This is a genomic window from Xanthomonas euvesicatoria (assembly GCF_013112235.1).
GTDB classification, from domain to species: Bacteria; Pseudomonadota; Gammaproteobacteria; order Xanthomonadales; family Xanthomonadaceae; genus Xanthomonas; species Xanthomonas euvesicatoria.
Window position 1 is genome coordinate 1,030,922 of the sequence record NZ_JABFFS010000001.1, and the last position, 230,686, is coordinate 1,261,607.

The 230,686-nt window shown below is 65.8% G+C and carries 184 protein-coding genes, 3 other RNA genes and 6 pseudogenes (2 of these 193 cut by a window edge); 86 read left to right on the plus strand and 107 right to left on the minus strand.

Going from position 1 to position 230,686, the window contains the following annotated elements; all coding sequences use genetic code 11:
- The 4 genes from HLH45_RS04315 to HLH45_RS04330 all read right to left on the minus strand — a co-directional run.
- Positions 1–1,226, minus strand: the 5' portion of a protein-coding gene (locus HLH45_RS04315) for a TCR/Tet family MFS transporter (RefSeq protein WP_008573228.1). The gene continues 40 nt to the left of window position 1, outside the view; the window shows 1,226 of its 1,266 coding nt (coding positions 1–1,226); the start codon lies at positions 1,224–1,226; its stop codon lies off the left edge, out of view.
- A 282-nt stretch (positions 1,227–1,508) separates the two neighbouring features.
- Positions 1,509–3,671, minus strand: coding sequence for a lytic murein transglycosylase (locus HLH45_RS04320; RefSeq protein ID WP_008574667.1), 2,163 nt, complete (start codon positions 3,669–3,671; stop codon positions 1,509–1,511).
- 175 nt (positions 3,672–3,846) lie between these two features.
- Complete coding sequence (locus HLH45_RS04325; protein WP_008571431.1) at positions 3,847–4,053, minus strand: hypothetical protein; 207 nt, start codon at positions 4,051–4,053, stop codon at positions 3,847–3,849.
- 184 nt (positions 4,054–4,237) lie between these two features.
- Positions 4,238–4,624: a YchJ family protein gene (locus HLH45_RS04330; protein ID WP_008571430.1), complete on the minus strand. Its 387-nt coding sequence runs from the start codon at positions 4,622–4,624 to the stop codon at positions 4,238–4,240.
- A 70-nt stretch (positions 4,625–4,694) separates the two neighbouring features.
- Between HLH45_RS04330 and HLH45_RS04335 the strand changes: the two genes are divergently transcribed.
- Positions 4,695–5,534, plus strand: coding sequence for a sulfite exporter TauE/SafE family protein (locus HLH45_RS04335; protein WP_033478878.1), 840 nt, complete (start codon positions 4,695–4,697; stop codon positions 5,532–5,534).
- A 48-nt stretch (positions 5,535–5,582) separates the two neighbouring features.
- Here HLH45_RS04335 and HLH45_RS04340 read toward each other — a convergent pair whose 3' ends face one another.
- The 4 genes from HLH45_RS04340 to folE all read right to left on the minus strand — a co-directional run bounded on the left by HLH45_RS04340 (position 5,583) and on the right by folE (position 12,697).
- Positions 5,583–9,644: an SbcC/MukB-like Walker B domain-containing protein gene (locus HLH45_RS04340; protein WP_033478877.1), complete on the minus strand. Its 4,062-nt coding sequence runs from the start codon at positions 9,642–9,644 to the stop codon at positions 5,583–5,585.
- A gap of 273 nt (positions 9,645–9,917) precedes the next feature.
- Positions 9,918–10,619, minus strand: coding sequence for a DUF4194 domain-containing protein (locus HLH45_RS04345; RefSeq protein WP_008574660.1), 702 nt, complete (start codon positions 10,617–10,619; stop codon positions 9,918–9,920).
- Entirely contained in the window at positions 10,606–12,075 is a 1,470-nt protein-coding gene (locus HLH45_RS04350) for a DUF3375 domain-containing protein (RefSeq protein ID WP_008574658.1), read from the minus strand. Before HLH45_RS04350 ends, HLH45_RS04345 begins: the two co-directional genes overlap by 14 nt.
- A 19-nt stretch (positions 12,076–12,094) precedes the next feature.
- Positions 12,095–12,697 (minus strand): GTP cyclohydrolase I FolE, encoded by a 603-nt coding sequence (gene folE, locus HLH45_RS04355; RefSeq protein WP_008574657.1) that lies wholly within the window; start codon positions 12,695–12,697, stop codon positions 12,095–12,097.
- A 130-nt stretch (positions 12,698–12,827) separates the two neighbouring features.
- Between folE and HLH45_RS04360 the strand changes: the two genes are divergently transcribed.
- From HLH45_RS04360 to HLH45_RS04380, 5 genes are all read left to right on the plus strand, one after another.
- Entirely contained in the window at positions 12,828–13,280 is a 453-nt protein-coding gene (locus HLH45_RS04360) for a MarR family winged helix-turn-helix transcriptional regulator (protein WP_008574655.1), read from the plus strand.
- Between the two features lie 88 nt (positions 13,281–13,368).
- On the plus strand, positions 13,369–13,587 hold the full coding sequence (locus HLH45_RS04365; protein WP_008574653.1) for a DUF1656 domain-containing protein: 219 nt from the start codon (positions 13,369–13,371) through the stop codon (positions 13,585–13,587).
- On the plus strand, positions 13,584–14,507 hold the full coding sequence (locus HLH45_RS04370) for an efflux RND transporter periplasmic adaptor subunit (protein ID WP_008574651.1): 924 nt from the start codon (positions 13,584–13,586) through the stop codon (positions 14,505–14,507). Before HLH45_RS04365 ends, HLH45_RS04370 begins: the two co-directional genes overlap by 4 nt.
- Positions 14,504–15,964, plus strand: a complete 1,461-nt coding sequence (locus HLH45_RS04375; RefSeq protein WP_046932699.1) for an efflux transporter outer membrane subunit — start codon at positions 14,504–14,506, stop codon at positions 15,962–15,964. The genes HLH45_RS04370 and HLH45_RS04375 overlap by 4 nt, the downstream gene beginning before the upstream one ends.
- Positions 15,961–18,258, plus strand: a complete 2,298-nt coding sequence (locus tag HLH45_RS04380) for an FUSC family protein (RefSeq protein ID WP_008577191.1) — start codon at positions 15,961–15,963, stop codon at positions 18,256–18,258. The genes HLH45_RS04375 and HLH45_RS04380 overlap by 4 nt, the downstream gene beginning before the upstream one ends.
- Positions 18,259–18,481: 223 nt before the next feature.
- On the opposite strand, the gene HLH45_RS04385 is transcribed toward HLH45_RS04380, so the two are convergent.
- From HLH45_RS04385 to HLH45_RS04395, 3 genes are all read right to left on the minus strand, one after another.
- Positions 18,482–19,843: an MFS transporter gene (locus HLH45_RS04385; RefSeq protein WP_033479277.1), complete on the minus strand. Its 1,362-nt coding sequence runs from the start codon at positions 19,841–19,843 to the stop codon at positions 18,482–18,484.
- 113 nt (positions 19,844–19,956) lie between these two features.
- Positions 19,957–20,505, minus strand: coding sequence for a YdeI/OmpD-associated family protein (locus HLH45_RS04390; RefSeq protein WP_029820594.1), 549 nt, complete (start codon positions 20,503–20,505; stop codon positions 19,957–19,959).
- A 107-nt stretch (positions 20,506–20,612) separates the two neighbouring features.
- Positions 20,613–21,515 (minus strand): LysR family transcriptional regulator, encoded by a 903-nt coding sequence (locus HLH45_RS04395; protein ID WP_008577185.1) that lies wholly within the window; start codon positions 21,513–21,515, stop codon positions 20,613–20,615.
- Positions 21,516–21,615: 100 nt separating this feature from the next.
- Between HLH45_RS04395 and HLH45_RS04400 the strand changes: the two genes are divergently transcribed.
- The 3 genes from HLH45_RS04400 to HLH45_RS04410 all read left to right on the plus strand — a co-directional run bounded on the left by HLH45_RS04400 (position 21,616) and on the right by HLH45_RS04410 (position 24,545).
- Positions 21,616–22,449, plus strand: a complete 834-nt coding sequence (locus HLH45_RS04400; protein ID WP_008577184.1) for an SDR family oxidoreductase — start codon at positions 21,616–21,618, stop codon at positions 22,447–22,449.
- Positions 22,450–22,607: 158 nt separating this feature from the next.
- Positions 22,608–23,156 (plus strand): RNA 2'-phosphotransferase, encoded by a 549-nt coding sequence (locus tag HLH45_RS04405; RefSeq protein ID WP_008577182.1) that lies wholly within the window; start codon positions 22,608–22,610, stop codon positions 23,154–23,156.
- A 123-nt stretch (positions 23,157–23,279) separates the two neighbouring features.
- Entirely contained in the window at positions 23,280–24,545 is a 1,266-nt protein-coding gene (locus tag HLH45_RS04410) for a phospholipase D-like domain-containing protein (protein ID WP_008577180.1), read from the plus strand.
- A 25-nt stretch (positions 24,546–24,570) separates the two neighbouring features.
- On the opposite strand, the gene HLH45_RS04415 is transcribed toward HLH45_RS04410, so the two are convergent.
- The gene (locus HLH45_RS04415) at positions 24,571–25,098 is read right to left on the minus strand and encodes a CcdC protein domain-containing protein (protein ID WP_008577178.1); all 528 of its coding nucleotides are present in this window, start codon (positions 25,096–25,098) and stop codon (positions 24,571–24,573) included.
- Positions 25,099–25,369: 271 nt separating this feature from the next.
- On the opposite strand from HLH45_RS04415, the gene HLH45_RS04420 reads away from it, so the two are divergent.
- Entirely contained in the window at positions 25,370–25,576 is a 207-nt protein-coding gene (locus HLH45_RS04420) for a hypothetical protein (protein WP_008577177.1), read from the plus strand.
- Positions 25,563–26,669: a type II toxin-antitoxin system RelE/ParE family toxin gene (locus HLH45_RS04425; RefSeq protein WP_029820587.1), complete on the plus strand. Its 1,107-nt coding sequence runs from the start codon at positions 25,563–25,565 to the stop codon at positions 26,667–26,669. Before HLH45_RS04420 ends, HLH45_RS04425 begins: the two co-directional genes overlap by 14 nt.
- Before the next feature lie 204 nt (positions 26,670–26,873).
- Here the strand turns inward: HLH45_RS04425 and HLH45_RS04430 are convergent, their stop codons facing one another.
- Positions 26,874–27,362, minus strand: coding sequence for a hypothetical protein (locus HLH45_RS04430; protein WP_029820586.1), 489 nt, complete (start codon positions 27,360–27,362; stop codon positions 26,874–26,876).
- 701 nt (positions 27,363–28,063) lie between these two features.
- Here HLH45_RS04430 and HLH45_RS04435 point away from each other — a divergent pair.
- The 3 genes from HLH45_RS04435 to HLH45_RS04445 all read left to right on the plus strand — a co-directional run bounded on the left by HLH45_RS04435 (position 28,064) and on the right by HLH45_RS04445 (position 31,763).
- Complete coding sequence (locus HLH45_RS04435; RefSeq protein ID WP_223866239.1) at positions 28,064–28,501, plus strand: DUF6393 family protein; 438 nt, start codon at positions 28,064–28,066, stop codon at positions 28,499–28,501.
- Positions 28,502–28,517: 16 nt separating this feature from the next.
- A complete protein-coding gene (locus tag HLH45_RS04440) occupies positions 28,518–29,450 on the plus strand; it encodes an XVIPCD domain-containing protein (RefSeq protein WP_074053295.1) in 933 nt (310 codons plus the stop codon).
- 693 nt (positions 29,451–30,143) lie between these two features.
- Positions 30,144–31,763 carry an alpha/beta hydrolase gene (locus tag HLH45_RS04445; protein ID WP_008574611.1) on the plus strand — a complete coding sequence of 540 codons (1,620 nt, stop codon included), beginning with the start codon at positions 30,144–30,146 and terminating at the stop codon, positions 31,761–31,763.
- 110 nt (positions 31,764–31,873) lie between these two features.
- Here HLH45_RS04445 and HLH45_RS04450 read toward each other — a convergent pair whose 3' ends face one another.
- Positions 31,874–32,272 carry an antitoxin Xre/MbcA/ParS toxin-binding domain-containing protein gene (locus HLH45_RS04450; RefSeq protein ID WP_008574610.1) on the minus strand — a complete coding sequence of 133 codons (399 nt, stop codon included), beginning with the start codon at positions 32,270–32,272 and terminating at the stop codon, positions 31,874–31,876.
- 319 nt (positions 32,273–32,591) lie between these two features.
- Here HLH45_RS04450 and HLH45_RS04455 point away from each other — a divergent pair, with 319 nt between their 5' ends.
- A complete protein-coding gene (locus HLH45_RS04455) occupies positions 32,592–33,023 on the plus strand; it encodes a hypothetical protein (protein WP_029820583.1) in 432 nt (143 codons plus the stop codon).
- A gap of 18 nt (positions 33,024–33,041) precedes the next feature.
- Here HLH45_RS04455 and HLH45_RS04460 read toward each other — a convergent pair whose 3' ends face one another.
- Both HLH45_RS04460 and HLH45_RS04465 read right to left on the minus strand, forming a co-directional pair.
- Positions 33,042–33,734, minus strand: coding sequence for a DUF2306 domain-containing protein (locus HLH45_RS04460; RefSeq protein ID WP_046932691.1), 693 nt, complete (start codon positions 33,732–33,734; stop codon positions 33,042–33,044).
- A 30-nt stretch (positions 33,735–33,764) separates the two neighbouring features.
- Positions 33,765–34,667, minus strand: a complete 903-nt coding sequence (locus tag HLH45_RS04465) for a pseudouridine synthase (RefSeq protein ID WP_008574606.1) — start codon at positions 34,665–34,667, stop codon at positions 33,765–33,767.
- Between the two features lie 361 nt (positions 34,668–35,028).
- On the opposite strand from HLH45_RS04465, the gene HLH45_RS04470 reads away from it, so the two are divergent.
- The 3 genes and pseudogenes from HLH45_RS04470 to HLH45_RS04480 all read left to right on the plus strand — a co-directional run bounded on the left by HLH45_RS04470 (position 35,029) and on the right by HLH45_RS04480 (position 39,097).
- A complete protein-coding gene (locus HLH45_RS04470) occupies positions 35,029–36,579 on the plus strand; it encodes a choice-of-anchor Q domain-containing protein (protein WP_134813380.1) in 1,551 nt (516 codons plus the stop codon).
- A 352-nt stretch (positions 36,580–36,931) separates the two neighbouring features.
- Complete coding sequence (locus HLH45_RS04475) at positions 36,932–37,783, plus strand: chymotrypsin family serine protease (protein WP_008574601.1); 852 nt, start codon at positions 36,932–36,934, stop codon at positions 37,781–37,783.
- Positions 37,784–38,246: 463 nt separating this feature from the next.
- Positions 38,247–39,097, plus strand: a pseudogene (locus HLH45_RS04480) (restriction endonuclease).
- A gap of 69 nt (positions 39,098–39,166) precedes the next feature.
- Here the strand turns inward: HLH45_RS04480 and HLH45_RS04485 are convergent.
- The 3 genes from HLH45_RS04485 to HLH45_RS04495 all read right to left on the minus strand — a co-directional run bounded on the left by HLH45_RS04485 (position 39,167) and on the right by HLH45_RS04495 (position 40,636).
- On the minus strand, positions 39,167–39,505 hold the full coding sequence (locus HLH45_RS04485) for a hypothetical protein (protein ID WP_008574596.1): 339 nt from the start codon (positions 39,503–39,505) through the stop codon (positions 39,167–39,169).
- A gap of 274 nt (positions 39,506–39,779) precedes the next feature.
- On the minus strand, positions 39,780–39,995 hold the full coding sequence (locus tag HLH45_RS04490; protein WP_033478871.1) for an integrase core domain-containing protein: 216 nt from the start codon (positions 39,993–39,995) through the stop codon (positions 39,780–39,782).
- A complete protein-coding gene (locus HLH45_RS04495) occupies positions 39,992–40,636 on the minus strand; it encodes an IS3 family transposase (RefSeq protein WP_077708913.1) in 645 nt (214 codons plus the stop codon). The genes HLH45_RS04490 and HLH45_RS04495 overlap by 4 nt, the downstream gene beginning before the upstream one ends.
- A gap of 348 nt (positions 40,637–40,984) precedes the next feature.
- On the opposite strand from HLH45_RS04495, the gene xopAV reads away from it, so the two are divergent.
- Positions 40,985–41,683 carry a type III secretion system effector XopAV gene (gene xopAV, locus HLH45_RS21725; protein ID WP_223866240.1) on the plus strand — a complete coding sequence of 233 codons (699 nt, stop codon included), beginning with the start codon at positions 40,985–40,987 and terminating at the stop codon, positions 41,681–41,683.
- A 171-nt stretch (positions 41,684–41,854) separates the two neighbouring features.
- Here the strand turns inward: xopAV and HLH45_RS04505 are convergent, their stop codons facing one another.
- The 3 genes from HLH45_RS04505 to HLH45_RS04515 all read right to left on the minus strand — a co-directional run bounded on the left by HLH45_RS04505 (position 41,855) and on the right by HLH45_RS04515 (position 43,653).
- A complete protein-coding gene (locus HLH45_RS04505; RefSeq protein WP_008571764.1) occupies positions 41,855–42,331 on the minus strand; it encodes a nuclear transport factor 2 family protein in 477 nt (158 codons plus the stop codon).
- A gap of 63 nt (positions 42,332–42,394) precedes the next feature.
- Complete coding sequence (locus HLH45_RS04510) at positions 42,395–42,964, minus strand: TetR/AcrR family transcriptional regulator (RefSeq protein WP_008571765.1); 570 nt, start codon at positions 42,962–42,964, stop codon at positions 42,395–42,397.
- 116 nt (positions 42,965–43,080) lie between these two features.
- Entirely contained in the window at positions 43,081–43,653 is a 573-nt protein-coding gene (locus HLH45_RS04515; protein WP_008571766.1) for a TetR/AcrR family transcriptional regulator, read from the minus strand.
- A gap of 83 nt (positions 43,654–43,736) precedes the next feature.
- On the opposite strand from HLH45_RS04515, the gene HLH45_RS04520 reads away from it, so the two are divergent.
- Positions 43,737–44,480 (plus strand): glucose 1-dehydrogenase, encoded by a 744-nt coding sequence (locus HLH45_RS04520; protein ID WP_008571767.1) that lies wholly within the window; start codon positions 43,737–43,739, stop codon positions 44,478–44,480.
- A 364-nt stretch (positions 44,481–44,844) separates the two neighbouring features.
- Here the strand turns inward: HLH45_RS04520 and HLH45_RS04525 are convergent, their stop codons facing one another.
- The gene (locus HLH45_RS04525) at positions 44,845–45,363 is read right to left on the minus strand and encodes a hypothetical protein (protein WP_033478552.1); all 519 of its coding nucleotides are present in this window, start codon (positions 45,361–45,363) and stop codon (positions 44,845–44,847) included.
- A gap of 565 nt (positions 45,364–45,928) precedes the next feature.
- Here HLH45_RS04525 and HLH45_RS04535 point away from each other — a divergent pair.
- From HLH45_RS04535 to HLH45_RS04550, 4 genes are all read left to right on the plus strand, one after another.
- A complete protein-coding gene (locus HLH45_RS04535) occupies positions 45,929–46,261 on the plus strand; it encodes a hypothetical protein (protein ID WP_003482333.1) in 333 nt (110 codons plus the stop codon).
- Between the two features lie 61 nt (positions 46,262–46,322).
- A non-coding RNA gene (locus HLH45_RS04540) (sX9 sRNA) lies at positions 46,323–46,399 on the plus strand.
- 197 nt (positions 46,400–46,596) lie between these two features.
- Positions 46,597–48,522, plus strand: coding sequence for a M61 family metallopeptidase (locus HLH45_RS04545; protein ID WP_033478553.1), 1,926 nt, complete (start codon positions 46,597–46,599; stop codon positions 48,520–48,522).
- 67 nt (positions 48,523–48,589) lie between these two features.
- Complete coding sequence (locus HLH45_RS04550; protein ID WP_003482327.1) at positions 48,590–48,769, plus strand: hypothetical protein; 180 nt, start codon at positions 48,590–48,592, stop codon at positions 48,767–48,769.
- Positions 48,770–48,871: 102 nt separating this feature from the next.
- On the opposite strand, the pseudogene xopQ reads toward HLH45_RS04550, so the two are convergent.
- From xopQ to HLH45_RS04585, 8 genes and pseudogenes are all read right to left on the minus strand, one after another.
- Positions 48,872–50,267: pseudogene (gene xopQ, locus HLH45_RS04555) on the minus strand (type III secretion system effector XopQ).
- Between the two features lie 348 nt (positions 50,268–50,615).
- Positions 50,616–50,906 carry a HigA family addiction module antitoxin gene (locus HLH45_RS04560; protein WP_008571772.1) on the minus strand — a complete coding sequence of 97 codons (291 nt, stop codon included), beginning with the start codon at positions 50,904–50,906 and terminating at the stop codon, positions 50,616–50,618.
- Positions 50,907–50,923: 17 nt separating this feature from the next.
- Positions 50,924–51,206: pseudogene (locus tag HLH45_RS04565) on the minus strand (type II toxin-antitoxin system RelE/ParE family toxin).
- A gap of 54 nt (positions 51,207–51,260) precedes the next feature.
- Complete coding sequence (locus HLH45_RS22060; protein WP_372567750.1) at positions 51,261–51,755, minus strand: ATP-binding domain-containing protein; 495 nt, start codon at positions 51,753–51,755, stop codon at positions 51,261–51,263.
- Between the two features lie 23 nt (positions 51,756–51,778).
- Positions 51,779–53,636 (minus strand): annotated as a pseudogene (locus HLH45_RS04570) (AAA family ATPase); the annotation flags it as partial.
- 202 nt (positions 53,637–53,838) lie between these two features.
- Positions 53,839–57,891: an exodeoxyribonuclease V subunit beta gene (gene recB, locus HLH45_RS04575; protein ID WP_046932682.1), complete on the minus strand. Its 4,053-nt coding sequence runs from the start codon at positions 57,889–57,891 to the stop codon at positions 53,839–53,841.
- Positions 57,888–61,301 (minus strand): exodeoxyribonuclease V subunit gamma, encoded by a 3,414-nt coding sequence (recC, locus tag HLH45_RS04580; RefSeq protein ID WP_008575260.1) that lies wholly within the window; start codon positions 61,299–61,301, stop codon positions 57,888–57,890. The genes recB and recC overlap by 4 nt, the downstream gene beginning before the upstream one ends.
- 354 nt (positions 61,302–61,655) lie before the next feature.
- Entirely contained in the window at positions 61,656–66,464 is a 4,809-nt protein-coding gene (locus HLH45_RS04585) for a putative Ig domain-containing protein (RefSeq protein WP_046932683.1), read from the minus strand.
- A gap of 266 nt (positions 66,465–66,730) precedes the next feature.
- Between HLH45_RS04585 and HLH45_RS04590 the strand changes: the two genes are divergently transcribed.
- From HLH45_RS04590 to HLH45_RS04605, 4 genes are all read left to right on the plus strand, one after another.
- Positions 66,731–67,276 (plus strand): phage tail protein, encoded by a 546-nt coding sequence (locus tag HLH45_RS04590; protein WP_011349183.1) that lies wholly within the window; start codon positions 66,731–66,733, stop codon positions 67,274–67,276.
- A gap of 66 nt (positions 67,277–67,342) precedes the next feature.
- Positions 67,343–67,870, plus strand: a complete 528-nt coding sequence (locus HLH45_RS04595) for a phage tail protein (RefSeq protein WP_008575266.1) — start codon at positions 67,343–67,345, stop codon at positions 67,868–67,870.
- A 60-nt stretch (positions 67,871–67,930) separates the two neighbouring features.
- A complete protein-coding gene (locus HLH45_RS04600) occupies positions 67,931–68,467 on the plus strand; it encodes a phage tail protein (RefSeq protein WP_008575267.1) in 537 nt (178 codons plus the stop codon).
- 4 nt (positions 68,468–68,471) lie between these two features.
- A complete protein-coding gene (locus tag HLH45_RS04605; protein WP_008575269.1) occupies positions 68,472–69,029 on the plus strand; it encodes a GNAT family N-acetyltransferase in 558 nt (185 codons plus the stop codon).
- 18 nt (positions 69,030–69,047) lie between these two features.
- On the opposite strand, the gene HLH45_RS04610 is transcribed toward HLH45_RS04605, so the two are convergent.
- Entirely contained in the window at positions 69,048–69,335 is a 288-nt protein-coding gene (locus tag HLH45_RS04610) for a DUF6916 family protein (RefSeq protein ID WP_008575271.1), read from the minus strand.
- A 382-nt stretch (positions 69,336–69,717) separates the two neighbouring features.
- Here HLH45_RS04610 and HLH45_RS04615 point away from each other — a divergent pair, with 382 nt between their 5' ends.
- From HLH45_RS04615 to HLH45_RS04640, 6 genes are read left to right on the plus strand one after another with little or no spacing between them, the layout of a single operon-like run.
- On the plus strand, positions 69,718–70,512 hold the full coding sequence (locus HLH45_RS04615; RefSeq protein WP_008575273.1) for an ABC transporter ATP-binding protein: 795 nt from the start codon (positions 69,718–69,720) through the stop codon (positions 70,510–70,512).
- The gene (locus HLH45_RS04620) at positions 70,512–71,261 is read left to right on the plus strand and encodes an MlaE family lipid ABC transporter permease subunit (protein WP_008575275.1); all 750 of its coding nucleotides are present in this window, start codon (positions 70,512–70,514) and stop codon (positions 71,259–71,261) included. Before HLH45_RS04615 ends, HLH45_RS04620 begins: the two co-directional genes overlap by 1 nt.
- A gap of 11 nt (positions 71,262–71,272) precedes the next feature.
- Complete coding sequence (gene mlaD / locus HLH45_RS04625; protein ID WP_008575276.1) at positions 71,273–71,818, plus strand: outer membrane lipid asymmetry maintenance protein MlaD; 546 nt, start codon at positions 71,273–71,275, stop codon at positions 71,816–71,818.
- Positions 71,815–72,477: an MlaC/ttg2D family ABC transporter substrate-binding protein gene (locus tag HLH45_RS04630; RefSeq protein ID WP_008575277.1), complete on the plus strand. Its 663-nt coding sequence runs from the start codon at positions 71,815–71,817 to the stop codon at positions 72,475–72,477. The genes mlaD and HLH45_RS04630 overlap by 4 nt, the downstream gene beginning before the upstream one ends.
- The gene (locus HLH45_RS04635; RefSeq protein WP_008575279.1) at positions 72,467–72,757 is read left to right on the plus strand and encodes an STAS domain-containing protein; all 291 of its coding nucleotides are present in this window, start codon (positions 72,467–72,469) and stop codon (positions 72,755–72,757) included. Before HLH45_RS04630 ends, HLH45_RS04635 begins: the two co-directional genes overlap by 11 nt.
- Before the next feature lie 10 nt (positions 72,758–72,767).
- Positions 72,768–73,823: an MlaA family lipoprotein gene (locus tag HLH45_RS04640; RefSeq protein WP_046932685.1), complete on the plus strand. Its 1,056-nt coding sequence runs from the start codon at positions 72,768–72,770 to the stop codon at positions 73,821–73,823.
- Between the two features lie 139 nt (positions 73,824–73,962).
- Here the strand turns inward: HLH45_RS04640 and HLH45_RS04645 are convergent, their stop codons facing one another.
- The 5 genes from HLH45_RS04645 to HLH45_RS04665 form a co-directional block, all read right to left on the minus strand.
- Positions 73,963–74,442, minus strand: a complete 480-nt coding sequence (locus tag HLH45_RS04645) for a nuclear transport factor 2 family protein (protein WP_008573078.1) — start codon at positions 74,440–74,442, stop codon at positions 73,963–73,965.
- Positions 74,443–74,500: 58 nt separating this feature from the next.
- Positions 74,501–75,052 (minus strand): glutathione peroxidase, encoded by a 552-nt coding sequence (locus HLH45_RS04650; protein WP_033478691.1) that lies wholly within the window; start codon positions 75,050–75,052, stop codon positions 74,501–74,503.
- A 153-nt stretch (positions 75,053–75,205) separates the two neighbouring features.
- Positions 75,206–75,607, minus strand: a complete 402-nt coding sequence (locus tag HLH45_RS04655) for a hypothetical protein (RefSeq protein ID WP_109290613.1) — start codon at positions 75,605–75,607, stop codon at positions 75,206–75,208.
- 191 nt (positions 75,608–75,798) lie between these two features.
- Positions 75,799–77,331, minus strand: a complete 1,533-nt coding sequence (gene rmuC / locus HLH45_RS04660) for a DNA recombination protein RmuC (RefSeq protein ID WP_014091563.1) — start codon at positions 77,329–77,331, stop codon at positions 75,799–75,801.
- 184 nt (positions 77,332–77,515) lie between these two features.
- On the minus strand, positions 77,516–78,523 hold the full coding sequence (locus HLH45_RS04665; RefSeq protein WP_008573087.1) for a zinc-binding alcohol dehydrogenase family protein: 1,008 nt from the start codon (positions 78,521–78,523) through the stop codon (positions 77,516–77,518).
- A 95-nt stretch (positions 78,524–78,618) separates the two neighbouring features.
- On the opposite strand from HLH45_RS04665, the gene HLH45_RS04670 reads away from it, so the two are divergent.
- The 5 genes from HLH45_RS04670 to HLH45_RS04690 all read left to right on the plus strand — a co-directional run bounded on the left by HLH45_RS04670 (position 78,619) and on the right by HLH45_RS04690 (position 83,031).
- Positions 78,619–79,551: a LysR family transcriptional regulator gene (locus HLH45_RS04670; protein ID WP_008573089.1), complete on the plus strand. Its 933-nt coding sequence runs from the start codon at positions 78,619–78,621 to the stop codon at positions 79,549–79,551.
- Positions 79,552–79,887: 336 nt separating this feature from the next.
- Entirely contained in the window at positions 79,888–80,118 is a 231-nt protein-coding gene (locus tag HLH45_RS04675; protein ID WP_008573091.1) for a hypothetical protein, read from the plus strand.
- A gap of 161 nt (positions 80,119–80,279) precedes the next feature.
- Positions 80,280–80,900 carry a glutathione S-transferase family protein gene (locus HLH45_RS04680; RefSeq protein ID WP_008573093.1) on the plus strand — a complete coding sequence of 207 codons (621 nt, stop codon included), beginning with the start codon at positions 80,280–80,282 and terminating at the stop codon, positions 80,898–80,900.
- A 119-nt stretch (positions 80,901–81,019) separates the two neighbouring features.
- A complete protein-coding gene (locus HLH45_RS04685) occupies positions 81,020–81,400 on the plus strand; it encodes a hypothetical protein (protein ID WP_008573095.1) in 381 nt (126 codons plus the stop codon).
- Positions 81,401–81,615: 215 nt separating this feature from the next.
- Positions 81,616–83,031 (plus strand): amino acid permease, encoded by a 1,416-nt coding sequence (locus HLH45_RS04690; protein WP_008573097.1) that lies wholly within the window; start codon positions 81,616–81,618, stop codon positions 83,029–83,031.
- Between the two features lie 249 nt (positions 83,032–83,280).
- Here the strand turns inward: HLH45_RS04690 and HLH45_RS04695 are convergent, their stop codons facing one another.
- The 10 genes from HLH45_RS04695 to HLH45_RS04740 all read right to left on the minus strand — a co-directional run bounded on the left by HLH45_RS04695 (position 83,281) and on the right by HLH45_RS04740 (position 99,485).
- On the minus strand, positions 83,281–85,755 hold the full coding sequence (locus tag HLH45_RS04695; protein WP_033478695.1) for a GH92 family glycosyl hydrolase: 2,475 nt from the start codon (positions 85,753–85,755) through the stop codon (positions 83,281–83,283).
- A 230-nt stretch (positions 85,756–85,985) separates the two neighbouring features.
- Positions 85,986–88,919, minus strand: coding sequence for a TonB-dependent receptor domain-containing protein (locus tag HLH45_RS04700; protein WP_008573101.1), 2,934 nt, complete (start codon positions 88,917–88,919; stop codon positions 85,986–85,988).
- A 665-nt stretch (positions 88,920–89,584) separates the two neighbouring features.
- On the minus strand, positions 89,585–89,974 hold the full coding sequence (locus tag HLH45_RS04705; RefSeq protein ID WP_008573104.1) for a DUF2628 domain-containing protein: 390 nt from the start codon (positions 89,972–89,974) through the stop codon (positions 89,585–89,587).
- 108 nt (positions 89,975–90,082) lie between these two features.
- Positions 90,083–91,831, minus strand: a complete 1,749-nt coding sequence (locus HLH45_RS04710) for a sensor domain-containing diguanylate cyclase (protein WP_033478697.1) — start codon at positions 91,829–91,831, stop codon at positions 90,083–90,085.
- Between the two features lie 112 nt (positions 91,832–91,943).
- On the minus strand, positions 91,944–93,134 hold the full coding sequence (locus tag HLH45_RS04715; RefSeq protein ID WP_008573108.1) for a sugar diacid recognition domain-containing protein: 1,191 nt from the start codon (positions 93,132–93,134) through the stop codon (positions 91,944–91,946).
- Between the two features lie 234 nt (positions 93,135–93,368).
- The gene (locus HLH45_RS04720; RefSeq protein WP_008573111.1) at positions 93,369–94,538 is read right to left on the minus strand and encodes a glycerate kinase; all 1,170 of its coding nucleotides are present in this window, start codon (positions 94,536–94,538) and stop codon (positions 93,369–93,371) included.
- Positions 94,539–94,563: 25 nt separating this feature from the next.
- The gene (locus tag HLH45_RS04725; RefSeq protein ID WP_008573112.1) at positions 94,564–95,874 is read right to left on the minus strand and encodes an MFS transporter; all 1,311 of its coding nucleotides are present in this window, start codon (positions 95,872–95,874) and stop codon (positions 94,564–94,566) included.
- A 467-nt stretch (positions 95,875–96,341) separates the two neighbouring features.
- A complete protein-coding gene (locus tag HLH45_RS04730; protein ID WP_008573114.1) occupies positions 96,342–97,595 on the minus strand; it encodes a dipeptidase in 1,254 nt (417 codons plus the stop codon).
- Positions 97,596–97,875: 280 nt separating this feature from the next.
- The gene (locus tag HLH45_RS04735; protein ID WP_003482258.1) at positions 97,876–98,196 is read right to left on the minus strand and encodes a hypothetical protein; all 321 of its coding nucleotides are present in this window, start codon (positions 98,194–98,196) and stop codon (positions 97,876–97,878) included.
- 122 nt (positions 98,197–98,318) lie between these two features.
- Positions 98,319–99,485, minus strand: a complete 1,167-nt coding sequence (locus tag HLH45_RS04740) for a class I SAM-dependent rRNA methyltransferase (RefSeq protein ID WP_008573115.1) — start codon at positions 99,483–99,485, stop codon at positions 98,319–98,321.
- Positions 99,486–99,749: 264 nt separating this feature from the next.
- Between HLH45_RS04740 and HLH45_RS04745 the strand changes: the two genes are divergently transcribed.
- Entirely contained in the window at positions 99,750–100,706 is a 957-nt protein-coding gene (locus HLH45_RS04745) for a TerC family protein (RefSeq protein WP_008573117.1), read from the plus strand.
- Positions 100,707–101,356: 650 nt separating this feature from the next.
- On the plus strand, positions 101,357–102,145 hold the full coding sequence (locus HLH45_RS04750) for a rhomboid family intramembrane serine protease (RefSeq protein ID WP_033478680.1): 789 nt from the start codon (positions 101,357–101,359) through the stop codon (positions 102,143–102,145).
- A 151-nt stretch (positions 102,146–102,296) separates the two neighbouring features.
- Here the strand turns inward: HLH45_RS04750 and HLH45_RS04755 are convergent, their stop codons facing one another.
- Together HLH45_RS04755 and HLH45_RS04760 are read right to left on the minus strand one after the other, a co-directional pair.
- Positions 102,297–103,394 carry a glycerophosphodiester phosphodiesterase gene (locus HLH45_RS04755; RefSeq protein WP_008573008.1) on the minus strand — a complete coding sequence of 366 codons (1,098 nt, stop codon included), beginning with the start codon at positions 103,392–103,394 and terminating at the stop codon, positions 102,297–102,299.
- Positions 103,395–103,633: 239 nt separating this feature from the next.
- Positions 103,634–105,934 (minus strand): TonB-dependent receptor, encoded by a 2,301-nt coding sequence (locus HLH45_RS04760; RefSeq protein WP_008573007.1) that lies wholly within the window; start codon positions 105,932–105,934, stop codon positions 103,634–103,636.
- A gap of 192 nt (positions 105,935–106,126) precedes the next feature.
- Between HLH45_RS04760 and HLH45_RS04765 the strand changes: the two genes are divergently transcribed.
- Positions 106,127–106,984 carry an acid phosphatase gene (locus HLH45_RS04765; protein WP_008573006.1) on the plus strand — a complete coding sequence of 286 codons (858 nt, stop codon included), beginning with the start codon at positions 106,127–106,129 and terminating at the stop codon, positions 106,982–106,984.
- A gap of 163 nt (positions 106,985–107,147) precedes the next feature.
- On the opposite strand, the gene mnmE is transcribed toward HLH45_RS04765, so the two are convergent.
- The 5 genes from mnmE to rpmH form a co-directional block, all read right to left on the minus strand.
- Positions 107,148–108,488 (minus strand): tRNA uridine-5-carboxymethylaminomethyl(34) synthesis GTPase MnmE, encoded by a 1,341-nt coding sequence (gene mnmE / locus HLH45_RS04770; protein ID WP_008573005.1) that lies wholly within the window; start codon positions 108,486–108,488, stop codon positions 107,148–107,150.
- 156 nt (positions 108,489–108,644) lie between these two features.
- A complete protein-coding gene (locus HLH45_RS04775) occupies positions 108,645–111,347 on the minus strand; it encodes a polysaccharide deacetylase family protein (protein ID WP_033478679.1) in 2,703 nt (900 codons plus the stop codon).
- A gap of 85 nt (positions 111,348–111,432) precedes the next feature.
- Positions 111,433–113,157 (minus strand): membrane protein insertase YidC, encoded by a 1,725-nt coding sequence (yidC, locus tag HLH45_RS04780; protein WP_008573001.1) that lies wholly within the window; start codon positions 113,155–113,157, stop codon positions 111,433–111,435.
- 25 nt (positions 113,158–113,182) lie between these two features.
- Positions 113,183–113,620: a ribonuclease P protein component gene (rnpA, locus tag HLH45_RS04785; RefSeq protein WP_007968218.1), complete on the minus strand. Its 438-nt coding sequence runs from the start codon at positions 113,618–113,620 to the stop codon at positions 113,183–113,185.
- Between the two features lie 38 nt (positions 113,621–113,658).
- Positions 113,659–113,799, minus strand: coding sequence for a 50S ribosomal protein L34 (gene rpmH, locus HLH45_RS04790; protein WP_002805908.1), 141 nt, complete (start codon positions 113,797–113,799; stop codon positions 113,659–113,661).
- 242 nt (positions 113,800–114,041) lie between these two features.
- Between rpmH and dnaA the strand changes: the two genes are divergently transcribed.
- The 12 genes from dnaA to HLH45_RS04850 all read left to right on the plus strand — a co-directional run bounded on the left by dnaA (position 114,042) and on the right by HLH45_RS04850 (position 128,021).
- Positions 114,042–115,370, plus strand: a complete 1,329-nt coding sequence (gene dnaA / locus HLH45_RS04795) for a chromosomal replication initiator protein DnaA (protein WP_008572980.1) — start codon at positions 114,042–114,044, stop codon at positions 115,368–115,370.
- A gap of 276 nt (positions 115,371–115,646) precedes the next feature.
- Positions 115,647–116,747 carry a DNA polymerase III subunit beta gene (gene dnaN / locus HLH45_RS04800; RefSeq protein WP_005912436.1) on the plus strand — a complete coding sequence of 367 codons (1,101 nt, stop codon included), beginning with the start codon at positions 115,647–115,649 and terminating at the stop codon, positions 116,745–116,747.
- Positions 116,748–117,799: 1,052 nt separating this feature from the next.
- On the plus strand, positions 117,800–118,906 hold the full coding sequence (recF, locus tag HLH45_RS04805) for a DNA replication/repair protein RecF (protein ID WP_033478678.1): 1,107 nt from the start codon (positions 117,800–117,802) through the stop codon (positions 118,904–118,906).
- Positions 118,907–119,020: 114 nt separating this feature from the next.
- Positions 119,021–121,465, plus strand: coding sequence for a DNA topoisomerase (ATP-hydrolyzing) subunit B (gene gyrB / locus HLH45_RS04810; RefSeq protein ID WP_008572975.1), 2,445 nt, complete (start codon positions 119,021–119,023; stop codon positions 121,463–121,465).
- 68 nt (positions 121,466–121,533) lie between these two features.
- Positions 121,534–122,370, plus strand: a complete 837-nt coding sequence (locus HLH45_RS04815; RefSeq protein ID WP_031420453.1) for a CPBP family intramembrane glutamic endopeptidase — start codon at positions 121,534–121,536, stop codon at positions 122,368–122,370.
- Positions 122,371–122,553: 183 nt separating this feature from the next.
- A complete protein-coding gene (locus HLH45_RS04820) occupies positions 122,554–123,360 on the plus strand; it encodes a M48 family metallopeptidase (RefSeq protein ID WP_031420454.1) in 807 nt (268 codons plus the stop codon).
- 277 nt (positions 123,361–123,637) lie between these two features.
- Positions 123,638–124,831 (plus strand): tetratricopeptide repeat protein, encoded by a 1,194-nt coding sequence (locus HLH45_RS04825; RefSeq protein WP_008572970.1) that lies wholly within the window; start codon positions 123,638–123,640, stop codon positions 124,829–124,831.
- 153 nt (positions 124,832–124,984) lie between these two features.
- Positions 124,985–125,656, plus strand: a complete 672-nt coding sequence (locus HLH45_RS04830; RefSeq protein WP_005912443.1) for an energy transducer TonB — start codon at positions 124,985–124,987, stop codon at positions 125,654–125,656.
- 85 nt (positions 125,657–125,741) lie between these two features.
- Entirely contained in the window at positions 125,742–126,503 is a 762-nt protein-coding gene (gene exbB / locus HLH45_RS04835) for a TonB-system energizer ExbB (RefSeq protein WP_005912445.1), read from the plus strand.
- Between the two features lie 46 nt (positions 126,504–126,549).
- On the plus strand, positions 126,550–126,972 hold the full coding sequence (locus HLH45_RS04840; protein ID WP_005912447.1) for an ExbD/TolR family protein: 423 nt from the start codon (positions 126,550–126,552) through the stop codon (positions 126,970–126,972).
- Positions 126,973–126,975: 3 nt separating this feature from the next.
- A complete protein-coding gene (locus tag HLH45_RS04845; RefSeq protein WP_005912449.1) occupies positions 126,976–127,389 on the plus strand; it encodes an ExbD/TolR family protein in 414 nt (137 codons plus the stop codon).
- Positions 127,390–127,640: 251 nt separating this feature from the next.
- Positions 127,641–128,021: an ExbD/TolR family protein gene (locus HLH45_RS04850; protein WP_008572965.1), complete on the plus strand. Its 381-nt coding sequence runs from the start codon at positions 127,641–127,643 to the stop codon at positions 128,019–128,021.
- 278 nt (positions 128,022–128,299) lie between these two features.
- Here the strand turns inward: HLH45_RS04850 and HLH45_RS04855 are convergent, their stop codons facing one another.
- From HLH45_RS04855 to cls, 3 genes are all read right to left on the minus strand, one after another.
- Positions 128,300–129,067, minus strand: a complete 768-nt coding sequence (locus HLH45_RS04855; RefSeq protein WP_008572961.1) for a pyridoxine 5'-phosphate synthase — start codon at positions 129,065–129,067, stop codon at positions 128,300–128,302.
- Between the two features lie 7 nt (positions 129,068–129,074).
- Positions 129,075–129,344, minus strand: a complete 270-nt coding sequence (locus tag HLH45_RS04860; RefSeq protein WP_008572960.1) for a hypothetical protein — start codon at positions 129,342–129,344, stop codon at positions 129,075–129,077.
- A gap of 75 nt (positions 129,345–129,419) precedes the next feature.
- Positions 129,420–130,880 (minus strand): cardiolipin synthase, encoded by a 1,461-nt coding sequence (gene cls / locus HLH45_RS04865; RefSeq protein WP_008572957.1) that lies wholly within the window; start codon positions 130,878–130,880, stop codon positions 129,420–129,422.
- Between the two features lie 405 nt (positions 130,881–131,285).
- Here cls and HLH45_RS04870 point away from each other — a divergent pair, with 405 nt between their 5' ends.
- Both HLH45_RS04870 and HLH45_RS04875 read left to right on the plus strand, forming a co-directional pair.
- Positions 131,286–132,011 (plus strand): helix-turn-helix transcriptional regulator, encoded by a 726-nt coding sequence (locus tag HLH45_RS04870; protein ID WP_008572955.1) that lies wholly within the window; start codon positions 131,286–131,288, stop codon positions 132,009–132,011.
- Between the two features lie 49 nt (positions 132,012–132,060).
- Positions 132,061–132,426, plus strand: coding sequence for a DUF1330 domain-containing protein (locus tag HLH45_RS04875; protein WP_008572954.1), 366 nt, complete (start codon positions 132,061–132,063; stop codon positions 132,424–132,426).
- A 117-nt stretch (positions 132,427–132,543) separates the two neighbouring features.
- On the opposite strand, the gene HLH45_RS04880 is transcribed toward HLH45_RS04875, so the two are convergent.
- From HLH45_RS04880 to HLH45_RS04890, 3 genes are all read right to left on the minus strand, one after another.
- Positions 132,544–133,671, minus strand: a complete 1,128-nt coding sequence (locus HLH45_RS04880; RefSeq protein WP_008572952.1) for a PA0069 family radical SAM protein — start codon at positions 133,669–133,671, stop codon at positions 132,544–132,546.
- 200 nt (positions 133,672–133,871) lie between these two features.
- The gene (locus HLH45_RS04885; protein WP_029818096.1) at positions 133,872–134,573 is read right to left on the minus strand and encodes a 2OG-Fe(II) oxygenase; all 702 of its coding nucleotides are present in this window, start codon (positions 134,571–134,573) and stop codon (positions 133,872–133,874) included.
- Positions 134,574–134,846: 273 nt separating this feature from the next.
- Positions 134,847–136,187 (minus strand): outer membrane protein transport protein, encoded by a 1,341-nt coding sequence (locus HLH45_RS04890; protein ID WP_011345782.1) that lies wholly within the window; start codon positions 136,185–136,187, stop codon positions 134,847–134,849.
- 218 nt (positions 136,188–136,405) lie between these two features.
- Here HLH45_RS04890 and HLH45_RS04895 point away from each other — a divergent pair, with 218 nt between their 5' ends.
- The 3 genes and pseudogenes from HLH45_RS04895 (at position 136,406) to HLH45_RS04905 (ending at position 138,517) form a co-directional block, all read left to right on the plus strand.
- Entirely contained in the window at positions 136,406–137,098 is a 693-nt protein-coding gene (locus tag HLH45_RS04895) for a rhomboid family intramembrane serine protease (RefSeq protein WP_003482177.1), read from the plus strand.
- A gap of 108 nt (positions 137,099–137,206) precedes the next feature.
- Positions 137,207–137,527 carry a DUF1820 family protein gene (locus HLH45_RS04900; RefSeq protein WP_008572943.1) on the plus strand — a complete coding sequence of 107 codons (321 nt, stop codon included), beginning with the start codon at positions 137,207–137,209 and terminating at the stop codon, positions 137,525–137,527.
- A pseudogene (locus HLH45_RS04905) lies at positions 137,527–138,517 on the plus strand (D-2-hydroxyacid dehydrogenase family protein). Before HLH45_RS04900 ends, HLH45_RS04905 begins: the two are co-directional and overlap by 1 nt.
- Before the next feature lie 166 nt (positions 138,518–138,683).
- On the opposite strand, the gene HLH45_RS04910 reads toward HLH45_RS04905, so the two are convergent.
- Together HLH45_RS04910 and HLH45_RS04915 are read right to left on the minus strand one after the other, a co-directional pair.
- A complete protein-coding gene (locus HLH45_RS04910; RefSeq protein ID WP_008572939.1) occupies positions 138,684–140,213 on the minus strand; it encodes a S41 family peptidase in 1,530 nt (509 codons plus the stop codon).
- A 104-nt stretch (positions 140,214–140,317) separates the two neighbouring features.
- Positions 140,318–141,616 (minus strand): murein hydrolase activator EnvC family protein, encoded by a 1,299-nt coding sequence (locus HLH45_RS04915; protein WP_170808603.1) that lies wholly within the window; start codon positions 141,614–141,616, stop codon positions 140,318–140,320.
- A 97-nt stretch (positions 141,617–141,713) separates the two neighbouring features.
- On the opposite strand from HLH45_RS04915, the gene HLH45_RS04920 reads away from it, so the two are divergent.
- Together HLH45_RS04920 and HLH45_RS04925 are read left to right on the plus strand one after the other, a co-directional pair.
- The gene (locus tag HLH45_RS04920) at positions 141,714–142,370 is read left to right on the plus strand and encodes a DUF4097 family beta strand repeat-containing protein (protein ID WP_008572935.1); all 657 of its coding nucleotides are present in this window, start codon (positions 141,714–141,716) and stop codon (positions 142,368–142,370) included.
- Between the two features lie 161 nt (positions 142,371–142,531).
- On the plus strand, positions 142,532–144,328 hold the full coding sequence (locus tag HLH45_RS04925) for a M28 family metallopeptidase (RefSeq protein ID WP_008572933.1): 1,797 nt from the start codon (positions 142,532–142,534) through the stop codon (positions 144,326–144,328).
- Between the two features lie 313 nt (positions 144,329–144,641).
- Here the strand turns inward: HLH45_RS04925 and HLH45_RS04930 are convergent, their stop codons facing one another.
- From HLH45_RS04930 to HLH45_RS04945, 5 genes and pseudogenes are all read right to left on the minus strand, one after another.
- Positions 144,642–145,085: a PepSY domain-containing protein gene (locus tag HLH45_RS04930; RefSeq protein WP_011345787.1), complete on the minus strand. Its 444-nt coding sequence runs from the start codon at positions 145,083–145,085 to the stop codon at positions 144,642–144,644.
- Between the two features lie 292 nt (positions 145,086–145,377).
- Positions 145,378–146,511, minus strand: coding sequence for a glycoside hydrolase family 5 protein (locus HLH45_RS04935; RefSeq protein WP_008572930.1), 1,134 nt, complete (start codon positions 146,509–146,511; stop codon positions 145,378–145,380).
- A gap of 629 nt (positions 146,512–147,140) precedes the next feature.
- Complete coding sequence (locus tag HLH45_RS04940; RefSeq protein WP_014088879.1) at positions 147,141–148,193, minus strand: glycoside hydrolase family 5 protein; 1,053 nt, start codon at positions 148,191–148,193, stop codon at positions 147,141–147,143.
- Between the two features lie 132 nt (positions 148,194–148,325).
- Positions 148,326–148,727 (minus strand): annotated as a pseudogene (locus tag HLH45_RS22065) (hypothetical protein); the annotation flags it as partial.
- A 233-nt stretch (positions 148,728–148,960) separates the two neighbouring features.
- Entirely contained in the window at positions 148,961–150,034 is a 1,074-nt protein-coding gene (locus HLH45_RS04945) for a glycoside hydrolase family 5 protein (RefSeq protein ID WP_033478677.1), read from the minus strand.
- A gap of 310 nt (positions 150,035–150,344) precedes the next feature.
- Here HLH45_RS04945 and HLH45_RS04950 point away from each other — a divergent pair, with 310 nt between their 5' ends.
- The gene (locus HLH45_RS04950) at positions 150,345–151,403 is read left to right on the plus strand and encodes an NAD(P)-dependent alcohol dehydrogenase (protein ID WP_008572924.1); all 1,059 of its coding nucleotides are present in this window, start codon (positions 150,345–150,347) and stop codon (positions 151,401–151,403) included.
- Between the two features lie 84 nt (positions 151,404–151,487).
- Here the strand turns inward: HLH45_RS04950 and HLH45_RS04955 are convergent, their stop codons facing one another.
- The 4 genes from HLH45_RS04955 to HLH45_RS04970 all read right to left on the minus strand — a co-directional run bounded on the left by HLH45_RS04955 (position 151,488) and on the right by HLH45_RS04970 (position 159,082).
- Entirely contained in the window at positions 151,488–151,889 is a 402-nt protein-coding gene (locus tag HLH45_RS04955; protein WP_126952716.1) for a hypothetical protein, read from the minus strand.
- Positions 151,890–152,351: 462 nt separating this feature from the next.
- Entirely contained in the window at positions 152,352–153,833 is a 1,482-nt protein-coding gene (locus HLH45_RS04960) for a glutamate synthase small subunit GltD family protein (protein ID WP_008572920.1), read from the minus strand.
- 193 nt (positions 153,834–154,026) lie between these two features.
- Positions 154,027–158,499: a glutamate synthase large subunit gene (gene gltB, locus HLH45_RS04965; RefSeq protein ID WP_008572918.1), complete on the minus strand. Its 4,473-nt coding sequence runs from the start codon at positions 158,497–158,499 to the stop codon at positions 154,027–154,029.
- A 202-nt stretch (positions 158,500–158,701) separates the two neighbouring features.
- Complete coding sequence (locus tag HLH45_RS04970) at positions 158,702–159,082, minus strand: I78 family peptidase inhibitor (protein WP_011345797.1); 381 nt, start codon at positions 159,080–159,082, stop codon at positions 158,702–158,704.
- A gap of 56 nt (positions 159,083–159,138) precedes the next feature.
- Here HLH45_RS04970 and HLH45_RS04975 point away from each other — a divergent pair, with 56 nt between their 5' ends.
- On the plus strand, positions 159,139–160,416 hold the full coding sequence (locus HLH45_RS04975; RefSeq protein ID WP_014088883.1) for a DNA topoisomerase IB: 1,278 nt from the start codon (positions 159,139–159,141) through the stop codon (positions 160,414–160,416).
- Between the two features lie 215 nt (positions 160,417–160,631).
- On the opposite strand, the gene HLH45_RS04980 is transcribed toward HLH45_RS04975, so the two are convergent.
- The gene (locus tag HLH45_RS04980) at positions 160,632–160,976 is read right to left on the minus strand and encodes a hypothetical protein (RefSeq protein ID WP_008572913.1); all 345 of its coding nucleotides are present in this window, start codon (positions 160,974–160,976) and stop codon (positions 160,632–160,634) included.
- A 248-nt stretch (positions 160,977–161,224) separates the two neighbouring features.
- Between HLH45_RS04980 and HLH45_RS04985 the strand changes: the two genes are divergently transcribed.
- Entirely contained in the window at positions 161,225–163,624 is a 2,400-nt protein-coding gene (locus tag HLH45_RS04985) for a penicillin acylase family protein (RefSeq protein ID WP_008572910.1), read from the plus strand.
- Positions 163,625–163,702: 78 nt separating this feature from the next.
- On the opposite strand, the gene HLH45_RS04990 is transcribed toward HLH45_RS04985, so the two are convergent.
- Positions 163,703–164,572, minus strand: a complete 870-nt coding sequence (locus HLH45_RS04990; RefSeq protein WP_008572908.1) for an NmrA family NAD(P)-binding protein — start codon at positions 164,570–164,572, stop codon at positions 163,703–163,705.
- 164 nt (positions 164,573–164,736) lie between these two features.
- Between HLH45_RS04990 and HLH45_RS04995 the strand changes: the two genes are divergently transcribed.
- The 3 genes from HLH45_RS04995 to HLH45_RS05005 all read left to right on the plus strand — a co-directional run bounded on the left by HLH45_RS04995 (position 164,737) and on the right by HLH45_RS05005 (position 167,945).
- Complete coding sequence (locus HLH45_RS04995; protein WP_014088886.1) at positions 164,737–165,612, plus strand: LysR family transcriptional regulator; 876 nt, start codon at positions 164,737–164,739, stop codon at positions 165,610–165,612.
- A gap of 191 nt (positions 165,613–165,803) precedes the next feature.
- Complete coding sequence (locus HLH45_RS05000; RefSeq protein ID WP_008572904.1) at positions 165,804–166,202, plus strand: BlaI/MecI/CopY family transcriptional regulator; 399 nt, start codon at positions 165,804–165,806, stop codon at positions 166,200–166,202.
- A 3-nt stretch (positions 166,203–166,205) separates the two neighbouring features.
- Positions 166,206–167,945 (plus strand): M56 family metallopeptidase, encoded by a 1,740-nt coding sequence (locus tag HLH45_RS05005; RefSeq protein WP_031420478.1) that lies wholly within the window; start codon positions 166,206–166,208, stop codon positions 167,943–167,945.
- A gap of 320 nt (positions 167,946–168,265) precedes the next feature.
- Here HLH45_RS05005 and HLH45_RS05010 read toward each other — a convergent pair.
- A non-coding RNA gene (locus HLH45_RS05010) (sX9 sRNA) lies at positions 168,266–168,342 on the minus strand.
- A 740-nt stretch (positions 168,343–169,082) separates the two neighbouring features.
- Between HLH45_RS05010 and HLH45_RS05015 the strand changes: the two genes are divergently transcribed.
- Positions 169,083–169,649: a hypothetical protein gene (locus tag HLH45_RS05015; protein WP_033478808.1), complete on the plus strand. Its 567-nt coding sequence runs from the start codon at positions 169,083–169,085 to the stop codon at positions 169,647–169,649.
- Positions 169,650–169,685: 36 nt separating this feature from the next.
- A complete protein-coding gene (locus HLH45_RS05020; protein ID WP_008574068.1) occupies positions 169,686–170,867 on the plus strand; it encodes a saccharopine dehydrogenase family protein in 1,182 nt (393 codons plus the stop codon).
- Between the two features lie 138 nt (positions 170,868–171,005).
- Here the strand turns inward: HLH45_RS05020 and HLH45_RS05025 are convergent, their stop codons facing one another.
- Both HLH45_RS05025 and HLH45_RS05030 read right to left on the minus strand, forming a co-directional pair.
- Positions 171,006–171,791 carry a DUF1868 domain-containing protein gene (locus HLH45_RS05025; protein WP_008574064.1) on the minus strand — a complete coding sequence of 262 codons (786 nt, stop codon included), beginning with the start codon at positions 171,789–171,791 and terminating at the stop codon, positions 171,006–171,008.
- A 10-nt stretch (positions 171,792–171,801) separates the two neighbouring features.
- A complete protein-coding gene (locus HLH45_RS05030; RefSeq protein ID WP_171309834.1) occupies positions 171,802–174,459 on the minus strand; it encodes a TonB-dependent receptor in 2,658 nt (885 codons plus the stop codon).
- Positions 174,460–174,561: 102 nt separating this feature from the next.
- On the opposite strand from HLH45_RS05030, the gene HLH45_RS05035 reads away from it, so the two are divergent.
- Positions 174,562–175,719 carry an ROK family protein gene (locus tag HLH45_RS05035; RefSeq protein ID WP_033478806.1) on the plus strand — a complete coding sequence of 386 codons (1,158 nt, stop codon included), beginning with the start codon at positions 174,562–174,564 and terminating at the stop codon, positions 175,717–175,719.
- A gap of 142 nt (positions 175,720–175,861) precedes the next feature.
- The gene (gene avrBs2, locus HLH45_RS05040; protein ID WP_033478805.1) at positions 175,862–178,051 is read left to right on the plus strand and encodes a type III secretion system effector avirulence protein AvrBs2; all 2,190 of its coding nucleotides are present in this window, start codon (positions 175,862–175,864) and stop codon (positions 178,049–178,051) included.
- 489 nt (positions 178,052–178,540) lie between these two features.
- Here the strand turns inward: avrBs2 and HLH45_RS05045 are convergent, their stop codons facing one another.
- Together HLH45_RS05045 and HLH45_RS05050 are read right to left on the minus strand one after the other, a co-directional pair.
- On the minus strand, positions 178,541–179,998 hold the full coding sequence (locus tag HLH45_RS05045) for a ribonuclease H-like domain-containing protein (protein WP_008574059.1): 1,458 nt from the start codon (positions 179,996–179,998) through the stop codon (positions 178,541–178,543).
- Positions 179,995–182,490, minus strand: a complete 2,496-nt coding sequence (locus HLH45_RS05050; RefSeq protein ID WP_008574058.1) for a DEAD/DEAH box helicase — start codon at positions 182,488–182,490, stop codon at positions 179,995–179,997. Before HLH45_RS05050 ends, HLH45_RS05045 begins: the two co-directional genes overlap by 4 nt.
- Before the next feature lie 177 nt (positions 182,491–182,667).
- Here HLH45_RS05050 and trhA point away from each other — a divergent pair, with 177 nt between their 5' ends.
- From trhA to HLH45_RS05070, 4 genes are all read left to right on the plus strand, one after another.
- Complete coding sequence (trhA, locus tag HLH45_RS05055; protein ID WP_008574057.1) at positions 182,668–183,330, plus strand: PAQR family membrane homeostasis protein TrhA; 663 nt, start codon at positions 182,668–182,670, stop codon at positions 183,328–183,330.
- A gap of 65 nt (positions 183,331–183,395) precedes the next feature.
- Positions 183,396–183,653: a type II toxin-antitoxin system prevent-host-death family antitoxin gene (locus HLH45_RS05060; protein ID WP_008574056.1), complete on the plus strand. Its 258-nt coding sequence runs from the start codon at positions 183,396–183,398 to the stop codon at positions 183,651–183,653.
- Positions 183,641–183,943, plus strand: coding sequence for a type II toxin-antitoxin system RelE/ParE family toxin (locus HLH45_RS05065; protein WP_008574054.1), 303 nt, complete (start codon positions 183,641–183,643; stop codon positions 183,941–183,943). The genes HLH45_RS05060 and HLH45_RS05065 overlap by 13 nt, the downstream gene beginning before the upstream one ends.
- A gap of 63 nt (positions 183,944–184,006) precedes the next feature.
- A non-coding RNA gene (locus HLH45_RS05070) (sX9 sRNA) lies at positions 184,007–184,082 on the plus strand.
- A gap of 42 nt (positions 184,083–184,124) precedes the next feature.
- Here the strand turns inward: HLH45_RS05070 and HLH45_RS05075 are convergent.
- Together HLH45_RS05075 and HLH45_RS05080 are read right to left on the minus strand one after the other, a co-directional pair.
- On the minus strand, positions 184,125–185,024 hold the full coding sequence (locus tag HLH45_RS05075; protein WP_008574052.1) for an SDR family NAD(P)-dependent oxidoreductase: 900 nt from the start codon (positions 185,022–185,024) through the stop codon (positions 184,125–184,127).
- Positions 185,025–185,083: 59 nt separating this feature from the next.
- The gene (locus tag HLH45_RS05080; RefSeq protein ID WP_008574050.1) at positions 185,084–185,821 is read right to left on the minus strand and encodes an SDR family oxidoreductase; all 738 of its coding nucleotides are present in this window, start codon (positions 185,819–185,821) and stop codon (positions 185,084–185,086) included.
- Positions 185,822–185,946: 125 nt separating this feature from the next.
- Between HLH45_RS05080 and HLH45_RS05085 the strand changes: the two genes are divergently transcribed.
- Together HLH45_RS05085 and HLH45_RS05090 are read left to right on the plus strand one after the other, a co-directional pair.
- Entirely contained in the window at positions 185,947–186,858 is a 912-nt protein-coding gene (locus HLH45_RS05085; protein ID WP_033478804.1) for a LysR family transcriptional regulator, read from the plus strand.
- A 199-nt stretch (positions 186,859–187,057) separates the two neighbouring features.
- Positions 187,058–187,768, plus strand: a complete 711-nt coding sequence (locus HLH45_RS05090) for an SEL1-like repeat protein (RefSeq protein ID WP_008574047.1) — start codon at positions 187,058–187,060, stop codon at positions 187,766–187,768.
- A 237-nt stretch (positions 187,769–188,005) separates the two neighbouring features.
- On the opposite strand, the gene HLH45_RS05095 is transcribed toward HLH45_RS05090, so the two are convergent.
- The 8 genes from HLH45_RS05095 to HLH45_RS05125 form a co-directional block, all read right to left on the minus strand.
- The gene (locus HLH45_RS05095) at positions 188,006–188,614 is read right to left on the minus strand and encodes an NAD(P)H-dependent oxidoreductase (RefSeq protein WP_008574046.1); all 609 of its coding nucleotides are present in this window, start codon (positions 188,612–188,614) and stop codon (positions 188,006–188,008) included.
- Between the two features lie 675 nt (positions 188,615–189,289).
- Positions 189,290–189,739, minus strand: coding sequence for a hypothetical protein (locus HLH45_RS21735; protein WP_008574041.1), 450 nt, complete (start codon positions 189,737–189,739; stop codon positions 189,290–189,292).
- 124 nt (positions 189,740–189,863) lie between these two features.
- Positions 189,864–190,085, minus strand: coding sequence for an XAC0095 family protein (locus tag HLH45_RS05100; RefSeq protein ID WP_005921785.1), 222 nt, complete (start codon positions 190,083–190,085; stop codon positions 189,864–189,866).
- A 399-nt stretch (positions 190,086–190,484) separates the two neighbouring features.
- Positions 190,485–192,317 (minus strand): XVIPCD domain-containing protein, encoded by a 1,833-nt coding sequence (locus HLH45_RS05105; RefSeq protein WP_033478803.1) that lies wholly within the window; start codon positions 192,315–192,317, stop codon positions 190,485–190,487.
- Positions 192,318–192,394: 77 nt separating this feature from the next.
- Positions 192,395–193,033 (minus strand): hypothetical protein, encoded by a 639-nt coding sequence (locus tag HLH45_RS05110; RefSeq protein WP_031420504.1) that lies wholly within the window; start codon positions 193,031–193,033, stop codon positions 192,395–192,397.
- 117 nt (positions 193,034–193,150) lie between these two features.
- Positions 193,151–193,798: a hypothetical protein gene (locus HLH45_RS05115; RefSeq protein ID WP_074053288.1), complete on the minus strand. Its 648-nt coding sequence runs from the start codon at positions 193,796–193,798 to the stop codon at positions 193,151–193,153.
- A 951-nt stretch (positions 193,799–194,749) separates the two neighbouring features.
- Positions 194,750–194,938, minus strand: coding sequence for a CsbD family protein (locus tag HLH45_RS05120; RefSeq protein ID WP_008575250.1), 189 nt, complete (start codon positions 194,936–194,938; stop codon positions 194,750–194,752).
- A gap of 240 nt (positions 194,939–195,178) precedes the next feature.
- Positions 195,179–196,354, minus strand: coding sequence for an HDOD domain-containing protein (locus tag HLH45_RS05125; protein ID WP_008575251.1), 1,176 nt, complete (start codon positions 196,352–196,354; stop codon positions 195,179–195,181).
- A gap of 214 nt (positions 196,355–196,568) precedes the next feature.
- Here HLH45_RS05125 and HLH45_RS05130 point away from each other — a divergent pair, with 214 nt between their 5' ends.
- Entirely contained in the window at positions 196,569–197,099 is a 531-nt protein-coding gene (locus HLH45_RS05130; protein ID WP_033478951.1) for an SRPBCC family protein, read from the plus strand.
- A gap of 300 nt (positions 197,100–197,399) precedes the next feature.
- Here the strand turns inward: HLH45_RS05130 and HLH45_RS05135 are convergent, their stop codons facing one another.
- The 3 genes from HLH45_RS05135 to HLH45_RS05145 all read right to left on the minus strand — a co-directional run bounded on the left by HLH45_RS05135 (position 197,400) and on the right by HLH45_RS05145 (position 199,544).
- Complete coding sequence (locus HLH45_RS05135; protein ID WP_005917446.1) at positions 197,400–197,711, minus strand: protealysin inhibitor emfourin; 312 nt, start codon at positions 197,709–197,711, stop codon at positions 197,400–197,402.
- Entirely contained in the window at positions 197,708–198,778 is a 1,071-nt protein-coding gene (locus tag HLH45_RS05140; RefSeq protein WP_008573870.1) for a M4 family metallopeptidase, read from the minus strand. Before HLH45_RS05140 ends, HLH45_RS05135 begins: the two co-directional genes overlap by 4 nt.
- A 109-nt stretch (positions 198,779–198,887) precedes the next feature.
- Positions 198,888–199,544 carry an SDR family oxidoreductase gene (locus HLH45_RS05145; protein WP_031420512.1) on the minus strand — a complete coding sequence of 219 codons (657 nt, stop codon included), beginning with the start codon at positions 199,542–199,544 and terminating at the stop codon, positions 198,888–198,890.
- 258 nt (positions 199,545–199,802) lie between these two features.
- On the opposite strand from HLH45_RS05145, the gene HLH45_RS05150 reads away from it, so the two are divergent.
- From HLH45_RS05150 to proP, 5 genes are all read left to right on the plus strand, one after another.
- Positions 199,803–200,246 (plus strand): NUDIX domain-containing protein, encoded by a 444-nt coding sequence (locus tag HLH45_RS05150; protein WP_008573866.1) that lies wholly within the window; start codon positions 199,803–199,805, stop codon positions 200,244–200,246.
- 283 nt (positions 200,247–200,529) lie between these two features.
- The gene (locus HLH45_RS05155) at positions 200,530–204,252 is read left to right on the plus strand and encodes a M48 family metallopeptidase (RefSeq protein WP_046932065.1); all 3,723 of its coding nucleotides are present in this window, start codon (positions 200,530–200,532) and stop codon (positions 204,250–204,252) included.
- Between the two features lie 381 nt (positions 204,253–204,633).
- The gene (locus tag HLH45_RS05160; protein ID WP_008577854.1) at positions 204,634–205,032 is read left to right on the plus strand and encodes a host attachment family protein; all 399 of its coding nucleotides are present in this window, start codon (positions 204,634–204,636) and stop codon (positions 205,030–205,032) included.
- Positions 205,033–205,052: 20 nt separating this feature from the next.
- A complete protein-coding gene (locus HLH45_RS05165) occupies positions 205,053–205,382 on the plus strand; it encodes a thioredoxin family protein (protein ID WP_008577855.1) in 330 nt (109 codons plus the stop codon).
- Positions 205,383–205,914: 532 nt separating this feature from the next.
- Complete coding sequence (proP, locus tag HLH45_RS05170) at positions 205,915–207,405, plus strand: glycine betaine/L-proline transporter ProP (protein ID WP_008577857.1); 1,491 nt, start codon at positions 205,915–205,917, stop codon at positions 207,403–207,405.
- A gap of 342 nt (positions 207,406–207,747) precedes the next feature.
- Here proP and HLH45_RS05175 read toward each other — a convergent pair whose 3' ends face one another.
- Complete coding sequence (locus tag HLH45_RS05175; RefSeq protein ID WP_008577858.1) at positions 207,748–208,221, minus strand: SRPBCC family protein; 474 nt, start codon at positions 208,219–208,221, stop codon at positions 207,748–207,750.
- A 170-nt stretch (positions 208,222–208,391) separates the two neighbouring features.
- Between HLH45_RS05175 and HLH45_RS05180 the strand changes: the two genes are divergently transcribed.
- A complete protein-coding gene (locus HLH45_RS05180) occupies positions 208,392–209,186 on the plus strand; it encodes an EcsC family protein (protein ID WP_017157982.1) in 795 nt (264 codons plus the stop codon).
- A gap of 195 nt (positions 209,187–209,381) precedes the next feature.
- The gene (locus HLH45_RS05185) at positions 209,382–210,038 is read left to right on the plus strand and encodes a DUF938 domain-containing protein (RefSeq protein ID WP_008577860.1); all 657 of its coding nucleotides are present in this window, start codon (positions 209,382–209,384) and stop codon (positions 210,036–210,038) included.
- Between the two features lie 259 nt (positions 210,039–210,297).
- Here HLH45_RS05185 and HLH45_RS05190 read toward each other — a convergent pair whose 3' ends face one another.
- The 15 genes from HLH45_RS05190 to HLH45_RS05260 all read right to left on the minus strand — a co-directional run bounded on the left by HLH45_RS05190 (position 210,298) and on the right by HLH45_RS05260 (position 228,865).
- Positions 210,298–212,079 carry a carboxypeptidase-like regulatory domain-containing protein gene (locus tag HLH45_RS05190; RefSeq protein WP_046932030.1) on the minus strand — a complete coding sequence of 594 codons (1,782 nt, stop codon included), beginning with the start codon at positions 212,077–212,079 and terminating at the stop codon, positions 210,298–210,300.
- A gap of 157 nt (positions 212,080–212,236) precedes the next feature.
- A complete protein-coding gene (locus tag HLH45_RS05195; RefSeq protein WP_046932028.1) occupies positions 212,237–214,516 on the minus strand; it encodes a hypothetical protein in 2,280 nt (759 codons plus the stop codon).
- The gene (locus HLH45_RS05200; RefSeq protein WP_046932064.1) at positions 214,513–215,712 is read right to left on the minus strand and encodes an N-terminal double-transmembrane domain-containing protein; all 1,200 of its coding nucleotides are present in this window, start codon (positions 215,710–215,712) and stop codon (positions 214,513–214,515) included. Before HLH45_RS05200 ends, HLH45_RS05195 begins: the two co-directional genes overlap by 4 nt.
- A 43-nt stretch (positions 215,713–215,755) precedes the next feature.
- Positions 215,756–216,655, minus strand: coding sequence for a DUF58 domain-containing protein (locus HLH45_RS05205; RefSeq protein ID WP_011345838.1), 900 nt, complete (start codon positions 216,653–216,655; stop codon positions 215,756–215,758).
- Between the two features lie 13 nt (positions 216,656–216,668).
- The gene (locus HLH45_RS05210; RefSeq protein ID WP_008573993.1) at positions 216,669–217,661 is read right to left on the minus strand and encodes an AAA family ATPase; all 993 of its coding nucleotides are present in this window, start codon (positions 217,659–217,661) and stop codon (positions 216,669–216,671) included.
- Positions 217,662–217,773: 112 nt separating this feature from the next.
- Complete coding sequence (locus tag HLH45_RS05215) at positions 217,774–218,592, minus strand: DUF4159 domain-containing protein (RefSeq protein ID WP_029818157.1); 819 nt, start codon at positions 218,590–218,592, stop codon at positions 217,774–217,776.
- Positions 218,589–219,923, minus strand: coding sequence for a TldD/PmbA family protein (locus tag HLH45_RS05220; RefSeq protein WP_008573991.1), 1,335 nt, complete (start codon positions 219,921–219,923; stop codon positions 218,589–218,591). Before HLH45_RS05220 ends, HLH45_RS05215 begins: the two co-directional genes overlap by 4 nt.
- A 14-nt stretch (positions 219,924–219,937) precedes the next feature.
- Complete coding sequence (locus tag HLH45_RS05225) at positions 219,938–221,572, minus strand: TldD/PmbA family protein (protein WP_031420524.1); 1,635 nt, start codon at positions 221,570–221,572, stop codon at positions 219,938–219,940.
- Between the two features lie 718 nt (positions 221,573–222,290).
- On the minus strand, positions 222,291–223,919 hold the full coding sequence (locus tag HLH45_RS05230) for a TldD/PmbA family protein (protein ID WP_008573988.1): 1,629 nt from the start codon (positions 223,917–223,919) through the stop codon (positions 222,291–222,293).
- 383 nt (positions 223,920–224,302) lie between these two features.
- Entirely contained in the window at positions 224,303–224,692 is a 390-nt protein-coding gene (locus tag HLH45_RS05235) for a hypothetical protein (protein WP_011345843.1), read from the minus strand.
- A gap of 70 nt (positions 224,693–224,762) precedes the next feature.
- On the minus strand, positions 224,763–224,981 hold the full coding sequence (locus tag HLH45_RS05240; RefSeq protein WP_008573984.1) for a DUF2164 domain-containing protein: 219 nt from the start codon (positions 224,979–224,981) through the stop codon (positions 224,763–224,765).
- Positions 224,982–225,250: 269 nt separating this feature from the next.
- Positions 225,251–225,514 carry a hypothetical protein gene (locus HLH45_RS05245; RefSeq protein WP_228996780.1) on the minus strand — a complete coding sequence of 88 codons (264 nt, stop codon included), beginning with the start codon at positions 225,512–225,514 and terminating at the stop codon, positions 225,251–225,253.
- 80 nt (positions 225,515–225,594) lie between these two features.
- A complete protein-coding gene (locus tag HLH45_RS05250) occupies positions 225,595–226,062 on the minus strand; it encodes a hypothetical protein (protein ID WP_029818163.1) in 468 nt (155 codons plus the stop codon).
- A gap of 322 nt (positions 226,063–226,384) precedes the next feature.
- A complete protein-coding gene (locus HLH45_RS05255) occupies positions 226,385–227,395 on the minus strand; it encodes a class 1 fructose-bisphosphatase (protein WP_008573980.1) in 1,011 nt (336 codons plus the stop codon).
- A 267-nt stretch (positions 227,396–227,662) separates the two neighbouring features.
- A complete protein-coding gene (locus HLH45_RS05260) occupies positions 227,663–228,865 on the minus strand; it encodes an amino acid aminotransferase (protein WP_008573979.1) in 1,203 nt (400 codons plus the stop codon).
- Positions 228,866–229,021: 156 nt separating this feature from the next.
- Between HLH45_RS05260 and HLH45_RS05265 the strand changes: the two genes are divergently transcribed.
- Positions 229,022–230,686, plus strand: partial view of a TonB-dependent receptor family protein gene (locus HLH45_RS05265; protein WP_008573967.1) — the 5' portion only. It continues 474 nt past the right edge of the window; 1,665 of the gene's 2,139 nt are visible here — the first part of the coding sequence; it begins with the start codon at positions 229,022–229,024; its stop codon lies beyond the right edge, outside the window.

A 230,686-nucleotide genomic window follows, 5' to 3' on the forward strand; every position in this document is an offset into this window, starting at 1 on the left:
GCCCGTTTCCAGGCCATGCCCCAGCCTGCGGCCAGCAGCACAGCGGCCAGCAACCACGGCGCGCCCGGCAGATGCAGCGGTGCACCGCTGCCGATGAACCAGGCGAAGACATTGGCGAACAACAATGGACCGGCGATACCGGCCAGGCTGACCAGGCCGGTGAGCGCGCCCTGCACGCGACCTTGCGCGTCGGCGCCGACCTCACGGGTGATCAGGGCCTGCGCGGACGGTGCGGCGATGGCCCACAACGCACTGATGGGTACACCGATCAGGAAGGCAGTGCCGCTGTCGGCCAGCCCATAGATGATGAAGCCGATCACCCCGCAGCCCAGCCCCAGCAGCAACGCGCGGCGTTCGCCGAGCCGGCGCACCAGGCGGCCGACCAGCAACGCATTGACGATGATGCTGCAGACACCGACCCCGGCCAGCACCCAGCTCACTTCGCGCGGGCCCCAATGGTATTGGTAGCCGGCGAACAGCACGAAAATGCTGGGATACACGTAATGCGCCAGGTTGGCCAGGAACACCACCGACGCTAGGCCGAACACCTGCGGGTAGCGGCGCAGCAGCTTGAGCGCGCCCAGCGGATTGGCGTGCGACCAGTCCAGCCGCGCGGTACGGCGTTCGGCGGGCAGCGATTCGGGCAGCACGAACCAGCCATACAGCACGTTCAACAGGGCCAGCCCGGCGGCAAACCAGAACGGCCAGCGCAACCCGATGCTGCCCAGCCAACCCCCGATCAACGGGCCGGCGACAAAGCCGATGCCGAAGGCGGCACCGAGCATGCCGAATGCGCCGGCGCGTTTGTCCGGTGGGGTGACATCGGCGATGTAGGCATTGGCGGTGGAGAAGCTGGCCGAGCACACGCCGGAGATGACCCGCGCCAGCAGCAGCATCGGCAGGCTGTGGGCAATGGCCATCAGGATGAAGTCCAGGCCCAGGCCCAGGCACGAGAGCAGGATCACCGGGCGGCGACCGAACCGATCGGAGAGCGCGCCCTGCAACGGCGAGCAGACGAACTGGATGGCAGCGAACAGGAAACCGAACCAGCCAATCCAGCCGGCGGCCACCACGTAGTCGCCGCCGGTGAAGTGGCGCACCAGATCCGGAAGTACCGGAATGATCACCCCGAAGGACAGCACGTCGATCAGGACGGTGATGAAGATGAAGATCAGCGCGGCGCGGCGGCGCCCGGGGACGGGACCGGAATCGGGAGAGAGGGACATCGCGCGGCGCAGTTGGGCGAAGCGGCGAGTGTAGCGGTGGATTGAATGGTGGGGTTGGGGTGGGCTGTCGTCTGATGCGCCCAAGGTCCCCCTCTACTGAAAGCCCCTCTCCTGCGGGAGAGGGGTTGGGGTGAGGGTACGGGGCGAAGCGACATGTGCGCTCAGCCTCCACCAGGCTTCGCGCGTACCCTCATCCGCCCTTCGGGCACCTTCTTCCGATGGGAGAAGGAAGCCTCGATGCTGCTTTATTTTTGGCGTAGACAGCAGCGCGGGCCTGGGCGGCTACTCGACGCTGATGGTCTGGGTCAGGGTGTGGCTGGCGCCGGGAGCGAGTTCGATCACGTCCGGGCCGGCATTGGCCGCTTCCAGGCAGACGTAGTCGCGCCAGCCCTCGCCCACGTCGGCCATCTGCCTGCCGGCCTCTTGGCCCGGGTTCCAGGCCACCAGCGAGCGGTTGCCTTCGGTAGCGATGACGACGCGGCGGCCGAGCACCGGGTCGGTGAGCGTGTAGCGGCCGCCGGCATTGGTGTAGATGCGGTCGCTGCGGCCGGGGTCGCGTGGGTCGCGCAGGCTCCAGTCGCCTTGCTGGCGATGGGCAGTGGCGTAGTTCTCGTACTTATCGAGATAGTCCAGGCCATCCAGGCCCTGCACGCTGACCTTGAGCGCGTCGCCGACACGGAAATAGTTGTGCAGCGCCTGGGTGAAACGCACCGGGGCGGCGCTGGTGTTTTCGGTGATCAGGCGTTGCTCCAGCGTGCGGCCGATGCGCAGGGTCATGCGCAGGCGCAGCGCCAGGTCGTCGAAACGCGGCGGGGTGAGCGTGAGCACCACGGTGCCGTCGTCTTCACGGCGGCTTTCGGTGAGTTGCCAGGCCACCGTGCGCACGAAGCCGTGGGCGGGGACGTCGCCGGTCTGGTCCTGGCGGCCGAAATACGGCCAGCACACCGGCGCGCCGCCGCGGATCGGGGTAGGCGGCTGCTTGGCACTGGGCGAGAGCCACATCACGTCCTGTCCGCCCTTGGGCACGAACGAGAGCAATTGACCGCCGAACAGGCTGATGGCGGCGGTGGAGAACGGGGTGTCGATCAGCAGCGACGGAAACCCGTGGAAATCGCCTGTGGTCAGGCCGGTGGTGTCGGACATGGGGGATGCCTTGTGGACGCTGGGGGATTGGGCGAAGGCCGGGTATGCGGCCGGCAGCTTGAACGCGGTGGCGCGCATGGCGGCGGCGCCGGTAACTGGCGGGGCGGCGCGCAGCGCGGTGAGGATGCGTTGGCCGGGGCGGCCGTCGGCCGGTTGCAGGCCCAGGCGGGTCTGCTCGACCTGGATGGCGCGGCGGGTGGCGCTGCCGACCATGCCGTCGGCCTCGCCGATCTGGTAGCCACGGGCGAGCAGCAACTGCTGCAGTTCGCGCCGTTCGGGCCGGCCCAGGCCCGGATCGTCCGTGGGCCAGGCCGCGATCAGGCCGGGGCCGCCACGCAGGCGATCGGCGAGCAGGGCGATGGACAGCGCGTAACTTTCGGCGGCGTTGTAGGCGTAGATCGCGTCGTAGTTGCCAAACACCAGGAACGCCGGGCCGCTGGCACCGGCCGGCAACAGCAAGGCGGCCGGCGTTTCTGCCGGCAGTCCGGCCGGTGCCAGCGGTGTGCCGTCGGTGCCGAGCAGGCCGGCGCGTTGCCAGGCCTGCAGCGGTTGGCGGCGGGTGCGCCCGGCCTTGCTGGCGTCGAAGCCCCGCGGCAGGGTGACTTCCATGCCCCACGGACGGGCGCGTTCCCAGCCGGCCTTGACCAGGTAGTTGGCGGTGGAGGCCAGTGCATCGGGAATGCTGGTCACCAGATCGCGGCGGCCGTCGCCGTCGCCATCCACGGCGATGCGGGCGTAGGTCGAAGGCATGAACTGGGTTTGCCCGAACGCACCGGCCCAGGAGCCGGTGAGTCCTTCCGCCGACAGATCGCCTTGCTGCAGCAGGCTGAGCAAGGCGAGGAATTCGCCGCGAAAGAACGGCTGGCGGCGGCCCGCGCACGACAGCGTGGCCAGCGACACCAGCAGCGGGCGCTTGCCGGTGACGCGGCCGTAATCGCTCTCCACGCCCCACACCGCCACGATGGTGGCCGGGTCCACGCCGGTCTGTTCGGACAGGCGGGCAAGCAGTTCGCGGTGGGTAACCAGCATGGCCTGGCCGTCGCTGACACGCTGGCTGTCGACCAGGCTGGCCAGGTAATCCCAGATGGGCGTGGTGAATTCGGGCTGCGCATCCAGCAGCGGCAGCACGCTGGGATCGGGCGCCAGCCCGGCGGTGAAGCGCTGAAAGCTGGCAGCGTCCACGCCCTTGGCAGCGGCCTGGGGCTGCAGGCCAGCCAGGCAGCGGTCGAAGGCCGGATCGGCAGAGGCTGCCAGCGGCAGCAGTCCCAACACGAACGGCAATGCACGCCGGGCCAGCGTCATGGCGCGATGGCCGGCGGGTGGACAGACGTCATGCGGCGAAGTGCTCCTGCGCGGCAAGTCTAGCCGCCGAGCATAGCCAACCTGGGGGTCACAAGCGTGCAGAAGGCGATACGTGAGGCGTCCCTGGGTGGGGCCGGCGGCTCGGTGCGAGCGAGAGGCCGCCGGCCCGACGGGCTCAGCTGCCGTCGCCGGTGATCCCGGTCAGCATCGACAGGGCCGGCGCGGATGGGGCGTTGTCGGTCGCTCGGCGGGTGCGGGCATGGCGCGGCGCATCGTGGCGCGGGCCGAAGCGAATCAGTGCGGTCGCCACGCACGCCGGCAGCACGATCGCGAACACGACCGCCGCCAGAAGCACCCACTGCCAGAGATTGAAGGTTGCCATGATCCAAGTCCCCCCGCGGCGGAGTTCGCCTGCGCGGCAAGCTTCGGCGATCGGCTGCGAACGCGGCGTCGACAAATGGCGGGCGTAAAGACCGTTCGTCGGGCTGAACAGGCCTGGCGGGCGGTGCATCGAGGGCGCAGTTGGCTGGCGACGTCGGGTTGGAGTGGGACGGTCGGCGTGGGACTCAGCGCGCGTCGAGGTAGTACCAGTGACCTGCCTCGCGCACGAAACGGCTGTGTTCGGTCATGCGGACTGCGCTGCCGCCACCGATGCGATAGCGCGCCAGGAAGACCACCTCGGCCGTCTCGGGGCCGGTCTCGAGGGTGCGCTGCACGCTCAGGCCAAGCCAGGTGGTGCGCCCGCCTTCGTCCAGCGACAGCGCGGCCGGGCGCGTGGACGGATGCCAGCTGGCCAGCAGGTACGCAGCATCGCGGCGCACGTAGGCGCTGTAGCGGGCGCGCATCAACGTCTCGGCGTCGGGCGCGGCGGCACCGGCGTGATACGGGCCGCAACAACGTGCGTAATCGGCCGGGCGGCCGCAGGGACAGGGGTCGGTGGGTGCGGTCGGCATGCGGGGATTGTGCGGGATGGGATTGGGGATTGGGGATTGCATTGCGAAGCGGGACGCGGGAGCGGCGGCTATGCTGTCGCCCCCCCCCGTTGCGCGGAGCGTGGTCTTGCTGGAACTGATTCCCACCGAATTGCCGTGGCTGCTGTGCATTGCGTTCGTGGCCGGGTTGGTGGATGCGGCGGTCGGCGGCGGCGGATTGATCCAGCTGCCGGGCCTGTTTGCCACGCTGCCGCAGCAGGCGCCGTCGCTGATTCTGGGCACCAACAAGTTCAGTGCGATGTTCGGCACCGCTGCGTCGGCGTGGCGATACGCGCGCACGGTGCGCTTTCCGTGGCGGCCGGTGCTGTATGCCACCGCGGCAGCGTTTACGTTCTCGTTCCTGGGCGCGACCGCCGTCAGCCTGATGCCCAGGCAGGCGGTGCGGCCGCTGATTTTGCTGCTGCTGATTGCGATGCTGATCTACACGCTGATCAAGAAGGACTTCGGCGCGCTGCATCGGCCACGTCAGATCGGCCGGCGCGAACTGGCCACCGCGTTGGCGATGGGCGCGGCGATCGGCTTCTACGACGGGTTCTTCGGCCCGGGGACGGGCAGCTTCCTGATCTTCCTGTTCATTCGCTTTTTCGGGCTGGATTTCCTGCGCGCCTCGGCGGCGGCGAAGGTGGTCAACCTGGCCACCAACCTTGCGGCGTTGTCGTTCTTCTTGCCCAGCGGACAGGTGATGCTGGCGATCGGTATTCCGATGGCGGCGGCGAACGTGGCCGGCGCGGTGGCCGGCACACGGATGGCGTTACGTAGCGGCACGCCATTGATCCGCAAATTGTTCCTGGTGCTGGTGATCGTGCTGATCGGCAAGATGGGCTGGGATCTGCTGCACTCATCACTGGCACCCGCTGCCAACGCAGCGTAGTCGAAACGGCGACGTCACCCTGCAGATGGCGTCACCTGTGCACTGTCTTCAGCGCTTGCCGCGCGCCTTCGGGGCGCCTGCCCTGGCGACGCGCGTCGTGGCCGGTGACGGTTCAGCCACCGCGCGCGCCGAGGTTGTCTTGCCGGCGCCACGCGCTGGCTGACCAGTCGATGCGGCTGTTGCACGTGGCTTGGCTGCGGCAGTGTTTTTCACTGGCGCAGATGCGGCGGCGACCTTGCTGGACGTGGCGTTGGATGCGTTTGCGGCCACAATCGGCTTGCCCTGCGCTTTTGAAGACCGCGTGGTCTTGCCCACGTTGGACCTGGATGCAGCTCCTGACGACACCGCCGGCGCTTGCTGCGCGCCTGAGGTACGTTTGTCCGCTACCGGCTTGCCAGCCACAGCTGGAGTGCGCGAAGGCGATTTCTTCGGCTGCTTTGCGTGAGGCTGTGCCGCAGCGCGTGTGGGCGATGTGGTCTTGGCGTTCTTGTTTTGCTTGTTTTTGTTCTGCTTGTTCGCCGTCGCCGTCGCCGTCGCCGCTGCCGGCTTGCGCTTACTACTATGCGTGTTCTGCGCTGCGGGTGAGGTATCGCCGGGCACGGGCAAGGCTATGTGTAGCGGGAGGCCATCAGCTGTAATGCCGTCTGCGTTTGCAGCGCCCTGCACTCCTACAGGCTCACTCGCAGCCTCGATCGCTGACGCGGCGTCAGTGGCATCGGCCACCGCTGCCTCATCGCCACGCGAGCGCTCCGGCAGCTTCAATCGCTGTGCCTGCTCGTCGTATTCGATCAGCAACACGCCGGAGTTATGGCGGCCGCTGATTTCGACAAAACATGCGCCGCCGATGAAGGGCTCCAAGGTCATCACCGACTTCAACGGCGTGGCCACCACCATCTGGAAGCCGAAGTTCTCGAAGATGTTCATCGCCAGCGCGGTGAATTCGTTGTCGGCCTTGTCGAAGGCTTCGTCCAGCACCACCGCGCAGTAGCGCGGCAGTTCGCCGTCTTCGCCGCCAAGCTGGTAGCGCAGCGCGGCCGCCAGGCAGGTGGTTGCCAGTTTCTGGCGCTGACCGCCGGACTTGCCCGCGCCGCTGCGGTAGATCTCCACCTGCGCGCGCGTCTGCGCGTCCAGTTCCACACCGATGAACTCCACATGCAGGCGCACATCCAGCACCTGTTCGCGCCAGCGGCGTGCCTCCGGTTCCTGCGCGCCCAGGCGCGCCACCAGCGCACGCAAGGTGGAAAACTGCGCTTCGGCCAGGGCGCGGTCTTCGGTCTGTTGATGCGACAGCACCGCGCGCAACTGCTGCTGGAATTCCTGCACCTCGGCCAGGCGACGGTCGCCGACCTCGATGGTCAGCACGGTGTCGCGATTGAACGGCACCTGCTCCAGGCTGGCGTTGACCTCGTCCATGCGCTGCTTGATGCCCTTGTGGGCTTCGGCGGTGTAACGCTGCAAGGCCAGCAGGTTGTTCTTGCTCTGGGTCTGCAACAGGTCGAAGAAACGATGCTCGTGACGCGGCAGGCCATCGCTTTCCAGCCGGTCCAGACGCGCGAGGAAATCGTCGGCGCTGGCAAGGCTCACGGTGAAATCGCCGCTGTCTTCGGGCCACTGCTGGCAATACTTGCGGAAGCATTCCAGCAACTGCGCGCTGAGCCGGCTGTCGCGGCCCTGGCTGTCGGCCAACTGCTCGGCCAGGCCACGTTCGACCACGCGCAAATGCGCTTCCAGATTGTCCAGCGACAGCGGCGTCAATGCGGCAAGCCGTTCCCGCAAGCCCTGCAACTGGGTGGGCGTGAGCGTGGCGGAACCGGCGCGGCCCGCGCAGGCCGCGTGCTGCTGTTCGAGCCGCACGCGTTCGCGCGCCAGTTGCGCGCGCTCCAGCCGCACATCTTCATAGGTGCGCTTGGCCTGGTCGCGCAGGGTCCGTGCAGTGTCGATGGCCTGCCCGAGCGCGCGCAGGCCGCTGTTGCCTTCGCGCAGCTGCACCAACTGTTCGTCGATATCGCTCAGGCGCTGCAGCTTGGGGCCGACATCGATCTCGTCCCAGTCGCGCTCCACCAAGGTGTGCGCAGCGAGTTGGCGTTCCTGGTCCTGCTCACGCTGCTTGCGCAGCGCTGCCACATCGGCATCGCAGCTGGCGATGCGCTGGGCCAGCGCCTGCGCTTCGCGCTCGAACACCTTGAGCTTGTCGCGGTTGTCGTGACCGAGCAGCCAACGCTTGCGATCGTTGACCGCGTGGCGGTCGTCCTTCTCATAGCGATCGCCAGGATGCTTGACCTGGCCCTCGCGGGTGATCGCGCGGTCGGCGTTGCGCAATGCTCCGGCGTTGTCCACGCACGCGTAGTCGAAGCGACGGGTCAGCTCGTTGCGCAGCCATTCGGTAAAGGCGTGCTCGCGCAGCTGCAGCTTGCCGGGCAGCGCGCCGGGATCGACCCGCCGCGAATGCAGCTCGTCGTTGCGGCGCACACGGAAGTACACCAGACGCGTACCGATATGGGTGCGGTTGACCCATTCGCTGACCTGCGCGTAATGCCGCTCGTCCACCAGCAGCGATTGCGCAAAGCCGTGCAGCACACGCTCGATCGCACCGCGCCAGGCCGTCTGGTCCTCGCGCACCTGCACCAGCTCGCCAACGAACGGCAGCGCGGCCTCGGCAATGCCGGTGTCTTCGCACAAGCGCGCGCGCAGGGCCTGCATCGGTGCGGGCATGCTCGATGGCGCGCGCTTCAGCGCCTCCAGTTCGGCACGGATTTCGGCAAACCGGCGCTCGTCGTCGCGCCGCGCGCCCATGCGTTCGGCGATGGCCTCATCCAGCGCGCTGGCGTCATGCTTGCCGTTATCCAGCACGGTCTGCGCATGCGCGATCTGTGCGGCAAAGCCACTGGCGCCGGCCGCCAGGGCGGTGCCGAGCTGGCGGCAGGCCTGTTCGATCTGTGCACGGCGGCGCAGGCGTTCGTCGCGCTCGCGCTCGACGCGTGCGCGTTCGCGTTCCAGTTCCTCGATCTGCTCGCCACCGGCGGCGCGCTGTTCGCGCTCCAGGCCGACCAGTTTTTGTTCGTGGTTATCCAGCGATTCGCGGCGCTGGCCTTCTTCGCCGGCCAGTCCACGGTCCTGGTTGTCGAGCTCCTGCAGCCGCTCCTCCAGCAAGGCCAGCCGCTGCTGCTCGCGGTAGCTGTCCACGCCCAGCTGCAGCTCGCGCAACTCGCCGACGCTGTGGCGCAGCGCCATCAGCGCCGCGTGGTGCTCGCGCGCAGGGGTCAGGGTTTCCACCTGGCGCCGGGCGGTGACCACCGCATGGTGCGCGCCATCGAGTTCGGCAAAATCTTCCACCAGCCGGTCGGCCGCTTCGAAGGTACGCGGCTCGTCCAGCATGAAGCCGCGCAGAAACGCATTGAGATCGCCCAGGTTCTTGGCCGACTGGGTCTTGTGCAACAGCCGCAGCGCCATCTCGTTGCCGATGCCCAGCGCGTGCCGGAAACGTTCGGCGTAGCCGGCGAAGCCGTCGAAATGCGCAACGTCCTCACCCAATCGCGCCTTGAGCTTGCGCAGGTCAAGATCGAAGCCATCCAGCTCGGTCGCCACGTCGAAACGGCGTGGCGCGACCATGTAGTGACGCCGCACATCGGCCGCCGCGTTACCGCTGCCGGCGATCCAGAACAAGCGGATCAGGCTCACCGCCTCGCCGTGCGCATTTGCGTATTCCAGCACCAGCGCGGTCCAGGTGGCGCCCTTGCGCAGGTATTGGGTAGCGATTTCGCCGGACGCGCTGTCCTGCTGATCGGCCCACGCACCGCGCACATACGACACCAGACTCCGATCGCGCCCACTGCGCTCGGCTTCGCGCGCGGCGGCGTTGAAGTCGACGATGCTCGGCGGCGTCAGCAGTGCCGACATCGCATCCAGCAAGGTGGACTTGCCCGAGCCCGAACGCCCGACAAACAGGAAGCCCTTCTCCGCGATCGGCACTTCGGTCAGCCCGTTGAAGGTGCCCCAGTTGTGCACCTGCAAGCGCCGCATGCGGAACTGCTGCGCACGTTGCTCGGCGAGCGTCTCGGCAAACAAGGAGGCACCTGGTTGCGCTGGCGACAGATTGGACTGGGAATTCATAGCTCACTCATCAAAACGGGACGACGTGGAACGCGAAAAACCGGATGACGCATGGTGCCGCGCTGCTGTGTGGTGTGTTGCTGCGGCGCTGTTGCTGTTGATGCTGCGATTCCTATAACTGCCGTCGCAGTAGATGCAACACATACGACATGCTCCCAAGCACCACGCCACAACGTGCCCTCATCCGCCCTGCGGGCAGCTTCTTCCCGATGAAGGAGGACAATGTCCCGACGCGAGAACGGAAGCCGGCGCGCCGGCGCGTGAGAAGGAAAATTACTCAGCAGCTACATCCCCTTCCCGCAAACCGCGATACGCGACCACCAAGGCCTGCACATCCTCCGCCGAGAACAACAGCTTCAGCACCGGCGAGACTTCATAGCGCTCCTCGCTGCCGCGCAAGCGCGACAGCAACTGGTTGTCGCGCATCTTGCCGATGGCCGTCATCACCCGCCGCGCGAAGCCCGCCCGATCGGTGGACACGTTCTTCTCGTAGACCGACAACGCCTCCACCAACTGCGCTTCGTCCACCACCGCACGCTCGCCGCGCGTATCGGCCTCGGCCAGTTGCTGGCGCAGGAACAGCAGCAACACCGACTCGATGAACGTCAGCGGCGCGCTGCGCAGCAAGGTGGGCGATTCGAGCTCGGCGGTGTCGGCCTGGCGGGTGAAGGCCACCCCGCCCTCGCGGTCGAGCACCAGCTCCAGAAACAGCTCGCACAGCACCTGGCGGATCGCCACCTCGTTGCGCAACAACGCCGGCCACAGCGCGCCGTGCCGTTGCGCATCGATGCTGGGCCCTGCCAGCAACTGGCACAGCGCACGCCGCGCGTCGAACGGCAGCGTGCCGGTGTCGCCTAAAAACAGCTCGCCGCGCGGCTCGGCACTGGAGGCTTGCGTCATCGGCATGCGGTCGTCGATGGCCGACACCGCGGTGCTCTCGTCGGCGTCCGGGCCGGCGTCCTCAGACCAGTTCATTGCGTTTCTCCCGGGTAAACCACACCAAGGGAATGCGCGCGCGCCGCACGGCGCCGTCGCTGCCTTCCCATTGCACCGTTTCCATCTGTCCTTCGATCACCATGCCGTGGCGCGTGCCCAGCGACAGGTATCCGATCACGCTGCCCAGGCCCTGCACGGCCGGGCGTTGTTGCAAGGCGTCGCCGATGGTCAGCCGCGGGCGTTGGCCGAGCAGCTCATGCAGGTCGTTGCGCAGGCTGCGCACATCGATCTCCGATTGCGCGACCAGATCGCCCACGCTGTCCAGCGAGATCTCGGCCGCGTCGGCGGCCTGCACGCGTCCATCGACCTGGGTGAGCCGTGGATCGTGCAGCCGCCATTGCGACAGCGAGCGCAGGCGGCTGCTGCTGAGTGCCTGCGTATAGCCGGTGGCGGTGGTGGCGTGCAGGCTGTCGCGCAATTGCAAGGCTTCGCCCTGCGCCTGCTTGAGCAATTGATTGAGCCGGCGCTGTTCCAGATACCCACGGCTTTGCACGAACCCGCGCAGGCTGCGCGCGAAATGCTGCATCACCGTGTGCACCTCGCCGCCGCGTTCCAGCAGCGTGCCGGTCAGCCCGCGCAAGAAGGCGCGTTCGCGGCGATCGAGCTTGCGGGCAAACCCACGGGCAAGCAGCGCATCCAGCGCCTGGTCGAGCTGGCTGCTTTGCTGGGTGTCGTTGAGCAGACTCCAGAACGCCTCGAAGGTGCGCCCGGCTTCGCTGTCTGCAATCACATCCACGCCGTTGAACAATTGTTCGAGCACGTCGCCGCGCGCGCCTTCGTCGTCGATGATGCGCTCGCGGAATTGGCGGTTGAGCTGCTCGAAGTCGTCGCGCACGCGGTGGAAATCCTCGGCCAGCTCGTCAGAGAGATGGATCAGGTCGCGCGCGCGTTCCAGCGCGCGTTTGCCGTCCAGCGCCGCCACGCGGCCGGAGGCCACGCGTTCGATTTCGGCATCGATGCGCGCACGTTCATCGCGCAGCGCGGCCAGCCGGAGCTCTGGATCGGCCTCGGTCTGTCCGGCCAGCTGCACCAGTTGCTGGATCACCAGCGACAGGCGGCTTTCGGTGGCGCTGCTGCTGCTTTCGCGCAGGCCGGCGATGAAGCGGATGGCCTGGGTCGCGGCACGCGAGAGTTCGTATTCTTCTTCGGCTGCGCCTTCAGGCAGGCGGCGTTCCAGCCAGCCCTGTGCCAACCAATGCGCCAGATATGCCTGTGCGGTGCGCGGCAGTTCGCGCGAGAGCTCGTCGGCGCGCAAGGCGTCGAGCTGGCGCTGCAAACGTTCGTGCAACACGGCCGAAGGCAGGCGGCGTTCGCCATCCATCAGCACCGTCTGCAGCAGGCCGACCAGTTCGGGTGCGTGGTCGGCGGCGAGCAGTTTCCATACCGGCTGCTCGCGCAGTTGCCGATAACCGGCGATACGTGCCTGGTGCTTCATGGGCGCTGCCGCGACTGCCTCAACGCTTGCCGCCCACTTCGATGAACTGCAGGAATTCGGCGCGGGTGCGCGCATCTTCGCGGAAGGTGCCCAGCATCTTGGAGGTCACCATGCTGACGCCGCGCTTGTGGATGCCGCGGGTGGTCATGCACTCGTGCGCGCCTTCCACCACCACGCCCACGCCAAGCGGCTGCAGCACGTCCTGGATGCATTGGGCGATCTGCGCGGTCATCTTTTCCTGCACCTGGAAGCGGCGCGCGTAGCTTTCCACCACGCGGGCCAGCTTGCTGATGCCGACGACCTTGCCACGCGGCAGATAGCCCACGTGCACCTTGCCGATGATCGGCGCCATGTGGTGCTCGCAATGGCTTTCGTAGGAAATGTCGCGCAGCACGATCAACTCGTCGTAGCCGGCCACTTCCTCGAAGGTGCGTTCCAGGTATTCGCGCGGTTCTTCGCGATAGCCGCTGAACCAGTCGCCGTAGGCTTCAGCCACCCGGCGCGGGGTGTCCAGCAGGCCCTCGCGCGTGGGATCTTCTCCCGCCCAGCGCAACAGGGTGCGCACGGCCTCTTCGGCCTGGGTCTGGGTGACGGAGGAATCGGGCTGGTTGGACTGGCTCATGCGCAGGTGCACCCAAAGGGGGCGTGCATGGTACCCGAGGACGGCCCGGCCGCCCCAGTGGCGGTTGCGCCAGCTTGCACATATTCAGTGACTATTGATTCATTTATGAATTGATAGCATCCTATCTATTATGAAACCTGCTCTTTCTCCACGCGCCCAGCTCAGTTCCGGCCTGCTGGTGGCTGCCCGTCAGTGGCAACGCTTGGCCGATCAGGCGTTTGCCGAGTTCGACCTGTCCAGCGCCTGCACCGGACCGTTGCTGATGATCGGGCGCTCCGGCGGCGGCATCCGCCAGGTGGCGCTGGCCCAGCAACTGGGCATGGAAGGCCCCTCGTTGGTGCGTTTGCTGGACAAGTTGGCCGCGCAGGGCCTGCTGCGCCGCGAGGCCGACAGCAGCGACCGCCGCGCCAACCAGCTGTGGCTCACCGATGCAGGCCAGGCATTGGTCGGCCAGATCGAGATCCGCCTGGATGCACTGCGTGCGCAGGTGTTGGGCGCACTCAGCGACGCCGACGTGCAGGTGGTGCTGACCTTGTGGGAGCAGATCGCGCAGGCGCATGCGCGTCTGAGCCAGGCCGACTGAGTCGGCTGTCGGCGTCGCGCGCGACGCCCGTTGTGCCCTTTCCGATGCCCCGGCGCGCTGCGCCGGGCGCTGTGGTTCTTTTTCCAGGATGTGCCCGATGTACGGCGAATTCAGTCTCTACGGTGTGTTCGTACCCACCTTGCTGGCGTTGATGACGCTGGCCTACCTGCTCAACAGCAGCATCGCCGCGCTGCTGACCCGCGCTGGCGCCTACCGCTACATCTGGCACCCGGCGCTGTTCAACCTGGCGTTGTACATCGCACTGCTGGGCGGCCTGTTCTTCCTTACCCGTTGGATGCAATCGTGAAAAAGCTGATCAAGACCGCGGGGCCGGCACTGCTGACCCTGGCGATGGTGGTGCTGGCCGCGTGGGTGTTGCAGCACCTGTGGCGTTATTACATGCAGGCGCCGTGGACGCGCGATGCGCACGTGGGCGCCGATGTGATGCAGGTGGCGCCGGACGTCTCCGGGTTGGTGGAATCGGTCGCCGTGGCCGACAACCAACCGGTGACGCGCGGGCAATTGCTGTTCGTGGTGGACCGCGCGCGCTATGCGATCGCGCTGGAACAGGCGCGCGCCGCGCTGGCCGAACGCCAGGCTACGCTGACCCAGTTGCGCCGCGAGATCGCGCGCGACCGCAGCCTGCAGGATCTGGTCGCCGCCGAAGATGCCGAAGTGCGCCGCTCCAACGTACAGAAGGCGCAGGCCGCAGTGGCCACCGCGCAATCGGCGGTGGATCTGGCCCAGCTCAACCTGGACCGCACCCAGGTGCGCAGCCCGGCCGACGGTCGCGTCAGCGACCGCACCGTGCGGGTCGGCGACTACGTCAACGCCGGGCGTCCGGTGGTGGCGGTGCTGGACACCGGCTCGTTCCGCGTCGATGGCTACTTCGAAGAAACCCGCCTGCAGGGCGTGCACCCCGGCCAGCGCGTGGACGTGCAGCTGATGGGCGAGCCGGTCACGCTGCAGGGGCATGTGCAGAGCATCGCCGCCGGGATCGAAGACCGCTACCGCAGCGGCAGCGCCGGCGCACTGCCTAATGTCACGCCGGCGTTCGACTGGGTCCGGCTGGCGCAACGCATCCCGGTGCGCATCGTGCTGGATCGCGTGCCTGCGCATGTGCAGTTGATCGCAGGGCGTACTGCCACGGTGAGCATTCTGCCCGACACAGCGCACCCAACCCCGGCGACCGCGCCTGCCCATGTGCAGGCCAAGGCGGCGCCATGAACCGCGCGATGTTGCGTCCGCTGGGAGTGGCCGCACTGCTGAGCATGCTCAGTGCCTGCAGCACGGTCGGCCCGAACTACGCGGTGCCGGCCGAGTCGGCCTACCAGCGCCCGGCCGCCAATGCCGCGTTCCTGGACACCGGCAACGCGCAGGTGCAGCCCGGCGCCGCGCTGCCGGCGCGCTGGTGGGCGCTGTATCAGGACCCGATGCTGGATGGCCTGATCGAGCAGGCCCTGCGCGACAACGTCGAATTGAAGGTGGCCGGTGCCAACCTGCGCCGCGCTGCCGCGGTGTACGAACAGGCCATGGATGCCGGCGGGTTCGATTACGACGTGGAAGCCGGCGTCAGCCGCGCGCAGGTCTCGGCCGAAGCATTTTTGCAGGAAGAAAAGCTGCCGGTATTCAACCTGGCCGATGGCAAGTTCGGCGTGTCGTACCAGTTCGATCTGTTCGGCAAGCTGCAACGCGGCGCCGAAGCCGCGCACGCCGACACCCAGGTGGCGCAGGCGGCGATCGATCTGGCGCGCGTCAGCGTGGCCGCGCAGGTGGCCGGCAGCTATGTGGAGATTTGCCACGCCAACCATGAGCTGCAGGTGGCCGCGCATTCGCTGCAGTTGCAGCAACACAGCCGCCAGATCACCCAGCGCCTGATCGCGGCCGGTCGCGGCACGCCGCCCGATCTGGCGCGCGCCACCGCACAGGTGGCGATGCTGGAAGCGGCGCTGCCGCCGTTGCGCGCACGCCGCCAGGCCGCCGGTTACCAATTGGCCGCGCTGCTCGGCAAGACGCCCGGCGAGTTGCCGCCCGGCGTGGACAGCTGCGCGCACGCGCCTGCAGTGCAGCAGCCGATCCCGATCGGCGATGGCCGCGCGCTGCTGGCGCGCCGCCCAGACGTGCGCCAGGCCGAGCGCCGGCTCGCCGCCGCCACCGCGCGCATCGGCGTGGCCACTGCCGCGTTGTATCCGGACATCCGCCTGGGCGGTTCGATCGGCGCCACCGGCCTGCTGGCGGATTTCGGCGAGCCGGCCACACACGCATGGTCGTTGGGCCCGCTGATTTCCTGGACGCTGCCCTCCAGCGGTGCGCGTGCGCGGGTGCGCGCCACCGAAGCCGGCGCCGATGCGGCGCTGGCGCAGTTCGACAACACCGTGCTGCAGGCCTTGCGCGAGGTGCAGACCAGCTTGTCGCGCTATGCGCAGGACCTGGACCGCCTGCATCTGCTGGAACAGGCGCAGCAACAGGCCGAGCTGGCGTCGGCGCAAAACCGGCGCCTGTATCAGGGCGGACGCACGCCGTACCTGTCCAGCCTGGACGCCGAGCGCACCCTGGCCAGCGCCGAGATGACCCTGGCCAACGCACAGGCGCAGGTGTCGCAGGACCAGATCCAGCTGTTTCTGGCGCTGGGCGGCGGTTGGGATGCCGACGCCGGGCGCAATACCACCACGGCTGCACGATGAGCCCGTTGTTGCGCGATCGCCAGGCCTGGCTGTTTTCGGCCAAGACCTTTGCCGCCTCGATCGCGGCGCTGTATGTCGCACTGGCCGGCAATCTGTCGCGACCGTACTGGGCCATGGCCACGGTCTACATCGTCTCGCAACCGCTGCTCGGCCCCACCCGTGCCAAGGGCGTGTACCGCGTGCTCGGCACCTTGCTGGCCGGTGTGGCCACCTTGGTGATGCTGCCGAATCTGGTGGAAACGCCGTTGCTGCTGAGCGCGGCGATGGCGCTGTGGCTCTCGGCCTGCCTGTTCCTGGCGCTGCTCAATCGCGGCCCGCGCGGCTATGCATTCCTGCTGGCCGGCTACACCACCGCCTTCATCGGCTTTCCTGCGGTCACCTCGCCGGAAGGCATCTTCGACACCGTGGTGGCCCGCAGCGAAGAGATCATCCTGGGCACGGTGATGGCGGTGCTGTTCGCGTCGCTGTTGTTCCCGGCCTCGGTCAAGCCGATGCTCACCGCGCGGATCGGCAACTGGATGCAGGACGCCGCGCAGTGGTGCCGCCAGGTGCTGCAGCGCGGCCCGTCGCAGGCGCCGCGCAATCGGCTGGCGGCCGATCTGGTGCAGTTCGAGGCCCTGATCGCCTTCGTGCGCCATGACGACCCACGCCATGCCGGCGCCGCGCCTGCGCTGGAACAGTTGCGCGCACGCATGCTGATGCTGTTGCCGGTGCTGTCGTCGATTGCCGACCGCCTGGAGGCCTTGCAGCGCGACGACGCCGCGCACGGGCCGGAGTTGGCGACATTGCTGGAGGCTGTTGCTGCGTGGGTGGATCATGTCGCCGACACCGGCAGTGCCGATGCCGATGCCGCCCGCCAGGCTGATGCACTGCATGCGCGCATCGAGGCACTGCGCCCGGTGGTGGATCAGGACATCGATCACCTGCTGCTGGACAGTGTGCTGCTGCGCCTGAAGGAGCTGCTCGACCTGTGGCAGGACTGCCGCGCGTTGCAGCAGGCGCTGGTGCAGGGCACCGCGCCCGTTGCGCTGCGTGCGCTGCCGGCGCCGGCACCTGCTGCATCCTTACAAACCGACCCTGCAGCGCGTGATGCCGCGGCGCGTTCCGCAGGGCCCGGGGCGTTGCTGCAGCGCCTGGGCTTCTCGCGCCATCGCGCGGCGCAGCCGGCCGTGCCCACGCAGGACGACGCGGCGCTGCGCTCGTCAACGCGTGCGGCAGCGTGGCAGCCATCGGGCCATCCCTCTGCAGAGATTGCTGACACTCCGGTTGCGGCACACGCCACGCGCCACATCGATTTGGGCATGGCCGCATTTTCCGCGCTGAGCGCCGGCTTCGCGCTGATGGCGTACTGCGTGTTGTGGATCGGCATCGGCTGGGAAGGCGGCGGCAACGGCGCGATGATGGCCGCAGTGACTGCTGCGTTTTTCGCCGCGCAGGACGACCCCGCGCCGAGCATGCTGTCGTTCCTGACCTGGGCGGTGGTGGCCAGCGTGGTTGCCGGCATCTATCAGTTCGGCATCTTCCCGGCCATCCACGATTTCCCGATGCTGGTGGTGGTGCTGGCGGCGGTCTTCCTGCCATTGGGCGCACTGCTGCATCGCCCCGGGAGCATGCTGATCGCCTTGCCGCTGGTGGTGAACCTCACCGCGCTGCTGAGCCTGCAGAACACCTACAGCGCCAACCTGCAGAGCTTCGTCAACGCGGCGGTGGCGATGGTGCTGGGGATCGGGTTTGCGGTGGTGCTGACGCGTCTGTTTCGTTCGGTCGGTGCCGAATGGAGCGCGCGCCGACTGGTGCGCCAGGGCTGGCGCACGCTGGCCGATGCCGCCGACGGACATGGCGCGCAGGATCGCCAGCACTTTGCCGCACGCATGCTGGATCTGCTTGGTCTGCTTGCGCCACGGCTGGCGTTGACGCCGGAAGGTAGCGACCTGGCCTCGGTGGATATGCTCAACGAAGTGCGCGTAGGCTTGAACATCCTGCAGCTGCGCCGCGCACGGCATGGCTTGCCGGCGTCCAGTCGCGATGCGGTGGACGCGATGTTGCGCGACGTGGCTGCGCACTACCGGCGGCAGGTTGCACGGAAGCGTCCGTTGCCTGGGCCTGACTCTTTGCGTGATCGTCTGGATATGTCGCTGACGCGCGTGGGCAAGGTGCCGGCAGGCGCGCATCGTGATGAAGCGTTGTTGGGATTGATTGGTTTGCGTTACAGCGTGTTTGCGCAAAAGGCGCCGCGTACCCATGGGAACGCCGATACCCGGCCGCCGTCAGCCCCTCTCCCCTCGGGGCGATAAGGCACTGCTTGCGCGCCACTGGCGCGCGTGCCTTGGAGCGCCCGCGCTGCTGGCGCGGGCTGGGGCGCGGAGCGGGGGTTGGGGTGAGGGTACGGGGCGAAGCCGCCCAGCAATGAATGACACGAGGCTTCGCACGTACCTCATCCGCCCTTCGGGCACCTTCACCCCATGAGGGGGGACAATGTCCCGCAGGGAGAAGGGAAGGGCTCTGCCCGCGCGCGCATCACCGCTTGCGCTGATGCATCGCCGCTTCGTCGTCCAGCCAGTTGCTGCCCTTGTTGGTCAGGAAGAACATGTAGACCACCAACGACACCGCAATCACCGCCGTCGCATAGATCACGAACTCGTTCACGTGGTTGGTCTTCAGCGAGGCCTGATACAGCAACGGCGCGGTTCCGCCGAAGGCCGAATTGGCCAGCGCGTAGCCAAGACCGACACCCAGCGCGCGCACGTGGGTGGGGAACAATTCCGCCTTCACCACGGCATTGATCGAGGTGTAGCCGGTCAGGATCACAAAGCCCACGGTGAGGATTGCGAACGCGGTCAACCAGTCGGTCTGCTTGGGCAGTTCCATCACCAGGAACCAGGTGTAGAGCACGCCGCCGATGCCGAAGAACACCAGCAAGGTCTTGCGCCCGACGATGTCCGACAACCAGCCGCCCACCGGCTGCATCAGCATCAGCACGGTCAGCGCCACCAGATTGATGATGGTGCCGGCCATCACGTCGCCACCGGCGAACGCGGTCTGGATCATCTTCGGCCCGGTGACCGAATAGGTGTAGAACGCGATCGTGCCGCCGGCGGTGATCAAAAAGCACAACAGCAGCGGACGCCACTGATTGACGAACAATTCGCGCATCGAGCCGGAGGCCTTGGCCTTGCCGGTACGCGAATCGGCGATGGATTCGGAGCTCAGCGACTCATCCATCGTGCGGCGCAGCCAGAACACCACCAACGCGCCGATGCCGCCCAGCCCGAACGCCACGCGCCAGCCCCATTCGGAGACCTGCGACGCATCGAAGAAATGCAACATGATCAGCAAGGTGGTCTGTGCCAGTACGTGCCCGCCCACCAGCGTCACGTAATGGAACGACGACAAAAACCCGCGCCGGCCGGGAATCGCCGCTTCGGACATGTACGTGGCGCTGGTGCCGTATTCGCCGCCGGTCGCAAAGCCCTGCAGCAGGCGCGCCACCAGCAAGATGATCGGCGCAGCGATGCCGATCGTGGCCACCGTGGGCGTGATCGCAATCACGAACGAGCACAGCGCCATCACCGATACCGAAATGGTCAACGCCAGGCGGCGGCCATAACGGTCGGCGAAGCGGCCGAAGTACCACGCGCCGATCGGGCGCATCAGGAACGTCATCGCAAAGATCGCCCACACGAACATGGTGGCGTTCTTGTCTTCCTTGGAAAAGAACTGCGACTCGAAGTAGGTGGCGAACACCGAATAGACGTAGACGTCGTACCACTCGACGAGGTTGCCGGCCGAGCCCTTGAGCGTGTTGGACACCGAGCGGCGAAGGCTGCCGGCAGCTGTGCCAGAACCGGCAGCGATCGGAGACGATGGGGGTGCGCTCATGCGGTCAGAACCTCTTCGGTGGGACAGCCCCGGAGTATAGGTGCGCGCTTGTGTGACGCATGTAAGCATTTTGGCTTATAGATGGCGGCAACTCGCACACCGGACCGCCTGCTTCAGCCCGCTTTTGGCGTGGGTGCCGCCAGCGCGTGGCTGTACTTGCCGGAGCGATCGAAACAGCACGCACGCCGCTTGCCCGAGGCCAGCATGGCGCATGCGGTGGCGATGCGCTTGCCCCGCGTTTGGGCCTTCTTGCCGGACACCACCCAGAAGATCCAATCGCGCCGCGCCACGGCGGTGATGTCGTCCCAGGTCGCACGCGCGGCCGGATGCGCGGCCAGCGCTGCATGCAGATCGTCCGGCACCAGCGGCTCGGGCTCTTCGGCCACGGGCGTCAGCGCGAGCGCCACCGTCTGTCCAGCGCACACACCGGCTGCCTGCTGCAGGGCGCGTTCGATCGTCAGCCAATGCCCGCCCCGCCCGTCCGGCTGCAGCGTCGCCTGCAGTGGGTGCCCGGCCACCGTCCCGGTGACGCTCACCATGCTGCGCGTGGGCAACGCGTTGCTCGCCGCTGCAGGCAGCAGCAGAAACAGCCAGCTGGCATCGGCCGGCGTTGCCGGTTGCAGCAAGGTGGCAGTGAACCGGATGGCGGCGGCCGGACGCATGGCGCGAACCATAGCACCGCACACCGCCGGGTTCTGCTGTTACTGCCGCGCATTGGCGCACGCGTGATCGTGCAGGCAGCGCCATGGTCGGAGCCGTGAGGTGCGCTTCAGCCGTGCTGCGGCAGCAGCTCCTTGAGCGTCTCGATAAAGGCGCGCAGACCCGGCGGAAGATGCCGATGCCCCGGGTAGTAAAGCACCAGCCCCGGAATGGTGGGACACCATGCGTCCAGCACAGGCACCAACGTGCCGCGTTGCAGCGCGGCGCTGACCGCGTACTCGGGCACGTAGGCGATGCCAAGGCCGGCTTCGGCCGCCTCGCGCATCGGCGCGATCTGGTCCAGGGTGAGCCGCCCGGGCACATCGATCACCACCTCCTCGCCACGGCGCTCGAACTCCCAGTGGTACAGCCGGCCGCTGGGCATGCGATGGCGGATGCAGGCATGCCGGTGCAAGGCATCGGGCGTTGATGGAATCCCGGCGCGCGCAAGATAGGCGGGCGCCGCGACGGCGAGGAAACGCGTAGGCCCACCGAACGGTACCGCCACCATGTCCTGCGGCACCGACTCGCTGAAGCGAATGCCGGCATCGCATCCTGCAGCCACGATATCCACCAGCCGGCCTTCGCTCACCAGATCCACCGATAGCGCCGGGTGGCGCGCCAGCACTTGCGGCACAACCTGCTGCAGCAAGACCTGCACCACCACTTCCGGTGCGTTGATGCGTACCGTGCCGCTGGGCCCGCCACGGAAATCGTCCAGTGCCAGCAACGCGTGGTCCACCTCCTGCAGCGCCGGCACCAGCCTTGCGTACAGGCGCTCGCCGGCTTCGGTCAACGACACGCTACGGGTGGTCCGGTGCAACAGGCGCACGCCGAGATTGCGCTCCAGTGCGCTGATCACATGGCTGAGCGAGGACGGCGCCAAGCCCACCTCCGCGGCGGCACGCCGAAAGCTGCGGTGCGTGACCACCGCAGTGAAGGCGACCAGATCGTTGAAGCTGGGCTTGGACATTGGTGGCAAAACCGCATCAAGTCATTCGAATTTTATGGCATAGACCCAACAATTCCCGTTTCCTAGAGTGACGCCTTCTCCAGCGAACAAGGCCACTCCCATGTCCAAGACCTGGCTCATCACAGGCGCATCGTCCGGCTTCGGCCGCCTCCTGGCAGAGACCGTGCTGGCGCGCGGCGACCGGATCGTCGCCACCGTCCGCAAACCACAAGCGCTGGCCGATCTGCAGGCCCGGTATGGCGATGCAGCGACGGTGCTGCAGCTGGACGTGCGCGAGACTGCAGCCGTGCACGCAGCGGTGGCGCAGGCATTCGCAGCGCTGGGTCGCATCGATGTGGTGGTCAGCAATGCCGGATACGGCACGCTGGGCGCGGCCGAGGCCGCCACCGAGGCGCAGGTCCGCGCGATCATCGACACCAACCTCATCGGCTCCATCGCAGTGATCCAGGCAGTGTTGCCGCGGCTGCGCCAGCAGGGCGGCGGACACGTGGTGCAGGTGTCATCGGAAGGTGGGCAGATCGCCTATCCCGGCTTCAGCCTGTACCACGCCAGCAAGTGGGGCATCGAAGGCTTCGTCGAGGCCGTGCAGCAGGAAGTTGCCGGCTTCGGCATCCACTTCACCCTGGCCGAACCCGGCCCGGCCCGTACCAATTTCGGCGCCGCGTTGGTGCGCACCCACATTCCTGCCGACTACGCCGACACGCCGGTCGGGGCGCTCAGCCGCGCACTGGACGATGGCAGCTGGGTCATCGCCGGCGACCCGCAACGCATGGTCGAGGCGATGATCGCCAGCACCGAACACGCCCCGCCACCGCGGCGTCTGGTGATGGGTGCCAGCGCCTACCATTCCATCCGGCAGGCCCTGGGCGCTCGCTTGGCCGAACTCGAGGCGCAACGCGGCATTGCCCTGTCGACCGACAGCCCGCCACCGTGATGCGGCAGACGCAGACGCAGACACGGAAGTGGATGTCGATGTGCCTGCGCGACGCCGCACGCAGACACGCTCTGCATGCCGCGCATCGTGCAGTGCGTGGGGTCTGCGCAGCGCGCGGCGGTAGACTCGCATCCACGCACCACATCCCAGCACTGCACATGCGCTCGCTGCACACCGAGACCAGCAAGTTCCTCAGCTATGTCCTTCGCCATGCACCGCAGTCCATCGGGCTGACACTGGATCGCGAAGGATGGGCAGACATCGATGCCCTGATCGCTGCCGCCACTGCCGCTGGAAGGGCGCTGGATGCAGACCTGATCCGTGCAGTGGTCTCCAGCAACGACAAGCAGCGCTTTGCGCTGTCTGCCGATGGTCGGCAAATCCGCGCAGTCCAAGGCCACTCCACAGCGACCGTCGCTCTGGTGCATATGCCGCGCACACCGCCATCGATGCTGTACCACGGCACCGCGACCCGCTTTCTCGAGGCGATCCTTGCCCAAGGCCTGCAGCCCGGGCAACGCCATCATGTGCATCTGTCCGCTGATCCCAAGACCGCCACCACGGTCGGCGCACGGCACGGCGCACCCAGTGTGCTACGCGTGCACAGCCTGCAGATGCACGAGGACGGCCATGTTTTTTACCAGGCCGACAACGGCGTCTGGCTGACGCGGCATGTACCGCCGAACTACCTGCATCTGGTGCAGTGAGGCAGGCAGCACATCGCGTGCATGCCACCTCCTGCTGCTGCCCCTTCACAAACCCCATGCCACCGGCCTTGCCAAAATGCCGGCCGCTTGCGCCCGCAGTGGCGGGACATCGGAGTGGGATGCATGACATGGATCATCGTGGCCGCCGTGGCGGTCACCTTGCTGGTGGGGCTGCTGCTGCTCAACTTCGCCACGCCGGAGAAAAAGCTCGAGCACATCCCCAAACACCTGTACGACGTTGCCGATCCGCAATTCAAGCGCGAGATGTCGGTGTTGCTGGGGCCGGCCATCCTGCCGGGCAACAGGATCGACGTGCTCAATAACGGCCGCGAGATCTTTCCGGCCATGCTGGAGGCCATCCGCAGCGCGCAGCACACCATCACGTTCGAAACCTATATTTATTGGTCGGGCGAGATCGGCCGCGAGTTCAGCGACGCCTTGTCCGAGCGCGCGCGTGCCGGGGTGGATGTGCGGGTCACCATCGACTGGGGTGGCAGCCTGAAGATGGACCATGCACTGGTGGACACCATGACCGAGGCCGGCGTGGAGGTGCATCGCTACCGCCCGCTGGCCTGGTACAACCTGCACCGCATCAACAACCGCACCCACCGCAAGTTGCTGGTGATCGATGGCCGCATCGGCTTCACCGGTGGGGTCGGCGTGGCCGACCAATGGATGGGCGACGCGCAGGACCCGGACCATTGGCGCGACACCCACTACCGCATCGAGGGCCCGGTGGTGGCGCAGGTGCAGACCGCCTTCAACGACAACTGGATCAAGACCACCGGCCGTGTGGTCAACGGCGCGCAGTATTACCCGGCGTTGGAGGCTGCCGGCGACAGCGATGCGCAGTTGTTCGTGGCCTCGCCGGCCGGCGGCAGCGAAAGCATGCACCTGATGTACCTGATCGCCATCGCCGCCGCACGCAGCAGCATCGACCTGGCTGCGGCGTATTTCGTACCCGATGCCTTGATCACCCGCTCGCTGCTCGAAGCACGTACGCGCGGCGTGCGCATCCGGGTGCTGCTGCCCGGCAAGCATATCGATGCCGTCTCGGTGCGGCTGGCCTCCAAGGCCAGCTGGGAGCCGCTGCTGCAGGCCGGCATCGAGATCCACGAATACCAGCCCACCATGCTGCATACCAAGCTGCTGATCATCGACGGCCTGTTGGTGTCGGTGGGCTCCACCAATTTCGACATCCGCTCGTTCCGCCTCAACGACGAGGCCAGCCTGAATGTCTACGACCGCACGCTGGCCGCACGCATGACCGAGGTATTCGAACGCGATCTGCAACGTGCCGAGCAGTATTCGCTGGAGCGCTGGCGCGCGCGGCCGTTGCGGCAGAGGCTTGGCGAGAAACTGGTGTTCCCGTTCCGCTCGCAGGTGTGAGCGCGCAGGGCCAATCGCGGCGGGGTCAGCGTACCGCCCCCGCAGCGCCTGCCTGCAGGCGCAGCTGGCGCAGCCGCCACCACAACCCGCCCACGTGCACCAGCGAATACAGCACCAGTGCCGCGGCAATCCCCAGGGTCAGCGGGCTGGCCTGCGAACCGGCCGCCGCCGCACCGGCAGTGAACGCGCCATCGGCCCAGCGCCAGGCCAGGCGCCCCAGCAACACCAGCATCAAGCCGCCGCCGATCCAGGGATTGGGCGTGTACCAGCCTTGGCCATCCACCCATTCGGCATGCGTGTAGCGCAGCGACAGCGCACCCAGGCCGATGCCGACCAGCGCGCCTGCGGCAATACCGAGCCGCACCTGCGGCAAGCCGTACACCGCGAACGCCAGTGCTGCCACCGCGATCAGCAGCACCGCGCTGCGCACCGCCGTGGCCACCGGCTTCCATTGCTGGCGCCCGAAGCTGCGCCGGATGCGCCGGTAGTAGAGGTAGCCGATGGCGGCCATCGAGAGATACGGCGTCAGGGGTGCGATGGCAGCGGCAGGCATGGCGAGTCCTTTGCGAATGAGTGAAGCGACCCGCGCAGAATGAAACCAGCCATGGGCACGAACAAGGTGCCAAGTGTCACTTTCTGCAGGCGGCAGCACTGCCGGTCGCTGCCGGCATCGGGCATGCGGTTAGGCCGTGCGCCACCCAGCCCGCTGCCGCGCAGGCGCTTGCCGCCTGCCCGGTGAACGCCGCGCGCGGACGCCGGCGCCTGCCACACGCGAACAGGAGCGGCGCGGGTAGACTTGCGCAGTGCTCCCCCACCGCCGTGCCATGTCCGCCATCAAGCAAGACGCCCACATGCTGATCGACACGCTGCCCGAGACGGCTGGATGGAGTGACGTGGTCCGCGTCGTGGCCGACGCCAGCTTCCAGGCCGCGGTGCAGGACGGCATTGCCGCTGCAGATCAGGGCGCGTTGACGACTCCGGCACAGGTGAGCGCACTGTTCGCCAGATGGGGCGTTGATGTTACGGCGTGACTGGACCGTCCCGGCCGCCACGCAGCTTGCACACGCCCAGGATCACTACCACGCGCTCAACCCGACCGCCGCTGCCGCGATGGCGCGGCAGGTGCTGGAAGCCACCCGCACCCTGGCCGAGCAACCCGGCCGTGGCCGCGCTGGCCGCGTGCCCGGCACCCGCGAATGGGTGGTCAAGCAGACCCCGTACGTGCTGGTCTACCGCGTGCGCGAGGGCGCCCTGCAGGTGCTGCACGTCCATCTGGATGCCAGCGACTGGCTGCCCCGCACCGAGCCGCTGATCGAACGCATCGAACCGTGGATTGCCGCGCTGATCAGCGCGCTGCTGCACGTGCTGATGTTGCTGATCCTGCTGTCGGCCTCCACCCCCGCCATGACCCCGCCGCAGGGCTCGGCCAGCGGTGGACGCATCAAGGTGGATTTTGTCGGCGACACCTCCCAGCCCGATCAGCCGGTGCCCTCGCCCACCCCGGTACCACCGACATCCACGCCCGTGCAGCCGCCACCGGCGGCCTCGCCGGTGCAGTCCACGCTGGTGCAGCAGGCCAAAAATCCGGTGCCGCCGCAGGGCGATACCGCGCAAGGCAGCCTGGCCGAACGCCGCCAGCCGCGTCGCCAGCAACGCCCCACCCCGCCGCAACCGCCCGCACCGCCGGCGGCATCCGCACAGCGCCGCCCGGACACCTGGACCGGCAGGCCGCCGGGCATGCTGGACGAACCGGCCGACGGCGCCGAAGACGGCATGGCCAACACCCCCACCATCAGCCAGGGCCGCCGCAACGACCGCAACAACGCCCAGCCCAGCCTGGATATCGGCGGCTTCCAGGTCTATTACGACGTGCGCAGCGAAACCCAGCTGCGCGCCTGGAAAGAACAAGGCATGCAGGAAATCGCCATCATCCTGCCCGGCACCCAGCAACGCATGATCTGCCCGCTGGATGTCGCGCTCAAGCGCGGCTCCAGCAAATGCCGCCTGCTGCCGCCGGATTCGCCCGAACTGAAGTCCATCGGCGACGCCCGCGAAGTCATCAACATGATGGAGGTTTACCGCCAGGGCGAACCGGTCTGGCGTGGGCCGGGGCCGTATCGCTGAGGGCTGGTTGCCTGCCACACATCGCGGCAGGCAACCACGCCGCTTGCTCGGATACGGCGTCCCGGACAACGCCACCGCTCGCCCATCGCCAGCGTCCTGTGCTGGGCACATCCTGCTCCGGGGACGCGGCCGCTTAGCGATTGGTCGAACGCGCTGAAGCCCTGGTCGGCTGGCCCGTCCGGCGGCGACTGGGACGCTGCAACATCAACGCCCCTGGTCCTTTCCAAGCTGGCTGCTCAAGGCTCCCTGGAAGGGCGCCGGATCGCTGGTGACCAGGCAGTTGTAGCGCTTGTCGCTGTTGAGCACGAGCACGGACGACTTGGGGTCCTTGAAATTCAGCCCGACCGAGAACAGCACATAGGTGTTGGGCAGTGCGCTCGGCCGGAATGCACCAAACGCATAGTCGCCGGACAACCCCAACGGCGACAGCGGCACCGTGAGCATCAACGGCTGCGTGGCAACAGGCGATGGCAGCGACGCCGAAGCGGTCATCATCTTCGACTGCACATCGATGGAATAGGTGGTGGTGACCGCCACTCCCAGGTATTTGGACGTCGGCTCGGCAACCTGCTTGCGACACGCCGCAACATCTTCGGGCTTCTGATCCTGCTGACCGTTCTGCAGCGTGGCGAAGACATGGCGCAACGTAACCGTTTCCTTCCCGGGCACCGCTGCGGCAACAGCTGCGCTCATACACAGCACCATCGCCACAAGCGAGAGGCTGCATGCCGCAAGCGCACAGCGACGGTTTTTTTTTCTGGATCATTTTGATCACTCCTGAGTGTGAGTTTATGGTGCAAGGACGATCAGCGGCCACGGTTTGTAGTGCGATGTACTGCGCTTTGAAAGAGCACGCAGTGCCATTTGCGAACATCTCAAACAGCAGATAATCGCTTGCGCTTTTGACGATTAGATACGGCGTTGAAGGTAATTCCAGATCTCCATCGATGTTTAATCGATTACTTTCTGGTGCAGCGATTTTGAGTTTCTGCAACATGCCAACCCGACAAATCGTCTCAGCGATTTCGTTACGTGATGCAGTTTTGATTTTCAGAGGAGAACAAACCGGGTTCGGTCGATCGAGCTAGAAAACAACTGAGACAGAACGGATCCGTCACTTAGTGAGCGACTCGGTACGTCAGGGCCGCTACTGAAGTCTGAGCGTCTATTGATGACTCATGGATTGCTCTTACTCACCGATCCATGCTGGGCTTGGCCCAGAAGCGTCAGCGCAAAGCCCCATTGACAATCCGCTCAACGACTATCGGCTCTTGAGAGCTTGTAGTAAGCTGGCAGCCTTCCGCCCGAACGCTACTCGGTTTTCGAGCTTGGCCGAGAAGGACAGTATCTCGCGGATATTCGAATCACGTGATTAGTCGCATCAGGAGATCGCCATGCCACGCATCATGTCGAAGTGCTTGGCCGCAACACTTGCACTTGTCGGGGTTGCGGTACTTCCACTTTCGTCCTGCGCCAATGCGGACAATGCGCGCACTACTTCGACACAGGAAGACCCCTCGATGACAGGAGCCAGCCCAATGTTTGACGAGATTTATGCTTCCCAAAAACCCGTTCGATTCGAGCAGATCGATGTGAGCAATATCGTTACGAAATACATACCGTTGGGCACTACAAAGGCGTCGGTGCTAGAGACCTTCGGTAAATCTCCAACCTCGAAGGTCGTTGAAGACACCGAAAGCAAGATTGTCGTCAGGGACAACAAGGGACAAGCGATGTTGGATCCCGATGCACGTTCCGTAGTGATGACTTTTTCTTTGGATGCCGACGGCAAGGTGACACACGTCGCAGCCGTTCATATCAAGAATCAGTAAGCCACAGGAGCATGTCATGGATGAGAAGATCGAAGTCGGGTACCGGAATATCGGGGCTGCTCTCGGCAAGGAATACCACCACAAGTTCCTTCTCTACACGGACAAGGAGGGCAACCAGCGCACTATTAGCGGCTGGACTGGCGATGAGCGACCTGGATTGCCGTACGGACGGATGCACGTTGAGACTAACCTCCCCTATGACCGAAACAACCCTGATCATCGGGACAATCCGAATGCAATTGGCCAAAAGCAGTATCGGGAAGAGATTGCAAATGGCGCGGACTTGTCCGGAACGTGGGGCCGCATGGTCGCTAATGCCAGGAGTAAGGATGACAAATATCCCTACGATCCCCTGCTGCAAAACTCAAACACACTCGCTGATAGCGTTCTGCGGGACGTGGGTCTTCAGGAACCGAAAAACGACGGAGTCTTAGGACATTGGGCGCCTGCATCGGGGCGACAGCTGGACGAGTCGGTCCAGCCCGCGGTACCAGGTCTAGGTAATTCAGGACGTGCCTTTAGTGCAGGTGGAGCACCTCTCGATCCGCAACAAGAAGCCCGGCTGCGTGATGATCCATTGTTCAAACAGGCTCTTGCTGGACTCGACAAGCTGGGTCCAGATGTTGGTGTTTACACCAATCAGCAAGACAAGGAGCGGATTGCCGGCGCCCTGGCTGTCCAGGCAAAACTTAATCGTCCGCCTCTGCCCGAGATCCAAGAAGTCGTTCCAAGCCAAACCAATGGCAATGTCTTCGCAACTTATAAGAATCCAGGAAATGACATGGACCTCCTGCGCACCCATGTCGACAAAGGTGAGGCCGTCAAGCAGCCGTTGGCAGAGAACCTGCAGAAGCTGGAAACCGCAAACCAGCAAGCTGTACAGCCCCCCGCACAGGAAGCATCACGCTCGATAGATCAACCAAGTCATGGCGCACTCGGATTGCGATAAGCACGGCGAACTGGTTAGTTGCGTATGATTACAAGCGCAAGAAACATAATCAAAATCAACTTGTATTGTGGACGTGCTCCGGGCCCGTCAACATAGCGCTCGACGAGTCTGGACCGTCATATCGGCATTGCCAGCAATTAGCCCACGCGATCAAGCGTTGGGCTGTCGGACAAGTGCACCGGAAGCTGACTGCCGGCATCGACGACGTTGTCTGCACCGAGTGGCACAGGGAAGAAGTAGGAATTATCAGTTCGCCACTCTACCAGTAGACAAGCGTCCATAGGTCGCTTTCTACCGGGTCGCAGCGATGCATGAACTTCTAACTACAAATATCGTCATATAACTTATCTGACGCCTGTCTGCTGCTTGCCTATCGATGTCTTGAGCTCCACTCGCAAATTCGACGTGACCTGGATATCCGGTTGCCTCAGCAGTTCAGACAGTCGATCTAACTGCATGGTATCTGTGCTGTATCAGCTGCGCTGAGCTAGTCCGCCCTCACCACAAACGCCTTGAACACATGCAACTCTAGCCACTCTTGCGCCGCAAGCGACCCCAACCTGAGCGCGTAAAATACCTGGATTGGATGCGCTGACCTCATCTCGCCCACAGCGCGCGCAGCTCCCCAGAAACTGGCTACAGTCCGCACAGGGCCACCAAGCCCACCCCACCCATCCGCTTTCAAGGATCTGCATGTCCCTGCATCGTCTTGCCCCACGCCTGGGCCTGGCCGTTGGCCTGTTGTGCGCTTGTGTCTTACACGCCGCCGAGCCGGCGCCGGCGCATCGTCTGCTGCGCGTCACCCTGGGCGGGGCGACCGACCAGGCCACGTCCGGGCGCCTGCTGGTGTTCGCCACCCTGGCCAAGGATGCCCAGGCGCAGGCCAAGCAAAGCGGGAAAGACGGCAAGGTGGAGGAGGTGGATATGAATCCCTTCCGCCCCACCGCAGTGGCGGTCGCCGCGCAGGAGGTCACCGCGCTGGCACCCGGCGGCAGCGTCCAGATCGATCTGGACAACATCGCCTTCCCGCGCGGGTTTTCTGCGCTGCCGGCCGGCGATTATCTGTTCCAGGCCGTGCTCGATCCGGGTGGCAGCTATGGCTACAGCGGCCGCGATGGCGGCGATCTGCTGAGCGAGGTCACCGCCGTGACATTGGCCAACGGCAAGCCGCTGCCGGCGCTGACCTTGAGCAAGCAGGTGCCGGTCTCGGACAATCCGTGGCAGGTCTCGCCACGCGCGCCGCAGGCGGTGCGCGATGCGGTGCCCGAAGCCAGGCTGCATAGCGCCGATGCCTCGATGGTGAGTCCGTCGCTCAGCGCGTTCTGGGGCCGGCCGGTGTCGCTGCGCGCCCGTGTGCTGACGCCGCCCGGCTACAACGCCAAGGCCGCCACGCGCTATCCCACCGTGTACGTCACGCATGGCTTCGGTGGTAACTACAACCGCTTCGCCGGCAGCATTGCATCCACCTGGCGCCTGATGGCGGCCAAGCAGATACCGCCGATGATCTGGGTCTTCCTGGATCAGTCCACGCCCACCGGTACCCACGAGTTCGCCGATTCGGTCAATAACGGCCCGTGGGGCACCGCGCTGACCGAAGAGCTGATTCCGGCGCTCGAGCGTCAGTACAAGATGGACGGCAAGGCCAGCGGCCGCTTCTTGAACGGGCATTCGTCCGGCGGCTGGGCCACGCTGTGGTTGCAGACGCGCTACCCCAAACTGTTCGGCGGCACCTGGTCCACCTCGCCGGATTCCAGCGATTTCCGTGACTTCACCGGCCCGGATTTGTACGCGCCCAATGCCAACGTCTACCGCCGCGCCGACGGCAGCCAGTTTCCGCTGATCCGCGACCACGGCAAGGTGCTGGCCGATCTGGAAACCTTCGCCAAGCTCGAACGGGTGCTCGGCCCGTACGGCGGCCAGCTCACCTCGTTCGAGTGGGTCTTTTCGCCGCGCGGCGCCGACGGCCGCCCGCTGCCGATGTTCGACCGCGACACCGGCAAGGTGGACCCGGCCGTGGTGGCCTATTGGCGTACCCACTACGACATTTCCGCACGCGTGGCCGCGCAATGGCCCACGCTCAAGCCGGACCTGGACGGCAAGATCCATGTGATCGTCGGCACCGCCGATACGTTCTACCTGGATGGCGCGGCGCATAAATTCCAGGCGGTGCTCGATGGCCTGGGCGCCAGGAGCGATTTCCGCTATCTGGAAGGCCGCACCCACTTCGATCTCTACACCGAGGGCGACGACAACGACGCGCTGATGAAGAAGATCGCCGCAGAGATGTACGCAGTGGCGCGACCGAAACGGTGAGTGGCTGAGATCATCGCGTTGCACACGGCTACCCGCGCGTGCAACGCCCGCCGCAACCGCACCGCGCATGCCGGACCGCATGCACGGCGGTGTCGATCAGGCATCAGGCATCAGGCAGAGCGCGGCAATTCCCATTCCACCTGCTGGCGCAGCACCAGCAGCAGCACCTGGATGCGCCCGCCACGCACCATCGCCGCAGGCGTCTGGCCGTCGAGGGCATTCATGGGTTGACGAAACCAGCGGATCAATGCCTCGTTATTGCCACCGTTCAAGGCCCACGCGTGGCAAACGATTTCGCCCAGGTTTTCGATGCCGGCGGTGCCAAGCAACTTGAGGTGTTCGGGGGTGAACGCAAACATCGACAGCACCAGCTCGGCGTCGGCCGCCTTGCCGTGGTCCACCTGCATCTGCTCGCTGTGCGCGGTGCTGTAGAGCGCGCCCTGCGCGCGAAAATCTTCGGCGCGCCGCATGCCGGTAAGCACTGCTGCGATGAGGTCGGCGCGTTCCATGGGTTGTCCAGCTGAGTACGTGCGCGCACGCTAACCGGGCCGCTGCTGCCGCTCAATCGGGAGACTCCTGACAGCCGCCAGGCGCGTCAGCGGCCGTTGCGTGATGCAGCGCGGCGCGGCGGCCCGGCATGGAACACGCGTGCTGGCCGGCGCATCGCCTGCACGGCGTCGCCCGCGCCTGCCCGCCTTCGCAGCACTTAACGCAGCGGTTGCTAGCATCCGGGCGCGTCACTGGCAGCAGCCCGCGCGTGGATGGGCTGCAGTGTTGGAGTCTCACCTCATGAGGAGTTGTCAGATGCCCTGGAAATCCGCCCTTGCCATGCTTGCCCTGTCCACCGCCGCGCTGCCGGCGCTGGCCCAGTCCGACCGCCAGGTGGTCGAAGACATGCTCACCCGCTCGGCCAATGTCTGCCCCGGCCACAGCACCGAACGCACCACGCCCACCGTCAAGGCCGTGCCGGTCGGCGCGCTGCGCGTGATGCTGGAACGCGGCCTGGTCATGTGCCCCGACCGTCGCCTGGACGCCGCAGCACCGGCCGTGTTCTACGGCCGCCTGGGCGTGTTCGCCTGGAACCCGGACGTGAAAGCCGGATCCACCGTCATCGCCAAACAGATCGACAGCATGACCCGCAAGGACGAATACCCCACCGACACCCTGGTGTGGGACGCCAAGGGCACCGCGCTCAAACAGCAGACCGTGCCGATGTTCGAACCCAGGCCGGGTGCGGCGGTGTTGTACAAGGTGCGTTGAGGCGTGCCGAAGCGGGTTTCAGCCACGCGTCGATGACGACCGCGGCACCTGGCGCGGCACAGCGATGCGCCTGCGCCAGGGCCTGGTCAGTGCCCGGCGGGTTGCCGCCACGTGGATCAGCACCGGCACCGCCCAGCTCGCCCAGAGCAGCGCGGCGATCGTGCCGGGCGAAGGCACCACCGCGGCCCCAACTGCTGCATAGAGCGCGATGCGAAACACCACCGGCGCCAGCGTCACCAGATATGCCCGCACCATCCAGCGCCGGTGCCGGTCGAGCTGCCCGCGGCCGATGGCCAGCAGGCCGACACATGCCACCGCCGCCCATGCCACTTCCGTCGCTGCGAAGGCAACGCGGATCGTCGTCGGCGCGGGCGAGGTAGCAATCAGCCCAGTGGCGCCAAGCATGGCCACCAGCATGCCGGCGACGTACGCCCGCCCAGTCCAGCGATGCACCCACGCCTGTCTGCGCCAGCGTTGCGTGGCGAACTGCAACGTGCCAAGCGCAATGCCCACCGCACCACCGCCGAGGTGGCACCACAACCAACCGCGGCGAGTCAGAAACATGCCATAGGCCGGCGAATCCATTGCGGCATACTTCAGATACACGGGCCGCACGAACTCACCGGCGAACACGGCCAGCGCAAGCCAGAGCAGCGCCCACAACAAGCTGGTCGATCGCCGGTAACGGGAGACCGCAACACCATCGCGCATCGGATCGACGTGCATGTCCCGCTCCTTCGGTCAGCCCGCGGCAGAGTGCATCGGCCCCACCGTTGCGGTGAAGTGCCTCGGCTCACCGGTCAGCGGGTCATCGAACGCCAATGTATGCGCGAACAGCTGCAGCGGGCGTTCCGGGTCATCGGGCCGCTGGGCTTCCAGCTCGGGATAAAACCGGTCGTGCAGGATCGGCGCGCCCAGCGCGGCCATGTGCACACGCAGTTGATGCTTGCGCCCGGTCACCGGCTCCAGCCGATACGTCCAGGTGTCTGCGTTGCGTGCGACCACCTCGATCACCGTCTCGCTGTTCGCTTCGCCCACGCCCTCGTGCATGCGGAAGAACGGCTCGCCCGGCACCAACAGGCTGCGGTGCACATGCGGAAACCTCAGCTGTGGCAGCGGTGGTGCCACCGCCAGGTAGTGCTTACGGATGCGCCGTTGCCGAAACAAGGCCTGATAGATCCCGCGCGTGGCAGGGTTGGCCGAGAACAGCACCAGCCCCGCGGTTTCGCGATCGATGCGGTGCAATGGCACCAGCGCCGGATTGTCCAGCCGCCGCACCAGTCGCGTCAGCAGCGTCTCGCGCACGTATGCACCGGCGGGTGCCACCGGCAAGAAGTGCGGCTTGCAGGCCACCACCAACTGCGCGTCGGCATGCACCACGGTCTCGACATAAGGAATCACCGGCTCATCGGCGACCTCGCGGAAATAGCGGATGTCCGCACCCACGCGATACGGTGCTGACAACGCTAGGGCCTGGTCGTTGGCATCGCGCACCAGGCCGCGTGCGAAGCGGTCGCGCCAACGCTCGGCCGCGATCGCCGGAAAACACGCGCACAGCGCCTCGAAGACCGAGACCCACGGGCCGGCAGGCAGCTGGAAGCGGCTGGCCGGCGTGCCATCGTAGGTACGGGGTGCATCGGGCATCGCCGGGATCGCAACAGGATCGAGAGTGCAGCATGGTAACGCGCGACGCGGCAACGCATTGCATGCAGCGTGGCAGTTGCAGCAGTGCAGCATCGGTCAATCGCTGCAGTGGCCGTAGTCGGCATGCGCGAAGCGATGTGCGCCCGCGCGATGGCGCCGCATCGACGCGTGGTGTGATGGAACTTAGGTTGGAAGCGCGATGCGTGTGATCGCGCCGCATGCCACGCCTCGATCGTGACGCTGCGGCTTGCAATACACATGTCATCAAATCCGTTGACGTTGCGTACGTGCAACCGGCTCTCCTTCGATCCCTTTCTCAAGCAGGAACATCACCATGCGTTCAACACTTCACGCCACCGTCGTGACGGCGGGGCTTCTTGCGCTGGTCACCACCAGTGCGGCCATCGCCGCCGTGCCATCGGTGGCGCAATGCACCACGCCGCAGCCGTGGGCGCACTCCAATGCCGGCGTGGTGGTCGGCAACGGCACGGCCGCCAGTTGTACCGCCAGCGCTCTCGCCACTGCGGTGGCGCAAGGTGGCTATGTCACCTTCAACTGCGGCACCCGTGCAGCCAGCATCGCCGTCAACCAGACCATCAACATCAGCGCCAGCACGCCAACGGTGATCGATGGTCAGGGCAAGATCACCCTGGATGGCCGCCAGGCCGCACGCATCTTCCAGGTGCAGAACGGCAATGCGCTGTCGGTGCGCAATCTCAAACTTCAGAACGGCAGCTCCGTGCAGCCGGCATCCAATACACAGTACGCGCCCGGCACCTGGGGCGGTGGCGCGATCAAGGTCAGCTACCGCGGCAAGCTGGAAGTGATCAACAGCCAGTTCCTGGGCAACCGCAGCAGCATCGGTGGCGGTGCCATCTTTGCCGGCAGCGATACCGACGTGACCATCGTCAAGAGCGCGTTCTCCAGGAACACCTCATGGTTGGGCGGCGCGCTCTACACCCAGCTCAGCCGTCTGACCATCGTCAATTCCGAATTTGTCGGTAACCAGGCCATCAATGCGCCGGCCGGCTTCCCCGATGGCGACCAGTTCGGTAACAGCGGCGCGATCGACACCGACGGGGCCTCGCTTGCCGGCTACCTCAACGCCGCTGCCGGTGGCGCAACGCTCTCGGTGTGCGGCACGGTGGTGCGCAACAACACCGCGGCCAACAGCGGCGGCGGCGCCACGTTGTGGGCGTATGCACCGGACACCATCGACGTGCGCTACTCCACCTTCGCCAACAACATCGCCTATGGCGGCCCGGCCGGCGGTGCGCGCATCAGCCTGGGCTTCGGCGACACCACGCACTCCGGCACCACCATCACCACGCCGGGCATCATCAACATCGAAGAAACCAGCTTCATTTCCAACCGCGCCGAAAAGAGCAATGCCGGTGCCTTGTACATGGACTGCTACGGCCCGTCCTGCAATGTCAGCAACAGCACCTTCTACGGCAACTACGCTAAAGGTGTGGGCGCGGCGATCCAGCATGTAGGCTGGCAGCCGTCCAATGGCGACCAGGGCAAGACCACGGTGCGCTTCAACAACGTCACTTTCGCCGAGAACACCCCCGGGTCCACGTTGTTCGGCAGCGGCTTCGACATCCGCAATAGCGTCTTCTACTCCAAGACCGAGCGCACTTTCTGCAGCGACCAGAGCAGCACCGGCAACAACCTGATCGAGTACTCCGCTGCGGGCGGCTTGTTCCATAGCTGCCTCACCACCGGCCTGGCACGCGCCACCGACCCGCTGCTGGGCGCACCCGCCGCCAATGGCGGACCCACGCTCACCCAATTGCCGGCGGCCAATAGCCCGGTGCGCAACCTCGGCAGCAACTGCCGCACGATCGACCAGCGTGGTGTTGCGCGTGATACCGCGGTGTGCGATGTGGGCGCGGTGGAAATCAAGTAAATCGAACTGCGTGTCCTGCTCCCCTGGCGAGGACGCGCATTGTGTGGCCGAGTGGCTTAAGCCTGCTCGGTCATGCGATCAAGGATCCCCAGGACCAGCCTCTTTGTGCTGCCGACTGCGTCATCGAATCTGGCCTTGTTGTGATGCGCACAGCTTGCTCAACCGCTGAAGCCGATCAAGCCGCATGTTGAAATCTTGCGCAGTTCCGGATTTGGTCAATGCGCAGCTGCACGCAAAAGCGCGGCAGCGATCTACTTCGTTTGCTGCGGCGGCGCTTCGTCCCTAAAAAAAACGTTAATTGCCGAGGAATTACGATGTCTTGAGTTGTTTCACCATAACCTCGTAGGAAAAGATGATTAATATTTACTTCGCGCGTCCAGATACGTCTCAAAAGAAAATGGGACGTGCACGTCGCGGCTCTTTGATCGCCGTTGGTGTCCTGGCGCTCCTTGCGTCTGCCTCGGCGCTTGCCATCGATCAGGCCAGACTCCGGCAGCCAGTGGTTGGCGGTACGGTGCTGACGATGAGCCTGGGTAACCGCTGCACTGCCGGCCTTGTGCTTAAGCAGACAGGCGTCCTTGCTAACTTGACGCCCTATCGGAGAGCGGTCCGGTTCGTTCTGACTGCAGGTCACTGTGGTGACTACAACAGCACAGTGTCCGTAGATGGGGCAGATCTTGGCTATGTCTCATGGAAATCGAGCGTTTCAGATCTCGAATTGATTCGCGTGGAACCGGTGCTGCATAACTACCGGCACTGCGAAGCGCCATCAACGGGAATTCACTGCACAATCGTTTCGACCTACGAGCCGCGTGCGGTAGGCAAGGTCCTGCTCTCGCGGGCAATTCTTTATCGGTCGCGCGCTGGCGGGCTCGATACGATTGCGGTCAATGGCCACACGCCCGCTCCTCCGACTGACCGCTTCTGCACAAGCGGCATGAGCACCGACGTGTTGTGCGACTGGACCGATGCGCGCATTCCTGCAAATTTCCCAGACCCAGGACTCCAAGGACTGCATGCCGCCACCCCTGACTTCGGCGGCCTGACAGGTCCAGGCGATTCCGGCGGACCGGTGGTGAGCTCATCGGGAGTGATGCATGGGATCATTAAAGGTCAATACGATAATCTGAACATGATGTTTTATACATCTACAGCTCAGTTCTTCCGTGAGCAGCCTGATTATACGATTGCACCACCAAACTGATTTCGGCAGTGAGATGATTTGACGAAGTATTCGCCTATCACTCCGGGCCGGCAGCCCCTCCCCCTTCAAGGGAAGGGGTTGAATGGAACGAGTTGCCGCAACTGAGTGTTGCCCGCTTGATCTCAAGGCAGAGAACCTTCAAACCTGCCTCCACCGACGATCCAAAGACTCCGCTCGTAACGATGGCCAAGTTGGCGACCACTAGCCCGCATTGCATCTGGTCATGTTGATCGTCGTATCCGAAAACAATCCGCGCGCAACCCGTTCAAGAGTCGGCTTGCGGCTGCCGATGCAACTGCCGACGTAGTTTTAGCGGACTCAAGCATTGAGATCCGTGTAAGCCTTCCGCGCTGAAGTGCACGATCCTAATCACTTGATGGGGTGCAGATCGCAATAGCATCGTTCGCTTGCTGACAACACGCGTTTCAGCAGTTATGTTCGAACCTGGAACGGGGGTTCTTGCATGGGACGCAGAAAGAAGCAGAGTGGGTTTGAAGCGTTGGCCGCGTTGCCGTGGCCGCTCGGCCTTGTAGCGGGAATCGTTGGGTATCTTGGGGTGCGCTACGGCATCGGCTGGTGGTTCTCCCACCATGGCGGGATGCTGTCGCAAGGGTTTGCCCAACAGTCGAGTGGGGCGTTCGCGCCATTGGCGTGGATGCTGCTCGGCATCTGCTGGCTCGCCGCGCTGTGCTCCTATCTGGGCTCACGCAGCCGGCAACGCTTTCTGGACACACGTACCACCCTGGAGAGCCTGGCCGCTGGCGGCTGGCGCCAATTCGAACGATTGGTAGGCGAAGCATTTCGCCGCCAAGGCTATAGCGTCGAAGAAACCGGCCTGGGCGGTGCAGACGGCGGCATCGACCTGATTCTGCGCAAGGACGGCCGCCGCACACTCGTGCAATGCAAACAGTGGAAACGCCAGCAGGTTGGCGTCAGCGTGGCGCGAAATGTACGGCCTGCTGGCACATCACCAGGCCCACGCGGTCAAGATCGCCTGCATCGGCACTTACACGAAAGACGCCGAGCGCTTTGCCGAAGGCAAACCGATCGAATTAATTGGCGGCGAACAGTTGCTGAACATGATCCAAGCGGTGCAGCAACAAGCCACAGCGCAGCCGACGGCGATAGCAGCCGACGGCGATATCCGCGCGCATCGAGCCTGTCTTTGGTTCACCTGATTCTTCTACTTCTGCAAATCTCGTCAATCCAGGCTGCCCACGCTGCGGCAGCACGCTTGTGCAGAGGACAAACCGGCGCACCGGCCAGAACTTCCTAGGTTGTATCCAGTTTCCCAAGTGCAGAGGAACTTCGTAAGCGAACCTGACCCCCGTTTTTTACAAACTAACCTCGTAGCGCTTTATTTTTTACATCTAGTATTTATATTTATCCAACAGGGAGTGCCGGCCGCATGCAGAAGTCATTTGCCGTCACATCCGCTGGATGCACGACCCAATTGACGAACTTCAACAAAGCATCTTCCACAGCCTCTTCCACGGACACCCCGGCACCGCATAGCCAGAGCGTCCTGCCATCTTCCTCGATCAAGCCGAGGCTGCCTTCGACTTCTTTGTAGCCGGGCCAAACTTCAGGCGCAGCCCACAATTGGAAGACACGAAACTCAGCAGGGAAAACATCGCTCAACGTGACCTCAATCCCGTCACCACAACGGACGACACTGACCAGGTAGGGATGCGAGATTTGGATTTGGTCTACAAACGACACGTTAATACTCGGTTGGTCAGCGAATCGCCCGGCGTATGTTTCATCCTGTCATTTCTGCAGACGCAGCCGCGTTATTAGCAACGATCCAGCTGGTGCTTCTGCCGCAAACATCGACGCTGCCAGCAACCCTTCACTTTGCACGAGAATGCTTGGTTTTCATGCGCGGCTCAAGCATACAAAAAAAGCGCCGCAGGGGCGCGCTTGCTGACTGAAAAGCAATTCCCGCTAGGAACGGGGTCAGGTTGGACCATCCCCGATTTCTCGGACCGTTTAATTAAGGAACATCCGTCCTTTCAAACTCGACCGGCGAGCGATAGCCCAAAGCACTGTGCAGGCGCTGGCGGTTGTAGAACACCTCGATGTATGTGAATAGCTTTGCGCGTGCCTCGTCGAGGCTTACAAACTGCTCGTGGTGCGTCAGCTCCTGCTTGAGCGAACTGAAGAAGCTTTCCATCACTGCGTTGTCGTACGGCATGCCTTTGCGGCTCATGCTTGCCACCAAGCCCGCCGCCTGCAACTGCCGCTGATACGCGCCGCTGGTGTCTGCGAGCCCTGATCGCTGTGATGGATGGTGCCCTTTGATGGTCGACGGCGTTGTAGTGCCATCTCCAACGCCGCACTGGCCAGGGCTTGGTCGGCACGAGCGCCCATCGCCCAGCCCGCAAGGTGACGGCTGTGCATGTCCAGTATCGCTGCCAGGTACAGCCAACCGCCGCGGGTGGGCACGAAGGTGATATCGGCAACCCAGACCCGATCACGTCCAGGGCTGACGAAGGGCCATTCCAAGCGGTTCGGCGCCACGATGGTGCGTTGGTAGGTGCTACGCGTGCGCAGATAGCGCTGACGGCGCTTGCTGCGAATGCCGTGCGCTCGACGCAGTCGCTCTACCCGATGCTGGCCACAGGTTTCACCTTGCTGGCGCAGGGCTTGCCACATGCGCAGGGCACCATAGGCTTGATACGTCTGCAGGTGCATGTCTTTGATCCGCTCCAATAGCCGCGCGTTCTCTTGCACACGCGTTCCAGGACGACGTCCGCGCCACGCGTAATAGCCGCTCGGAGATACCCCCAGTGCGTGACAGAGCCGACGCACCCGATATTCGCCTTGCTCACGGATCCAGGCGTACTTCATGGCGGAAACGGGGTCAGGTTGACTTTTTGAAGGCGGAAACGGGGTCAGGTTGACTTTTTGAATGCATTTGGCCCAATTTTCCTTTCAACCTTCTCCTTGCGTGCAAATGACGCAGGCCGGGGACAGACAAAAAGCACCGTGCGGCACCACTGGCTGGAGCTTCCTCCCCTTCGTTTGGGACCCCTATACACCAGATCAGACCACAGCAAACTGGGTCAGGTTGAATTCTAAATGGACCTGATTCTGTTCTTGCGACTTCGTCGAAAGCGCGTGCGTTTCGGCGCGCGATGAGGCGCGGCGATGTTTCGATGAGAAAATTGGCATCGACCATCCATGGTGAGGTGTCTCATGCATCCCGCAGTGTTACCGTCTTTGTCGCCGATGGCGAGAAGAGAAGAGATCGATCTGGAACGCGGTCATGCCGAGATCGAACTCGGCGCCACAGAGCCGCGACATGCCGATGCACGGATAGATGCACAGTTGCAAGGCCTACCACAACAACCGGTGCGCAGAGCGTCGACCAGAACGACGGGGCAACGGATTGCAGGCCACGTTTCGACCGTCGCCGGCATCGGCGCCGCCCTCACTGGTATCGCTTCGATTCCTCCACCCATGGTCGCATTCATGGGCTATATCAGCGAGAAAGATCAACTTGCAAAGTACAGCGGAATTGCCGCCTTGGCCGGTGTTGCCACCACCTGCGCGCTCAGTGCCGTCCAGCGCCTGGCACACGCTTATGCGTATGGAAACAACATCAGTTCCAGGGCCCGCGCAATGGGAATGACAGACGGCTGCATGAACCGCGCGGTCGACATTGTCACGATGCCCGAGGAGCACGATCGCGCCGCGCATCCGATGAACGAGCATGAGACCCAGCTGCTCGCCGACGATCTGCTGCGGTTGGCGACGTGGGAGCCTTCCAGATTGGAGCCGGGCCTGTGGGAGGCGGCCAGCGGCGTTGGCGATGACGCGGACGCGCTGGTCGATCGCCTGCTTGCCTTTAGAAGGTCGGTGACGGCGGCCGCCACAGCGTCGTCCTCCGAATAAGGTACAACTTACGGAAACGGGGCGGAAACGGAGTCAGGTTTACTTTCTGAGTGAACTTGACCCTGTTTCCTTGCCGCCTCCCCCCTGCATGCCAATGACGCAGCCGGGCCAGACAAAAGCCCCCGTGCAGAAGCACCGCCGAGGGCTTGCATCTCAGTCGCGTAGAACCCCTTACATACCCAGATCAGACAGCCCCGGATGATCGTCCGGGCGACGGCCCAGCGGCCAGTGGAACTTGCGGTCGCTTTCCTTGATCGGCATGTCGTTGATGCACGAGAAGCGGCGCTCCATCAGGCCATCGGCGCCGAATTCCCAGTTCTCGTTGCCGTAGGAGCGGAACCAGTTGCCTGAATCGTCGCGCCATTCGTAGGCGTAGCGCACGGCAATACGGTTTTCGGTAAAGGCCCACAGTTCCTTGATCAGGCGGTACTCAAGCTCCTTGTTCCATTTGCGCGCAAGAAACTGCCGCGCTTCTTCCCGACCGTTGATGAACTCGGCACGGTTTCGCCACTGGGTGTCGAGCGAATAGGCAAGCGACACTTTGTCGGCATCGCGGGAATTCCAACCGTCTTCGGCGAGTCGTACCTTTTCAATCGCCGATTCGCGGGTGAAGGGAGGAAGCGGCGGGCGAGCGTGAGCATTGGACATGGCAAAGCCTCCAATCAAAGTGGATACATCGGTGTTTTGAGATTGCGACGGAGCGTCAGGCCGCTAGCCGGTGGCCTGCTTTAGCAACAACTGCGCGATATCCCTTGCGGTGTCTGCGGCGTCTTCGTCACCCATCACGCGCGAGACGGTGATTGCGCCTTCCATGAGAAGCAGCAGCTGGCGCGCCAGTGCGGCCGGCTGCGTAATACCCAGTTGCCCGGTCAGTTCCAGCGTGTAGTCGAGCAACTTCTGTTTGTGATGCTTGGCGATCTTGCGAATTGGATCGTCGGAGTCCCCGACCTCGCCTGCGGTGTTGATGAAGGCACAGCCGCGGTAACCGGCAGACTGGAACCATTCCTTGAGCACCGTGAACATGCGCAAGATGCGCGCCTCGGGGCTGTCGGCCTTGTCGCATTCGCGCCTGAACCATTCGAGCCAACGGACGTCGCGCGCGCTCAGTGCCGCGGCGGCCACCTCGTCCTTGTTGTCGAAGTGGCGGTAGATGCTTTTCCGCGCCACGCCTGAGGTCTTCACCAGCAGGTCCATGCCGGTGGCATGGATGCCGTGCTGATAGATCAGCGCCTCAGCCGTTGCCAGGATCTTCTGTTGGGTGTCGTTGGTTGGCTTGTCCACGGCGCCAAGGTAGAACGATCGTTCTCCCTTGTCAACGCTCGCGCGTGCGTGGGTTCCGAGCCCTCATCACCCGACACGAACGATCGGGCAATCCGGACGTCATCGTGTCAGCCGCCTCATGCAGCCGACGCCGCCCTTGGCGCTGCAATGCCGTCGACGAACAGCCCGATCAGATGCGCGATGCGCGTCTTCGGCGCGCCATGCTGTTCGGTGGCCAGCGAGGTGGCGATGGCGACGACGACGAGATCGTCGAAGCAGACATCGCAGCGGACGACGCCGCTGTTCTGCGCGCTACGCAAACGTTGCTGCCCTTCCTTGCTGACGGCCTCGCACCCTGGCGTGCCGCTCTGCAGCACGGCGCCGAGCGACGCAGCCAGGCCACGATAGACACTGGTGTGCAGTGCCAGATCCTCCAGATACGCGCGCAGCGCGGTCAGCGCGTCGAGCGAACTGGCGCGCGCGTGACTAGCGTTCGCCAGCGACAGGAAGCGCCCGCTATAGGCCGCGGCAAACAATGACTCGCGTGTGGGGAAGCGCCGATACAGCGTGCCGATGCCCACACCGGCGCGCTTGGCGACGTCTTCCATCGACGCCTCGGCGCCGCGCTCCAGGAATACCTCCTCGGCCGCGGCAAGCAGGCGCTCGCGGTTTCGCTGGGCATCGGCGCGCAAGGGAGTGTCGGCGGTCAACGGGCTCTTCCGGCGTGACTTGTGGAAGTGGAGGCTACCTCCATATACTAAGTGGAGCAATCCTCCACTTACTGGGAAACACCATGGGCAAGCGATTCGAAGGCAAGGTGGTCGTGGTCACCGGCGGTACGGACGGCATCGGGCTGGTGACAGCGCAGGCGTTTTCGGCCGAAGGCGCGCAGGTCTACGTCACGGGGCGGCGGCAGGACCGGTTGGACGCTGCGGTGGCGGAGATCGGCGGCGGCGCGGTGGGCGTGCAGGGCGATGTCGGCGTGCCCGAGGACATGGACCGGCTCTATGCGCGCATCCAGCAGGAGCACGGCCGGCTGGATGTCGTCTTTGCCAACGCGGGGGTTTCCGAGTCGGCCGCGCTTGGCGAGATCGACGTTGCGCACCTGGAACGCCTGCTGGCGACCAACATCAAGGGCACGGTCTTCACCGTGCAGAAGGCGCTGCCGCTGATGGCCAGCGGCGGCGCCGTGATCCTGGCCGGCTCTGTGGCTGGCAGCAAGGGCATTGGCGCGCTCTCGGTCTACAGCGCCACGAAGGCGGCCATCCGCTCGTTCGCGCGCACCTGGACGAGCGACCTGAAAAGCCGCGGCATCCGCGTGAATGTGGTGTCGCCCGGCATGGTCCACACACCGGCCATGCAGACCTACCTGGAAGCCAATGCAGGGGCCGAGGACGCGTTCAAGCAGATGATTCCGTTCGGGCGTCTGGGCGACGCCGAGGAGATCGCCGAGGCGGTACTGTTCCTGGCCTCGGACGCGTCCAGCTTCATCGCGGGGCACGAGTTGTTTATCGATGGCGGAGTCATGGCGATTTAGGCCGCTGCCAGAGCGCTGCGATCAGCCAGGGTGACCGCGCGCTCGATCGCCCGCAGGTGGCGGTTGTCGCCATGTTTGCTGGAAACGCGGCCGGGGTTACTTTTTCGGTGGCCTTGTCCAATGGTTGCCGCCGATCAGGGGGTACTCCGGCATCCCGTCGCCACGCCATGTCGCCTTGCGCACTGGCCGTGCGTCGCGACACCGAGAGCCGATCGATCTGCTCCAGCGTGGCGCCGAACCTGCAGCGCGCTATTGGGTGAAGCCTGAGCGCAGTTTTTCCGGTTTGCTGCCTGTGTCATGTCGAGCACTCCATCCGCCCAGCGAACGGTCGTCATAAGCGCCTGGAATGCATGCCAACGATCGATCACGACGCCGAACGCGCTACCGTGCAGTGCTGAGCCACGCACACGATTGCGGTGATTGTGCCGCCTGCGCCCGCAGACCCCGCGTCGCTCACAGTGCCGCCAAGGCGTTGCATGAGCGCCACCATCGGGGCCAGGTTGTCGCCCCCGTTGTTGGTCCAGGTACCCGAAAGTTCGCTGGCTTGCTTCGGAATCGATTGGCCCGCTGCGGCTCTTTCGCTACCGGGTTCGGATTTTCCGTTGGCCTGATTCACATCGACGATCACGCCGACATATGAGCCGTCCTTGAAGACAACTCTGAAAAGCAAGTTTGCCCGATGCGGGTTGGCCAGCGACGCCGTGGTCCCGGAGCCTGTGACCTGTTGTATCAGCAAGCTGCTGCCCGTGGCAGATTCAACCATGGCCCTGAGATTTGCATCGATCACGTAATCGTATGCGCTTTTCTCGCGTGCATGAGAATTCAATCCCAGCATCTCGATCGGGATATTGTAAATAGGTCGAATGGTGCCCCCATCGATCACATGAAACGTGTGCGCGTTGGCGAGCTCTTGAGTCGCTCCAGCGGATGGCGTCTGCTGCTGCACGATTGGCGTCGGTGGAGCTTTCACCGCTGCGGGCACTGTGTCGCCGTCTGATCCAACGTACCACTGTTGAACCAGGTTATCTTTTACGTTGTAGACGATGTGGGTGCCAGGTCCCCTGCGCACCGCTTCAGCACGAAAATCGCTGTCTACTCGGCAAGTGTCGCACCGGATTGCAACGGCCTGGGCCCAGGCCGAGACAACGGCACATCCTGTCGCCAGCACAGCGCTCCATATGTGCTTCACGATATCTCCGTAATTTTTTGCGAAGGCAGTTCAACAGCGTATTTGAGGGGGTCTTTTGTCGCAACAGGTTCGCATGTGACGCGTTTTCGCACTTGGCGGAAGGTGCGGGAGCAGAGGCAGAATTGACGTAAGACAAGAGTCGGGTCGACTTCTTCCAACCTCATCAGTGCTCGCATTCGAGGCCTGGGCGAATACGCCTTGACCTCCCATACATCCCCCACCCGCCATCCTCGCTGCAGCCTCAACTGGAGAACGCACGATGATGAAGTGGATGGGCACCGCGCTGGCCGCGGCATTGTTGATGAGCGGTTGCGCCAAGGTGGAAGGCGAGAAGTTCGTTGGGCATTGGGTCAACCTGCAGTCGCAGGACGAGACGATGGACATCGAGCGCAATGGCGAGACCTTCATGGTGCGCAGCACCACACCGAAGTTCTTCAGCCGCCAGCCCAAGACCGAAAGCTACCCGGCGGTGTACAAGGACGGCGCATTGCAGGTCACCAACGATGGCGAGACGGTGAACTTCGCCATCGACGAGAGCAACGGCCATCTTAATACCGGTGGTGAGCAGTACGAGCGCGTACCGGCCAAATAAGAGCAGCTGACAGAACGACTGCGCAACCGCCAGGCGGCCGCGGCCGGCGCTCGGAATCGGCATGTACCACGCATACACTGCGGTTCTGAGCGCGCCGTCCGCGCCCGCCTGACGGCTGCTGCCTACGTTTTGTTAGCCGCTCTAAGGCCACGGCTGTCACCGGCGCCCGCGTGCAGCCCTTGACGATCGCACGCGGGCGTTCGGCATCTGGGCACGTGTGTGCGTCCGTCGATGCGGATGCATGCGCCGAAGCGAGCTGGAGCAGCGCGCTGTTTTCGAGATGGCTACATGCTGTTGCAGGCGTATAGGATCACGGCCTTGTTCGAGGCCGTGCAATGCGCATCCATTCAAGACACATTCCCCCTTTTCGCTTTGCGCGTGCGTCGGTCTTGGCGGTGGTGCTCGCACTGTTGGCAGGCCAAGGGTTCGCGCAATCCAGTCACGGCCCGACGTACGTTGCCCCGACGCCGACGGTTGCGCCGCCGGTAGACCACGCCTTTGCCGGGGTGATGCGCGTGGACGTGGATGCCACCGACGTAGCGCGCCGCATCTTCGCTGTGCGCCAGCAGATACCGGTAGACGCGAGCGGCGCAATAACGCTGCTGTATCCACGTTGGGAGGCCGCCAGCCACGGGCCGAGCCTGACGGTGACCGATCTTGCCGGCCTGGAGGTCAATGCAGCGGGCCGCCGCCTGGCATGGCGACGCGATGCCTATGAGCCGCATGCCTTCCACGTGCAGGTGCCGGCCGGCGTGCAGCAGCTCGATGTGCGGTTCCAGATGGTGGCCGGCGGCGAGTTGCTGACACGCGACATCGTGTCTGTGCCCTGGCAGCGGTTGGTGCTGTATCCGGCCGGTTGGTATGCGCGGAACATTGCTGTGGCCGCCATGTTGACGCTGCCCGACGGGCTGCGACCGTTCAGTGCCTTGGACGTGGAGCGCGTGCGCGGCACGCACTACGCCTTCAAGACGACATCGCTGGAAACGCTGCTGGATGCGCCGGTGCTCGCCGGCCGATACGCCGCGCAGCTGCCGCTGAGCGGGGCGGTGTCGCTGGATATCGTGGCGCAGCGGCCCGCCGACCTGCAGGTGCCGCCCGCACGTGTGGCCGAACTACGTTCGCTGCTTGCGCAGCTGGGCGTGGTGTTCGGTCCGCCACCGTTTGCACGCTACGCCATCCTGGCGCGGCTGAGCGACGAGGGGTCGGCCGGCGGCACCGAGCATCGTGCGTCCAGCGAGAACGGTTTGGCCTCGTCGCATTTCCAGGACTGGCCGGGCCAGATCCTCTCGCGCGACCTGATTGCGCACGAAATCGTGCATGCCTGGAACGGCTTTTACCGGACGCCTGCCGATTTATGGGCACCGACGCCGAACGTGCCGGTCTCCGGAAGCCTGTTGTGGATGTACGAGGGACAGACCGAGTTCTGGGGCCGCGTGCTGGCGACACGGGCCGGCCAGTTCACGCCCGATGAGGTGCGCGACCGCCTGGCGCTGGAAGCAGCGGAGATCGCAACGCGGCCCGGGCGGGCATGGCGCTCCTTATCCGACGACGTGCACTACCCGGCTTTCATGTTGCGCCAGCCGGTGGCGTGGCGCGACTGGCAGCGCCGACGCGATTACTACTCCGAAGGCGTGATGCTGTGGCTGGCCGTGGATGCCGAACTGCGCACGCGCAGCGGCGGCAAGCGCAGCATCGACGATTTCGCGCAGCGCTTCTTCGCCGGCGCCACGCCGGACGCGCCCACGCGGACCTATACGTTCGAGGACATCTGCGCCACGTTGCATGCGGTGGCGCCAGCGAACTGGGCAGGTTTCCTGCGCGGGTGGATCGATGCCCACGACGAACTGGACACCACGCGCGGACTGGCCCAACACGGTTGGGCGCTGGTCTACACCGACACGCCGACGGCCGCGTTGCGTGCCAGCGAAGCGGAAACTGGCGTTGCCGATCTCACCTACTCGATCGGATTGACGGTACGCGCCGACGGCATGGTGCGCACGGTGGCCTGGAACGGCCCCGCGTTCGCGGCCGGGCTGCGGCCGGGCACGCGCGTGTTGACCGTCAATGGATCGCCGTTCGAGCAGGACGCGTTGCGCGATGCGGTGCGCGACTGCATTCGCCGCCCCATCGTGTTGGGCATCGCACAGGACGAGCAGCGTGCAGACGTGCAGATCCAGTACACCGGACCACTGCGCTATCCACGGCTGGAGCGGCTGGCCGGGCGGCCCGACACCCTGGCCAAGCTGCTTGCGCCACGCTGAGGCGATGGGCGCCGGCTGCCGCCACCGGTTGTCGCGTCTTCCCCTGCGCCAGACCCTCTGCCCTTCCATGGCGCACAAGCCTTACAGTGCGCTGGCACGCCGGGTCCGGCGCTGCCCGACCGTTCAATCCAGCAACCACGAGGGTGTCATGAGCAAGGGGATGGACCAGAAGAAGAACCAGAAGAAAGAGCCGACCAAGACGCTGAAAGAAAAGCGCGCGGCCAAGCAGGAAAAGAGGGGCAAGTAAGCCGCCCGGCCTGTTGGCAGGCGGACGAACTGGAGGGGAAGCCCAACCTCGCGCTTCGCGGATGACGCCCGACGGCGCCACTCCGCGAAAGCTGCGGAGCGCTCAGCGCCCGCGTTGCCCCTCGTCCTGCTGGGCGAGCGCGGCCTTGGCCAGCGCCGACAGCAACAGCCTGGCTTTTTCCGGACGCACAACCTCGGCGTGGCCCACGTGCTCCACCGGGCTGGCTCCCTCGCGGTGCATGGGGGTTGGCTGAAACAGCAGGCGCGCGGCGCCGGGCAGCGCTGCCAGCAGGGTCAGCGGATCGTAGAGATTGAGCTTGGTCACCTGCGGCCAGATGGCGTCGAAGCTCAGGGCGCCTTGCTGATCCGCTGCCGCTGGATCCTGCGGTTGTGCTGTGACGAACGTACGGAAGAACCACGCCGTATCCAGGCCGGGGATCAGGTTGGCCTGGATGCCTTCCCACAGGCCTTTCAAGGCGTTTTTTCTGCACATCGCGCAGATACTCGCCCACGGGGTGGCCATTGCGCGCGATGCCTTCGTAGAACGCCGGCGGTACGGCGGCCCTGTAGGCAGCTTCCTTGCTCAGGATGCGCAGCGGAATGCCGAGTTGCTGCGCGCGGCGGTAGAGCGCACGGGCGGCGTGGATGTCGGTGGCGTTGTTGTAGGCGCGCGTGTCCGGTTGCACGAGACCATCGGCGTCCCTGGCCGGGTCGATGCCCCCCATGATGGTGATGGACGCGACCTTTTCCCGCACCAGATCGCCCGCCTCCGCAAGCAAGGCGCTGGCGTCGGTCATTCCGGCGATGACCACCATGCCGAGCTTGTGGGGCGAGGTCGCCAGGCGCTCGCGCATCGCGCGGACGCCATCGGTGTGCACCGCGTCCGGCGCCGCACGCAGCGCGGCTCCCTCGGCGAGGAACTTGGAATGCTCCCGGGCCTGCGTGGACGTCATGGGATAGTCCTGACCGCGCGCGACGCGAACCTCCGGCAATGCCAGGCGATCGAAGACACCTTTGGCCAGCTGCGCGCGTTGCGATCGCATGTCGGCATCGCCCAGGGTGACGACGACGTCGGTCAGACGCAAAAAGCCTTCGGCCTGCAGCTGCTTGGCGATGGTGTAGGTCACGACATCGTCGGGGTCCTTGTTCGGGTCGGTGAACAGCAGCGTGTCGAGCGGCAACGGCGGCCGGTGCAGACGCAACTCCCGCAGCACGGCCGCCTCGGTGGGCGTCAGCACGGACGTGTCGGCCACACCGAGCTCGGCCAGCATGCTGCGTTGGGCGGGCGTCAATCGCGCGGGCAAGCTCTGCGTGCGGCGGTGCCGTGGTCCGTCCGGGCGGGGAGGACGGCCAACGATGGTCTGCAAGGCGCCCGGCGGCGGCGCGGCCGCGTCTGCGGCGGAATGTGCGGGCACGGCGACGGGTGCAGGATCGCGTAGGTCAGCCGTCATGTCTGCGCCGGGCAAGCCGACGGTGGAACGGATTGCGGTGGGCTGCATGGGAGGACCTCTGGCAGTGAACGGCGGTGCTGGCAGCCCCGTCGGCAACACGACAGAATCGGTGCTCTCGCTCATGCATGCGCAAGGCTGCACGAAACTGTCGCGTGTTCGCGCTCACGCGTGCGACCGTGGGCCGCGGCAATGGCGTGCGGCGCGATCCAGCGGACGGCCAGGCTCGCAACGTTACCCACCTCCAGCGCAGCGCCAGGGCGGCGTGGTGAATTCCTGTGTGCGGCGACGAAGCGTCACCGGCCGGCACGCCGCCGCATCAGCCCAACCCGACGCCGGTGTTGGCGAGCAGCGCATGCGCTATGCCGACTTAGCAGCATGTGCTGGAAGCCGCCCGGATCATGCCGCCAGCCGCTTGATCCGCGCCGGCAAGTCGCCCAGCGCGCGATGCGCCTGCTCCAGTTCGTCGTCGGCCTGCAGGCCAAGCCAGACGCGCTCGGAGGTTCCCAACGCGGCGGCCAGACGCACGGCAGTGTCGGCAGTGATGCCGCGCTTGCCCAGCACGATTTCGTTGATACGGCGCGGCGGGACGCCGGTGGCGCGTGCCAGTGCGTTCTGACTGATGCCCAGAGGCTCGAGAAACTCCTCAAGCAGAATTTCGCCAGGGTGGATATTGGGTAGGACCGTCATCGACAGATGCCTCCTGCTCAGTGGTAATCGACGATTTCGACCTGGACCACATCGCCTTCCATCCATCGGAAGCAGATGCGCCATTGATCGTTGATCCGGATGCTGTACTGGCCGGGCCGCTCGCCCTTCGACGCTTCCAGCCGGTTGGCGGGCGGAATCCGCAGATTGTCGAGATGCGCGGCGGCATTGAGCATGCGCAACGTGCGGCGCGCGACCAATTGGATGTCGGCAGGCAACCGGCGGGAACGCTCACCCAGCCCAGATCTTTTCGGCTTCCTTGTCGGTAAAGCGCCTGATCATGTGACCAATGTGCAGTCGGCCATTGCGGGACAGCGCCGGCACCGACTGGATTGATCAGAACAGCGCACCTTGCACAGGTGCACTAGGCGGTGGTTGTGGAAGTGGCGCTGGAGTGGGTGCTGGAACCGGCGGTGGCTTGTCGTCTTTTGCACCCAACCGCCACGCCAAGCCCGAGATCCGCGCGGCGTGGCGTGCCAGTGCGGCGCGCATGACCGCTTCGCTGGCGGCCAGGTGCAGGGCGCGGCGGGCGCGGGTGATGCCGGTGTAGAGCAGTTCGCGGCTGAGTACGCGGGCGTCGCGGGTGGGCAGTTGCAGCCAGACCTCGTCGAATTCGCTGCCCTGGGCCTTGTGCACGGTCATGGCGAAGGCGCTTTCGTGCGCGGGCAGTGCGGCGGGGTGGAAGCCGCGCACCTGGCCGTCGCCGTCGCCTTCGAACCAGGCGACCAAGGGGCCTTGGGCACGGCGGTCGGTGGCGGGGGCGTCATGGCGTGCGCTGTCGCCAGCGTGGCCCGGCCTTGACGACGGTGCCGCGTGGCCGCGCGCGGTCACGGCACTTGCGTCGCCCTGCCCGGGGGAAGGGCCCGCGTCGCTGCGCAGGCAGATACCGACATCGCCATTGAACAGGCCGTGGCGATAGCTGTTTTCGGTGATCAGCAGCAGGCGGCCCTGGAACCAGGGCGAGGCGCCGCCCAGACGGCGGGCGCCGGAGCCGGTGTCGGCGAGCAGTTGTTCGATGCGGGCGTTGAGGCCGCGTGCGCCTTGCGGGCCGGCACGCACCGCGGTGAGCAGGCGCAGGCGGCCGGCATCGCGCAGGGCGGCGGCGGGGTCCTGGGCGTTGGCCAGCGCGCGCCAGTGCGCGAGCAGCGCGTCGCGGCCGAGTGCCAGCGGATCTTCGCCGTCTTCGTGGAAGTGCACGCCGGGCAGTTCGCCGCTGCGCAGCAGGGCCAGGGCGGTGTCGGCATCGCCGGCGCGGATGGCGTCGGCCAGTGGCGCCAGTGCGAAATCCTGCGCCTGGCGATAGCCGCGCAGCAGGTGCACGCGGTGGCCGTCCAGGCCGCCGCTGCGGGTGGCGGAGGTGACCGCAGGCGGACGCTCGACGGGCGCGCTGCCGAGCAGCGATTGCAGTGCCTGGGCGTCTTCGGGCTGCAGGGCATCGCCCGGGCCGGCGGCCTGCAGGATGGCGGCCAGCACGTCGCCGGCTTCCACCGAAGGCAGCTGGTCGGCATCGCCAAGCAGGATCAGCTGGGTGCCATCGGCGACGGCGTCGACCAGTTTGCACATCAGCGGCAGGTCGACCATGGAGGCTTCGTCGACGACGATCAGGTCGAACGGCAGCGGGTTGTCGGCGTTGTGGTGGAAGTGCGGGGAATCCGGGATGACGCCGAGCAGACGATGCAGGGTACTGGCGCCGCTGGGCAGCAGCGCTTCCCAGCTGGGCGGCCCGCCCTGCTCTGAGGCGGCATGCGTCTGCAGTTCCAATCCGGCGCCGGTGGACGCGGGCGCGGCGGCATTGGTCGGATGCGTGGACGTGATGAGGCCGGCGCTTCCCGATGGTGCGGGGAGCGAGCCGGCGGCCGGGAGCTGGATGCCGTCGGCGATGGCACGCGCGATGGCGGCGCGCAGGCTTTCGGCCATGCGCTCGGCGGCGCGGCCGGTGGGCGCGGCCAGGGCGATGCGTGGGGCCGGCGTGCTGGATGCCCGTGCCTGGGCGATGCGCAGCAACAGCAGGCGGGCGATGGTGGTGGTCTTGCCGGTGCCCGGGCCGCCGGTGACCAGCAGTAACGCGCGGCGTAGCGCGAGTGCGGCGGCCTGGGCCTGGCGGTCCGGGGGGTGGGATGGCGTGGGGGGGGTTGTTCCCTCTTGGTAGTGGATTGGCGCGGGCAGGCCCGTACCCTCACCCGCCCGTCGGGCACCCTCTCCCGGGGGAAGCGGGGTTGGCTCCGCGGTACGAGGGGTTGGGATCGCGTTCGGGAACAACTGCGCGAACAGCGGCGCCAGCGTGGCGGCGTCGACCGGCGGCAGCGGTTGCGCGGCGATGCGTTGCAGGCCCAGGGCCAGGCGGCGTTCGTACTCGCGGTAGCGGCGCAGGTAGAGCAGGCCGCGTTCGAGGACGAGCGGGCAATCGGCGGCGGCCGGGGCGTCGGGCTGCGGTTGGTCGACCCAGCGCGAGGCAGCCAGGCTGCGTTGCCAGTCGGCGGGGTCCGGGAAGGTGGGCGCCGGGCCATCGCGCGCGTCCAGCAACATGGCGGCGCGGGCGGGGTCCAGGCCGGCGTGGCCGCTGGTGACCGCCAGCGAGGCGAGCGCGGCGCCGGCCAGCACCCGTGGGTCGGTGTCCGGCTCCAGGCGTTGCAGGCTTTGCGCGAAGGCCAGATCCAGGGTGCGCAGGGCGCCGCTCTGGTTGAGGGCAGCGAGCAGGTTTGGATGGGTCATGGCGTCGGCATTCCCTTGGCGCACGCGCGCTCGCGCCCCGTCATGCTCCGCGCACCTGTGCTGGCGTGCGTGGCGCTGGCTTGCTTTGCGGGCGCGCAGCGGCATTGGCGCCCGTGGCTCGCGGGTGGTGCCTGCTCGGCGCGATCACGGAGAGGCTTGGACGCGGTGCGGGTCGGCCATGCGAGTGGCGTGGTGCGCTGCTTCATGGTGTGGGGGTCCCTGCTGCGGACGTACCCTCGCCCCAACCCCTCTCCCGGGGGGAGAAGGGCTCGAGGCCGTTGCGGGACCCTTGCGCTGGCGCGTCATTGGACAGCGCATCTGCGGGCTTGCCGGCGAACAAGGCGTCCACGGCCAGCACCAGCGCCGGTTCGAAGCGCCAGGCGTGGATGCCCGGTGCCGGATCGCCAAGCGGCGCGCGCGCATCGCCGGTGGTGGTGGCGCCGGCGTTCGGAGCGGAATCGGGTCTGTCGCCCGTGGAATCGCGCGCGGTTGCGAACATGCGCTGGCCCGCGATGGAATGGCCAGGGGTTTCGGCAACGGCTTCCGACCCGGCAGCCTCCGCAGGGCGCCCGGCATCCAGGCCGCGACAGAACAGATAGCGCACGCCGCCGAAGTCGCGGGCGTAGTCGTAGGCCTCGCCCAGGCGAAAGCGCAACCAGCGGTGCAGCGCCACGGTGTAGATCAGCGCCTGCAGTTCGTACTCGCTGTGCGCCATGGCCCGCGCCAGGGCGTCGGCATCGTAGCTGGGCAGGCGGTTGGATTTGTAGTCCAGCACATACCAGCGCCCGTCCACGCTGTAGGTGAGGTCGATCAGGCCGGTCATCAGGCCTTCCAGGCGCTGGCGCGCGCCGAAGGCCTGGCGGTCGCCGACCACGCCAAACCGATGCAGCAGGGCCAGCAACGCATCGACGCGAGTGGGCCGCATGGCGAAATGGAATTCCATTTCGTTGCGGCGCTGCGGTTCGGGCACGTCGGCCAGGCGGGTGCCTTCGGGCAAGGCCACGGTGAGCGTGTGGCCGATCAGCGCGGTGAGCATGCGCAGGCCGTCGTCGAGGTCGTCCTGGGCGTAACCGCCGCGTTGCAGGGCCTGGAGGATGGGTGCGGCCTGGCCGTCGGGGGCGGGTTGTCCCGGCCGCCAGGCCTGCCAGGCGGCGAAGTCGCAACGTTCGAACACATCGTGCATCACCACGCCGAAGCGGTTGCCGGCAAAGCGCGGATCGAACGGTTCGGCGTCGCTGGCAACGGCCACGGCAACCGCTTCGCTGCCGGACGGTTCATCGCTGCCGCCGCTGCCGACGACGGTGGCGCTGGCCATCGGGTCGGTGGCCGCGCCGGCATCGGCGTTGGCCAGTTGGGTGAAGCTATACACCCACCATTCCGGGGCGATGTGCCGTTGCACGCTGCGCGCGGGCGGCACCTGCGCCTCGCTCGGCGCCGGCAGCCGCGGCAAGTGGGCCGGCGGCGTGCTGGTGTCCACCACCACGGTGCCCTCGCCTGCCGCGCCCTGCAGCGCATCGAGCGCACGCAGCATGGCCGACAACGCAGTGCGTTCGTGCTGATGGAACGGGCCGCTGGCGATCCACAGCGCGTGCTCGGCGCGGGTCAGGCCGACATACAGCAGGCGCGCGTCTTCGGCACGTTGTTCCTGTTTCCAGGCGGCTTCGGCGGCGCTCCAGCTCGGGTCGTCCTTGTCTGTCTTCCAATGCAGCTGACGGCCGAGCTCCGGCGCATGCACCACGCAATGGCGGCCGGCGCCCTTGTCGCTGCGGCCGATGCCGATATACGGCAGGAACACCAGCGGATATTCCAGGCCCTTGCTCTTGTGCAGGGTGACGATCTGCACGCGGCGCGCGTCCGATTCCAGCCGCAACTGCTGGGCTTCGTCGTTGTCGTCGGCATTGGCGATGCGCCGCGACAGCCAGTCGACCAGGCCATGCGGTCCGAGTGCGCGCGCGTCGGCTTCCTGCAGCAGTTCGGCCAGTTGCAGATAGTTGGTGAGGCGGCGTTCGCCATCGACCAGGGCAAGCAGGCGTTGCCCGTGGGTGGCGCCGAGTTCGCCGATCAGGGCGAGCGGGCCGCCGCGCTGCCAGCGTTCGCGCCAGTCCAGCGCCTGTTGCTGCCAGTGGCGGTGACGCTCGCCGTCGCGTTCAAGTGCGGCGATGGCGATGGCGTCTTCGCCGATCAACACCGTGGCCAAGGCGGCGCGCAGGCGGCTGTCGTCGCCCGGATCGAGCAAGGCCTGCAGCAAGGCGAGCACTTCCAGCGCCTGTTCGGTGGCGAACAGACTTTGCTTGCCGGCGGCCACCGCCGGAATGCCCACCGCGCCGAGCGCCTGCTGGATGCGCGTGGCCTCGCCGTGGCTGCGCACCAGCACGGCGATATCGCCGGCCTGCACCGGGCGGCCGCACACCGTGGCCGTGCCGTCGCGGCCGCCGGCCAACCAGCCGCGGATCGCTGCAACGCAGGCGGCGGTGGCCAGCTCGCGTGCGCGGCCGGCGCTCCAGGGCTTGGGCTTACCTTTCGCAGGCGGCGGCGGTTCCGGCGCGCGCCACAACGTCAGTGCCGGCGCAGTGACGCCATTGCGTTGCAGGTCTTCATCCACGCGCTTGGTCCCTGCCCGCACCGGGTGGAAGGCGATGCCGTCGGTGAGGAAGGCATCGGCGTAGCCGGCCTGTGCGTACAGCGCGTCGATGGCTGCCAGCACGCCGGGGCGCGAGCGGAAGTTGTGGCTCAGCGGCGGCGCCAGTTCGGCGGTGACGGCCGCGGCCAGATAGGTGCGCACATCGCCGCCACGGAAGCCGTAGATGGCCTGCTTGGGGTCGCCGATCAGAAACAGCGCCGGTTCCAGCCCTGCTGCTCGTGCGAGCCGGCCTTCGCCGAACACGTTGGAAAAGATCGACCACTGGCGGTCGTCGGTGTCCTGGAATTCGTCCACCAGCGCGATGGCGTATTGCGTGCGCAGGCGTTTGACCAAGGCGTCGGCCTGCGCGCCCTGCAATGCGTGCGCCACCCCATCGACCAGGTCGTCGTAGGTCTGCACGCGGCGTTGCCGCTTGAGCAGCGCCAGCCGTGCGATGGCATCGTCGCGCAGCGCGTGCAGCAATGCGATACGGCGACGGCTGCGCCATTCTTCCGCGCGCGCCAGCGCAGTGAGATAGCCATCGATCTGGTGGCTCATCGGCGAAGACGGCGTGCGATCGACGAACTTCTTGTTGGTGCCGGCAGCCAGTTCCGCCGCGGTCAACTTGAGCAACTTGGCATGCGGCGCGGTGTTGAGCGCAGGCGCAGCGGCGAAGGTTTCGAACCAGTGCCACAGCGATGCCAGCCACTCGGGTTTGTAGCTGACCTTGCTCAGGATGCCGCCCTCGATGGCCGCCATGATGGCGTCGAAGAATGCGGTGCCGTGCGTCTGGAATGCGGCGGCCAGTGCGTTGGCTGCCGCGTGCGCGGCCTGCAGCAAGGCAGGTGCATCGTCGGTGGTTGTGGCGACTGCCGGCAACAGCGTCGGGTGCCGCACCAGCGCGCGCAGATCGCTGGCCAAGGCCTCGGGGCCGCCCGACCACAGGGCGATGAGATCTTCAGCCATCACCGCATCGGCGGCGCGCTGCCGCCACAGATCGGCCGCCACTTCGCCAAGCAATTGGCGATCGTTGGCGAGCAGTTCCGGCGCGGCGAACGCCTGGCCGCTTTCCAGTGCGTGTTCGCGCAGCGCGCGCGCGCAAAAGCCGTGGATGGTGAACACCGCGGCCAGATCGATTTCTTCCACCGCCTGCTGCAGGCGGCGACGCAAGGCGACGGGCGTTTCGCTGCCGCCGCCCAGATGGGTGGCGAGGATGGCACGGGTGAGTAACACGTCGGGCGCTTCATGGAGGAGCGGCCCTGGCTGCGACGGGGCATCGGCGAGGTCGGTCGCGCCCAGGTCCGCTCCTGCAGAAGCCGATGGGGCGTCGGGCGACTGGATTGCGGACGACTCGGTCGCGGCCGAAACCGCTCCTGCGAGAGGCGATGGCGCCTCGGGAACCAGGCTTGCGGCCAGCACCAGGCGTTCGCGAATGCGGCGGCGCAGCTCCTGCGTGGCCGCTTCGGTGAAGGTCACCGCAAGGATCTGACCGATGCGCAAGCCACGCTCGACCACCAGCCGGGTGAACAACGTGGCCAGCGTAAAGGTCTTGCCGGTGCCGGCGCTGGCCTCGATCAGGCGCACGCCGTGCAGCGGCAACTGCAGATACGGGTCGGTGACGGGGCTGACGCTCATTCGCCATCCTCCTGCGCGCCGTGCCAGTGTCGCCAGCTGTCGATCACGCGCTCGGTCTCGAGCGGCGCGCCGGTGTTTCCCTGTTCGAGCAATGCATACACCCGATGGCTGGTGGCGGCGAACTCGGCGAAGCGTTGCGCGTCGGCAAACGGGTCGCGGCCGCGGGTGACCAGGCGCAGCTCCGGGCTGTGCGATTCGCTCCAGCCGAAGCCCGATTGCCACTGCCCGGCCGCCTCCTTGATGGCCTTGTCCAGGTCGCCGCCGCGTGCGGCCTGGTGATATTTCCAGCTGCTGTACGGCGCGAACGCCAGCGGCACCTGCAAGCCCTGGCGATACAGCTGCAGCAGCTCGGCCAACGCGGTGCGCGCCTGTGTCTGCGACAGCGGCTGCGCGTCGATGGGATGCGGGCCCAGGCCGTCGTCGTGTTCGAAGAAACGCACGTACGGCGCGTGCTCACCGGCGGCGCGCAGCAGCAGCCATTCCAGGCCGTGGCGAATGGCGCTGCGGCCGCTGAGCGCGCCGACCTGCACGCGCCCCACGCCGCTTGCGTACCAGCCCGGCACACGACCGTGCAATTCGATCTCGTCAATCTGCACCTGCAGGCGGCGCGACTGGGCCGGGGATTCGCCACGCCACTGCCGGAACGCATCGGCATACGGGCGCAATTGCGCCACGCGCTCGTCGAGCTGGCGCCGCCCCAGCGGGCCGGACGGCAGCAGCGCGCGGGCACGCAGACGCGCGTACAGGTGCTCGGTGTCGCCGGCCAATGCAGCGTCGAATATCTGCTGCTGCAACCCGTATTGATCCAACCCGCGCGTGGGGGCGAGCAACGGTTCCAGATCGGCGTCCTCTCCGGCCGGATCGGGCAGGCGCATGCCCAATCGATGACGCAGGAACTGCCCGGCCGGGTCGGTCAACAGGCGGCGCAGCGCGTCGATGGACATGCTGGCCGGCAAGGCGATCCCTTCGGCCGGCAATGCACCGGCCACCCACGGCGCCAGCGGTTGCCGCTGGCCGACCAGGCTGTCCACCGCCGGCCGCCACTGCCGGCGATAACTGAAACGGCGCGGGTCGGCACCGGCATCGCTCTCGTCGCCCAGCGCGCCGAACGCGGCAGCGGCGAAGGGTTGCAACGGGTGTCGCACCACCAGCGTGTCGAGCGCGTTGCTGGCGGCGTGGTACTGCGCAGCGCTTGCCAGTAATTCGCTGACCAGCACCGACGGCTCGCGCACGCTGCCATCGCGCGCATCGGCGCCGAGATAGCTCAGATAAAACACGTCCTGCGCGGAAGCGAACAACTGCAGGAACAAAAAGCGGTCGTCCTCGCGCGTGGAGCGGTCGCCGTGCCGGCGACGCTCGGTGCCCAGTTCCGCGGTGAGGCGATTGAGCCCGGCGGCCGGGTCGCGCCGCGGGAAGTCGCCATCGTTCATGCCGAGCAGGCAGATCACGCGGAACGGCAGCAAGCGCATCGGCACCATGCGCCCGAAACTGATGCCGCCGGTAAGCAGCGGCGCGCGCGTATCCGATTCGCCCAGCACCGCCGCAAAATGCGCACGCACTACCTCGGCAGGCACCTTGCCGGCGTACTCGGCGCGTATCGCGTCGCGGGCGAATTGGTCGATCAACGCGCGCAAGCGATCCAGCGCGCGTTGCGCGCGCGGCGCAGTCGGCGTGGTCGGAATCAATGCCTCGAGCAGGCCCAGCAGCCGCTCGCGCCACTCGACCGGGGTCATCGCCTCGGCCAGCGCGGCTTGATGCCGTTCGAGCACGCGCAACAACCGCAACAAGGTGTCCAGTGCGGCCAGCGCGCTGCCTTCCAGCTGCGGCCACGGCGCCACCCCATCGATGTCCTCGTCGGCGCCGCTGGCATGGCCGAGCAGCAGCCGGTCCAGCGCGAAACGCCAGGTGTAGGCATCGTCGCCCGGTGCCTGGTGCTGCCGCCGGTGCGCTGCGTCCAGGCCCCAACGCGCGCCGGCCGCGTGCAGCCAGCTGCGCAGGCGTTCCAGCCCGGCTTCGTCCAGCCCGGCCGCTTCGGCAATGGGCGCGCTGGCTAGCAGGTCGAGGATTTCATGCAGCCCGAAACGCGCGATCGGCAAACCGAGCAAGGTGAGGAACACCTCGGCCAGCGGCTCGCTCGCCAACGGGCTGGCATCGGCCAGCGCATAGGGCAGCGCGTCGTCGTTGCCATGGCTGCCGAACACCGCATCCAGATACGGCACGTACGGGTCGATATTGGGCGACAGCACCGCGATCTCGCGCGGCTGCAGGGGCGGGTCGAAGCGTGCATCGTCGAGCAGCGCACGCAGTTGGTCGTGCAACACCTGCAACTCGCGCAGCCGCGTGTGGCAGGCATGCACCTGCAGGCTGGGGTCGTGCAGATTCACCGCCGGCAATACCGCGTGCGCCGCAGGCGCGCGGCGATGGAACAGATCGCTCTGCATGCGCCGCAACAGGCTGTCGCCCAACCCGCCATCGGCCAGCGTGCGGCGGCCGGAATCGAGCGGGTCGGCGTAGGCGGCGATTTCGGCCAGCGGGTGCACCACTTCGTAATCGCCCACCAACGCCATGAAATCGCGCCCGGCTGCGCCCCAGGCCTGCAGCAACGGGTTTTCCTGTACCTGCTCGGCGAACAGTTGCACGGCGCCGTCTTCGCGCCGGCGTTGCCACAAGGTCTGCAGGTCGCCCCAGTAGCCTTGCGTCGGCGTGGGCAGATAGAAGTGCAGCGTGCCCACGCGCGCCTGCGTGGCCAGCACGCGCAGGACGTCCGGCGAGATGTTCAAGATGGCGAATGCGAACACGCGCGGCGGCAGGCCTTGCGGCAACGGGCCGTCGGCACGCGCATGGCGATCCAGATACTGGCCGATGCGCCGGGCGCGGTATTGCCGGCCGGTGGCGATGCTGCGCCACAACCGTGCCTGCGGGTCGTCCGGGTCGGCGCCTGCTTCCCAGCGCAGCAACCAGTCGCGGCGCCATGCCTGGTATTTCTCGAACACGCTGGCCAGCTCGCCGGCCAGCGCCCACGGCTTGAGCGCATCGCCATCGGACAGGTATCCGGCCAGCGGGGCCAGGGCCGCGTCGCTGCCCAGGTCCGACTGCAGGGCCGCATACAACCGCCACTGCGTGGTGGCCATGTCCAGATCGTCGTCGGCCGCGCCGAGGTTGCGCTCCAGCGCGCGCGCGACGAATTCGCCGGGCGTGAGAAATTCCAGATTCGCCGCAACACCGTGCTCGGCCGCAAGCGTGGACTGCAACCAGCGCCGCATCGCCACCTGCGGAATCAGCACCACCTCCGGCTGCAGCAACGGCTGCCCCGGCATCGGCCGGCGCAACTCCTGCGCGAGCAAGGCGGCCAGGGTATCCAGCGCATTGGATGGATAAAGACGGAAATCGGGCGCGGAAGTGGCGTGCATGCGTGGCGCATTGTGCCGGATGCGCGTGTGAGGCGTTGTTGGCCGCCGTGTCGGCGGCCAGGTCGCCGCGCTGGGACGCAAGGCCGCACGGCACCGTGCAACAGCGCTGCGCGGGAGATGCCGATCGACGGCGCGCCGCACACCGTGCGTCACCCACTGCCATCAGGCTCAACACCACATTCGACGTACTGCGGTCGTGACGTGCAACCTTCGAGACGCCCAACGCAGCCATTCACTGCGTCCGCGAGCGTCATCGCAACCACGCGCGCAACACGCTGCCGACATCACAAACGCAATGGGCCGGGGTGTTCGCCCGGCCCATCGCGTTGCATGACCGCGCGGCTTACAACCCGATCAGTATTTCTTTTCCAGATTGATCATCCAGGTCTGATCGTTGTTGCTGTCGCCGTCGGTGATGCCGCGGTATTCCAGCCGCGTCGACAGGCCTTGTTCGGTCAACAGCGCTGCACCGATGCCCACCATCAAGCGGTTGCGGTCGAACGCGCTCTGCGCGGTGCGATAGAACGGGCCACCGGTAAGGTCGGCGTAGCTCAGGATCGCATCGCCACGGCCCTGGAAGTCGCGCTGGTACTCCACGCGCAACTGCGGGGTCAGCCGTCCCCAGGCAACCTCGCGACGCCATTCCAGACGCAGGCCGAGATTGCCGGTGGTGGTGGCCACATCCATGTCGGCATAGCGCAGCGCGAACGGGGCCACGCCTGCTTCCACATAGCCGTCCAAGGTGGCGCGTGCCACATCCACCCGCGCGTACGGGGTGATCTGCAGCGTGCCGCGTTGCAGGTCGGCACCGGTGGACAGCGAGGCGATCCACTGCGTGCCGTCGCGGTTGCCCTCGGCCAGCGAACTGTCATCGGTGACGAAGCGGCGCAGGTCGTAAGACAGCAGCTGGTAGCCGACCAAGGTGTCGAAGAAGAACGCCTTGCCCGGATGGAAGCTGGCGTACAACGCCATCGTGTAGGCAGTGGCCTTGCTGTGGCTGCCGTTGTTGCCCACGTCGCTGTCGTCGCGGCCCCAACCCAGGCCCGCGCCGATCGCCAGCGACGAGGCAACCCGGTAGTCGGCACCCACGCTCAACCCATCGGTCTGGAAATCCACGCCGTTGCTGTTGGTCTGGCGGTTCAGGCTGCCCGAGCGGATTGCGCCGCCCACCCACAGGCCCAGGTCACCCTGCGTCTGCGCGCTGCTGCCGGTGGTGCCGGTCGCCGCGGGCGCATCGCGGAAGTCGTTGTCGACGTCCTGCGTGTCCGGGCTGCAGGGCTGCGCACTGATGCCGCGCTCGGCCTGGCGGCAATGCGAGGTCGGCTGGAAGCTCACTGCGTTGGTGAAGCTGCCGCCGCCGCGATGGGTGGCCTCCAGACGGCGCTGGAAGTTGTCGATCTGCGCCCGCGCAAAACGCCGCGTGGACTCGGACTGCGCATCGATCAGGCCACGCACTTCCGCATCCACGCTCGGGTCGCGCCGTGGCGCGATGTTGAACACCACACTGGCCGGGGCCGAGGTGGCGAATGCGTTGGACAAGGTGAACTGCACCGTGGCCTGGCCGACGAAGGCCGGGTTGGGCGTAAAGGTCAGGGTAAAGGTCGGCGTCTCGGCCATTGCAGCGGCCGCTGGCGACAGCCCGGAGGCACGCGCCGCCGCCGCACTGGCGGTGCCGCCCACGCGGGTGATGGTGGCGGTACCGGCCGAGGCCGGCAACACCGCAACCACCGCAGCCGCCACGAACGGCCCGCCGGTGGCGTTACGGGTGATGTCCACCTGTTGCGCTTCGCCCGGCACTGCCGCCGCAGTCACCGACACCGCCACCGGCCGCACGTTAACCGTGATGGTCAGCGTCACCGCTGCCGAGGTGCCGCCTGCGCCGCTGGCGGTATAGCTCAGCACGTCGGTACCGGCAAAGCCGGCGTTCGGCGTGTAGACCACTTCCAGCCCGTTGACCACGGCCGTGCCGTTGGTGGGCGCGCTGGCAATGGCGATCGCGGTGATGCTGCCGGTGTCGTTGGCGGTGACCGCTGCGGTCACGGCGGTGTCGGTCATGGTGGCGGCAACATCGGCCACCGCCACCGGCGCCGCATCGTTCACCGTGAAGGTGTAGGCCTGCGTGGCGCTGGCATTGCCCGCATCGGCCACCGCAATGGTGAACGACGTGGTGCCCTGTACCGTTGGCGTGCCCGACAGCGTGCCGTCGCTGGCCAGCGTCAATCCGGCCGGCAACGTGCCGCTGGCAATGCTGTAGCGGTACGGCGCAACGCCGCCGCTGGCGGTGAGCACCTGGTTGTAGGCGGTGCCACGCACGGCCGGCGGCAAGGTGGGCTGCCCCGGCACCAGCGTTGCGGCGTTGATGGTCAGCGAGTAGCTCCGGCTGGCCTGCGCGGCGGGGCTGGGCGTGCTGTCGGTGACCGTCAGGGTGAAGGTGAAGGTCCCCGACACCGTCGGCGTCCCGCTGAGGCCGCCGGTGGCAGCGTCCAGTCCCAAGCCACCCGGCAGCGCGCCGGCAGTGACTGCATAGCTGTACGGCGCGGTGCCGCCGGTGGCCGGCGTGACCGCAGCTGCATAGGCCTGCCCGGCCGTCCCTGCCGGCAAGGTCGACGCCGGCAACACCAGGTTCGGGCCAGCCACGGTCAGGCTGTATGCCTGCGTGCCGGTGAAGCTGTTGGCGTCGGTGGCCTGTACGGTGAAGTTGAACGTACCCTCCAGCGTGGCCGTGCCCGACAAGGTGCCGTTGCTGGCCAAGGTGATCCCGGCCGGCAATGCACCGCTCGTGATCGCGTAGGTGTAGGCCGCCGTGCCGCCGCTGGCGGTCAGCGTCTGGCTGTAGGCGGTGCCACGTGTTGCGGTGGGAACCGTGGACGGCGCCACTGCAATCGTCGGCGCGGCGATGTTCAACGTGTATCCGCGCGTGCCCTGCGAGGGCGTGCCGCTGGTACTGTCGGTCGCAGTGACGGTGAAGCTGAAGCTGCCCATGCTGGTGGTGGTGCCGCTCAATGCGCCGCTACCGCTATTGAGCGTGATGCCGGCGGGCAACGCGCCGGCGGTGAGCGCGTAGCTGTAGGGCGCAATGCCGCCGGCGGCCGGAGTGATCGCACTCGAATAGGCCTGGCCCGCGGTGCCGGCCGGCAAGGTGGTGGCCGGCAAGATCACGTTGGCGCCGGCCACGGTCAGGGTATAGGCGCGGCTGCCGCTGGTCGGTGCCCCGCTGTCGGTTGCGGTGACGGTGAAGTTGAAGCTGCCGCTGGCAGTCGGCGTACCGGACAGCACCCCGGCGGCGTTCAGGGTCATTCCGGCCGGCAACGTACCGGCACTGATCACGAAGCTGTAGCCGGGGGTGCCACCGCTGGCGCTCAGCGTCTGGCTGTACGCGCTGCCTGCGGTTGCTGCGGGCAGCGACGCCGGCGAGATCGTCACCACCGCATCATCGTTGAGGATGGTGCCGGTGCCGGTGGCGCGGGCGATGGTCGCATTGCTGGCGCCGGACAGGCCAACGCTGAAGGTTTCGTTGGGCTCGACCGCGGTGTCGCCATTGACGGTGACGGCCACGCCTTGCGCGGTCACGCCCGGCGCGAAGCTCAGCGTGCCGGAGCGCGCGACATAGTCGCTGCCGGCGGTGGCGGTCCCGTCGGCGGTGGCGTAGTTGACCGTGACTGTCTGGCCGCTGGCAGCGCTCAGGCTCACCGTGAAGGTGGCCGTGGTGGTGCCGCTGTTGCCTTCGTTGACGCTCACATCGTCGATCGACAGTGCCGGCTGCGCATCGTCGTTGACGATCGTGCCCAGGCCCTGCCCGTCACTCACGCTGGCACCGGTGACGTTGCTGAGGTTGACGAAGAACGTTTCGTTCGGCTCGGCCAGCGTGTCGCCGGTGACCAGCACGGTGAAGGTGGCGCTGCTGCTGCCGGCCGGGATGGTCTGCCCGATCAGACTGGAGGCGACATAGTCCACACCCGCAGTGGCGGTGCCATCGGCCGTGGCGATATCGAAGCTGACGCCGCCGGCGCCGGCCGGCGCGCTCAACGACACGGTGAAGGTGGCGTTGGTGGTGCCGGCATTGCCTTCGTTGACCGAAACATCGTTGATCGACAGCGCCGGCTGGTCGTCGTTGAGGATGGTGCCGGTGGCGCTGTTCGGCGAACCGACCGTGTAGCCGCTGCCGGTGTTGAGGCTGATCACCACGGTTTCGTCGGGCTCGACCGTGCTGTCGGCGGTCGGATTGATGGTGATGGTGCCGGTGGTCTGGCCGGCGGCGATCACCAGCGGCGAACTGACGGCCGCATAGTCGGTGCCCGAGGTCGCCGTGCCGCTCACGCCAAAGCCGATGGACAGCGCGGTGGGCGACGGTTGGTTCAGGGTGACCGTGTAGAGGAGATTGGTGGCGCCGTCCTCGGACACGCTGGCCGGGGAGACGGCGATGCTCGCGGAAGGGAAGTCGTCGTTGACGATGGTGGCGGTGGCGCTGGACGGGCTGCCGGTGGAATAGCCGGTGCCATTGGCGACACTGAAGATCACCGTTTCGTCGGTTTCCACCGCGGTGTCGGCGATCGGGGTAACGCTGAAGCTGGCCGAGCTGGTATTGGCCGGCACCACCACGCTGGTCACGGCGCCGGAGTAGTCCGTGCCGCTGGTCGCAGTGCCGCTGCGGGTCAGGTTGACCGTGGTCGCCGAGGTATTGGTCTGGCTCAGCGTCACCGTGTAGACCAAGGAGGTACCGCTGTCCTCGTTGGCGGCGGACGGGCTAACCGCGATGCTGGCGGTCCGCGAGGGGGTAATCGTGATATTGACTGTGATGGTATCGCCAGCGCCGTCTTCCAGCGGAAACGTGTCGCTGGTGGCGCTGTCGCCATTATGCGTGTATGTGACGATCTGCGTTCCCTGTGCTCCGCTTGGATTAGGAACGGTCAGAGTGCCGTGGGGAGGCTGCACTCCGTCCCAGCCAACGCCGATGTCGTCTACGCCAGTGCCGTCGCAGGTGGTGACGTCGATCTGCACCGAGCCACCCTGAACTACAGTGGCGTCCAACGTCGGACAATATTGCGACGCCGCTGCTGCGGCCTTGCCGGAATACAGCGTACTCAACAGCAGCAGCGCGAACACCAGCGGCCAACGCAAAACGACGCGCACGCCTGCAGCCATATTGGTGCAATTCGTAGACATATTCCATTTCCCCGGAAAATCACGCCACCCCACTGGCGCCGGCAACGCTCCTGGTGCCTCAGACAGCATGGTTATAGGCCTTGAAGGGCATATTCCCCACCATGCTGCGCTAGCATTTGAACAGTAAATTTACGTATTCGTAAAGCACCAAATACGTCGCCCCTGTCCGATTCAGCATTATCAATGCTTGCATTGCGCAGAAGACGTGATTAAGTAGAGCAGCGCCAGGCGCGATGTCGGCGTCAAACACCCTAGGGGAGATCCGCATGAGCGAGTTCTTCATCGGTCAGATCATGCTGACCGGTTTCGCGTTTGCGCCGAAGTATTTTGCGCAATGCAACGGTCAATTGCTGCCGATCAATCAGAACCAGGCCCTGTTCAGTCTGCTCAGCACGCGGTTCGGCGGCGACGGCAAGACCAATTTCGCGCTGCCGGACATGCGCGGCCGCACGCCGATGGGCTATGGGCCGTCGGCGGATCCGGCATGGCAGCCGACGGCGATGCCAATGGGTCAGGCCGCTGGTGCGGAGACGGTGACGCTGGTGGAAAACCAGTTGCCTGCACACCTCCATCTGATGGAATGCGCCAGCGCCGCCGGCAATAACCGCAACCCAACCGGGCGCCTATTCGCCAACAATGGCGCCACGTCGGGAACGGCGACACCGCTGTACGCCGCGCCGGGGAGCGTGGTCCCGCTCTCGCAAGCCACGGTAGGCGCAGAGGGCGGCGGCCAGGCGCATCCGAACGTGCAGCCATACACCACGATCAATTTCTGCATCGCGCTGTCCGGCATCTTCCCTTCGCGCAGCTAGGCGCATCCGCACTCGGGTGCGCAGCGCACTGGTGCGCGGATCACCTCATCGACCAGGAAGAATCTCATGGGTACTCCCTTCATCGGCGAAATCCGCCTGTTCGGCTTTGGCCGCACTCCTCAGGGCTGGCAAGCGTGCGATGGCTCATTGCTGCAGATCTCCGAATACGAGCCGTTATATGTCCTGCTCGGCACCGCCTACGGTGGAAATGGCACCAGCACCTTTGCAGTGCCTGACCTGCGCGGCCGCGTGCCGGTCCACCAGGGCCAGGGGCCGGGACTGAGCAACTACGTGCTTGCCCAGCGTGCCGGTACCGAGACGGTGACGTTGACCGATCTGCAGATGCCGGCGCATACGCACGTCGCGCAAGCTACCACCGCGGGGGCGACAGCGACGGCACCCTCGGGCCTGTTGCCTGCAGCGGTGAGCGGCGACACTTTCTATCTCACCACCACCGGCGGCGCCACGGCGCAAGCGATGTCGGGGCAGAGCACCTCATTCGCCGGTGGTAACCAGCCGCACGACAACGTCATGCCCACACTGACGGTGCAGTACTGCATTGCCACCACCGGCATCTTTCCGCAGCAAGCCTGATCCCATGCGCCGCGTCGACGTGGCTGCGGCACGCATCCGCTCCATCGGAGGAATCCGCTTATGACCGAACCCTATCTCGGCGAAATCCAGTTGTTCGGCTTCGACTACAACCCTTACGGCTGGGCCCTGTGCAATGGTGCCGTCCTGCCGATCACGCAGAACAGCGCGCTGTATTCGCTGCTCGGCATCGCCTACGGCGGCAATGGCTCCAGTACGTTTCAGCTGCCGAACTTCACCGCGCGCGCTGGCTGCCAGCAGGGCCCGGGCCCTGGCCTGACCCCGCACACGCTGGGCAGCAATTTTGGTTCCGCAGGGGTGAATCTGTCGGACTCGGAGATGCCGATGCACCAGCACGGCGTCAACTCGTTCTCCTTAGCGGACCAGACGAAGAAGAGCGGTGCGCCCGTCGGCGGCGCCGCGCTTTCGTCGCCAGGTAGCAGCAGCGCACGTCCATATAACGCAATTGTGCCCGACAAGCAGTTCTCTCCCGTTATGTTGATTCCCACCGGCAACGGCCAGGCCCACGAGAACCGGCAGCCGTATCTGGCGGTAAACTTCTGCATCGCGCTGTCCGGCGACTACCCTGTCTTCAGTTGATGTCATGACACGCCCGCTTTCCGGCGAGGTCGTGAAGGCATCCGGCGGCGCAAGCCAGACCACGTTGCCGGATGCGCACGCCATTGCATTGCGCGAAGAGCAGGATGCGGATCTGCCCTGGTTGCAGGATCTGTACGCCAGCACGCGTCGCGAGGAGCTGGCACCGGTGCCTTGGCCGGAAGCGACCAAGCGCGCCTTCCTGCAGCAGCAGTTCGCCCTGCAGCGCGCGCATTACCGGCAGCAGTTTGCCGATGCGGACTTTCTGATCGTGCAGACCAAAGCTCTAGCGATCGGCCGGCTGTATCTGCACCGCGGCGCCGCACACCACACGCTGGTCGATATCAGCCTGCTGCCGGACTGGCATGGCAAGGGCATCGGCACGCAGTTGATTGCACATGCGCAGGCGTGCGCCCGCGATGCGGGATGTGCTTTGTCATTGCATGTGCTGCACGCCAACCCCGCCGCGCAACGCCTGTATGCCCGCCTCGGATTCGTTGCAGGCGACAGCACCCAGACCCATCTGCAGATGCACTGGCATCGGCACGATCACCTGCTCAGTTGAACGAGCAGCTGGCCGTGTTCAATTGAATACGGCCTGATACAAGAACCCGTCGCGCTCGCGCGCCACCGGCACCAGGAAGATACCGATCTCGCCGAGCCGCGCATGCCGCATCTGATAGGTCTGCTGCGGAAACAAAAAGGCCGAACCATTCCGAAACAGCAACGAGAACGGCGCACGTTGCGAATTGCGCGTGTGCTGCAAGGGCCGCGCCTCCACCAGCACGAACGGCACCTCGCCCTCATTCAAAGCGGCGGCAAAGGTCTCGTTGACGCTGCCGGCAAAGTGTTCAAGCGTCAGCAACTCCATGGAAGATTCCTGCAGCGACGAAGTAGCGTGGATCGTCACGTTTTGTGGCCGGTTCGACAAGATGCCGCTGCCGACAACGCGACATGCTAGGCAGATCGTTGCGCAACTGCGACAGGCAAGACGACCAGGGGCACCTGCCAGTCTCAAGGTACACACTGCGTGCTGTGGCAACGTCGCTTACGTCCCTACCGCAGCGTACGTTTGCCGATCACGCCCGTATGCGTGGGCCTGGTTGCGTTGCAGGACACGCTGTTACGCAGACAGCGACACGCAACCCGCACATCGCCCTTCGGTGAATGCGACAATACTGCACGCGCCAGTCTGGTTATGTTCAGCGGTGCACGGGCTACTCTATCGCGTTGTAATTTTGTTAAAGGCACCGATGACGGCTTCCACTTCCCCTGTCGTGCAGTTGTCCGGTGTCCGCATCGATCGCGGCGGGCGCACGATCCTGCGCGATGTGTCGCTGGAGGTGCCACGCGGCAGCATCACGGCCGTGCTCGGTCCGTCCGGTAGCGGCAAATCCACCATGCTGGCGGCGCTGACCGGCGAGCTGCGCCCGGTCGCAGGCACGGTCACGTTGTTCGGCAATCCCATTCCCACCGGCAGCCGCGCGTTGCTGGAGATGCGTCGCAACGTCGGCGTGCTGCTGCAGGGCAATGGCCTGCTCACCGACCTCAGCGTGGCCGAGAACGTCGCACTGCCGCTGCGCACCCACACGCGGTTGCCGGCAGCGGTGCTGCAGCGCCTGGTGCAGATGAAGTTGCATGCAGTGGGCCTGCTGGCCGCAGCCGATGCCTGGCCGCGCGAGTTGTCCGGCGGCATGGCACGGCGCGTGGCACTGGCGCGCGCGCTGGCGCTGGACCCGCCGCTGATGATCTACGACGAGCCGCTGACCGGACTGGACCCGATCGCCTCGGGCGTGATCATGAGCCTGATCCAGCGCCTCAACGACAGCCTGGGGCTGACCAGCATCATCGTCAGCCACCATGTGCACGAGACGCTGCCGATCTGCGACCAGGCGGTGGTGATCGCCAATGGCGGCATCGTGTTCGCCGGCACGCCGGCGCAGCTGCAGGACAGTACCGACCCGCTAGTGCAGCAATTCCTGCACGGCCAGCCGGACGGCCCGATCGCCTTCGATGCCGCCCCGCGCCGCGACCGGAGTGCTGCCTGATGGCCTTCGCCGATTCCATTCGCGCCTTCGGCCGCGCCGGGCTGTTTTCGCTGACGGTGCTGCGCGGCTCGCTGCCCACGCGCGATTTCATGGCCGAACTGGTCCGCGAGATCTACAAGGTCGGCGCGCGCTCGCTGCCGATCATTGCGGTGGGCGGCGCCTTCGTCGGCCTGGTGCTGACCTTGCAGGGCTACCGCACGCTCACCACCTACGGTGCGTCCGATGCGTTGTCCACCTTGTTGGGCCTGTCGCTGTATCGCGAACTGGCGCCGGTGCTGACCGCCTTGTTGTTCATTGGCCGCGCCGGCAGTTCGATCGCCGCCGAGCTCGGCCTGATGCGCGCCACCGACCAGATCAAGGCGCTGGAGCTGATGGCCATCGACCCGGTGGCCAAGGCCGTGGCGCCACGCTTCTGGGCGGCGGTGCTGACGGTGCCGTTGCTCACCGGCGTGTTCTGCTCGCTGGCCATCACCGGTGGCTATTTCGAAGCGGTGCATGTGCTGGGGATCGACAACGGCACGTTCTGGTCCGGGCTGAGCAATAGCGTGGACGTCTGGGACGACTTCGGCGTGGCGATGCTCAAGTCGGCGATTTTCGGCGGCACCGCTGCACTGGTTGCCGCCTACGTGGGCTTCCATGCCGAACCGACCATCGAAGGCACCTCGGTCGCCACCACCCGCGCGGTGGTGAATGCCTCGTTGCTGGTGCTGATGTTCAACTTCGTCCTTTCTGCAATGTTGTTTAGGTGAGTGGAATAACTATGGCCATGCGTGGACCACGACTCGAATTCGCCGTCGGCGCCTTTTTGCTGCTGACCCTGGCCTCGCTGCTGGTGCTGGCGGTGGCCTCGACCAACCAGCGCTGGGGCTTTGGCTCCAGCCAGTACACGCTGACCGCCCGCTTCAGCCAGATCGGCCAGCTGCGCGCGCAGGCACCGGTAAAGATCGGCGGGGTGACCATCGGCAAGGTGTCCAACATCAGCCTGGACCCGACCAAGTTCGATTCGATCGTGACCCTGTCGCTGGATACCAAATACAAGGACCTGCCGGCCGACACCTCGGCCGGCATCTTCACCAGCGGCTTGCTGGGCGAGAGTTATATCGGGCTGCAGCCGGGCGGCGACCCGGACACCCTCAAGCCGGGCGACGAAATCGGCTTCACCCAGCCGGCGGTGGATCTGCTGCAGCTGGTTGGCAAATACATGTTCAGTGGTGGCGGTGGCGGCAGCAATGCCCCGGCCGCCGCCAACGGCCAGGCGCCTGCGCCTGCCCAAACCGCTCCTCCCTCTACGGAACCACACCAATGAAGACCACTGTGCTTTCTGCCGTCCTGGCCTCGACCCTGCTGGTGTGCGCACCGGTCACCGTGCTGGCGCAGCCGGCCGCTGCCAGCGCACCTGCGCAGGGCGCAGCGACCAAGACCGTCATCGACAGCAGCACCCGCATCCTGAGCACGCTGGACCAGCGCCGTGCCGAGTTCCGCAGCAATCCGGCGGCGCTGCGTCAGTTCATCAATGGCGAATTGAACAAGGCCTTCGACCGCGACTACTCGGCCCGCCTGGTGCTGGGCGTGCATGGCCGTGGCGCCTCCGATGCCGACGTCAAGCTGTTTGCCGATGCGCTGGCCGACAACCTGATGCAGCGGTATGGCACCGCGCTGCTGAATTTCGAAGGCAAGCCGACCTTCCGCGCCAAGTCCGAGAGCGCGCTGCCGGGCAACCGCGGCGTCAAGGTCTCCACCGACCTGCTGCGTGCCGGCAACGACCCGACCCCGGTCGACTACCTGATGCGCAATACCGGCGGCCAGTGGAAGATCTTCGACGTGATGATCGAAGGCATTTCCTACGTGCAGACCTTCAAGACCCAGTTCGACGGCCCGCTGCGCGAAAAGGGCATCGCCAAGGTGGCCGCCGAGCTGCGTAGCGGCAACCTGCAGGTCGGTACGGCACCGGCCAATGGCAACTGATACCGTGCAACGCACGGGCGATGCGCTGGTCATTGCCGGCGTGCTCGACCGTGCGGCGGTCACCGCGGCCTGGCCGCAGGCGATCGCACAGCTGGATGGCGCGCGCACGCTGGACCTGTCGGGTGTACAACGCCTGGACAGTGCCGGCGTGGCGATGCTGGCCGAACTGGCTGCCCGGTTACGCCAAGCCGGCAGCGGCGCGGTGGTGGGCGAGGCGTCCGGTCTGGACGAATTGCGCGCCGCCTACCGGTTGTCCCCCACTCTCGATTTTCAGGCCTGAGCGCCAGCCCATGAACCAGTTCCGTTCTCTTCCGTTGTTGGCCAGCCTGCTGCTGGGTGCCTGCGCCAGCCAGGCGCCCAAATCCGCACCGCCGTCGGGCGGTACCGCCATCGCGCCTGCGACCGAGGCGCCGGTACGCGACGATGCCGGAGTGACCGCGCAGCCGGCCGCCGCCGGGATGGCCGCCCCGGACGCGGTGCCGGCGAGCGCTGCTGCTCCTGCCGATTCGCAGGCCGCGGCGGGTACCGGCACCGCCGCTGCAGGCGCGCCCACCGATGCCGAAAGCGATTTCGACGCGCTGTATGGCCCGACCACCCCGCAAGCAGGTGCCAACGGTGCGCCGGCACAACCGGGCGCGGCGCCGGCATACGACCCCTGGGAGCGCTACAACCGCGGCATGCACCGCTTCAACATGGCGGTGGACCGCGGCGTGGCGCGTCCGTTGGCGACGGCCTACACCAAGGTGGTGCCGAGCCCGGCGCGTCTGGGCGTGACCAACTTCTTCGACAACCTGGGCACGCCGCTGACCATGGTCAACCAGCTGCTGCAAGGCCACCCGGTCCATGCAATGCAGTCGCTGGGGCGCTTTGTGATGAACAGCACCCTGGGTGTGGCTGGGCTGTTCGACCCCGCCTCGGCGGCCGGCATCCCGCGGCGCAGCGAAGACTTCGGCCAGACGCTGGGCGCGTGGGGCTGGCGTAACTCGCGTTACTTCGAACTGCCGTTGTTCGGCCCGCGCACCGTGCGCGACACCTTCGGGCTGGCGGGCGATATTCCGCTGTCGTGGATTCGCCAGGTGGACGACGGCGGTACGCGCTTCGCCCTGCAGGGCTTGCAGCTGGTGGACACGCGCGCGCAGCTGATGTCGCTGGATTCGCTGCGCGACCAGGCGCCGGACGAATACGCGCTGACCCGCGATGCGTGGATGCAGCGCCGCAATTACCAGATCACCCGCGATCTGCGCAGCCATCGCGAAAAGAACAACGAGCTGCCGGAATACCTGCGCGACGACAAGGACAATACCGTGCCGGGTAACGCCATGCCGATCCCGAACTGGGTGCGTTGAGCGGTTAGGGTTTTGGCGAGTGATGAATGTAAAAGCCCGGGAGCGATCCCGGGCTTTTTGTGTGTTGGGCACCAGGCGGACCCGTTGCGACGTCACGACGAACGCCCGCGTTGCCAAGCGCCTCGGTGTGACAGCAGTGCTAGGTGCCGTCGTTGCGAGGCGGTGTCGGTACCGGTACCGCTGCATCCTGTGCAGCGATGATTTGCCACCGACCACTCCGCTTGATCCAGATATCGGTCCAGACATACCGGCCCGTAGACCCGTCTTTACGGGTCCACGTTTCGCTCCCGTGCGCGATTGCGGTCTCTCCGAAGAATCTGACGTTGATCTCGTCGAGTGTGTTGGACATGATCTGTTTGGCAGGACCGGTCTCGCGAGTGACCTGGGATTTATCGTATCTGCGGCCCTTGGTGTCAGTCCCGATGAAGTCGTCGGCAAAGTAAATCCTGCGCTTTGACCGATCTCCTGTCACGACAGACTCTGCCCAGTCGCGAGAACAGTCGACGATGTACCGCGCTGCCTGCGTGTCAGGGGTGGACGCCGTACCGGGCATGTGCGAGCAGCCAGTCACCATCGACAACGCGAGCATTGAAGAGCTGAAGAAGTGATTGAAGGTCATTGCCTGTTCCCTGGCTCCCGATAAGAACGTGACGCGTCATCGCAATGCCGCCAGCGCGCTATGCGTGGGTGGCCAGCGCCGCATCCACTGCCGCACGCAGGCGTGCATCGTCGGCGGGAATATCCGGAGCGAAGCGGTCGATGATCGTGCCGTCGCGGCCGATCAGGAATTTTTCGAAGTTCCACACCACCCCGGGCGCGGGGTTGGGGGCGATGCCGTAGCCGGCCAGTTTTTCGCGCATCGGGCCGTCCCCGGTGGTGTGCGGGTGCGTGCTGGTCAGTGCGCGATACAGCGGGTGCGTCTGGTCGCCGGTGACGGCGATCTTGGCAAACATCGGGAAGGTGACATCGTAGGTGAGCTGGCAGAACTGCGCGATTTCCGCTTCGCTGCCCGGCTCCTGGCCGTTGAAGTCGTTGGCCGGAAACCCCAGCACTTCCAGGCCCTGTGCGCGCTTGTCGCGATACAGCGCTTCCAGGCCATCGTACTGCGGGGTCAGGCCGCACTTGGAGGCGACGTTGACTACCAGCAGCACCTTGCCGCGGTAGTCGGCCAGGGTGGTGGGCTGGCCGTCGATGCGGGTCACGGGAATGTCGTACAGCGTCTGGCTCATCGATGCGTCCTGGACAGGTAGAGCCGAGAGCATAAACGGCCAGGGTGGAGCGAGCGATGCCGCTGGCTCACGCGGCTGGCAGTTGTCTGCAGCGACGCCCACGGGCCGAACGGCTGACCGGCCAGGACACGCGTCCGGCCATTTTCGAAGCCCTCAATCGATGCACAACGCCGCCTGGCCCTTGCCGCCGACCACCTCCTGGCGGCAACCGAAACGATCGCTGTCGCGCTGACAGGTCCCGGTGGCCGCCGCGCCGTTCGGCACGATGCTGGTGGCCAGGCAGTCGCCGCTGCAATCGCTGTTGTCGGTGCAGGTCTTGCCGGCATCGGCATACGGCACGATGCAGCGCGGAATCTGCATGCGGCCGACCGGCCGCAGTTGGCCACCCTTTGCGGTGCAGGCAGCGGCGTCGGCGCTCGTCTGTGCAGCAGGGGCCTGCGCGGCTGGCGAGGCAGGGGAGGCGGTTGGCGCATTGCTGCAGGCAGTCAGCAGCAGCGCGCAGAGCCCTGCGTGGATCCATCGGGTCGCCATGTTGAAACTCTCGTCTTGAATCAGGTGGATGCAAGCATCGCGGTGGCGATGTCTGCACGATGTGCTGGCGATCGGCGCAAGCACGTGCCGCAAACCTGCATTCGTAGGAGCGTACCCGGGCGCGATGAAGCGTTATCGGTAAAGCGGCTCGCGCCCGGGTGCGCTCCTACGTGTGCTGTCGCCTGCGCAGGCCATGCATCGGCGTCTGCAGCCAATCACGCCTGCTCGTCGGTGCTGTCGTCTTCGCTGCTGGTGCCGGTGTCGTCGCTGCCATCGTCCAGCAGCGCCTGCGATTGCTCGCCGGCCAGGGTTTCCACCCCGCGCAGGCGGCGTTCGATGGTGCGGGTCTTGCGGCTGGCTTCGCCCAGGCTCTTGCCGACGGTGCTGATCTGCCGCTCGGCCTTTTCCAGAATGCCGGCGAACTTGCCGAACTCGCTCTTCACCGCGCCCAGCACCTGCCAGACCTCGCTGGAGCGCTTTTCGATCGCCAACGTGCGAAAGCCCATCTGCAGGCTGTTGAGCAAGGCGGTAAACGTGGTGGGGCCGGCCAGCACCACGCGGTGTTCGCGCTGCAGCAGATCGACCAGGCCGGCACGGCGGATCACTTCGGCATACAGCCCTTCGGTGGGCAAAAACATCACCGCGAAATCGGTGGTGTGCGGCGGGCAGACGTACTTGTCGCTGATCGACTTGGCCTGGATGCGGATGGCGCGTTCCAGTTGCACGGTCGACTGCTTGATCGCGTCGAGGTCGCCCTTTTCCTGCGCGTCGATCAGGCGTTCGTAGTCCTCGCGCGGGAACTTGGCGTCCACCGGCAGCCAGACCACCTGCTCGTCGCCGCGTCCGGGCAGGCGGATCGCAAAATCCACCGCTTCGGCACTGTCGGGCTTGACCCGCACGCCGCGGGCGTATTGCTCCATCGTCAGCGTCTGCTCGAGGATGTTGTCCAGCTGCACTTCGCCCCAGCCGCCGCGGTCCTTGACGTTGGTGAGCACGCGCTTGAGGTCGCCCACGCCGGTGGCCAGCTGCTGCATTTCGCCCAGGCCGCGTTGCACCTGTTCCAGCCGTTCGGAGACCAGCTTGAACGAGGCATCCAGGCGTGTGTTAAGCGTGGTCTGCAGTTTTTCATCGACGGTGGCGCGCATCAATTCGAGCTTGCTGGCGTTGTCGTGTTGCAGGTTGGCCAGCTGTTGCTCGAGCGTGGCGCGCATCTCGCCGATGCGCAGTTCGTTGCGCTGGGTGAGTTCGTTCAAGCGCTGGCCCAGCGCTTCGGTGAAGCGTTGTTGCGATTGGCCGGCTTCCTGGCGGCCCTTGCGGGCGTCTTCGGCCAGCGCGTCGCGCAGCGCGGCCATGTGCGTATCGGTGCGCGCGATCAGCTCGGTCAGTTGCTGGCCGAACACGTGGATGCGGGTTTCCTGTTGCTGGCCGAAGCCTTCGAGCTGGGTGCGCAATTCGGTGAGCCGCAGGGTCAGCAGCTCGCCGGTGCGTTGTTGTGCAAGGCCGCTTTCTTCGCGCGCCTTGCGGGCGTCTTCGCCGAGCGCGTCGCGCAGCAGGTCCAGGCGTTGGTCGGTGCGCGTGGACAACTCGGTGAGGTTGCGCGCGAAGGTTTCCAGGCGGGCGTCCTGCTGCCGCGCCAGGCCTTCGAGTTGCTCGCGCAATTCGCCGCGGCCATCGCGTTGCTCGGCGCGCAGTGCATGTTCCAGCGCGGTGGTGGACGGACGTCGCAGCAGCGCCAGCAGCTGCAACACGAGGACTACGACAAGCAGCCCGAGAAGGATCAGGGATTGAGATGACATGCGCGCAGTGTAGCGGCGCCTGTCGCAATAGCTGCGTCGCGGATCTTGGCCAGCGGCGATCGCGTGCCAACGCTGAAGGGTGCGGCTGCACGACAGCGGCCATGCCAGAGCGCTGTCGTGCGTGAGGCCTCTGCGCTCAGAAGCCTTCCAGCACCAGCTTGCCGCGGGTGCGGTGCGATTCCAGCGCGGCGTGGGCGCGGCGCAGGTTGTCGGCGGTGATGCGGCCGTAGTGCTCGCCCAGGGTGGTGCGCAGCACGCCGGTATCCACCAGCTCGGCGACGCGATTGAGCAGATGGTGCTGGGCGATCATGTCCTGGGTTTCGAACAGCGAGCGGGTGAACATCAGCTCCCAGTGCAGCGACAGGCTCTTGCGCTTGAGCGGCAGCGCGTCCAGCGTGGCCGGGTCGTCGATCAGCGCCAGCTGACCTTGCGGGGCCAGCACCTCGACCAGTTGGGCGAAGTGCTGGTCGGTGTGGGTGAGGCTGGCGACGTGCTGCACCTGCGCGATGCCGATCCGCTGCAGGCCCTCGCCCAGCGGCTGGCTGTGGTCGATCACGTGATGCGCGCCGAGTGCGTGCACCCAATCCTGGGTTTCCGGGCGCGAGGCGGTGCCGATGACGGTCAGCTTGGTCAGCGTGCGCGCCAGCTGCACCAGGATCGAGCCCACGCCCCCGCCCGCACCGACCACCAGCAATGCCTGGCCTTCGCCGCCGCCTTCGGCAATGCCGAGCCGGTCGAACAGCAGCTCCCAGGCGGTGATGGCGGTGAGCGGCAATGCGGCGGCCGCAGCGTTGTCGAGCGTGGCCGGCTTGCGCCCGACCAGGCGCTCGTCCACCAGGTGGAACTCGGCATTGGTGCCCGGGCGGGTCAGCGCGCCGGCGTAGTACACCGCATCGCCGGGGCGGAACAGGCTGACCGCCTCGCCGACCGCATCGACCACGCCGCTGGCGTCCCAGCCCAGCACGCGCGGGGCATCCACCGCCGCGTTGCTGCGCACCTTGGTGTCGACCGGGTTGACCGACACGGCGTGGATGCGCACGCGCAGGTCGCGCGGGCCGGGGGTGGGCAGCGGCAGCTCGAGTTCGATCAGCGCGCGCGCATCGTCGATGGGCAGGCCGTGTTGCGGGTAGGCGATGGCTTTCATGGCAGGCGTCGTGCGGGAGGGAGTTGCATCGTCAACCACCTGGATTCACGAAAAAACCGGCAAACTGCACAAGCACTTTCACCACTGGAGTGAAGATGGTCCGCTTCGACGACCTGGCGCTGTTCGTGCGGACCGCGGCGCTGGGCAGTTTTTCCAGCGCAGCGCGCGAGGCCGATCTGTTGCCGGGACAGGCCAGCGCGGCGGTGGCCCGGCTGGAACGCGCGCTGGATCTGCGTCTGTTCGCCCGGTCTACGCGCAGCCTGCGGCTGACCGCCGAGGGCGAGCAGTACCTGCCCTATGCGCGCGGCGTGCTGGAGTTGCTGCGCGACGGGCGCGAGCATGTGCGGGGCGCCGACAGTGCGCTGCAGGGGCTGCTGCAGGTGACGGCGCCGTCGGACCTGGGCCGCAACGTGCTGCTGCCGTGGCTGACCGAATTCCGCGCCGCGCACCCGAAGCTGACCCTGCGCCTGCACCTGTCCGATCAGGTGGCCGACCTGTATCGCGCGCCGGTGGATGTGGCATTTCGGCTCGGCCGTATCGACGATGCAGAGCATGTGGCATTGCCGCTGGCACCGGACAACCGCCGCGTACTGGTGGCCGCGCCCGCCTACCTGCAGCGCCACGGGCGCCCCGCCACGCTGGATGCGCTACGCGAGCACGCCTGCCTGCTGTACGTGCTGGCCGGGCGCGCCTACGACCGCTGGCAATTCGACCTGGAGGGCCGCCGCCACGTGGTGCCGGTGCGCGGGGCGATGCTGTGCGACGACGCCGATGTGGTGCGGCGTTGGGCAGTCGCCGGCGAAGGCATTGCCTACAAGTCGTGGCTGGATGTGTGCGCAGACGTGCAGGCCGGGCGGCTGGAGGCGCTGTTGCCCGAGTGCGGCGATCGGCTGCCGCTGCAGCTGGTGTGCCCGCACCGCAAGCAGTTTTCGCCGGCGATCCGGCAATTGCATGCGCTGTTTGCGCAGCGCTGCCAGGCGCTGACGGCGTTGTACCCGCTGCAGGCCGATGGGGCTGGTATGGGGTGATGCGGTGATCGCAGTGGCGCGATCGGCGCGATCGCTTGGCTAGACAGAAGGCCGGCGGTCGATGCGATGCGCGCGCGAACGCACATCATCCACGCGCCACACCTGCATGCGCTGCGCCATCTGCCACACGCGCGGTACCTGCCATCACGGCGGCCCTCGCGTGGCCGGCGTGCAAACGGTGGCTGCACGGCTGCGCCATGACGCTGAAATGGCCAGCACACCTGTTTCGATGTCGCATGGCCTGCGGGCTGTAGCGCGTTATTGCCGTGTTCGTTGAAGCGCCCATCACTGCAGCGGTTCTAGCCTGCCGGCATGACCGCACCCCGCCCGGTTCGCATGCAGCGCTATGGCAATCGCGACGGCCACTCGGGCGTGGTGGCCTACGCGCTGGCCGACGACGCCATCGCCGTGCGCTTTCGCAGCGGCGAGACCTATGTGTATACCGCCGATAGCGCCGGTGCCGAGGCGGTCGCGACCATGCAGCGGCTTGCCACGGCCGGACGCGGGCTGAGCACCTACATCAGCCAGACCGTGCGCGATGCATACGCGGGCAAGATCGAGCTGTAGCGGCGCAAGAGTGCAGCGGCGAGAATGCACCGCTCTGCGACTGACCGCAGCGTGCATGGATGCACTCGGCTGCACGCGCTGCACAAGGCGCGTGCGGGGTTGCAGGCAGCACGGATCACCACCGCCAACGGCCGGCCATTACGCGCGTCACTGAGGAACACATGCTGGAGATCTACGGAAAGCCGAGCTCGATCAATGTGCGCAAAGTGTTGTGGTTGTGCGATGAGCTGGGGCTGGACTACACGCTGCATGCCTATGGCAGCGGTTTTGCGTCGGTGCAGACGCCGGAATTTCGCGCACTCAACCCCAATGCGCTGGTGCCGGTCATCCGCGCGGGTGAACTGGTGCTGTGGGAATCGAACACGATCTGCCGCTACCTGGCCGCGCGCAGCCAACGCGATGATCTGCTGCCGGCCGCGCCCGCCGCGCGCGCATTGGTCGAGCAATGGATGGATTGGCAGGCCACCGAACTCAATACCGCCTGGCGCTACGCATTCATGGCCACCGTGCGTGGCAGCGCCGCGCATACCGATGCGCAGGCGATTGCGGCGAGCGTGGAGCAGTGGAACCGCCACATGGCGATCCTCGATGCGCAGCTGCAGCGCGGCGGTCCGTTCGTCCTGGGCGCATGCTTTACGCTTGCCGACATCGTACTGGGGGTGTCGACACAGCGCTGGGTCGCCAGCCCCATCGCGCATGCGGCATTGCCTGCGGTGGCGGCGTATTACGCATACTTGCAGACACGCGCCGGATTTCAGCGCCATGGCTGCACGGCACCGTGATGCTGCACGTCGCCTTTGTGCGAAGCGAACCAGACCGCCGAAGCGATGCATGCAGCACGCTCGCACTGCATTGACCTGGGCATGGGTAGGGTGAGGGTCTGCTTTTGCGAGACTTGCCGATGACCACTGCCACCAACCAAACCCGCCTGCTGGCGCTTGGCCTGTTCGTTTTTCTGGGCACGTTCGCAGCGATCGTCTGGTACCTGATGCGCCCCTACGGCACGGCGTATTTTTTCCCGGTGCATTTTCTGATCGGAGCGGCGTTGCCGTTTCTGATCTATGCGATCGGCGGAACCCGGCTGTGGTTCTGGATGGGCATGGGCATCACCGCGTTGGTGCTGCTGTGGTTCAACCTGTGGGGCCATGACGCCAATGGCGCGGCGCCGCGGGTGCTGGACTGGAGCCACTTCGCTGCCGGTGTGGTTGGGCTTGCCGGTGCCTGGGCGGTGCAGCTGATCTATCGCAACGCGCGCCCGCCGCATCGCGCCTCGATTGAGTGAGCGGAAGTGTGGTGGGCGAACGCGTGCCGTCGATCGCGCACGCCGTGATGGATGGTGGTGCTTGGCCAAGGATAGGCACGATGCGCCGCGCATCAGTTGATGCCATCGCGTGCCCACCTTGCCCGGGCATAGCCACCGCATGACCTTGGACCGATAGCTTTGCTGCGCTGCGTTGGGCGACACTCGCGCATTCTTTTGATTCCTGCGAGGTCCGCATGTCGTCTTGGCTCAGGCGCAAATCCATCGATCAGGTCACCGTGCACGAGACTGGCCGGCAACTGGTCCGCAGCCTGAGCTGGCCGCATCTGATCGCGCTGGGCATCGGCGCCATCGTCGGTACCGGTATCTACACGCTGATCGGCGTGGGCGCCGACAAGGCCGGCCCCGCGGTGCTGCTGTCGTTCGTGGCGGCCGGCATCGTCTGCGCCTGCGCGGCGCTGGCGTATGCGGAGATGGCCACGATGATGCCGGCTGCCGGCAGTGCGTATACCTACAGCTACACCGCGCTGGGCGAGAGCATTGCCTGGGTGGTGGGCTGGAGCCTGGTGCTGGAATACTCGCTGGTGGTCAGCACCGTGGCGGTCGGCTGGTCGGGCTATTTCGTCGGGTTCCTGCAATGGCTGGGAGTGGGCTTGCCGCATGAACTCATTGCCGGGCCGCATGCCGGCGGCATCGTGAACCTGCCGGCGGTGGTGATCACCTTCCTGGTGGCTGGCCTGTTGATGGCCGGCACCAAGGAAAGCGCCACGCTCAATGCGGTGCTGGTGGTGTTCAAGATCATCGCGCTGGGCGTGTTCGTGGCCATTGCGCTGCCGGCCTTCAACAGCGCCAACCTGCAGCCGTTCATGCCGTATGGCTTCTCCAAGGCAATGGGTCCCGATGGCGTGGAGCGCGGCGTGATGGCAGCGGCGGCCATCATCTTCTTCGCGTTCTATGGCTTCGATGCGATTTCCACCGCCGCCGAAGAAACCAAGAACCCCGGACGCGATCTGTCGATCGGCATCGTCGGTTCGATGATCGGCTGCACCTTGATCTATGTGCTGGTGGCGCTGGCGGCGGTGGGTGCGATGAGCTTTACCGTGTTCGGCAAGAGCCCCGAGCCGTTGGCGCTGATCCTGCGCGAACTCGGCCAAGGCAAGGCGGCCCTGGTGATCGGTGCGGTGGCGATCATTGCGTTGCCGACGGTGTTGCTGGCGTTCCTGTACGGGCAGAGCCGCATCTTCTTCGTGATGTCGCGCGATGGCTTGTTGCCGCGCGGCCTGTCCAAGGTCAATGCACGCACCGGCACGCCGGTGGCGATCACGCTGTTCACCGCGGTGCTGGTGGCAGCGCTGGCGGGGGTGGCCCGGCTGGACGAAATTGCCGCGTTGGCCAATGCCGGCACGCTGGCCGCATTCACCGCGGTGGCGGCTTGCCTGTTGGTGTTGCGCGTGCGTGAGCCCGGCCGCGCGCGCGCCTTCCGCACGCCGCTGGCGTGGGTGGTGGGACCGGTGGCGATCGGCGGCTGTCTGTACCTGTTCTGGAGTTTGCCGAGCAAGACGCAGGTCTGGTTCCTGCTATGGAATGCGCTGGGCTTGGTGGTGTACCTGGCATATGGGCGACGCAATAGCCGGTTGAATCAGGCGGGCTGAGCGTCCTTCTCTCTTCGGGACCTTCTTCCCCTTCATGGAGGAGAAGGTGGCGCGTAGCGCCGGATGAGGGTGCGGGCGTAGCCGCGCGCAGTGCGATAACGCGAGGGCTTTGCCCCGTACCCCTCACCCCACCCCCCGCTCCGCGCCCCAGCCCGCGCTTGCGGCGCGGGCGCTCCAAGCCACGCGCGCCAGTAGCGCGCAAGCTGTGCCTTTTCGCCCCGCAGGGAGAGGGCTTCAACCGCCGTGGTGTTACTGCGCCTGAGGTGTGGCGCAGAATGAAGTGGGCAATGCATCCGCTTGCGTACCCCAGCCTTGGGTGGGCGCCTGCGGGGTGAGCGCAAACGACAGCGTGCCGCCCTGCTGCAGCTGCGCCCAATCCAGGAACACCTGCGGCTGCGGCTTTCCATTCCAACGCACGCTGTCCACGTATTGCAGCGCGCGGCCGTTGGCCCCGGGCGCGTCGATGCGCAGGCGCTTGCCGTTGCCCAGATTCAGCGTGACCCGCTTGAAACGCGGCGCATGCAGCAGGAATTGCCCGCTACCCGGCACTGCCGGATACAGGCCGAGCGCGCTGAACAGATACCAGGCCGACATGGTGCCAAGGTCGTCGTTCCCGGTGACGCCGTTGGGCGCATTGGTGAACAACTGCTGCGCGGCGCGCACCACGGTGGCGGTCTTCCATGGTTGCCCGATCAGCGTGTACATCCACGGTGCGTGCAGGTCCGGTTCGTTGTTGGGGTTGTAGCGGTACTGGTTGTAATAGCTGTACGGGCCGACCACCCAGTGCGTGCGTGCGGCAGTGAGCGGATCTTTCAGTAGATCGTCGTAGGCGAAGAAGGCGTCCAGGCGTTTACCGGTGTGTTCGCGGCCATGCATGGCCTGCAGCATGCCGGGGATGTCCTGCTGCACCAGCCACTGGTATTGCCAGGCGGTGCCTTCGTGGAAGCCGTGCTCGGAGCGTGGGCTGTAGCGATCGTCGGATGGCGCATACCAGCTGCCGTCTTCCAATCGCGGGCGCGGGAAGCCGGCAAAGCCGGTCTCGGTATCGCGCACATCCGCATCCCAGACGTTGTGCCAGTTGCCGCCGCGTTTGCGCAGCTGCGCGCTGTCATCGCCGTGGCCCAGCGCTTGCGCCATCTGTGCGAGCGCGCAATCGGCCAGCGCGTATTCCAGCGTGGCCGAGCCACCGTGATGCGGGTCCACGTCCATGCCCTTGGAGGGAAACGCACGGTCGTATTGCACGAAGCCGTTGGCCAGATAGTTGGCATTGCCCGAGCGCCCGGCGTGGCGCGAATTGATCGGCGGCTGGCCGAAGGCATTCTGGCGCAGCGCTGCATACGCCTGCGCCTCGCTGCCCTGCAACGCGCCGAAGCGCCACAGATCCACCAGGAACGGGGTGACCGGGTCGCCGGTCATGATGTTGGTGTCGAAGTTGGCATAGCCCCAACGCGGCAGCCAGCCGCCTTGCTGCTGGATCGCCAGCAACGAGCGGCCGATGTCGCGCGCGCGCGTTGGCTGCAGCAAGGCCAGCAGCTGGTTTTGCGAGCGGTAGGTATCCCACAGCGAAAAATACTCGTAGTAGGTCCAGCCATCGGCGCGATGGATCGCATCGTCGTAGCCGCGATAGCGGCCATCGGCATCGCTGCCGGTCAGCGGCTGCAGCAAGGCGTGATACAGCGCGGTATAGGCCACGGAACGCTCGTCGTTGCTGGCGCCTTCCACTTGCATGCTGGCCAACGCATTGCGCCAGGCCTGCTGCGCGCGTTGGCGCATCTGTTCAAGACTGAGCAGTTTGCCGCCCTGCATGCCATCGGCACGCAGGTTGCTGCGGGCGCCTTGCGCATCCACATGCGAGATGGCGCTGACCACGGTCACCGCACGCGCGCGCTTGTCTTTGCCCAGCGGGAAGCTGAGCCAGGCGCCGTTGGGTTTGAGTTCGCCGCCCATGCCGTGACGCGCGCCGGGCACACCGCCCTCTTCGCCCCAGACGCCATGCGCGGTGAACGGGCGATCGAATTCCAGCCGGAACCAGGTGGTGTATTCGTGGCCGCCGCAGAAACTCTGCGTGGTCAGTTTGCCCTCGACCACGCGGTCGCCGACGATCTGCACCTGGCTGCCGATCACCACATGGCGGTCGTTGGCCTGCGCCACGTTGACCAGCACATGGCCGGTGTCGGCGCCCGGCGCGAAGGTGTAGCGCTCGGTCGCGGCGCGTGTCAGCGCGCTGGCTTCGGCGTCGATGCCGCCGTAATCGGTGAGCCGCACCTTGTAATAGCCGGCCTGGCCGACTTCGCCATCGTGCGTGTAGCGCGCGGCATAGCGTTTCTGGTCGAAGGCCTTGGCATCGTTGGTGTCGAAGTGGCCGCCGGGGCCGATGCGGCCGGTCACCGGCAGCACCGAGACCTGGCCGCCCTGCTCCCAGCAGCCGGCGCCGGACAGGAACGAATGGCCGAAGCCGCGAATGCTGGGGTCGTCATAGCGCCAGCCGGCGTAGTGCGCGCCGATCGGGCTGACCTGGATCAGGCCGAATGGCGCCGAGGCGCCCGGATAGGTATTGCCGTCGTCCTTGCTGCCGATGAAGGTGTTGACCTGCGCCGGGTCTTGCGCGGCCAGCGGGCCGGACATGGCCACGCCAAGCAGGCACAGACCGACCGCGGCGCGGCGCCAGAACGGCGTGCGCGCAGCACGCGCGGTGGAACGGTTGGGCGGTACGACTGACAGCATGCAGAACCCCTTGGGGGAGAGGGCGGCCAAAGCCGCAGGTGGAAGGCGCGTGCCCGCCGCTGCGATGCGCAGCGACCGACGCACGACACGTGCGCGCAACACGAGACACCAAGCGCCGGCATCGTCGTGCGTTTTGGCCGTGCCCCGAATCGACAGGCATCTTGCGTGCCCGGACGATGCCGCAAACACCACCTGTCCATATCCGACGCACGCGTCGCCGATTGCGCGCTTCAAAAATCGAACACGTATTCTGCCGCGATCTCGCGCCCGACCGGGCTGAACAGGCGGCTGTTATAGAACTCGTAATCGAGTTTGTACGGATCCTTGTGGTTGTAGCCGGTGCTGTTGAAAACGTTGTTGACGTACAGGTTGAGCTTCATCGCCGGCGTGATGCGGTAGCCGACATTGATATTCCAGGTGATGGCCGGGCCGATGCGGCCGTAGTACTTGCGGGTGCTCTGGCCGAAGGTGGGGCTGGCCGGATCGGTGTCGGTGCAGTTGGCGCGGTCGTCGGGCACGCCGCCATCGGCAAACGGCACGCAGCCGCCGGGGTTGTCCAGCCGGTCCAGGCCCCAGTGCGAACGCACGCCCGGCACCGCGCCGACGCGATCGCCATAGACGGTGGCATTCCAGTTGCCGTACAGCCAGCTCACGCTGCCGCGCAGCTTGCTGCGGATGTCGCGGTCGCGGCGCTCGGGGTTGGGGTCGGTACGGTAGGTCTGCTCGCGCATCGAGCGCAGGTTGGTGTAGTCGAGCCCCATCTGGAAATCTCCGACACCGGTCTTGAGCTGGTAGCGCGCCGACAGGTCGATGCCGCTGACATCGCGCTGGGCCAGGTTGATCGGCCCGCGCTCGATGGCGGTGATGGCGCCGGCCGCATTGCGCTGCACGCGCGCCAGGATCGAGGCGCAGTAATCGGCGCCGCCCGGGTTGGACCAGGCCTGCCCAGGCGTGATGGTCAGCCCGGTGCGGCAGCCGGCCTCGTCGCGCAGGATGGTGGTTTCATCGATGTCGCGGATCTCTTCTTCCAGATGGATGCGCCAGAAGTCGGCGGTCAACGACAGGTTCTCGAACGCATCCCAGACAAACCCCACCGTCCAGGAATTGCCCAGTTCCGACTCCAGATCCGGGGTGCCGCGGCGATTGATCGCGAAGGGATAAGTCACCTCGGTGTTGTCGCCGGTGCAGTTGTTGATCTGGTAGGCACCGCTGGCGATGCAGCGGTACTGGTCGAGCGTGCGCACCTGCGCCGAGCTGGGTTGTCCGAGCAAGTAATGCATGTCCGGGGCGCGGAAGCTGGTGGCGTAGCTGCCGCGCAGCAGCAGGCTGTCGATCGGCCGCCACTGCAGGCCGGCGCTCCAGGTGGATTCCTTCTGGGTGCCGATGTCCAACTGGTCGGCGGCGTCGTTGAATGCGGTGTAGTCGCCATAGCGATCAAAGCGGCCGGCCAGGGTGGCGGTGAGCGTGGCGGTCAACGGCACGCCGAACTCCAGGCCGCCCGAGTAGCGGGTGCGCTCGCCGCCGCCGCGGTCGACGTTCTGCACTTCGTAATCGACATTGGCACGCGGGTCCGGATTGAGCCGATACCCTTGCTGGGCCGCTTCCAGCACCGCGGCGAATTCGACCGGCCCGGCCCAGCCCTCGAACAGCCGACCGCTCAGGCTGAGCGCTCCCTGGTTGACCCAGGACGCGGCGCGGTTGACCGAATGCGCGCCGATCTGCGCGTACTGGCCTGGCGTCAGCGGGGTCCACCAGCGCGCGCGGTCCAGCGTGTAGGCCGGCAGCCCGTCCACCGTGCCCTGCTGCGGGCCCAGGAAGTAGTCGTTGGCGCGCTGCCAATCGACCGTGGAAATGCGCTCCTGTACCCGGTAGTACGAGCGCCCCAGCGAGGCTTCCCAGTCGAAGCGGCCGTCGGCCAGGGTGCCGCGCAGCCCGGCGCTGATGTCCCAGGAGCGCTCGCGATTGCGGTTGCGCAGGCCGGCCTGGCTGCCGACCTCGCTGGCGGTGAACTGGCGCACGCCGATCAGCTGCTGGCCGCTGGCGGTATCGAAAAAGGCCGGATAGTCCAGCCCGGCCGGCAGTTGCACATAGGGCGGCGAGGTGCCCCACTGCGCTTCGGAGTCGAACACCGCCAGGTTGGTCCAGGCCTGTACGCCGTTGCCGAACTCCCAGGTGCCGTACAGATACCCGGACAGGTCCTTGCTGCCGCTGCGCAGCAGCCATTGGCCGTAGTCGGCGCTCAGCCCGCACAGCTGGCCGGTATTGGTGGTGACACCGGTATTGCGGTTGTAGAGCAGCCGGTCGGCCAGGTAGTACTCGCCGCCGAACTGATCGCAGGCACCGGGCGGCGGCGCCTGGCGGGTGCCGGTGGCATTGTCGATCAGCGCAATGCCGCTGCTGGGGCGAAACCCCACCCGCCGCTGTTCGGTGGTCCAGGCGCTGTAGGGCGCATCGCTGGCGTCGTCCATCTGCGGGCGATCGCGGCCGAACAGCGGGTCGCGGCTGGTGTACTGCAGCGCGTAGGTCACGCTCCAGTGGTCGCCGGTGCGCCCGCCGGCCCAGGACACGTCGGCGGTGTCGCGGCCGCCCTCGGTGGAGGTGCCGCCGCGCATGCGGAACTGATCGCCGCTGTAGTTCTGCTTGAGGATCACGTTGACCACGCCGGCGATCGCGTCCGAGCCGTAGATGGCCGAGGCGCCGCCGGTGAGCACTTCCACCCGGTCCACCGCCGCGGCCGGGATGTTGCTGTAGTTGGAAACGTTGCTCTGGCCGTTGTACGGCAACGGGTAATCGGCCACGCGGCGGCCGTTGACCAGCAACAGGCTGCGGTTGGGGCCGAGGTTGCGCAGGTTGAGCGGGCTGGCATTGGGCGTATGCGAGCCCCAGCTGACGTCCGCCTCCACCGTGCCGATGGCCTGGTTGAGGGTGCCGAGCATGTCGTAGACGGTGGTGAAGCCCTGGGCGCGGATCTCGTCGGCGCCGATGATCTGCACCGGCGCCGGGCCTTCGGCCTGCACGCGCTTGATGCGCGAGCCGGTGACGGTGACCGCGTCCAGCTGTTGCGGAGCGGGGGTCTGCTGGGCCAGGCCAGCCAGGGGCGACAGTGATGCGAGCAGCAGCGCCTGCGACAGGCGGGTGTGGCGGCAATGGCGGAAAGCGGTCATTCAAGCGTCTCGTCGAGGGTGATGGTGCGACGGAAAGACAATGTCTTTTCAAACACTTGCGGGCGATTGGCGCGCTTGGATCGATCTAAACCTAGCAGGGCAGTGTGTCATTTGTTGGCAAAGATTAAGCATGCGGCAGCACCCACACCACGCCGCGACGCAACAATCCGGGCGGTCTCAAGCGCGTCTTCGAGGTAGAGACGTCTTTTGGATCAATGGTTTGGAGTATCGAACCCAGATGCCTTGCCAGCTTCGCTAACGGATGAGCCCGGCTGTGACTTCCGACGCTGCCCGGATGGCAGTTGGTCCTGCACCCATTTCCAGGGCCAAACGCCGTTGCGCCAGCCGTGGCGCTGCCGGATCGGAGGGTGCTCTGCGCCGCCCTGCTCGCAGCGTGCGCGGGAGGCTGCCCAGGACGCATGGCCGTGCAGCGAGGCCTATTCTCAAATCCTGGCGTTGCTGCGATCGCGTCTGTGCCCGCGCGGCATGAGTCGCGTACGGCGAGGATTGGATGTGCTTCTCCCGCGATCCTCTGCCATCTGGCATGCAAAGGATGCCCACACGTTTGTCCTCAGGTCGGCGCGCTTGGCCCACAAAAAAGCCCGGTCACAGGACCGGGCTTGGCGGCAGGGCGTCGGTGGGGGGGGCCGCGGCCCGACGGTGGCTTACCAGCGCATGCCTTCGAACGGGTTGAAGCTGGTGCTGCCCTTCACCTTGTCCAGGTAGTAGGCGTAGTTGGCGCTCATGCCGGCCAGCAGGGCCAGTGGAATGCTCAGCGCGTTACCGATCGATGCGGGCAGGAACGAGGCTACGATGCCGACCACCAGGCCGACGCCGATCAGGCCCAGCGCCTTGCGCCACAGGCCCAGGATGAAGAAATAGATGAAGCCGAAGAACAACGCGTAGAAGTTCATGCCCACCTTGAGCTTCTCCCCGAACGGCAGGGTCTTGAGCGCCTCTTTGTAGGCAGGGTCCCTGGGACCGCCGTGACGGTCGAAGAAGGCGAAGCGGAATTGCCACTTGGGGCTGAGCTGGGTGCGATCGAAGGTATCCATTCCAATCCATGTAGTTGTAAACGTTTACATGATAGGTGATCGCGTATTCATCGGCACGCATTTCAGCCGGTCACCTGGGTTCGGTGCAGCTTCCGGGTGTGCGCAGGCTCAGCGCTGGTCGCTGGTGCCGGTGCCGCGGCGGGCGCGGCGCAGCGAGTACAGCGAGTGGTCGGCGCGATCGACCACCGCCGCCAGCGCTTCGCCGTCCTGGCGCAGGGCGGTGCCGAGGGTGAAGCGGATCGGCGCGTCCTCGATGGCCCCCATGTAGTCGCGCGTCAACGCATCCAGCTGTGCCTGGGTGGCCTGGTGCAGCAACACCAGGAATTCGTCGCCGCCCAGGCGTACCAGGCGGTCCTGGGTGCGCAGCGGCTGGTTGAGGAACCATGCCATCTGCACCAACACCTCGTCGCCGCGTTGATGGCCATGGGTGTCGTTGACCAGTTTGAACTTGTCCAGGTCCACCACGATGCAGCCCCAGCGCACGCTGGGGTCGCGCTTGTCCAGTTCGTCCAGGAAGCGGCGGTTGTAGCAGTTGGTCAGCGGGTCGGTGAACGACCATTCCAGCAGCTGCTTCTCCTGCCGGTACTGGTTGGTGATGTCCTGGGCATGCGCCAGCACCACCGTGGCGTCGGATTCCACGTCCAGCACGTTGTGGTACTGCCAATGGCGCAGGCTGCCGTCGCCGGCCACCAGTTCGATCACTCCCGAATCCTGGCCATCGAGCACCATCCGCGAGAGGTACCCGCGCAAGGCGGCGTGGCGCTCGGGGCGCACGAATTCCACCAGCGAGCGGCCTTCCATCTGCTCGACGCTGCGGCCGAGCGAGCGTGCGGCGGCCGGGTTGATGCTGACCAGCCGGCCATGCATGTCGTGGGTGCAGATCAGGCCCAGGCTGTACTGGAACATCTTGCGGAACTTGCGCTCGCTGGCGGCCAGCGCGTCCACGGCCTGGTGCCGGTCGGTCACGTCCTGGACCGCACCGATCAGGCGCATGCGCCCATCCACGTGTTCCACCGATCCGGTGCTGTGCACCCATAGCCGCCGCCCGTTGGCGCTGGTCAGCGGCAGCTCCAGATCCCAGGACGTGCCGTCCCGTACGCAGGCTTCGACCGCTTCGGTAATGACCGCGCGCGCTTCCAGCGGATAGAAGCCGATCGCCTCGGTCAGGCTGGGCCGGTAACCGGGCGGAACATCGTGCAGGCGGCAGGTCTGGTCCGACCAGATCAGCGTGCCGCTGGCCACGTCCACCTCCCACCCGCCGACCCCGGCCACCCGGCCGGTGCGCTCCAGAAACGCTTCGCTCTCGCGCAGCCGCTGCTGCAGCTGGGCATTGGCCGCCTCGCGCTCGAGCATCACACGGCGTTGCTCCAGGCCTTCGGCGGCCACCCTGGCCAGTTGCTGCAAGGCCTGCAACTGCGCCGGCTCCAGCGCGCGCGGGCGCTGGTCGATCACGCACACCGTGCCCATGCGTAAACCATCCGGCAGCACGATGGGGGCGCCGGCGTAATAACGGATACCGGGCGCATCGGTGACCAGGGCGTTGTCGTGGAAGCGTGGGTCGGCCGGCGCGTCGCGCACTTCCATCACCGCATCGCCCTGGATGGTGTAGGCGCAGAACGCCAGCTCGCGTGGGGTTTCCGAAACCCCCGGCAGGCCGATGTTGGCCTTCCACCACTGCCGATGTTCGTCCACCAGCGAGACCAGCGCGATGGGGGTACCGGCGATCGCCTGCGCGGCAGCGGCCAGCGCGTCGAAGAACGGCTCGGCGGCAGTGTCGACCACCTGCAACAACGCCAGACGTGCCAGGCGCTGGGCCTCGCTAGACGCAGATGACACGACGGTATCGCACTGGTTCAACGGAGCGCTCGCGGCCGGGCAATCCGCGCAGTCTAGCGGACTGCGCATACCAGCCAAGGCGGCGTTCCGTGCGCCACTGCACAGGGCAGCGTTGCGGCGGTTGTGGCGCCGCTCAGTCGGGGGCGTGCGCGTCGGTGTTCGGCGTGGTTGCGGCGCTGTCGTGGCGCATCTGCAGCGCCAGGTACAGGCGCATGCAGTCGTCGGTGTTGCCCAGGTCCACCGCGCACAGTTCCTGGATGCGCTGCATGCGGTAATCCAGGGTGTTGCGATGAATGCCCAGCGTCTTGGCGGTGGGGGCCATGCGCATGCCGGCGCCGAACCAGACCGACAAGGTCTTCAGCAACTGACTGCGACGGTCCTGCGCCAGCAGTGCCTGCAGCGGCTTGCGCAATTCCTCGGCCTGCCAGGCCTGGCGCAGGTCGTCCACCAGCACCGGCAGGCGGTAATCGTCGTAGAAGAAGGCGTCGGCATGCGGGGTGCGCGCCTTGCCGATGCGCATGGTGGTGCGCGCGATTTGGTGCGACAACGCCAGGCCGTTGGCCTGCGGAAAATACTGGCCCAGGGCCAGCCGGATCCGCAGCCGGCTGCTGGCACGCATGCGCTCGAGCAGGCTGTGCACCCGACGGCGTTGCTCCTCCACGTCCCAGTGGCCACGCCGGTCCAGTGCCGGCTTGAGCACCACCAGCTCGTTGAGCGCGGTGGCGGCGATCAGGTTGCCGCGCTCGGGCGTGGACAGCAGGGTGTGCAGGCGCTGCAGTTCCACCAGCATCGCGTCCAGGTCCAGGCTATCGCTTTCCACTTCGATCACCGCGGCCACGCGCGGCAGGTCCAGCGCGATCCCGAGCCGCTCGGCCCAGCCGGCCAGCGCCGGGGTCGGGCCCTCGGGCCGGATCAGGCCCAGCGTGACCTCTTCGCGCAGGCGCGCGTCGCGTGCCAGCAGGCGCAGCAGCCCGGCCTGTTCCAGCATCGCTTCGGCGGCCATGCGCACCAGCTCGGCCTGCTGCCCGATGCGCTGCGGGTCGCCGGTCAGCCCGACGCAGCCGACGATGCGGCCCTCGGCGATCAGCGGCAGGTTGACGCCGGGGCGCACCGCATCCAGCTGCTGCGCCAGGGCGGCGTCGATCTCCACCCGGCCCTGCCGGGACAGCACCAGCAACGCACCTTCGTGCAGCTGGCCGATCCGGGCCGGCTCGCCGCTGGCGATGATGACGCCGGAGTGGTCCATCACATTGACGTTGCCGTCGATGATGGTCATCGCGCGGTCGACAATGGACTGCGCCAGGGTGCGGTCGAGCGTGAGCATGGGCGGGGGTCTGTTGCCGCGATCAGGGGCGGTCACGGTGGCATGTTCGCTTCGCGGATGTTCGGCAGGTGTGTGACGGGAGCAGTTGCGGCCGATGCCCGGGATCGGTGCGAAGAACGCTGACCGCCTTCGCGCGGATCGGTCGTACATGCCGTGGGCGCGCACCCTGTCCAGGAGGCCGCCCCGAACGCGAGCGCAGGCGCCCCACCCCTCCGAGCCACCCGGGCACTGCCGTCAGCCCCGCTCGCGCCCCGACCCGACCTGTGCCAATGCCCCGCCCAGCTGCAGCGTCGCCGCCACGTTGCGCGCGGCGATGCGCACGTTGCTGGCGGCGTCGGCCAATGCCTGTTCCACCGTGCAGGCGCGATGCACCACCGCGAACATGGCATCGATGCCGTGGCCGTGCAGCAGCGCGGCCCCGTTGCCCAGGCAACCGGCAATGGCGATCACCGGTTTGGCATGCCGTTGCGCCACCCGCGCCACGCCGACCGGGGTCTTGCCATGAAGGCTCTGGCTGTCGAGGCGGCCTTCGCCGGTGATGACCAGATCGGCCTGGGCGACCAGCGCGTCCAGCCCGAGCGCCTGGGCGACGATCTCCACCCCGGGCCGCAGCTGCGCGCCCAGATACGCCACCAGGGCCGCGCCCAGGCCGCCGGCCGCGCCGCCGCCGGGCAGCGCGTGCAACCGCACACCCAGGTCGCGCTGCAACAGGTCGGCGTAGTGCTGCAGGTTGCGATCGAGCTGGCGCACCATGCCGGGGGTGGCGCCCTTCTGCGGGCCGAACACCGCCGAGGCGCCGGTCGGCCCGATCAGCGGGTTGTCCACGTCGCAGGCCACTTCGAACTGGCAATCCTGCAGCCGCACATCCATGCCTTCGGTGTCGATGCGCGCCAGCGTGGCCAGCGCGCCGCCGCCTGGACCGATCGCCTCGCCCTGGCCATCCAGCAACCGCACGCCCAAGGCCTGCGCCAGGCCGCTGCCGCCGTCGTTGGTAGCGCTGCCGCCGATGCCGATGATGAAACGCCGTGCGCCGGCGTCCAGGGCGGCCAGGATCAACTCGCCCACGCCCGCGGTACTGGTGCGCAGCGGCGCGCGCTCGGCCGGCGGCACCAGTGCCAGGCCGCTGGCGGCGGCCATTTCGATCACCGCGGTACGGCCGTCGCCGGTCAGGCCGAAGAACGCCTGCACCGGGGTGCCGAGCGGGCCGCTGACCGTGCAGTCGATCACCCGCCCGCCGGTGGCCGCCACCAGCGCATCGACCGTGCCTTCGCCGCCATCGGCGACCGGCACCTTGCGGTACTGCCAGTCGGGGAACACCTCGCGGAAACCGGCCTCGATCTGGGTGGCGACCTCCAGCGCGGACAGGCTTTCCTTGTAGGAATCGGGGGCGATGACGATCTTCATGGGCACACTCGCTGGGACGGACGCATCACTGGTTCACCGCGCGTGCCGGCACCCGCAGCACCAGCGCGGCGCCCAGCAGCATGGCCCCGGCCAGCACATACAGCGCCAGCTCGGTGCTGTGGGTGGCGTCCTTGATCCAGCCCACCAGGTACGGGCTGACGAAGCCGGCGACCTGGCCGGTGGAGTTGATCAGCGCCAGCCCACCAGCGGCGGCGGCGGCGGTGAGAAAGCCGTTGGTCAGCGGCCAGAACAGCGGCAAGCCGCTGACCGCCCCCATCGTGGCCAGGGTCATGCCGAACACCGCCAGGCCCAGGTTGTCGGTGACGCTGGCGGCGATGCACAGCCCGGCCGCTCCCATCAGCAACGGGAGTACCAGGTGCCAGCGGCGCTCGCAGCGGCGATCGGCCGAGCGGCCCATCAGCACCATGAACACCGCCGCGGCCAGGTACGGGATGGCGCTCATCAGGCCGATCCGGGTGGGGTCGGTGACGCCGCTGCCCTGGATGATCGACGGCAGCCAGAAGTTGATCGCATACACCCCGCTCTGGATGCAGAAGTACACCGTGCCCAGCAGCCACACCGCCGGATTGCGCAGCACCGCGCCCAGTGAGGTGGACGCGCCGGCCGGCTTGCCTGCTTCGTCCTCGGCCAGCACGCGTGCCAAGGCCTGTTTTTCCTGCGGGTTGAGCCAGCTGGCCTGTTGCACGCCGTCGCTGAGCAGGAACCACACCCCGATGCCCAGCAACACGGTCGGCAGGCCCTGCAACAGGAACATCCATTGCCAGCCGGCCAGGCCGCCCTGCCCGGCCGAGAAGTGATCCAGGATCCAGCCGGACAACGGCCCGCCCAGCACCCCGGAGATCGGGATCGCCGACATGAACACGGTCATGACCCGGCCATGCCGGGCACGCGGGAACCAGCGGGTCAGGTACAGCACGATGCCGGGAAAGAAGCCCGCCTCGGCCGCACCGGTGAGCAGGCGCAGGGTGTAGAACCCGGCCGGGGTGCGCACGAACAGCAGGCAGGTGGAGAGCAGGCCCCAGCTGACCATCATGATCGCCACCCAGCGCCGGGCACCGATGCGCTGCAGGATCAGATTGCTCGGCACCCCGCAGGCCAGGTAACCGATGAAGAAAATGCCCGCGCCCAGCCCGTACACGGTCTCGCTCATGCCCAGGTCGCCCAGCATCTGCAGCTTGGCAAAGCCCACGTTGACCCGGTCCAGGTAGTTGAACAGGTAGCAGACGAACAGGAACGGGATCAGCCGCCACAGGATCTTGCGGTAGGTCGGACCCATGTCATCGGAGGGCGGCAGGGGCCGGGTGGCTTGGGTCATCGCACGCTCCAGCAGTCGGAAGGCCAGCCGGTGGGCAGTGCGGCAGCACCGACACCAGGCAGGTGGTCGACGCATTCTAGATTGAGCGTTTTCCCGGAATCATCGTCAGGGTGTTGCCTGTCTGCCGGCTGGCACGCGCAAATTTTCGTGCAAATGCCCAAATCAACTGCAACCGCTCCCGGCGTGTGCCGGGCTCGGAACGCAACAGCCACCATGCTGTTGGTGCAGGGCTGGCCGCCCCGATGCAGCGACGGCGCCCCGTGACCCACCCTTGGCTGACACCTAGCGGCGCACTCCGCGCGCGCCCCAACCAGCCCATCCGGCGAAGGAGCCCGCGGCAGCAACGCTGCCTCTACCCCAGCCCTGCACCCACAACCAAGCCGGCGGCCAGCACCCAGCCCCACACGACACACCGCCTCGGCTTTGCGAATCCCGATTCCCGAATCCCGAATCCCTGGCCCCCAGCACTACCTCCCCACTCCCGATTCCCGTTTCCCGGCCGCATACGCCTGCGCCTGGCCCATCACCCGCAACAGGTTGCCGCCCCAGATGCCGGCGATCTGCTGCTCGGTGTAGCCCTTGCGCAACAGCCACGCGGTGATGCGCGGCAGGTCGGAGACATCTTCCAGGCCCACCACCCCGCCACCGCCGTCCCAATCCATGCCGATGCCCACGTGCTCGGGCCCGACCACTGCCAATAAGTGCTCAAGATGCGCGAAGAAGTCTTCTTCGGTGGCGCGCTTGATCGGGTAGCGCGCATCCAGCTCCTTCAGCGCGGCGCTGAGCTTGGTACCGTCGGCGATCTTGACGTGCTCCCAGCCGCCGTATTGGTCGGTGAGCGCCTTCTCGGCGGCCTTGCGCTCGGGGCTGGCGCCGCTGTCCACCAGGTAGCCGCCGTAGGAATTGACCTGGATCACCCCGCCATGCGCGGCCAGCACCTTCAGGCGCGCATCGTCGATATTGCGCGGGTGGTTGTAGACCGCGCGCGCACCGCTGTGCGAGAGCACGATCGGCACCGGCGACAGCGCGATCAACTGGTCGAACACCGCATCGGAGGCATGCGATTGATCGATCACGATGCCCAACGCCTGCGCCTGTTGCACCAGCTGTTTGCCGGCCGGGCTCAGGCCGTTCCACTCCGCGCCCTTGGGGTCGGTGGCCGAGTCGGCGAACTCGTTGTTGAGAAAGTGCACGGTGCTCATCAAGCGCAGCCCCTGCGCGTAATAGAAGCGCAGCAAGGTGGGGTCGGCTACCAGCGGGCTGGCGTTTTCCATGCTGATGTACACCACGCGCTTGCCGGCGGCCTTGATGCGCGCGGCGTCGGCCGGCGTGGTGGCCAGTGCAAAACGCTGCGGTTGCGCGGCCACCAATGTGTGGATCTTCAGCAGGCGCTGCAGACCGGCATCGCGATCGTCCAGGTGCGCGGCCGCACTGCGATCGCCCTGCCCGGTGTAGACCGCCCAGAACCCACCATCCAGCGCGCCTTCGACCATGCGCGGGTAATCCACCTGGGACAGGCGGTTGCCGGCATGCGCCTGCAAGACGTCGAAGTCGGCGCGTTCCAGATTGGCCGGCGTATCCAGATGCGAATCCAGCGTGACCAGGCGTTTCTGCAGGGCAGTCGCGCGCGCCAGTTCGGCCTTGGAAAACTCCAGCGCATGTGCGGGCAGCGCAGCGGCCAGCAACAACGTGGCAGACAGGCAAAGCGAACGCAGGTGCATGCGATCTCACAGGCAGTGGGGGTGAGCCGATCATAGCGGCTGGCTACACGCACTGCGGCCACACGTGGGACGCTGCAGCGCTGCGGTCGATCCGCACGGCGTGGCGTGCGATACGCGCGATGCAAGCGCAGTTCTGCGGCGATGCCGATGGCGTGCGCACGCGCGATGCTGTCGAGCGACGCCGCCATGCCGGCAACCACGGCGCGGGCGGCCGCTCGTCGTTGCAGATCGGTTTGATCTGCCTGGCAGCGCGCGCAAACCGCCTCGCGCGCTATATCGCTCAGTCGTCCAGTTCTGCCAGACGCGCGCGCACGCTGTCCACATCGATGTGTTCGCGCACATGCGGCCACTGCCGCGCCCACACCGAACGGAACACGATCCACGCACCGAACACGCCCAGACAGGTCGAGCCCAGCGCCAGCAGCAACGGGTGCAGCGGCGAACCGTCGCCAGTCTGGAACAGATACATGAAAGCCCCGGAAAACAGCAGCCAGACGCCGAACACCGGCCAGTTGCTGGCCAGCAGGCTGGCATTGGGCCGCTCGATCTGCCGCAGCAAGCGGCGCAGGGCCTTGCGTTCGTCTTCGTCGCTGGAGGTCATCGGCTGCCGGCTCCTGGTTGCATGTCTGCGTTGACCTACTGCTGGCCGGCGATGGCATCGCGCCGCGAAAGACGCCCGCTGCCTGCCACACGGCAGCGGGCGTCTTTCGCCGCAACGCGCTGCTACATCACCCGGCAGAACACCGCTTTCAGATAGCGCGATTCCTGCACGTGCGCCATGAACGGATGATCGGGACCGGCACCGGCCACCTTCAGGATCTGGATGGTGCGCCCGGAGAAATACGACGCGCGCCGCAGCATGTCCAGGAACTCCTGCTCGGCGACCAGGCCGGTGCACGAGAAGGTGGCAAACAGGCCGCCCGGCTTGACCACGCCCAAGGCCAGCTTGTTCATGTCCAGGTACTTCTTCAGCGCCGGAATCACCTGATCGCGGTCGCGGGTCATCTTGGCCGGGTCAAGGATCACCACATCGAACTGCTCGCCGCGGTTGGCCGCATCGCGCAGCCACGGAAAGATGTCGGCCTGCACGAACTTGGGCCGCACGTTATTGAGCTTGGCGTTGCCCTTGGCAATGGCAATCACGTCTTCGTCGATGTCCACGCCCAGCACTTCGGCCGCACCGCGCGCGGCGGCATACACCGCAAAGCCGCCGGTGTTGCAGCACAGGTCCAGCACGCTCTTGCCTTCGACCTGCTCGCTCAGCCACTGGCGGTTGTCGCGCTGGTCGGCGAAAAAACCGGTCTTGTGCGCACCGGCCGGGTCGGCGCGGAACTTGATGCCGTGCTCGGTGATCACCGCCGCTTCGGTGGTGGTGTTGCTGTGGAAATCGAAGCTTTCCTGCTTTTGCACATGTTCGTCGGCAAAGCTGTGGAAGCGGCAGCCGGGGAACTGTTCGCGCAGCGCCTCGTAGATCCATTCGCGATGACGGAACATGCCGGCGGCGAAGAACTCCACCACCACCAGGTCGCCGTAGCGGTCCACCACCAGGCCGGACAGGCCGTCGCCCTCGCTGTGCACCACGCGCCAGGCGTCGGACACGCCATCGAGCTTGAGCCAGTCGCGGCGCAGGCTCACTGCCGCGGCGATCTTGCGCGAGAACCAGCCCGCATCCACCGGTACCGACTGGTCGGTTTCCAGGATGCGCACGGCAATGCGCGAATGGCCGTTGTAGAAGCCGCGGCCAATCCATTCCCCATCCACGCCGACCACATCGACGATGGTGCCGGGCTTGGGCTTGGCGGCGGGCTTTTCCACCAGCTTCTGGAAGATCCACGGGTGGCTGGAGCGCCAGGCATTCTTGAGACGGACGACGGGGACTGGAATATTCATCGGCCCATTGTATCCGGCTGGATTGACGTGCCTGCGCCGGGCACGCAGAATCGGGCGCAGAAGGGGAGTAGCTCCCAGCGTTGTCGCCGTCATTACGAGCCCGCCATGTGCAGCGCTCCGGTGCAACGGCAACCGGCCCGGCCGGTTGCGAGCGAGACCTTCGCCGCGCAGGCGAAGGTCCGTCACCCGGAATCCACGATTTCCGTGTCACAAGGCCTCAGCCCGCCGGCTGTCCAGGCCGCTTTCACTTTTTTCGGGATTCTTATGCAAACCATTGGCAACGTGTGGTTATGGGGTGGCTTCGCGGTGGTGGTGATCGCCGCGCTGCTGATCGATCTGGTGCTGATGCGCCACGGCGGCGCCCACAAGGTCACCTTCAAGGAGGCCACCTGGTGGAGCATCGGTTGGGTGCTGCTGGCGCTGGCCTTCAATGCCGGGCTGTGGTGGTACCTGCAAGGCAGCGTCGGCGACGTCCAGGCCGACCAGATCGGGCTGCAGTTCCTCACCGGCTACCTGGTGGAAAAATCCCTGGCGGTCGACAACATCTTCGTCTTCCTGATGGTGATGACCTACTTCGGCGTGCCCGAAGAACAGCGCCAGCGCGTGCTGATCATCGGCGTGCTGGGCGCGATCGTGCTGCGCGCGATCATGATCTTTGCCGGCTCGATGCTGCTGGCCAAGTTCCATTGGCTGCTCTACGTGTTCGGTGCGTTCCTGCTGCTGACCGGCATCAAGATGTGGTTCTCCGCCGGCAAGGAGCCGGATCTGGAAGCCAACCCGGTGCTGCGCTGGATGCGCGGGCACCTGCGCCTGAGCCCGCAGTACCACGGCAACCTGCTCAGCGTGATCAAGGACGGCAAGCGCTGGTTTACGCCGCTGTTCGTGGTGCTGATTTTGATCGCGGTGATCGATGTGATCTTCGCGGTGGACAGCATCCCGGCGATCTTCGCGATCACCACCGACCCGTTCATCGTGCTCACCTCCAACGTGTTCGCGGTGCTGGGCCTGCGCGCGATGTTCTTCCTGCTGGCCGGCATGGCCGACCGCTTCCACCTGCTGCCCTACGGCCTGGCGGTGATCCTGGTGTTCATCGGCATCAAGATGATGATCATCGATCTGTACAAGATCCCGGTGCTGGTGTCGCTGGGCGTGGTGGTTGCGATCCTGGTGGCGACCATCGTGCTGAGCCTGCTGCGTCCGCCCAAGCCTGCCGGGCACTGAGGGGCCGGGATTGGGCAGTCGGGATTCGGGATTGGTGGCGCAGCCTGCACTGCTGGCAACCATGCGCGTCGACCAACTCGACAGGTCCTTGCCCGCTCACCGGCGCGGGACCCTACGCGGCATGGACGCCGCGCCAGCGCTTACAAGGACGTCCGTGTAGCGTGTCTCGCGATGGTGGGCGGGCAAGGGCCCTGCAGCCAAGCGACAGATCAACAATCAAAAGCCAGGTGAGTCGAGGGCGCGGTGCCCTCACCGCTCGCGGGACACACCGTGAACCCATCCCTGGGGGCTCGATGGCGGCATCCATGCCGCCAACGGTCCCGCAAGCGGCGAGGACACCGCACCAAAGAGTTGCAGGTGGCTTTGTTGAAAACAGGCGCAACGACCATCTCCCTTGGTCCTTGCCCGCTCACCGTCGCGGGACCTTGCGCGGCATGGATGCCGCGCCAGAGCTTACAAGGACGTACGTGCAGCGTGTCCGGCGATGGTGGGCGGGCAAGGACCCTGCAGCCAAGCAACAGATCATCCGTGATGCGGCGCAGGCGGATGCGCCAACGATCGGCGCCGGGATTGGATTATCCCGTCGCCGGGCCTGCTTATCCCGCGCCGGGCAGCTTGTAAAAACCCCGCGTGACGCCATCCGTGAAGGTATGACACCGCATCCTGTTGCCGCCGCAGAAACCACCACCCAAGCTCGCCTGGATCGTTCCCGGGTCTTGCGTGCCTTCAACATCAGCCTGGCCGCCGTGTTGTTGCTGGTGGCGGTGTTCACCGCCCAGGGCATGTTCGACTGGCGCGCCTGGGCGGTGGCACCGCTGCAGGCCGACGGCCTGCGCGGCATCCTCACCGCACCGCTGCTGCATGGTTCGCTGGCCCACCTGGGCGCCAACGCCGCGGCGCTGCTGATCCTGGGCACGCTGGCCGGCAGCGTGTATCCGCGTGCCACCGTCATGGCGCTGCCGCTGTTGTGGCTGGGCTCGGGCCTGGGCGCATGGCTGCTGGGCGAACCCGGCAGCCGGCATCTGGGCGCCAGCGGCGTGACCCACGGGCTGATGTTCCTGGTGTTCGTGCTGGGCCTGCTGCGCCGCGACCGCCCCGCGATCGCCACCAGCATGATCGCCTTCCTGTTCTACGGCGGCATGCTGATGACCATCCTGCCGCACGAAGCCGGCGTGTCCTGGCAATCGCATCTGGGCGGTGCGGTGGCCGGCCTGATCGCCGCCCTGCTGCTGCGCCTGCGCGACCCGCAACAGGCCAAGCCGCGCTACAGCTGGGAAGACGAGGACGAAGACGCTGCCTGGGAGGTGAGCAACTCCGAACACGCGATGCTGGAACCGCCACCGCCGCGTCAGGTGCCGGTGCTGTGGCAGCGCCAGGACGATGGCTCGCAGAGCGTGGTGCTGCATTTCCCGCCGCGCGAACGGCCGCCAGGTGCCTAAAAAATTTTCAGGCGACTTTCGAATCAATCAACGCCGTTGCTCCGCTCGCGCGATCGACGGCGTTGCTCTGCCCTGCGTAGGCGCGTGCCTGCGCGCGACGGGCTGTACCGCTAGAGCCCGTTGCGCTCTGGCGCGCTCCTACAGATGCTGATTAGCGCGCGGGGCGCCCGCTCAATGCGCGCCGCGCCAGGCCCGGGTCGTCGGCGAAGAACGCATCGATGCCCGCATCCAGATACGCCTGCAACTCGACCAACGCACCGGCGTCGTTGCGCTCGGTCACCGCGCCGCTGCTGCGGTTGTTGGCGGCCAGAAAATAATTTTCTGGACGGAACGTATACGGCTGCACCTGCAACCCGGCCGCATGTGCGTCGTGCACCAGGCTGGTGGGCGCGCCCAAACGTTGCTGCGCATCCAGCGGGATGATGCTGCGGATGTCGGGGCCGATCGCATCGGCATATGTCGCGACCTGCTTCAGGCCGTCGGGCGTGATCATCTGCCCGTAGGTCTTCGGCGCATCGTCCGTGCCGGCGGGCAGCGCCATCTGCGCGCCACCGAGCAACTGCAGCAGGCCGATGTTGCTGGTGCGCCCGATCTTGTCGCGCAGATAGCGCAGATTGCCGGTCTCGAACGACTGGATGATCACCGGCGCAGTCCGGGTATAGGCATGCGCCTGCAAGGTGGCCAGCACCTTGTCTTCCATCGGCAGGCCCAGCGCCTTGAAATAGCTGGGGTGCTTGATCTCCGGAATCAGCCCGATCGTGCGGCCGGTCGCGGCAGATTCGGCCGCGACGAAATCGATGATCTCGTCCAAGGTCACGATCTGGAACTGGCCATCCCAGCGCGTGCCACGCAGCTGCGGCAGCCGCTCGCGCGCACGTAGCGTCTTCAACTCGGCCAGGGTGAAATCTTCGGTGAACCAGCCTTCCATCGCCTGACCGTCGATGGTCTTGCGGGTCTTGCGCGCAGCGAATTCCGGGTGGCTGGCCACATCGGTGGTGCCACCGATCTCGTTCTCGTGCCGCGCGATCAGTACGCCATCCTTGGTGGACACCAGATCCGGCTCGACAAAATCGGCGCCATCGACAATGGCTTTGGCATAGGAGGCCAGGGTGTGTTCCGGACGCAGCGCACTGGCGCCGCGGTGCGCAAAGATCTGCACCGTCTTGGCCAGCGGCGCTTCGGCAACTGCCGGGCCGTTCATGCCAACCATCATCGCTCCCACCAACCAGATACGACCGAACTGCATCATGCATCTCTCCAACGAAAAACAGGTACCGAATCGACGCCTGACCGCCGGGCGAGTCTGGTCGATAGGCGGCGCGGGAGGTACGACTGTACATCCCGCTTCCGCTGCATCGTCAGCACCCGCCGGAACATCACTCGCGACGTCTTGTTCGCCAGCCTAAAACTGTCTGCGTCGATGGAAACCGGAATTCGGTAAGCAACCGCAAGACCGGCTCTTATGATTCCCAATCCCGATTCCCCTCCTCAGAACTTCGCATCCAGCGTCAAGAACACCTGCCGCGGCGCACTGGCATGGAAGGCCAGCTGGCGGCCGTTGGGATCGCTATTGGCGAAGGCCGTCAGGTTGGAGGCGTAACGCTTGTCGGTAAGGTTGGTGACATTGAGCGAAAGCTTGAGCCCCTGCAGCACGCCAACCTGGCCGAAGTCATAACCACCGCCCGCATCGAAGGCGGTGTAGCCGCCGAAGCCCTGGTCGTTGGTATAGGTGTAGTAGCGCTGGCCGGTGTACTTGCCGCGCAGGTTGAGATTCCACGGCCCGTAATTGAAGGCCAGTTCGCTGGCGAACATGCGCTTGGGCGTGTCGACGGTGTATTTGCCGGCGGTGGGAATCACCACGCCGTTCTGCACGTAGTTGTCGTCGTAGGTCGAACGGTTGATCGAGGCCGAGTTGTACCACTGCAGGTAGCTGGTCGGCTTCCAGATCACCGTCAGTTCGCCGCCGCGGCTGCTCACCGAGCCCACGTTGAAGAAGCGCGTGGTGCATGCGGGCGTGGTGCCCTGCTGGATGCTGGCGCAGGGGTTGAGCGAAAGCAGGCGGTTATCGAAGGTGACGTCGTAGCCGACCAGCGAGGCTTCGAAGCGGTCGCGCACGAAGCGATAGCCGGCTTCCAGCGTGCGCGATTTCTCCGGCTCCAATGCGCCGACGCTGGCATCGAACGAGGCCTGGGTCACCAACAACGGGCCACCGGCGCCGCCGCCCTGGAACGCGGCGATGTTTTCCGCGTACGAGGCGAACACTTCCTGGCCTTCGGCCAGGCGATAGCCCACGCCGATCTGCGGCAACACCGATTCGCTGGCCTTGAGCGAACCGGTGGCCACCGGCGCTTCCACTGCCACGCCCGGCGTCTCGCGCGCGGTCATTTCGGTGCTTGGGCTCTTGATGCCCAGGTCCAGGCTCAGACGCTCATTCAGGAACTTGAAATTGCCCTGCACGTAGAACTGCCGCGTGGTGATGATGTAGTTCTGCGAGAACAAACGGCGATTGGGATTCTGAAGGAACTTGTCGTCGCTGACCGGACCATCGATCCAGTAGAAATTGCGCTCCACATCGTGATGATTGCGCTCGTACCACAGGCCCGCTTCCAGATGATGCGGGCCAAGATCCCAACCGAGCGAGGCGATGCCGCCGGTGCGGTTGATCCAGTAATTGGTGCTGCGGATGGAGATCGGCAATGCCTGCGGCGTACCCGGATTGGATGCCTGGCCCGGCGACCACCAGTGGCCCTGGCCCTTGTTTTCATGGTGATAGACCTGCGTGTGCAGGCTGATCGCATCGTTGGGCTGGAAATCGCCGGCCACGTAGAACAGGTCGTCGTCGCGCAAGGCGCGGCTCTGGTAGTACGCATCGTCGATGTTGTCGACACCGCCGCTGAAACCGCAACGCGCGGCATTGCGCGTGGCCGGTGCGCAATACGCCGCAGCCAATGCGCGGTTCCAGTCCGGCGCGTACAGATTCCAGTCCCAGCCCAGGCCGCGCGCCATGCCGCTCTTGGACAGGTACGCATAGTCGGCCTGCGAAGTACGCGAGGTATCGGCGAATGCGGTCAGCTTGCCGCCATCGAACTGGTAAACGCCCTTGGCATTGAACTGCCGCGTGGTGGTCGGCGATTCCGGGCGCGCCCACATGTCGGCTTCGGCATCGATGCCGGACACATACGCCGAAAACCCGTTGTAATCGCCGGTATCCACGCGCAGGAAGGTGCGCCGATTGGTATCGGAGCCCACCGTCTGCGACACCTGCCCGCCGAATACGCTGGACGGATCTGCCGAGTAATACTGGATGGTGCCGCCCAGGTTGCTGGTCGACGCCGTGCCCAACGCACCGATGCCCGAGGCCAGCTCCACGCCACCGAAGTTTTCCGCAATCAATGCGCGGCTGATGTTGAGGCCGTTGTAGTTGCCATAGGCGTTGTCGCCCAGCGGCAGGCCGTCGAGCGTATAGCCCAGGCGCGTACCGTTGAAGCCGCGCAGGCTGATCGTCTGCGATTCTTCGTTGGCACCGAACGCATCGTTGGATTGCACGTTTACGCCCGGCATGCGGTTGAGCAGCTTCTGGATGCTGGTGCCCGGCGGCAGCACCGCAATGTCCTGCGGGGTGATGCGCTGCACCTGGCGGGTTTCGCCCTGGCCGATCACCGACACCGCATCGAGTTGCTGCACGGTCGCACCGGTATCGGCAGACACCTCAGGGTCGGCGGCGTAAGCGGCAGGCGCGAGCACGAGCGCGGCGAGAACGGCGGCACTTAACTGATGGGTCTTGGGCATGAGCGGCGTTGGGGACGAGTCAAAAGATGGCGGCAAGCGTGCGACAGTTGTCTTGCGTCGATGCGACCGAAACATGACAGTGCAACGACAACCGTTTCGCATCCCTGGCCGTTGCTGCGTCGCGTTGGCATGCAGCTGTCATCGAGCCGTCGTAATCTGCGGGCTCTTCCATTCGTGTTGTCTGAGGTTGCCATGTCGCAGCGCATTGCTTGCCACTCTCACCGGACGCTGGTCAGCGTTGCCATCGCCGCATTGTTGATCGGCAGCGGCATCGCAAGTGCACGGGACAAGGCAGCCGCGAAAGATTCGGTGCTCGCCACCGATGCGCATGGGTACCTGGAGAAACAACAACTGCCCGACAGCGTGCAGCTGGTGCCACCGCCACCGCAGGAGGGCAGCGCTGCGCTCGCCAACGACGAGGCAGTCGCCAAGGCCATGCTCGCCCTGCGCGGGACACCGCGCTGGGAGCTGGCCGCGCAGGACGCGGTGCTGAGCTTTCCGGCTGCGGCCACGCACTTCAGCTGCGCGCTCGGCATACAGATCGACCAGACAAGCACCCCGCATCTGATCCGTCTGCTCGAACGCAGCATGCGCGATGCCAGCACCGCGACCAGCGCCGCCAAGGCACGCTATCAACGCCCGCGTCCTTTCATGCGCAATGCGCAACCGATGTGCACCCCGGCCGATGACACGGCCCTGCGCAAGAACGGTTCCTACCCCTCCGGCCACACCGCCATCGGCTGGACCTGGGGCCTGATCCTGTCCGAAATCGCCCCCGCCCACCGCGACGCCCTGCTCGCGCGCGGCCGCGCCTTCGGCGACAGCCGCCTGGTCTGCAACGTGCACTGGCAGAGCGATGTCACCCAGGGCCGCGTGGTAGGCGCTGCCACGGTCGCCGCATTGCACGCCAATCCTGCGTTCGAAAAAGACCTGGCCGCCGCACGCCGCGAGATCGAACAGGCGCAGGCCAAGCAGCCGGCTGCGTCCTCGGTGGCTGCGTGCAACGCGGAAAACCAAGCGCTAGGGACCGCATTGCCTGGGGTGCTGTAGTCCACCGCAAGCGCATGGCCGATGCGCCTGCGGTGCTCGGACGATGTGCGAGAGGTTGCGCCCGCATCGCCGTCCACGCAGATGATGTGCGGCGGCAGCTGCGTCTGGGTGCGGCCCGGTTCCGACGGTTGCCGCGCGCCTCATCGCGCTGGGCATCGCCGCATCACTTGCCGATGCAAAAACTCGAGAAGATCTTGCCGAGCAGGTCATCGGCACTGAGCTTTCCGGTGATCTCGCCGAGCGCTTCATGTGCCAGGCGCAGTTCTTCGGCAGCCAGTTCCAGCTGCTCGAAACCCAGTTCCAGATCGGCAGCGTCCACGTGTTGTTCGGCGCGACGCAGCGCCTGAACATGCCGCGTGCGGGCAGAGAATTCGCCCTCGACGCTGTCCACGCCATCGCCGAGCGCAAGCGCGCGTAGGCGGATGTGCAATTGCTCCAGTCCCTGCCCGGTCACGGCAGAGACAGCGATCGCATTGGCATCGAGCGATGCGGCATTGCCGAGCAGATCGCATTTATTGTGGATCCACAGCTGACGCGGCACGGCATCGACGGCATCGCCAATGGCATCGCGGGCGGCCTGCGGGTCGCGTGCATCCAGCACCACCAGTGCCAGGTCCGCGCGCTCCAGCTCGGCGCGTGCACGGCGCATGCCTTCGCGTTCGATCGCATCGCCGCCATCGCGCAGGCCGGCGGTATCGACCAGGGTCAACTCGAAGCCGTCGAGCTGGATGGCTTCGTGCAAGGTGTCGCGGGTGGTGCCGGCGACATCGGTGACGATCGCCCGGTCGCTACCGGCCAGCGCATTGAGCAAGGAACTCTTGCCGGCGTTGGGCGGACCGATCAACACCGCATGCAGGCCGTCGCGCAACTTGCGTCCGCGTTCGGCATCGCGCAGCAGCTGGGCGAGCACGTTGCGCGCCTGACCCAGACCATCGCGTAGTTGGTTGCCGCCCAAGGTGTCGAGCGGCTCGTCGGCAAAGTCGATGGCCGCTTCCACGTGGATACGCAGGCGGGTCAGGGTGTCGGCTACCGCATCGACCCGTCGCGAAAACACCCCGTCCAGTGCGCGCCGCGCGGCGCGGGCCGCCCGCAGGTCGCCGGCTGCGATCAGGTCGGCAATCGCTTCGGCCTGCGCAAGATCGAGCTTGCCGTTCAGGAACGCACGCTCACTGAATTCACCGGCGCGTGCCTGGCGGGCGCCCAGTTCGATGCAGCGGGCAACCAGTTGCCGCAACAGCACCGGGCTGCCATGGCCTTGCAGCTCGACGACGTCTTCGCCGGTAAAGCTGTGCGGCGCGTGGAACCACAGCGCAATGCCATCGTCGATGACGGCGCCCTGCCCGTCGCGAAAACGCGCGTAGTGCGCATGCCGCGGCTGCATCCGCGCAATTCCCAGTTGCGCTGCAATCTGCACCGACTGCGGCCCGGACAGGCGCACGATGCCAACGCCGCCGATTCCGGCAGCACTGGCGATGGCAACGATGGTCGAAGCGGAAGACGACATGCGCACTGCTCTACGTGGATTGAAAAAGGACACCTGGAGTTTAAACGGCGCAGGCAACAGCGCCGACCCACGTATTTGCAGGCACTTTTGAATCACCTCCCATGACGACATCCGCGCTGTCTGGCGTCTGCACGCCATGTCGTGTCGCGCGTCCGGTCACAACGATTGCAGCTGTGCGCGCGCCTGCTCGGCACCACTGCCTTGCGGCTGCAATTCCAGGTACGTGGCATAGGCCTTGCGCGCCTTGTCGCGATCGCCTGCCTTTGCATATGCATCGCCAAGATTGAGATAGGCCACCGCGCGCGAGGGATCGATCTTCAAGGTATTTTCCAGCCAGCGCGCCGATTCGGCAAAGCGCCCCTGACGGTAATACACAAAGCCCAGGTTGTTGGCCGCCAGCGCGAAATCCGGACGCAGCTTCAGTGCCTCGGCAAATTGCTCGGCCGCATCGGCATAGCGTTTTTCCTTGTACAACTGCAGGCCGCGTTCGTTGGCCAGTTGTGCACGTTGGCGATCGCTGCTCTTCGCTGCGGTGGGCAACACCAGCGTGGCCTGGCCACCTTGCAGTGTCTTCACCGTCACCGGCACTGCAGCCACTGCCACACCGGCTGCGGCGGGCACAGGACGTGCTGCGTCCACGCGTGAGTTGAGCGCAATCGCATCAGCCGACAGCTGCGCGGTCTGCGCAGTGAGAAATTCTTCGCCGCTGGGAACCTGGAACACGAATTCGCCGCCTTGCGAACCGGGCAGGCTGCCGAATGCCGGCGTCTGCGCCGAGACTGCCGACACCGCGGGCGCCACGTACGCGGCCAGTTCGGTTCCGGTGATCAAGCCATCGCCATTGAGGTCGCCCTTGCCAGCCAATGCCTGCAACAGCACCCAGGTGAACACCGAATGCCCATTGGGTCCGCTATCGGCCACCTGTTGATCGGCGCCGCCGGCGGTGAGCATCTGGCGCGCGATACGCCGCGCGTTCTCGCGCAGGTACGCGCTGGACGTCGGCCCGCCACGTGTCAATCCCAGCCCGCTGTAGCACGCATCCATCACGAACAAGACGTGCTTGGCCTGCAGGCTTTCGGCGATGTTCTGCAAATCGCTCATTGCGATCGCATCGCTGGCCAGATGCTGCGGGTCCGAGTCGACCGGAATGATGTAACCCAGATCGCGACCGGAAGCGAGCCGTCGTGTGGCGCCATGCCCGGCAAAGAACACGAACACGCGGTCGTTGGTTTGTGCACGGCCTTCGCCGAGGCGGTCGTGGAATGCGGCCAGGATATTGTTGCGCGTGGCCTGCCCGTCCTTGAGCACGATCACTTGCGAGGACGGAAATCGCAACGGCCCGGTCAGGGTACTGGCAATCGCCTGCGCATCGTTGGCCGCATATTCCAGCTTGGGCCAATGCGCGTAGTCGTCGATGCCGATCACGATCGCCCACGATTTCGCATAGCCGGTGGTCACCGTGGCATCGGCCGCCGCGCCGGGTGCGCGCGCGACCGAGAACTCGCGGCCATTCCAGCCGGCGAACTGGTAACCGTCGGCGATCAGACGATCCAGAATCTGCGGCAGCGCCTTCACTGCGCGGTCGTGGATGTCATGAAACAGCACGATGCCGCGCTGGTCCTTGTTCACTTGATCGAGCACGCGTTGCACGATGGATTCCGGCACCGGATCGGCCCAGTCCAGCGAGTCGATGTTCCACATGATCGATTTCAGGCCGGCTTCGCCCAGCAGCTGCAAGCCTTCCGCATTGCGTGCGCCATATGGAAACCGGAACAGCGGCGCGCGCTTGTCGTCCACCGCACGCAGCAAGGTGTCGGTATCCAGAACCTGGCGACGCAGTGCATCGCCGGTGGTCTTGGACAACTGTGCGTGGGTCAGGCTGTGGTTCCCCACCGCATAGCCTTCTTCCATCAGCGAATGACTGATCTTCGACAGCGGCGCAAGTTGCGGTTTGCCGTTGGCATCCAGGCTGCCGAGGTTGCGCCCCACTTCGAAGAACACGCCAGGCACATCGTAGCGCTTGAGAATCGCAACGATCTCTTCGGTGTAGGCCTTGTGCGGGCCATCGTCGAAGGTGAGCACCACTGTCTTGGGCGGCAGGTCGCGGCCGAACACTTCGCTGTCGCTGTCGCGCGCGGCGAACGGGTACGGCTCTACCACGCCATGGTCGCGCAGGATGTTCTCGCGCGTATAGAGCGTGCGCAACTGCGCCACGTAGTCGCCCCACTTCTCGCGCTTGGGCACGATCGCCCGGCTGCGATCGAAACGGCTGAAGATCTGCGTCAACTCCTTGTTGTAGCTGCGCTCGATCTCGTCCAGCGCCTCCAGATCCTCGCCGATGCGCTGATGCAGTTTCACCGCCGGCAATGCAGAGTCACGGCCGATGCGCGCATGCAGATCGCGCAGCACCTCGGCAAATGCCAGGCGGTCGGCATCGAACAGATCCGGCGCAGATTCCACCTCGTCCAGCACTGCGGAAATCGTCGCGAACCGGCGCGCGTCCTTGGAAGCGAGAATCGTGTCCAACGATGCGGCAATGCGTTCGCGCTGCTCCAGGTTTTCGTGAAACAGTTGCTGGCCCACGCTGCTGGAGGTGGCGCGATCGCGGGGCGTTTGTTTGTCCTCATCGGCCAGCAGCACGATGATGCGGCGGTGCCGGTCCAGCTGTTCGCGCAGTTGCGCGATCAATTCACCGGTGGCGTTCCCGGTCTTGTCCGCCTGCGTGCCAGCGCTCGTTGCAGCCGCGGGCTTCGCAGCGCCGGCAGCATCGCTGGCGTCCTGCGTGCCGCAGCCGGCCAGTGCCAGCACTCCCACGCAACTTGCGCACAGCAACAGGCGATGCAACGGCGATGTGGTCACGACGGCGTCCTTGGCGAAAGAGACAACAGGCGCTCAATGCGGGCTGACATGCAGAAAGCCCGCCTTGCGGCGGGCCTTCGTGTACTTACTTGGCGTTGGCCTGGATGATCTTGCTCGGCTTCTCGCCGTGCTGGCGGATCATCCACCACTGGATCAACAGGCCCAGCCCGCCGTTGACCACCCAGTACAGCACCAGGCCGGCCGGCATGAAGGCCATCATGACGCCGAACACCAGCGGCATGAACTGCATCATCTTGGCCTGCATCGGGTCCATGCCCGGGGTCGGGGTCAGCTTCTGCGTCGCCCACATGATCGAGATGTTGAGCAGCGGCAGGATGAAGTACGGGTCGCGCGCAGTCAGATCCTGGATCCAGCCCAGCCACGGCGCCTGGCGCAGTTCCACCGACTCCACCAGCACCCAGTACAGCGCGAAGAAGATCGGCATCTGGATCAGCAGCGGCAGGCAGCCGCCCATCGGGTTGATCTTTTCCTTCTTGAACAGCTCCATCGTCGCCTGCTGGTACTTGACGCGATCGTCGCCGTAGCGCTCCTTGAGCTGCGCCAGGCGCGGCTGGAAGCGGCGCATCTTGGCACCGGACTTGTACTGGGCAGCCGACAGCGGATACAGCGCCAGGCGCAGCAGGACCACCAGGCCGATGATGGCCCAGCCCCAGTTGTGCAGGAAGCTGTGCAGATGGCTCAGCACCCAGAACAGGCCCTGGCCGATGATGGCCATGATCGAGAAGCGGCTGTAATCGACCACGCGGTCCAGGCCCTTGACGTCTTCCTTGGCGATCAGGCTGACCAGCTTCGGGCCTACCCACAGGCGCGCTTCGGTGCTGGCGGTTTGGCCAGGCGCCACGGTGAAGGCCGGGCCACGCAACTCGGCCACGTCGCGCGGGCCGTCCTGGGCCAGCACGTACAGCGAGGCCTGGTCCTTCTGCGGAATCCACGCGGTGAAGAAGTGGTGCTGCAGCAGCGCCACCCAGCCGCCGGTGATCTGGCGATTCAGGCCTCCGTCGTCCATGTAATCCTTGAACGCACGGCGCTCGTAGCCTTCCTGCGGGCTGTACCAGGTCGCGCCATTGAAGCTGAAGGAATCCGGATTGGTCATGCCGCGGCTGAGGATGGTCGGCACCCGGCTCAGCTTCCGGAACACGTAGCCGTTCCACGGCGCGCCACTCTTGTTGATCACCTCGTCCTTGATCGAGATGGCATAGCGGCCGCGCTCCAGGGTAAAGGTGCGACGGATCGAGACGCCGTCGGGGCCATTCCAGACGAACGGCACCACCAGCGTGTTCTGGCCCTTGGCCATTTCGAACGTCGTGCCCGGCTGCTCGGCGCGGAAGCCGCCTACACCCGGCACCGGCGAATGCTCGCTGGCCCAGCCGCTGGTGGCGTTATACGGGTGCGCCGGATCTTCGGTCAGCAGGCTGACCGGCGCGGTGCCGTCCTTGGTCTGCGGGAATTGCAGCAGCTCGGCATCGAGCACGCTGCGGCCGTCCAGCTTCAGGCGCAGCACATCCGAGGTCAGGGTCACCACCGGCGCAGCGCCGGCTGCAGCCGGTGTTGCCGCAGTGCTGCTGGTCGCCGGCACCGTGCCCGGCGCGCCGGCCTGCGGAATGGGTTGGGCCGAAGGCACATTGGCCGCGCTCGGCGCTGCCGCATCCGGATCGCGCGCCGCCGGCACCGCCTGGGTGGCCGCGGCCACCGGCGCATTGGCAGCCGCCTTGTCCTTGCCCCACTCCATCCACAGCAACGCCGCGACCATCAGCCAGGCAAAGATCAGGAAAACACGGGTCTGGTTCATCGGGCAGCAACTCGCTCAGTCGGAACTACAGTTCCGGCTCTGTCGGGGAAGGGGAGGATGGGCGCACCGTCCTGGCGGGCGGCATTGTGCCGGGCGCAGCAGGCAGGGGCAATGCGCCGGCACGGCGCAGCAGACGCACGAAGGCATCGCGGATCTGTGGATTGGTCGCTTTTGCCGCCGCCGAGCGCGCCACGATGACGTAGTCACCACCGGCCAGCTCGGGCAATAGATGCCGCATGGCATCGCGCAGCACACGTTTGATGCGGTTACGTCCGACCGCGCGCGTATCGACCTTGCGCGACACGGCCATGCCCAGGCGCGGCGGCGTATCGCCGGTGCGCCAGTGCAGGCTCAGGAGTGGGTCCGAGGTGCGACGTGCAGTATCGAAAACGATCGTATATTGCGCACGCGTACGAACCCGCGCAGAGCGAGGAAATCGCCTGCACGGGTTCGATGCGTTCACGGTAGGGACTGCCTCGGCCGCAGGGAGCGGCGCGGCAATCAAGCGCTCAGGCGCTTGCGGCCCTTGGCGCGGCGGCGAGCCAGGATCTTGCGGCCGTCGGCGGTTGCCATACGTGCGCGGAAGCCATGGTCGCGTGCTCGCTTGAGATTGCTGGGTTGGAAAGTACGCTTGGTGGCCATGGGGCCCTCTGCATGAATGGAGATGAATAGAACCGGCAATTCTATAGGCCTGCTGCGCCGCGGGTCAACACCCTGCTTGCCTTACCGCGGAAGAGGACGGCGGCGGCCTGTGGATGGCCCTGTGAATAACTCTGGGAAAACCCTGCCCTCGGTGCTAGTCTGGTCCATCCTCTTTTCACTACCGGGCTGCGAGCACGGCGCTTTTCTGCGCCCCGCGGCCGGCAACAGATGATCACACGTTGATGGATGCTTGGCCCCGCTGTCTGGAACGTCTCGAAGCCGAATTCCCGCCCGAAGATGTCCACACCTGGTTGAAACCCCTGCAAGCCGAAGATCGCGGCGACAGCATCGTGCTGTACGCCCCGAACGCCTTCATCGTCGACCAGGTTCGCGAACGGTACCTGCCGCGCATCCGCGAATTGCTGGCGTATTTCGCCGGCAACGGCGAAGTCGCGCTGGCGGTCGGTTCGCGTCCACGTGCGCCCGAGCCGGCCCCCGCAGCGGCGGCGGTGCCAAGTGCGCCCCAGGCTGCACCGATGGTGCCGTTCGCCGGCAACCTGGATTCGCATTACACCTTCGCCAACTTCGTCGAAGGCCGCAGCAACCAGCTGGGTCTGGCCGCCGCGATTCAGGCGGCGCAGAAGCCCGGCGACCGCGCGCACAACCCGTTGCTGCTGTACGGCAGCACCGGCCTGGGCAAGACCCACCTGATGTTCGCGGCCGGCAATGCGCTGCGTCAGGCCAATCCGGCCGCCAAGGTGATGTACCTGCGTTCGGAACAGTTCTTCAGCGCGATGATCCGGGCGCTGCAGGACAAGGCGATGGACCAGTTCAAGCGCCAGTTCCAGCAGATCGATGCGCTGCTGATCGACGACATCCAGTTCTTCGCCGGCAAGGACCGCACCCAGGAAGAGTTCTTCCACACCTTCAACGCGCTGTTCGATGGCCGCCAGCAGATCATCCTGACCTGCGACCGCTACCCGCGCGAAGTGGAAGGCCTGGAGCCGCGCCTGAAGTCGCGCCTGGCCTGGGGCCTGTCGGTGGCGATCGACCCGCCGGACTTTGAAACCCGCGCGGCCATCGTGCTGGCCAAGGCACGCGAGCGCGGCGCCGAAATTCCCGACGACGTGGCATTCCTGATCGCCAAGAAGATGCGCTCCAACGTGCGCGACCTGGAAGGCGCGCTCAACACCCTGGTGGCGCGTGCCAACTTCACCGGCCGCTCGATCACGGTGGAATTTGCCCAGGAGACGCTGCGCGATTTGCTGCGCGCCCAGCAACAGGCGATCGGCATTCCCAATATCCAGAAGACCGTGGCCGATTACTACGGCCTGCAGATGAAGGACCTGCTGTCCAAGCGGCGCACCCGCTCGCTGGCGCGCCCGCGCCAGGTGGCGATGGCGTTGGCCAAGGAGCTCACCGAGCACAGCCTGCCGGAGATCGGCGACGCGTTCGCCGGCCGCGACCACACCACCGTGCTGCATGCCTGCCGGCAGATCCGCACGTTGATGGAGGCCGACGGCAAGCTCCGCGAGGACTGGGAAAAGCTGATTCGCAAGCTCAGCGAGTAGGCCATCGGCTGCCATCGGCGCCAGGCTGGAAAAAAGCGTGGAAACGTTGGGGTCAAATGCGGGAGAATCTGTGGATAACGTTGCACCGCAGTCCGGCTGGAAAACTATCCACAGGTTTTCCGACCAGCTCAGGCGCACTAGTCCAACGCGTTTCAGATGCTGAAATGTCTTTGGAAACAAATAGTTACGGTGGTTATCCGCTGAAAACGGCCCTACCATCACCACCAAGCTTTTGATTTATTCCATATTTTTTAAAGCATAGGGGCACGGAACCACATGCGTTTTACACTGCAGCGCGAAGCCTTCCTCAAACCATTGGCACAAGTGGTCAATGTGGTCGAACGCCGTCAAACCCTGCCCGTCCTGGCCAACTTGCTGGTCCAGGTCAAGGACGGACAGGTCTCGTTGACCGGCACCGACCTGGAAGTGGAAATGATCTCGCGCACGCTGGTGGAGGACGCGCAGGACGGCGAAACCACGATTCCGGCGCGCAAGCTGTTCGACATCCTGCGCGCCCTGCCCGACGGCAGCCGCGTCACCATTTCGCAGACCGGCGACAAGGTCACCGTGCAGGCTGGGCGAAGCCGCTTCACCCTGGCGACGTTGCCGTCCAACGACTTCCCGTCCGTGGACGAGGTCGAGGCGACCGAGCGCGTCGTGGTGCCCGAAGCCGGCCTCAAGGAGCTGATCGAGCGCACCGCGTTCGCCATGGCCCAGCAGGACGTGCGCTACTACCTCAATGGCCTGTTGTTTGACCTGCGCGACGGCTTGCTGCGCTGCGTGGCCACCGACGGTCATCGTCTGGCGCTGTGCGAGATGGAGCTGGAGAAAGCCGGCGGCGCCAAGCGCCAGATCATCGTGCCGCGCAAGGGCGTGACCGAGCTGCAGCGTTTGCTGGAAGGTGCCGATCGCGAGGTCGAGCTGGAAGTGGGACGTAGCCATATCCGCGTCAAGCGCGGTGATGTGACCTTTACGTCGAAGCTGATCGACGGCCGGTTCCCGGACTACGAGGCAGTGATTCCGATTGGTGCCGATCGTGAGGTCAAGGTGGATCGTGAAGCGCTGCGCGCGTCGCTACAGCGTGCCGCCATCCTGTCCAACGAGAAGTACCGCGGCGTCCGTGTGGAAGTGTCGCCGGGTCAGCTGAAGATCAGCGCGCATAACCCCGAGCAGGAAGAGGCGCAGGAAGAGATCGAGGCCGATACCAAGGTCGACGACCTGGCTATCGGCTTCAACGTCAACTATTTGCTCGACGCGCTGTCGGCACTGCGCGACGAGCACGTGGTGATCCAGCTGCGTGACGCCAATTCGTCTGCATTGGTGCGTGAGGCCAGCAGCGAGAAGTCGCGCCATGTGGTGATGCCATTGCGTCTCTAACGCTTCGTTCCACGTGGAACACGCAAAAGCCCGGCATCTGCCGGGCTTTTTGTTTGCGCCATTCGGGGGCTTGTTGTGTGTAGATAAGCATCGCGGCCAAGTCGTCTGTGGCGACCAAATGGGGCGTGGGTCGAGCTATGGCGCCTGTGCATGATCTGAAGGGATAAAGCGCTGACGTAAGCGTGGGAGCTATGCCTTCGATCCGATCGATCGACCAAACGCGCTCCACGCGCTTGCCACGGCGCTGCTGTGTTGGCTGGACATCGGCGCCAGGGTTGAGACGCGGTACACATCGAGTTTCAGAATCCACATGGGACGGCCGCGGATCCAGCTCCGACTTGGTCGAACGTCAGGACAAGACTCACCGCGGCGCGTACGTGGGTCCTTTACGGCCTGTTGCCGTCGCCACGCCTCTTCGCGTTACGTCAGCAGTGTCCTGAAATTTTGGACTGGCCTGGCACCTGGCGACTCAGCGAGGTCCGAAAGTCTCAACGTGGCCGGAGCCGAGCCTGATTCATGCGCCCTGTCTTTGGCCGTCGAGCTGGCCTGGTCTGGGACACAGCGAAAGCAGGCAGAGAACAAGACATCTTCTCTCTCATGCGCCGTTGGGTTTGAAACTACGTTCGTTCAAACTGAACAAATTCAGCTAAAGGTGAATCAACTGATTTGCTACCGCCCCTTGCCGGCGAGACCTAGCGTTCAGCTGTTCAGCTCCCTACTGTTTCTGACTTATGCACATCGCGCTTTGCTTTTAAATCTATAAATAACTTAAGAGCTTTGTGGTAATGGTAGGCGCAGATTTCGCGTAAAAACACCTCAAGTGATTGTTCTTAAAGGAAATTAGCGGGTCGAAACCCTGTGCTTATCGGCCTGTTTTACGGCTTACAAGCTGTGGATAAGCAAAAACACCGCCCTCCGCCCCCTTTTTATCCACATGTTATCCCCCGCCTGTCCCGCCATTGTCGCCGGCCACGACTGCGCGCGTTTCGTGCCGATCCCGTATCCTTCGACCCGACCGGCATGCCGGATTACAGCCCGGAGCACACCGATCGATGCATGTAGTGCGGTTGTCCATTCATCGGCTTCGCCGGTTTCACACGGTCGAGCTTCATCCCTCCAGTACCTTGAATCTGCTGACCGGCGACAACGGTGCGGGGAAGACCAGCGTGCTCGAAGCGCTGCATCTGATGGCCTACGGCCGCAGCTTCCGCGGGCGCGTCCGTGACGGCCTGATCCAACAAGGCGCCAACGACCTTGAAGTTTTCGTGGAATGGAAAGAAGGCAACGGCGCTGCGGGCGAACGGACGCGTCGAGCCGGCCTGCGTCATAGCGGGCAGGAATGGACGGGACGTCTGGATGGTGAAGACGTGGCGCAGCTTGGCGCGCTTTGCGCTGCGCTGGCAGTGGTGACGTTCGAGCCCGGCAGCCACGTGCTGATCAGTGGCGGTGGCGAACCTCGCCGCCGCTTCCTGGATTGGGGCCTGTTCCACGTGGAACCCGATTTCCTCACCATGTGGCGCCGCTACGCCCGGGCGCTCAAGCAACGTAATGCGTTGCTGAAGCAGGGCGCGCAGCCACGCATGTTGGACGCCTGGGACCACGAACTCGCCGAATCCGGCGAGAGCCTGACGTCTCGGCGCACGCGCTACCTGGAACGCCTGCAGGAGCGGCTGGTTCCCGTGGCAGACGCGATCGCGCCCTCGCTGGGACTGTCTGCGCTGACGTTCGCTCCCGGCTGGAAGCGGCACGAGGTCTCGCTGGCGGACGCCCTGCTGCTTGCGCGCGAACGAGATCGCCAGAACGGCTACACCTCGCAAGGCCCGCACCGCGCAGATTGGGTGCCCAGCTTTCAGGCACTCCCTGGACGGGACGCGCTTTCCCGGGGACAGGCCAAGCTCAGCGCCCTCGCTTGCCTGCTCGCACAGGCGGAGGACTTCGCCTACGAACGCGGCGAGTGGCCGGTCATCGCCCTGGATGATCTGGGCTCGGAGCTGGACCGGCACCATCAGGGGCGTGTGCTGCAGCGGCTCGCGTCCGCGCCCGCGCAGGTGCTCATCACCGCAACCGAAACCCCGCCTGGCCTTGCAGATGCCGGCGCACTATTGCAGCAGTTCCACGTGGAACACGGCCACATTACGCGACAGGCAGCGGCCCACTGAGCCGCAACGGCCGGCTCGTGCCGGCTGGTATAATTTGCTCGCTATCCCCCTTTTCCCACGGTGCGGAGCGGCTATCGCCGCCTTCGCCCGTGTTGTGGAGCCAACGGCACGCGCATGACCGACGAACAAAACATCCCGCCAACACCCAACGGCACCTACGACTCCAGCAAGATCACCGTGCTGCGTGGCCTGGAGGCCGTCCGCAAGCGCCCCGGCATGTATATCGGCGACGTCCATGACGGCACCGGCCTGCATCACATGGTGTTCGAGGTGGTCGACAACTCGGTCGACGAAGCCCTGGCCGGGCATGCGGACGACATCGTGGTGAAGATCCTGGCCGATGGCTCGGTGGCGGTCTCCGACAACGGGCGCGGCGTGCCGGTCGACATCCACAAGGAAGAAGGCGTCTCGGCGGCCGAGGTGATCCTCACCGTGCTGCACGCCGGCGGCAAGTTCGACGACAACAGCTACAAGGTCTCCGGCGGCCTGCACGGCGTGGGCGTCTCGGTGGTCAATGCATTGTCCGAGCACTTGTGGCTGGATATCTGGCGCGACGGCTTCCACTACCAGCAGGAGTACGCGCTGGGTGAGCCGCAGTACCCGCTCAAGCAGCTGGAAGCCTCGACCAAGCGCGGCACCACGCTGCGCTTCAAGCCGTCCGTGGCCATCTTCAGCGACGTCGAGTTCCATTACGACATCCTGGCGCGGCGCCTGCGCGAGCTGTCCTTCCTCAATTCCGGCGTCAAGATCACCTTGATCGACGAGCGCGGCGAAGGCCGTCGCGACGATTTCCATTACGAAGGCGGCATCCGCAGCTTCGTGGAGCATCTGGCGCAGTTGAAGTCGCCGCTGCACCCGAATGTGATCTCGGTGACCGGCGAGCACAACGGCATCATGGTGGACGTGGCCCTGCAATGGACCGACGCCTACCAGGAAACCATGTACTGCTTCACCAACAATATTCCGCAGAAGGACGGCGGCACCCACCTGGCCGGTTTCCGTGCGGCGCTGACGCGCGTGCTCAGCACCTACATCGAACAGAACGGCATCGCCAAGCAGGCCAAGGTCGCGCTGACCGGCGACGACATGCGCGAAGGCATGATCGCGGTGCTTTCGGTCAAGGTGCCCGACCCCAGCTTCTCTTCGCAGACCAAGGAAAAGCTGGTCAGCTCGGATGTGCGCCCGGCAGTGGAGAACGCCTTTGGTGCGCGCCTGCAGGAGTTCCTGCAGGAGAACCCGAACGAAGCCAAGGCCATCACCGGCAAGATCGTCGATGCCGCGCGCGCGCGCGAAGCCGCCCGCAAGGCGCGCGACCTGACCCGCCGCAAGGGTGCGCTGGACATCGCCGGCCTGCCGGGCAAGCTGGCCGACTGCCAGGAAAAGGACCCGGCGCTATCGGAACTGTTCATCGTCGAGGGTGACTCGGCGGGCGGCTCGGCCAAGCAGGGACGCAACCGCAAGAACCAGGCCGTGCTGCCGCTGCGCGGCAAGATCCTCAATGTCGAACGTGCCCGCTTCGACCGCATGCTGGCCTCCGACCAGGTCGGCACGCTGATCACTGCGCTGGGCACCGGCATCGGTCGCGACGAGTACAACCCGGACAAGCTGCGCTACCACCGCATCATCCTGATGACCGACGCCGACGTGGACGGCTCGCACATCCGCACCCTGCTGCTGACCTTCTTCTACCGGCAGATGCCGGAGTTGATCGAGCGCGGCTACATCTACATCGGCCTGCCGCCGCTGTACAAGCTCAAGCAGGGCAAGAGCGAGCTGTATCTGAAGGACGACGCGGCGCTCAACGCCTACCTGGCCAGCAATGCGGTCGAGGGTGCGGCGCTGATTCCGGCCACCGACGAACCGCCGATCACCGGCGAAGCGCTGGAGAAATTGTTGATGCTGTTCACCAGCGCCAACGAAGCGATCGCGCGCAACGCACACCGCTACGACCCGGCCCTGCTCACCGCGCTGATCGACCTGCCGCCACTGGATGTGGAAAAACTGCAGGCCGAAGGCGACCAGCATCCGACCCTGGATGCACTGCAGGCAGTGCTCAACCGCGGCACCCTGGGTACCGCGCGCTACCAGTTGCGCTTCGACCCCGGCAGCGAGAACGCGCCTGCCACCCTGGTGGCCATCCGCCGCCACATGGGCGAAGAGTTCACCCAGGTGCTGCCGATGGGTGCGTTCGAAAGCGGCGAGCTGCGTCCGCTGCGTGAGGTCTCGCTGGCCTTGCACGACCTGGTGCGCGAAGGTGCCCAGATCGTGCGCGGCAACAAGAGCCACCCGATCACCAGCTTCGCGCAGGCCCATGCCTGGTTGCTGGACGAGGCCAAGAAGGGCCGCCAGGTGCAGCGCTTCAAGGGCCTGGGCGAAATGAATGCCGAGCAGCTGTGGGAAACCACGGTCAACCCCGACACGCGTCGCCTGTTGCAGGTGCGCATCGAGGACGCGGTGGCCGCCGACCAGATCTTCAGCACCTTGATGGGCGATGTGGTCGAGCCACGCCGCGACTTCATCGAGGACAACGCGCTGAAGGTGTCCAACCTGGATATCTGAGGCACCCGCATCGGCCGGCACGTCGCAACCGCGGCGTGGTGGCCGGTGCGGTGTTCGCAGGATTGATGATGCGCACCGATCTTCCACCGCCCCCGGCACCACGCACGGTTGCCGGCAAGCCGCCGTTGCTGCCCGTGCTCGTGGGTTTCTGGGTCGACGTGCTCATCGCCGCCGGCCTGCTGTTGACCCTCAGCGTGGCCGGCTTTGCGTTGTGGGGCGCAGTGCGTGGCTTTGGCCACGTACAGGCGGCCAAGGCGCAGGGGCTGACCCCCTCGCCCACCGAGGTCATGGCCGCCATTGGCCAACCCGGTGTGATGGTGCAGCTGCTCACCGCCTTGGTCAGCACGGCCACGCCGGCGCTGCTGTTGTACTACTGGCGCCGCCGCGCCACCGCTGCCGAACAGACCGCCTCGCGGGCTGCCGCGCGTCGCGCCTCCACCTGGGGCTGGACCGCGCTGGTCGCCGCCGCAGTGTTCCTGCTCAGCAACCTGGTCAGCGTGGCGGCTTCGGCGTTGGGCATCAAGCCGGTGCCCACCAACCTGCCGTTGATGGAAGACGCGCTCCAGCAGTGGCCGCTGGCACTGACGCTGTTTGCGGTGGTCATCGCGCCGGCTTACGAAGAACTGCTGTTTCGTCGCGTGCTGTTCGGGCGCCTGCTCGCTGCCGGCCGCCCCTGGCTGGGCATCGTGCTGAGCGGGGCGATTTTCGCGCTGGTGCACGAAGTACCCGGCATCAGCGGCAACGGCCCGGCCGCGATCGCGCAGCTGTGGCTGGTGTACGGCAGCATGGGCGCGGCGTTCGCATGGCTGTACTGGCGCACCGGTACGTTATGGGCGCCCATTGCCGCGCATGGCATCAACAACACCACGGCCCTGGCAGCGCTGTACTTTTTCGGGCTTGGCTGAGTCCACAAGCGGTCACATGCGAGAACCCAGCCGCAGCGGCGCGGCGCCCGGGCACCGAATGGATCCGCACGCTTTGGACAGCCGATCGCCCCGGCCGGGCACGCGTCATCGGCCGCACGGAACCGTTTGACGAAAAGTTAAGACGAGCCTGCCAGAATGCCCCCATGGTTCTAGGGGGATCGAATGAAAGCTAGGCTGTTGATCGTTGTTGCCGTGCTTGCACTGACGGCGTGTGCCACCACAACTTCGCCAACCGGCCGCCGACAGGTGGTGGGCGGGGTATCGCAACAGCAATTGGACCAGTTGGGCGCGCAATCCTTTGCGCAGACCAAGGCCAAGGAAAAAGTCAGCACCGATGGCAAGCAGAACGCCTACGTGCAGTGCGTGGTCAATGCGCTGGTGGCACAACTGCCGCCGCAATGGCGCGAAACCAAGTGGGAAACCGCGCTGTTCGTGGACAACGAAGCCAATGCCTTCGCCCTGCCCGGCGGCAAGGTCGGTGTCAACACGGGCATTTTCACTGTCGCCAAGACCCAGGATCAACTCGCCGCCGTGCTCGGGCATGAGATCGGCCATGTCATTTCGCGCCATCACGAAGAGCGCATCACCCGTCAGCTCGGCGCGCAGACGGGCCTGGGCATCATCGGCGCACTCGCCGGCGCTGCCTATGGCGACGGGGCGGCCAGCGCAGTCAATCAGGTCGGCGGTATGACTGCCCAGACAGTGTTCCTGCTGCCCGGCTCGCGTACCCAGGAAAGCGAAGCCGATGTGGTCGGCCAACGTCTGATGGCCCAGGCCGGCTTCGATCCGGCGCAGGCGGTGACGCTGTGGCAGAACATGATGGCCGCCAGCGGCAATCGCCAACCGCAGTGGCTGTCGACCCACCCCGACCCTGCCAACCGCATCCGCGAACTGCAGGCCGACGTTGCCCAGCTCGAACCGGTGTACCAGCAGGCCAGGCGGAGCGGGCGCGTGCCGCGTTGTGGCTAGTGCTGATAACGACATCCGTGCGGCCGCCGTCAACCTGGACGAACACCGATTCGATGCGACGCTTGCTTGCCTCCCCTGGTGGCGTACGCGCCGCTACACCGGTCAAGGTCTGTTAGCGACGCTAAGACATCGGTTCCCTGCTTCTGATTGCCGCAACACAACATGGAAACCGTTTTCGGGAACTGAGACTTTCTGCTAAGTTTGCCGGCTCAGATTTTTCGTACAGCGCCCATTCCGCTTTTCGTACCGCCCGACGGCGGATCGTCCGAGGTGAAACATGAAACTGCTCAACCGCAAGCAAGCCCTGTTGTCCCTGTTCATCGCCGCGTCGCTGGGTGGGGCTGTCGTCACCGATGCGGTCGCGCAGTCGGACCGTTCCTCCGAACGCGCCAGCCGCAAATCCAAAAGCGGCAAGGCCGAGGAGCTGTACCCGCAGTCGACCCGCCAGGCACCGACGATCAAGCCGTCCTCCAAGTTGAGCAGCAAGCTGCAGAAGCTGATCGAAACCTTCAACAAGGGCGAGGACTACCAAGGCGTGCGCACCCAGGCCGATGAGATCCTGGCCAACAGCGCTGCCAACGACGCCGACAAGGCGCTGGCGGCCCAGCTGGCCGCGCAGGCTGCCTACAACCTGGACGACACCGCCGCTGCCAAGAAGTACCTGCAGCAGGCCATCGGCCTGAACGCGCTGGACAACAACGGCCAGTTCCAGTCGATGCTGATGCTGGCGCAGTTGCAGATGCAGGACGACCAGCAGGCCGAGGGTTTGGCCACGCTGGACAAATATCTGGAAGAGAGCAAGTCGCAGCGTCCGGAAGACCTGATCCTCAAGGGCCAGGCGCTGTACCAGACCGAGCGCTACAAGGAAGCCATTCCGGTGTTGAAGCAGGCCATCGCTGCCTCGCCCGAGCCCAAGGACAGCTGGAACCAGCTGCTGATGGCGTCCTACGCCGAAGCTGGCCAGACCGGAGAGGCCGTTGCGGCCGCCGAGGCGCTGGCCGCCAAGACGCCCAACGACAAAAAGGCGCAGCTCAACCTGGCCAACATGTACATGCAGGCCGACCAGATGGACAAGGCCGCAGGCGTGATGGACAAGCTGCGTGCCTCCGGCCAGTTGACCGAAGAAAAGGAATACAAGCAGTTGTATTCCATCTACGCCAACACCGAGAACAAAGAAAAGGACGTCATTGCCGTCATCAATGAGGGTATGCAAAAAGGCATCCTCAAGCCTGATTATCAGACATACCTTGCCCTGGCCCAGTCGTATTACTACAGCGACGATGTCCCGAAGGCGATCGAAAACTGGCAGAAGGCCGCACCGCTTTCCAAGGATGGCGAGACCTATTTGAATCTGGCCAAGGTGCTGCATTCGGAAGGTCGCATCCCCGAGGCCAAGCAGGCCGCACAGCAGGCGATCGCCAAGGGTGTTAAAAAACCCGAAGACGCCAAGAAGATCATCAACCTGAAGTAAAAAAAGAAAATAAACCCCCGAAATCCCTGTGTTTTTAGTGGTTACAGGACTCGGGATTGGTATAAGCTTGGGAGTTCCTGCGGTGTCAAAGCCGTCCGAAAACCTGGGGATCATCACAGTGATCCGGGCCCCCACTGAAAGAGCCATTGGCGCATGACGGAACAACTCGTTATCCACAGGCATGACTACGATGCCGGGAACCAGGGTCTGAGCTGGGCCCGCATTATCGGCATTGCTTTTGTAATTGCTTTGCACCTCACTGCACTGATGATGTTGCTGATCCCTGCAGTGGCGCCGAAGGCTCCGGCAGAGAAGGAGCGCACCACCATGGTCACCTTGGTGGATGCACCGCCTCCTCCCCCGCCGCCGCCGCCGCCGCCGCCGCCGGAAGACAAGCCGCCGCCGCCGGTCAAGAATCTGTCGCCGCCGAAGCCGTCACCGGTTCCGCCGCCGCCGGAAGCTCCGGTGGTCGACGTTCCCGAACCGCGTCCGAGCGATATCGTCACGCCGCCGAGCCCGCCGAGCCCGCCGGCTCCGCCGAGCGACATTGGCGCCAGCGTCGATATCTCGTCCAAGAACATGAACCCGCCGAAGTACCCGCCGGCTGCATTCCGTGCCGGTGTCCAAGGTGAGGTCATCCTGATCGTGGATGTGGATGCCAGCGGCAACGTGACCAACGTGTCGGTCGAAAAGTCCAGCCGCAACCGCGACCTTGACCGTGCCGCGATGGACGCAGCACGCAAGTGGAAGTTCAACGCCTCCACCGTCAACGGGCAGAAAGCCGCCGGACGTGTCCGCGTCCCGGTCAACTTTGCTCTGAACTGATCCCACGGGCCGGCCACGGTCGGCCCAGGATCCTGTCTTCCTTTCGCTCCACCCTTCATCACCACACACAACAAAGGTAAGCGTCATGCTGCAGGAATTCTTTATCGCCGCCGCTGCAGGGGGCTCCAATCCGTCGGCCGCTCTGTCGCAGATGGGCTTCGAGCACTTGATCACCGAAATGACCTCCAGCCCCGGCGACTTCGCCGTGTCCTGGGTCGTGTTGATCACCCTGATCGCCATGTCCGCTGCCTCCTGGTACTGGACTGTCATCAACATCTTCCGTGCCACCCGCCTGAAGAGCGCGGCTGACCGCGTCACCACCGCGTTCTGGGATGCCCCGAATGCACAGGACGCCATCCGCGCCATGGAAGAACAGCCGGCTTCCGAGCCGTTCTCGAAGATCGCGCTGGACGCGGCCCAGGCTGCTGCGCACCACCAGCGTGCCGAAGGCAGCACCGGTGGCCTGGGCGAGAGCCTGAGCCGTTCGGAGTTCGTCGACCGCGCCCTGCGTCAGGCCGTGACCCGCGAAAGCACCAAGCTGCAGTCGGGCATGACCCTGCTGGCCACCGTCGGTGCGACCGCGCCGTTCGTCGGTCTGCTCGGTACCGTGTGGGGCATCTACGGTGCGCTGATCAAGATCGGTGCGACCGGTTCGGCCTCCATCGACGCCGTTGCCGGTCCGGTGGGTGAAGCGCTGATCATGACCGCGATCGGCCTGTTCGTCGCAATCCCGGCCGTGTTCGCGTTCAACTTCTTCTCCAAGGTCAACAGCTCGGTGATCGCCAAGTTCGACACCTTTGCCCACGACCTGCACGACTTCTTCGCCACCGGTTCGCGCGTTCGCTAATCCGGTCGTCAAGAACGCCTTCGCAACGATTTAGACGGAGCCCGTTATGGCCTTCAGTAGTGGAAACAGCGGTGGCCCGATGGCCGACATCAACGTGACGCCCCTCGTGGACGTCATGCTGGTGCTGCTGATCATCTTCATCATTACGGCACCGCTGATGTCCCATAAGGTCAAGGTGGAGCTGCCAGAGGCCAACTTGATCCAGAAGGAAGATGCGGAGAAACGCGCCGCGCCGATCACTCTGGCCGTCAAGGAAGATGGGTCGCTGTACTGGAACGACGAGCCGATTTCCAAGGAAGCCCTGGAGTCGCGCCTGTCCACCGCTGCACAGCAGACACCGCAGCCGCCGCTCAACCTGCGTGGCGACCGCACGACCAAGATGCGTACGATCAACGAGATCACCAAGATCGCGCAGGGTCAGGGCATGCTGGACGTCGGTTTCGTTGCAACCAAAGTGAAGGGGCAGTAAGCCATGGCATTTAGTACTGGTGGAAGCCGTGGGCCGATGGCCGACATCAACGTCACGCCCCTCGTGGACGTGATGCTGGTGCTGCTGATCATCTTCATCGTCACCGCGCCGATCATGACCTACCCGATCGCCGTGGATCTGCCGCAGCGGGTGCTCAACCCGCCACCGCAGACGACCGAACCGCCGCCGCCGATCGAGTTGCGTATCGACGCCAGCAACCAGGTGTTCTGGAACAACAGCCCGACTCCGGTCGATGTGTTGCAACAGAAGATGGAAGAAGTGGTGCAGGCCGATCCGACCAATCAGCCGGAACTGCGCATCGATGCAAATCCGGATGCGGAGTACGAGGTGATGGCCAAGGTGCTGGCCGCTGCGAAGAACTCGCAGATGAAGAAAATCGGCTTCATGCAGCAGTAAACGTATCTGCAAGACCGCAACACAACAGTCATGACGCGACTGCAACGCCACCGGAAACGGTGGCGTTTTTTTATGTGTGCTTCGACCCGAACGCGTTAATGGCAGCGCTTGTAGACCCTTCAGCGCCCAGCACCCCATTGCCGAGCTGATGCCGTGCCGCCAGCGCGCCGCACCGGCGTCGAGTTGCCGACGCAGGTCGTAGGTGTATGCTCGGCCGTGCAGCACCCACGATCACAGCACGGGAGGCAGTCATGGCTTTCAGTACGACAGGGAATCGGGGACCGCTGGCGGAGATCAATGTCACGCCGCTGGTGGATGTCATGTTGGTGTTGTTGATTATTTTCATCGTCACCGCACCGATGGTGACGCGGACAATCGCGGTGGATCTGCCGCAGCACAGTTCGCAAGTGACCACACGGCCGGAGCCGCCTGCACCAATCGCCTTGCGTGTGGATGCCGACGGACAGCTGTTCTGGAACGCCAACCCGGTGACCTTGCAGGAACTCCAGTCCAGGTTGATCGAGCAGATGCAGGCAACTGCAGGACATCAGCCGGAACTGCGCATCGCCGCCAGTGCGGATGCCGAGTATGCCGTGATGGCCAGCGTGCTGGCGGCAGCGAAGAACGCGTAAGCGCAGCGCATCGCCTTCGTGCAGTAGTTTCTGCAAGCGCGTATTGCGCTTGGCCACGTGCAGTGCATGCAACAACGCACGATGCGGTCGCCCAGGCGCCGCATCGCGGCTTCGGACGCGACAGGTATGGGGAGTTAATCGAGGTTGTTTCTCACCGGCAGCAGCTGGCCGTCGCTAACCAGGCGCTCGTCGTGATGTTCCTGCGTAGCATCCACCACGCGAACGTGGTCGTCGCCAACCCGGGCATCGATCATCGATGCCGACGTTAGCGCATGGACTCAAGCGCCAACGTGGCTGCCACGCAGGATGCCGACGTACGCGCGCACGCTTGCATCCAATCCCTGGTACAAGGCCTCGCTGATCAAGGCGTGGCCGATGGACACTTCCAGCACCCCCGGCACAGCGGCGAGAAAATCGCCAAGGTTGGCTTGCGACAAATCGTGCCCGGCATTGATGCCCAGGCCTGCGGCACTGGCACGCTGCGCGGCATCGGCGAACAGCGCCAACGTGGCATCGGCCTGGCCGCTGGCGTGCGCGTGGGCATACGGGCCGGTGTACAACTCGATACGGTCCGCACCGAGCGCGGCTGCGCGGGCGATGTCCGGGTTACCCGCATCGACGAACAGGCTGACCCGGCTGCCCAGCTGCTTGAACGCGGTGATCAGCTCGGCGAGCTGCGTGGTGTCCTGCGCAAAATGGAAACCGTGATCGGAGGTCAGCTGCCCGTCGCCGTCCGGCACCAGGGTGATCTGCTGCGGGCGCGTGGCACGGCACAATTCCAGCAACCCCGGGTAGCCTGCGCGCGGTGGCGCGAAGGGGTTGCCTTCGATATTGAATTCCACCGCCTGCGCGCGCGTGAGCGCACTGAGCGCCAACACGTCGTCGGCGCGGATATGCCGCTGGTCCGGGCGCGGATGCACGGTGATGCCGTGCGCGCCGGCGGCAATGCAGGCGCGTGCGGCCTGCACCACGTCCGGGTCGGTGCCGCCGCGCGAGTTGCGCAGGACTGCAATCTTGTTGACGTTGACGCTGAGCTGGGTGGTCATGCGGTGATCAGGCCTGCGGCTCGCTGTCACGTGCGGCGGCCAGGGCGGCCGACTTGCGTGCTTCTGCCAGCTCGCGCAGGCGGCGCAGCTCGGCCGGGTCGATCATGCTGCTGGTATCGCGTTGGGTGTCGCCCATGCGCGAGGCGAACCAACCGCGCGTCCACAACAGCAGCAGCACCAACGCCACCAGCAGCGAGACCACCAGCAACCACACGTGCGGCGTGCTGAAAGCCAGCACCAGCGCACCCAGTGCCATAAGCAGAAACAGCCAGTGCATGACGCGCTCCCCCGTTGAGTGGCGGCAGTGTAGCGCCGCGCCCGGCGCGGTTCCACGTGGGCGCCTCACCGTTGGTCAGAGCAGCGGCGACAACAGCCGGGCGAAGGCCTCCGGCAGGCGCGAGCGCCATAACGGCCGATGCCGCGCGAATTGCACTTCCTGCGCCTGCTGCAGATCGGTGCCGATCAGCCCGGCCATCTCTGCCGCCACCGCTTGGTCGCGGAACAGCATCGACAACTCGAAATTCAGCCGGAAGCTGCGGCTGTCGAAATTGGCACTGCCGACGATGCAGACATCGTCGTCGGCCAGCAGCGCCTTGGTATGCAGCATGCGCGGGCCGTACTCGTAGATGCGGACACCGGCTTCCAGCAACTCGTCGAAATACGAACGCGCCGCGTAGGTGACCAGGCGCGAATCGCTCACGCGCGGCACCAGCAGGCGCACGTCCAGCCCGCCGAGCGCGGCCGAGGTCAGCGCCATGCGCGCCGCTTCGCCGGGCACGAAGTACGGAGTGACCAGCCACACGCGGTGCTTGGCTTCATGGATGGCGGCGACCATCAGGCGGTGGATCGCTTCCCACGACGAATCCGGCCCGGACACCAGCACCTGCGCATCCACCGTGCCTTGCGCGCGGGTGGGCACATCGTCCGGCCACAGCTGCTGGCCGTGGAAGGCCGCGCGGCCCTGGCCGGTGGCATAGAGCCAGTCCTCCAGGAACACCAGCTGCAGACTGCGCACCACATGGCCTTGCAGGCGCACGTGCAGATCGCGATACGCCTGCTTGCGCACCTGTTCGTTCTCGTCGTCGGTGACGTTGATGCCGCCGGTGAAACCCACGCGGCCATCGATGACGATCACCTTGCGGTGGGTGCGCAGGTTCAACCACGGCCGCTTGAATGGCTTGAGCAATTGCGAGGGATGGAGCCAGGCGGTTTCCACCCCGGCCTCGCGCAGCGTGCGCAGTGCGCGTCGGGTCATTGCCGATGAGCCGATCGCATCCATCAGCAGCCGCACCTTGACTCCGGCACGGGCACGTTCCATCAGCGCAGCGCAGATCGCGGTACCGCTGTGGTCGGGCTGGAAGATGTAGTACTCCAGATGGATATGGTCGCGTGCGCCCCGGATCGCTTCGATGATGGCGGCATACGTGGCAGCGCCATCCACCAGCCAGTGCACTTCGGTGGCGCTGCTGGGCGCCAGCCCGGTGGTGGACTGGGCGATCTTGGCCAGCTCGGTACAGTCGGCATCCGGCGGGCAGACGCTGCTGTAGCTCTCCATGCCCGAGCGCGAGCGCCCGCGCCGCAGCCGCTGCCGTTTGACCTTTTGCGGGCCCAGCCAGTAGTAGATCAGCAGCCCCAGGTACGGCAGCGCCGCCAGCGACAACACCCAGCTCAGCGTGGCCACCGGTTCGCGCTTCTGCAGCACGATCCAGCCGGCGATCCACAGCAGATACAGCACATAGGCGGCCAGGAGGAGCGCTTCGAGGTGGGGAATGGTGGCCAGCCACTCCCACGCGCCCTGTGCAAGTGCGAGCATGCGCGGATTCTACGGGGCGCATGCGGTGTTGCGATGATCACTGCCCGCGTGAGCGAGGTGGCGATGGCGGCGGCGGCACGCAAACGCTGCCGATAGCGGCCTGCACGCGCCGGTGCCCTCGAGCCGGCAAGACCTGCCCGTTCTGCAGGCGTCGGTCGCGTGCCCGGGCGCTTCCAGCCCTGGATGGCATTCGCCAGAGCGCACTGCAGCGCTGGCGGCCAACCTGCCGGGGAAGCGCCGTGTGGGGCGCCGATACCGCGTTGCGCGCCGTGCCCAGGCGGCAAGCCTGGCCGCAGCGCACGCGGTGTCTCCACGCGCCATAGGACGCTTCGCACTCACCTCAAAGTACATGACACGCTCTAGGATGAGCGCCGGAATGCAAGGCTGTCGCGCGAAGGCTGATGGATGTCCAGGACAACCCGCCTGTTTGAACTGCTTGGCCTGCTGCGCGCGCACAGACGGCCGGTGTCGGCAGCTGCGCTGGCGTCCGAGTTGGGGGTATCGCAGCGAAGCGTCTACCGGGATATCGACACCTTGCGCGCGCTCGGTGCGCCGTTGGAGGGCCAAGCCGGCGTTGGCTATTACCTGAAGCCGGGATTCTTCCTGCCATCGCTGGCGTTTTCGCAGGAGGAACTGGATGCGGTCATGCTGGGCCTGGATTGGGTCAAACAACGCGCCGATCCTGCCTTGGCCAGATGTGGTGAAAGCGCCCTGGCGAAGATCTTGTCTGCCAGAAGGCACGGCGATGGCGTCGGCACAGACATGGCGCCAGCGGCGATTCTGACCGCCGCTTCCACATCCGAGTCGGTCGATCATCCGCAGACCGCCGTGTTGCGCGAGGCCATTCGGCGGCAATGCAAACTGGCGATCGGCTATGTCGATGCGCACGACACGCCCTCCGAGCGCATCGTCTGGCCGATCGCCCTGGTGTATTTCGACGACGTACGCGTCCTGGCGGCCTGGTGCGAGCGCCGCTGCGCGTTCCGGCATTTTCGTGTCGATCGGTTGCAGGTGCAGGCACTGCTGCAAACGCGTTACCCGCACTCGCGCCAGGCGTTGGTGAAGCAATGGCGAGAGCAGGACCGCGACTGGCGTTCGCTACTGACAGTTTCTGACACGCCGCAACGCTAGCGTGTGTTGGCCGCTTCCACTGCGAGGAAGCCAGACCAAGGAGACTGACATGGTTGCGTTTTTACCCGATGCGCTCGGTGCGTTCCTGGATGACGAGGACACCTCGGCAATCGTCATGTTGAACCTGATTCGCTTCCAGGCCGATGGTGGCCGCGAGCGCTATCACCAGTATCTACGGTTGGCCACGCCCATCCTGGCCCGGTTCGGCGCGCACATCGTCTTCAGTGGCGATGGCCTGCCGGTGCTGACCGCAGGCCAGGCACAGCCGTGGGATGCGGTCACCCTGGTGCAGTATCCGGGTCGATCCGCCTTCAAGCAGATGATTGCCGATGCGGAGTATCAGCACGCCTTCGAAGTGGGACGTTCGGCAATTGCCGAGATCGTGCTGCAACCCTTCCACGGCATCAGGTTGTAGCCTTCTGCTGGACGCGTTGCAGCGCGCTTGCCGGCGCTGGCGCATTGGTCCTGCTGCCGAACGCGTTGCCTGCGCGTCGGGGCCAGGGCCACTGCAGGCAGCGCGGACCCGGCAGGATCAAAACAAGTCCAGCTGCGGCGTGTCCGGTCTGGGTGGACGGAACTGCGTGGTATCGAGCCTGGGCAGCCGCCCGAATCCAAGGCGCCGATACGCGATGGAAAACCGCTGCGCGATCAGTTCTGCAAACGGGCCTTCGCCGACCATGCGCTTGCCGAAGCGGCTGTCGTAGTCCCTGCCGCCGCGCATCTGCTGGATCAGGCTCATGACATGCTTGGCACGATCGGGATAGTGCAGCTCGAGCCACTCGCGCCATAACTGGGTGAGCTCGTGCGGCAGGCGCAGCAACACGTAGCCGGCCGAACGTGCGCCGTGGGCTGCGGCCGCCTCCAGGATGCGCTCCAGTTCCTTGTCGTTGATCATCGGGATGACCGGAGCGACCAGCACGCCCACCGGTACGCCGGCAGCGTGCAGCGCCTGCATCGCGCGCAGTCGCGCGTGCGGCGCGGCGGCGCGCGGCTCCATCTTGGCCGCGAGGCGATTGTCGAGCGTGGTGACCGAGAAATACACCGACACCAGGTTGTGCTGCGCCATCTCGGCCAGCACATCGATGTCGCGTTCGATCAACGCTGCCTTGGTCACGAAGCTGACCGGGTGACGGGCCTGCGCAAGCACTTCCAGGCATTGACGGGAAATGTGCAGGCGCCGCTCGGTGGGCTGGTAGGCGTCGGTATTGATCCCCAACGCGATCGGCGAGCACTGGTAGGACGGGCGTGCGATCTCTGCGCGCAGCAGCGCTGCCGCATTCGGCTTGGCGAAGATCCGCGTTTCGAAATCCAGCCCTGGCGACAGATCCAGATACGCGTGCGAGGGCCTGGCAAAGCAGTACACGCAGCCGTGCTCACATCCCCGGTACGGGTTCACCGACTGCGAGAAGCCGATGTCGGGCGAGTTGTTGCGGCTGATGATGCTGCGCGCGATTTCCTCGGCCACCACGGTCTTGGGACGCATGGCGGCCTCGCCGTCGGCATCGAGCGCGCCCCAGCCATCGTCTATCTCGACGGCGGTGGTGACCGCGAAACGGCCGGGCACGTAGGCGGTGGTGCCGCGCCCCTTGATGACCGTACGCGAGCTGCGGACATCGCGCTCAGCTGCCGCGCTCGCGCCGGGGAAAGAGTTCTTCTGCATGCCGTTAGTATTCTTACTAACGATGCCTGGTGCAAGCGACGTGTACCGGTCCGAGGAGCGAGCACGACCGCTACGACGCGGTGCAGGGCGCAGTCGCAGCGGAGGAATGGAGAATCGGGAAACGGGAATCGGCAAAGCAACAGCAACAGCAACAGCAACAGCAAAAAGCGCCGCCGTTGCGATTCCCGATTCCCGATTCCCTATTCCCCGCCGTAAAGCGCCTGCGCCGACTGAAACAGAATCCAGCTGGTGGCAATGAACTTGTCGCCGCCGACCGGGCGGTTGCCGCGGTGGGTGTGGGTGAAGGCGGTGGGAGCGATCAGCAGGCTGCCGGTGCGTGGGCGCGCCTTGCGTTGCTGGAACAGGAATTCGGTTTCGCCCTGCTCGAATTCCTCGTTGAGATACAGCGTCCACAGCAGATGCCGATGCAGCGTGTCGGCATTGGCATCGCGCGGATACAGCTCGCAATGCCAGTACGGGTAGCCGCCCTGGTCGGCGGTATACCACTGCAGATTGATCGCACCCGGGCGCAGGCAGGTGCGTGCCAGATCGCCCAGCGCCTGGTCGCTCATCTGCACGATATCCTCGGCCACCAGGCGATGCGCTGTGCCATCGGCGGTGGTGACCTGCAGCATCAGCGGTGAAATCAACGCCTGCGGATACTGCCGCAGATACGTGAGCACGCCATCGAACACGGCCTGTTGCAGGCGGTTTTCCACTTCCGCCCATTCGGCCATCCCACTGATGCGCAAGTCGCGGCTGTGTTTGAGGTCGGGAAAGACGCCGCCACCGATGCGGCCGGGATGCAGCTGCTGGCTCTGGCGCATGCGCTGCACGATGGCCACGCACTCTTCGCGCGCGATGGCGTTGTCGGTGATCTGGATGAAGTCGGGTTGGCTCATGCGCCTGACCATAGCAATCTGGCGCGCCGGCTGCAGCGTGCGACAGGCGGTGCGTGCCGGCGGGATCAACACGCGAGGTTGTCGGGATCACCCGTGCGTGGCCCGGTAGCGCCACCGCGAACGGTGGACAAGCGCGGTGCCGAGGCGATGTGTCCTGCCTGCTTTGCTTGTTGCTTGTTGCCCGTTGCCCGTATCGTGGGTGGAGCATGCAAGGCGCCAAAGAAAAACCCCGCCGAAGCGGGGTTTTTCGTCACGCAACGCGTGCTGCGGCGATCAGAACTTGTAGTTGATCGAAGCGGCCAGCACGTCGCCCTTCACGTCGTAGCTGCCGGCCAGACGGTCGCCGGTGGCGCTGCGGGTGTCGCTGGTCGGGTCGCTGGTGAACAGGTGGGTGTAGCCGAAGTTGTACTCGGTCTGCGCCGACGGACGCCAGCTCATGCCCAGCGAAACCCACTTGCGGCTCGCGTCCGGCACGCGCACGTCGCGGTGTTCGGCCGTGGTCGGGGTCTGGTCGTACGCCAGGCCGCCGCGCAGGGTCACCGTGTCGCTCATGCGGTAGTCGGCACCGATCGAGGCGAAGGTGGTGTCGCGGTAGGAGAAGTCCAGCACGCTATCGGGCTGGTTGGAGGCGAAGTCCACGGTCACCTGGTCGAACTTGCTCCAGGCGGTGCGGGTGACGTCGGCCATGATCGACCACTGCTCGTTCACGTTATGCGTGAAGCTGGCGGTGGCGCTGGCCGGCAGCTTGACGGTGGCGCGGCCCTTGGTGTCGACGAAGGTACCCGGCGCGGCTACGCCCAGCACGGCAGCAGCACTGCCCGGCACGGTGAAGTCGGCGGTGCCGTCGGTGATCTTGTGTTCCACCTGCGAGCGGTAGCTGAAGCCGATGTGGGTGTTCTCGTCGATGCTGAACAAGCCGCCCAGGGTGAAGCCCACTTCGGTGCTGTCGCCCTTGATGCGCGAGTAGCCATCGGCGCTGCCCGGCGCGAAGCCCGGCACGCGGCGCGCAGCCAGCACGCTGCCGAAATCCACGGCGTTGGCCAGGTCGATATCCAGACGCTCGGCGAACACCGAGGCACCGAAGGACACGTACGGGTTCACGTCATAGGAGAACGCGACGTTGAAGTCGATCGCCTGCAGCTCGGTCTTGGTGCCGTGGTAGCGGCCGACCCAGTCGCGGTCGTATTCGGTCTTGAAGCCGAACGGCACGGTCAGCGAGGTGCCCAGGTGCATGTTGTCGTTCTCGCCGAACGGCACGTGGAAGTACATCGCCGGGACCGGCGCGATCATGCCGGCGTCGCCGCCGTTGCCGCCGGAGACCGGAGCGCCGTTGGCGTAGGCCGCGGTGTCGGGCTGGAACTTGGCCGAGAAGCTGATGGCGCTGACGTCGGCCTGGAACAGGCGACCGTCCAGCTGGCGCATGCCTGCCGGGTTGTTGGCGATGATGGAGGCATCATCCGGGGCGCTGCCCGAACCTGCGAATGCGCGGCCAAGGCCCTTGGCGCTGTTTTCCTTCAGCTGGAACGCGGCGCCGTGCGCCTGACCAACGGCCAGCACGCCAGCGATACCGACGGCCAACAGGGTGGCGCGGCTGAGAGTGGAAGCGGTAGACATAAGTTGTAGCTCTCCGGATAAGGACTGCAATGGTCGGTTCAGCGCCCGCGTCCAGCACCAATCCAGTGCCCGGAGCGCGCCGGAGACCCCCCCCCGACATACGACGCCGTACGCAGTATACCCATGACGATTAACCGAACAATAACGAGGCGCGCGCTGAACGTGCCGTCAGGTTAGGGCTGGGTTCAGCAGCGTGGACCGGCTATTGTCGCCGTCCGATGTTCGTCTCTCTTCCTTCCCGCAAGAAACCCACCCCGCGCTGGGCAGTGCCGTTGCTGTTCGCCACGGTGTGGCTGGCGTATCTGTGGTCGATCAGCCGGCCGGGCGAGGCGCGCAATACGTTGTGGCTGGACTGGGGCGCGCTCTCCAGCGGGGTCTCCAATCTGGGCGACTGGTGGGCCACCTTGCGCGACGGCAGCGTGCTGCGCCTGTTCACGGCGCTGTTCCTGCACGCGGACTGGTCGCATCTGCTCGGCAACCTGGTGTTCCTGCTGATCTTCGGGCTGCCGGCCGAACGCATCCTGGGCCCGTGGCGGTTGTTGCTGCTGTTTCTGGTCGGCGGCGCGGCCTCCAACCTGGCGGCGATCTTTGCCATCGGCACGCCGGACCGGGTGATCATCGGCGCCTCGGGTGCGGTGTCGGCGTTGATCGGCACGTACCTGGCGCTGTTTCCGGGCGCCAAGCTGGGCGTGGTGCTGCCGCTGGGCGTGTTTCTGGAATTCATTCGTGTGCCGGCGCCGCTGTTGATCGGCGCCTGGGCACTGCTGCAGGTGGTGTTCGCCTATATCGGCCCGGCGTTCGGCATGGTGGCGTGGTCGGCACACATCGCCGGCTTCGTGTTCGGCATCGTGTACGGCCTGTACGTGCGCGCGGCAATCGCGCGGCGGCTGCGCAAGCGCCACGGTTTCTGAGCCGCGCAGCATCCGGGCTGTAGCGGCAGGCCGCACCCCATGCGTGGCCGAGGTACCGGCACGATGCCGCGCACGTCGCTGTCCAGGCGCGCGCCTATAATCGTGTGCATGTCCAAGTCTCTGTACAAAGTCACCTTCCTCAATCACGGCAAGGTGTACGAGCTCTACGCGCGTGAGGTCACCGGCAGCCATCTGTGGGGCTTCAACCAGATCGGCGAGCTAGTGTTCGACGTGCACGACGGGCTGGTGGTGGACCCCACCGAAGAACGCCTGCGCGAGGAATTCGGCAATACCAAGACCTTGCACCTGCCGATGCAGAGCATCGTGCGGATCGAAGAAGTGGAGAAAAAAGGCCAGTCGGTGATTCGCGATGCCACCACCGGCGACAAGGTGGTCACCCCGTTCCCCTCGCCGATCAAGCCACGCTGATGCGCATTGTGGTGCCCGACGACTACCAGGGCGCCGTCGCTCAGCTGCCCTGCCTGCAGCAGATGCAGGGCCACCAGGTGCAGGTGCTGGGCGCGTTGGGCGCGGAGCTCGACGCGCGTGCCGCATCTCTGGCCGACGCCGACGCATTGGTATTGATCCGCGAACGCACGCGCGTGGATGCGGCGCTGCTGCAACGGCTGCCGCGGTTGAAACTGATCAGCCAGACCGGGCGCGTTGGCGCGCATGTGGATGTGGCGGCGTGCACCGCATCGGGTGTGGCGGTGGCCGAAGGCGTCGGCTCGCCGGTGGCGCCGGCCGAGCTGACCTGGGCGCTGATCCTGTCGGCCAGCCGTCGGCTGACCGACTACCAGCATGCATTGCAGCAGGGACGCTGGCAGGCGCTTGGCGATCCCGGCCTGGGCCGCGTGCTGCATGGGCGCACGCTGGGGATTTGGAGTTATGGGCGGATTGGCCAACGCGTGGCCAGCTTCGGGCGCGCGTTCGGCATGCAGGTGCTGGTGTGGGGCGGGCCGGCATCCTGTGCGCAGGCAGCGCGCGATGGGTTCGCGGTTGCGGGCAGCCGCGAGGAACTGTTCGAACGCAGCGACGTACTGTCGCTGCATCGGCGCCTGACTGCGCAGACACGTCATGACATCACCGCACAGGATCTGGCGCGCATGCGCGCCGACGCGTTGCTGGTCAACACCAGCCGTGCCGAGTTGATCGCCCCTGGCGCCCTGCTCGCTGCGTTGGACGCGGGCCGGCCGGCGCAGGCCGCGCTGGATGTGTTCGAGCACGAGCCGGTGCTGGACCCGCGATCCGCTGCTGCGGCATGCGCGCGTGCTGGCGACACCGCATCTGGGGTACGTGGAGCGCGACAGCTACGCGCTGTATTTCGCCGCGGCGTTCGACAATGTGCTGGCGTTCGCGGCGGGCACACCGCGCAACCTGGTCAATCCTGAGGTGTTGGCCACAACCCAGCGGGTGTGATTCCGCGCTGGGTGAGCGCGGCCCGGAAGCAGCCGACCAGCCGCGCGCGCTGCTGCCAGGTGAGCGGCGATTGATGTTGGGTGCCGCATGCACCACTCCCACACCAATCCTCTGCGAGACGACCAAACCCGCCTGACGACGGGCCACGACGTTGCATGGGCCGCTCTCAGTTGGCCGGTTCGGTGGACGCTGGCGTGTCCTTTGGCGGCGCCGGCTGCACCGGTTCGGCTGGCGCTGCGGGTGCAGTGGCCGGCTTGGCCTTGCCTGCCGGTTCGGCCGATGTGGGCTTGTCCGTAGTCGCCGGGCGCGCTGCGGCGGGCTTGGGCTCGGCACCGGTCTTGGCTGGCTTGGCCTTCTGCGCGGCCTGCGCCTTGGCTTTGCGTGCAGCCTGCGCCTTGGCGACGGAGCCGGGTTGCTTGAGTTCGGCCAGGGCTTCGGCGATCGGGCCGTCGCCCGGCAGCACGTCGCCGGCGCTGTAGCCCTCTTCGCCTTCGTCGTCGCCGCGCAGGTGGCCCGGCAAGGTGGCTTCGCTGTAGTCGGTCAGGCTGGCCGGCACATCGGCATCGCCGGGCTGCGGTTCGGGGGTGAGCAGTACGTCCGGCACGATGCCGCTGGCCTGGATCGACTTGCCGCTGGGGGTGTAATAGCGCGCGGTGGTGAGCTTGACCGAGTCGCCGTTATCCAGCGGCAGCACGGTCTGCACCGAGCCCTTGCCGAAGGTGCGACTGCCGATGATGCGTGCGCGCTTGTTATCGCGCAGCGCGCCGGCCAGCACTTCCGACGCACTGGCCGAACCGGCATCCACCAGCACCACGACCGGTGCGCCGCTCAGCAGATCGCCCGGAGTGGCGTCGAACTTGGCATCGCTGATCGAGATGCGCCCGCGCGTGCTGACGATATTGCCCTTGTCCAGCAGATCGTCGGCCACCTGCACCGCCGAGGTCAGCAGACCGCCGGGGTTGCTGCGCAGGTCCAGCACCAGCCCGCGCAACTTGCCGCCGGCCTGCAGCTGCTTGAGGTTCTTCTGGAAATCGGCACCGGTGTCGGCCTGGAAGGTGCTGATGCGGATGTAGCCGTAGCCCGGCTCCAGCAGCTTGCTGCGCACGCTGGCCACGCGGATGGTTTCGCGCTGAAGGGTCACATCGAACGGCTTGGGCGTCTTGTCGCGCATGATGGTCAACACGACCTTGCTGCCGGATTCGCCGCGCAGCGGCTCCATCGCCTTGCTGGCATCGATCGGCTTGCCGTCGATGGCCACGATCACATCGCCGGCGCGGATGCCGGCGCGCGCGGCCGGGGTGTCGTCGATCGGCGCGATCACCTTGAGGGTGTTGTCCTGCTGCTGCAGCAATTCCACGCCGATGCCGTCGTAGGCGCCGGTGGCCTGTTCGTCGAAGGCTTCGGCATCTTCCTTGTCGAAATAGGTGCTGTGCGGGTCCAGGTCCGAGAGCAGGCCGCGCACGGCGGAGTGCATCAGCTTCTTGTCTTCGACCGGGTCGACGTAGGCCTGCTTGACCGCGTTGTAGACCGCCACGAAACGGCGGATCTCATCCAGCGGCACCTTGGAAACAGCGGCTTCATTGGCTTCCGGATCGTCCGCGCTGGCCTGGGCGGCGGCGGGGCCGGCCTTCTGCGCCCAACCAGGCGACGCGAACAGGGCCAGCGACAGGGCAACGGACAGGACGGCTACGCGCATGAAGCACTCCGACAAAGAGATAAGGCGCCCCGCAGCGCGGAGCTGACCGGATTATGCGCGAAGCAGCGGTAAATCCGCGTTGAATCGCGGGCGGTGCGCGGCGCTCAGCGGCGTTGCAGCCAGCTCGATGGATCCACCGGCTGCCCGTTGCGTCGCAATTCGAAGTACAGCGCCGGCACGCCCTGCCCGCCCGAACTGCCGACCTTGGCGACCGCGTCGCCACGTTTGATCGATGCGCCGGCATCGCGCAGCAAGGTGTCGTTATGCGCGTACAGGCTCATGTAGCCGTTGCCGTGGTCCACGATCAGGATCATGCCGTAGCCGGTCATCCAGTCGGAAAACACCACCGTGCCATCGGCCACTGCGGTCACGGTGGTGCCCTTGGGCGCGCCGATCAGCACGCCCTTGCTGGTGTGGCCATCGGGCAAGGTGGCGTTGAAGCGCGCCAGCAGATTGCCCGCCACTGGCCAGCTGAGCCCACCGACCTTGGGGGCCGGTGCGTTGGCGACCACCTTGGGCGGGGTCTTGCCGGGGCGATCGGAACGCTCGGTTTTGCTGCGTTTGGCCTGCGCGGCGGCTTCGGCGGCAGCGCGTTTTGCGGCAGCGCGCCGTTCGGCTTCGGCCTTGGCGGCCGCTGCGCGCAGATTGGCGAGCAGTTGTTCCAGCGCCTTGGCGTCCTGGCCGATTGCCTTTTCGCGTTCGGCGCGCTGCTTGTAGCGATCGTCCAGCTGCGCGACGGTGGCCGCCTGTTGCGAGCGGTCCTTCTGCAGCGTGGCCGCCTGCGCCTTCTGCTGCGCGCGTGCGGCATCCAGCGCCTGGCGCCGGGTGGCGATGTCCTGTTCCACTTTCGCCAGGGTATCCAGTTGCGTGGTCAGGGCGTGGATGCGTTGCGCACGTGCGTTTTGCACATAGCGGTGATCGGCCAGCATGCGCGTGGCATCGCCCACCGTGTCCTGCGACAGCAGCACCTTCAACGGTGCGTTGCGGCCCACCTGATCGGCAGCGCGCAACAATGCCGCCAGCTGCGTGCGCTGGCTCTGCAGGCCGCGCTGCAACTGCGCGCGTTCCTGCTGCAGGGTGGACAGATGCTGTTCCTGCGCGCGCATCGCCGCTTCGGTTTCGCTCAAGGCGCGTGCGGTCTTGGCCACTTTCTCGTCGGCCTGGCGTAGCTGTTGCGCAGCAGTGCCGCGTTTGCCTTCCAGTTCGCGCCGATCGGCGCTGATGGTCTTGAGCTCATCGCGTAGCTGCTGCAGTTTGCGCTCGGTCTCGCGCTGGCTCTGCGCGCTTGCGCCCACGCTGCCCAGCAACGTGCAGGCCAGCACACCCGCCGCCAGCCACATCCGCCCACGGCCGGTGGCGGGAGCGAGCGGCAGGCGCGGCAGCGGTGCGGACGAAGGGGGCAACGAAAGATCCAGTGACTTCAGGCAGGTGCGCGATTGTAGCCAAGCATGATGTGATCGCCGCCACGCCCCAGACTACCGCCGCCGCGCGAGGTTCAGCATGAAGCCCCAAATTCTCCTCCTGGCACTGTCCCTGGTCTGCACGAGCGCCTGGGCCGAGGAGGACGTCAGCAAGGTCAACGGCAAGATCAGCGCAGATGCCGGCAAGACCTACGGCGCCCTGGAAACGGTCAACGGCTCCATCGAGATCGGTGCCGGTGCGCAAACCAAGAACGTGGAAACCGTCAATGGCGGCATCCGCATCGGCGACAACGCGCGAACCGGTGGCGTGGAAACGGTCAACGGCTCGATCACGCTGGGCCAGAAAGTCACCGTGTCCGGCGGGCTGGAGACGGTCAACGGCAGCATCCTGGCCGAGCGTGGCAGCCAGATCAGCGGCGGCGTGGAAACGGTCAATGGCAGCATCGGGCTGGTGGGAACCGAGCTCGGCAAGGGCATCGAGACGGTCAACGGCGACATCACTGTCGGGGTGGGGTCGCATGTGCGCGGCGGCATCGAAGTGAGCAAGCCGAGCTTCGGTTTTTCGTTCCAGCCCTCGCGCAAGCCGCGCGTGGTGATCGGCCCGGATGCGGTGGTCGATGGGCCGTTGCACTTCGAGCGCGAGGTCAACCTGTACGTGCACCGCAGCGCCAAGATCGGCGCGGTGAGCGGCGCCACCGCGCGCAGCTTCGACAGCGACGTCGCACCGAAGGACTGACCAACGCAGCGCGCACCTGCCGGTGCGTGCGCCGGATCCAGGGCGCCCGCTCCAGGCGCCCTGCCCGGCCCGCCATGCAACCGCAGTACACGCAGCCGCGCGCTCACCCCGCCGTCCGACGCACGCTCTAAGATCGGGATTCCGCCGCACGAGGAGTTCCGATGCCCCGCAAGATCCTGTTGTGCCTGGCCGCGACGCTGGCCCTGGCCGGCTGCAAACGCGAACCCGCCGCTGCGCCCGGTGCGCCTGCCGCGCAGACGCCGACCGAGAGCGCGCCCACCGCGCCGGTCAGCCGCCACACCTTCTCCCCGGAAATGACCACGGGCGACTTCGCCGAACTGGTCAAGACACTGGCGTCGGACGACTTCGAAGGCCGCGGCCCGGGGACGCCGGGCGAAGAAAAGACCGTGACCTACATCCGCGACCAGATGCAGCGCATCGGGCTGCAGCCGGGCAATGGCGACAGCTGGTTCCAGGAAGTGCCGATGGTGGAAACCACCGCCGATGCATCCACCGCGCCCAGCCTGCGCAGCGGCGAGCAGACCCGCACCCTCGCCTTCGGCACCGACATCGTGGTCGGCACGCGCACCGGCCAGGCCGAGGTCAAGCTGGACAACAGCGAGCTGGTGTTCGTCGGATATGGCGTGGACGCACCCGAGCAGCAGTGGAACGACTATGCCGGCCAGGAGTGGAAGGGCAAGACGGTAGTGATGTTCGTCAACGACCCGGGCTTCCACACCGACGATGCCAAGTTGTTCGATGGCAAGCGCATGACCTACTACGGGCGCTGGACCTACAAGTTCGAAGAAGCCGCACGCAAGGGCGCGGCTGCGGCGTTGATCGTGCACGACACGCCCGGCGCCAGCTACGGCTGGGACGTAGTGAAAAATTCCTGGTCCGGCCCGCAATACGACTTGCCGGCCAAGGACGACCCCGACCCGCGCCTGCCGGTGCAGGGCTGGATCAGCGCCGAAACCGCCAAGCAATTGTTCGCCAACGCCGGGTTGGACCTGGCGCAGGCCTACAAGGACGCCAGCAAGCGCGGCTTCAAGCCGGTGCCGTTGAAGGCCAGCTGGTCGGTCGATCTCAAGAGCACCATCGCGGCCAAGACCTCGCGTAATGTGGTCGGCGTGCTGCCGGGCACCAGCCACGCCGACGAGGCGGTGCTGTACATGGCGCACTGGGACCACCTGGGCAAGCATCCGGGCGAACGCGGCGACAACATCTACAACGGCGCGGTGGACAACGCCACCGGCGTGGCCGGCATCCTGGAAATCGCCGATGCATTCGCGCACCAGGATCCCAAGCCGGCGCGCTCGGTGGTGTTCCTGGCGGTCACGCTGGAAGAATCGGGCCTGCTCGGTTCCAAGTATTACGTGGCCAACCCGAGCTTCCCGCTGGACAAGATCGCGGCGGTGATCAATCTGGATGCGATGTCGGTGGCCGGGCGCGCACGCGATGTCACCGTGGTGGGCATGGGCAGCTCGGAGCTGGAGGACATCCTCAAGCCGATCGCCGCCATGCAGGGGCGCACCCTGCACGCAGAAGCCACCCCGCAAAGCGGCTCGTACTTCCGCTCGGATCACTTCAACTTCGCCAAGGCCGGCGTGCCGGCGTTGTATGCCGATGGCGGCGAAGACCTGCGCGAGGGCGGCACTGCCGCCGGACGTGCCGCGGCCGAGGACTACGGACGCCATCGTTATCACGCCCCGGGCGACAAATACGACGCCGCCACCTGGAAGCTCGATGGCACCATCGAAGACCTGCAGGTGGTCTATGGCGTGGGCAAGGAGGTCGCTGCCGGCGAACGTTGGCCCAACTGGTACCCCGGCAACCCGTTCAAGGCCGCGCGCGATCGCATGATGGCCGGCAAGCCTGGCGCGAGCGCGGCGAGCGCGCAGCCGGCCGACGCTGACAGCGCGGCCACGCAGACGCACAAGGCCCAATCTCCACGCTGAGGCCGCCGCGCCGTCATTGCCGCACGGTGTGGCACGACTGCATCAGCGGCCTGCCTTGCGCGACCATCGCTGGAAACCAATCTGTTACGCAAAAGGCCTCCCACCGGAGGCCTTTTGCATTGTTGCCTCATATGAGGCATCTGGCGATCAGCCACGCCACATCGCGCAGCTGCGATCTTGCGCGATCAGGGGCTTGCTGCACTGACCTTACATCTCAGCCCATGGATGGGACGCATGGCCATGGGGCAAGCGCGCATGCTCTGCGACGCTCGATCTACCCTACCCGCCTGCAGACGAACGAGACGTGCGCCACTCAGTCGTTCTCCACGCTCACCACGTGACCGTCTTCCGGATCCACGTGCAGTTCGACCTTCTGCCCGTTGCGCTTGGCATCGGCCTTCCACAGGCCATCCTTGAACTTGAGGTCGTGCACATCGGCATAGCCGCCGGTGGAGAGCGATGCGCGCACGTCGGCTTCGCTGAGCTTGGAGGTGGTCTGGTCGCCATAGACGCGGCCGGTCACCGGATCGATGTGCACGTCCACGTCCTTGCCGTCGCCGCTACGCGCGTCTGCCGTCCAGACGCCATGCTCGAACTTGACGTCGTGCACCTTGGTGTAGCCCTTTGCGGTGAGCATGCTGGTGACCTCACCGGAGGTGAGCGCCTTGGCCGGCTTGTCGGCCGCCTGTGCTAACGCACCCTGCGACAGCAAGGCAAGGGCGCCGATCAGTGCGGTCTTCATCAATCGCTGTGTCATGGGAATGCTCCTGCAGTGAAGTGCGCTCATGCTGGAGGGCGGCCTATCGCCATCAGGTGAAAAACGGGCAAGCGGCCGCAACGAAAGTTCAGTTAGCTGAAACGCCGAGGTGCTTGCTCACCTGCGATGCACGCGATGTTTACATCGACGCGGATGTCGCGGCTGAGCACGCATCGTGTGTTATCCACGATCGCAATCGCAGCAACGTGCGTGTGCTTCTCACCTTGCCAACGCCGTGTGCCCGCGCGCTGCGTGCGCTGGAAAAGCCGCCTTGCGGCGGCTTTGCTTGGCATCAGCGTGTCGTGCGTGCAGCGGATGTGCTTGTTGCCGAGGTCGATGCAGCGGAGCTGCGCGCTGCGGCAGTCGCAACCGGCGCACGCGTGGCGAGTGCGGCCTGTGGCGAGAGGATCGCCATCTGCGGCTTGTCGGTACCGTCCTTGTTGGGGTGCACGTTGTACGCGTAGCTGAGGTTCCACCACGAACCGGCCGCCCACCAGGTCCAGCCCAGCCACACGTCTGCATTGGTTTCCATGTGCGCCAACATGCCTTGCAGCGCCTGGTTGCACACCGCATTGTTGGCGGTGCCGAATTCGCCCAGAAAGCCGCGCTTGCGGTTGGTGCGCAGCCACTGCGTGAAGTTGCGCAGGCGCTCGGCGCCGATGGTGCTGCTGACACAGGTGCTGCTGGTGCCGCTGGAATCGGCATCCAGATACTGGTGCACTTCGAAGGCGTAGCGATTGAGCGGGTCGTAGATGGCGGTCAGCGCGGTGGCGTTGGAATAGCCATCGCTCGTGGGGGAATACCAACTGTGCGCGCCGGTCCACAATGCGCCGGGCACCAGAATCAGGTTATTGGCACCGGTCCTGCGGATGGCATCGATGGCGGCCTGCGCTGCGCCGGCCCATTCGCTGGCCGAAATATTGTTGGGCTCATTCATCAGCCCGAACATCACCGCGTTGTCGCTGTTGAACGCCAGCGCCAGACGACGCCAGAGATCGGTAAACGTGGCCACCGGTACTTCCGGGCCGCCGATCTTGTAGCCGTAATACTTGGCGTAGTTGTGGATATCGATGAGCAGATACATACCGGCTGCCTTGGCGCGTGCCACCGCCTGCTGCAGCAACGCGAGCTGTGCCGGGTCCAGTTCGCCGTTCGCGCTGGGCTGCAGCCGCTCCCACAGGATCGGCAGGCGGATGGTATTCATGCCGACACCGGCGAAATAGGTGTAATCGTTGGTCGCGGGGTACATATAGTCCTTGTTGAGGACTCCGGGCTTCTTGGAAGATGCGTACTCGGCACCTGACAGATTGACGCCGGCATAAGTGAGCGCGCGCGTCTGCGCGTGGGCCAGCGACAGGCTCCCGAACACGATGAAAAGCAGCGTAGAGCGCAGTAGCGCGCGCAACGAAAAGCAGACAGCAGACATGACACAACTCCTCAGACGGGGGGCGATGCAGGTAAGTGCATGCGCGTTACGCGCGATGCACTGCATCGGTCTGAGTCAATGCATCAGCCGTGCCCAATTGCTGCCGGTGGCCAGTTCAGCGCCAATATGCGAACTGCATCGCAGTCACACTCTGCAAGGCGCGTTGTCGAGATTGATAGGCCGCACAAAAGCGCGAGATATGGGCCGGTATTTGCGCAAGTGCGGCGTGGGTTCGTCCGTGCTGTCGACTTTGCGTCGTATGGAAGCGCCTGCCGTCAGTGGCATGACGTCATGTCCATGACGCCATGCCGCATTGAAGTGCCACCGAGGTTGCAGGCATAGGCTGCCTCGATCTTTCCGCGAAAAGACCAGGAAAAGTGGCCAATCGCGGCAATGCTCAGCCCGGTAGAAAGCGCGCTCGCTACCGGATGGAAGAGCGACGTGTGATGACGATTGCCTGCGGCGCCCGCACGTGCCTGCACTGGCGCTGTCGTTGCGAACAGCAGCGAAAGCACCTGCGCGCGGGCGTCAGGCGGGCGCCGCAGGCGTTTGCGTGGACACATCTACGGTGTGGTTTGCGTGCCATCCGCGCCCAGCTGACGACTATTTGCTAGGCGCGTTGGTCGCGCTTAATCGGTAATCCGGCGCGCACGTGGGCCCAATATCGACATCTGCGGCTTGTCGCGCCCCTGCGCATCCGGTTGCACGTTGAACGGATACGCCCTGCTCCACCACGCGCCTGCCGCCCACCAGGACCAGCCCATCCACACATCGCTGTTGGATTCCATGTAGCCCAGCATGCCGTTGAGCGCGAGATTGCAGGTGGCCGTGTTGCCGGTACCGAATTCGGCAAGAAACCCGCGTTTTTTGTTCAGGCGCAGCCATTCGGTGAAGCTACGCAGGCGCTCGACCCCGATCGTGGCACTGACGCACCCGCCGCTGGTGCCGCTGGAATCGGCATCCAGATATTGATGCGCTTCGATGGCATACCGATTGAGCGGGTCGCGAATGGATGCCATCGCCACTGCATTGGATTGCCCGGCCACTGTGGAGTACCAGCTATGCGCGCCTGTCCATAACGCACCCGGCACCAGAATCAGATTGTTTGCACCGGTTTTACGAATGGTGTCGATCGACGCCTGCGCGGCTCTTGCCCACGCTTGCGGATCGATGTCGTAAGGCTCGTTCATCAGCCCGAAGATCACGGCGTTGTCGCTCTTGAAGGCGATCGCCAGCCGTCGCCATAGATCGTTGAAGGTGCTGATCGGCACTTTCGTGCTGCCGATGGTGTGGCCGTAATACTTGGCGTAGTTGTGCACATCCACGATCACGTACATGTTGGCCGCCTTGGCGTTGGCGACCGCCTGCCGGATCAACGCCAGCTGCGCCGGATCCAGCTCGCCGCCCGCTTTTGGCTGCAGCCGTTCCCACAGGATCGGCAGGCGAACCGTGTTCATGTGCTTGCCGGCGAAGTAGGCGTATTCGTCGGCCGCCGGATAGTGATAATCGATGTTGAGCACGCCGGGTTTTTGCGAGGATTTGATCTCGGCGCCGGATAGATTGATGCCTGCATACTTCAGGCCGGAAGTGCTTTGCGCCTGCGCGAGCGGCATGAGGGCAAGCAATAGCAAAGACAGCGCGCGGCAACGCGGCCGGCGCGTACGCGTGGTGAGGGATTTCATGGGGGAACTCCTGAGACTTCTGCGTGCGAAAGACCTGTGCAAGGACGGCGCGCTGATGCGGGTATGAGCTCGTTCGATGTAAGACAGCAACGCGTCCATCACCAGACTAGGCGTATACGCCCGCACAAACCACGGTTGAGAGGGATCAATCGGCCAAGCTGTGCAGTGACCCGCAGTTCTTGTGTTAGAGCGCGCACGCATGGCGCGAACGTACCGCACCGTTTGCACACGCTTCGAACAGTGGCGCGCATCGCCTGCGCGATGGCGTGCTGTACATCGCGGGCGAATGCAGCTGCATTCGTGCAATGCCTTTGCGCTGCAGCGCCTATCTGTCCATCACGATGGGTTGCCTGATTGGCGATGCTGTCGCCGGGCAATGCCAGCCACAGCGGCAGACAGTGCGCAGGTTTAGTGCGGACGTCGACGCGATAGCGCGGATTGGATGAGATCGCTCGCGCGTCGTCCATGCATCGTGGCGCGCAGGCGTCGCATCAGGGCGTCGCCGAGACGGCAGCCTCGCACTGCAAGTTGCACCAGCGCATGGACGATATGGCCAGCGCTCGATACCGGGCTGTTGCATGCGATCGAACAGCGCACATCGGCAACACGCAGCGCGTGAGCTGGCGCGCGATTGCCTCTGCCTTCTGCTGCCCGCAGCGAGCCAGCGGCGGTCTGCCCTTCTCCGAAGCAGGCGGCCCCACGCGCTGCGGCAACGACAAAAAAGTGGCCGCAACACCGGTTGCGACCACCTCTGGCTGCGCCGCTGCTTACCTGCCGGCGCGGCGTGCGTACTTGCTCAGGATCGCCATCTGCGGCTTGTCGCTGCCGTCCTTGCCCGGTTGCACGTTGAAGGGATAGTCCGGCTTCCACCAGGCGCCCGCCGCCCACCAGGTCCAGCCCAGCCACACGTCGCTGTTCTTTTCCATGTAGGTCAGCATGCCTTCCAGCGCCTTGTCGCAGACCGGATTGTTGGCCGTGGCGAATTCGCCCAGAAAACCCTTCTGCTTGTTCTCGCGCAACCACGAAGTGAAGCCCTGCAGCTTTTCTTGGCCTACCGAGTCGCTGGTGCACACCGGCTTGGTGCCGCTGTAGTCCTTGTCCAGGTACTGATGCGCTTCGAAGGCCAGGTTGTTGCCCGGGTCCTTGAGGATTTCCAGCGCCTTTGCGTTGGAGACGCCGTAGCTGGTGCTGCGCCAGCTGTGTGCGCCGGTGTAGGCGGTGCCCGGCACCAGGATCAGGTTCTTCGCGCCGGTCTTGCGGATCGCGTTGATCGCCCCCTGCGCGGCATTGGCCCAGTCGGGTGCGGAAATGCCATTGGGCTCGTTCATCAGCCCGAAGATCACCGCCTTGTCGTCCTTGAACTCCAGCGCCAGCCGGCGCCACAGATCGGCCAACGCGCCGGCCGGCACATCGCTGGTGCCGATGCGCTTGCCGTTGTACGTGGCGTAGTTGTGCAGATCCAGGATCAGGTATTGCTTGTTGGCCTTGGCTGCTTCAAGCGACTTCTTGATCAAGCCCAATTGGGCCTGGTCCAGCTGACCATTGAGCTCGGGCTGCACGCGTTCCCACAGAAACGGCAGGCGGATCGTATTCATGCCTTTGCCGGCGAAATAGCTGAAATCCGAGGCGGCAGGGTAGGTGTAATCCTTGAACAAGGTGCCGGGCTTCTTGCGCGAGTTGAACTCGGCGCCGGACAGATTGACGCCGACATACTTCAGGCCGGCGGTGTCCTTCTTCGGGCCGGGCGGCTCCTTGGCCTGGACCAGTGGGGTGGCGGCGAGCAAGGTCAACGCGAGCGCGGCGATGCGCAAGCGGGGAAAGTGCGGGGGAGTGCGGAACATGGGAGTCTCCTTCGGCATCGACGTGGGCGGCCGCGGGGGAGGGCACGGCCAGCGCAGATGGTGCAGCGCCATCTGCTGCTGCGTGAGTCTGGGAGCTCGCACGTTAGTGCGCCATTCACGCGCATGGCGCGGATTTGACCGCGTGCGAACACGCGCAAGGCGCATCATGCCGCTGCGCTCGCGTTCGCAAGAGACCAGGTAAGACGCACTGTCGCAGGAGTGCGACATCCGCGCGTTTTAAGCTACCGACCCTTTCTTCCCGTTGTTGGCGCGCCTTGCCGACGACGCAACACCCCCCCGGAGTTTTCCCATGAGCACAGCCCACGCCTACGCTGCCCAGGCCGCCGATCAACCACTTGCCCCGTTCGTGTTCGAACGCCGCGCGCCCGGCCCCAACGACGTGCAGATCGACATCGCCTACTGCGGCGTGTGTCACTCGGACCTGCATACCGCACGCAACGAATGGCACAACACGCTTTACCCCTCGGTGCCCGGCCACGAGATCGTCGGCCGCGTGACCGCCGTCGGCAATGCGGTCACCGGTTTCAAGGTCGGCGACCTGGCCGGTGTCGGTTGCATGGTCGACAGCTGCCGCAGCTGCGCCTCCTGCCAGGAAGGCGAAGAACAGTATTGCGAGCAGGGATTCACCGGCACCTATAACGGCCCGATGTTCGGTGGCGGCGAGAACACCTACGGCGGCTATTCCGACCATATCGTGGTCGACCAGAAATACGTGCTGCGCATCACCCACAGCGACAACCTGGCCGCGGTGGCACCGTTGCTGTGCGCCGGCATCACCACCTATTCGCCGCTGGCACACTGGAAGGTGGGTCCGGGCCAGAAGGTGGGCGTGGTCGGCCTGGGCGGCCTGGGCCACATGGCGGTGAAGATCGCCAAGGCGATGGGCGCCACCGTGGTGCTGTTCACCACCTCCGAGAGCAAGCGCGCCGATGCGATGCGCCTGGGCGCCAGCGAAGTGGTGATCTCCAAGGACGAAGCGCAGATGGCCGCGCAGTACAACACCCTGGACTTCATCCTCAACACCGTGGCCGCGCCGCACAACCTGGACCCGTTCCTCAACGCGCTCAAGCGCGACGGCGCCATGGTGCTGGTGGGCGTGCCCGAGCAGTCGCACCCGTCGCCGGCGGTGTTCAACCTGGTGATGAAGCGCCGCACCCTGGCCGGCTCGCTGATTGGCGGCATCCGCCAGACCCAGGAAATGCTGGATTTCTGCGCCAAGCACAACATCGTCTCGGACATCGAAACCATCCGCGCCGACCAGATCAACGAGGCCTACGAGCGCATGCTCAAGAGCGACGTGAAGTACCGCTTCGTGATCGATATGGCCACGCTGGATAAGGCGGCCTGAGTAGTTGTTACGTCACGCTGTAATGTTGCCGTCTGCGTCGCTGTCGATGCGGACGGTAATACACCTCGCTACTCTGCTGGCGAGCTAATCAACGATGTGGATAGAGGGTTCCTTTGTGCATAGAACGTTGATGCACTCAGAGTGGTCAGCGATGAAAAACTCCATAACTTCGCCGTAGAATCCTGTTGGAATATACGACTCAAGTACTTCATCGTGCTGGCTCCAACCGCCAAAGAGAACCTGTGAGACGGTTGCTCCCTCTATCTCATCAAATGATTCCATATTGCAGCGCCAGAATTCAGAGAAATCGCGTTCGTCCAGTATCTTTACGCCGACCACATCGCTAAAAATGATTTGGACAGTCCTATTAGAGGCATGGGCGGTCAAGTGTACGACGCAGCAGTTTTTTTCATAAACGATTTTCGAAACTGATGTGTACTCAGGTAAAACTGAGCTAGGCAGGCTCCGCAAGGTTAATTTCTTCATGTCTACGTCTAATCGACCCGAGTCTCGGTTTGGCTTGTAGTGATTCTCGTTGAAGCCGAACGTGTAGAACCCGGCAAAACAAGACGTTGATTTCGCAAAACCAGCAATAATCGCCTGAATAGTGATCGGGCTGTTGAGTGATTCCGAAACGAGTTCCTTCAGATGAATCGATGCAAAGTGCCGTGCACTTCTCCCTCACCAGGCTGCCACACGCTTCGACGGAGAGAAGCGTACGGGCAGCGCAAGGTTATGTGACATGCCCAAGCTAAGAGCGCAGCTTGCCTGTACCCTCGGGCATCATTGAGTTCGTTGATCTTTAGATGTCGAATGCGAGGCGCAACGTCCAGCTCAGGTATTGCTAGTTCTATCTCACGTAGCTCTTGAGGCGCGACTTCGGGGTCTCTGTAGGAAAGATTCTTCGCCTTGCTGAGCTAGGCGCGATCCATATGCTCCTCATCACCCTCATGCCGCAGCCGGCTCCTTGACCTGCGCGTTCACCCCCAGCAGCTGCACGATGCTTCCCGCCGCATCGCGGCCTTCGGCCACTGCGGTGACCACCAGGTCCGCACCGCGCACGCAGTCGCCGCCGGCGAACAGGCGCGGGTTGCTGGTCTGGTAGGGCAGGCGGCCGTTGCCGTCGGCCGGGGCGACGATGCGGCCGTTGCTGCCGGCTTCCACGCCTTGCGAGGCCAACCAATCGGGCAGGGTGGGCGAGAAGCCGAAGGCGATGATCACCACGTCCGCTTCCAGCAGCGATTCGCTGCCTTCCACCGGCACGGCGTTACGGCGGCCGCTGGCGTCGGGCTCACCTAATCTGGTTTCCACCACGGTCACGCCGATGGCTTCGTCGTCGGCGCCGGATTCGATCGACAGCGGCTGGCGGTTGAACAAAAAGCGCACGCCTTCTTCGCGCGCGTTGGCCACCTCGCGCGCCGAGCCGGGCATGCTGGCTTCGTCGCGGCGGTAGGCGCAGGTGACCTTGGCCGCGCCCAGGCGAATGGCGCTGCGCACGCAGTCCATGCCGGTATCGCCGCCGCCCAGCACCACCACGCGCTTGCCGGCGAGGTCGGGCAGGGCGAGCTGGTCTTCCCAGCCGGCGATCGGCCGGCCGTGCGGGTCGTTGCCGCTGACGATGCGGCTGTTCTGCACCAGGAACGGCAGCGCCGGCAGCACGTTCTTCAGGTCTTGCCCGGGCAGGCCGCCGTCGGTGTAGCGATACGCGCCGGTCCCTAAGAACACCGCATCGTATTCGCCCAGCAACTGCTCGATGCTGACGTCCTTACCGATCTCCACGCCCAGGCGGAACTGCACGCCCATGCCTTCGAGGATCTCGCGGCGCTTGCCGATCACCGACTTGTCCAGCTTGAAGCTGGGGATGCCGAACTGCAGCAGCCCGCCGATCTGCTCATAGCGGTCGTAGACCACCGCCTCGATGCCGGCACGCGCCAGCCGGTCCGCACACGCCAGCCCAGCCGGGCCGGCGCCGATCACCGCCACGCGGTGGCCGGTCGGCTGCACGTTGCCCAGATCCGGGCGCCAGCCCATCTTGAAGGCGGTGTCGACGATGTATTTCTCCACCGCACCGATGGTGACCGCGCCGAATTCCTCCAGCGTGCAGCTGCCTTCGCACAGGCGGTCCTGCGGGCACACGCGCCCGCACACTTCCGGCAGCGGGTTGGTGGAATGGCACAGCGCGGCGGCTTCCTCGATGCGGTTTTCCTGCACCAGCTGCAGCCACTGCGGGATGGCGTTGTGTACCGGGCATTTCCAGCTGCAATACGGGTTACCGCAGTCCAGGCAACGGCCGGCCTGGTATTGCGCATCGGCCTTGTCGAACTTGCCGTACAACTCGCCCCAGTCGCCGGAGGTGCGCAGTTCCACCGGAATGCGCGTGGGCATGGTCCGGGGCAGGTCGAGGAATTGGAAGGCTTGCTTGCGGCTCATAGGGGCTGGGATTCGGGAGTTGGGATTGGGGATTCGCAACAGCGGGCGACATGGGTCTGACGCAGTGCGAATCTCGAACAGCAATCGACGCGTGAGAGCAGGGAGTGGAGATTCGGACATCGGGATTTGCCAAGGCGACGACAGGTCGCATGGCTTGAGCGAATCCCCAATCCCGAATCCCCAATCCCGTCACTCAGGCCGCCCGCCTGAGTGACTCCGTCAGCGACTCGATGCTGGCGGCCTTGGGTTTGACCAGCCAGAACTTGCCGATGTAGTCGCGGAACTCGTCCAGGATCTGCTGCGCCCAGATGCTGCCGGTCAGCTCGCGGTGGCGGCTGATCAGCGTATGCAGATGCTGGCGATGGTTCTCGAAGCCTTCGGCCGAGACGCGGTGGATGTCGATGAGCTCGTGGTTGTAGCGGTCCACGAAGTCGCGTTCGATATCCAGCACGTAGGCCAGGCCACCGGTGAAGCCGGCGCCGAAGTTCAGGCCCACCTTGCCCAGCACCAGCACGATGCCATCGGTCATGTATTCGCAGCAGTGGTCGCCGGCGCCTTCCACCACCGCCAGCGCGCCGGAGTTGCGCACCGCAAAGCGCTCGCCCGCCCGCCCGGCCGCGAACAGCTCGCCGCCAGTGGCGCCGTACAGGCAGGTGTTGCCGACGATCGGCGTGTTGCGTGCCTCGAAGCGCGCGCCGCGCGGCGGACGCACCACCAATCGCCCGCCGGCCATGCCCTTGCCGACGTAGTCGTTGGCTTCGCCTTCCAGCTCCAGCTGCAGGCCACCGGCGTTGAACGCGCCGAAGCTCTGCCCGGCGGTGCCGCGGAAGCGCAGGTTCAAGGGCGCATCGCTCATGCCGTGGTTGCCGTGCGCGCGCGCGATGGCGCCGGACAGGCGTGCGCCGATCGAGCGGTCGGTGTTGTGGATCAGGAAGCGATGGTCGCCACCGCGCTTGTTGGCGATTGCATCGGCGAGCAGGCCATCCATCTGCGTGGCCAGGCTGTCCGGCGATTCGTACAGGCGCTGGGCGGCGCAGTGGCTGCCGTCGTAGCGGGCATGCGTGAGCAGGCGCGAGAGGTCGACCTTGACGCCGGGGCGCGGCGAAACCTCCAGCTGTTCCAGCAGGTCGGTGCGGCCGACGATCTCGTCCAGCGAGCGCACACCCAGGTACGACAGCCACTGGCGCACTTCTTCGGCCAGCAGGCGGAAAAAGTGCTCCACCCGCTCCGGCAGGCCGGTGAAGTAGCCGGCGCGCAGGCGCTCGTCCTGGGTGGCCACGCCGGTGGCGCAGTTGTTGAGGTGGCAGATGCGCAGGTACTTGCAGCCCAGCACGATCATCGGCGCGGTGCCGAAGCCGAAGCTGTCGGCGCCGAGCAGCGCGGCCTTGACCACGTCCAGGCCAGTCTTCAGGCCGCCATCGGTCTGCAGGATGGTGCGCTCGCGCAGATCGTTGGCCACCAGCGCCTGGTGCGACTCGGCCACGCCCAGTTCCCACGGCACGCCGGCATAGCGGATCGAACTGACCGGGCTGGCACCGGTGCCGCCGTCATGGCCGGACACGGTGATCAGGTCGGCGCCGGCCTTGACCACGCCGGCGGCAATCGTGCCGACGCCGGCATGCGCCACCAGCTTCACCGAGACCAGCGCGGTCGGGTTGACCTGCTTGAGGTCGTAGATCAGCTGCGCCAGGTCTTCGATGGAATAGATGTCGTGATGCGGCGGCGGGCTGATCAGGCCGATGCCGGGCTTGGCGTAGCGCAGCCGGGCGATCAGTTCGTTGACCTTGTGGCCGGGCAGCTGGCCGCCCTCGCCGGGCTTGGCGCCCTGGGCGACCTTGATCTGCAGCACCTCGGCATTGACCAGGTATTCCGGGGTCACGCCGAAGCGGCCGGAGGCCACCTGCTTGATCTTGGAGCGCTTCTCGGTGCCGTAGCGGGCCGGATCTTCGCCGCCTTCGCCGGAGTTGCTGCGCCCGCCCAGGCGGTTCATCGCAATGGCCAGCGCTTCGTGCGCCTCGGGCGACAACGCGCCCAGGCTGATGGCGGCGCTGTCGAAGCGCCGCAGCACATCTTCGGCCGGGGCCACCTGATCCAGTGGCGTCGGGGTGTCGGCACGCTTGAGCTGCACCAGGTCGCGCAGCGTGGAGGCCGGGCGCGCATGCACCGCGTCCACGTACTTCTGCCAGTCGCCGGCATCGCCGGTGCGGGTGGCACGCTGCAGCGTCATGACCACGTCGGGGTTGTACATGTGGTACTCGCCGCCGTGCACGTACTTCAGCAGCCCGCCCACTTCCGGCTTGAGCTGGTCGTTCCAGGCGCGCACGGTCAGCTCGCGCGCCTCGGTGTCCAGCCGTGCCAGATCCACGCCGCCGATACGCGCCGGGGTGTCGGCAAAGCACAGGTCCACCACGTCCGGGTCCAGCCCGACGATCTCGAACAGCTGCGCACCGCGATAGCTGGCGATGGTGCAGATGCCCATCTTGGAGATGATCTTGGACAGGCCCTTGTAGATGCCTTTGCGATAGCGGCGGCCGATCTGCGACTGCTCGCCACCCTTGCTCAGCTGCAGGATGCCGCGCCGACCCAGGTCGAACAGCGTCTGGTAAGCCAGGTACGGATACACCGCGGTGGCGCCGACGCCGAGCAGGCAGGCCATGTGGTGCGGGTCGCGCGCGGTGCCGGTCTCGATGATCAGGTTGACGTCGCAGCGCAGGCCCACCTTGCACAGGTGGTGATGCACCGCGCCGGTGGCCAGCAGCGCATGCGCCATCGGCCGGTCCGGCACCGGGTAACGGTCGGACAGCAGCAGCATCACCGCGCCGTCGCGCGCGGCGGCTTCCACCTCCTGGCAGATGCGCTCCAGCCCGGCCTTGAGGCCTTCTTCCAGGCTGTAGGACAGGTCGATCAGGCGGTTGCGCTCGACGTACTGCTCCATCTTCAGCAGCTGGCGCAGCTTGCGCTGGCTGAGCACCGGCGAGTTGAGGATGACGTGGTTCACCGTCTCCGCACCGGCATGGAAGATATTGGTCTCCCTGCCGAGCTGGGTGGTGAGCGACATCGCGATGCCTTCGCGCAGCGGGTCGATCGGCGGGTTGGTGACCTGCGCGAACGCCTGGCGGAAGTAGTCGTACAGTGGCCGGGTCTGGCGGCTGAGCACCGCCATCGGGGTGTCGTCGCCCATCGAGCCGGTGGCTTCCTGCTCGGTCTCGGCCAGCGGGCGCAGCACCTGTTCCACTTCCTCGGTGCTGAGCTGGAACAGCTTGTGATAGCTGCGCAGGGTCTGCTCGCTGAAGGGTTCTTCCACCAGCGAGGGGTCGATCAACTCGGTCTGCAGGTAGGTCACGCCCTGCTGCAGCCATTGCTTGTACGGGGCGCGCGCGCGGTTGATGCGGTCGATGGCATCGGAATCGAGCAGGTCGCCGCGCTTGAGGTCGATGGCCATCATCTCGCCCGGGCCCAGCTTGCCCTTGCGGGTGATGCGCTCGGCCGGCAATTCCCACACGCCGGCTTCGGAAGCGACCAGGAAGTGGCGGTCGGAGGTCAGCATCCAGCGCGCCGGGCGCAGGCCGTTGCGGTCGAGCATGCAGGCCGCGTAGCGGCTGTCGCAGGCCACGATGCCGGCCGGGCCGTCCCAGGGTTCGGTGTTGAGGCCGTAGAACTCGTAGAACGCGGCCAGGTCGGCGTCCTTGAACTCCAGCGACTGGGTCGCCGGCGGCACCAGGATGCGCAGCGCCTGCAGCAGGTCCATGCCACCGGCGATCAGCAGCTCCAGCATGTTGTCCAGGCTCTGCGAATCGGAGCCGTGCATGGAGATCACCGGATCGAATTCGGCAATGTCGAAGCGCGGGGTCTGCCACACCTTGCTGCGCGCCTGCGCCCAGCGCCGGTTGCCTTCGATGGTGTTGATTTCCCCGTTGTGCGCGAGCAGCCGGAACGGGTGCGCCAACGGCCAGCGCGGCAGCGTGTTGGTGGAAAAACGCTGGTGAAAGACAATTGCGCTGGAGGACAGGTCGCTGCGCTGCAGGTCCGGGTAGAACGTGCTCAGCTTGTCCGGCAGCACCATGCCCTTGTAGCTGATGCCGTTGGGCGAGAGGGTGGTGACGTAGAAGTCCGGCACGCCCTGCAGCTGCTGCTCGGCGCGACGGCGTGCCAGGAACAGCGCCAGGGTAAAGCCGTCTTCGGTCTGCTCCGCACCGGCATCGACGAATACCTGCTCGATGCGCGGCAAGGTGTCGCGCGCCAGCTGGCCGCACACGCTGTCGTCGGTGGGCACCACGCGCCAGCCGCGCAGCTGCACGCCGGCGGCCTGCAGCTGCGCTTCCAGTTCGGCGCGACATCGCGCGGCCTCACTTTCGTCCAGCGGCAGGAACACCACACCGGCCGCGTAGCGCGTGCCCAGGGGGATGCCGGCATCGCGCGCGAGCCCGCGCAGGAATGCATCGGGTTTGCGAATCAGCAGGCCGCAGCCATCGCCGGTGAGCCCGTCGGCGGCGACACCGCCGCGGTGGGTCATGCGCGAGAGCGCCGCAATCGCGGTATCCACCAGCGCGCGGGAGGGTTGGTCGTCCAACTGGGCGACCATGCCAAAACCACACGCGTCGCGCTCGTCGCGCACGCTGTTGTAGAGACCGTAGTCGTTGAGCCCTTGGCGAGTGCGGGGGGCCATGTCTGCCTCTTTGCGATCTTAGGAGAGCGGCGACGACGTCGCAGCGCTCGATCCGTGGAGCGTTCGAAGAGGTCACCGGATGATCGACTAGACCACAGTTGATGCGGTGCCGCAATACACCGTTACAGCTGCAACGAGAACCGCTGCAACCCCTTGTGCCAGCAGGCTTGGCGCCGGTCTTGCGACAGGCGCCAAGGCCGTCTCAGCCGCAGCGCACCGAGGTGATCACGTTCTTGGCGTCCACTTCCAGATTGAGCCGTTCGCCATTGAATTCCATGGTGGTCATCTGGCCGGGTTTGAGCACACGCACCGACTTGGCGCCGGCATCGCTGCGTGCCTGTTCGCCCACCGCATCGGTCAACGGCTGGCCCACCAGCGATTGCACCTGGGTGGCATCGCAAGTGCCGATCGGCGGCGCTTCCGGCGCTGCATCCGGTGCGGGCGCAGCGGCTTGTTCGGCCGCGTGCTGGGCCTTGGCGGTGACGGCTTCCTGCTCATCGGGTTGCGGTTTGTTGCAGGCAGTCAATGCAGCCAGCATCACCAGGGTGCAGGTCAGGCGAGCAACAGGTAGAACAGCGCGCATCGATCACTCCAGCAAAGGGGGATGCCCAAGCATAAGCACAAAGTCACGCGACGGGCATGGCTTGCGCACACGGCGTTGTCGTAGCGTTGACGCAGCCTAGTCTTGCTGCGGCCAACAATCGCGGCCAGTCCCTCGACCTGTGCGCAATGAAAGCCAAACGTGTTGTTCGCAATGCCGCAGTCGCCGTCAGTACCGCCGGCAAGCTCGCGGCGGTCGCCACCGGCGCCGCCGTCGCCACGGCCGCTGTGGCAAGCGCAGCCGCTGTGGCGCAGGCCAAGGCGACCGCGCGTGCGGCCGGGCTGACCTATGTCAACGACCAACAGCCCGGCATCAGTCGCCGCAAGGCCGGCAAGAGCTTCAGTTACCGCGATGCCGACGGGCAACGCATCGCCGATGCCGACACCTTGCAGCGCATCCGTTCGCTGGCGATTCCGCCGGCCTATACCGATGTGTGGATCTGCGCCAAGCCCAATGGCCACCTGCAGGCGACCGGGCGCGATGCGCGGCGGCGCAAGCAATACCGCTATCACGCCGACTGGGCGCAGGTCCGCGGCGAAGGCAAGTTCGAACGCGTGATCGCCTTCGGTACTGCGCTGCCCAAGTTGCGGCGGCGGTTGCGTCGCGATCTGGTGCTGCCGGGATTCCCACGCGAAAAGGTGCTGGCGATCGTGGTGGCGTTGCTGGCCGACACCCTGGTACGCGTCGGCAATGCCGAATACGCGCGCAGCAATCGCTCGTACGGGCTGACCACGCTGCGCAACCGGCACATGGAATTTCTGAAGGGCGGACGCGCGCGGCTGAAATTCCGTGGCAAGAGCGGCCAGGACCACGATATCGAAGTGGACGACAAGCAACTGGTCAAACTGATCCGGCAATGCCAGCAGCTGCCGGGGCAGTCGCTGTTCCAGTACCGCGACGACGATGGCCAATTGCAGCCGGTGGATTCGGGGCAGGTCAACGACTATCTGCGCGAGGCCATGGGCGAAGACTTCACCGCCAAGGATTTCCGCACCTGGGGCGGCACATTGGCCGCGCTGCAACGCCTGGCCCGGCTGCCGCTGCCGGAGCGCAGCAGCGAACGTGCGCTCAAGCAAGTGCAGAACGATGTCATCCGCGAAGTGGCCGATGCCTTGGGCAACACGCCCTCGGTGTGTCGCAAGGCCTACATCGACCCATGCGTCTTCGAAGGCTGGCGTGCGGGCCAGCTGCAGGCCATGGCAACCGGTGTGCGTGGCGAGCGCCAGTGGGAAGCGGCCACGCTGAAGTTTTTGAGCGCTTCGCGCAGCAGGCTCAAGACGCAGTCGACGTCTGCGGCAAGGCGCAAGTCGGCCTAAGCGCCCGAGGCTGACACCCACGGCATTCGCCACAGCCAGGGTGTCGGCGTGTGCGGGCATCACGTACCGCGCGCACGCCGGTTCCTGCGCGTCGCTCATGTCCGCCTGGCGACGATCAGCGACGCGGTGTCAACCATTCCAGGTGGCGCCTCGGGACGCAGACAGCAGCGAGTGCCGTACCGAATCCCGAATCCCGAATCCTGAATCCTGAATCCTCAACCGCAATAGATGGCCGTGATGCTGTTGTTCGGGCCGGTTTCGATGGTGAGCTGATCGCCGCCGCTTTCGCTGGCGCCCTGGGCCGGGTCGGCCAGGCCGCTGGCGGTGGTGCCGCCGGTCGCGCGCTCGCCGCGGCGCACGATGACGCGCTGGCTGTCGCTATCCACGCGTGCACGTTCGATGGTCTGCGCGGCCGCCGCCAGACCCACCGCACCACGCACCTTGTCGCTATGGCACTGGCCGGAGATGGCGCCGTCGATGGGCTGCACCTGCGCCACCTGGTTGGAGGCACAGGCCGACAACAACGCAGCGGCAGCGAGTGGGGCGAGGATACGGATCATCGGGAAGCTCCAGGGCAAGAATGCCGCAAGCGTGAAGGTGGCGTTGTCGGGATGGCATGAAGATGCTGCGCGGCACCGTGTCAGAGACGGGCCTCACCCGTGTCTGCCGGTGATCGTCAGCGCGCCGGACACGCTGCGCCAACGCTGGGCTACCTGGATTCGCTTGCCAATCCAGTGTTTCCGGACAGCGCCTCGCCCAGCAGCGCGAGAGGTGCAGACTCCTGCTTCCAACCCAGACGATCAGTAGCATGACCATCAAACCGCTGCTGCTTGCATTGGTTGCCTGCGCGGCGCTGCCGCCTTCGGTTGCACGTGCAGCGCCCGCGCCCAGCCAGGCCACCATGACGGTGGCAGGTCTCCAACGGCCGGCGCAGATCCGCGTGGACAGGTGGGGCCTGGCACATATCTACGCGCAGACCGACGACGACGCGTTCTTCGTGCAGGGTTTCAATGTGGCGCGAGACCGTTTGTTTCAGCTGGATCTACTTCGCCGCAAAGGGCTGGGCCATCTCTCCGATGCGTTCGGGCCAACCTATGTGGAACAGGACCGTGCCGCGCGGCTGTTTCTGTATCGCGGCGACATGGCACAGGAATGGAGCAGTTACGGGCCCACTGCCCGGCGCGACGTGGGCCGATTCGTCGCCGGCATCAATGCGTATATCGCATGGCTGGACAGTCACCCGCAGGCACTGCCCTACGAATTCGACAAGCTGGGGTATCGCCCCGAACGCTGGGCGCCGGAGGATGTGCTGCGCATCCGCACCACCGGCCTGAGCCGTAATGTCAAAAGCGAAGTGGCGCGTGCGAACGTCGCCTGCAAGGCCTCGCTGGCTGTCGATGCGATACGCCTGAGACTGCAGCCGGCCTGGACCACCACGCTGCCGGACGGGCTGGACCCGTGTCTGCCGAAAGACGTGCTGAAGGTCTACGAGCTGGCGACGCAAAGCCCCAAGCTGAGCGCAAGCACGCAACTTGCGGCAATCGCATCGACGTTATCGGCCATTGACGATGACGCCTCTGCCGAAGGCAGCAACAACTGGGTCATCGCGTCGCAGAAATCCGCCACCGGTCACGCGGTGCTGGCGGACGACCCGCATCGGGCCTACAACGTGCCCAGTCTTCGCTACTTCGTGCATCTCAACAGCCCTGGTCTGGACATCATCGGTGCCGGCGAGCCCACCGCGCCTGGCATCGCGATCGGGCATAACCGAACCAGCGCGTTCGGCCTGACCATCTTCAACATCGATCAGGAAGATTTATACGTGTATCGGTTGCGTCCAGACGACAACGCGGCGTACTGGTACCAGGGCAAATGGGAGCCGCTGCGCAGCGAGCACGAACAGATCGCCGTGCGCGGCGCCGCGCCGGTGACAACAGAGCTGCAATTCACCCGTCACGGGCCGGTGATCTATGTCGATGTCGAACAACATGTGGCGTATGCGCTGCGGTCGGTATGGAGCCAGCCCGGCGCGGCGCCCTATCTGGGCTCGCTACGCTACCTGCGCAGCAACGCGTTCGTGCAGTTCAAGGCCGCACTCGCCCATTGGGGAGCGCCGTCGGTCAACCAGGTCTATGCAGATGTCGGCGGAACCATCGGCTGGGCCACCGCCGGCATGACCCCGCGCCGCGATCACGGCGATGGATTGCTGCCCGTGCCCGGCGATGGCCGCTACGAATGGAACGGCTTCTGGGACAGCACGGTGTTGCCCTGGTCGAAGAATCCCAGAGCCGGCTTCATCACCACCTCCAACGAGATGAACCTGCCCGCCGGCTACCCGGTTGCGCAGCGCAAACTTGGCTTCGAGTGGGCCAATGAGGCTCGCCATGCCCGCATTACCCAGGTGCTCTCGCAGCTGCCCAAGGTGACGCTGGAGGATTCGGAAAAACTGCAGAACGATCAGGTCGCGTTGCCCGCGCAACGCCTGGCCGCATTGTTGCGACCGCTGCGTTCGCAGGACCCTGATATCAGCGCCGCACTGACGCTGCTGCGGCCATGGAATGGCGAGGTCAGCGCTACGTCCCCCGCCGCAGCGCTGGAAGAGGTCTGGTTCAGTCGCTATCTGGGCAATGCATACAAAGCGTTGCGATTGCAGCCGTCGGAGGCCGACAGCTTCGGCGCGCCCGATGCCGCGGCCATGCTGGATGCGCTGGAACATCCTGGCGCCGCGTTCGGCGCAACGCCGGCCGCACGCCGCGACCAGTTGCTGCTGCAGTCGTTGCGCAGTGCGTACCAGGCGCTTGTCTCGCTGCAAGGCCCCGATGCCTCGCAGTGGCAATGGGGCAAACTGCATACCAACAAGATCTCGCATGCGATGAGCGCGGTGGCCGGTGCCGATCGCGCGCTGCTTGATGTCGGTCCGTTCGCCAAGGGTGGCAGCCCTTATACGCCGAATCAGTCCAGCTACGACCCTGCCGATTTTCGCCAGACGATCGGTCCTTCTGCACGATTGATCATCGACCTGGGCAATTGGGATAACTCTCGCGCCATGAATTACCCCGGCCAGTCCGGCGACCCGGCCAGCCCGCATTACCGCGACCTCGCACCGCTATGGCTCAAGGGACGCTATTTCCCGCTGTTGTACACGCGCGCTGCGGTAGATGCGGCAACCGAACAGATCTTCGACCTGGTGCCTGCGCAGGCGCACTAACGCAACCCGAACCGACCTGACGCAGCGCACATCGCGTAGCAAGCGCGAGAATCCCCGCGTTTGCTACGCCGCCTGCGCTCACGCCGGCGCAGTCGCCTCGCGCACGAAGGCTTCATAGGTGCGCAGCGGACGTCCCAGCACCGCCTGCAACTGCGCCACCGTGCCCTCTGCCGCGTGCATGCCCAGGCGCTGGATGCCGGCCATCATCAGGCGCATGTCATAGGCCAGCCACGACGAGCCGTACGTCGCCAGCTGTGCTTCGAAGGCGGCCACGTCATCGCCGGCGTAGGCGATCTCGCGCCCAAGCGCTGCGCTCCAGACCTTGGCCGCATCCACCCCGGTCAGTGCCTGCGGGCCGACCAAGTCGAGCGTGACGCGTGGCAACGGACCGTCTGCACGGTCGCGGCGCAGCAGCTCGACCACTGCGATATCGGCGATGTCGCGCGCATCGATCATCGCGATGCCCTGTGCGCCGATCGGCATCGGGTAGAGGCCGTATTCGGTGATCGTCTGCTGCACCATGCCTTCGTTCTGCATGAAGTACGCCGGCCGCAGGATCGTTGCCGGAATTTCCAGGCTTTCGATCATGCGCTCGACGGTGTGCTTGCCGGTGAAGTGCGGCACGTTGGTGTACGTGTCGGCATGGATCACCGACAGATACACGATGCGCTCGATGCCGGCTTCCTTGGCCAGATTCAATGCGATCAGCGCCTGGGTCACTTCGTCGGGGGTGACCGCATTCAACAGGAACAGCGTGCGCACCGATGCCAGTGCGGCGCGCATCGATGCGACGTCGGTGAGGTCGGCCACCACTTCGGTGACACCTGCCGGAAAGGAGCGTTTGCCTTGCTGGCGGACCAGCGCCTTGACCTGCGCGCCGGCGTCGGCAAGGCCTTGGGTGACCAGGGAACCGACGGTGCCGGTGGCACCGGTGACGAGAATGCTCATGGTGAATCTCCTGCGTTGGATGGACGGTTGGATCGGAGCGAAGCGGCCGGTGCGGTGGTGCTGCTGCCGGTGCGGCCGCCCGGTGGGTAGGGCAACGATATGCCGTTGCACTGCCAGTACGAAGAGGCCAGGATGTAGACATCCCGTTTCAGATGTGGAACAGCATGGACCTCAATGCCCTGATCGATTTCTCGCTGGTGGCCGCCAACCAGGGGCTGGGCAAGGCCAGCCGCGCGAGCGGCAGATCGAAGGCGACCTTGTCGCGGCGCATCACCGAGCTGGAGGAACAGCTAGGGGTGCGCCTGGTCGAGCGCAGTGCCCGTGGACTCAAGCTCACCGAGGCAGGACAGCAGTTGATGGAGCGCACCCAGGTGCCGCTGAGCGAGGTGGCCGAGGCGATGACAGCCGCGCGCGAGGGGTTGTCATCGCCGCGCGGCCGCTTGCGCGTGGCGTCCCCGGTGTTGTTCTCCCAACTGGCGATGGGGCACATCGGCGCCGACTTCTGTGCGGCCTATCCGGAGATCACGCTGGAGGTGGTGGCCGAGGACCGCACGGTCGATCTGATGGAAGAGCAGTTCGATGTCGCCATCCGCATCAACCCAAGCCCGGACAGCCGCCTGGTCGGGCGTTGCTTTGCCAAGGACCGGTTGGTGGTGGTGGCCGCACCGTCCATCGCCATGCCGTCTGGCGATGCGGTGCATCCGGTGCCCGGCGTGGTGATGTCCAGCTTCGAGCCCACGACCTGGACGCTGGATGGTGGGCGCCTGGTCCTGGAGCCGATTCCGCGGATGCGGTTTTCCTCGTTCCTGATGGTGCGCGATGCGGTGATTGCCGGTGGCGGCGTTGCGTTGATTCCGCAGTCGATCGCGTGGCAGCAACTCGCACGCGGCCAATTGCTGCAGTGGGGAACGATCTCCGGCGTGGCGCCGGCGTTGTGGGTATTGCACACCTCCCGGCGCCTGGCAGCGCCGAAGGTGCGCGCCTTCGTGGATTTCATCTGCGCCCGCTATCCGGACGCGTCGTTGGTGTTGAAGGGGTAGGGCGGTGGCGCCGTTCTGTTGAACGTGCGCCAGGTCCGCCAGCGCGTGGCGAACTTCTGCGCGCAAGCGGTTGCCCGTGCCATCGGGCCTTGGCAAAGGCACACAGACACCACGGCCACCCACACGCCCCCCTGCCATCCGACCTATTGACTACAGCTGTCGTCAGGCCTACGGTAGCGACAACTGTAGTCATGGAGAGCGCCATGCGCGGCAAGACCATCGGGGACCAGGAGCTGGCCCTGCTGCAATACATCGAAGAACAGCGGCATGCCAGCGTGGGCGAAGTGGCGGGGGCGTTCGGCGAGCCGCGCGGGCTCGCCCGCTCCACCGTGCTGACCATGATGGAGCGGCTGCGGGCCAAGGGCTTCCTGCGCCGCAAGCAGGTCGAGGGTGTGTACCGCTACAGCGCCACCGCCGGCCAGGACGATGTGGTGCGCGGGGCGGTGGGGCAGTTCGTCGAGAAGACCCTGCAGGGCTCGGTGTCGCCGTTCGTGGCGTGGATGTCGCAACGCGCCGAAGTCAGCGATACCGAACTGGCCGAACTCGAAGCATTGGTTGCCAAGCTGCAATCGCAGCGCAAGGAGGATTGAGTCATGTCGCCCCTGATCGAAGCGGTGTTATGGAAGCTTGGCGCCACCAGCGTGCAGACCGCGGTGCTGGTGTTGGTGGTGTGGGCGCTGTGCCGCGGCGTGCGCCGCCTGCCGGCAGCCACGCAGACCTGGTTGTGGTGGCTGGTGGGCGTGCAGGCGGTGGTGGGCCTGGTGTGGAGCAACCCGGTGCAGTTGCCGGTGCTGCCGGCGCACAGCGTGACCACGGCGCTGGGCTCGGCCGACAGCCTGGCGCCACTGGCAAACGCCACCGCCGCGGCATCCACGGCCGCGCATGCAGGCGTCACCGCGCAGGCCATGCAGGTTGGCGCCTGGTCGACCTGGCCGGTGGCATTGCTGGCACTGTGGGCGGCCGGCGTGCTGGTGCTGGCTGCCGGCACGGCGCGCGCCTATCTGCGCAGCCGTGCATTGGTGCGCGCCGCGCAGCCCTGCAACGACCGCGCCCTGGTGCAGGCGTTGCAGATGGCTGCTGAAGCGCATGGCTTGTCGCGCCCGCCGGCGCTGCGGCTGTCGGCGCAGATCGATTCGCCCCAGTTGATCGGCCCGTGGCAACCGGTGTTGCTGTTGCCCGCTGCACGCTTGCCGCACATGGCCGATGACGATCTGGACATGGCGCTGACCCATGAGCTGATCCATCTGCGTCGTGGCGATCTGTGGTGGGGCTTGCTGCCGGCGCTGGCGCAGCACCTGTTCTTCTTCCACCCGCTGGTGCATCTGGCCGCGCGCGAATATGCAATCGCCCGCGAAGCCGCCTGCGATGCCGCCGTGGTCGCCGGGCACCGCCATTGCCGCCACGACTACGGCCGCTTGTTGCTGCAACTGGGTGTGGCGCCGCGCCCGCGCGGTGGCGTGGCAAGTGCCTCGCCTTCGTTCATCAGCTTGAAGCGCAGGCTGTCGATGTTGCAGGACACCCACGCGTTTCCGCGGCTGGCTGCCGCGATGATTCTGGCCGCGGTGGCGGTCTGCGGTGTGCTGCCGCTGCGCCTGGTGGCCATGCCGGTGCCGGCACCGGTGACGTCTGCCGGCATGCAACCGGTCGTGGTGACGGCCCCGGCAGCGCCGCGTGCACAGGTCAGCAGCACGGCGGAGCCTGCCGACGCCGCAGCGCCGATGCGCGCGTTGCCGGCGCTGCCAGCTGCGCCGGCGCAAGTGGCCGCCCCTGCCACGCACGGTGTCATCGCCGATGTGCTGGGCGCCGAACCGCTGCATGACGAGGACGCAGACCCGATAGACAGCGGCTGGAATCTCGACCTGGACCGCATCCGCCGCGATGCCAGCCGTGACGCGCAAGCCGCCGTGCACGATGCGCTCGCTGCCGACAACCACGACCTTGAACTGCAGCAAGACCGCATGCAGGCCGCGCAGGACGCATTGCAGGACGCACGCGAACAACTGGCCTCGTTAGGCCCGGAACTGGCGCAGGCCAAACAGGAAGCGCAACAGCAAGCGCGGCAAGCCGAGCAGCAGATTCGCGAAATGACGCAACAGCATCGTCAGGCGCAATACGCGTATGCGGCCGCGGTGCGCCAGGCGGACGCGCTGTCGCGGCACCAGGTCGAAATGGCCAAGCAGGCCGCTCTTCAGGGCCGCGCCGAGGCCGAACGTGGGCAACGGGAAGCGGCGCAAGCGCAACGCGAGGCAGCGCAAGCGCAGGTCGAGGCCGAAAAAGCGCAAGCAGAGGCAGACCAAGCGCAAGCAGAAGCAGAGCGGGCGAAGAACAACTAGGCGCGATTGACCAGACCGCTGCGCTCACCGTCAGGGGCGTATGGTCGGTACGAGCAGTCGGCATGCACCACGTGCAGGTTCGGGAACGCATCGCTTCTTGGCGCGCGCATTGCGCCAGCCGATCGCCATCGCCGACAGCTGTTCGCACCGGTTTGCCGGCTGCCGCAGCAGTCCAGTAAGGAGAACCAGCGCGGGTCGCGGTAGACCGCACGTTACCGCGGCGATGGGGTTCCGTTGGCCACGGAGCAGCAACGCATGGCATGCAGCCCGCTCCACATCCGGCCGTGCACGGCCGGCACACGCGCGGCCGCAGTAACAGCGGAGAAAAGAGCGTCGCGAGCAGTCGTCGGGTGGGCGTGGCCAGCGCGATCGGAATCGCAGTGTAGGCGCGGTACATGCCGTTTCAGAGCACCGCCCGGCGCCCACCGGGCGGTGAGTGGAGTCACCTTTCGCTGCTTTTCGGCGCAGGTCCCGACGCCAAGCAGCGGCCGGCGCACTGCATTGGCATCGCCTGGGTAACGGCAGCACCTGCATCACCACGGGCCCGCCACAGCCCGTCACTCCTGCGTCACGACGCCTGCAGCGTCGGCAACGCCGTGGCCGCGTGATCGCTGTTTCCATCCGCCTGCGTGCCCTGCGCAGGCGGCACTCAACTCGCTGTGCCTTTCGTGGAGATCTCACATGATCCAGACCACTTCCCCCGTGCTGTGCCTGCGCTCGGCGTTGCTGTTGGCCCTTGCCGCAGTTGCCGGCGGCGCGGCCATCGCACACGCCTCTGCCGTGCCTGCAGTTGCCGGTGTGCGCAGCTCACCTGCTGCACCGGTATTTGCTGGTTCTGCTGCGTCAGCAACAACGCAGCTTGCATCCATTGCCGATGTCTTGCCTGTGGATGGCATTGCAACGGTTGCGCCAGTCACGCCGGAGAGTACCGTTGCGCGAACCGTGCCGGTTGTCGCGGCACGGCGCGCGCTTGCGATCGCTCCGCTAGCGCCGGCCGCCTCGATGACGCCTGCGCTTGCCGTCGCCGGTGCCCGGACGGCACCAGCAGCGCCCGCTGCGCCTGCCATTTCTCCAGCGCCACCGGTCGCTCCCGCTGCACCGACTGCAGTTACTGTGCCGGCACGGCCGCGCATGGGCATGCCGACATCCTGCGGCCATGCCATTGCAAACACGCAGAGCCAAGGCGATGCCTACGTGCTGGTACATGGCGATCGCGAAGTGATGCACGGCACGCCCGATGATCTGCAGACGGCGCGCCGCTACGCTGGCGATGGAAGACGGGTGTTGTGGTTTCGCGCCGATGGCAAGCAGTACCTGGTGCGCGACCCGACCTTGCTCCATCAGCTGGCCGTGGCGCATCTGCGCAGCCGGCAATTGGCCGACGCGCAAGCCGGATTGGCCGCACGTCAGCAGGCCTTGAGCGAACGGCAGGCCGCACTCGCCGCGCAGCTGTCTGCGCATGCCGCGCCGCGCCTGCTGCAGGCCTCGACACGCACCGCATCGGCCACGACCTCCACCTCGGCGCAGCCGCCTGCAACCCCCGATGCGCTGCAGGCGTTGTCCAGGCAGCAACAGGCACTGGCGCAACGGCAGGCCGAGTTGGCGAGCAAGCAGGCCGGTGCATCCCGCCTGGCCACGCAGCAGGCATTGAAGGTATTGCGCGAAGCACTGAGAAGCGGGCGCGTGACGCGTATCGACGGTTAGTGGCAGAGTGCCGGCCGCGCAACAGCACAAGCGCAGATGACGGTGCGCGCGCCGATACTGTGCACAGACACAGGCGGCGGGCAGGCCATGACGTATCGGGTAGTGGTGTTGGGCGGCTTCGGTCATTTCGGTGCACGCATCGTGCGTGCGCTGGCGGCAACGGCGCAGATCCATGTCATCGCGGCAGGGCGGCATCCGGGCGATGTCGCGACCAAATGGCCGGGTGCCGCACCCGGTCGCATCTCCACCTGTCGCCTGGATATCGATGCCAGCGACTTCCCTGCGCAGCTGGCGGCCACCGGTGCCGATGCGGTGGTGCATACCGCCGGGCCGTTCCAGGGACAGGAGTACGCGGTGGCCCGCTGCTGCCTGCAGGCCGGCATGCACTACATCGATCTGGCCGATGGCCGCGCCTTCGTCCGCGATTTCCCCGCGGCGATGGATGCCGCCGCGCGGCAGGCCCAGCGCGTGGCGATCAGCGGCGCCAGTACCTTGCCGGCGTTGTCCAGCGCGGTGATCGATGCGCTGTTGCCGCGCTTTTCGGCATTGCACGAGATCGGCATCGTCATCGCGCCCGCACAGGGCACGCCGTTGGGCCTGGCCACGGTGCGTGCGGTGCTGTCGTATTGCGGCACGCCCTTCCACTGGTGGCAGGCCGGCCGCTGGCAGCAGGTGGTGGGCTGGGCGCGCCCCACGCGCGTGCACTTCGCGCAGCTCGCCCCACGCCTGGCCTCGCCGTGCGATGTGCCCGATCACGACCTGTTGCCGCAGCGCTATCCCGGCGTGCAGACCGTGCAATTTCGTGCGGCGCTGGAAGTGCCGTTCCTGCAGCGCTGCCTGGCCGGCGTCGCCTGGCTACGTCGACGCGGCGTGCCGCTACCGATGCAGCGCCTGGCCGATGTGTTTGCCAACGCCGGGCGCTGGTTCGACCGCTTCGGCACCGATCTGGGCGGCATGCGCGTGGAGCTGCGCGGCACCTGCGATGGCACGGACGGGGCAAGCCGCCCGCTGGTGCTGCACTGGGACCTCACCGCCGCAATGCTGCACGGCCCGGAAATTCCGTGTTTCGCCGCGGTCTTGCTGATACGCAAACTTGCCGCCGGGCATCGGTTGCCGATCGGTGCGCATGCCTGCATGGGGCTGCTGACGCTGGCCGAGTTCGAGCAGGAGTGTGCCGCGTGGCAGATGACCACGGCGGTGACGCAAGCGCACCGGTAGCGGGCGATGCGCAAGACGAGCGCAGCGCCAGGCCTTTGCCGAGCACGCCAGGCAGAAAACCAAGCGCTCTGTGCGCGGCGGGGAGTTCTGAAACCACGTGGCCGGCGCACATCGCTGCGCCGCCGACTCCACGCAACCTCAGACCTCTTGCACCGTGCGAAACGCGTCCATGTCGTTGAACGTACAAAAATGAAAGCGTGGCACCGTGATCGGCCCCGCGGCTGCCAGCTGTGTGAGCCAGCCGCGCACCGCGGAGCGATACGCCGTCTGTTCTGCCGCATCCAGCGTGTCGCACAGGTAGGCCAGCGAAATATGAAACTGGAAGTTGGTGTAGTCGGGGCGCTGCAAGCGTGTCAGTTGCATCAGCGCCTGGCGCGCAGCTTCCAGGCGCTGCGCGGTTTGCGTGTCGGCCGGCTTCAACGGAATCAGCAGATTGTCGTTATTGCCGGTCCTGGCTGCGGTGGGGTTGACCAGGAAGCGGCAAGCGCCCAGCGGCGGTGCGGCGCGCTCCTTCAACCGCGCCAGATAGGCCGCGTTGATATCTGCCAAGGCATGGTCGCGCGGCAGATCGCTCGGCCAGGGCCCACGCGCACGATCGATCTCGTTGACCCCGCCCAGCAAGGTCACGTGGTAGCTGCTCGGCGGCAGCACGGCGAACTTGTGGGCAAAGCGCTGCTCGGGGAATTGGCGGTAGATGTTCAGCACGCGGTCGAAGCTGTCGTAGCCATCGCCCTGTTGTTCCAGATGACCCACGAAGGTATTGCCGGCAAACGGCATCGGCCGTCGCGAGCGCAGAAACTTGCGGCCCACATCCGAGGGCGGTGGCGTCATGGCCGGTGTGGCGAGACTGGTGGCCAGCAGCGAGGTGCCGGCGGCAGCCATCAGGCGACGGCGGCTGATGCGTGTGTCCAGAAACGACGACATGGGAAAACCCTCAGAGTTTGACGTTGACGCCGAGCATCACGGTGGGTGCCATTTTCCAGGCCGATTGCACGTATTCCTGGTGGCGGCCGATGCGGTATTCGTAGCCCTGGCCGGTCAGGTTGAGCACATCCAGGCTCACTGCCACTGCCGGCGAGACATCCCAGGCCAGTTTCAGGTCGAGACGGTCCAGCGGCTGTTGGTAGCGGTTGCGATAGAACTCCTGCTGGTTGCTGTAGTTGGGGTAGCGGTCGTCCCACAGCTCGCCGGTACGGCTCCAGGCCAGGGTGCTGCGCAGCGGCCCACGGGCGTAGTTCAGGGTCAGATTCCACAGCTGCTTGGGCTGCTGCGGCAGCACCGACAAGGTGGTGCGGCTGCCATCGCCGAGCACCACCGGGTAGTCCACGTCCAGGAAGGTGACATTGGCACCGACCGACAGCCCGGCCAGCGCGGGCAGCCACGGGCCCAGTTCCTTGATCGCGCCGAGTTCGGCGCCGCGCATGCGGACCGGCCGGTCGGTATTGCGCGGTTGGGTGACCAGCACCTGCTCGCCGTCGATGCTCTGCAGCTGGCCGTAACGGAAAATCTCGTTGTCGATGGTCTTGTGGAACAGCGCGATCGACAGCAGGCTGCCACCGTCGTCGAACGTCCAGTCGTGGCCAAGGTCCAGATTCTGCGAGCGACGCGGCTGCAGGTCCGGGTTGCCCTGGTTGAGCGTGGGCGGGTTGCTGCCCAGCGTGAGCACGCCGCCGTTCAACGCCATCTGGTCCAGGCGCGGTCGCCCGATCGAGCGCGAGGCGCCGAAGCGTAACGTGCCGTTGGCACTGGTCTGCAACTGGCCGGCCAGCGATGGCAACCAGTTGCGGTAGGTGCGTTGCGCACTGACAGGCGCCCAGACGGTGCCGCTCAATTGCTGGCCGCTGCTGCCGAAGCGGGTCTGCTCCAGGCGCACGCCGCCGGCCAACCGCCAGCGCTCGCCGCGCCACTGTGCTTGTGCGAAGCCGGCGCGCACCTGCTCATCCACGCTGTAGGTGCCGCTGTTCTGCGCGGTGATGTCCGCCACGCCGCGCGCTTGGCCGGACACCGCATCCCAGCGCGCGTCGGCCAGGTCCGGGTCGATGATCAACATGGGCGCATTGCAACCCAGGGCGCAGGTGGGGTTGCCCAGCACATCGGCCAGCGAATAAGGCAACCCGCTCCAGGTCGTGCGCTGGAACGCGGTCTGCATGTGCGTGCGCACCTGTCGCAGGCCAAAGGCCAGTCCCAGCCCCTGGCTGTCTTCGTCCATGTTGCGACGGAGCTCCAGTTGCAGGTCGCTCACCCGTTCGGCGTAGGTCGTGCGCTCCTGCTGGTGGTTGAGGTTGGCGTAACGGGTCGGGTCCTCGGCCAGGGCCGGGTCCAGGGCCGTGAATGCGGGCAGGGTGCCATTCCAATCGAAGCCGTAAGCCAGGCCATTCTGCTGGAAGCGGTCCCAGGTCTGCGGGTTGTCCACCGTGGCGCGCGAGGTACTTGCGCGCAGCGCGCCGCGCCACTGGTCAGGCAGCTCGGCCAGCAGTTCGCCGTTGATGCCGGACAGCCCGCGCTTCCAGCGCAGCTGCCCCAACTCGACGAGCTGGTTGAGATTGTCCAGCGTGCCGCTTTGCGGGCCGCTGCGGGTCAGGCGCGCGCTGTTCTGCACCTGGGCGACCTGGGCATTGCGGTCGGAAGATTCGTGCTGGTCGAACGTGTAGCCGGACACATGGCCGCTGAGCGGACCATCCGGCTGCCAATCCACGCGTGCGGTCACGCTGCGCCGTTCGCGGGTGTTGTCGTAGTTGTACCAGCGCCGTTCGCTGGGCACCGCCGCGCCGGTGCCGCCATAGGCCGAAGACGCGCGCGTGCCGTCGGCGTTGTACCAATTGAGGGCGCCGCCATTTTCCTGCTGCGGCACCGAAATCTCACGGCGCCAGACACTGGCCGCCCCCAAAAACGCGAACTGGCCGTCACGCCCGAAGCGCTTGCCCCATTTCAGCTCGCCTTCGCCCACCGGCGTGCGGCCGCCATAGCGGCTTCCCATGAGGTTGGCGCCGCCCTTGGCCGAGGCGGTCAGCAGGCCGTCGGGCCGGGCAAAGCCGGTGGCGGTGACCAGATTGGTGACACCACCGATCGCGCCGCCATCGTTCTCCGGCAGCAGCGACTTCACCACATCGATGCGGTCCACGAAGTTGGCCGGCAGCACATCCATCAGCGCCTGGCGGCTACCGATGTCGTTGCTGGCGAAGGCAAAGCCATCGATCAGCATGCTGTTGTAGTTGCCGTTGAGGCCGCGCACCGTCACATAGCGTGGTTCGCCCTGGTACTCGACCGTGCTCACGCCGGTGACCCGGCGCAGCGCATCGCCCACATTGAAGTCCGGCAGTTGCCCGATGCTGTCGGCGGCGACCGAATCGACGATGGTGGGCGCCGCCTGCTTGGTGGCGATGGCGCGCGTGTTCTGCGACTGGAACGGGTTGCGCACCTGCACCGCGTCCATGGTCAGCGCGTCGCCTCCGCCGGACATGTCGGCGGCGGTGGCGTGCGAGGGAAGCCAGCCGATCAAGGCCAGCCCCAGCGCAAGCGACAGCGCATGCGGAGGCTGTGGCCAAGACGGGGCAATGCGAGTGGGGCGGGAAGGGGGATGCAACAGGCGCATGGCACGATATCAACGTCGGTGGCCCCAACGCAGGGCCGCGGACGGATTAAATTAAGCTGCTTAATTAAAGCAATTATGACAACGACGGACGTTTCGCCCTGCATGCCCTCTTTGTTCGCAAACGCAGCCATTCGTTCGCATTACCGCCGCCGCAGCGATGGGCAGGCCGCCGGTTCCAGCGAGCGCCTGCTGCTGGATCTGATCCGCAGGGCAGGGCAATTCGAGCGTGCGGATCTGCCGCGCGCCAGCGGGCTCAGCGTGCCCGGCATCAAGGGCATCGTCGACCCGCTGGTGGCGCACGGCCTGCTGCAGCTGCGGCCCTCGTTGCGGCGTGGCCGTGGCCAACCGAGCGCGCAGGTGAGCCTGGTGCCGGGGTATGCATACAGCGTGGGGGTGTCGGTGATGGTCGATGGCTTTGCGGTGGTGCTGATCGACTTCGCCGGCCAGGTCCGCGGCATGCGCCAGCTCACGGCCTTCCCGCTGACGCTGGCGGTGGTGCGTGCACAACTGCCGGCCCTGGTGGAGGCGCTGCTAACGGCGGCCGGCGTGGACCGGCAGCATGTGTTCGGCGTCGGTCTGAGCATGACCGGCCCGCGCATCGGCGACGGCACCCGGGTCAATCCGCCCTTGTCGCTGGCAGCGGAATGGATGCAGGTGGAGCTGGACCGGTTTGTCGCCGATTGCCTGCAGCTACCGGTCTGGATGGACAACGACGCCCATTGCGCCGCCCTGGCCGAGGCCGTGTACGGCATTGGCCGCCAATCGCCGGACCTGGTGTATCTGTCGATCTCCGACGGCTTTGCTGCCGGCGTGATTGCGGCCGGCAACGTGCGCCGCGGCGCGCACGGCAATGTGGGCGAACTGGGGCGCATCTCGGCCATCACCGGCATGGCGCGGCCAACCCTGGAAAGCCTGCGCCAGGCGCTGGCCGCCGATGGCCACGCGCTGCCGGACCTGCACACCATGCTGCAGCACTACGATGCGGCGTGGCCGCAGATCGATGCGTGGCTGGATGCAGTGGAGCCGACCGTGACGCTTGCGGTGGCGGCGATCATTGCGTTGATCGATCCGCGTGTGATTGTTTTTGGCGCGCGCCTGCCCACCGATCTTGCGCAACGGCTGATCGCCCGCATCGCCTTCGAACCTGCGCCGCGGCGTGGCGTTGCATTGCCGTATCCCACGCTGCAGGTCGGGCAGGTGACGGCGCATGCCACCGTGCTGGGCGCGGCCATGCTGCCGTTCAAGGAAACGCTTTTCTAGCGCACCGCATGCGCGGCGATATGCGCGCCAAGTGCTGGCAACGCGTCCAAACAAGGCCTGCGCCGCACGCCTGCCAGCGCGCGCAACGCAGGCATCGTTTCGCATCCGGGCGGTACTTTTCGCCTAATTTGCCAATTGTCATATGCCACGCGCTTTACTGGCCGCCCGCCGCGTTTTCGAGGTCATCATGCGTATCGGTCCTCTGCAACCTTCTATCGCGCACACTGCCGCGCCGGCACTACCGACGCACACCAGTGCGATCAGCCCGACGCAGGTGCCGCACATGCCGGGCAACACTCCGCCACTGCGAGAAAGGCCGCGTCGCCGCGCCACCAATATGCCCCCGCTGGTGCCGTTGAACGACAGCGCGATGACCGGCAAGCCGGCCCTGGTGGCGCTCGACAGCGAATTCTCAGAGCAGCGTCTGGCCGAAGTGCAGGCGCGCCAGATCACCGTGCAGACACTGCAAGCCAAGCTTGCCACGCATCTTGCGCAGGCCGGCACGGCGCTCAAACCCGACAGCATTGCCGCACGCTTTGCCGCCGGCACACTGGAGCCGGTGTATCTGGATACCGCCGCCTTCAATGCCATGTCGCGCGGGCTGCCCGCACGCGCACGTGCGGCCGCAGGCCCGGTGCTGATCGATGCACAACAAGGTCGCATCATCTTCAATCTGCAGCGCGCGTTCGCCCCTGGCGACACCTTCAGCGACGCGGCGCTTGCCGCGCTTGGCAAGCAGTTGAATCTTTCCGGCCACGGGCTGGCAACGCCGAACTGGCTGCAGCCTGCCGCAGGCACGCCGGGGCGGCGCAAGCTGCAGCAAGCCGCGCGCTACCACGGCCACGAGGTGCCGGCCCGCGACGGTGGCGCCGGTTTCTTCAAGGCCAACGACCATCGCCTGCTGGAAGGCAAGCAAGTGCTGTTGCGCAATCATCAGAAGTCGCTCGTGCACAACCACTACTTCGAAGCACCCAGCACGCGTGCGTTCGGAAAGGACGTCATGGTGCATCGCGGGCTGTTCGATAATCACGCCGGCATTCCGGAAAACTCGCTGGCGTCCATCGATCATGCCTACGAGCAGGGCTACCGCAATCTGGAGCTGGACGTCGAAGTCAGTTCCGATGGCGTGCCGGTGTTGATGCACGATTTCAGCATCGGCCGCATGGCAGGCGACCCGCAGAACCGGTTGGTGTCGCAGGTGCCGTTTGCCGAGCTGCGTGAAATGCCGTTGGTGATTCGCAACCCGTCTGACGGAAACTACGTCAAGACCGACCAGACCATCGCCGGTGTGGAGCAGATGCTGGAGCACGTGCTCAAAAAGCCCGAGCCGATGTCGGTGGCGCTGGACTGCAAGGAAAACACCGGCGAAGCAGTGGCGATGCTGCTGATGCGCCGGCCGGACCTGCGCAAGGCTGCGGCGATCAAGGTCTATGCCAAGTACTACACGGGCGGCTTTGACCAATTCCTGTCCAATTTGTACAAGCACTACCAGATCAACCCGTTGCACTCGCAGGATGCGCCGCGTCGCGCCGCGCTGGATCGCTTGCTGGCCAAGATCAACGTGGTGCCGGTCTTGAGCCAGGGCATGTTGAACGACGAGCGCTTGCGCGGCTTCTTCCGAAGCAATGAGCAGGGCGCCGCGGGGCTCGCAGACACCGCAATGCAGTGGCTGGACAGCTGGACCAAGATGCGCCCGGTGATCGTGGAGGCGGTGGCCACCGACGACAGCGATGCCGGCAAGGCCATGGAAATGGCTCGGACGCGGATGCGCCAGCCGGACTCGGCCTACGCGAAGGCCGCGTATTCGGTGAGCTACCGGTATGAGGACTTTTCCGTGCCGCGCGCCAATCACGACAAGGACTACTACGTTTACCGCAACTTCGGTGAGCTCCAAAAGCTCACCAACGAGGCCTTCGGCGTCAAGCGCACCACGGCCGGCGCGTTTCGCGACGATGGCGAAAGCCTGTTGACCGATCAGCCCGAGGCCGAATTGCTCGCCATCCTGGAAAACCGCACGCTGGCCCGGGGCCATACCGGCAACGAACTCGACGTACCGCCGGAAACGCCCATCGATATCAACCGGGACGCCGAGATCGTGAAGCAGCGAACCCAGCAATTTCAGGCCAGCTCCATCCCCGCCGACCCGAACCACATCGCCGCGGTTCGCGAAGGCAAGCAACACGATCACACCGCAGACATGGTCAATGACCCTGCGGCAACGCGTGCGCTGGACAAGCGCGCCAAAGCGCTTGGTTTGCTGACCGACAAATACCGTGGCGCGCCTGTGACCCACTATCTCAATGAGCAGGCCAGGCAGACCGAGACGGATTGAACCTTCCAAGCTCACCGCTTCGGTTGGTAGGTCGAGCGCGTGGGGCAGCATGCAGATGCTCCAAGCCACGCTCGGGCAGCGTCAGGGATTGGGAGAGATCACGCGCCTGCACCGGCAAGCCGGCGCCCGGAGCGGTGGGGCGGCCGATCAGCCGCGTTGCAGTGCCCTGCGTGCAGGTGCCGCGGCGTGCGCCGCCGCGTTACCTGCATACGCATCCGACGTTGCCTCCCATCGATTCATCGGTGGAGGCGACTGCGTGGCCTGATCGGAATGACCCGCAGCCGCCTGCGGTGCGCCATCACGGCGTTGCATGTCGTCCACCGCAAGCATCCACCCATGGCTGGCGCGCCATGTGGCTCAACACGCCGCAATGAATGACCGGACGGGTGGTCGTGGAGTGCGCGCAGCGTGCGTCAAGCGCCCTGTCGTGGGGCAAGTCCGGCCAAGCTCCTGCCCCGCACCAACTCCCCATTTAAATCGCATGACCGGTCAAGGCGTGCGCGCCAACGTCAGCGCATTGCGCTCCTGCGCGTCCACTGCCACCAGCCGTTGCATCAGTAGCGACAGCGTCACCACATCCTGGTGGTTGTGTTCGGCCACGCGGCGCAGGTTGCGCGCGCTGCCGCCGCGCAGGTAACTCAACCAGGCGGCCGGGGCCTCGGAGCCGGGCAGGTCGTCTTCGCGCACCACGCGCAGCAGTTGCCGTTCGATGGTGGACAGCTTGCAGTTCTCCCAGGTGCCGCGATAGCGCCGGCGCGTGGGGAACAGCAGATCCACATGGTCCAGTGCAGAAATCGGGTCGCCGCGACGTGCCAGGCGGTAGCGCGTCTTCAGCAGCGGGGCGTCGTAGCAGCGGCCGTTGTAGCTGGACAGGACGGTGCGCGGTGTCAGCCAGGTGCGGAACAGATCCAGCATCGCGCTTTCGGCCGCCATCGTGGACATCATCAATTGACGCACGCGCAGGCCATTGCCCTGCACGGCATCGGCCACCCAATCGGCCACGCCGATCATGAAGGCGCGGGTGCCGGTACCGCCGGCCAGACCGGTGGTTTCGGTATCGAAGAACAGCAGGTCCATCGGGTCGACGGCATCGTCGCGTTTGGCGAAGGCCAGCGAGAGCGCCTCGGTAGGAATCGCCTGTGGCAGGAACGCCTGGATCAGATGCAGGCCGGGCGCGATCTCGTTGCCAGGCAGAGATCGGTCGGTGGATGGCGCGCGGATGGGTGCATGCACCGAAACCGCGCGTTCGCGCAGGCCGATCATCTTGCGCAGGCCGGCGATATCGGTGCGGTGCTGTACCGGTGGTGCCGGCGATATCGATGCGGGCGATGTTGTCGCTGTGCTGCGCGCTGTGGGCCAAGGGCGCGCGCTATCCGCCTCCACGGCGATGATTGCATCGACATCGACATTCGAAGGCAGCGCCGGCTTGTGGCGCACATCGTGCTCCACCCACGCAAAGACCGATGCCTCGCGCGCAGGCGGTGCAGGCATGGGCGCCTGCAAGGCGCGGCGCGTGCGTGTTGATGCGTCGCGCGCCTCGTTGGGGCGAGCGGCCACGGCGCCATGACGTGCAGCGGCGTTCTCTCGCAGCGGCAAGCCCGCAGTAGGTAACGCGGCGCTGGAGACCGCTGCCCGCTGTGCACGTGTCGGCATGATCGCATCGTCCTTGCGCGCTGCCGGCGTCAGGCCGCCAACCTGACGGCGCAGCAGGCGCAGACGTTCGGCGCTGACGCCCGGGGCATGACCAGGCGCAGGCGTCGTGCCCTGCGTGTGGGCGCCGGAAGCTGGCTGCGCGGCCTCATCGACAGGCGCGGCATCCGCAGCCTGCGCATCGACCGCCGGCGCATCGTGCAGCGCATCGCCATCGTCAGCCTTCGCCGGCGCAGGCACATCCGCCTGCCCGGCCTGACGCCGCAACAAACGCAGCCGGTCCGCACTCACACTCATGCAAGCACGTCCAGCGCCAGGTCCTCGTCCACCTGTGTGGCATGCCGCAATGGCGCATCGGCATCGAACAACAACGCCAGCACCGTCAGCGCTAGCGACTTGGGCGATTCGCCTTTGGCGGCTTCATGTGCGGCCAGCACCGGGCCCACGCAGGCCGGGCAGCCGGCGCTGCAATCGCACCGCCGTACCAATTCGTCCGCGCGCTGCAGCAGCTCGGCCTGGCGCAGCCACAGCGGCTCGCTCAAGCCCACCCCGCCAGGGAAGTTGTCGTACAGATACACCGTGGGCACGAAGGCCTGCTGCAATTCCACCGTGGCCGCATCGCCTTCTTCCACGCCGCGCAGTTGCCCACGCCCGGTCTGGTCGGCCACTGCAAACCAGGCACCGTCGCCATTGCCCACCGCCTTTTGCAGATCGCGCGCATCGGCCATCACGGCGACCGTGGCCACCACGTGCAATGCATAGGCAGCGCCCAGAAATCCATCCAGCGCATCCTGCTTGGATGCAAAGGCTTTGCCCAGCGTGGCCTGCGGCAACTGCCACCACACCGCGGTGGTGTGCAATTCCTGGTCGGGCAGATTCACCGGCCCGTAGCCGATGTTTTCGTGCGTGTAGTAGCGGATCTTCTTATAGCCGGACACGCGCCGCACCACGTGCACTTCGCCGTGGTGGCAATCGCCACGGCCGGCCACGCCGCCGTCGAAGCGGTCCAGCACCTTCAACTTGGTGTAGTCGATGCTGTCGGTGTAGTAGTCCACATGCGTGCGCGTCACGTACGCCTTGCGGCCTTCCCAATCCAGCCGCTCCACCTGGTAGGGCGTGCTCTGCACCATGTGGATGGCGCCTTCGTACAAGGTGAGTGCAGCGGCCGAATAATCCACCTCGGCGATGATCTGCTGCTTGCCGTCGCTCTTGTCCACCACCACGAAGTTGCCATCGGCCACCGAGCGCAGGCTCACCGCATTGGCCGGGTAGCTGTCGGCGATCCATTCCCAGCGGTCGCCTTCCTGGTGGATCACCTCGCTTTCGGCCAGCGCTTCCAGGAACACCACCGGGTCGATCGGGCCGAATGGCTCGTCGGCAATGAACGGCAGCTCGAAGGCCGCGCAACGGATGTGATCGAACAGGATCAGCGGTTGGTCCGGTGCGGTACGCGCATGTTCGGGCGAGGCATCGGCAAAGAAATCCGGGTGTCGCACCACGTATTGGTCCAGCGGTTGCGAGCTGGCCACCAGCACGCCCAGCGCCGGTTGCTGGCGGCGCCCGGCACGGCCGAAGCGCTGCCAGGTGGCCGCCACGCTGCCGGGGTAGCCGTTGAGGATCACCACGTCCAGTGCGCCGATATCCACGCCCAGTTCCAGCGCCGAGGTGGAAATGATGCCGTCGATCGTGCCGGCACGCATTGCACGCTCCACCTCGCGCCGCTCGGTGGGCAGATAGCCGCCGCGGTAGGCGCGAATGCGTGCCGGCTTGCGCGGGTCGTGGTCGAAGATGTCCTTCAGATACTTGGTCAGCACTTCCACCATCAGGCGCGTCTGCGCAAACACCAGCGTCTTCAGGCCGCTCTTGATGGCAATGCGCGCGATGCGGTTGCTCTGCGAACGCGCCGAGGCACGCAGGCCCAGATCCGCATTGACCACCGGCGGGTTCCACAACAGCACATGCTTGTCGCCGGTGGGCGCGCCCGATTCGGTGATGGCATGCACCTGCTCTTCGATCAAGGCCTGCGCGTGCGCATGCGGGTTGCCGATGGTGGCCGAGCACAGGATGAATTGCGGGGTGGCGCCATAGAATGCACAGATGCGCTTGAGCCGGCGCAGCACATTGGTGACGTGGCTGCCGAACACGCCGCGATAGGTGTGGATCTCGTCGATCACCACATAGCGCAGGTTCTCGAAGAACTGCGCCCACTTGGTGTGATGCGGCAGGATCGCCTGATGCAGCATGTCCGGGTTGCTCACCACGATGTCGCCATGCAGCCGGATCGCCTGGCGCGCATCGCCGGGCGTGTCGCCGTCGAAGGTGAAGGCCTTGACCCCCAGCTCGCCGGCGCGGTTCAACTCCAGCAGCTCGGCCACCTGGTCCTGCGCCAGCGCCTTGGTCGGGAACAGGTACAAGGCCTTGGCGCCGCTGGTCATCGCCGCGCTCACCACCGGCAGCGTGTAGCACAGCGATTTGCCCGAGGCGGTGGGCGTCACGATCGCCACATGCTCGCCGCGCTGTGTCGCTGCCCAGGCATCGGCCTGGTGGCTGTAGAGCTGGCTGATGCCGCGCGCCTGCAGCGCATCTGCCAATGCGGCCGGCACATCCTCCGGGATCGGCGCGTAACTGCCGTCGCGCCCGGGGATGGTGAAGCTGCCGGTGATGCGGTCGTGGTAACGCCGTTCCAGGCGCTGCGTGAGCAACGCGCCGTCGCGGCTGGGCCGGCCGTCGGTGGTGGCCAGCGCGCGTTCGGCGGTTTCGGTGCGGGGAGCGAGGGCAAACGGAGGCATACGGCAAGGGCTCCCAAAGAGGGAGATCAAACGAAAAGGATGTCTCAGGGTATGAGACCGGCGCGCCCGCGCCCAGCCTGCCTCACTGAGCGGATTCAGCAAGCCGGGTATCCTGTCGCCCCCACAGCGTCACGGCTGCCTTGCACGCTGTGGGATCCCCCACACCGAAGAAACGCCGTGTCCGTGCCTGCCAACGTCACTGCTCCGCATTACAAGTCCGTTTCTGCCCGCCGCGCCGATATCGCGGTGCATGCCGCCGGCCTGTTGCTGGCCATCGTCGGCGGCGCCTGGATGGTGGTGCGCGCGCACGCCAACCAGACCATGCTGCTGGCCACCTGCATCTACGCGCTGGGGCTGCTGGTGATGTTCGCCTGTTCGGCGGCCTACAACTTCGCACCGCCGCAGCGCCAGCCGATGCTGCGCAAGTTCGACCACGCCGGCATCTTCGTCATGATTGCCGGCTCCTACACGCCGTTTTTCCTGGTGGCGCTGGACGGCACCTGGCGCTGGGTGATGATCCTCAGCGTCTGGTGCGTGGCCCTGTTCGGCGTGTTCGCCAAGTTGTGCCTGCCCGGCATCGCCAAGGGCTTCTGGGTGGCGATCTATCTGCTGCTGGGCTGGGCCGGCATCGTGGTGATCAACCAGATGATCGCCGGGCTGGACAGCGCGGTGCTGTGGCTCATCGTTGCCGGCGGCGCCTTCTACACCGTGGGCGTGGCGTTCTACGTGCGCAAATCCATGGTCTACAACCGCGCCATCTGGCACGCCCATGTGCTGGGCGGCGCGCTGTCGCACTGGTGCGCCATCTGGCTGTGCCTGCGGCCGTTGGGCGAGGGGTGACCACGCAGTGTGGCGTCCTCGGGCCGGCCGCTTGCCCCGCCCGAAGTGATACTTAATGTCACTGCATGCGCACCGAACTTGTCACCACGCTCAAGCGTCAGGCGACCGAACCCCTTGCAGCTGCAGAGCGCGACAAGGAGCCAATCCTGATCACACAGCACGGTTTACCCAGAGCCTATGTGGTGGATGTTGCCAGCGATGAGCGCATGCAGCAGCGCATTGCGCTCCTGGAAGGAATCGCCCGTGGAGAAATGGCAGTCGCGCAAGGCCGTACGCTGCGCCATGAACAGGCACAGCAACACATGGCGCGATGGCTGAAATAATCTGGTCGGTGCCGGCATTGGCTGATCTGGACGCAATTGCCGACGACATCGCAATCGATAACGCACCCGCTGCAGCGGCGGCGCTGGTCAAATGGGTGTTGCCGCAGGTCGAGCGATTGATTGAACACCCGGACAGCGGAAGCCGGCCACAGGAACTCCAGCGCTCGCGCTATCGCCAGATTGTCGAACCACCTTGCCGCGTGTTCTACCGCGTGGATGGGCAGCGCATCGTGCTGGTGCACGTCATGCGGTGGGAGCGCGCGCTTCGCAGGAACCGTCTTTCACGCTAAGAAGAGCGGCCAACAAAACCACGGCACAGCCACCAGGCGGGCGCGGCCGGTGCTCGGTGCGGCATGCACTGCGCCGACACGTCGGTTGTGAGTGCGCCGTCCACAACCAGCTGACGACTGCTCGCACCGTCTGTTAGCCGCTCTACGGCCGGCAGGCACTCCAAGCGCCTGCCGCATCCCATCATTCCACCACGCGCGGTGCCAACAGATCATCCAATCCCACACGGTGCAGCATCTCTGCGCGCAGGCGATCGAGGACCGCAAAGCCCACGTCCGCGCCGTCGCCCGCCGGGTCGATATGCACCCGGAACGGCCGCTTGCCGAACGGTGCGTTCACCACCTGCACGATCGCCTGCGCCACCTCGGCCACGTCGGCGTCTTCGGGCACCAGGCGCGCAAATGCCTGCTGCACCTGTTCGCCAAAGCCCGCATACGGGCCGGCCTCGTACGCAGCGGCGCGCGCGGCGTCGTCCGGCGTACCGGCATGGGCAAAGTGGTTGGTGCCCTTGGTGAAGGCGCCGGGCACGACGATCGAGGTCTCGACGCCCCAGCGTGCCAACTCGCGTGCGTACTGCACCGCCAAGGCATCCATCGCCGCCTTGGCCGCGAAATAAGGGCCCAGATACGGCGGGGTGCCGCCTGCCGAGCTGCTGCTGGACACCCACACCAACAGGCCCTGCTGCTGTGCCCGCAAGTGCGGCAATGCCGCGCGGTTGACCCGCTGGGTGCCCAGCACGTTGATGTCGTAGACCTGCGCCAGCTGTTCGGCGGTGAACGCTTCGGCCGGGCCGAACACCATGTGCCCGGCGTTGTGCACCACCACGTCCAACCCACCGGCCTGCGCCACGATGGATGCCACCGCCGCGTCGGCCGAGGCCTGCGATTGCACGTCCAGCTCGACCGTGTGCAAGGCCAGCTGCTGCTTGCCCGCCAAGTCGGCCATCTCCTGCACCACGCCGGCATTGCGGCCGGCGGTATCGCGCATGGAGGCGTAGACGGTGTGGCCGGCGGCGGCCAGCGTTTGCGCGGCCAATCGGCCAAAGCCGCTGGACGCGCCAGTCACCAGAATGCGTTTGCGCATGTCATTGCTCCTTGAGAGGGAAAACCAGCAGCGTGCGCACTGCCGCGCGCCACAGCGGGTCAGACCATGCCGCCGTTGGCGCGCAGGACCTGGCCGTTGATCCAGCCGCCATCCGGGCCGACCAGGAACGCCACCGCTGCCGCGATGTCGTCCGGGCAGCCAAGACGTTCCAGCGGGTTGGCCTTGGACAAGCGTTCGATCAATTCCGGCGACTTGCCGTCCAGGAACAGCGCCGTGCCGGTCGGGCCAGGCGCCACCGCATTGACGGTGATGGCACGCCCGCGCAATTCCTTGGACAGGATCGCCGTCAGCGTTTCCACCGCCGCCTTGGTGGCCGCATACACCCCGTAGGTTTCCAGCTTCAGGCCGACCACGCTGGTGGACAGGTTGACGATGCGGCCGCCGTCGCGCAGCCGTCGTGCGGCCTGGCGCAGCGTGTTGAAGGTGCCTTTCAGATTGATCGCGATGTGTTTGTCGAACAAGGCATCGTCGCTGTCGGCCAGCGTGGCCAGCTGCATGATGCCGGCGTTGTTGACCAGCACATCCACGCCGCCGAACGCAGTCTCGGCCGCGGCAAACAGGCGCTCGACGGCGACCGGGTCGCTGACATCGGCCTGCACGCTGATCGCGCGGCCACCGGCCGCTTCGATGCTGCGCACCAGTTGATCGGCCTCATCCGCATGGCCGGCGTAGTTGAGCACGACGGCAAAGCCATCGCCGGCCAATCGCTGCGCGATGGCAGCGCCAATACCGCGAGAGGCCCCGGTAATCACTGCAACAGTGTGCTGCTGAGTCATGCATGTTCTTCCGTTATGCCGCGGGCTGCGGCGTTGCGGAAACTATCCAATGCAATGACACGACGATCATCACACTAAACTGCACAGCACTGTTTCCAGCGCCCGAACAGTGGGCAAGGAGTGTCATGGATCGGTTCGACGCCATGCGGTTGTTCGTGCGGATCGTGGAGCGGCGCAGCTTCACTGCAGCGGCCAACGACATGGAAATTCCGCGCTCCACCGCCACCAAGGTCATCGCCGAGATGGAAGCGCGCCTGGGCGTGCGCCTGTTACAACGCACCACGCGCGTGGTGCGGCCCACGCTCGATGGCGAGCTCTTCCATCAACGCTGCATGCGCATCCTCGACGACGTGGACGATGCCGAAGGCAGCTTCCGTGGCGTGGCACCCAAGGGGCTGCTGCGGGTGGAAGTGCAGGGCACGCTGGCGCGGCACTTCCTGCTGCCCGGGTTGCCGGCGTTCTTTGCGCACTATCCGCAGATCCAGCTGGTGATGAGCGAGAGCGACCGCTGGGTGGATCTGGTGGAAGAAGGCATCGACTGCGTGCTGCGCTATGGCCCGCTGCGCGACAGCGAACTGGTCGCACGCCGCGTGGCCATGCTCGAACGCCTCACCTGCGCCACGCCGCAATACCTGCGACGTTTCGGCCTGCCTGCGCAGCTGGAAGCGCTGGACCAACATCGTATGGTCGGCTTGCGTTCGATCACCACCGGCGTGGTCACGCCGCTGGAGTTCCAGACCGCGCAGGGGGTGCGTACCTTCGCATTGCCCAGCCCGCTCAGCGTCACCGGTACCGAGAGCTATCTGGCCGGCATCCGGCTTGGCCTGGGCATCGCGCAGGTGCCGCGCTTCCATGTGGCGCACGACCTGCAGCAAGGCACGCTGGTGGAAATCCTGCGCGACACCCCGCCGCCCTCCAACCCGGTGTCGCTGCTGTATTCCCGCGCCCGCCAGCTGTCGCCACGGGTGCGCGTGTTTCTGGACTGGGCCGCTGGCGAATTCGCCAAACAGGCCGGCGTGACGGAGCCCGTGGGCTAGTCGCGCTGGCGGTGCTCTGCGTGACGTAGCCAGGCAGCAGCAAGCGCGAGGCGGATGCCCTGCCGGCAGAGCATGTCCACCCGCCGGTAGCGGTCTTGACCCTGCCAGCGCCGCCGCGCAAGGTGCTGGCTCACAGGGAGCAGTGCAGGGCCTGCAGTGTGCAAGCCCGGCACAGTACGCACGCCAACAGGATCGCCTCATGACATTCGCCCGCATCGCGCTGGCCGCATTCACCGCCGTGGCAGCAACCACCTGCGAACTCGCGCCGCCAACCTCGCCTGAGCACGCGCCGGCATCCATCGCGCGTGCAGCTCGCACGCGCACTGCCAGCGACATCAACGCACCCAGCAGCGCGCCACCGTCGCAGGGAGCTCGGACCCTGAAGACCCATGCCGACACCGCGCCCTATCTCTGCCACCCCGGCTCAGACACCTGCGTCGCTGGCAGCCCGTTGCTGGCCAGCTCGCAGACAGAAGCGCGCTGGCTGATTGCCCACGGCTACCCATCGCCGGCCGAGCACGCACGCTTGAGCAAGCTGGATCTGGCCCAGTTGCAGGTCGAATTGCAGGCGGGCAATCCGGCCGCCACCGTGTTCTACGGCAGCAGGACCGCACTTAGCGGCCGCTTCGAGAGCGGCGTGGCGATCTTGCGCAAGGCCGCAGCCACCGGAAATATCTACGCCTACTACGGGCTGTCCGAGGCCTACAACGGCGAGACCCCGCAAAAGAACCTGGTCGAGAGCGCAGCGTATCTGCGGCTCGCCTATCTGCTCGGCGATCGCAAGGCATCGGCGGCCATCGCACAAAGAGGCTTGAGCGGTATCGAAAACGTCGTTGCAGATGAGCGTGCGGCAGTGCTGTACCAGACCTTTGCCAAGTCCTCGCGCCCGTCTCCACGGCCGTTTGAGTGATGCGTGATGGTGGGCGACAGGTTGCTGCACGACCCCGGACGCGCGGCCGCGCAGGGTGCATGCGCTGCCAGCAAACGGTCATGCGGTTGCACGTCATGACTAGCGCGGCATCATGCAAGCGAGGTCATGACGCGCGCGCATCATCGGCACGCAGGCACGCAGGCACGCAGGCACGCAGGCAGCTGGCAGACCTGACCAATCACAATGACGCGGTAGCCGTAGCCTGGAGTCAGCCGGTCAGCTACATGCAGATGCTTTTGCGACAAACAACCGCGCACCAATTGCGCGCGCTGTGTCGAAGTGCGATTGCGGAAAGCCCGCATCCGGCACTGTCAGCAGCTCCGAGGTGCGCACCTGCGCACCGCAGAAATCGAAGATGCCGTGGTTGATCTGCGTTTTCATCGCACCGAAGTAGCCGTGCCGCGCGTAGGTGCGCTCGTCTGCGCCGCCAATGGCCAGCATGTGCACATCAAGGTGCTGCAGCTTCTTCATGATCTTGCCGTCGGCGCTTTCGTCGAACGCCCAGCCCAGCGTAAACACCCGGTCGATCCAGCCTTTGAGCAGTGCCGGAAACGACCACCAGTAAATCGAGAACACCAGCACCAGCGCATCGGCCCGGTCCAGCCGCGCGTGTTCGGCTGCTACATCTGGCGCAGGTGCCGCGCGCTGCTGAAAGAGCGCGATGTCAGCCTGGTTGAAGCGCGGGTCGAAACCTTCCTGCGCCAGGTCAGCAACCTCGAACGTGTGGCCGCCGCCGGCTTCTGCCAGTCCTGCGCCTACCTGCGCGGCAATGGCGTGCGTCAGCGAGCGCGGCTCGGGGTGTGCAACAACAATCAGGGCATGCATGCGGGGAATCACTCCAAAGAAAAAATAAGCGCGGCTTCACGTGCAGCCGCATCAATGCGACAGCACGCTACCGGCGTGTTGCAAAAAGCGCCGTCAACGCGAAACGGGATGCGGTCAGGTAGCGAGCCACGCCAGCGATGGCGGGCAAGGTCGCCCGACCACGCGCGGTGTAAAAAGGCCAGCAAGAAGCGAGCACAGCAGTGGCCATCTCACCCCACGCAGCGCCACACGCATCACCACGCAGAGCGCATCAATGAATTCGCAGCGCCGCAATCTTGCCGTCCACTAACCGGAACACATGCTCCAGCTGCAGCGGGCTCTGCGGGAAGGCGCCCGAAACCTGCGCCTCGGTGCTCGCGACCTTCGTCGTATACCACCACAGCATCGGCCAGGTGGGGCAGCAACAACGCCGCATCGCCGCTATTGCTGGCCGCAAAGAAGCAGGCAACCGCATCGGGCAGGGCAAATGCCATGGCGGGGTCTCCATTACAAAACGTGTGTGCCATCATCGGCAGCCGCCACGCCGGCCACAAGAACGCAGGCAAAGGTAAGTCACGCACCCATGGGAAAGCCGCACACCCCGGACACCGCACCGCTTTGGGGCAGGCGCTGTGCCCTGCGTCGGATGCAATGCTTACTTGGGGCGCGGCGCCAAAATAACGGGGTCAGGTTTACTTACCCACCCAAACACCGCTGCCACCCACCGGCAGGAGCCGCCACCTGCTCCCATCCATTGCGCAGCCGCTTCATCGCTTGCCCGCCCACGCATGCATAACCCAGCTGCTTGGCTTCTGCAGTGCCAAGACCCGGCAATGTGATGACGGAGTCCGATGGGGCAGGGCGCCCCTGACGTTGCGCTTCATTGCGCAGCATCATGTTCTCGACGCCTTGGCAGTAACGCACCATGCCCGGATGCGGGTGCGTGCGGTATTGCTCGCAGTTGAAGGGCGTGGTGTCGTGCGCCATCGAGTTATACGGCTGTTGCGTTGACGCAATGTACTTGCTTGTTGCCGTGCCGGTGGCCGAGCGCATGCCTTGTGCATGCGCCGGCTGCACGTATGCCGCGCCACACAGCACTGACGTTGCCAGCACGAGGCATCGCGCGATGGTGGTGATCCTGTCCATGGTGTTCCCCCTGTATGCACCGATCCTAGCCCACGCGCTGCATGCGCGTGTGGATCAGGTCGCTTGACGGTGCGAGCTTGCGTGCTCGATCACATAGCGCCTTGCTTGCATCGAAGAAAGTGCGTTACCGGGCGGTGCCCAAATCCCCCAGCACATCATCCACCTGCTCAGCCAAGTGCTGCAGGCAATGCGCCCACTGCTGCAGGGGAATGGCCGGCATGCCCATTGCGCCTTCCTCGCGGGTGCGCGGTGTGGCCAAGGTGGCCAGCAGACGCAGTTGGTCGCGTACGCGTAGCAGGTGGTATTGCGTGCCTTCGGACATCCAGTAGCCGGGTTCGTCGTGCATGCCGCTCTCCTTGCCATGGGCTGGCTCCCGCTGCACAACGCAGCGGGATACCGGGAGGCTAGAAACCGCAGACAGCCGGCGGGCTTATTCCCCTTGCGGGTGTTGTATTCGCCGCCCTCCCGGCGCAAGAACGCCGAGCCGTGCCAGGCCTTTCGGCCAGGCACAAAAAACCCACCAAATTCTCGGAGGTGGGTGCCGCTGTCTGTGTGGAGTTTCTAGGCTCCGAGCGGGAGTGTGCGGGCGGTGGTGGCTAGGGTCAAGTTACAGCGCTCGCCCTGCGCCGGTGCGCAACTAGCATATGCGTACTGCGGGTTTGGCGTGTATCAAGCGGTGTGAGGTGATGCAACGCAGACCGCCATCGGGCCCTGATGGCGTCGTGGTGCTCCGCAAGCGTGCGATCTAGCGGGACAGGCTGCCCTGGCTAGGCTCGTTCATTCCACGTGCCAGCTCTTGCTGCTGTGTCAGGGCTCTTTCCTGCGCGATGGCTTGGTTGGCCGCCAGGAGTTTCTGGTCCGACTGTTCCACCGGGGTGCGAATTGCCTGGTCGATCTCCACGTGCACACGCTTGTGCCCAGGGTCATCCAGCCGCCCTTCTACCGCAAACACGTTGCCGGTCTTGCCCATCACAACATGGTCCACGCGGCTCAACGCATTGTCTGCCAGCGAGCGATCCCCCGCAGCCGGGTAGGCCTCGCGGTTGTCCTTGCACACGGCCAGCAGGCTACGGCTGACGCGCTCGCTCATGTCGTCGTACGGCTTGCCCACGCTATCGTCGATCTTGCGGACGCCACTGCGAATCTGCTCCAGCATGCGGTGATCCGGGTGCGCAGGATCGTCCGGCCCAAGCGAACCCGTTGCAGCAGGCGCACTGGGCACGACCGGAACATAGGTATGGTCGTGCGCGGGACTGACGCTTCCATCCTGGGTATGGTCGAAATGATGCAGCGTGGACGGCCTGGTACTTGTGTCCTGATACGGAAACGGTGACTTGTTGACGCCTCGGTCGAGCCCTTCGTTCTCGATCAAATGTTCTTTGAGCCCCAGCGCTGCCATATCGATGGTCACCTGCGGCCGGGCACCTTGATACATCACGTTCGCACGGTCTTCGGCCTGCAGAATCTGCTCTACAGCCCAGGTGCCGTAGTAATTGGTGTAATCCGCAGTGGGCTGCAGCTGGCCAGCTTGATTGCGGTGCTCGCCGAGGCCTACCGGGTGCTGGCCTGGCTGCGCGTAGAGGGGAGATGGACGGTCGAAGTAATGCTGGCCCATTGCGGCGATGTTGCTGACCGTTGGAGACAAACTGCCATCCTGATTGAAGCCGAGGCCAGGATTTGCCACTGCCTTAGTGGTAAGCGGATCCCTGTGTACGAAATCTAGTGTCCTCGCATTCTTGGTGTTTAACATGAGATCAAGGCCATTGGCAGTCGGATTAGACTGTCTTTCGTGGCTGAGTAACGCATTCCAACCCGCGATTTCTGCTTTCGCTTCGTCCTCGCGTCCCGACTGGATATATGAACGCAGCTCGTTGGTGTAGTCGTGCACAGGAGTCTTGGCGATTGCCTGACTCCTTACATCATTCAGAAAGTTGGCGGTAGCTTTTGTTTTATCCGCATGATTAAAGCTGTGTTGAATTTCATGCCCAAGTACGAACACCATATCTTTCTCAGAGAATCTGCCCTGAGGGTTGTTGGCAGATGCTGTCTGCAAGCCAATCGGCGGCAAATTCATAACCTTGTTGTTGCCATCATAGGTCCCGCCGGCGGAGACACCCGGTCCAACAAATCCAAAGCTCTCAAGTTGTGCACGTTTCGGGCTTGATGTATCCGAAGGATCGACGGTGGTTGCCGCTTTCTTAAGCTGATCAGCAAGGAACGGTGATCTGTTTAGCGTGGACTGCAAGTTGTCCACCATATCCTGCGTCACAGGATGACTGACTCTGGCCACATCTTGATACGTGCTCCGAGCAAACACCAGAGTCATATGTTGGACTTGCAGCGTAGCCTTTAAATCACTACTAGGAGTTGTGCCTGCTGGCTGAAAGCTTGCCGTCGGGAGCGTGATAACTCCGCTTTGCATGTCGTAACTGCCCACTAAATTTGGGGCTCTATTAGCTGATGACTGTAAGGAAAATCCCTGCAAATGCCCTTGTTTAGCCTCTTTCTCGAACTCTTTAAGAAGCGTTGTGTTGGAGATAATTGCCGTGCGCAGTTGCTGTGCTTGATCCCGCGTCACACTTGGATCAGTTGAGAAACGGGCAAGCGCTGCTTCGAGTTGGGGGCTGACGGCTGCCATCTTTCGTTCCTTGTTGATTAGTTCAACGTACCGATAGATTTGACGCAAAGTCGACCAGGCTCACGGACCACAATGTTCCTCGGGACAACGGAAATAACGATATCCCCACCAACTCCATCTTTTGCAAATTTTGTGTAACGCCAATCCTCAAGCTGACCAATCGGTCCGTAAGTGGGTGAGGCATTAAAGCCCATTGCTTTAAGTGCCTTGTCATAATGATCAAAATCAAGCCCGCAGACAGCAGACATATTAGACCAATCGTCTTTATCGTTTTGAAAAGTCAAGTCCACGCCTTTTAAAAGCGAGGGCGATTCTGGAACATAGGTAAATGCATAGCGCCACCCATCTTGCAGATCGATGCTCCAGTACGCCACTGACAGCTCTGCTGGATCTGGTTTCTTAAGAGTGATCCCCATAACTTCCCGAATACGTTCGGGACTCAGGTCATCACGGGACTCTAGCCCCTCGATCAGTTTCAAGAACCGATTGCCTATTTCTTCAGCGCTAAGCGTAATTTTGTTGGCGGTGACAGCCTCTGGCAAAGTCATGTCAGCGTGCTCCTTCGGAAGCGGCTTCAGTGGTCCATGGGCACAAGCACTTAGTGCAGGTGCGCAGAGTGCGGTTAGGAAGAGCAGGGCTGCTCGGGGGAAGCGCATTGGCAGATCCTAAGGGGTGACAGACGCAGCATACAATGTGTGAATTCATACGTAGAAAAGCTGGCGAGAGCTGCTTCGAGTTGCGGGCTAGGCGTTGCCATCAGCTTCCGTCCTTGGTTAGTTCAGTGTTCCAATTGATTTGACACATAGCCTGCCGGGAGAACCTGGCACTTCATTTTGAGGAAGGAGCGAAATCACAATGTCGTTTCCGCTTCCGTCTTTCGCGAACCTAGCAAACCGCCAGCTTTGTAGTTGGCCGATCTCACCATGCACGGGCGAATCCACAAATCCCAACTCAATAAGCGAACTTTTGTATTCCTTAAAATCGACGCAGTTATCTTGAAGACTTGAAGATCCTTCATCCTCGTTGACAAAAGACAGACCAATGCCCTGCTTGAGAGCACGAGACTCGGGAGTAAGCTCCAATAAGTAGCTCCAGCCATTACTAAGCGCTTGGCCGTGGATATACGACTCAAGAGCCTCAGAGGGGAAGGAAACTTTTTTCAGAGAAATGCCAGTGACTTCGCGGACCCGATCGACTGTCAGATCTTTCCTGGAGTCCAACCCGCCCAGCAGTTTCAAAAATCTTTCGCCAATCTCAACAGCGCTGAGCGTAGGGTTGACCATTGAAGTATCAGGCGTCGTCATTGCACGCGGCTTTTTTGGAAGTGGCGAAGTAGGTTTAACAAGTGTATGTGCGCATGCACATAGCGAAGTTACGCAGAGGATGGCAACTGAGAACATTGCAACCTTGGTGGGTCTCATACGCGATCCGTACACGTAGGCAGGTCATCGTACTTGAGCAAGGCAGGTCGCGGGATCACTTCCGCGCAAAGGATTCACTCATAGCATCGCTGCTCCACTGAGCATGTGACTCAGCGGCAGATCGGTGCACGCATACCATCTCGAATCCGTCCTGACATAACGTCATCGGCCCGGGTCGAAGTCGCGATGATCTTGAGCAGCCACGTCACCTGCGGGAACACTACGCGTTCCTCTCTGCTGTCTTCCATCAACCACAGCTCCGATGTCTTTCGGATGCTGGTGAAGTTAGGGATACTAACTCTTGTTGTCAACAGGCAGATTCTTCGAAAAGCGTGGCTTCCAAACGGTATCGCTTGCTCTAACTCATGCCCTTCAAAGCAGCCGACGTCACCACTCATCGCGTCGCCTCGACGGCATGCCTGTCGCGCTCATGCCGCTGCGCCGCTTCCAGCGCCGCCACGAATCCTGCATCGGCATCGGTACATGGGCTTGTAGGTGCAGGTGCCGATGTCTTCTGCAATGCGGAAGCCTTCGCCCAGGCTGCTGCATTGGTGCGGTTCGCATTGCCGCGTGCTGCACCGTGTAGCAGCTGGCGTGAGGCAGCGAAGCTGCGGCCGCGGCCGCGGGTGATGAGATGGTTACCTTCCGTCTCGCATCCGTCACGCCAGGCGCTGCCATCAGTGAGTAGCCCCCATAGTCCCGGTGCTGGCAAGGCGCTCGCCAATATGCATACCCACCTTCAGACCCGGTTCGGTATGCACGCCAGCCTGCTGTTCTATACGCGCGATACAGCGTCAGCGCCGCGTGCCAAAACGCCAACGCCCCGACCAGGTCGGGGCGTTGGTGATCGAGCGCTGCTTGCGCTACATCACTGCGTGCGATGTACGCGACGCATAGTCCTGATGCGGTTTACAGCACGGCAGGCATCCGCCTACCGATCATGCACCCGATTTACTTATTCGATTTGACAGCGTCGCGCACGTCATCGGCAACTTCGCCGGCCTTGCGCTGCACCTTGCCAACATTCTTTTCGGCGGCGCCTTCCAGTTCGGTGCTCTTGTCGCCAGTGACGCGGCCGATGGCTTCCTTGACCGAGCCCTTGACCTGCTTGGCGGCACCGTCGATACGATTCTTATCCATGGATGTTTCTCGTCGTTTGGGGAACCCGTCCAGTCTGTGCGTGCCGGCGTGAGCATGATGTGCGCTTGCGTCCGGATGCCCCGGTTGCGAATGCACTAGTTGCGTTACTACATTCGCGCCAGCCGCATTCAGCCAGCAGGGCCTGGCTGAGCCGAATCTTCAAGGCATGCAGTGGACATGGTCATCGGCTGATTGACGCTGGGATGCTGCGGTAAGCAACGGCCGTAGCGTTACTGCAACTCACTCTACGCTCGCTGCCACCAGCCGCTGCCACAGTGCGGCGTTGGCGTCGCTGTCCGGCTGCAGGGTGGCCAGGATGCCGAGCGCGTGGTCTTCGTGCTCGGCACCGTGGCGGGCGAGCATGGCCAGGGCGGCGGCGAGGCGGCCGTAGCGCAATGCCAGGCCGAGCGGGGTGGCGAGCAGGCTGGTGTCGTGTTCGGGGCGCTGTTCGTCCAGCGCGGTGCCGAGTTGTGGCGGCAGGTCCCAGGCGGTGGCAATGGTCTTGGCCACGGCGGCGGTATGGCGTTCGACCAGGGCGGCGGCTACCTCCAGGTTGTAGGGCACGCCGCGGCGCTCGGCGTAGGTGTCGCGCAGGACGCGCAGGATCACGATCGCGCCCAGGCCCTGCAGCAAGCCGGCGAGTTGACCGGACAAGGTGTCGCCGCCGCGTTCGCGCAGATAGGCGGCTGCGGCGGTGGCGGTGCGCAGGGCGTAATCCCACACGGCGGCAGGCAGGCGTGAGTACAGCCCGCCATCCAGGCTCAGCACCGGCTGCATGACGGCGGCGGCGACGATCTGGCGCACGCCTTCGGTGCCGATATGCACGACCGCGCGCTCCAGGCTTTCCAGCGGGCCGCCTTGCGGGCGGTACAGCGCACTGTTGGCGATGCGCAGCAAGTTGGCTGCCAACGCGGGGTCCTGCGCAATGATCGCGGCGATGCCGCGGCCGGAGGCATCGGGGTCGTTTACCGCACGCATCAGCTGCGGCAACAGGTGCGGGCGACGCGGCAGCAATTGCGGCCGCAGGTCGACTTGTTCGAGCGCGGCGGCGACGGCGGCCAACACCTCGGCCTGGGCGGGGTCGGTGGGCAGCGTGCCCTCGGCCAGCGATGGCGTGGCCATCACCGCCGCATACATGCGCCGCAACAGCGGGCGCATCGGCGGCGGTTCGATTTGCAACGTCTGCGCAGCGGGCGGCGGCACGGGCTGCTGCAGCGGCGCGACAGGCGATGGTGCCGGTGCAATCGGCGAGGGCGAGGGCGACGCATGTGCTGTGGACGCATTGCTTGCCGACGGCGTCGCGATGTCATCGGCCTTGGCGTCGCGGCGTCGCGCCAGCAACCACCACAGACCTCCGGCGAGCACAACGGCACCTAGCAGTCCGGCGGCGAGCAGCAACACAGTGACGAGCATCATGGAAAAATCGTCCGATCAGTGCGGCGACTATCCGCGAAGCCGGTCGCGGCGGCAATGCGAGCGTGTGTCGCTGGGCATTGCCGTCGGACGGTCGGCCAGGCTGGCGCGCACATGTAGCAAGGCCAACGTCGCGTCGTTGCGGGCTGGGGCAACGCAGTGCGTGCAGCAGGCAGCAGCTCATACCTCGCCGAGCCGCCCCCGCCCGTGCGCGATAGTGGCGCACGCGGGCCATGGCCTGCCGATGATGTGCAACGGCCGGTTCATGGCTAGCATGCAGAGACGTTCTCTGCCCAAGCGAGTGCCCATGTCCACCGTCACGCTCCACCGCGTCATACGTGCCAGCCCCGAGCGGATCTATCGCGCCTTCCTCCAAGCCGATGCGGTGGCCAAGTGGCTGCCGCCCAATGGCTTCACCTGCACCGTGGAGCATTTGCATGCGCATGTCGGCGGCACCTTCCGCATGGCGTTCACCAATTTCGCCAATGGCCAGCGCCACGCGTTCGGCGGCACCTACCGCGAGCTGCAACCCAACGTGCTGTTGCGCTACGACGATGCGTTCGACGACCCCTCGCTGCCTAGCACCATGGTCACCACGGTGCAGTTGCATACGCTGCCGTGCGGTACCGATCTGCACGTGGTGCAGGAAGGCATTCCCGCGCAGATTCCGCTACACGCCTGCTACCTGGGTTGGCAGGATTCGTTGATGCTGTTGGCGCATCTGGTGGAAGCGCATCCGGAGAATTGATCGGCTGCCGCGTACCGCGTGCTTGGTGCAGTGCAGCGATGAGAGGCATGTCTTCAGACTGACGGCTGCGCTGCACGTCGCGCTAACGCGGCGCGCGCCACTATGCATCACCAGCTGTGCAGCCCTAGAGCATCTAGGCAGCTTAAAGGGTGCAGGCATCCGCAGTTGGACCACATTCGCTCACCGACAGACACCGCGCACCGCGCGGTGTCTTCGTTTGGGTAAGAAGCCAATGCCGCGCATCGCACGCGCCGCTGTAGAGCGGTGCCTTCCAGGTCACATTGCGGCCATCGACCTGCGCTACAGCGTGCCCTGCTTCCACAGCTGCACGATTTCCGCAGGTGCATGTTCTTCGGGGATGCGCAGCGGCTCGCTGGCGCCATCCCAGACGATGCTGAAATAGCGGCGATCGCCACCGCCGGCCTGCGGCGCCGGCAACGCGTGCGCCATGCACTGATCCAGCACGCTGCGCAGTCGCACCCGCTGCGCATCGTCCAGCGCATCCATCGCCAACTGGCGCTCGCGGCGCATGGCCGGAAACGCCGCCACCCCGCCTTCGCGCGCCAGTCGCAAGGTCACGCCGGTTTCCACCGGTGGCCGTTGTGGGCTCATGCGAGCACGCCCACGTCGCGCCAGGCTTGCTGCACTGCTGCGGTTTCGCTGCTGTTGGCGCCGTACTCGGCGCTGGCCACCTCGACGGTCAGCGCGGCGAAGGTGGCGAAGTCCGCGCCGGCGGCCAGCTCGCCACCGGTGAGCGCGCGATACCAGATGCGCCCGGTCTTCTCCCACGCCGCCCCACCGATCGCGACGGCGGCCCGATAGAACGCGTGATTGGGAATGCCGGAGTTGTAGTGCACGCCGCCATCGTCCTCTTGCGTGTCGACATAGCCGGCCATGGTCGCCGGCTGCGGGTCCTTGCCCAGGGCCGGGTCATCGTACGCACTGCCGGGCGCCTGCATCGAGCGCAGGCCCACGCCCTTGATGCCGGGCATCAGCAAGCCGGCGCCGATGATCCAGTCGGCCTGGTCGGCGCTCTGGCGCAGCGTGTACTGCTTGATCAGCACGCCGAACACGTCCGAAATCGATTCGTTCAAGGCACCGGACTGGCCTTGGTAGATCAGGTTGGCGGTGCGCTCGGTGACGCCGTGGGTGAGCTCGTGCCCGACCACATCCAGGGCGATGGTGAAGCGGTTGAACACCTCGCCGTCGCCGTCGCCGAACACCATCTGCTCGCCGTTCCAGAACGCGTTGTCGTAGCCGCGCTCGTAATGCACGCTGCCGATCAGCGGCATGCCCGCCGCGTCGATCGAATTGCGCCCGTACACGGTCTGGAAAAAATCGTGGGTCGCGCCCAGGTAGTCGTAGGCTTCGGTCACCGCCACGTCCTGGGTGGCGGCGGCACCTTCGTCACGCACCAGGGTGCCGGGCAGGGCGGTGCCTTGCTGGGCATCGTAGATGCGCCGCTGCACCGCCGGGGCGGTCTGTTGCGCCTTGGCATCTGCCGCCGGCGCATCGGCGCGTGCCAGCAGCCCCAGTGCGCGCTGCTGCCGTAGCTGGGCGGTGATTTGCCGCGAAAGCAGCGCGCACTGGCGCGCGTGTGCGGGCGCAGCCTGCGCCACATGTTCGAGCAGATACGGCGGCAGGATCCCGGCGCGGCGCGCGCTGACAAACGCGGACATAAGCGACCTCCACAATGGCTGCGCCAGCGACTATGCGGGCGCCGGCTTTAGGAATTCGTTAGCCGGCGCCGGTGGCCGCGTGCAGTGCGGATCGCATGGGGTGTTGCGTTCATTCCAGCTGCGACAGCGCCTGCGCAATGGGGGTCTGCCCGTCGATAAAGCCGATCGTTTTGCCGATGCTGCCCGGCGTTGCCAGTGCGGCGGCGATCACCTGCGCCACGTTGGCACGCGAGACGCCGCCTTCGGCATCGCTGCCCGGGTCGCGGGTGATGCGGCCCGAGGGCGGGTCCAGGGTGAGCCGGCCGGGGCCGAGCACGGTCCAGTCCAGCGTGGTACTGCGCAGGTGCGCATCGGCAGCGGCCTTGGCCTGCGCATAGGCGAAGAAGGCATCGTCCGGCCCGATGCCGTGTTCCAGCCCTGCGCCGAGATAGGACACCATCACATAGCGCCGCACGCGCGCCTGCTCGGCCGCATGCATGGAGCGAATGGCCGCATCGCGATCCACCGCGTAGGTGCGCGCCGCCTCGCCGCCGCCCGCCCCGGCCGACCACACCACCGCATCGTGACCGGCCAGTTGCGCGGCGATGGCATCGGTCTGTGCGTGTTCGATATCGAACACCACCGGCGTGGCGCCATCGGCCATCACGTCGTCTTCGTGTGCAGGGTTGCGGAACAGCGCGGTGACCTGATGCCCGCCTTGCACCAACAGCGGCGTGAGCAGGCGCGCCACCTTGCCGTGGCCACCGATGACGAGAATTCGAGACATGTACCTCTCCAACAGCTGCGCGCCGACATGGCGCGGAAAGGCGGCCATCCTCGCCAATGCGGTGCTAAGGCGGTGTAATCGCGCACCGGCACTGCCATACCGCGATAAGCGCATGCCTTCCGCAGTTGCGCGCTGCCGCCGCTGCTTCCTGGATGGCGCTCCTCAGTGCCAAGGCGTGGCGATCGAACATTCCGGCCAGCATTCCCCGCAGCCACCACATCTAGGACACTGACGGGCCAGAGTCTGCGAGAGTTGCTGATGCCGATGTCTTCCGAGTTACGCCCGCGCGTTGGCTGCGGTGCCTTCATCCAGCGCGCCGATGGCCGCCTGTTGCTGGTGCTGCGCGGGCGTGCGCCCGAGCAAGGCCATTGGGGGCTGCCCGGCGGCAAGGTGGACTGGATGGAAACCGTGGAAGCCACGGTGGTGCGCGAAGTGCTCGAAGAAACCGGCCTGCAGGTGCACCCGCAGCGCGTGCTCTGCGTGGTCAGCCACTTCGAGCCGGACATGGACCCGCCGCAGCATTGGGTGGCGCCGGTGTATCTGGCCAGCATCCAGGGCCCGGAACAGGCGGTGCTGCGCGAACCGCAGGTGCTGCTGGAACTCGGCTGGTTCGCACTCGATGCCCTGCCCACGCCACTGACCCGCTCGGCCATGCAGGCGGTGCAGCAGGTGCAGGCCGAGCACGCCGCAGCCCGGGCATGACTGCCTGACAGCCGCGCTGCGGCTCTCGTGCGGCGGGCATGTGCTGCGCCGCGCAGGTCACATGGATTTTGTCGCCGCGCTCGGCTATTTTCTGCGCTGCCGGGGCGAGGGGACAGCGCGCCCGGCGGATCGAATCGCACGGCCGGGATGCCGAACGACTGCGTGGCGCCCGGCCACTCATCAGGGGACACGAATGGAATCGCTCTATCCGCAAGGCCCGGCCGTGGTGCCGGAACAGCTCACTGCGCCCAGCAGCAACTATCGTCGCAACGCCTGGCTGGCCATGCTCGGCCTGGGCGGTTTCATCGCCGTGTACCTGGGCTTGCTGGTGTGGTTCGGCTGGACCGCCTACCGGCTGGTCGCCGGCTTGCTGCAGGGCTCCGGTGGCGAGCAGGCATTCTGGCAATGGGTGGTGGCCGCCGGCGCGGCGTTTCTGGCGGTGTTCATGGCCAAGGCGCTGGTGTTCAACAAGCGCGCCGAACGCGACACCCGCGCGCTGGAACTCACCCCCGCCGAGCAGCCGGCGCTGTTCGCCTTCCTGTACCGGCTGGCCGACGATGCCGGGGCACCGCGCCCGCACAAGGTGTACCTGTCGGCGCAGGTCAACGCCGGGGTGTTCTACGACCTGTCGCTGATCAATCTGCTGCTGCCCTCGCGCAAGAATCTGGATATCGGGCTGGGCCTGGTCAATGTGCTCAACCTGGGCGAATTGAAGGCGGTGCTGGCCCATGAATTCGGGCATTTCGCCCAGCGCACCATGGCGGTCGGCCGTTGGGTGTATATCGCCCAGCAGATTGCCGCGCACATCGTGGGCAAGCGCGATGCGCTGGACCGCATACTGGCCACGCTGTCGCGCATCGACCTGCGCGTGGCGTGGATCGGCTGGGGGCTGTCGTTGATCGTGTGGTCGATCCGCTCGCTGGTCGAAATCGCCTTCCGCGGCGTGGTACTGGCGCAGCGCGCACTTTCGCGCGAGATGGAATACCAGGCCGATCTGGTCGCCGCATCGCTCACCGGCAGCGATGCGCTGGTGCATGCACTGCACAAGCTGGAAGCGGCCGATGACGGCTTCCAGCGCGCGCTGCGCTTTGCCGCGCGCGAATTCGCCCAGGACCGCCCGGTCAAGGATCTGTTCGCCATCCAGTCGCGCATCATCGAACACATGCGCGTGGTGTTGAACGACCCCGGCCATGGGGCGGTGCCGGCGGTACCGACCGAGACAGCGCCGATGCACCGGCTGTTTCATGGCGAAATCGCACAGCCCTCGCAGATGTGGGCCACGCATCCGCCCAGCGCCGCACGCGAGGAGAATCTCAAGCGCCGCTACATCGCCTGCCCCATCGATGCGCGCCCGGCCATGGAGCTGCTGCATGACGCCCAGGCGCTGCGTGAACGCGTCTCGCTGGGCATGTTCAACGGCCAGGCGCCCACCTGCGTGGACACTGCCGTTTCGCTGGAGCAGTTGGAACGCGACTTCGCCGCGTTGTCGTTGTCGCGGCGCTACCAAGGGCTGTACCTGGGGCGCTCGTGCACGCGTACCGCGCGCACCCTGGACGAGCTGTATGCCACGCCGCTGCCGTCCGGCGACCTGCTGCAGGCGCTGGACGGCCTGTACCTGCCCGACGATGGCCAGGCGATCGAACAACTGCGCGAGCGCGAGCGCCAACGCGCCACCTTGCAAGGCCTGATGGATGGCGGGTTGCGCGCCGCCGGCGGGGTGGTGACCTGGAAGGGCACCACGTTGTCGCGCACGCAGCTGCCGGCGGTGATCGCCGAGCTGGACGACGAGCTGCGGGTGCTGCGTGCGCGCGTCAGCGGCCATGATCAACGTTGCCGCAGCGTGCACCTGGCGGCAGCCAACCGTATCGGCGGCGGCTGGCCGGCGCTGCTGCGTGGCTATCTGGCCGTGCTGCATTACACCGACCACACCATCGCCGATCTGGAAGACGCCAATCTGCTGTACCTGCAGACCTTCCAGAGCGTGATCGCCGATGGCCGCGTCTCGTCCAAGGAATTGCGCAAGCTGGTGGCGGCCTGCAATCAGGTGCAACGCGCGCTGGGTCAGGTGTATGCGCAAGCCGGCCAGGTGCAGATGAACGCGCCGCTGGCGCAGGCACTGGGCAAGCCGCAGTGGTCGCAGTGCCTGCCGGAATTTGGTCTGGTCGAGGCCGACGAGAACAACATCAATGCCTGGATGAAGGCCGCCGGCAGCTGGGTGCAAGTCACCCTGGACGCCCTGGGCACATTGCGCGATGCCAGCCTGGAAGAGTTGCTGCGTGCAGAAAACGCCGTGGCCGAGCGACTGCGCAGCGGCGACACCTCGCCAACCGACGGTACCCCTCCGGCGGCACCGACCGACTACCCGATCCGCCTGCCGGGCGAGATGCGCCAACGCGATCTGCGGCAGAACCTGTGGCAGCGCTTTCTGGCCGCCGACGGCGTGTTTCCGTCGGTGGCGCGGGTGGCGGTGGCCGCATCGATCGTGGCTGGCGTGTTGTGGGCCGGCGGCGCGGTGGGCATGGCCGAAGTGGTCGCCTACAACGGTTTGCAGCAGACCGTGACGGTGGCCATCGACGGGCAGTCGGCCACCATCCCGGCCAATGAGCGCCATGTGTTTCGCCTGTCAGAGCGTTCGACCCATCACGTGGAAACCCGCACCGCCGACGGCGCGGCGATCGAACGTTTCGATGCGCCCAGCGGCGGCCACGGCGGCCAGTTCGCCTACAACGTGGCCGGTGCCGCGCTGCTGCTGAACTGGCGTGCCAGCTACGGCTCGGCCAGCGAAGACACCACGCGCAGTCTGAGCACCACACGCTGGGAACGCACCCAGGCGCAGGACATCTTCAGCGAGCCGCCGCAGAAGGTCAGCGGCAAGGGCGGCCAGTACCGCGACGTGCTCACGGCCGTGTCCGGGCGTTCGCCCCACGAGCTGTTGGGCGAGCTGGGACCGGAGCGCGATCTGGCGCTGATCACCGCGCATGCGCGCTGGGACGCTGCGGACTCGGCGTATCTGGAGCAGTGGATGGAGCAATTGCGCAGCGCAGCGCCACAGGCCTTGCCCGCCATTTTGACCGAGCGCCTGCAGCGCAACCGGCAAGACGTGGTGGCGCTGCGGATGCAGCAGGACATCGCCACGCCCGAGCAACGGGCGCAGGTGTGCGGCCAGCAGACTACCGCTGCGCAGGCGCATCCGGATGCGCCTGCATTGCAGTACGCGGCGATCCGCTGCCGCAGCGATACCCCCGAACGCGACCAGGCGTTTGTCGCCGCACAGGCGCGCTGGCCGAATGACCCGTGGCTGCAGCGCGCTGCAGCGGCCGTGCAGGTCGGTCAGCTGCATCTGCCGCAAGCCCAGGCGCTGTACGAACAGGCAGCGCGCGCGCCGGCACTGGCCGATGAAGTGCTGCCGCTGCTGGCGCGTTTGCAGCGCTACCGCGGCCTGGCGACGGACCTGCCAGGCATGGCGCAGCAGTCGCCATCACTGGCATCGATCGTGGCACTGGAGGGCGGTGAGCGCACCCAGGGCACGCCGTACCACAGCTATTACGCCCTGGCCCACGGGCAACTGGACACGGCAGTGACAGAGGCGGCCGCCGATGCCGACGTGCAGGCGCGCATCGTCCGGCTCGCGGCCGCGTCCCATGGCGCCAGCGCCGCATTGCTGCAGCAGGCACGCGTGCTACCCGAAAGCGCCGGGCTCGACCCGATCACTGCACCGAGCGCCTGGGCACTGGCCGCGCGCGAGGGCTGGCAGACGGATGCGTTGCGTGCGGCAACCCTGCAAGGGACCGGCGAAGATGGCGCCTACATCGCCCGGTTCTTCGACGCGGTACAGGCCGGCGGCAGCCAGCAGCAGGCCGAAGCGGCGTTGGGCGGCGTGAGCCTGGTCGGCCGCGGCCTGGCCTACACGATGGCGGCGGTCCTACTGGGCCAGCGCTGCCCGGATGCATGGCGGCGTGGCGCCCAGCAGCTGTTGTTTGCCAGCGAGCGCCCCTATCTGGGCTGATGCAGTGCCCGGTGTACGACGATGCAATCGCTCAGGTGAGGGCGCCACGTCCCTCGCTCGGACACTGCCGGCGTAGCGCACGCGATGACGCCGCGTTGCCGAGCGGATGCCCAGCAACGAACAACACCTGCGCTCGCCGCCGTGCGGGTGCGGGCCGGCCGCGGCACAGCTTCCATTTCCCACGCCCCACGGAAAAAGCCAGCAGGCGCTACGCGCCATCGCGTTTTTTTCAGCAGGCAGCGCAGCTGCCGTTGCCGAAGTTCGACGCGCAGCCCTAACGCGCTGCTGACACCGGCTAGGCGCAATCCTTACATCTTCTCGCCTAGGTTGAGATCGACTGGCGCTGCAGTGGCAGCGTCAACATCGACCAGGAGAAATGGGATGAGTCTGCAAATTCCTCAGGGCGCCTTGGTAGTGGTGGCCGACGGCGGCGAAGCCCGCTGGTTCACCAACACCGGCAACGAATCCAAGGTGGTGTTGCGCCAGCACGCGCGCACCGACGTGCAGAACGTCGATGACGACGGCCCGGCCGGCAAGGCGCCGCAAGATCTCACCGAAACAGACCTGGACGAAATGACATTTGCCAAGCAGCTCTCGCACGCCTTGAACGATGGCGCCTTGAAGCACGAGTACACGCACCTGGTGCTGGTGGCCGACCCGACCACCTTGGGCCGCGTGCGCCCGTTGCTGCACAAGGAAACCCAGCAGCGCCTGGTGGGCGACCTGGCCAAGGATCTGACCAACCTGCCGCTGGAAGATATCCAGCGCGCCTTGTCGTAATCAAGCGGAGCATCCAGACGATGGGCTTCGTTCGCCAGTACGCCTCCCAGGCCCCGGAACGCAGCGCAGTGGAGGCACAGACCGGTTTGCAGGTTCTGGAATTCGGTACCGACTGGTGCGGCCACTGCATTGCCGCGCAGCCGCTGCTGCAAAAGCTGTTGGGCGGATACGAAGCGATCGACTACCGCAAGATCGAAGACGGGAAAGGGCGGCCGCTGGGCCGCTCTTTTCGCGTCAAACTGTGGCCCACCATTATCCTGCTGCGCGACGGGCAGGAACTGGCACGCGCAGTCAGACCGCAAACGCGTGAGGACCTGCAAGACCTGTTGTCGCTGCTGGATGCAGCCTGATTGCACGCAACATCGCATCGCCTTGAGATGCGCTTGCACGGCGCTGAGCATCGCTGACGAACGTTGGCGTGCGGTCGTCTGACGCAGGCGCAGCAGGTTTTCATTCTCTGTAAAAAGCGGGCTTGCGATGCATCGTGCTGCTGCAGGTGCTGCGTCACGCAGGGCGTGCGCGACATCGTCGCAGCGGATGCGTACACAGCGGACGGGCGCGTACGCATCGCGCACCAGTGCAGATGAATCGGCCAGAAAACAAGGTGTTTTGCGCGCCTGGCGCCGTCGCGCCTGCATCGATCGGCCGGCTGTAGTAACATAGCGCACTGATCAAGCCCTTGGGCAATGCCCATCCCTTGGTCGTCTGTCCCGCAGCGTCGTTGAATCCACGCGGCCGTCCGGGAATGCCTCCGGTGTCATCTAAGTGCAATGCGTTGCCGTACTTGCGTGATGTGCCGTGTCCTGTGCGTTGCCAGGGCGTGTGGGTAGCGACGGCCTGCGCCCGACGAGATATCCCGGGCGCAACTTACGGAGACCATAGATGCACGATGCCCGCGCGATGCGTTCGCACTTTGGCTGGTTCAAACGCCGCCGCCAGCTGCAACTGGATGACGTCACCGTGGTGGACCGCAGCATGCTGCGCAAGGCCGTCGGCGCTGCGGCGCTCGGTAATGCAATGGAGTGGTTCGACTTCGGCGTATACGGCTATTTGGCGGTGACGCTGGGCCAGGTGTTCTTCCCGGCAAGTAGCCCCACCGCACAATTGATCGCGACCTTCGCCACCTTCACCGTGGCCTTTCTGGTGCGGCCGATCGGCGGCATGGTCTTCGGACCGCTCGGCGACCGTTACGGGCGCCAGAAAGTCCTGGCCGCCACGATGATCCTGATGGCGCTGGGCACCTTCAGTATCGGCCTGATTCCAGCTTACGAGCGCATTGGCTTATGGGCGCCTGCACTGCTGTTGCTGGCGCGCTTGCTGCAGGGATTTTCCACCGGCGGCGAATACGGTGGCGCGGCCACCTTCATTGCCGAATACGCCACCGATCGCAATCGCGGCCTGATGGGCAGCTGGCTGGAGTTCGGCACGCTGGGTGGCTACATCGCCGGCGCCGCCACCGTGACCGCCTTGCACATGAGCGTGACTCCGGCGCAGATGCTCGATTGGGGCTGGCGCGTGCCGTTCCTGATCGCCGGGCCGTTGGGGTTGCTGGGCCTGTACATGCGCATGAAGCTGGAAGAGACCCCGGCATTTCGCGCCTATACCGAACAATCCGAGCAGCGCGAACGGCAGACCGCCGCGCAGGGCCTGACCACGCTGCTGCGCCTGCATTGGCCGCAACTGCTCAAGTGCGTGGGCCTGGTGCTGGTATTCAACGTCACCGACTACATGCTGCTGACCTACATGCCCAGCTATCTCAGCGTCACGATGGGTTACGCCGAGAGCAAGGGCTTGTTGCTGATCATCCTGGTGATGCTGGTGATGATGCCGCTCAACATCGTCGGCGGCATGTTCAGCGACAAACTGGGCCGGCGGCCGATGATCATCGGTGCCTGCATCGCGCTGTTTGCGTTGGCGATCCCGTGCCTGTTGCTGGTCGGTAGCGGCAACGACGGGCTGATCTTCGCCGGGCTGATGCTGCTTGGCCTGGCCTTGGTGTGCTTCACCAGCTCGATGCCGTCCACCTTGCCGGCGCTGTTCTACACGCCGGTGCGCTACAGCGCGTTGTCGATTGCCTTCAACGTGTCGGTGTCGTTGTTCGGTGGCACCACGCCGCTGGTCACCGCCTGGCTGGTGGAGCGTACCGGCGACCCGCTGGTGCCGGCGTACTACCTGATGGGTGCGGCAGCGATCGGCCTGGTGACGATGCTGTTCGTGCGCGAAACCGCGGGATTGCCGCTACGCGGCTCGCCGCCGGCGGTGGCCAGCGATGCCGAAGCGCGCGCCTTGCTGCAGGCCGACAGCCCGGTGACGGTGGATGCGCAATTGCCGGTCACCACCACAGCGTCGATGGGCCAACCGCGCACGGCGTGAGTTGTCGGCGATTCGCATGGCATGCATTTGTGGCTTCAGGCGCATGTGGTGCTGTTGCAGCAACCGGTGAGATCACGCCAGAGGCGATGCGGGCGATGACGCTGCGCATCGCCGCCAATGTGAAGGCAGGCGACGGCCGGAACCTTCGAAGGTGACGGTCGGCGGGCTAGCAAACCGTCGCCAGCAACCGCTTGGCGGTTTGCGTAGCAGCGGTGTTGGCTGTGCTTGTTCGTCACGCACAGGATGGGTGGAAACTTCGCTTCGCCAAGTTTCAGGTCCACATGCTGTTGCCCGTGATCGACGCAGCGCGTTGCACGATGCTGCAGTTCGCCGCTGCTGCCTTTAGCGTGCGGTGTACGGGTTGTGCTCTGGCAACACGGGCATGCGCATATCGGCCGATGGCGCGCCTTCGCCGGTTTCCACATAGCGTTTGAGGCTGCTGCCGAGAAAGAAACGCCAGCCACGCGCGCAGGCCTCCTTGCACGGCGAATCGCGATACCCGGACTGCACGAAATCCACCTGCGTGCCCTGGCTGATGGAGCGCAGCTCAAAGCGCATCACCGTGCCTTTCCAGGCGTCGGTGTCGAGCATGTTGGAGTCGTGGCAGCGCCAGCACACCAGTTGGTGATCGGCGCCTTCGTCGATGCTCAGTTCCACACGCCAGCCCTGCCGGCTCCAGTCCAGGCGCACCAGATCGTCGGCCAGGCTCACTTCACGGGTCCACCAACGCGCAAGCTGCCTGGGCTCGGACAACGCGGCGCAGACCACTTCCGGCGCGGCGGCAATGACGATGCTGTGGCGGATCTCGCAATTCATCTGGTGAGCATTCGCTGCTTGGACGCCGATGATTGCCGCATTTTAACAGCCAATTGCGCTGCAGGCCCAACAGGGTCCGGTTCGCTTGTGCGGCACTCACATCGCGCTGGGTACCATCGGCCAGGTCCCAACCATGATGAGCAGGCATGACGACGCTTCCGATACCGGTGATGGACGCTGCCGCGCAGCGCGATCTGGCCACGGCCCACGCATTGCTGGAAAACCCCGGCGTGGCAGCGCAACTGGCCAATGCGCTGGGCGCGCCGATCGAGAGCCTGATCACCAAACGGCTTCCCAAGGTGGTCACCCGCAGCATCGACGGCGTGACCCGTCGCGCGCTGCAGGTTGCGATGAAGTCGGCGTTGCTGAGCCTGCGCGGCAAGGCCGATGCGCAGCAACCGGCATCCACGACGCGGCATACGCTGGCGGTGGCGGTTTCCGGCGGTGCAGGCGGGTTTTTCGGCCTGCCGGGCTTGATGGTGGAGCTGCCGGTGACCACCACGGTGATGCTGCGCTCCATCGCCGATATCGCCCGTGCCGAAGGCGAGTCGCTGCACGACCCGGACACCGCGCTGGCGTGCCTGGAAGTGCTGGCGCATGGTGGGCGCAGCGCCAGCGACGACGGCGCCGAATCCGGCTACTTCGCAGTACGTGCGGCGATGGCGCAGCAATTGAGTGCGGCGGCCAGCTACGTGGCCGCGCACGGTTTTGCCAGCAAGGGCGCACCGGCGTTGGTCTCGCTGGTCTCGCGCATCGCGGCGAAATTTTCGGTCAACGTGGGCGAAAAACTCGCCGTGCAGGCAGTGCCGCTGGTCGGCGCAGTCAGCGGCGCCACGCTCAATACCGTGTTCATGCGCCACTTCCAGGCGATGGCGCGCGGACATTTCATCGTGCGTCGGCTGGAGCGTCGCTTCGGCGAAGATGCGGTGCGGCGCGCGTACGAGGCATTGCCGCCGCCGCGGTGATGCGTGCCGCTGCATGCGAAGGTCGCAGATGACTGCAAGGTCATCGTGCAGTAGGTGTCGCAGCCACGGGTGACGCTGGCCCAACGCAACGCAACGCAACGAAACGCGCTGCGGGCGAAGGGCCGCGGCATCCGGTTCACCGAACGGTTGCCGCCAAGCGATGCTTGGGCGCGATAATCGCCGCAACCACGACAGATGCCGATGATGCCCAAACCGTTTTCGCCAGCGTCCGCGCGCAACCGCGACCCCATTCTCGAGGTACTGCGCACGCATTTCGCCGACCGGCAGCAGGTGCTGGAAATCGGTGCGGGCACCGGGCAACACGCAGTGCATTTCGCTGCGGCGATGCCATGGTTGCAGTGGCAGGCCAGCGATCACCTCGATCATCTTGCCGGCATGCGGCAATGGCTGGACGAGGCGGCGCTGCCGAACACGCCGCCACCGATTGCACTGCAGGCCGTGCCCACGCCCACGCCCGGGCTCGCACCGCCGCCCAGCCTGCCGGTGCTGCGTGGCGGCCAGCGCGGCTTCGATGCGATCTACAGCGCCAATACCTTGCACATTATGGGCTGGCTGCAGGTGCAGGCCTTGTTCGCCGGATTGCCCGCGGTGATGGCGCCCGATGCGGTGCTGGCGATCTACGGGCCGTTCAACCGCGATGGGCAATTCACCAGCGACAGCAATCGCGCCTTCGACACCATGCTGCGCGAGCGCGACCCTGCCTCGGGTATTCGCGATGCCGAAGCGGTGGATGCGTTGGCGGCATCGGTGGGGTTGCAGTTGATCGATGACGTGGCCTTGCCGGCGAACAATCATTGCCGGGTGTGGCGGCGCCTGACGGCGGCGAGTTAATCACCGGCACTGCTGGGCGGACTTGATGGGCATGTTGTTGGTTCGGCGCGAAGTCTCACCGTGTAGCGACAAGCCTGCGCATTTGCGTGTGGAATCCAACGCGTGCTGCGTCGCGAGGCGCAAATGACGCACCGGTGAGCCGTCTGCTGCGAATCGCACCGCGGGATTCAAGACCACGCGCGACTCTGTGCAGCGGGCCATTCCGCCCTTGGCAACGTCGATCTGCAACGCCGCCTTTCCTAGGTCGTTCAAGCGCTTGTTACGGCACCCGTTGCGAAGGTCGCTTTCGCTCAAACCACCACAACGCGGCGGCCGCGCCGAGCCAGACCAGCAGCCACGGCCAGCGCGCGCCGGGTTGGGTAGCAGGGTGTGCAATGGGTGCGGAGGCAGCGCCGGCCGCCAGGGCGATGGTGGCGAGGCGGCTTTGCTGTGCGTACAGGGCCGGCGCTTCATTGGGCGCGCGGACATGGAGCCAGCGTTGGGTGTTGCCGCTCTCCAGGCGATGCCAGCCGGGGGTTGCCGGCCAGTAGCCGGCGCAACGCGGCCCATTGCCGTTGCGTTCCGGCAGTAATGGGTGGCGAGCCCGGTCAGGGTCGGTCACCCAGGCGTCGGCGTGCAGGTCGCACAGCGGCATGCGGTGTTGCGACCAGCCTTCCTGCACCGGGGTGGGCATCGCACCGCCCGGGCGGGCGACGGCGCCGGACAACTGCGCCCAGAGCGCGGCGTGCAGATCGCTGCGGCCGGCCAGCACCAGCGCGAAGCTGTCTTCCACCAGGCCGATGCCGATGCGCCCGCGGCCCTGGGCCCGCCACCAGCCCAGGGCGCTGCCATCGTCGGCGCGGGCGGCGACCAGGGCGTCGGTGGCTTGCGGTTGCAGGTCGCGACGTTGCAGCGGCGCCAGCGTCAGGGCGTCGCCGGGGCCGCCGGCAGGATTCGCGGGCGCGGCCGGCGGCGAGAGTCGCTGCGGTGCGGGCACCGGGCTGCTGGTGCTGCCGCCGCTGACGCCGAGGCCGAGCGCGGCCAGCGCAGCGCGGGTGTTGGCGTCCAGCGGCCCGTCGGTGCGCACCAAGACACCCAGGCCGCGCTGGATCGCGGCGCGTAAGGTCTGGCGCTGCGCAGCACCCAGTGCGACCAGGCGGCGCGGGTCGACGATCAGCAGGTCCAGCCGGTCCAGGCTGGCCGCATCCAGCGCGGCGCCCTCGCCGAGTTGCACGCCAGCGCCGACCGCGATCTGGCTACGCACGTCCAGCCCGGCATCGCTGGCCCAGCGGCGCAGGTATTTCAGCTCCGGCTGCGGCGCGCCGGCCAGGAGCAGCACGCGCATCGGCGCCATGGCAGCGATCAGCACCGGTACCTCCACGCGGCTGCGTTCTGCACCGGCGGCATCGCGTGCACGCACGGCGAACAGCACCTGGCCCGGCGCGCGCGCCAGGCCGCGCAGGCGCACGCGGCCGGCGCGGTCGGCCACGGCGCTGTCCACCACCTGCCCGGCCGGATCGAGCAGTTCCACGCGCGCGTCGGGAAGGCCCTGCACCTGCGCAGACACCGCAATGGTGTCGCCCGGGGCGACTGGCGGTGGGGGCGAGACCGCGACCACGCCGCGTGGGGCGGGGCTGAGCTTCAGCCGCAGCGGAATGTTCAGGCCCTCACGGTCGCGCGCGGGCAGGCCGCTGCCATGCACCACCAGCGCCGTGGTGCCGGGTGCGCGCCGCAGTGCGGTGGCCAGGTCCGGCACGCGCATCACGCCGGGTAATGCGGGCGCCTCGGGCAGGGCGACCCAGCGCGCGAGGTCGCCGGTGGAGATCTGCCCGGCGGCGGTGCTGGCGGTGGCGACATGCAGTTCCCCACCGGTACCGGCGCGCGGCGGGGGCAGCAGCACCGGATAGAGCAGTGCCGCGAGCAATGGTTGGGCGGCGAGCAGCAGCCAGAGCCGGGTGCGCGCATACGGCTGCCGGTGGTGCGCCCGCAGCAGGCGCACGCAGCCGATGACGGCGATCAGCAGCAATGCCGCACCGACCAACCAGGGCAAGGAGGGCGTCATGGTTGGTGCTCCGGGCGCAATGCATCCTGAAAGCGCCCGCCGTACAGCCTTGGCGATGCGGTCCGCGCGCACGACAGCGGACCGCCTGCTGCCAGGTCTACAGACCACCTCGGTCCGATCGAGCGGTGCACCGGGAGCAGGCGGATCAGGGCGGGACTCACGGCTGCATCTCCTGCCGCAGCGCATCCAGATAGCGCTGGCCGCGCGGGTCGGGCGCGTCGCGGCGATGCGGTGCTGCCGGCGGGGCGAGCAGGGTGCGCCAGACCTGGGCGCGCAGCTGGGTGCGGCAGCGCGCGCAATCGGGTTCGGTGCGCAGGGTTTCCACGGCGGCGGCCAGGCCCAGCGGGTCGTGCAGGCGGCCTTGCTGGGTCTGCAGCCACTGCGCGTAGCAGGCCAGGGTGGCGTCGGGCACCGGGGCTGCCTCGCCCAACGCGTCCCACAGCTGCAGCGCGGACGGGTCCGGGGCCGGGCGGGTGTCCAACCCGGCGGCACGGTCGCCCAGGCCGGCGCGATCGCCGCTCAGCCGCCGGCTGGGGTCGATCGGCGGCAACTGCGTGCCCACGCGCGCCAGGTAGATGCGTTCGGCCTGCTGCACCTGTTTGATGAAGCCCAGCGCCTTGTTGGCGTACGGCAGCGCGCGCTCGGGGTGGCCCTGGCGCAGCTCGCCTTCGGATTGCCACATCTGGTCCAGCGCGGCGCGCAGCAGGGCGCGGGTTTGCGGGTCGAGCAGGGTGGCGGCTTCGGCGTGGTCGTGGGTATGGCCGAATTCGGCCAGCACGTTCTCTGCCTGGCCGAAGCTGCTGCGCTCGGGCCGGCCGTCGCTGCCGCCATGGTCGTGGTCGTGGTCGTCCAGTGCGGCGGCGCCGGGCTCGCTGGCGTGGGCGGCGTGAGCGTGATCGTGAGCGTCGTGGTCATGCGCGGCGTGCGTGTCCGAAGCAGCGGCCGGCGCGCTTGGCGCATCGGCGGTGGGCATGTCGGCGGTGGGTAAATCGTCGGCCGGGGCGTCGCTGGTGGGTGGCGCGTCGGCAGTCGGCGGACCTTGCGGCGCGCCTTCGCTCTCTTCGCCGAGGAATTGGCCATAGCGCAGCCGCAACAGGCGCTGGTCCACCCCGATGGCATCGGAGCGCTTGAGGAAGCTGGCCGCGTCCAGGCGCGGTTTCTCCTTCAGCAGTGCCTGCGCGTCGATGATGATCTGGCGCTGGCTGCGGAAGTAGGCGGGCAAGGTCTGCTTGACGCTGGCTTCCATCCCGGCGGCCATGGTCTGTTCGGGCGGTGGCAAGCGCAGGATCACACTGGCGCTGCGGCCTTCCTGCGGGCCGGGCTGGCGGGTGTCGTGGACGATGAGCTGGGCAATCAGGTCGTCGCCCGCGGCCATGCCCAGTGCCTGCGGCTGCACGGTGGTGGCGAAGCCGCGTTGCCGGGCCGGGCCGCTGCCGGTGAGCGTGTGGCGCTGGGTGCTGAAGGTGATGTTCTCGCCGCTGCCCTGGGCCAGGGTGAGGCGCAGCTCGGCGCTGGCGGCCACGGCGTAGTCGTCGCTGGCTTCGAAACGTAGCGTCCAGCTGCGGTTGGCCGGGGACCACAGCACCAGGCTCTGTTCGGGGGCGAGCACACGCACCTGCGGTGGGCGGTCGGGCAGCACGTCCAGCCGATGCAGCTGGCGGTCGGCCGGCGCGCCGTCGATGAGGATGCGGTACAGGGTGGCGCGCTCGGCGACCCAATGGCCTTGCCACGTCTCGCTGCTGCCTTCTCGCGCCAGCGCGACGGTGTGGCCGTCGGTAAGCCGCAGGGCCACGCTGCGCGGCGCCGGGCTGACCTGCAGTTGCCAGTTCAGCCGGGTGCCGGCCGGCACCTTCGCATCCAGGCCGGGCAGGCGCGCGGCCGGCAGACCGGTGTAGGCCGGCGGGCTGCTGCGTAGCTGCGCCTGCCGCAGCGTGGGGGCGCCACTGCTGTCACGCGCGGCGGCAACGCGGTCGGTTGGCGGGGTGCGTTGGGTGGCCGGTTGCGGCCACAGCAGCAGCGCACCGCAGGCGAGCACACCCAGCACGCTCCAGGGCCAGGCGCGGCGCCACGGCCAGGCCGGGCGCAGATCGCGCGGGGTGCTGCGCAGACGCTGCTCCAGCCGTTGCCGTTGCAGGGCCTGCAGCGGACCGAGTTGAGCGATCGGTGCGAACAGCAAATCGCTGCTGTCCTCCAGATCTGCATCGCGGTCCAGCCGGCGGATCAGCCAGGCCTGGTCGAGACGCCGCGCGGCCAGCAGCGCCGCGCCGCCCAGTGCCAGCAGGCCCAGAAGCAGCAGCACCACGATGGCGACCTGCGCACCGGCGCGCCACGCCAGCGCCGCCGGCAGCGCTGCCCACGGCAGCCCGAACAGCAGCACGCCTGCGGCCTGTCGCCGCCGTGCCGCCTGCCACGCCCGCTGCAGTGCCGGCGTGCTCATGCGGGAGTGGCCCGGCGCGGCACGGTGGCCAGCCAGCGTTCGAGCGCGAACAGCAGCAGCACCAGGCCGATCAGCCACGGCGCCAGCGGTCGCGGGGTGGTCGTCAGGCGGGCGGCGGCACCGCGCTGCGGGTGCTGGGTCTGCGCCAGTGCGCGCTGCGGTGTGGGTGCTGGCTGCAGGGCGTCGTGCAGGCGGGTGGGGAAGTCGGCATCCAGCAGCGCCGGCAGTTGCTGCGGTTGCAATGGTGCGGCCCAGCGCAGCACGCGTCCGCGGCCGAGCGCTGCGGTATCGAGCCATGGCGCGCCAGAGGCGGTCTGTTGCACGGGCTGCAGCAGCGCGGCGAGGTTGGGCGGGAGAGGTGTCTGCGCATCCACCAGCAACTGCCCACCGGCTGCGACCCAGGCCATCACCGGCGCCGGCGGGGCACTGCGCGACAGCCACGCCACCACGGTGCCGGGACCCCAGCGCGAAGGCTGCGCGTTGGCCGGCGTGCTTATCGGCAAGCTGCCCGGCAGCGCCCAGGCGGCATGCACGCCGCGCAGATAGCGCAGGGCCGGCGCGGCGCTGTCGTCGGCAATCGCCTGCAGGCGCAGCGGCGCGGCAGCGGCGGGCGCCGCAAGCGGCGACTGGCCGGGCACGACCTGCCACCGCACCTGATGCGACAGCTGCAGCCGTTGCGCATCCAGCGGGCCCCACTGGGCCGGCACGATCACGCTGAGCGCCGCATCCGCCGGCAGGCTGGCATCGAGCTCGCGCAACAGGCTGGAGACCGGTTGCGTCGCGCCTGCAGGCCTAGCGAGTGTCTTGTGGGTATCGGCATCCGCATCTGCATCGACCGGCGGGAAACCCGGCGCCAGCCATACCCATTGCGCGTTCGCGGCGTGGCGCAGCTGGCGTGCGGCGGCCACATCGACTCCCGGGCTGAGCGCAATGCGTGGGCGTGCATCGTCGTGATCGCGCACGGCCGGTTCGGCCAGCAGCAGCGCCACCGCAACCAGCAGCAACAAGCGCGCCAGCAGCAGCGGCCATTCGTCCAGACGCACGCGGTGGCGTGGGCGCGGCAGCGCACGCAACCAGCGCAACGCGGCGAAGTCGGTCGGCCGGTGTTCGCTGCGCCGGGCCAGATGGATCAGCAGCGGCAGCAGCAACGCGGCCAACGCGGCCAGTCCCGTAGGGAAAAGCAACAGCAGGTTCATCGCGGCACCCGCCTGGCGGCGTGGTCGCGGCCGAACGGCCAACTCATCGCTGCGCACCTTCGGATCCAAACAACCGGCGCAATACCGCGTCGGGTGCTGCGTCCAGATACTGCACTGCGTGCGTGATGCCGGCGGCCTGCCAGCGCGCCTGCTGCGCGCGCTGTGCCGCGCCGAAGCGTTGCAGATAATCGGCGCGCATCGCCGCGCCATCGCCCAGCAATTGTTCGCCGGTTTCCGGGTCGCGAAACCGGTGCCCGCCGCTGAAACTGAAATCGCGTTCGTCGCAGGTCAGCACCTGCAGTTGCATGACCTGGCGGCGTGCGGCGGCGAGTTTTTCCAGTGCAGCGTTGAGGTCTTCGTCGAAGCCATCGCCGATCGACAGCACCAGCGCATGCGTGGCGATGCGTTCCCACAACGGGCGCACGGCGGCCATGCCCGGCCAACGCCCACCGGCGCGCAGTCCATGCAGGGCCAGCCATAGCCGGTCGCGCTGCCGCGGACCGCCACCGGCCGGCACTGCCACCAGCCCGCCGCCGTGTACCGCAAACAGGCCGACCTGATCGCCCTGCTGCAGCGCGATCTCTGCAGCGCAGGCCGCCAGCATCGCCATTGTTTGAAGCCGCGTGCTGCCGGGGCGCGCGTGATCGGCCTGGCCGGCAGACGCAGTGGCGTCGAGCAATAACCACAGCGTGAGCGGGCTTTCGCGCTCGGCTTCGCGCACGAAGAAGCGGTCCGAGCGCGCGTAGAGTTTCCAGTCGATCTGGCGCAGCGCATCGCCCGGTTCGTAGGCGCGGTATTGCGCAAATTCCAGTCCAGCGCCGCGGCTACGGCTGGCATGTTGGCCGATGCCGTGCGCACCCTGTGCATGACGCGCGCGCAGCTGCAGGCCACGCAGGCGGCTGCGTACGTCGCTGGGAATTAATGCCGGCACGTCCACACTCACGCCGCGCGACGCCTCAGGTAGGGAATGGCACGGCGCGCAGCAATGCGGCGACCACGTCGTCGGCTGTGCGTTGTTCGGCCTCGGCCGCGAACGAGAGCAACAGGCGGTGGCGCATCACCGGCGCCGCAAGCGCCACCACGTCTTCGCGGGTGGCTGCAAAGCGGCCATGCAGCAGTGCGCGCGCCTTGGACGCCAGCACCAGCGACTGCCCGGCGCGCGGGCCGGCGCCCCACTTGATCCACTGACGCACCTCGTCGCTGGCCTGCGGGCCAGGACGGCTGGCACGCACCAGACGGTTGATCCAGGTCAGCAACTCCGCGCCCACATGCACCTGCCGCACATGCTGTTGCAGCGCCTGCACGCTGGCCGCGTCCATCACCTTGGGTACCTGCGCGCTTGCGCTGCCGGTGGTCTGGCTAAGGATGTCGCGCTCTTCCTGCTCGCTGGGATAATCCACCCGCACATGCAGCAGGAAGCGATCCAGCTGCGCCTCGGGCAACGGGTAGGTGCCGGCCTGTTCGATCGGGTTTTGCGTGGCCAGCACGAAGAACGGCGCCGGCAGCGCATAGGTGGTGCCGGCATAACTCACCGTGCGTTCGCTCATCGCTTCCAGTAATGCGGCCTGGGTCTTGGGCGGGGTGCGATTGAGTTCGTCGGCCAGCAGCAGATTGGTAAAGATCGGCCCTTGCTGAAAGCGAAAATGCCGATGCCCGGTGCCGTGGTCTTCTTCCAGCAACTCGGTGCCCAGGATGTCGCTGGGCATCAGGTCGGGGGTGAATTGCACGCGGCGAAACTGCAGTTCCAGCGCCTGCCCCAGCGAGCGCACCAGCAGCGTCTTGCCCAGGCCCGGCGCGCCTTCCAGCAGGCAATGGCCGCCGGCGAGCAGGCCGATCAGCAATTGCTCCACCACCGCGTCCTGGCCCACCACGGCCAGGGCCAGGGCGGCGCGCAACGTGCCCAGCTGGGAGAGCTGCGCGGTGAGGATGTCGTCGTTGGGGGAGGTCATGCGCGAATTCTCGTTGGATGGTTGCTGATGCGCGGCGCGCTTGCGCGCGAGGCCTCAGCGGTGATTCTTGATTGCGCAAGCCTGGTTCGACATGGCGAGCACCCTGCGGCGATCAATTGGTCAATGCATACATCACGATGTTGACGCCGAACTTGGTGTTGTCTTCGGCCAGAAAACGCTTGTTGCGCCAGTCGTAATCCCATTCGCAACCGTAATCCTTGTTGCTGTAGAGCACCCCGAGCCGGCCATCGATGCTGATGCCTTTGAGATAGTCGTGCACCAGGTCGTCGCCCCAGCCATTGAGTTCGAAACCGGTGGCCGGCGGGCCGTCGGGGAAGGTGAAGAAGGCGCTGTAGAGTCGATGGTTCTTGGGCAGTTTCTGCAACGCCGTCTTGCCGAAGATCGAGGTCATCTGCGCTTCGAACGAGGTGGCGAACAAACCGTCGATATCGTGGTTGCAATCGTCCACGAACACGAAGCCGCCGTTACGCACATAGCGCTCGAAGTTGCGCCGCTCGGCCGGGTTGAACTCCACCAGCTTGTGACCGGACAGATAGCAGAACGGCGCCTGCAACATGCGCGGGTCGGCCAGATCCAGCACATGTTCCTGCGGGTCCACCCGCAGCTGGGTGTAGTCGATCAGCGAGGTGATCAGGTTGGACGGCATGCGCGCGTCCACATCCCAATCGCCGGAGTCGTAGCGCAACCGGGTGAACCAGAAATCGTAATTGCCGGCCGCCCGCACGCGCTGCGGCAGCGCCAACGCAGCGACGCTACCGAGCAACAGGCCGAGAAAGTGGCGGCGCGTCGCAGGCGCCGCCAAGTGACGTAGACCGGAAACGGAAGGTGCAGGAAAAGTATCAGGATGCAGAGAGCCTGCTGTGCTCTCCCATTTTCGAATCCCGACTCCCGATTCCCGGCTCCTACTCACACCGCATCCGACAACGAGGTAAACGTAAAGTCCCGCAGCCGCATCGGCGGAATCATCATCACGAAGTTGGATTCATCGCCAGCCACGCGCACCGGCTTGCCCAGCTCGTCGATGTTGTTGAGCATGATCACCGGCGATTCGTTGAAGCGGAAATTCTTCACCGGGTATTTGATCTGGCCGTTCTCGATGTAGAACGTGCCGTCGCGGGTGAGCCCGGTCAGCAGCACGGTCTGCGGGTCGACCATGCGGATGTACCAGGTGCGCGTGACCAGGATGCCCTTCTCGGTACCACGCACCAGCTCGGCGATGTTCTTGTCGCCGCCGGCCATCAGCAGGTTGCCCGGCTCGCCGACCGCACGCTTGCCGTTTTTCTGCGCCCAGAAGCGCGAATACTGCAGGTTGGCGATCTTGCCGTTTTCCACGATGGACATCTTCTCGCGCGGCAGGCCTTCCTCGTCCCACGGCATCACTGCCGCACGCGGGTCCCACGGGTCGGCGGTGATGTTCACGCGCGGGTCGTAGACCTGTTCGCCGAGCTTGTTGCCGCCACCTTTCTTGGACAGGAAGCTGCGCCCCTCATCGGCCATGCGCGCGTCGAAGAAATTCATCATGAACGAGATCAGTCCTGCGGCCGCCGCCGGCTCCAGGATCACCGTGTATTTGCCCGGCTCCAGCGCCTTGGCTTCGGCCGAATCGCTGGCCTTGCGCATCGCGATGCGGATGTCCTGCTCGGCCTTGAAGTCGGCGGCATCCTTCAAATTGCGGCCCACCCAGCCCGAGCCGCGACCATCTTCGGTGCGCACGGTGCAGGTGTAGTCGAAGCGCGCACCGCGCTGATAGCCGAAGTTGCCCTTGCTGTTGGCGAATGCGGTAAAGCTCTGGCCGTCTTCGAGGAAGCCTGCGGCGATCAGCCCCTTGCCCTTGCATGGGGCGATCGAGTCGGCCGCCACCTGCGCGCGGAACGCCGGATCGACCGCTGCCGTGGATTCGCTGAAGGTCGGGCTGGGCCTGTAGGTCTGCTTGTCGACCGCCGGCATGAATTCCGGGTTTTCCGGCGCCAGCCGTGCGAGGTCTTCGGCACGGCGCACCACGCGCTCCAGCGAGGCGTCGTCGAACGCGTTGATGGTGGCAACGCCCACGCGCTTGCCGAACGCCACCTGCACCTGCAGGTCGGTGTTGTCGACGATGCCGCTGGTGGACACGTTGTTGAGCGCAAAACGGATATTGCCGTCGATCGAGCCGGTGAGCGTGGCGGTGCACTCGTCGGCCTTGGACAGCTTGATGACCTTGTCCAGGATGGCCTTGGCCTGCGCTTCGGTAAGGATGCTCATGTGGGTTTCTCCTGTCAGCCGAGCGAGCGGGCGGTGCTGATGACGTTGATGCCATCGAAGCGGGCGGTGGACGAACCGTGCGAGACCGCCGAGACCTGGCTCGGCTGGCCCTTGCCGTCGAAGAACGAGCCACCCAGGCGGTAGTCGCGTTGATCGGCCACGGCGCTGCAGGCATTCCAGAACTCCGGGGTGCGGATCTGGTAGGCCACGTCCTCGAGCATGCGGGTGATGGCGCCGTTCTTGATTTCGTAGAACAGCTGGCCACCGAACTGCGCGTTGTAACGCTGCTGGTCGATGGAGAACGAGCCATCGCCGATGATGTAGATGCCGTTTTCCACGTTCTTGATCAGATCGCTCACGCTCAGCGGCGTCTTGCCGGCGGCCAGCGACACATTGGCCATGCGCTGGAACTGCACGCTCGACCACGAGTCGGCATAGCAGCACCCATCGGAGGCGGTCTTGCCCAGGATATGCGCCTGATCGCGGATGGCCTGGTAGTCCACCAGCTTGCCGTCGCGGATCAGGTCCCACTGCTTGGTCTTGACGCCTTCATCGTCGTAGCCCACCGCACCGAGGCTACCGGGTTGGGTCTTGTCGGCGAGGATATGCACCTTGTCGCTGCCGTACTGGAAACCGGCCTTGAGCTTGTCCAGCGTGGCGAAACTGGTGCCTGCGTAGTTGGCTTCGTAGCCAAGCACGCGGTCCAGCTCCAGCGGGTGGCCCACCGACTCGTGGATGGTGAGCCAGGTGTGCGAGGGATCCAGCACCAGGTCGTACTTGCCCGGCTTGACCGACGGCGCCTTGAGCTTCTCCTGTGCCTGCTTGGCCGCCGCAATCGCATCTTCCTTCATGTCGTAGGACAGGCCGTAATTGACCACGCCGTTGGGCGAGACGAACTTGCCGGAGGCGGCGCCATCGAGATATTCATAGCCCAGCCCCATCGGCGCGGACAACCCATCGCGGGTGCGGAACTTGCCGCTGGCCTTGTCGATGGCCGTCACGCTCATCGGCGCCCAGATGCGGTGCACGTCCTGGTCGATGTAGGAGCCGTCGGTGCTGGCGAAATACTTCTGCTCATTGACCACGAACAGCATCGAGTTGACGAAGTTGGCCCCGGCGGCCGTGGCGGCGGCATTGACGCCGAGCAGCAGATCCACCTTGTCCTTGATCGGCACTTCCATGGCGTTTTTCTTGATCGGCGTCTTCCAGCTCACCTCGCCCACGCCCGGCGTCGGCGCCAGTTGCACCGGCGTGCCCTGCACCTTGGCATTGGCCTTGGCGATTGCCGCCGCCTGCGCGGCGGCCTTGGCCACGCCCTGCTCGGTGAGCTCGTTGGTGGCGGCAAAGCCCCACGCGCCGCCCACGATGACGCGGATGCCGGCGCCGATGGACTCGGTGTTGACCACGTTCTGCACCTTGTCTTCGCGGGTGATCACGAACTGACGCAGGTAGCGGCCGATGCGCACATCGCAATAGCTCGCGCCGGCCTGGCGCGCCGCGTTCAAGCCGGCATCGGCCAGACGCTTCTTGCGGCCTACATCGAAGGGCGTGAGCAACTGCTCGGCGGCAATGGCCTTGCCGAAGTAGGCAGGCACGATCAGCCCGCCCATGGTCAGCCCGGTGAGGGCCAGGAAATCACGTCGCTGCACGGGCAACTCCCCAATAGTCCCGCGCGGCGCGCAGGTGGTGTGGTGACACGCACATGGCTCTGCGCGCGGTATCGGCCGATTCTTGCCGGGCGATGAATGCTGCGTCAAATGACTTTCGGCAGGGGTGCGTGTGCAAACGTTGTGCGCAGGCCGATGGCGTGGCACAACCGGCGTGCATCGAGTGGATGGCGAGCGCGGCTGGCGGTGTGCGATGACTATCGCTGTACGTTGGATGCGCAGATCCATTCCTTAAATCAGGTGCAGAGCGCATGCTCTGCGCGCTCACTGCAGGGTCCTTGCCCGCCCACCATCGCAGGACACGCTGCAAGTACGTCCCTGTAAGCTCCGAGGCGGCATCCATGCCGCCAAGGGTCCCGCGACGGTGAGCAGGCAAGGACCAGTCAAGTTGGTCGGTGTGCAAAGTTTTCAGCAAGCAAACAGCAATGGTCTCGCGCGGTGCTCTCTGTTCTTCAACAAGCAACCAGCGGACTTTCTGGTGCAGTGTCCTCGCCGATTGCGGGACCGTTGGCGGCATGGATGCCGCCATCGAGCCCCCATGGACGGGTTCACGGCGTGTCCCGCAAACGGTGAGGGCACCGCGCGCTCGACTGACCAAGCTTGAAGATAGTTAAGCGACCGCAACAAACACAATCTCAGTGCCTAAATGTGCTGAGCCAACGCAGACAACTCAATCACCACGCAGTCGATCCACCAACCCTCAACCCAACGAACGCGCGGTATTGATCACGTTGATGCCATCGAAGCGCGCGGTGGACGCGCCATGCGACACCGCCGAGACCTGGCTCGGCTGGCCCTTGCCATCGAAGAACGAGCCACCCAGGCGGAAGTCGCGCTCGTCGCACACGGCGCTACAGGCATTCCAGAATTCCGGCGTGCGGATCTGGTAGGCGCCGTCTTCCACCAAGCGGGTGACCTGGCCGTTTTCGATCTCGTAGAACAGCTGCCCGCCGAACTGCGCGTTGTAGCGCTGCTGGTCGATCGAATACGAACCGCGCCCATGGATGTACAAGCCGTGCTCCACGTTCCTGATCATGTCGGCAACCGCCAACGGCGTCCTGCCTGGCGCCAACGACACATTGGGCATGCGCTGGAATTGCACGTTCGACCACGAATCGGCGTAGCTACAGCCATCGGACGCAGTCTTGCCGAGCAGGTGCGCCTGATCGCGCGTGCATTGGTAGTCGACCAGGATGCCGTCCTTCACCAGCTCCCATTGTTTGGTCTTGACGCCCTCATCGTCGTACCCCACCGCACCCAGGCTGCCCGGCTGGGTCTTGTCGGCGACGAAGGTCACTGCATCGCTGCCCCAGCGGTAACCTGCATCGCGCTTGTCCAGGGTGGCGAAACTGGTGCCGGCGTAGTTGGCCTCGTAACCCAGCACGCGATCGAGCTCCAGCGGGTGCCCGACCGACTCATGGATGGTGAGGAACAGATTGCTCGGGTCGATCACCAGATCGTACTTGCCTGCCTTCACCGACGGCGCGGTGAGTTTGGCGCGCGCCTGCCTGGCCGCGGCGATCGCATCTTCGCGCGCATCGTAGCTGTGCCCGTAACCGATCAGCCCGCCTGGCAGCTGGTGCTTCTGGCCGGCATCGCCATCCAGGTATTCGTAGCCCATGCCCATGGGCGAGGACAGCCCATCGCGGGTGCGGAACTTGCCGCTGGCCTTGTCCACTGCAGTGACGGTGAAGGGCAGCCACAACCGGTGCACGTCCTGATCGATGTAGGAGCCATCGCTGCTGGCGAAATATTTTTGCTCATTGATCGCAAACATGCGCGAGGCCACGAAGGTGGCCCCGGCATTGAGCGCAGCTGCATTGACGTCCATCAGCAGTGCCACCTTGTCCTGCAGCGGCACTTCCATGGCGTTCTTCCTGATCGGCGTCTTCCAGCTGACCTGTCCGGCCGGCGTCACCGGCGCCAGCTGCACCGGCGTGCCACCCAAGCGCGCATTCGCCTTGGCAATGGCCACCGCCTGCCGCGTGGCGGTGGCCACGCCATCGCTGGTCAACGTATTGGTGGCCGCAAACCCCCAGGCGCCATCGGCCAGCACGCGCACGCCCACCCCGATGGATTCGGCATTGACCACGTTTTCCACCTGCGCCTCGCGGGTGATCACGAATTGACGCAGATAGCGCCCCACGCGTACGTCGCAATAGCTGGCACCGGCCGCCTTGGCGGTGGTGAGCGCGGCATCTGAAAGGCGCCGGTTGCGTGCTGCATCCCCTGGCGCAAGCAGCTGCTCGGCGGCGATTAGCCGCGTGTTGGGGAGCAGCAGCCCGGCGGCGCCGATGCCGGACAGGGTGAGGAAGGTACGACGGTCCACGTGCGGTCTCTCCAATCGATGCGTGCAGCGCGAGAGGCGCACACCGGCATCCGAGCGTTACCGCGTAGACCGATTTGGTCAAGTGCTAGCGGTGTTCGATCCAAACAGTTCCCTGCAATGCAAACCGAACGTGGCCCGCATAAGCGAACGCGAGCAAGCGTGAATCGTGCGCATGGCGGTGAGCCACGACGCAACCCTGCCTCGGCTGCGGATGTAGCAGCGCTCTAGCGGGGCGTGCGCTGTCTATCGTACGCAGGGAAATTCGACGACACCCTCGAATCACTGCACTGCACTGCACTGCACTGCACTGCACTGCATCTGGGCGCAGGCGCACTACCGGACAGTGTCGGACGGGATGTTGAAGCCGGCACTTCAGCGCAGTCTCAGGGCGTCCCGCTACGGCGGAGCTTTCGGTCCAGTACATAGCCGAGTACGCCGCCCAATGTGATCGGCAGCAACGCGTAAATCGGAATGAAGATCAGCGCCAATGCCGACTGTGCATCGGCGCGTAAATCGAGGGTTGCATGCGCCCAGGCGAGCACACCAAAGCCAAGCAGGCACGGCACCAACAATGCAATCGGACGCCGGTACAAAAAGCTGATGCACAGCAGCGCACCCCAGGCGATCGCATTGAATCCACCCAACAACAGCCAACCACCGAGGCCGACATCCGTGTACTGGCGCAACCACCCCAGTCCGAATGGCAGGCGTGCCGCATACGGCAGCACCACGCCGGCGATCACGAGCAGGAAGCGGGCACTCGCTAAAGTCATTGCAGTCTTCCCTATCTGTCGTTCAAGAGGAAACGCTAGCGCATGCGCGTGAACCGGAGAGGGTCCTACCTTATGAAATCGGTGGGTCGTTCCAGCTGGAATATCGATTCGCCCAAGTCGTCCAGCTTCTTGGCAACGATGGCCTGCGCACGCAGATACCCCGATTGTAGAAATAGGCTCCCACCTCTTCGGTGAAGAAATCCAGCAGAAACTCCGCATCGAAGCGTCCTATCTGCTGCTTCAGTTCCTCGGTGAAATACAGCTGGATCTTACGCGTGATGCCGCCCACTCGCCTTCGCTGAATTTGATCTCGATTATGGATGCTCTGGCTGGCTCAACCGCGGTATCGGGGCGATTTGCGTCGCGACACCGGCAGCTTGGGGCGATTGCCGGCGGTTGAACCCAATCACTTGCTGGTCGGCATCGAGATGAAGGGTCAGATGGCAACCGGCCAGCGGGAAGGCCGCCCTGCCCGAATGTAGTCAAGGTATTCGGACTCGGCAATCCCGAGGTTAGTCCAGCGAGTAGGGTCCGCCGCCAGGAATGTGCTGGCATACGTCACGGCAGCGGCAGCGTCCGCAAAGGTGGCGGCAGGGCACAAGGCCCGTCTGGCTCGAAATATGCGAAGTCATGCAGATCCGAAGAGTCTTCGCTGCCAATGTCCTCGACGTCATACATCCATACCTCGATGCAATCGTTTGCCGGCCGTAGCTCGACATGGCGAACGTATGCTGCATCGACTGGGCTTTTTCCGAGAAATTGCTCGACCGACGTGCTGCGCCGTAATGTGGCTGGAATATCGATCGGCAAAAGATGTCGCATACAGGCTCCCTGCCTTCAAATTGCCGTTGCTCCTCAAGTAAATCGAGCCGCGCCGCGATGCGGCGTCGGCTCGATTGTGCTTACTTGGACTGGCTTGCCGCGCGCTTGAAATAGGCCGTGCGCATCATCGGGTTGCCGTCCTTGAAATACGCTTCGATTTCGGTCATGACCTTGCCGTCGGCACTGACCGTATAGGTGCGGGTGGAGGCCGGGACGCCTTGATACATCAACTGCATCACCAACACGCCGGGCTCGGGCATTTTGACCGCGGCACGGTCCACCAGGTAGGTGCCCGACGCCTGGCCCGGTGTGCCGTCCAGCAGTAGCGTGGATTGCGCCTGCAACTTCGTGTCGTCGTGTTCGACGATTTCGGCAGTGGTTGCCCATTTGTTACCCGGAACCTGCTTGAACTGCAGGACGACACGTTTGGGGCGTACAGCTTCCGGCATCGGCAGGCTGCTGGTGTCCAGCAGCCAGGTTCCGACCAGTGGCGATGGCGTGGTTGATGCGGAGAAGGCGGGGGTGGCCTGCAACAGGACGGCAGCCACCAGTGCAACGCGTGCGGTCTTCATGAGAACTCCCTGATCCAGACGTGATCCTTGCGGTCAGTCGGCCGACTGGTGCAAGGCAGTGCGATTGGAATCGACTTCGCGTAGACCGTCCCACTCCGGCTCCGGCTCGAGGGCGATACTCACTGCTGCCACACGTGGAGTCAAATGACGACCCATGAAGACATGTCGCGCCGGCGGCCCTCGTTTGCCATCGTCTAAAGAGCGCCGCAATCAGCGGGCGCCATGAACCAAGACACCCGCACTAGGCGGGTGTCTTGTGGAATCCAGTTTGCGTGCCTTGCAAGCTGCACCCGCAGCCTTACGCCTTATCGGCATCCAGGTGATATCGCGTCGCTTCGGCCACTTCGTTCTTCGAGCCCAGGAACACCGGTACGCGCTGGTGCAGTTGTGTCGGCTGGATGTCCAGAATGCGTTCGCGTCCGGTGGTGGCGGCGCCGCCGGCCTGTTCCACCAGCATGCTCATCGGGTTGGCTTCGTACATCAGGCGCAGCTTGCCCGGCTTGCCCGGATCCTTCTTGTCCCAGGGGTAGATGAAGATGCCGCCGCGGGTGAGGATGCGGTGCACGTCGGCCACCATGCTGGCGATCCAGCGCATGTTGAAATCCTTGCCGCGTGCGCCGTCCTTGCCGGCCAGCAGGTCGCCCACGTAGGCCTGCATCGCCGGTTCCCAGTGGCGCTGGTTGGACATGTTGATGGCGTATTCGGCGGTGTCTTCGGGCACGCGCATGTTGGCCTGGGTCAGCAGGAAGCTGCCTTCTTCGCGCTCCAGGGTGAAGGCGTGGGTACCGTGGCCCAGCGTGAGCACCAGCATGGTGCTGGGGCCGTAGATGCAGTAGCCGGCGGCGACCTGTTGGGTGCCCGGCTGCAGGAAGTGCTCATCGCCCGGCTTTTCGGTGCCCTTGGGTGCGCGCAACACCGAGAAGATGGTGCCGACCGAAACATTGACGTCGATGTTGGAACTGCCGTCCAAGGGATCGAACAGCAGCAGGAAATCGCCGCTGGGGTATTGGTCGGGCACCGGCTGGCTGTGGTCCATTTCTTCGGACGCGCACGCGGCCAGATGGCCGCCCCAGGCGTTGGCTTCGAGCAGGATGTCGTTGCTGAGCACATCGAGCTTTTTCTGTGCTTCGCCCTGTACGTTGCCGGTGCCGGCATCGCCGAGCACGCCGCCCAGGGCGCCCTTGCTCACGGCGATGGAAATGCGCTTGCAGGCGCGCGAGACGATGGTGATCAGCTGGCGCAATTCCGCATCGATACGGCCGGCGTGTTGCTCTTCGATCAGGAAGCGGGTCAGCGAGGGACGCGACATGGGAACGGGCAGCCTGTGTAGGAAGTGGGCCGCCATTGTCGCCATTGCCGCGTTAGATTTCGATCACTTGATGCGCGGTTTGCATCGCCGGTGATCGAATATGTGCGGATGGCGTGTGATAAGCGGGGGGTTGTCCCGCGCTACCGCATCCAGCACGCCGTGCGTCGTCGGGGCGAGGGTGCAGCAGCAAGCACAAAAAAGCCGGGAGGCTTGCGCGCTCCCGGCTTATGACTTCAGCCGCTGTCGCCGATGGCGCTCCGCGCTGCATTACACCCGGCTGACAGTGGCCACGGCCTGGGCCACGTAGTCCAGGTTGCGCTGGCTCAGTGCGGCCACGCAGATGCGGCCGGTGCCGACGGCGTAGATCGCGAACTCGTCGCGCAGGCGGTCTACCTGGGTCCGGGTCAGGCCCGAGTACGAGAACATGCCGGCCTGGCGCTGGATGAAGTCGAACTCCGGCGCGCCCAGCGTGGCGAGTTTTTCCACCAGCCCAGCGCGCAGGGAATGGATGCGCTCGCGCATTTCGGTCAGTTCCTGCTCCCACAGATCGCGCAGCTCCGGGCTGGTCAGCACGCCGGCCACCAGCGCGGCGCCGTGCGTGGACGGGCTGGAGTAGATCGTGCGGATGATGCGCTTGACCTGCGACTGCACGGCCTTGGCTTCGGCGGCGGTGGCCGAGACCACCGACAGCGCGCCCACGCGCTCGCCATACAGCGAGAACGACTTGGAGTAGGAGCTGGCGACCACGTAGCTGTCGATGCCTTCGGCAGCCAGCAGGCGCACCGCATAGGCATCGGCCTCGATGCCCTGGTCGAAGCCCTGGTAGGCGATGTCGACGAACGGGAACAGGTTGCGTTCCTTCAACAGCCCCGCCACCTGCTTCCACTGTTCGCGGCTCAGGTCTGCGCCGGTGGGGTTGTGGCAGCAGGCGTGCAGCAGCACCACGGTGCCCGGCTCCAGCTTGGCCAGGTCGGCGAGCATGCCGTCGAAGTTCAGGCCATGGCTGGCGGCATCGAAATAGGTGTAATCGACAACCTCGAAGCCGGCCGCGCCGAACACCGCGCGATGGTTTTCCCAGCTGGGGTTGCTGATGGCGATGGTGGCGGTGGGCAGCAGCTTCTTGAGCAGGTCCGCGCCCACGCGCAATGCACCGCTGCCGCCGACGGTCTGCGAGGTCGCCACGCGGCCGGAGGTCACCAGCGCAGAGTCGGCGCCGAACAGCAGCTCCTGGGTGGCCTTGTCGTACGCGGCCAGGCCGTCGATGGGCAGGTAACCGCGCGCTTTGGCGTCCTGCGCGAGCTGCTGCTCGATCTTGTGCACGGCGCGCAACAGCGGGATGCGTCCGTTTTCGTCGTAATAGATGCCCACGCCCAGGTTGACCTTGTTGGGGCGGCTGTCGGCGTTGTAGGCCTCGGTCAGGCCCAGGATGGGGTCGCCTGGAACCTGTTCCACGTTTGCAAAGAAGGACACGGCATGACTCGCTGAAGGACGAAAGAGTGGGGTACTTCCGGATCGTTGACCGCTGTTGGGCCAAACCACTTCATCGTAGCAGCCCATGGCCGGCGTAGCATGCTTCGTTCCGTACGCAACAATGCACTGCCAGTACGGATGAGGGACACTACCTGCATGTCCAGACTCACCTTGTTGGCCGCCGCCTGCGGCCTGTTCGCCACGGGCGCCACATCGCCCGTCCTGGCTGCCGATCCGGTGCCGCCCGCCTCCACGCCGATCCAGCGCCTGCCTGCCGTGCAGGTGGACGCAGCGCGCGTGCGCGGGGTGGACGACTTCGACCTGCCGGCCTCGTTCACCGTGGTGGCGGCCGATGACGACAACCGCCGTGGCGCGCAGGTGTCCGAGCTGCTGGACGGCATCCCCGGCCTGGTGGCGCGCGACCGCCAGAACTACGCGCAGGACACCCAGCTGTCGATCCGCGGCTTCGGCGCGCGCTCCACCTTCGGCGTGCGCGGCGTGCGGCTGTTGGTGGACGGCATCCCGGCCAGCATGCCCGACGGCCAGGGCCAGCTGTCGCACTTCAACGTGCTGGGCGCGCAACGGGTGGAAGTGCTGCGCGGGCCGTTTTCGGCGCTGTACGGCAACTCTTCCGGCGGCGTGCTGCAGCTGTGGAGCGCCGATGGCCAGCCGGACGACCCGTGGCGTCTGCGCGCCACCTATGGCAGCAACGCCACCGCCAACGTCGGTGCGCAATTGCTCGGCCAGCAGGGCGCGGTGCACTACAACGTGGCGGCCAATCGTTTCGACACCGATGGCTTCCGTGCGCATAGCCGCGCCAGGCGCGACTCGGTCAATGCCAAGCTCGGCTTCGATCTGGCCGAGGGCCGCCGGCTGGACCTGGTGCTCAACTATCTGGACGCACCCGATGCCCAGGACCCGCTCGGTCTGACCCGCGCCCAGTTCACTGCCGACCCGGCACAGGCCACGTCGGTGGCCACCCAGTTCGATACCCGCAAGTCGGTGCGCCAGTCGCAGGCAGGCGCCATTTTCACCCAGCAATTGGATAACCAGACGCTGCGCCTGATGGCCTATGGCGGCCAGCGCAGCGTGGAGCAGTTCCTGGCCATTCCGGTGGCGGTGCAGCGCAATCCGCTGCATTCGGGCGGGGTGATCGATCTGGACAGCAATTACGAAGGGGCCGATGCGCGCTGGGCCTGGCAGAGCGAAGCGCTGGGCCGGCCGCTGCAGCTGACCGTGGGCACCAATGTCGACCGCCAGCGCCAGCACCGCACCGGTTACGAGAATTTCGTCGGCGACACACTCGGCATCAAGGGCGCATTGCGCCGCAACCAGCGCGATGAGGTCCAGAACGTGGACCAGTTCGCGCAGCTGTGGTGGCAGTGGAGCGAGCGCTGGTCGGCGCTTCTGGGCGTGCGCCATAGCGATGTGCGCTTCGAATCGGACGACCACTACATCGTGGGCCGCAATCCCGACGACAGCGGCAAGCGCGACTATTCCGCGACCACGCCGGTGGCCGGCATCGTGTTCCGCGCCGACGAGGATCTGCGGTTTTACGCGTCGGTCGGGCGCGGTTTCGAAACGCCCACCTTCAACGAACTGGGGTACCGCAGCGATGGCGGCGCCGGCCTGGCGCTGGACCTGGGCGCGGCCACCAGCCGCAACTACGAAGTGGGCAGCAAGTGGCGCGCGCAAAGCGGCGCGGCGCTGGAATTTGCGGTCTTCCGCGCCGATACCGACGACGAGCTGGCGGTGGCCAGCAATACCAATGGGCGCAGCACCTATCGCAACATCGGCGCCACTCGGCGCCAGGGCGCGGAG

Coding starts and splice junctions, on each gene's coding strand:
- HLH45_RS04320 (WP_008574667.1), bottom strand. CDS start 3,671: ATGACGCTGGCCCGGCGTGCATTGCCGTTCGTGTTGGGACTGCTGCCG.
- HLH45_RS04325 (WP_008571431.1), bottom strand. CDS start 4,053: ATGGCAACCTTCAATCTCTGGCAGTGGGTGCTTCTGGCGGCGGTCGTG.
- HLH45_RS04330 (WP_008571430.1), bottom strand. CDS start 4,624: ATGCCGACCGCACCCACCGACCCCTGTCCCTGCGGCCGCCCGGCCGAT.
- HLH45_RS04335 (WP_033478878.1), top strand. CDS start 4,695: ATGCTGTCGCCCCCCCCCGTTGCGCGGAGCGTGGTCTTGCTGGAACTG.
- HLH45_RS04340 (WP_033478877.1), bottom strand. CDS start 9,644: ATGAATTCCCAGTCCAATCTGTCGCCAGCGCAACCAGGTGCCTCCTTG.
- HLH45_RS04345 (WP_008574660.1), bottom strand. CDS start 10,619: ATGAACTGGTCTGAGGACGCCGGCCCGGACGCCGACGAGAGCACCGCG.
- HLH45_RS04350 (WP_008574658.1), bottom strand. CDS start 12,075: ATGAAGCACCAGGCACGTATCGCCGGTTATCGGCAACTGCGCGAGCAG.
- folE (WP_008574657.1), bottom strand. CDS start 12,697: ATGAGCCAGTCCAACCAGCCCGATTCCTCCGTCACCCAGACCCAGGCC.
- HLH45_RS04360 (WP_008574655.1), top strand. CDS start 12,828: ATGAAACCTGCTCTTTCTCCACGCGCCCAGCTCAGTTCCGGCCTGCTG.
- HLH45_RS04365 (WP_008574653.1), top strand. CDS start 13,369: ATGTGCCCGATGTACGGCGAATTCAGTCTCTACGGTGTGTTCGTACCC.
- HLH45_RS04375 (WP_046932699.1), top strand. CDS start 14,504: ATGAACCGCGCGATGTTGCGTCCGCTGGGAGTGGCCGCACTGCTGAGC.
- HLH45_RS04380 (WP_008577191.1), top strand. CDS start 15,961: ATGAGCCCGTTGTTGCGCGATCGCCAGGCCTGGCTGTTTTCGGCCAAG.
- HLH45_RS04385 (WP_033479277.1), bottom strand. CDS start 19,843: ATGAGCGCACCCCCATCGTCTCCGATCGCTGCCGGTTCTGGCACAGCT.
- HLH45_RS04390 (WP_029820594.1), bottom strand. CDS start 20,505: ATGCGTCCGGCCGCCGCCATCCGGTTCACTGCCACCTTGCTGCAACCG.
- HLH45_RS04395 (WP_008577185.1), bottom strand. CDS start 21,515: ATGTCCAAGCCCAGCTTCAACGATCTGGTCGCCTTCACTGCGGTGGTC.
- HLH45_RS04400 (WP_008577184.1), top strand. CDS start 21,616: ATGTCCAAGACCTGGCTCATCACAGGCGCATCGTCCGGCTTCGGCCGC.
- HLH45_RS04405 (WP_008577182.1), top strand. CDS start 22,608: ATGCGCTCGCTGCACACCGAGACCAGCAAGTTCCTCAGCTATGTCCTT.
- HLH45_RS04410 (WP_008577180.1), top strand. CDS start 23,280: ATGACATGGATCATCGTGGCCGCCGTGGCGGTCACCTTGCTGGTGGGG.
- HLH45_RS04415 (WP_008577178.1), bottom strand. CDS start 25,098: ATGCCTGCCGCTGCCATCGCACCCCTGACGCCGTATCTCTCGATGGCC.
- HLH45_RS04420 (WP_008577177.1), top strand. CDS start 25,370: ATGTCCGCCATCAAGCAAGACGCCCACATGCTGATCGACACGCTGCCC.
- HLH45_RS04425 (WP_029820587.1), top strand. CDS start 25,563: ATGTTACGGCGTGACTGGACCGTCCCGGCCGCCACGCAGCTTGCACAC.
- HLH45_RS04430 (WP_029820586.1), bottom strand. CDS start 27,362: ATGAGCGCAGCTGTTGCCGCAGCGGTGCCCGGGAAGGAAACGGTTACG.
- HLH45_RS04435 (WP_223866239.1), top strand. CDS start 28,064: ATGCCACGCATCATGTCGAAGTGCTTGGCCGCAACACTTGCACTTGTC.
- HLH45_RS04440 (WP_074053295.1), top strand. CDS start 28,518: ATGGATGAGAAGATCGAAGTCGGGTACCGGAATATCGGGGCTGCTCTC.
- HLH45_RS04445 (WP_008574611.1), top strand. CDS start 30,144: ATGTCCCTGCATCGTCTTGCCCCACGCCTGGGCCTGGCCGTTGGCCTG.
- HLH45_RS04450 (WP_008574610.1), bottom strand. CDS start 32,272: ATGGAACGCGCCGACCTCATCGCAGCAGTGCTTACCGGCATGCGGCGC.
- HLH45_RS04455 (WP_029820583.1), top strand. CDS start 32,592: ATGCTTGCCCTGTCCACCGCCGCGCTGCCGGCGCTGGCCCAGTCCGAC.
- HLH45_RS04460 (WP_046932691.1), bottom strand. CDS start 33,734: ATGCGCGATGGTGTTGCGGTCTCCCGTTACCGGCGATCGACCAGCTTG.
- HLH45_RS04465 (WP_008574606.1), bottom strand. CDS start 34,667: ATGCCCGATGCACCCCGTACCTACGATGGCACGCCGGCCAGCCGCTTC.
- HLH45_RS04475 (WP_008574601.1), top strand. CDS start 36,932: ATGATTAATATTTACTTCGCGCGTCCAGATACGTCTCAAAAGAAAATG.
- HLH45_RS04490 (WP_033478871.1), bottom strand. CDS start 39,995: ATGAGCCGCAAAGGCATGCCGTACGACAACGCAGTGATGGAAAGCTTC.
- HLH45_RS04495 (WP_077708913.1), bottom strand. CDS start 40,636: ATGAAGTACGCCTGGATCCGTGAGCAAGGCGAATATCGGGTGCGTCGG.
- xopAV (WP_223866240.1), top strand. CDS start 40,985: ATGCATCCCGCAGTGTTACCGTCTTTGTCGCCGATGGCGAGAAGAGAA.
- HLH45_RS04505 (WP_008571764.1), bottom strand. CDS start 42,331: ATGTCCAATGCTCACGCTCGCCCGCCGCTTCCTCCCTTCACCCGCGAA.
- HLH45_RS04520 (WP_008571767.1), top strand. CDS start 43,737: ATGGGCAAGCGATTCGAAGGCAAGGTGGTCGTGGTCACCGGCGGTACG.
- HLH45_RS04535 (WP_003482333.1), top strand. CDS start 45,929: ATGATGAAGTGGATGGGCACCGCGCTGGCCGCGGCATTGTTGATGAGC.
- HLH45_RS04545 (WP_033478553.1), top strand. CDS start 46,597: ATGCGCATCCATTCAAGACACATTCCCCCTTTTCGCTTTGCGCGTGCG.
- HLH45_RS04550 (WP_003482327.1), top strand. CDS start 48,590: ATGGCGCACAAGCCTTACAGTGCGCTGGCACGCCGGGTCCGGCGCTGC.
- HLH45_RS04560 (WP_008571772.1), bottom strand. CDS start 50,906: ATGACGGTCCTACCCAATATCCACCCTGGCGAAATTCTGCTTGAGGAG.
- recB (WP_046932682.1), bottom strand. CDS start 57,891: ATGAGCGTCAGCCCCGTCACCGACCCGTATCTGCAGTTGCCGCTGCAC.
- recC (WP_008575260.1), bottom strand. CDS start 61,301: ATGCACGCCACTTCCGCGCCCGATTTCCGTCTTTATCCATCCAATGCG.
- HLH45_RS04585 (WP_046932683.1), bottom strand. CDS start 66,464: ATGTCTACGAATTGCACCAATATGGCTGCAGGCGTGCGCGTCGTTTTG.
- HLH45_RS04590 (WP_011349183.1), top strand. CDS start 66,731: ATGAGCGAGTTCTTCATCGGTCAGATCATGCTGACCGGTTTCGCGTTT.
- HLH45_RS04595 (WP_008575266.1), top strand. CDS start 67,343: ATGGGTACTCCCTTCATCGGCGAAATCCGCCTGTTCGGCTTTGGCCGC.
- HLH45_RS04600 (WP_008575267.1), top strand. CDS start 67,931: ATGACCGAACCCTATCTCGGCGAAATCCAGTTGTTCGGCTTCGACTAC.
- HLH45_RS04605 (WP_008575269.1), top strand. CDS start 68,472: ATGACACGCCCGCTTTCCGGCGAGGTCGTGAAGGCATCCGGCGGCGCA.
- HLH45_RS04610 (WP_008575271.1), bottom strand. CDS start 69,335: ATGGAGTTGCTGACGCTTGAACACTTTGCCGGCAGCGTCAACGAGACC.
- HLH45_RS04615 (WP_008575273.1), top strand. CDS start 69,718: ATGACGGCTTCCACTTCCCCTGTCGTGCAGTTGTCCGGTGTCCGCATC.
- HLH45_RS04620 (WP_008575275.1), top strand. CDS start 70,512: ATGGCCTTCGCCGATTCCATTCGCGCCTTCGGCCGCGCCGGGCTGTTT.
- mlaD (WP_008575276.1), top strand. CDS start 71,273: ATGGCCATGCGTGGACCACGACTCGAATTCGCCGTCGGCGCCTTTTTG.
- HLH45_RS04630 (WP_008575277.1), top strand. CDS start 71,815: ATGAAGACCACTGTGCTTTCTGCCGTCCTGGCCTCGACCCTGCTGGTG.
- HLH45_RS04635 (WP_008575279.1), top strand. CDS start 72,467: ATGGCAACTGATACCGTGCAACGCACGGGCGATGCGCTGGTCATTGCC.
- HLH45_RS04640 (WP_046932685.1), top strand. CDS start 72,768: ATGAACCAGTTCCGTTCTCTTCCGTTGTTGGCCAGCCTGCTGCTGGGT.
- HLH45_RS04645 (WP_008573078.1), bottom strand. CDS start 74,442: ATGACCTTCAATCACTTCTTCAGCTCTTCAATGCTCGCGTTGTCGATG.
- HLH45_RS04650 (WP_033478691.1), bottom strand. CDS start 75,052: ATGAGCCAGACGCTGTACGACATTCCCGTGACCCGCATCGACGGCCAG.
- HLH45_RS04665 (WP_008573087.1), bottom strand. CDS start 78,523: ATGAAAGCCATCGCCTACCCGCAACACGGCCTGCCCATCGACGATGCG.
- HLH45_RS04670 (WP_008573089.1), top strand. CDS start 78,619: ATGGTCCGCTTCGACGACCTGGCGCTGTTCGTGCGGACCGCGGCGCTG.
- HLH45_RS04675 (WP_008573091.1), top strand. CDS start 79,888: ATGCAGCGCTATGGCAATCGCGACGGCCACTCGGGCGTGGTGGCCTAC.
- HLH45_RS04680 (WP_008573093.1), top strand. CDS start 80,280: ATGCTGGAGATCTACGGAAAGCCGAGCTCGATCAATGTGCGCAAAGTG.
- HLH45_RS04685 (WP_008573095.1), top strand. CDS start 81,020: ATGACCACTGCCACCAACCAAACCCGCCTGCTGGCGCTTGGCCTGTTC.
- HLH45_RS04690 (WP_008573097.1), top strand. CDS start 81,616: ATGTCGTCTTGGCTCAGGCGCAAATCCATCGATCAGGTCACCGTGCAC.
- HLH45_RS04695 (WP_033478695.1), bottom strand. CDS start 85,755: ATGCTGTCAGTCGTACCGCCCAACCGTTCCACCGCGCGTGCTGCGCGC.
- HLH45_RS04700 (WP_008573101.1), bottom strand. CDS start 88,919: ATGACCGCTTTCCGCCATTGCCGCCACACCCGCCTGTCGCAGGCGCTG.
- HLH45_RS04705 (WP_008573104.1), bottom strand. CDS start 89,974: ATGGATACCTTCGATCGCACCCAGCTCAGCCCCAAGTGGCAATTCCGC.
- HLH45_RS04715 (WP_008573108.1), bottom strand. CDS start 93,134: ATGCTCACGCTCGACCGCACCCTGGCGCAGTCCATTGTCGACCGCGCG.
- HLH45_RS04720 (WP_008573111.1), bottom strand. CDS start 94,538: ATGAAGATCGTCATCGCCCCCGATTCCTACAAGGAAAGCCTGTCCGCG.
- HLH45_RS04725 (WP_008573112.1), bottom strand. CDS start 95,874: ATGACCCAAGCCACCCGGCCCCTGCCGCCCTCCGATGACATGGGTCCG.
- HLH45_RS04730 (WP_008573114.1), bottom strand. CDS start 97,595: ATGCACCTGCGTTCGCTTTGCCTGTCTGCCACGTTGTTGCTGGCCGCT.
- HLH45_RS04735 (WP_003482258.1), bottom strand. CDS start 98,196: ATGACCTCCAGCGACGAAGACGAACGCAAGGCCCTGCGCCGCTTGCTG.
- HLH45_RS04740 (WP_008573115.1), bottom strand. CDS start 99,485: ATGAATATTCCAGTCCCCGTCGTCCGTCTCAAGAATGCCTGGCGCTCC.
- HLH45_RS04745 (WP_008573117.1), top strand. CDS start 99,750: ATGCAAACCATTGGCAACGTGTGGTTATGGGGTGGCTTCGCGGTGGTG.
- HLH45_RS04750 (WP_033478680.1), top strand. CDS start 101,357: ATGACACCGCATCCTGTTGCCGCCGCAGAAACCACCACCCAAGCTCGC.
- HLH45_RS04755 (WP_008573008.1), bottom strand. CDS start 103,394: ATGATGCAGTTCGGTCGTATCTGGTTGGTGGGAGCGATGATGGTTGGC.
- HLH45_RS04760 (WP_008573007.1), bottom strand. CDS start 105,934: ATGCCCAAGACCCATCAGTTAAGTGCCGCCGTTCTCGCCGCGCTCGTG.
- HLH45_RS04765 (WP_008573006.1), top strand. CDS start 106,127: ATGTCGCAGCGCATTGCTTGCCACTCTCACCGGACGCTGGTCAGCGTT.
- mnmE (WP_008573005.1), bottom strand. CDS start 108,488: ATGTCGTCTTCCGCTTCGACCATCGTTGCCATCGCCAGTGCTGCCGGA.
- yidC (WP_008573001.1), bottom strand. CDS start 113,157: ATGAACCAGACCCGTGTTTTCCTGATCTTTGCCTGGCTGATGGTCGCG.
- rpmH (WP_002805908.1), bottom strand. CDS start 113,799: ATGGCCACCAAGCGTACTTTCCAACCCAGCAATCTCAAGCGAGCACGC.
- dnaA (WP_008572980.1), top strand. CDS start 114,042: ATGGATGCTTGGCCCCGCTGTCTGGAACGTCTCGAAGCCGAATTCCCG.
- dnaN (WP_005912436.1), top strand. CDS start 115,647: ATGCGTTTTACACTGCAGCGCGAAGCCTTCCTCAAACCATTGGCACAA.
- recF (WP_033478678.1), top strand. CDS start 117,800: ATGCATGTAGTGCGGTTGTCCATTCATCGGCTTCGCCGGTTTCACACG.
- gyrB (WP_008572975.1), top strand. CDS start 119,021: ATGACCGACGAACAAAACATCCCGCCAACACCCAACGGCACCTACGAC.
- HLH45_RS04815 (WP_031420453.1), top strand. CDS start 121,534: ATGCGCACCGATCTTCCACCGCCCCCGGCACCACGCACGGTTGCCGGC.
- HLH45_RS04820 (WP_031420454.1), top strand. CDS start 122,554: ATGAAAGCTAGGCTGTTGATCGTTGTTGCCGTGCTTGCACTGACGGCG.
- HLH45_RS04825 (WP_008572970.1), top strand. CDS start 123,638: ATGAAACTGCTCAACCGCAAGCAAGCCCTGTTGTCCCTGTTCATCGCC.
- HLH45_RS04830 (WP_005912443.1), top strand. CDS start 124,985: ATGACGGAACAACTCGTTATCCACAGGCATGACTACGATGCCGGGAAC.
- exbB (WP_005912445.1), top strand. CDS start 125,742: ATGCTGCAGGAATTCTTTATCGCCGCCGCTGCAGGGGGCTCCAATCCG.
- HLH45_RS04840 (WP_005912447.1), top strand. CDS start 126,550: ATGGCCTTCAGTAGTGGAAACAGCGGTGGCCCGATGGCCGACATCAAC.
- HLH45_RS04845 (WP_005912449.1), top strand. CDS start 126,976: ATGGCATTTAGTACTGGTGGAAGCCGTGGGCCGATGGCCGACATCAAC.
- HLH45_RS04850 (WP_008572965.1), top strand. CDS start 127,641: ATGGCTTTCAGTACGACAGGGAATCGGGGACCGCTGGCGGAGATCAAT.
- HLH45_RS04855 (WP_008572961.1), bottom strand. CDS start 129,067: ATGACCACCCAGCTCAGCGTCAACGTCAACAAGATTGCAGTCCTGCGC.
- HLH45_RS04860 (WP_008572960.1), bottom strand. CDS start 129,344: ATGCACTGGCTGTTTCTGCTTATGGCACTGGGTGCGCTGGTGCTGGCT.
- cls (WP_008572957.1), bottom strand. CDS start 130,880: ATGCTCGCACTTGCACAGGGCGCGTGGGAGTGGCTGGCCACCATTCCC.
- HLH45_RS04870 (WP_008572955.1), top strand. CDS start 131,286: ATGTCCAGGACAACCCGCCTGTTTGAACTGCTTGGCCTGCTGCGCGCG.
- HLH45_RS04875 (WP_008572954.1), top strand. CDS start 132,061: ATGGTTGCGTTTTTACCCGATGCGCTCGGTGCGTTCCTGGATGACGAG.
- HLH45_RS04880 (WP_008572952.1), bottom strand. CDS start 133,671: ATGCAGAAGAACTCTTTCCCCGGCGCGAGCGCGGCAGCTGAGCGCGAT.
- HLH45_RS04885 (WP_029818096.1), bottom strand. CDS start 134,573: ATGAGCCAACCCGACTTCATCCAGATCACCGACAACGCCATCGCGCGC.
- HLH45_RS04890 (WP_011345782.1), bottom strand. CDS start 136,187: ATGTCTACCGCTTCCACTCTCAGCCGCGCCACCCTGTTGGCCGTCGGT.
- HLH45_RS04895 (WP_003482177.1), top strand. CDS start 136,406: ATGTTCGTCTCTCTTCCTTCCCGCAAGAAACCCACCCCGCGCTGGGCA.
- HLH45_RS04900 (WP_008572943.1), top strand. CDS start 137,207: ATGTCCAAGTCTCTGTACAAAGTCACCTTCCTCAATCACGGCAAGGTG.
- HLH45_RS04910 (WP_008572939.1), bottom strand. CDS start 140,213: ATGCGCGTAGCCGTCCTGTCCGTTGCCCTGTCGCTGGCCCTGTTCGCG.
- HLH45_RS04920 (WP_008572935.1), top strand. CDS start 141,714: ATGAAGCCCCAAATTCTCCTCCTGGCACTGTCCCTGGTCTGCACGAGC.
- HLH45_RS04925 (WP_008572933.1), top strand. CDS start 142,532: ATGCCCCGCAAGATCCTGTTGTGCCTGGCCGCGACGCTGGCCCTGGCC.
- HLH45_RS04930 (WP_011345787.1), bottom strand. CDS start 145,085: ATGACACAGCGATTGATGAAGACCGCACTGATCGGCGCCCTTGCCTTG.
- HLH45_RS04935 (WP_008572930.1), bottom strand. CDS start 146,511: ATGTCTGCTGTCTGCTTTTCGTTGCGCGCGCTACTGCGCTCTACGCTG.
- HLH45_RS04940 (WP_014088879.1), bottom strand. CDS start 148,193: ATGAAATCCCTCACCACGCGTACGCGCCGGCCGCGTTGCCGCGCGCTG.
- HLH45_RS04945 (WP_033478677.1), bottom strand. CDS start 150,034: ATGTTCCGCACTCCCCCGCACTTTCCCCGCTTGCGCATCGCCGCGCTC.
- HLH45_RS04950 (WP_008572924.1), top strand. CDS start 150,345: ATGAGCACAGCCCACGCCTACGCTGCCCAGGCCGCCGATCAACCACTT.
- HLH45_RS04955 (WP_126952716.1), bottom strand. CDS start 151,889: ATGAAGAAATTAACCTTGCGGAGCCTGCCTAGCTCAGTTTTACCTGAG.
- HLH45_RS04960 (WP_008572920.1), bottom strand. CDS start 153,833: ATGAGCCGCAAGCAAGCCTTCCAATTCCTCGACCTGCCCCGGACCATG.
- gltB (WP_008572918.1), bottom strand. CDS start 158,499: ATGGCCCCCCGCACTCGCCAAGGGCTCAACGACTACGGTCTCTACAAC.
- HLH45_RS04970 (WP_011345797.1), bottom strand. CDS start 159,082: ATGCGCGCTGTTCTACCTGTTGCTCGCCTGACCTGCACCCTGGTGATG.
- HLH45_RS04975 (WP_014088883.1), top strand. CDS start 159,139: ATGGCTTGCGCACACGGCGTTGTCGTAGCGTTGACGCAGCCTAGTCTT.
- HLH45_RS04980 (WP_008572913.1), bottom strand. CDS start 160,976: ATGATCCGTATCCTCGCCCCACTCGCTGCCGCTGCGTTGTTGTCGGCC.
- HLH45_RS04985 (WP_008572910.1), top strand. CDS start 161,225: ATGACCATCAAACCGCTGCTGCTTGCATTGGTTGCCTGCGCGGCGCTG.
- HLH45_RS04990 (WP_008572908.1), bottom strand. CDS start 164,572: ATGAGCATTCTCGTCACCGGTGCCACCGGCACCGTCGGTTCCCTGGTC.
- HLH45_RS04995 (WP_014088886.1), top strand. CDS start 164,737: ATGGACCTCAATGCCCTGATCGATTTCTCGCTGGTGGCCGCCAACCAG.
- HLH45_RS05000 (WP_008572904.1), top strand. CDS start 165,804: ATGGAGAGCGCCATGCGCGGCAAGACCATCGGGGACCAGGAGCTGGCC.
- HLH45_RS05005 (WP_031420478.1), top strand. CDS start 166,206: ATGTCGCCCCTGATCGAAGCGGTGTTATGGAAGCTTGGCGCCACCAGC.
- HLH45_RS05015 (WP_033478808.1), top strand. CDS start 169,083: ATGCCGACATCCTGCGGCCATGCCATTGCAAACACGCAGAGCCAAGGC.
- HLH45_RS05020 (WP_008574068.1), top strand. CDS start 169,686: ATGACGGTGCGCGCGCCGATACTGTGCACAGACACAGGCGGCGGGCAG.
- HLH45_RS05025 (WP_008574064.1), bottom strand. CDS start 171,791: ATGTCGTCGTTTCTGGACACACGCATCAGCCGCCGTCGCCTGATGGCT.
- HLH45_RS05030 (WP_171309834.1), bottom strand. CDS start 174,459: ATGCGCCTGTTGCATCCCCCTTCCCGCCCCACTCGCATTGCCCCGTCT.
- HLH45_RS05035 (WP_033478806.1), top strand. CDS start 174,562: ATGCCCTCTTTGTTCGCAAACGCAGCCATTCGTTCGCATTACCGCCGC.
- avrBs2 (WP_033478805.1), top strand. CDS start 175,862: ATGCCACGCGCTTTACTGGCCGCCCGCCGCGTTTTCGAGGTCATCATG.
- HLH45_RS05045 (WP_008574059.1), bottom strand. CDS start 179,998: ATGAGTGTGAGTGCGGACCGGCTGCGTTTGTTGCGGCGTCAGGCCGGG.
- HLH45_RS05050 (WP_008574058.1), bottom strand. CDS start 182,490: ATGCCTCCGTTTGCCCTCGCTCCCCGCACCGAAACCGCCGAACGCGCG.
- HLH45_RS05060 (WP_008574056.1), top strand. CDS start 183,396: ATGCGCACCGAACTTGTCACCACGCTCAAGCGTCAGGCGACCGAACCC.
- HLH45_RS05065 (WP_008574054.1), top strand. CDS start 183,641: ATGGCTGAAATAATCTGGTCGGTGCCGGCATTGGCTGATCTGGACGCA.
- HLH45_RS05075 (WP_008574052.1), bottom strand. CDS start 185,024: ATGCGCAAACGCATTCTGGTGACTGGCGCGTCCAGCGGCTTTGGCCGA.
- HLH45_RS05080 (WP_008574050.1), bottom strand. CDS start 185,821: ATGACTCAGCAGCACACTGTTGCAGTGATTACCGGGGCCTCTCGCGGT.
- HLH45_RS05085 (WP_033478804.1), top strand. CDS start 185,947: ATGGATCGGTTCGACGCCATGCGGTTGTTCGTGCGGATCGTGGAGCGG.
- HLH45_RS05090 (WP_008574047.1), top strand. CDS start 187,058: ATGACATTCGCCCGCATCGCGCTGGCCGCATTCACCGCCGTGGCAGCA.
- HLH45_RS05095 (WP_008574046.1), bottom strand. CDS start 188,614: ATGCATGCCCTGATTGTTGTTGCACACCCCGAGCCGCGCTCGCTGACG.
- HLH45_RS21735 (WP_008574041.1), bottom strand. CDS start 189,739: ATGGACAGGATCACCACCATCGCGCGATGCCTCGTGCTGGCAACGTCA.
- HLH45_RS05100 (WP_005921785.1), bottom strand. CDS start 190,085: ATGCACGACGAACCCGGCTACTGGATGTCCGAAGGCACGCAATACCAC.
- HLH45_RS05110 (WP_031420504.1), bottom strand. CDS start 193,033: ATGCGCTTCCCCCGAGCAGCCCTGCTCTTCCTAACCGCACTCTGCGCA.
- HLH45_RS05115 (WP_074053288.1), bottom strand. CDS start 193,798: ATGAGACCCACCAAGGTTGCAATGTTCTCAGTTGCCATCCTCTGCGTA.
- HLH45_RS05120 (WP_008575250.1), bottom strand. CDS start 194,938: ATGGATAAGAATCGTATCGACGGTGCCGCCAAGCAGGTCAAGGGCTCG.
- HLH45_RS05125 (WP_008575251.1), bottom strand. CDS start 196,354: ATGATGCTCGTCACTGTGTTGCTGCTCGCCGCCGGACTGCTAGGTGCC.
- HLH45_RS05135 (WP_005917446.1), bottom strand. CDS start 197,711: ATGAGCCCACAACGGCCACCGGTGGAAACCGGCGTGACCTTGCGACTG.
- HLH45_RS05140 (WP_008573870.1), bottom strand. CDS start 198,778: ATGTCCGCGTTTGTCAGCGCGCGCCGCGCCGGGATCCTGCCGCCGTAT.
- HLH45_RS05145 (WP_031420512.1), bottom strand. CDS start 199,544: ATGTCTCGAATTCTCGTCATCGGTGGCCACGGCAAGGTGGCGCGCCTG.
- HLH45_RS05150 (WP_008573866.1), top strand. CDS start 199,803: ATGCCGATGTCTTCCGAGTTACGCCCGCGCGTTGGCTGCGGTGCCTTC.
- HLH45_RS05155 (WP_046932065.1), top strand. CDS start 200,530: ATGCTCGGCCTGGGCGGTTTCATCGCCGTGTACCTGGGCTTGCTGGTG.
- HLH45_RS05160 (WP_008577854.1), top strand. CDS start 204,634: ATGAGTCTGCAAATTCCTCAGGGCGCCTTGGTAGTGGTGGCCGACGGC.
- HLH45_RS05165 (WP_008577855.1), top strand. CDS start 205,053: ATGGGCTTCGTTCGCCAGTACGCCTCCCAGGCCCCGGAACGCAGCGCA.
- proP (WP_008577857.1), top strand. CDS start 205,915: ATGCACGATGCCCGCGCGATGCGTTCGCACTTTGGCTGGTTCAAACGC.
- HLH45_RS05175 (WP_008577858.1), bottom strand. CDS start 208,221: ATGAATTGCGAGATCCGCCACAGCATCGTCATTGCCGCCGCGCCGGAA.
- HLH45_RS05180 (WP_017157982.1), top strand. CDS start 208,392: ATGGACGCTGCCGCGCAGCGCGATCTGGCCACGGCCCACGCATTGCTG.
- HLH45_RS05185 (WP_008577860.1), top strand. CDS start 209,382: ATGCCGATGATGCCCAAACCGTTTTCGCCAGCGTCCGCGCGCAACCGC.
- HLH45_RS05190 (WP_046932030.1), bottom strand. CDS start 212,079: ATGACGCCCTCCTTGCCCTGGTTGGTCGGTGCGGCATTGCTGCTGATC.
- HLH45_RS05195 (WP_046932028.1), bottom strand. CDS start 214,516: ATGAGCACGCCGGCACTGCAGCGGGCGTGGCAGGCGGCACGGCGGCGA.
- HLH45_RS05200 (WP_046932064.1), bottom strand. CDS start 215,712: ATGAACCTGCTGTTGCTTTTCCCTACGGGACTGGCCGCGTTGGCCGCG.
- HLH45_RS05210 (WP_008573993.1), bottom strand. CDS start 217,661: ATGACCTCCCCCAACGACGACATCCTCACCGCGCAGCTCTCCCAGCTG.
- HLH45_RS05220 (WP_008573991.1), bottom strand. CDS start 219,923: ATGAGCATCCTTACCGAAGCGCAGGCCAAGGCCATCCTGGACAAGGTC.
- HLH45_RS05235 (WP_011345843.1), bottom strand. CDS start 224,692: ATGACTTTAGCGAGTGCCCGCTTCCTGCTCGTGATCGCCGGCGTGGTG.
- HLH45_RS05245 (WP_228996780.1), bottom strand. CDS start 225,514: ATGCGACATCTTTTGCCGATCGATATTCCAGCCACATTACGGCGCAGC.
- HLH45_RS05255 (WP_008573980.1), bottom strand. CDS start 227,395: ATGTCGCGTCCCTCGCTGACCCGCTTCCTGATCGAAGAGCAACACGCC.